Below are 183,518 nucleotides of genomic sequence, written 5' to 3' on the forward strand. Positions count from 1 at the left end.
CCGCGCGCAGGCCGAAACCGGTGAGATCAAGGGTCACTACCTCAACGTCACCGCCGCCACGATGGAGGACATGTACGAGCGCGCCGAGTTCGCGAAGGAACTGGGCAGCGTGATCGTGATGATCGATCTGACGATCGGCTACACCGCGATCCAGTCGATGTCCCGCTGGGCCCGGCGCAACGGGGTGCTGCTGCACCTGCACCGCGCCGGCCACGGCACCTACACCCGGCAGAAGTCGCACGGCGTGAGCTTCCGGGTGATCGCGAAGTGGATGCGCCTGGCCGGGGTGGACCACATCCACGCCGGCACGGTCGTCGGCAAGCTGGAGGGCGATCCGAACTCGGTACGCGGTTTCTACGACACGTTGCGCCTCGGCCACGTCGCGGCCGATCCGGTCAAGGGCCTGTACTTCGACCAGGACTGGGCTTCGCTGCCCGGGGTCATGCCGGTGGCCTCGGGCGGAATCCACGCCGGCCAGATGCACCAGTTGCTGCACTATCTCGGCGAGGACGTGATCCTGCAGTTCGGCGGCGGCACCATCGGCCATCCGATGGGCATCGCCGCCGGCGCCGCGGCCAACCGGGTCGCGCTGGAAGCGATGATCAAGGCGCGCAACGAGGGGCGCGACTACCTGGCCGAAGGGGGCGACATCCTCAAGGCCGCCGCCAAGCGCAGCCGCGAACTGGACGTCGCGCTGTCCACCTGGGGCGACGTCTCGTTCGACTACGCCTCGACCGACACGCCCGACGTCGTCGAGACGCCGACGGCCGTCTGAAGGAGGAGACCATGCGTATCACCCAAGGAACCTTCTCGTACCTGCCCGATCTGACGGACGAGGAGATCTCGCTGCAGATCCGGTACGCACTCGACAACGGATGGCCGCTCTCGGTCGAGCACACCGACGATCCGCATCCGCGTAACCACTACTGGGACATGTGGGGCCTGCCGATGTTCGATCTGCACGACGCGGCGGGCGTGCTGTACGAGGTCAACGAATGCCGCCGGGCGTATCCCGACCGCTACATCCGGGTGAACGCCTACGACGCGTCCTACGGCCGGCAGACCACGGCGCTGTCGTTCCTCGTCAACCGGCCCGCGGCCGAGCCCGGTTTCCGGCTCGACCGCCACGAGGACACCGACCGGCGGCTGCGCTACGCGCTGCACCCCTACGCGGTCGAAGCGCCGGCCGGCGACCGGTACCGCCCCGAAGCGCGATGACCGGCTTTTCGATGCCCCGGCGACCGGAGGACCGCCCGCCGGGGCCACCGGCCCAGGACACAGTGGACGAGCCACCTCTCCCGCCGGACGCGACCGTCGACCTCGGCGCGGAGCGCAAGGCATCCAATGTGGACGAGGTGCTGGACACCCTCGACGCGGAACTGGTCGGGCTGGCCGGGGTGAAGGCACGCATCCGGGAGATCGCCTCGCTGCTGCTGCTCGACCGGGTGCGGCACCGGTTCGGGCTCGATTCGGCGCGGCCCAACCTGCACATGTGCTTCACCGGCAGCCCGGGCACCGGCAAGACGACGGTGGCCCTGCGGATGGCGGAACTGCTGCACCGGCTCGGCTACCTCGACCGCGGCCACCTCGTCGCGGCGACCCGGGACGATCTCGTCGGGCAGTACATCGGGCATACCGCCCCCAAGACCAAGGAAGTCCTCAAACGCGCGATGGGCGGCGTGCTGTTCATCGACGAGGCCTACTATCTCTACCGCGCCGAGAACGAACGGGACTACGGCCAGGAGGCCATCGAGATCCTGTTGCAGGTCATGGAGAACCAGCGCGACGATGTGGTGGTCATCCTCGCCGGGTACGCGGACCGGATGGACGCGTTCTTCGGCTCCAACCCGGGGATGAGCTCGCGTATCGCGCATCATCTCGACTTTCCCGACTACGGGCTCGACGAGTTGATGGCGATCGCGCACCTCATGGTCGGGCAGGAGAACTACCGCTTCTCCGCCGAATCCGAGGCGGCGTTCCGCGACTATCTCGGGCGCAGGCGTCGGCAACCGCGGTTCGCCAACGCGCGCAGCGTGCGCAACGCGCTCGAACGAGGCCGGCTCCGGCAGGCGAGCCGGTTGTTCGACGGCGAGGACCGGCTGTGCGGCAAGCAGGAGCTCATGACGTTCGCGCCCGAGGACTTCCTGGCCAGCCGGGTGTTCTCGGCGTGGTCGGCATCAAGCGCTGAAGCGGCGGCTCAGTCCCACTCGAGCCCGCCGCGCCGCCACACGTAGGCATAGGCGACCAGGACCGGCACCATGAACAGCCCCATCTCCACCAGTCCGAAGACGCCGAAGGCGCGCGAGTTCACCGCCCACGGGTACAGGAACACGATGTCCACGTCGAGCAGGATGAACAGCATCGCCGTGACATAGAACCGGATCGGGAACCGCCGCGGCCGGGAGCGGCCCGGCTGCACTCCGCATTCGTACGGGTCCAGCCCGGGGCCGCTCGTCCGGTGCGGGCCGAGGAACCGGCCCGCGACGACCGACACCGTGGCGAATCCCGCCGCGAGCGCACCCAGAACCACGATGGGCAGCCAAGGGTTCATCGAAGTCACCTCGTTTCGTTACCGGAGAAAGGAAGCGGCCTGGCCCGCGAGACCGAGCAGCGGGCCCGGCGCCACTCCGGCGCCGACGGTGACCAGCCCGGCCACCGCGATCACCACCGCGACACGCGCACCGGGCCGGATGATCACGGCGCCGTCCGGGCGTGGCTCGTGGAAGAACATCAGCACGATCACCCTGGCGTAGAAGAAGACCGCGACCGCGCTGGCGAGCGCCGCGACGATCACCACCGCGAACCCGCCACCCGCGAGCACGGCCGAGAACACCGCGAACTTGCCGACGAACCCGCCGGTCAGCGGGATCCCGGCAAGGCCGAGCAGTAGCACCGCGAAGATCCCCGCCGCGACCGGCGAGCGCCGGCCCAGCCCGGCCCACGACGCCAGCCTGGTCGTCTCGCCGCCGCTGTCGTGGACCAGCGTCACGAGCGCGAACGCACCGAGCGTGCCGCAGCCGTACACGGTCAGGTAGAACAGCGTGCCGGCGATCCCGGACCGGCTCGCGGCCACGACCCCGAGCAGCATGAACCCGGCGTGGGCGACGGCGGAATACCCGAGCATGCGCTTGACGTCCTGCTGCGCCACCGCGATTACGACGCCGAGCACCATGGTCAGGACGGCCACTCCGGTCAGCACCGGCCGCCAGTCCCGTTCCGCACCCCCGAACGCCACCGTGAACAGGCGCAGGAACGCGCCGAAGGCACCGATCTTGGTCACCGCGGCCAGCAACCCGGTGACCGCTGTGGGCGCGCCCTGGTAGACGTCGGGCACCCAACTGTGGAACGGGGCGGCACCGATCTTGAACAGCAGGCCCACCGCGAGCAGCGCCATCCCGATCAGCAGCAGCGGCCGGTGCGCACCGGAGGCGACCGCGGCGCGGATGCCGGGGAAGGCGACCGATCCCGCGAACCCGTACACCATCGCCGCGCCGTAGACGAAGAACGCCGCCGAGAACCCGCCCAGGACGAAGTACTTCAGCGAGGCCTCGTGCGCCACCGTCGCGCGGACGCGGGCGAGCCCGCACAGCAGGTACAGCGGCAAGGAGAGGACCTCGACCGCGACGAACATCGTGAGCAGATCGTTCGCCGCGGGCAGGAGCAGCAGCCCGCCGACGGCGAACATGGTCAGCGGCAGCGACTCGGGCGGCGGTGGCTCGGTGCCGCGGCCGGCGATCAGCAGTACCGCGAGGATCGCCAGTACCAGCGCGGCTCCCTGCAGGAACAGGGCCGGTCCATCGACCACAATGGACCCGGCCGCGGTGACGGTGCACTCGCCGCGCACGGCCACGAACACCAGGCACCCCAACGCCGCCGCGAGCCCGGCGATCACCCATGTCAGCTGGCCACGGTGCCGGGCCTCGCGTGGCGCGAACGTGGTCACCAGCACGCCGAGCACCCCGGCCGCGAACACCACCAGCATCGGCGCGACCGCCGGGTAGTCGATCTGCGGCGGGGTCACGGCCGCTCACCTCCCGAGATACCGCCCTGCTGGGCGGTTGTCGCGACCACCGGCTCGATCACGTCGAGCACCGGCTTCGGGTACAACCCCAGGACCAGGATCAGCGCCAGCAGTGGCGCGACCGCCCAGCGCTCGCCGGCACCGAGGTCCCGCACCTCGGCCGTCCAGGGCCGCGCGTGGCCGGTCATCGTCCGCTGATACAGCCACAGCACGTATACGGCCGCGAGCACCACTCCCCCGGCGGCGATCACCGCCGCGGCCGGATGTGTCGTGAAAGCACCCACCAGCACAAGGAACTCGGCCACGAAACCGGACAGGCCGGGTAGCGCGAGCGTGGCCAGTCCCGCGAACAGGAACGTGCCGGCGAGCACCGGGGCGACCCGCTGCACACCCCCGTAGTCGGCGATTCGGCTCGATCCGTGCCGCTTGATCAGGAACCCGGCGAGCAGGAACAGCGCGGCCGCGGACAGCCCGTGGCTGAGCATGTAGAACGCGGCTCCGGCCTGGCTCTGCGTGGTCATCGCGAACACCCCCAGCGTGATGAACCCGAAGTGGGACAACGAGGTGTAGGCGATCAGGCGGGTGATCTCCGCCTGCCCGACCGCGACGAGCGCACCGTAGACGATGCCGATCACGCTCAGCACGACCACGAGCGGGGTGAAGAACCGCGAGGCCTCCGGGAACAGCGGCAGGCAGTACCGGAGCATGCCGAACGTGCCGGCCTTGTCGAGCACGGCCACCAGGAGCACGGCTCCGCCGGGCGTGGACTCCGCGACGGCGCCGGGCAGCCAGCTGTGCAGTGGCCACAGTGGAGCTTTGATCGCGAAGGCGAGGAAGAACCCGGCGAACAGCACGCGCCCGGTCACCGGGTCCAGCCGCAGGGTGCCCTGCCGCACCGCCTCGACGAGCGCCGGAAGATCGGACGTCCCGGCCCGCACGCCGAGCGCGATCACCGCCGCCAGCATCAGCAGGCCGCCGAACAGGCTGTAGAGCAAGAACTTCATCGCGGCGGCGGCGCGTCGCGGCCCGCCGTAACGTCCGATGAGGAAGTACATCGGGATGAGCATGACCTCGAACAGCACGTAGAACAGGAACACGTCGGTGGCCGCGAAGACCCCGATCGTGATGGCCTCCAGCAGCAGCACGAGTGCGAAGTACCCGCGCCCGGCCTGCCCGGCAGCGATGACCGCCGGGGTGAGCACGACGGTCAGCACCACGAGCGTCAACCCGATCCCGTCGAGGCCGAGGCTGTAGGAGATGCCCAACTGCGGGATCCAGGAATGCCGCTCCGCCAACTGGAAACCCGGCCCGCCGACGCGGAACCGCGTGGCCGCGAGTGCCAGCACGACCACCGCCACCAGCGCGGAGGCCAGTGCCACCCGCCGCGCGACGCGGCTGTCCCGCGGCAACGTGGCCATGACCGAGCCGATCAGCGGTACGGCACCGAGCGTGGTCAGCCAGGGAAAGCCCATCGCGATCACCGCCCCGCCACGAACGCCGCGAGGAGCAGGGTCGCGCCGGCGAACATCCAGAGGGCGTAACCGCGCACGTATCCGGTCTGGGCCCGGCGCAGCACGGCCGCGCCCCGGGCGACCGTCCCGCCGACGCCGGTGACGAGCCCGTCGAGATCCGTCTCCGCCGGACCCGCCAGCCAGCGGGCGAGCGCGCGGCCCGGGCGCATGAACAGCGCCTCGTTGACCGCGTCGCCGTACAGGTCCCGGCGCGCGGCACGCGCGAGCGCCCCGGCGGCACGTCCGGACCGGGCATGCTGCCGCCAGGCCGTCGCGATGCCCGCGCCGACGACGGTGAGGATCAGTACCGTCCACACCCAACCGGGCAGCGGCGTGTGGGGCTCGACCGGCTCGCCGAGCACGGGGGTGAGCCAGCCGACCAGCCGCCCACCGAGCCAGAGCAGCACACCGGCCCCGGCCGAACCGAGCGCGAGCACGCCCATCGGCACGAGCATCGTCGGCGGCGGCTCGTGCGGATGAACGCCCGCGGCCCACCTGCGCTCGCCGAAGAAGGTCATCAGCACCACGCGTGTCATGTAGAACGCGGTGAGCCCGGCACCGGCCAGCGCCGCCGTGCCGAGCCCCCAGCCCACCGGGCCACCGGCGCCGAAGGCCACCTCGATGATGCGGTCCTTGGAGAAGAACCCGGCGAACGGCGGCACCCCGATGATCGCCAGGTAGCCGGCGCCGAACGTGACGAACGTGGCGGGCAGCACCACGCGCAGGCCGCCGTAGCGACGCATGTCCACCTCGTCGTCCATCGCGTGCATCACCGAACCCGCACCGAGGAACAGCCCGGCCTTGAAGAACCCGTGGTTGAGCAGATGCGTGATCGCGAGCGCGTACCCGGCCGGGCCCAGGCCCGCCGCCAGCATCATGTAGCCGATCTGCGACATGGTCGAGGCGGCCAGCGCCTTCTTGATGTCGTGCTTGGCGCAGCCGATCACCGCGCCGAACAGCAGCGAGGCCGCGCCGACCAGCGCGACGGCCAGCCGCGCGTCCGGTGCCACCGCGTAGATCTCGTGCGACCTGGCGACGAGGTAGACCCCGGCGGTGACCATCGTGGCGGCGTGGATGAGCGCCGAGACCGGGGTCGGCCCCTCCATCGCGTCCAGCAACCACGACTGCAACGGCACCTGGGCGGACTTCCCGCACGCGGCGAGCAGGAGCAGCAGGCCGATCGCGGTCGCGGTGCCGCCGGCGGATCCGGCTCGGGCGGACACCGTGCCGAACCCGGGCGAGCCGAAGGCGCCGATCATCAGCATCATCGCCACCAGCAGCCCGGCGTCGCCGACGCGGTTGACCACGAACGCCTTCTTCGCCGCGACCGCGGCGGCCGGCTTGTGCTGCCAGAACCCGATCAGCAGGTACGAGGCGAGACCGACGCCCTCCCAGCCGATGAACAGCACGGCGTAGTCGTCGGCGAGCACCAGCAGCAGCATCGCCGCCACGAACAGGTTGAGGTAGCCGAAGAACCGGCGGCGGTGCGGATCACCGGCCAGGTACGCGACCGAGTAGATGTGGATGAGGGCGCCGACCCCGGTGATCAGCAGTACGAACGTCAGCGACAGCGGATCGAGCAGCAACCGGACGTCCACCCGCAGCCCGCCGACGGAAAGCCAGGTGAACAGCGGCACGTGCAGAACCCGTTGCGCCGGGACGAGTCCGGCCAGCTCCACAGTGGACAGTACGCCCAGCGCGAATGCGGCCACCGTTGTCGCGACCCCGAGCAGGTGCCCCCACCGGTCCGTCCGCCGCCCGCCCAGCAGCAGCACAGCGGCGCCGGCGGGGGGTAACGCGACGATGAGCCAGGCTGCGGATCCGGTCATGGCATTCCCTCAATGCTTGAGCAGGTTGGCGTCGTCGATCGAGGACGACCGGCGGTCGCGGAAGGCCGCCATCACGATCGCGAGGCCGACCACGACCTCCGCGGCGGCGACGACCATGGTGAAGAACGCGAACACCTGACCGTCGAGCCGGCCGTGCATCCGCGAGAAGACGACGAACGCCAGGTTCGCCGCGTTGAGCATCAGCTCGACGCACATCAGCACGACGATCACGTTGCGCCGCAACAGGACACCGGCGGCGCCCAGTCCGAACAGGACGGCCGAGAGGCAGAGGTAGTTCGCCGGGTTCACCGGACACCCCGGCGGCCGGGCACGGAATGCCACGCGGGTGTGCCGTCCGGCAGCCGCGCCGGAACGTCCACCGAGTTGCGGTCCGCGTAGACGCCCGGCGGTGGCAGCGGGCTGACCTGGCCGCCCAGCACGAGCCGGCCGATGCGCTCCCGCGACAGTTCGCGCTGCGTCTTGCGGGCGGCGCCGCGCTGCCCGGCGAGCGTCATCGTGCCCAGCGCGGCGGTGATCAGCAGCGCGCTGGTCACTTCGAAGGCCCACACGTACCGGGTGAAGATCAGCGTGGCGAGGCCCGGTACGTCGCCGCCCTGCGGGCCGGCCGGTCCGGGCGGCGCGAGCGCCGCGGCGCCGACCCCCGCGGCGACCAGCACCGCGAACCCGAGCCCGGTCAGTACGGCGGCCACCCGTTGCCCGCGCAACCGCTCGACCAGCGACTCGGCGGCGTCGACCCCGGCCGTCATCAGCACGAACAGGAACAGCATCATCACCGCGCCGGCGTAGACCACGACCTGCACCACGGCGAGGAAGGCCGCGCCCTGCCCGAGGTAGCAGACGGCAAGGCCGAGCATGACCAGCGCGAGCAGCAGCGCGCTGTGCACGGCCTTGGGCACCGCGAGCATCCCGGTGGCGGCCACCACGATGACCGGCGCGAGAACCCAGAACACGATCGTCTCGGTCATCGGGCGCTCCCTTCCGCCGGGAGCACCCGGCCGGCGTAGTAGTCGGCCGCACTGGCGCCGCGCGCCATCGGATGCGGGGGCGCGGCCATACCGGGACCGAGTCCGGCCAGCAACTGCTCCTTCGTGAACACCAGGGGCTCGCGGCCGAGGTCCGCAAGCTCGAACTCGGTGCTCATGGTCAGCGCCCGGGTCGGGCAGGCCTCGACGCACAGTCCACAGAAGATGCAGCGCAGGTAGTTGATCTCGTACCGCCGGCCGTACCGCTCACCGGGCGAGTACCGCTCGGCGTCGGTGTTGTCCGCACCTTCCACGTGGATCGCGTCCGCCGGGCAGGCCCATGCGCACAGCTCGCAGCCGACGCATTTCTCCAGCCCGTCGGGGTAGCGGTTGAGCACGTGCCGGCCGTGGAAGCCGCCCGGCGTTTCCTTGCGCTGCTCCGGGTAGAACTCGGTGGTGGGCTTGCGGAACATAGCCCGGAAGGTGACGCCGAATCCCGCGAGGGAATCGAGGAACCTGCCCACGGCGGCGCCGGCCTTCGGACTCGCATGTTTGCGGCGGAACACCAGCGGCGCCAGGGCCAGCACGACGGCGCCGGCACCGACGAACCCGGCGTCCTGGCCCCACAGGGTCTTCACGACGGCCACCACGACGATCCAGCCGAGGGAGAACGGGATCAGGCCCTTCCAGCCGAGCGCCATGAACTGGTCGTAGCGCAGCCGGGGCAGGGTGCCGCGCAGCCAGATGAACACGAACAGCAGCAGCAGTACCTTGCCCAGCAACCACAATGCGGGCCAGCCTCCGCGGTTCGCCCCGTCCCACAACGAGATCGGCCACGGCGCCCGCCAGCCGCCGAGGAACAGGGTGCTGGCCAGGGCGGACACCGTGACCATGTTGATGTACTCGGCGAGCATGAACGTCGCGAACTTCAGCGACGAGTACTCGGTGTGGAAACCGCCGACCAGTTCGCCTTCGGCCTCGGGCAGGTCGAACGGCGCGCGGTTGGTCTCCCCCACCATCGCCACGAGGTAGCTCAGCAGGGAAGGCGCCAGCAGCACCCCGAACCACAGCCGCTGCTGGGCCTGCACGATGTCCGATGTGGACATCGAACCGGCCACGAGGAAGACGCCGACGAACGACAGCGCCATCGCGATCTCGTAGGAGATCACCTGCGCCGCCGAGCGCAACCCGCCCAGCAGCGGGTACGCCGAGCCCGAGGACCAGCCGGCCAGCACGATGCCGTAGACCCCGGTCGACGCGGCGGCGAGCACGAACAGCACGCCCACGGGCAGATCCGTGAGCTGCAGCGCGGTGGTGTGGCCGAACACGGTGACCTCAGGGCCGAACGGGATCACCGCCATCGACAGGAACGCGCAGGCGCCGGCGATCATCGGGGCCAGCACGAACACCACGCGGTCGGCCGCTTTCGGGGTGATGTCCTCCTTCAGCGCGAGCTTGAGCGCGTCCGCGAGCGACTGCAGCGTGCCCCACGGGCCGACCCGGTCCGGCCCGACCCGCATCTGCATGAAGGCCACGACCTTGCGCTCGTAGACGACGCAGAACATGGTGATGAGCAACAGCAGGACGAAGATCGCGACCGCCTTTCCGGCGACCAGCCACCACGGGTCCCGCGCGAGCAACTGCGCCGCGGTCATCTCGCCTCCGGTGTCTTGCGGGACACCCGCACCCGGTCGGCACCCGCAAGCGGGGCTCCGCCATCGTCGCTCGCGTGTGCCTCCGGTGTCTTGCGGGACACCCGCACCCGGTCGGCACCCGCAAGCGGGGCTCCGCCATCGTCGCTCGCGTGTGCCTCCGGTGTCTTCGCTGTCCGCACGAGCGAACCGCTGACCGCGCCGAGCGTCTCGAGCACGGTGCAGCCCTTCGAGTTCTGCGGGAGCCACACGACTCGCTCCGACATTTCGGTGACGGCGAGCGGCAGCGTGATCGAACCCCGCGGGGTGGACACCGTGAGAAGATCGCCGTCCGCCACGCCGATCTCGGCGGCGGTGATCGCCGAAAGCCGCGCGACCGGGCGGCGCGCCGCGGCGGCCAGGTTCCCCTCCCCGTCCTGGAGGCGGCCGTTGTCCAGCAGCATCCGCCAGCTGGCGAGCACGGCCTCCCCCTGCTGCGGCGCGACGTGCACCGGGCTGACCGGTTCGAACCGGGGCCGGGCCCCGGACCACGAACCGAGCCGCGCCAACTCCTGCCGCGCACCGTCCACGCTGCCGAGATCCACACCCGCGCGGGCCGCGATCGCGCTGAGCACGCGGTGGTCGGGCCAGCGGCCCGCATCCCGCACGGCCGCTTCGAACACGCGGTGCCGGTTCTCCCAGTTGACGAACGTCCCCGCCTTCTCGCCGGGCACCGCGACCGGGAGCACGACATCGGCCCGCTCGGTGACCGGACCGGTGCGCGTTTCCAGGCTCACCACGAACGGCGTCCGCTCGAGCGCCCGCAAGGCCGTGCGGGAATCGCGCAGGTCGCCGGGCTCGACCCCGGCCACGAGCAGCGCGCCGAGTTCGCCGCGCGCGCCCGCGGCGAGGATCGCCTCGGTGTCTCGGCCCGGTTCCGCCGGCAGCGAGCGCACTCCCCACGCCCGGGCCACTTCGGCGCGAGCCCCGGGATCGGCCACCGGGCGGCCACCGGGCAGCAACGCGGGGAACGCTCCCGCCTCCAGCCCGCCGCGGTCCCCGGCGCGGCGCGGCACCCACCCGAGCGCCGCGCCGGTCACCTCGGCCAGCCGGGCCACCGCCGTCAGCGCACCGGGCGAGGCCGCGAGCCGCTCGCCCACGAGAATCACCGCGCCAGAAACGGAAAGCGCCTGCCGTGCTTCGCCGGAGGCCAAGGCACCGGCCTCCGCGCCGGGCATCGCGCGCAGCACGGTTCCGGCGAGCTTTGCCAAGCCACGGCTGGCGAACGGCGCGATCGCGAGCACGCGAAGACCCGCTCGGACCGCCTTACGCAGCCGCAGGAACACGATCGGCGCCTCCTCTTCGGGTTCGAGCCCGGCCAGCAGCACGACCGGGGCGCGCTCCAGATCCGCGTAGGCCGGACCGGGCGCACGCGCGACCACGGCGGTGAGGAAACCTGTTTCCTCCACCGAAAGCGGCCGGGCGCGGAAGTCCACATCGTTCGTGCCGAGCACGATCCGCGCGAACTTCGCGTAGCCGTAGGCGTCTTCCAGGCTCAACCGCCCGCCGGTCAGCACCCCCACGTTGCCGCGTGCCGCGGCCAGCCCCTCAGCGGCCGCCGCCAGCGCGTCCGGCCACGGCGCCGGTCCGAGCCGCCCGGTCCGCCGGTCCCGCAGCAGTGGTGCGCCGAGCCGGTCGGGCGCCGTGGTGTACCGGAACGCCCATCTTCCCTTGTCGCAGCTCCATTCCTCGTTGACCGCCGGGTCGTCGCCGGCGTTCCGCCGCACGATTTCGCCGCCCCGCGAATCCGTACGGATCGCGCAACCGGCGGCGCAGTGCTCGCACACCCCAGCCGTCGACACCAGGTCGAAGGGGCGGGAGCGGAACCGGTACGAACTCGCGGTGAGCGCGCCGACCGGGCAGATCTGCACCGCGTTACCGGAGAAGTACGAGTCGAACGTGGTCGAGTCCCCCACCCCGATCTGCTGCGCGGCACCGCGCTCCATCAGCGCGATCAGCGGATCGCCCGCCACCTGTTCGGCGAACCGGGTGCAGCGCGCGCACTGCACGCACCGCTCACGGTCGAGCAGCACGAGGCTGGAGATCGCGACCGGTTTCGGGAAGGTGCGCTTGGGACCGGTGAACCGAGACCGCGTGCCACCGTTGGTCATGGCCTGGTTCTGCAGCGGGCATTCGCCGCCCTTGTCGCAGACCGGGCAGTCCAGGGGATGGTTGATCAGCAGCAACTCCAGCACACCGCGTTGCGCGCGCTCGGCCATCGGCGAGGTGAGCTGGGTGCGCACCGCCATGCCGGGAGCCACCGCCGCCGTGCATGCGGTGACGGGTTTCGCCTGCCCGGACACCTCCACGAGACACTGCCGGCAGGCGCCCGCGGGTTCGAGCAGCGGATGATCGCAGAACCGGGGGATCTCCACGCCCGCCGCCTCGGCGGCGCGGATCACCAGCGTGCCCGGGGGCACGGTGATCTCGGTTCCGTCGACGGTCAGCGTGACCGGCCCGGTCATCGCCGGACTCCCTCGTCCGCGAAGAGAGCGCTGCGTCCGGGCGGGAACGGGCAGGCGCCCACGTGCAGATGCGCCAGGTACTCGTCCCGGAAGTGGGCGACCGACGAGACGATCGGGCTGGTGGCGGCGTCACCGAGAGCACAGAACGAGCGGCCCGCGACGCTTTCGCACACGTCGAGCAGCTTGTCCAGATCGTCGGCGCCCGCAGTGCCCCGCTCCAGTTCTTCGAGAATCCGCGTCAGCCAGAACGTGCCTTCGCGGCACGGGGTGCACTTACCGCACGATTCGTGCGCGTAGAACTCCGACCAGCGCAGCACCGCGCGCACCACACAGGTCGTCTCGTCGAAGATCTGCAGCGCCTTGGTGCCGAGCATGGACCCGGCCGCCGCGACACCCTCGTAGTCGAGCGGGACGTCCAGGTGTTTCCCGGTGAGGATGGGGGTCGAGGAACCGCCGGGCGTCCAGAACTTCAGCCGGTGCCCGTCGCGGACACCGCCCGCGCGTGTGAGCAACTCTCGTAACGTGGTCCCGAGTGGAGCCTCGTACTGACCGGGCCGCGCGACATGCCCGGAAAGCGAGTACAGCGTGAAACCCGGGGACTTCTCGGTGCCCATCGAGCGGAACCATTTCGCGCCCTCGCGCAGGATCGCGGGCACGCTCGCGATCGTCTCGACGTTGTTGACCACGGTCGGGCACGCGTAAAGGCCCGCGGTGGCCGGGAACGGAGGACGCAGCCGTGGCTGCCCTCGCCGGCCCTCCAGGGAGTCCAGCAACGCCGTCTCCTCTCCGCAGATGTAGGCACCCGCGCCCGCGTGCACCACGACGTCGAGGGAGAACCCCGAACCGAGGATGTCCTCGCCGAGGTAACCGGCGGCGGTCGCCTCGACGACCGCGGCGTGCACCCTCCTCAGCACCGGGACGACCTCGCCGCGCACGTAGAGGAACGCCTGCCGTGCGCGGATCGCGTAGGCGGCGATCACGACGCCCTCGATCAGTTCGTGCGGGTTGGCCATCATCAACGGCACGTCCTTGCACGTGCCCGGTTCGGACTCGTCGGCGTTGACCACAAGATAGTGCGGTTTGCCGTCGCCCTGCGGGATATAGCCCCATTTCACGCCGGTCGGGAAACCCGCCCCGCCACGTCCGCGCAGCCCGGCGTCCTTGACCGCGGCGATCACGTCGTCGGGCGGCATGGCGAGCGCGGCCGCGAGCGCGCGGTAGCCGTCGTGCCGCCGGTAGGCCTCCAGCGTCCACGACTCCGGCTCACCCCACATGCGCGTGAGCACCGGGGCGCTCATCGTGTTTCCTCGGGAAACCCGGCCAGGAGGCGCGAGGTCTGCCGGAACGTACACAGTGGACTCCTACCCCGCGAGGGAGACACCGCGCGCCCGGCGCGCAGGTCGTCGACGAGCCGCCGTGCGGCCGCGGGGGTCATGGTGTCGAAGAACTCCCAGTTGACCATTATCACCGGCGCGTGATCGCAGGCCGCGTTGCACTCCACGGCTTCGAGCGTGATGGAGCCGTCCTCGGGCGAATACTCCTGCAGGGCGCCGAGGATGGCGTCGCCGCCCATGACCGCGCACAGGGTGTTCGTGCAGACGCCGACGAGGTAGTCGCCGACCGGAGCACGTTTGTACATCGTGTAGAAGGTCGCGACGGCCTGGACCTCGGCGACGGTGAGACCGAGCCGGCGGGCACAGAACTCGATGCCCGCGGCCGAGACGTGACCTTCCACCGACTGCACGAGGTGCAGCAACGGCAGCAGTGCCGAGCGAGCGTGCGGGTAGCGCGCGATGACCACCTCCGCGTCCGCCGCCAGATCGGTCCACACCGGACTGTCTGCTGTGGTCATCGATCGACCCCTCCCATCACCGGGTCGATCGACGCGATCGAGGCGATCACGTCGGCGACCATGCCCCCCTCGCACATCGCGGGAACGGCCTGCAGGTTGACGAACGACGGGTCACGCATGTGCACGCGGTACGGCCGCGCGCCGCCGTCGCTGACCGCGTGCACGCCCATCTCCCCGCGTGGGGACTCCACCGCCGAGTACACCTGTCCCGGTGGCACCCGGAAGCCTTCGGTGACCAGCTTGAAATGGTGGATGAGCGATTCCATCGACTCGCCCATGATCTCGCGGACGTACTCGTGGTCGTTGCCCAGACCGTCGCCGTGCACCGTGAGCTGCGCGGGCCAGGCGATCTTCCGGTCCGCCACCATCACCGGTCCCGGCCGCAGCCGGTCCAGGCACTGCTCGACGATCGACAACGACTGCCCGATCTCCTCCAGCCGCACCCGGAACCGGCCGTAGGCATCGCAACCGTCCCAGGTGGCCACCTCGAACTCGTAGTTCTCGTAGCCGCAGTACGGCTCGCTCCTGCGCAGATCGTGCGGCAGCCCGGCGGCGCGCAGCACCGGCCCGGTGATGCCGAGCGCCAGGCAGCCGGCGAGGTCGAGGAAGCCGATATCCTTCGTGCGCGCGACGAAGATACGGTTCGCCGTGCACAGGTGCTCGTAGTCGCGAATCCGCTCGCGCATCACCTTCACGAACCCCGCGATGTTCCCCTCCGCCCCGGCCGGCAGGTCACGCGCCACGCCGCCGGGCCGGACGAAGGCGTGGTTCATCCGCAGCCCGGTGATCAGCTCGAACAGGTCAAGGACCAGTTCGCGTTCCCGGAAACCGATCGTCATCACGGTGAGCGCGCCGATCTCCATCCCGCCGGTCGCGATCGACACCAGATGCGAGGAGATCCGGTTGAGCTCCATCAGCAGGACGCGGATGACGGTCGCGCGCTCGGGCACCTGCGCGGTGATACCGAGCAGCTTCTCCACCGCGAGGCAGTAGGCCACCTCGTTCGCGAACGGAGCCAGGTAGTCCATCCGCGTGATGAACGTGACCGCCTGCGTCCACGTCCGGTATTCGAGGTTCTTCTCGATCCCGGTGTGCAGGTAGCCGATCCCGCACCGCGCATCGGTGACCGTCTCGCCCGCCAGCTCGAGGATCAGCCGCAGCACCCCGTGTGTGGACGGGTGCTGCGGTCCCATGTTGACCACGACCCGCTCTTCCGGCACCTCGCCGGCGCCTTCGACCACGGTGTCCCAGTCGCCGCCGGCGACGGTGAACACCGCGGCACGCTCGTCGCGGAATTCCACAGTGGACATCAGCGGTACGACCTCCGCTCGTCGGGCGGTGGCACGGACACACCCGGGTACTCGACGGGAATGCCGCCGAGCGGGTAGTCCTTGCGCTGCGGGTGCCCGTCCCAGTCGTCGGGCAGCTGGATGCGGGTGAGCCCGGGGTGGCCGTCGAACACGATCCCGAAGAAGTCGTAGGTCTCGCGCTCGTGCCAGTCCGCGGTCGGGTACACCGGCACGATCGACGGGATATGCGGATCGCTGTCGGGGCAGGACACTTCGAGCCGGAGGCGCCGGTTGTGGGTGATGGACAGGAAGTGGTATGCCACATGCAGTTCGGCGCCCTCGTCCTGCGGGAAGTGCACGCCGGAGACCGAGCAGCACAGCTCGAACCGCAACGCCGGCACGTCGCGCAGTGCCATCACGACCTGAAGGAGCCGTTCGCGCCGCACGACGAAGGTGAGCTCGCCGCGATCGACGACGGTACGCGGCGCGGCCGCGGTGAGCGAGACCCCGCGCTCGGCGAGTGCGTTCGCCAGATCGCCGGCCACCTCGTCGAACCAGCCCCCGTAGGGTCGCGGGCTTCCTTCGGGCTGCCGGACGGTGTGGCGCAGCCGGCCGTACCCGGACGTGTCGCCAGGACCGTCTACTCCGAACATTCCGGCGCGGGCCGCCACGACGCCGGGGCGCTCGGCGCTCATCGTGCCGCTCCCAGCGGCCTCCGCTGGATTTCCTCGTGCAGGGTGAGGATCGCGTGCATCAGCATCTCGGGGCGGGGCGGGCAGCCGGGCAGGTATACGTCGACCGGCACCACATGATCGACACCCTGGACGATCGCGTAGTTGTTGAACATGCCGCCCGAAGACGCGCACGCACCCATCGACAGCACCCACTTCGGCGCGGCCATCTGGTCGTAGACCTGGCGCAGCACCGGTGCCATCTTCTGGCTCACCCGGCCGGCGACGATCATCAGATCCGCCTGGCGCGGTGAGGCGCGGAACACCTCCATCCCGAAGCGGGCCAGATCGTAGCGGCCCGCGCCGGTGGCCATCATCTCGATGGCGCAGCACGCCAGCCCGAACGTGGCCGGCCACAGCGAGTTCTTCCGTACCCACCCCGCGAGCTGCTCGACACCGGTGAGCAGGAAGCCGCTGGGCAGCTTCTCCTCCAAGCCCATAGTTCCTCCGCGCGTCAACGGTTGGGGTCGAGCAGATGGGACAGCAACAGCAGCTGTGTGATGGCCAGCGGCTCGCTGCGCACGCCCGCGCCGAGGTTGCCGAGCGTGAGCGGCACCTCCCCGGCGTCGACGCCGAGCCGCTCCCAGATCGCCTTCTCCACCACGAGGCTTTCCTCCCGGGGCACGTACCCGTGGATGTGCAGGGTGTCGACCGGGCGGCCGTCGGAGTCCCTGGTGAGCTTGAGGTGGATGGCTCGCTGCTCGTTGCCGCCCAGCACCCGGCTCAACTCCGGATAGTTCATGGTGGGCCGCAACATCAGCTCCGCCGACAGGGGCGTGCCCGGCGGATCGTGCCGTCCCGCGATCGGCGCGAAGCGGACCACGATATCGGCGTAGGCCCGCTGCGGGCGGATGAACTCCGCCGATTCCGGCTCACGCCGCGCCAGCTCCGCGACCACCGCGTCGGTCCGGTAGCCGCGCTTGTCGGTGTCCCGCTTGACCTTCCACTGCCGCCGGACCTCCTCGGCCGGATCGAGATAGATCGAGATATCGAAGCAGGCGCGGGTCAGCTTGGTGTGCAAGGGAAGCAACCCCTCGACGATCACGAACTCGTGCGGCTCGACCAGTTCGGGCCGGGTCAGCTCGCCCGTGTCGTGGTCGTAGACCGGTTTGAGGATCGGGCGACCGGTCGCGAGCAGCTGCAGATGCTGTTCGATGATCTCGACGTAGTTGCAGTCGGGATGCAGCGCGGTGAACGGCAGCCCCTTGCGTTCACGGCGGTCGTAGCGGTGGTAGTCGTCCACGCAGATCGTGGTGACCCGGTCCTGGCCGAGTGCCTCGGCCAGCCCCGTGGTCAGTGTGGTCTTGCCGGCGGCGCTGTCGCCGGCGACGGCGATCATCACCGGCCGGGCGGGCCGGTCGCCCTCGACGCGCTCGATCCGGATCAGCTTGTGGGGCATGCCCGCTCCCGTCCCATCTGCCGCAAGGCGGTCTCCACCACGGCCGCGACCGTGAACCCGAGTTCGGCGTACACGGTCGCGCCGGGTGCGCTCGCGCCGAACCGGCGCAGCCCGAGCACGGCGTCGCCGTGGCGGGCCAGTGCCTGCCACCCGGTGGGCACCCCGGCCTCGATCCACACCACCGGGCAGTCCGCCAGCCGGAACTCGCCCGCGGCCAGTGCCCGCTCGAACTGTTCACGCCACGGCACCGACAGGACCTCGACGGCGACGCCCTCGCCCGCCAGTTCACCGGCCGCGGCCAGCGCCAGCGCCACCTCGGAACCGGTGGCGGCCAGCACGATCTCGGGCTCGCGCGCGTTCGTCCACACCGGACGAGCGCCGAACCGGTCGATCGCGTGGCCCTCGGAAGGTGGCTGCAGTACGGGCAGATCCTGCCGGCTCAGCACGAGCGCGGTGGGCCCGCTCGCCCGCTCCAGCGCGATGCGCCAGCACGCCGCGGTCTCGTTGGCATCGGCAGGCCGCAGCACCGCGAGGCCCGGGATGAGCCGCAACGACTCCAGTTGCTCGACCGGCTGATGGGTCGGGCCGTCCTCACCGACCATGATCGAGTCGTGGGTGAACACGAACACCACCGGCAGTCCCATCAGCGCGGCCAGCCGGATCGACGGCCGCAGGTAATCGGAGAAGACCAGGAAAGTGCCGCCGTAGCAACGGAATCCGCCGTGCAGGGTGAGGCCGTTGAGCACCCCCGCCATCGCGTGCTCCCGGATGCCGAAGTGCAGGGTCCGGCCGCGCCGATCGTCCACGGACACGTCCCCGCCGCCCGGGATCGTCGTGTTCGTGGAGGCCGCGAGATCCGCGGATCCGCCCACCAGACCGGAAAAAACCGTGGCCACCGACTCCAGCACGATGCCCGAAGCCTTACGGGTGGCCATCTTCGTCCCCGGTTCGAACACCGGCAGCCACCCGGCGAGGCCGGCCGGCGGCCCCAGCGGTGCCGCCGGGTCCCACTGCGCGGCCAGTTCGGGATGCGCCTGCGCCCACTGGCGGCGGCGGTCGCTCCAGGCGAACTGTTCGGCCTGCGCGCCGGCCGCCAGTTCGGCGCACCGCTTGCCGACTTCGGGCGGTACATGGAACTTCTCCGCCGGCCAGCCGAAAGCCGCCCGGGCGGCGGCGAGCCGCTCCTCGCCGAGTGGCGCGCCGTGCGCCTTGCAGGTGCCCGCCACCTCAGGTGCGCCGTACCCGATCGTGGTGCGCACCGCGACCAGGCTCGGCCTGCCTTCCTCGGCGGCCGCCTCGGCGAGCGCCGCGATCATCGCCGGCCCGTCGTTGCCGTCGGCGACGCGTACGGTGTGCCAGCCATACGCCACGAACCGGGCCGCCACGTCGTCGGAGCAACTGCGGCTCGCGGGCCCGTCGATCGTGACGTCGTTGTCGTCGAAGACGACGTTCAGCCGGCCGAGGCCGAGGTGCCCGGCCAGCGATGCGGCCTCGTGGCTGATGCCCTCCATCAGGTCGCCGTCCCCGGCGAGCACCCAGGTGCGGTGGCCGACCACGGTGTGCTCCGGTGTGTTGGCGCGGGCGGCGAGCATCCGCTCGCCCAGCGCCATCCCGACCGCGTTCGCCAGACCCTGCCCGAGCGGTCCCGTGGTGGTCTCCACGCCGGGCGTATGGCCGTACTCCGGATGCCCCGGTGTGCGCGAACCCCACTGGCGGAACTCGCGTAACTCCGCGGCGGCCAGGTCGTAGCCGAACAGGTGCAGCAGCGCGTAGAGCAGCATCGAACCGTGCCCGGCCGACAGTACGAACCGGTCGCGGTCCGGCCACCCCGGCTCCGCCGGATCGTGTCGCAGGAACCGCGACCACAGCGCCCACGCCGGCACCGCGGCGCCCATCGGGAGCCCGGGATGGCCGCTGCGGGCCTGCTGCACCGCGTCCGCCGCGAGCATGCGGATCGTGGTGACCGCGAGGTCGTCCACCTCGTCCCAGTGTTCGTCGCGCGGGTTCATGCCGCGTCCTCGCGCACCGTCGCTAGTTGCCGCAGGCGCGCCAGTTCCACCGCCATCGCACCCCGTCGGCGGAACAGCGCGGAGCCGGCGCAGAAGGTGGTCGCGCCCGCGCGGGCCGCGCCGGCGATGGTGTCCGGCCCGATCCCGCCGTCGACCTCCAACTCGATCGGCCGTCCGGTCCGTTCGACCAGCGCTCGCGCCTCCGCGATCTTGGACTCCATTGTGGACAGATAGGCCTGACCGCCGAAACCGGGGTTCACGGTCATCACCAGCACCAGATCCACCAGGTCGAGCACATGTGTGATGGCCGACAAAGGTGTTGCCGGATTCACCGCGACCCCGGCGCGCACCCCGAGATCGAGCACCGCGGTCAGCGTCCGGTGCAGATGCCGGCACGTTTCCGCGTGCACGATCACGAGTTCGCACCCGGCCTCCACCCAGCGTTCGAGCATCGGCTCGGGCCGGGCCACCATCAGGTGCGCCTCGAACCCGACATCGACCAGGGGGCGCACCGACGCGATCACATCGGGCCCGATGGTCAGGTTCGGCACGAAGACGCCGTCCATGACGTCCCACTGGATGCGGTCGATCCCGGCTTCCTCGAGCGAACGGCATTCCTCGCCGAGCCGGGCGAAATCCGCCGGCAGGATCGACGCCACCAGGCGCGGCCGCGATGGGGTCGGCTGCATTCTCCAGACCTCCCGAGTCGTTGTCGCCCGAAGGTAAGTCGGGGCCGTGGCGGCGCGATCCCCCCGCACGGGGGTGCGGGCGGGGGAATTCCGGAATCGCGGGAAGCGGCTCGGCGGCGGGTAAACTCCAGCTATGCGGAACCAACCGTTGCGAGTCCTTCTCGTCGACGACCACGCCATGGTCCTCGAAGGGCTCAAAGCGGTCCTGGGGCGTTTTCGCGGTCGCGTACGTGTCATCGGGCAGGCACTCGACGCGGACGAGGCGCAGTGCCTGGTGTCCAGCCTCGAACCGGACGTCGTCCTCGTGGATGTGCGGTTGCGCGGTTCGATGAGCGGGCTGGACCTGTGCCGCCGGCTGATCGAGGCGGCGCCGGACCGCAAGGTGGTCCTGCTGAGCGCGTACGACGACGAGCAGTACCTCTTCCAGGCCATGCGGGCGGGCGCGGCCGGCTACCTGCTCAAGTCGATCGGCGGCGAGGAACTGGTCCGCCATCTCGAACTCGCCGCCACGGGCGAGAAGGTCGTCGACCCCGGCATGGCAGGGCGGGCCGTCGCGTCCGCGGCGCGGCTGCAGGCCGGCGAGTTCTGGCCGGGCGCGCATCTGTCGTTGACGCAGCGCGAAAGCGAGGTGCTGGGCCATCTCGTGGCGGGGCTGTCCAACCGCGCCATCGCCGCCAAGCTCGTGCTCGGCGAGGAGACGATCAAAAGCCACGTGCGGGCCATCTTCCGCAAGCTCGACGTGAACGACCGGGCCGGTGCGGTCGCCACCGCGCTGCGCGAAGGAATCTTCCAATGACCCACGGTCTCGGCCTCGCCGACCCCGGGCGCGAGAACGCGTTGCTGGTCGGCATCATCGAGGCGATCTCCGCCGGGCCCGAGCTCACCCTGCTGGCCGCCAGGGTCGCGCCCCTGATCGCCGAGGCGACGAGCACCGACGTGTGTTTCGTGCACGTGCTCGACGACACCGACCGGTCGCTGACGCTGGCCGGTGCCACTCCGCCGTTCGACGAGCAGGTCGGCGCGGTGCGGCTGCCGCTCGGCGAGGGCGTCGCGGGATGGGCCGCGAGCCACGGCCGGCCCGTGGTGATCGTCGAGCACAAGGAACGGGACCCGCGCTACCGCTACTTCCCGCAGTTACGCGGTGAGGACTACACGTCGATGGTGTCGGTGCCGATGGCGAGCGAGCCCGGCGGCCTGGTCGGCGTGCTCAACGTGCACACCCGGGCCCGGCGCGACTTCGCCGAACGGGACGTGCGGCTGCTCACCTCGATCGGAAGCCTGCTCGCCGGGGCGATCCACCAGGCCCGGCTGCATCGCCGGCTCACGGTGCGCGAGCGCGCGCATGAGCGGTTCACCGAGCAGGTCATCGCGGCGCAGGAGACGGAGCGGCGCCGGCTCGCGGGCGATATCCACGACGGCATCACCCAGCGGCTGGTCAGCCTTCGCTTCCACCTCGACGCGGCAGCCGGCGCGCTGACCGGGCGTTGCGAGTTCGCCGCCGGGCAGGTCGAACGGGCGCGCGAACTGGCCGACTTGACCTTCGACGAGGCCAGGGCGGCGATCACCGGCCTGCGGCCACCGGTGCTGGACGACCTCGGCCTCGCCGACAGCCTGGCGAGCCTGTCCCGGTCACTCGCCGAACTGGACGTGCTGGTCGATGTCGAGGACTGCGCGCTGCCGGACCACGCCGCGATCGCGCTGTACCGGATCGCGCAGGAGGCGCTGCAGAACGTCGTCAAGCACGCGCAGACCAGGGCGGTCGCGCTGCGGCTGAGGACCGATGCCGGCGAGGTCGTCCTCGAGGTCAGCGACAGCGGACGCGGTTTCGACCGGGACGGGGCGTTCTTCGGTGACGGCTCCCCTTCCGGCGGCTACGGCATGGTCGGTATGGCCGAACGCGCGGAGCTCATCGGCGGCAGGCTGGCCGTCACCTCCCGCCCCGGGCAGGGAACCACGGTCACCGCACGGGTTCCCGCCCGGTGACCGGTATCCCGGCGGCCAGCGGTCCGCCACGGTCGGCCCGGCACGCCCCGAAACCGGGATACACCGCGGCCGCGCCGGTGAAGTCCTGGCGGCGGGTGTAGTCGTTGGTCACCACCACGCAGGCCAGTCCCGCGGCGAGCGCGGCGCGCAGGCCGTTGGCGGAGTCCTCCACCGCGACCGCGCGGGACGCGGGCAGCCCGAGCCTGCGCAGCACCTCGACGTAGGCGGCCGGATCCGGTTTGAGCGCCCCGATTTCGCTGCCGGTCACCACGACCTCGAACAGGTCCGGGCCGAACAGGCGGTCCAGCAACGGTGCCACCCAGTCGCGGGTGCCCGTCGTCGCGACGGCCAGCCGCACGCGGGCGGACACCAGTTCCCGCAACAACTCCCGGAGTCCGGGCCGCGCGGCGATCCCGCCGTTCGTGACCAGATCTCGCATCCGCTCGGTCTTGTCACGGTGCAGCCGCGCCGCGAGACCGGCCGCCTCGCCCGCGTCGTGCCCTCGGCTCTCCAGGTACGCGGCAAGCCTGCGGCGGCCACCGGTGATGGCGAGCAACCGGCCGTATTCCCCGGTGTCCCAACGGTAAGGCAGCCGGTTCGCCGCGAAGGCGGCATTGAACGCCGGGCGGTGCCCGTCGCGCTCGCTGTCGACCAGCGTGCCGTCGACGTCGAACACGACCGCCGCGTACGGCTTACGCGACATGGTCACGCACCATGTCGCCGCCGGTCAGCGCGGCCGCGTTGCCGCGCACCCGGTCCGCCAGCGCGTCCTGCCCGGCCTCGACCCGTTCCGGCCGCCCCTGCCACGCGGCCAGCGCCGGATCCACCAGCGCCCGTCCGAACGAGAACGTGAGCGGCCACGGCACCTCGAAGTCCCGCATCGCGGCCAGGTTCTCCGTCGCCTGGATGACCGGCTGCCCGCCGGACAGGAACGCGATACCGGCGACCTCCGCCGGGACCGCGCCGCGCAGCGTGCCGACCGTGGCCTTCGCGACCTGCTCCGGGTCCGCGCGCTCACCGGAGGACTTGCCGGGTACCACCATATTCGGTTTGAGCACGGCCCCGTCCAAGGCGACCCCGGCCTCGCGGAGTTCGGCGAACACGTCGAGCAGCGTCGCCGTGGTCGCCGCGGCGCACGCCGCCATCGAATGCTCGCCCTCCATCAGCACCTCGGGTTCGACGATCGGCACGACGGCGGCTTCCTGGCACAGCGCGGCATAGCGGGCCAGCGCGTGCGCGTTGGCCCGGCGCGCCCTGCTGGTCGGCCTGCCCTCGCCGATCACGATCACCGCGCGCCATTTGGCGAACCGCGCGCCGAGCGAGGCGTACTCGGCGAGCCGCTCGCGCAGCCCGTCCAGGCCCTCGGTGACCTTCTCCCCCGGTGCTCCCGCAAGCGGTTCGGCGCCGGTGTCGACCTTGATTCCGGTCAGTAGCCCGGTATCCGCGAGCGCCACCGGGAAGGGCCGTCCATCCGATGTGGACTGGTGGAAGGTCTCGTCACAGAGGATCACTCCGCTGATCCCCTCGGCCAGCCCGGGTGTCGTCACCAGCATCTCCCGGTAGGCCCGCCGGTTATCCTCCGTCGGCGCGATCCCGGCCTTCTCCAGCCGGGCGGACATCGTCGCGATACTTTCGTCCGCGGCGAGGATCCCCTTGCCCGGAGCGACCATCTCGGTGGCGGTGGCTTGCACGCTCACGCGCTGAACTCCCTTTCTTCCCGGTGGTGGCGGTACTCGACGACGCTGTAGGCGCCGAGCCGGTCGAGCTTGTGCTCGCTGAGCACGAACCGGACGGTGCCGCTGCGGGCGCGCATCACCAGCGACTCGGTGGTCGCCGCGAGCCGTCCATACCGGACCCCGCGCAGCAACTGGCCGTCGGTGACCCCGGTGGCGACGAAGAAGGCCTCCTCACCCGCGACGAGATCGTTCGTGGTCAGCACCCGGCTCAGATCGTGGCCGGCGGCCAGCGCCCGCTCGCGTTCCGCGCCGTCGCGAGGAGCCAACTTGGCCTGGATGACACCGCCGAGACATTTCAGCGCGCACGCGGCGATGACGCCCTCCGGGGTTCCGCCGATACCGAGCAGCAGGTCGATACCGGTACCGTCGCGCGCCGCCATCACCGCACCCGCCACGTCGCCGTCGGAGACGAGCCGGATCCGGGCTCCGGTCTCGCGTACCTCGTCGGCCAGCCGGGCGTGCCGCGGCCGGTCGAGCATGCAGACGGTGACGTCCTCGGGCTCGCCGCCCTTGGCCTTGGCGACGACGCGCACGTTGTGCGCCACCGGGGCTTCGATATCGACGGCGTCCGCCGCGTCCGGCCCGGTCACGAGCTTGTCCATGTAGAACACCGCGGACGGGTCGTACATCGTGCCGGCCGGGCTGACCGCCAGCACCGAGATCGCGTTGCCCATTCCCTTGGCGGTCAAGGTCGTCCCGTCGATCGGGTCGACCGCCACGTCGCACGGCGGCCCGTCCCGGCTGCCGATCTCCTCGCCGTTGTGCAGCATGGGCGCCTCGTCCTTCTCGCCCTCGCCGATCACCACGACGCCCCGGATCGGCAGCGTGTCGGTCATCGCGCGCATCGCGTCGACCGCCGCCCGGTCCGCGCCGTTCTTGTCACCACGGCCGACCCATCGGCCGGCGGACATCGCGGCCGCCTCGGTGACCCGGACCAGATCGAGCGCGAGGTTGCGATCCGGCGCGGGCCGGGCTGTCCTGGTTTCCACGCGGCCTCCTTCCCGTGCCCAGCACGCTAGGAGCGTCGCGAACCGGTCAGCTCCCCCTGCGGGTGGAACGGGCGGGGGAACCGCGTGGCCGCCGCCAGCCCCGGCCGGCGATCAGGTGTGCCACGAGCAGCTCGACGGTCGCCGGGGCCCGCCGGTGGGTCACCGCATGCCAGCGACGGCGAAGCGGTGTGCCCGGCAGCTGCACGGTCACCAGCTCGCCCGCGGCGAGCGGGCGAGCGACCGCCTCGCGAGACACCAGCGTGACGCCGAGCCCGGCGACCGCACCGGCGACGACCGCGCCGTTGGACCCGAGCGTCAGCCGCGGTGGATCGAGTTCCAGCCCGGCGAGCAGCGCCTCACAGGTCGAGCGGGTACCGGAACCGGCCTCGCGCATCAGCCAGGTGGTGACGCCCGGCTCGAACGTCTCCGCGACGGGCGGCGCCGCGACGGGGACGAGATCGTTGCCGCGCACGGCCCGGATCACCACATCGCCGGTGCCCCGCGGCGGCCGGCCGGCGATCACGAGATCGGTCTCGTTCCGGTCCAGCAGGGCCCACACGTGTTCGCTGGTGCCCACGTCCAGCCGCAGCCGGACGTCCGGGTACTCCGCGCGGAAACCGGCCAGCGCGGCCGGCAGCAGGTGATCGGCCGCCGTCGTCACCGCGGCGAGCCGGATGCGCCCGCGGGCCGGGTCCGGGTCACCACGAGCCGCGGACAGCGCCTCGTCGTGCAGCCCGAGGATCGCGCGGGCGTAGCCGGCGAAGGTCTCCCCGGACGGCGTGAGCCGCAGACCCCGCCCGTTCCGCTCGACCAGCGACACGCCCACCTCGTTGCTGAGCGCACTGATCGCCGCCGACACGGCGGACTCGGTCAGCACGAGACGGGCCGCCGCCGCACGCACCGAGCCGGTGTCGGCCACCGCGACGAAGGCCCGCAGCCGCGCTGTGGTCGTCATTCACCCGTCTTACCCGGTCACCGGCCCGCCGGGCCAGTGCTCAGTGGAACGAGTCGCCGCACGCGCAGGAACCCGACGCGTTGGGGTTGTCGATGGTGAACCCCTGCTGCTCGATCGTGTCGACGAAATCGACGACCGCACCCGCCAGGTACGGGGCGCTCATCCGGTCCACCGCGACCCGCAGCCCGTCGAACTCGCGTACGAGGTCGCCCTCCACGCTCCGATCGTCGAAGAACAGCTGGTATCGCAGGCCGGAGCAGCCGCCAGGCTGGACCGCGATACGCAGCCGCAGGTCGCCGCCGCCTTCTTCCTGCGCGAGCAGGGCCTTGGCCTTCACGGCCGCGGCCTCGGTCACGGTGAGGTCGTGCGTCTGCTGTTCGAGTGTCATGCCACTCCTTTCCCGGCCGGCGCCGGGTCCGAGGCGAGGCGGTGCCGCATCGCCTCCATGTCGACGGTGCGCACCTTCGCGATCATTTCTTCCAGCAGCGGTCCGGCCGTCGCGCCTTCGCGCGCGTACAGCACGATCCCCTCGCGGACGATCATCAACGCCGGTACGGCCGAGATTCCGAACGCACGGCCGAGTTCGGGCTCCGCCGTCACGTCGACGGTGCCGAACGTCAGATCGGGATGCCGTTCCGACGCTCGCGCGAACACGGCGGTGACCGGCTCGCAGGAATCGCCGAACTCGATGAAGAGGATGCCCGCACTCGTCCCGAATGCGGCGAAGCCTTCGGTAGTCACCGTCACCGGCGCCATGCATACCTCCTCACATACCGTACCGGGTATGGTACCGCTGACCGGGCCGGTTGCGCACCCCCTGGCTATTTCCGCTGTGGGCACTGCTGCGCGACAAACCGGTCACACCAACGGCGTGACATCCTCATCGAGACTCCTTGCCGCGGCACGGCCTTAGGCCTACTATATGCTTATATACTTATATTCGGAAGCTCCGTTATTGTGGTGCCTGACAAGGGAGTCAGATGTCAACGAGCCGGCCGGTGATCACGCGGGAAAGCATTCTCGACGCGCTTCGCGGCGTCGAAGACCCGGAACTCCATCGATCCGTCGTCGACCTCGGAATGGTCCGTGAGATCGAGATCGCCGGGACCGAGCTCACCGTCCACTTGGCACTGACGATCGCCGGATGCCCGCTGCGCGAATACTTCCACCGCGTCGTGCCGGAGCGAGTCCGCGCCGAGTGCCCGGAGGTCACCGCCGTGCGGGTGGAGCTCACCGCCATGACCGACGAGGAACGCTCGCAGGCCGTGGGCGGCGTCCGGGTCACCGTGCCCCGCGTCGGCGAGAGCGGCTCACGCACCCGGATCATCGCCGTCGGCAGCGGCAAGGGCGGCGTGGGAAAGTCCACCGTGGCGGTGAACCTCGCGGCCGCGCTCGCCGCGAGCGGGCACCGCGTCGGCCTGCTCGACGCCGATATCTGGGGATTCTCCGTACCGCACATGCTCGGCGCGACCGGGCGGCCCACGGTCGTCGGCGATCTCATCATGCCGCTGGAGGCGCACGGGTTCGCCGTGCTCTCGATCGGCAACTTCCTGCCCGAGGAAGGCCCGGTGGTCTGGCGCGGACCCATGCTGCACAAGGCGCTCGAGCAGATGCTCGGCGACGTGCACTGGGACGACCGGGAATATCTGGTGATCGATATGCCGCCGGGCACCGGTGACGTCTCGATCTCGCTGGCACAGTTCCTGCCGAACGCGGACTTCCTGCTCGTGACGACCCCGCACGAGAGCGCCGAACGGGTCGCGCTGCGCGCCGCCCGGATGATGACCAAGGTCGGCCTGCGGCTGTCCGGCGTAGTGGAGAACATGGCCAGCTTCGTCTGCGACGACTGCGGCCGGGAGCACGAGCTTTTCGGTACCGGCGCCGGGTCACGTCTCGCCGAACTGCTCGATGTTCCGCTGCTGGCCCGGATCCCGCTCGAGCCCGCGTGCACCACGACGGGAACGCCCACGGTGCTCGCCCATCCCGAAGCCGCCGCTTCGCTGCGGTTCGGGGAACTGGCCAAGGCGATCGCGGCGAAGCCGTCCCTGCTGCACCGCCCGCTACCGTTGTTCACCTGAGGGCAGGATCAGGAAGATCTGGCCGCCCTCCCGTGTCACGGTGAAGGCCGGTACCTCCGCGTCGGCAGGCCCGCGGACCCGCTCGCCGGTGCGCACGTCGAACTGGCTGCCGTGCCGCGGGCAGGTCAGGACCGCGCCGGCAAGCTCCCCTGTGGACAGTTCGGCGCCCGCGTGCGGGCAGCGGTCGGATACCGCGCAGAGCCGCCCGTCCACCTGATACACCGCCACCGGCCCGACCGGGGTCTCCGGGACCCGGCACACCAGGCCCAGCCGCCCCGCGGCGTCGGCCGCGTCGAGCAACGGAAACCGGCGCCCGGTCGTGCCGGCCTCCAGCCGCGCCGCCAACTGGGCCGCGAGCGCGCCACGGTTGACCACGACATCGCAGCCCGCCCGCTGGGCGGTCCGCCACAGCTGCGGATCCGGCACGGCCGAGTAGCCGAGGATGACCGTCCCCGGCCACCGCTCGCGCCAGTCCCGCACCGCTTCGACGGCACCGGGCGCGTCCAGCTCCAGCACGGCCGCGATCGGCTCACCATCCACTCCGGACGGTGAGCCGACCGCGAACCCGTGCCGCGTGGCGACAACGCGGACGCGCTTGGCGACCATCGCATCACGACCGTGCAGGACGATCGTGGCTGTCGATCGCATCATCTCAGATGAACAACGTGATGTCGGCCTTCGCCGCCATATCGATGAAGCTGGCCGCTCCGAGCGAGGGCTGCAGGCCGTCGACGAAATCCTCCGGCTTCAGCCCGTAGAGATCCATCGTCATCTGGCACGGATGCATCCGCACACCGACGGCGGTCGCCATCTCGAACAGCTCCGTCGGGCTCGCCACCTTGTACTGCTTCGCGAGCTTCTTGATCATCGAGGTGCCCGCGCCGCCGAAGTGGATCTTGCCGAGCTTCAGGTGGTCGGTACCACCCCGGTCGACCAGTGACTCGGCCTTCTGCATCCAGTTCGTCCCGGTCACCCGCTTGTCGTTGCGTTGCAGGACCCGCAGGCCCCAGAAGGTGAAGAAGACGTCCACCTCCAATCCCGACGCCGCGGCCGTGCTCGCCAGGATCAGGGTGGGCCACACCCGATCCAGGTCGCTGCTCCAGCACACCATCGCGAGCCGCTTGGCCCGCTCCTCAACCTCAACCCCGTCCTCGGCCATGACGCACCTTCCAGTTCTTTAACCGACCTCCCGGTCCCGGGTCGTGGCAACGGCTCGTACCGGATGTTCTTTCACACGTGCTGGATCAGCCAGACGACACCTTGAACCAACCGGAAAACCAGATATCCGGCGAACACCAGCGCCACCACCAGCCACCAGGGCGATACACGGCGCCGGCTGCGCCCGGTCCCCTCGGGCACCCCACTCATCGGCCATCACCTCTTATTCCGCACACCGGTAACAGTGAATATCGTGCTCGTCCATGAACTTCCGGTACTGCTGCATCGCGGCGTGCCCGTCGACGAGATGCACACGCTCCTCGGCGAACCGCTCCGGGCGCAGCCGCGCTATCCACCCGGCGCCGTACGGGTCGCGGTTGGCGACCGCGATGTCCTCGGCGAACGCGTTCTCGTTCGAGGCCACCAGTTCCCCGGTCAGCGGTGTCGGGAAAGGTCCCACCCACTTCGCGCTCTCGATGGTCGCCAGGGAGCGCCCACGCGCGAACGCCTTTCCCAGCCGCCGCCAGGTGATCTGCACCATCCGCCCGCCCATCGTCTGCGCGATGTCGGTCATCCCGAGCACGACCAGGTCTCCCTCCGGGCGCACCCACACGTTCATCCCGACGTCGTAGAGGAGGTCGTCCGGGATGACGCATCCGCGCCAGACAGCATCCGTCACCGCGCTCACCCGTCACAGGAGATGCCCTCGGCGTCCAGGAACCGGTGGTACGCCTCGATTCCCGCCGCGCCCGTGGCCAGATCCGCGGAGTCCGCGGCCCAGTCGCCGGGGCGCAACTTCGCCACCCATCCGGCACCGTAGGGATCGGAGTTGATCAGGCTCGGTGAACTGGTCAGCGCCTCGTTGACTTCGACGATCTCGCCGGACACCGGCGCGGGAACCGGACCGACCCACTTCCCGCTCTCCACGGTCGCGACGTTGCGGCCCTTGCGAACCTCCTTGCCCGCCTTCTTCAGCGTGACCGAGATGATCGTCTTCGCCAGGTTCTGCGCGACATCGGTCATGCCGATGGTGACCAGGTCGCCTTCCTGGCGCACCCACACGTGCCGTTCCACGAGGTAGTGAAGATCCTCGGGAAGGTTGCAGTTCTTGACCATCGCCACCGTTTCAAGCTCCTGTCTGCTGTGCGGTGTGTTCGGCCACCAGATGGTGGACGAGCATGTCCAGGGCGACCATCCGGATCTCGCCGTCGAACTCGTCGAGGAACCGCGGGTCGCGCCTACCCTTGCGAAGCCGGTGCTCGTAGCTTTCGCCGCAGACCGGGCAGGTCACCTCGTAGAAGTGGGTACCGTTCATTTCCTTGGTGCGCACGACATCCGCGTGCTTCCCGGCAAGATGCGCGTGCAGGGAGCGCGGGGGTCCCTCGAACGCGCACCACGGGCAGTTCATCGCGTCACCGCCGCCTGCGCCATCAGTTCCACCAGTTCGACGATCCCTCGCCCGGCTTCGGTGAGCTGCGCCAGATCCCCGTCGAGCTCCCGGTTCGCCAGCCCGACCTGCACGAGCTCGTTCACCCGTTCCCAGGCCACGATCCTCGGGCAGGACAGTTCGCCCGCGAGTTCCGCGGTCGTGGCCGCGTCCCCGGCGAGCCGCGCGAGCACACGCCAGCCGTCCGGGTCGGACGCGGCACGCAATGCCCGCAGCACGAACGCCAGCGCCGCGTCGCCGACCGGATCATCGCGCGCGACAGGTTCGTCGCCGCCCGGCCGGAAAGCGAAACCGTCGTAGCGTTCCAGCGCCACCCGCAGCGCGGCCAGCCGGACGCCGAGCCCCTTCCCGGTCAGCTCCGGGTCGAAACCGCTCACGTCGCCGCCACCTCCAGCACACCCGGCTCCGCGGGCCGGCGGAGCGCCTCCCGGACCAGCAGCGTGATGTCCCGCACCGCCAGCCGGTCCTCGTTCCCGGTGGTCTTCACGGCGTCGGAGTACATCGTCACGTCCTTCGGGCAGGCCACGACGAAATGATCCACGCCGAGCTCCATCGCCTCCCGGATCCGGTTCTCGCTCGGGCGTTCGGCGAGGAAGCTGTCGTCCATCCAGATCCGGCCACCACCGGCCCCGCAGCAGAACGTGTTCGCCCCGTTGCGAGGCATCTCGACCAGTTCGCAGCCCAGTGCCCGCAGCAACCGCCGCGGGGCCTCGACCACACCGTTGTAGCGGGCGAGGTAACACGGGTCGTGGTAGGTCACCCGGTAGCCGAGCGGTTCCACCTTGATGGTGCCGGATTCCACCAGGTCGGCCAGCAGTTCCGTGTAGTGCCATACGGTGTGCTTCGCGCCCCGCGCCGGGTACTCGTTGCGCAAGGTGTTGAGCGAATGCGGGTCCGTGGTGAAGATCTCGTCGAAGTGCGCCTGTTCCAGCGCGGCGATGTTGTGCTCGGCGAGCAGTTCGAACAGGCCTTCCTCACCGACCCGGCGCACGTCGTTGCCCGCGTTGCGCTCACCGTCGTACAACAGTCCGAAGTCGACTCCCGCGTCATGCAGGATCTCCGCGAGCGCCTGGGAATTCCCCTGCAGCCGGTCGTCGAAGCTCGCGAAGTCCCCGACGAACCACAGGTAGCGAACAGCTTCCTTGCGCGCGTCGGGGATCTTGAAGTCGAGCCCCTTGGTCCACCTCGCCCGCATCCGGGCGGACTTGCCGAACGAGTTCCCTTGCGTGGACAGGTTCTTCAGCGCCTGCTGCAGCGTGGGATCCATCTCGCCCTCGTCGACCAGGCCGCGCCGCAGCTGCACGATGGTCGGCACATGCTCGATCCCGACCGGGCACACCTCGACACAGTGCATGCAGGTGGTGCACGACCACAGCGTGCGCGCCGAGACGACCTCACCGGCGATCTTGCCGCCCTCGCCCGTGGTGAGCGGGCCCGAGCCGTCGGCGCGGGTCTCGCGGTCGAGCAGGGTCACGCCACCGGCCTGGGTGTCCGCCCACTGCCGCAGATCGAGGATCAGGTCGCGGGGCGAGAGCGGGGCGCCCGCGGTGCGCGCCGGGCATACCTCGTGGCAGCGCCCGCATTTGGTGCACGCGTCGAGATCCAGCAGTTCCTTCCACGTGAAATCGGCGAGTTCGCGGTAACCGGCGTGCTCGGCCTCGGGCGGCGGCGCCGGCAGTTGCCGTGCCGTCGACCGGTCGTGCACCAGCAGGTTCGCCGCGTCCAGCAGCATGTGCATCGCCTTGGAGAACGGGATGTAGACGACGAACGCCAGCGCGAGCACAGCGTGCACCCACCACTGCACCAGATGCGCCGCGTCCCCGCCCGCGGGCGACATGCCCAGCGCGGAGAACACCCGGGCCAGCACCCAGCCGACCGGCGACCAGACCTCGAACGGCGGGAACCGTGCACCGACGATCCGGAAGGCCTCCAGCAGGTAGCCGCTGACCAGGATCGCGCCGAACAGCCCGAGGAAGACCCAGTCGCCGGCCACGATCCGCTTGCGGGAGTACCCGCCCTCGGGGTGTTCGGCGCGCTGGTAGTCCAGCTTGCGCGGGCGCAGGAACCCGCGCCGCACCGCCATGTACGCCAGGCCGAGCACCGCGGTCAGCCCCATCGTGTCCAGGATGAACGAGTACACGACGTAGAACACGCCGTGGAAGAAGCTCAGCTCATGCCCCGAGATCAGTTTCGAGGCGTTGCGCAGGATGTCGTAGTCGATGGTCAGGATCACGGTGCCGAGGAACAGCGTGATGAAACCCCAGAAGATGAAGAAGTGCGCGATCCCGGCCGCGCGATCGCGACGGCCCACCGAGGTGTTCGCCGCGACCGCGCCGACCGACCAGTTGTCGCCCCGGCGCCGCACGCCCTGTGCCGGGCTGGTGAACAGCGCCTTCCACAGTGTCGCCGTCCTGGCCGCCGGACGCCCGCGCCGGTACTTGCGCACCCTGCGGTAGAAGCCCCAGAAGAACAGCACGATGGTGGCGGTCGCGAGCACGTAGAACGCGGCCTCGCCCACCGTGCCGATGCCCTGGAAGACCGGGCGGGTCTCGTCCGAGAGAACCACGTATCACTCCTTGATCTTGTCCACCAGCGCGGGCACCAGGTCGAACAGGTCCTCGGTCGTGCCGAAATGCGCGACGTCGAAGATCGGTGCGTTCTCGTCGGTGTTGCACGCGATGATCAGTTCGGCGTCGCGCATCCCCTCCAGGTGCTCAGGCGCACCGGAGATGCCGAACGCGAGGTACGCCTTCGGCTTGACCTTCAACCCGGACTTGCCCACCTGCCGCGTCTTGGGCAGCCAGCCGGAGTCGATGATCGGCCGCGAGGCCGACAGCGGCACGCCCAGCGTGTCCGCGAGTTCCTGTACCAGCTCGAGGTTGTCCTGCGAGTCGATACCGCGCCCGACCGAGACGAGCAGGTCCGCGTCGGTGATGTTGACGTCGCCGCCCTCGGGCTCGATGACCTGGCACAGGTTGGTCCCCAGGTTCCCCAGCGCGTCCGGCGCGGGCATGGACACCACCTCGTGGCTCGCCGAAGGCTCCTGCCCCGCGGCGGCGGGGAAGGAGCCGGCCAGCACGGTGCAGATCCCGCGCTCACCGGCCAGTTCCACCTCGGCCATCACCTTGCCGCCCATCACCTGGCAGGTCGCCACCAGCGACTCGCCCTCGGCGGTGAGACCGGCGACGTAGGCGGCCAGTGGTGCGTCCCACAGCACGGACAGCGCCGCGCCGAGGTCCAGCCCGATCGTCGCGTTCGACAACAGGAGCAGCCGCGGCGCACGCTCGGTGAGCACACTCAGCAGCGCGCTTTCGTAGGCTTCACAGGTGTAGTCGGCCAGTGCCGGGTGGTCGACCGACACGACCACGTCGGCACCGTCCACTTGGGACGCCAGCTCGGCCGGCCCGAGCACCACCGCCTCCGCCTTACCGCCCCAGGCCGCCGCCAGCTCCTTCGCCTTGCCCAGCAGCTCGTGGGTGCTTTCGGAGATCTGCCCGCCGACGTGCTCGGCGAGGACCGCAACATTGCCGCTCATGGTCTTTCCTCACGCCTTGACGATGCCGCGCTCACGCAGCAGTTCGATGATCTTGCCGGCCACGTCCTCGGTGCTCCCCGAGAACATCTCGGCGTGCCCGGTCTGCTCCGGCCGGTACATCCGCCGCACCGGCAGGCCCGGGCTTTCCGCGGCGCCGACCGTGACCTCGCGCAGCCCGCCCGCCTGCATCGCCTGCCGGATGCGGGTGATCGGCGCGTAGCGGGGCGTCTCCCGCGAAGCCTGCAGGCCGATCACCGCGGGTGTCGGCAGTTCCAGCTCATGCGAACGGCCGCCGGAGAACTCCTGGCGTACCACCAGGTTCCCGTCCCGCACGGTCACGCCGACGACGACCGACACATGCCGCCAGCCGAGCCGCGCGGCGAGCATCGGGGCCAACTGCCCGTCGAGGTCGTCGGGCGCCTGGACCCCGGTGAGCACCAGATCCGCGGGCTCCTCGGCGAGGTACGCGGCGAACGCGGCCGCCCGCGCGTGGGTGTCCAGCCCGCCACCGGAGAGCTTGACCGCCCCGTCCGCGCCCTTGGCGATCGCCGTGTACAGCGCCTGTTCGATGTCCGGATCCTCGGCCAGGCCGACGGCGATCACCTCGGCGCCGGTGGCGTCCTTGACGAGCAGGGCCTCCTCCAGCGCCTGGTCGTCCCACTCGTTGAGCACGAACTTCAGGTACTCGCGGTCGATACCGGTCTCGTCGGGAGTCAGCTCGATCTCCTCGACGAGGTCCGGAACCGCCTTCATGGCAACGACAATGCGCACGTTCTCACCTTCCTTGGTGCAGGACTTCGTCCAGCCGGAGCTGCCGGCGGATCTCGGCCAGGTCATCGGCGGTCGGGACGAAGGGATAGTCACGGAACGGCTCGCTCGGCCGGTACGAGCCGTACGGTCTGGTGCATCCGGGCTCGCCGTTCTCGCCCGGGCAGCCATTGGTCACGAACGGGACCCCGGTGTCCACAACCGACTCGAGCAGACGCTCGCCACCGCCGATGTGCAGCAGGTTCCCGTCCTCGCCGAACCGGAAGTCGGCCAGCCCGTAGCCCTCGGACTCGATCAGGTGCTTGGCCAGCTGCACCCGGCGCCAGCGCTGGATGGGCGACTTGGGATGCTCGGCCATCCGAGAGTCGGGCTCGGGGTTGAAGCAGAACAGGTAGGGGAAAATCTGCCGCTCGTTCAGCTGCACGAAGAGCCGGATCAGGTCCTCGTCCGCCTCGCCCAGCCCGACCAGCGTGTGCACGTTGACCTTCCACGGGCCGAAGATCTCCCGGGCGTCGGTGACGACCTCCCAGTACTTCTCCCATTTCAGCCCGCCGGCCGGCACGTTCGTGCGCAGGTTGCGGAACAGGTCCTCGGTCACCGCGTCGAGCCCGATGCCGATCATGTCCACGCCGAGGGCCTTGAAGCGCTCGAGCCGCTCCCGGTTCAGCGTCGGCGGCGCCACCAGGATCGACAGCGGGGTCCGCACACGGGCCGCGATGCGCTCGGTGATGTCGCAGGTGTCGGCGTAGGCGTGCCCGTGCGTCACCATCGAGATGCACAGCCGGGTCAGCTTCTCCTCGTGCTCGGCCATCCGCGCGACGAGGTCGTCGGTGCGCACGAGGGGCCATTCGACGCGGATGAACGACTTGTCGTTGTAGTCGCCAGGGCGTGTGCGGGCCAGGCCGCAGTAGCCACAGTCCGAACGGCAGCCTTCGTCGTAGTTCAGCAGCAGGTTGATGCCACCGAAGTCGAACTCGCGGGAGAACCGCCCGGACCGGAACCGCAACGCGATCGCGCTCGCCATCGAGATGCGGACCCACTCGGGACTGATCTGCCGTTCACCGGCCGGGGACAGGAGAACGGGAAGCTGACGGCCTGCCAACTCGACCCCTTTCAACTCTGCTCGGGGAAATAACAGGAACCGGCGGACCGCACCGGCGCGGCGGTGGCCAGCGTGCCGGCCTGGCGCCCCGCGGTCAGCACCGTCTGTGCGAGCTGCTCCGCGCCGACACCCAGCGCGCGGTCCGCACCCGAGGCCGACACGATCGCGGTGACCACGACGGGATCGAGCCGCCGCCACCGCAGATCCGCCTCCAGCCGGCCCAGCGCGGGCGGCATGAGCGCGAAGTCCCCGACCACCACGGCACTTTTGACGAGATCGCCGTGTGTGGACAGGTAGATCCGCACCAAGCCCTCGGGCGTCTTGAGCAGCGCGGAACCGCTGCCGTCCGGGATGGCGCCCTGCTCGGAAAGCCACGAGCGGGCCCGGTACCGGTCCCGGGCCAGCTCCGTCGCGCGCGCGAGCTCCGCGGCCTCGGCGGCGTCCGGCTCCAGTTCGACGCCGAACGCCTTGGCGAACCCGAGCGCCACGTGGTCGCGTACCGCGGCACCGTCGAACTCGCGCCCGGTTTCCCGGGTCACGGTGGTCACCCGTTCCTGCACCGCGGCGACGGCCTTGTCCGCGAGCTTCGCCGCGGGGATGCGCAGCACCTCGAGCATGAACCCGACGTCGAGGCCCGCGAGCACGCTGGCGTGGAAGAGCATCCCGCCGCGCTCGTCGATGTAGAGGCCGAGCCCGGCGATCTTGCGGCCACCCACCTCCAGGTCGTTCTTGCCGCGGAACGTCGCGGTGATACCGAGTTCGGCGAGCCCGGCGGAGACCGCGGCCGAGCACTCCTCGATGATCTCGCGCGGGCGCTTGCCCACCGGGGCACGATCGATCAGTGCCACCCCGAGCTGTCCCGCGCCCATGATGATCGCGCCGCCACCGGTCGGGCGGCGGCTCACCTCGGTCCCGGTGCGCTCGCACGCTTCGAGATCGACCTCCGCGGCGAGGTTCTGGTAACGGCCGACCAGTGCGCAGTGGCTGCGGTAGGTGTAGAGCCGCAGCGTCGGCGGGCGTACGTCCGCGTCACGGGCATAACCGGCCATCAGCGCCTCGTCGAGCGCGAGCCCCTCCGCCGCACCGGCACCGTTCTCCGTGAGCAGCCTCCAGCGCATCACGCCACCTCCACCGTCTGGTACGCGATATCCGAGTCGCCGGTCCACGTCAGCGAGCAGCAGTACTCGTACAGCCGCGGCTCCAGGCCCCGCGACCGCGCGTAGGCGATCGCCCCGTCCGCCGGGTACGCGATGCCGTTGAGCCCGAGGTCGATCGCCGCCTGGTCGAGTTCGGTCTTCACCGGTCCGAGCGGCCGCGCGCACCCGAGGTTCACCGTCGTCGCGGGCGCGGCGAGCCGGGTCGCGCGGAAGAACTCGGTGACGTCCCCGACCGGTGGCGGCGGCAGATGCGCCATCGGCGTGCCCACCAGCGGCACCAGCACGACGAGGATGATCGTGGACACGGGATGCCGGGTGATGATGTCCAGTGCGCGGTACTCGCCGAGGAACCGGCCGTAGTGCAGGCCCAGCACGATATGCGGGATGATGCGCAGCCCGCGGTCCGAGAGCAGCCCGAGCGCCCGGTCGAAGTCGGCGACGGTGAGGTCGAGATGGTAGACGTCGCGGATCGTCTCGTCGGCGCCGATGATGTCGAGCATCACGCCGTCCACGCCCGCTCCGGCCAGCCCGGCGGCCAGTTCCGGCGAGACCACTCCGGAGTGGACGATCACCTTCATCCCGAGCTCTTCGCGGATGCGCGGGATGTGCCGCAGGTGCGGCAGCAGCGGCACCCCGCCGGAGCGGGTGGAGCCGCCGGACACCAGCAGCCCCTCGCTCCCCTGCGCGTGCAGGCGCTGCGCCAGCGCGAAGAGGTCCTCGTCGGCCTTCACCGACACCATGCCGTGCAGCACCTTGGTCTGGCAGTGGTCACAGCTGAGCGCGCAGGCCGAGCCGGTGACCGAGACCGGCAGGAACCGGCGCGGGTTCTCCGGGGTCCATTCCGAGGTCTCCCAGCGTTTCAATCCCGGAGCGAAGAAGTCGATCACATTGCCGAAGTTGGCCCGCCGCACGTCGAAGGCCGTCGCCGTGTCCGCGGTCATTCGGCGATCACGCCCTCGAGCCGGTACTGGTCGACCTTCCGCGCGAACCACGCCCCGATCTCCTCGGGAACGGTCAGCAGGCACGACAGTTCGTCGGCGCCGTCATAGGCCAGTTCCAGCAACCAGCCCGCGCCGAACGGGTCTTCCTCGACCAGCCCCGGATCGGCGAGCACGGCCTCGTTGGCCGCGAGCGCGATCCCGGAGACCGGGCTGATCAGCGGACCGACGAACTTCGCGGCCTCCAGCTGACCGAACGCCCGGCCGCGGACCAGCCGCGTCCCACTGTCCACAACGGATAGCTGGGCGAGCGTGCCGCTCGTCTCCACACCCAGCGGATCGAGACCGATACGCAGTTCGCCCGGTGCCGTCGATTTCGCCCAGACATGCGTCTCCGGGTCGTACATCCGGTCCAGTGCGACGTGGTAGCCGCGGACCTCGGTCAACGCGCTCGCGCCGTCGATGTTCGTCATGAAAGCGTCTCCTTCGTGGCGCCGACCCAGACACCGGCCCTGATCTTGATCCCGCCCGGCGGTCTCGCCGCCCGCTCGCCGGGCCCGGCCATCCAGGCCTCGCTGGTGAACCGCGCGTCGAGTTCGGTCAGCGCGGCCCGCTCGTCGCCGGTGAGCTCGCCCGCTCGCGGTGCCAGGCCGAGCGCCGCCGCATACGCCGCAACGGCGGCGTCGCGGAATGCCTCCGGATCCGCCGGCGTCGCCGCCACGTACCGCCGCATCTGGCGGAGTACCTCCGCACGGGTTTCCTCGACCGGAAGCCGCAGCACCGCGGTGGCACGCTCGTGGTCGAACCGCTCGATCAGGTTGCCGCACACCACGACCGCGTCCTCGATCTGGCCCGCGCCATGCCCGCAGATCTTGCGGTCGCCGAGGCTGATCTCGAGATTGCCGTCCAGCTCCGCCGCCACCCCGGCGGCCCGGAACGCCGTCACCGCGGGCGCGAGCAGGTCACGGATCGCGGTGGTCCGCGCGGGCGAGACCGCGCCCGCCGGCAGGCAGATCTGGAAGAACAGCTGATCGGCGTCGAGGTAGACCGGGCCACCGCCGACCATCCGGCGGTAGACCGGCAGCCCCTGCGCCGCACAGTACTTCTCGTCCACCTCGTCCAGCCGCCGGTGGTAACCCAGGCAGACATAGGGCTCGGCGGGCCGGACGAACGACAGGGTGGGCGGAGCACCGGCCGACACGCCGTACGCGACGGCGTGCCACAGGGTCTGCGACCGCAGCGCCGAGACGCGGCCGAAGTCGATGACCCGCAACTCGCTACCCGGCATGGTCCATCGCTTCGTCGATCAGCTCGATGATGTCGCGCACCTTCAGGTGCCCGTTGCCCGTGGACTTCGCCGCGTCCTCGAACCGGGAGACCTCGTACGGGCAGCACACCACCAGCGTGTCGGCACCGGTCTCGGCGGCTTCGCGGACACGGCGCTCGGACAGGCGCTCGCTCGTGTGGTCGCGGGTGAACCCGTCGAGCCACATCCCGCCGCCACCGCCGCCGCAGCAGTACCCGTTCTGCTTGCAGCGCCCCATCTCCCGCAGCTCGATACCCGGGATCGCGTTGATCAGCGTGCGCGGCGCGTCGTACTCGCCGTTGTGCCGGCCGAGGTAGCACGGATCGTGGAAGGTCACCTTGTAGGGCAGTTCCTTCGCCCAGGTGATCTTGTCCACCAGCGGCGCGAGCAGCTGCGTGTAGTGCAGTGCCTCGAAGGTGTGGCCCCGCTTGGGATATTCCTTGACCAGCGCGTTGAACCCGTGCGGGTCGGGAGTCGCGATCCGGGCGAACTCGTACTTGGCCAAGGTCGCCGTGACGTCCTCGACGAGCGCGTCGAACAGTCCCTTCTCACCGGCCAGGCGCTGCGAGTCGCCGAGGGTCTTCTCCTCGGGCCCGAGGATCGCCCAGTCGATTCCGAGCGCGTGCGCCACCCGGGCGAACGCCCGCGCCGCCTCCTGGCCGCGCGGATGGTAGCTCCAGTAGTCCTCCACGTAGAACAGGACGTCCACCGGACCCGGCTCCTTGGACAGGATCCGCACCGGCACCCCGGCGTCCCGTGTCCACTGTGCACGCCGGCGCGGGTTCTCGCCGAGCGCGTTGCCGTAACGGAACGTCTTCTCGAACACGTCCTGCAACTCACCCGGCACGTTGCCTTCGCTGAGCGCGGCCTCCCTGGCGGCCGGCATGATCTGGATCATGTCGACCTCCTTCGGGCAGACCCGCAGGCAGTTCCCGCAGGTCGTGCACATCCACAGATCGGGGTCGGACAGCAGATCCAGTCCGGTCTGGACCTTCCGGTGGAGCTTGCGCGGGCCGTACTCCCCTACCAGGTCCACGGGGCAGACCGGGATGCACTTACCGCAGCCGTAACACCATTCGAGCGATTCGGCCCCGGACAGCTCGGCGAGTTTCGCGAAGCCGTCCGGGGTGTAGTCGGTGAGCACGCGCGGTTCGAACATGCGGTTCCACATCGCCGGCAGCTCGACCTCGCGGCCGGAGATCGTCGAGGCGACGGTGGCTTGTTCCTTCTCGATGGCACGGGGCGGAACCTTGCGCCCGGATATGGGCATGGTTCAGACCTCCAGACGGTAGACGCCGAGCAGGCGGCGGACGAGATCGGGCAGTGGTGGCACCACCCGGTTGAACTCCTGGGTCATGCGCATCCGCAACACGGTGTAGAGGTAGACGCCGTAGACGGCGGCCAGGAACACGTCGGTGCCGAACAGGCCGGGACCCGCGGCGGTGAACCCGGCGGCCTTCCCCGTCTCGTCGACGAAGGCCATCGCCTGTCCCACCGACAGGTAGGTTTCACCGCGCGAGGTTCCGCCGTCGAGATCGACGTCGTCGGTGACCACCAGCCGCAGCGCGCCGGTCTCCACGCGCGGATCCCATATCCACCGGGTCCACAGCCAGTACCGGTCCGGGAAGGCGAAGTGCAGCAACTCGCCCGGCAGGTCGAAGGCCGGATCGGCGAAGCGGGCCAGCACCGCGTCGAACCGGTCGAACCGCTGCACGAGGCCGCCCTTGGCGTGGAGCAGGTCGTCGATGGCCGCCGCGAGCCGCTCCGGCGTGACCTCGTCGAGGATGCGGTCCGCCTTCCGCCGGGTGGCGAAGACGTTGCGCAGCACCAGACGCAGGCCGGCCCGGTCCAGCGCGCGGGGTTCGGCCAGCAGGTCCCGCAGCAACCGGGACTTGCGCTCGACGTCCGCGGCGATCGTCCCGAGTTCGGCCATGGGCATCTTCTCGGAGATCTCGCGCAGGAACTCCTGCGCGCTGGGGGTGTCGACGACGGGTCCGGGCATGGCGGGCGCGGTCTCAGCTCGCGGCCGCGGCGGCGCGGGAACGGACGAAGGACACGGCCCGGAGCGCGGCGTTGGACGCCGAAGAGACGGTGTCCTCGAGGTCTGCCGGACCGAGCGCCGCGCCGCACGCGAAGATCCCCTCGCGATCGGTCGACACCGGATCCAGCGGGGCGCCGACCGCATCGATGAAGCCGTACTTGTTCTGGCCCACGCCGAGCAGCCCGGCGATCTGCCGGGTGCCGGCCGACGGTTCCATACCGACCGAGAGCACGACCATGTCCATCGGGATCTCCATCGGGCGGCCCATCGTGGTGTCCTCACCGCGGACGACCAGCTTGTCGCCCTTGGGCAGTACCTCGGTGACGATGCCCTTGACGTACTGGACGTGGTGCTTCTCCTGGGCCGGCCAGTAGATCTGGCTCTCCCAGTAGCCGTACATCCGCATATCGATGTAGAAGATGAAAACTTTGCAGTCCGGCAGCAGCTGGCGAACCTCGATCGCCTCCTTGGACGCGACCCCGCAGCAGACCTTCGAGCAGTACTCGTTGCCGATCCGCCGGTCACGGCTGCCGACGCACTGGATGAAGCAGAGCCGCTCCGGCGGCTCGCCGTTCGAGGGCCGTACTACCCGGTGCTCCTTGAGCATCGCCTCGAGGTCCTGCAGGGCGAGCACGTCCGGGAACTCGTAGTAGCCGTACATCTGGGTCTCGCGTCCGGGATCGAAATGCTGGAACCCGGTCGCCACCACCACGGCTCCACAGTCGAGGGACTCCACTCCCCCTGGCCCGTCCACGGTCAGCGTGAACGCGCCCGGCTCGCCGTCGAAGCCGGTCACCTTGGTGCCCAGCCGGACCTCGGCGAGCGGATGCGAGGTCACCAACTCGGCCATCCGGCGCATCTGCGGCTCGGCTTCCTCGCCGTGCGGGGTCAGGCCCGCATAGTTCTCCGCGATCGGCGTGCCGCCGAGAAAATCGCGTTGCTCGATGAGCACTACCTTCGCGCCCACCTCGGCAATACCGTGCGCGGCGCGCAGGCCGCCAGGGCCGCCACCGATGACGGCCACCGTGTCCGATGCCATCTGCCCTTCCTCAGGTCTCGTCGCGCCAGGCGCGCTGTTCAGTCGACGTCATCCCAGTCGAGATAGCGCTTCTCGCCCTTCTCGAGCTTCTTGATCCCTTCCTGGAACTCCGCCCAGGCCTGTTCCCAGTCGATGCCCATCTTCTCCAGCAGCGGCCGGTAGTCCGCGGAATGCCAGTGCAGCTGGCACACCTTGTAGGGATGCGCACCCATCGCGAGCGCGGCGAACTGGGCCTCGCTCATCACGGCCACGCCGACATTGCGCTCATGTGCCTTGGCCGCGAACTGGCTCTTGTCCAATGTGGTCACACAGCCGGTGTCGTGGGTGAGCACGACGTCGGGGTCGGCCTCCTCCTTCATCACCTCGATCTTGCGCATGGTGGCGAAGGAACGGGTGAAGTCGCGCTGCACCAGGATGTGCCGGAAACCGAAGCCGCAGCAGTCGAACCAGGTGGAGTACTCGCGCACGTCGGCGCCCAGACGCTGCGCCAGCCCGGTCACCACCGCGGTGCGCTGGCCGCCGTAGACGTCCGGATCGTAGATCGCGTCGCCCTCGACGAGCTTGTAGTAGTGGCACGCGGGATGCACCGTGACGCGGACACCGGACAGGTCACGAGTCTGCAGCGCGGCGATCTCGTCACGCATCGCGTAGAACCACTCCGAATAGTGGACCAGCTCCTCCGGGAACACCAGTTCCTTGCCGAGCTTGCCCATGATCTCCCGCACCTCGGCCCGCAGCTCGGGATGCAGCAGAAGCTCCTCGCGCACCTCCTTGTAGTGCCCGTAGGAGGTTCCACAGTGGACGAGCGGGAAGTAGCCGGTCTCGGCCGCCGCGGCGAAGTTGCGCACGGCGACCGCGGCCTGCGCGGCCACGTTCGACGTGGCGCTCGCGTAGTAGTTCCAGGCGGTACAGGAAGTCTGGTCACGCGGATCGTGGTAGTCGTACCCCAGCTTGCGCATGACCCAGAAGATCGAGGTGGAGTAGCCGGGGATGTGCCCGCACTGCCCGCAGGACTTGTGGTGCCACAGATGTCCTTTTTGGATTCGCTTCTCCCGGCCGTACTTCGTCGGCACGGTCACCACGTCGCCCTGGATCTTCTGCACGAGCAGCTCACCCTGCTCCTCCAGGTGCAGCAGTTCGGCCCGGGGATCCTCGAGCGACCGGCGGTCCGCGCCGCGCTCGAAACGCTCCTTCTTCTGTAAGAGGGCTTCCACCGGAATCGTGGTCATAGCTCGATACCTTCCTCTTCGAGGCGCTCCTCCATCACGTCCTGCAGGATCGAATGCAGGCTCGCGTCGACGTCGGCGATCATGTCCAGCGCCCCGGTGTGCAGCCAGATCAGGTACAGCTCGACGAGCGTCTTCTCCGAGACGTCCCAGCCGGTGCTCGTCGTGTGCAGCGTCTCCGACGGCAGCGCGCGGCGCCACAGGTCCAGGTTGTTCGACACGTCACCGGTTTCCGGTCCCCAGTCGGGAAACGCGTCCGGCTGCAGCATGTCCGGGGACACCTGGGTGCCGGTGGACATGATCTTGTAGATGATGCGCGAGTACCCTTCGAGCGCCTCCTTGGCCGAGGCCAGCCCGTTGTTGATGGCGACCTCGCGCATGATCGTGATGATCCCGCCCGGGTTGTTGCCGCGCGGGCAGCGCAGGCACGAGAAGCACTGGGAGCACTCCCAGATGTCCTCCTGCATCTGCTGGTAGACCAGTTCCACGTCCTCGCGGGCCGCGGCCTGCGCGATCCGGCGCGGGCTGAAGTCGTAGAACCGGGCCGACGGGCAGGCGGCCACGCAGATGCCGCATTCGTAGCAGCCGTAGAGGTAGTCGGAGAACCGGATGTCGTTCTTCACCTCGTCGAACAGGCGTTCCTTCTCCTCGATGGGGACATCCGGGTACCCGGCGACGACAGGAGCCTTGTAGTAGCTCGATGTTTCGGTCACGAGCCCATCTCCTAGAAGCTGATGACCGCGTCGGCGTTGAGGGCCAGATCGTTGAAGGCGGCGCCCCCGATCATGTCGACCCCGTCGATGAGGCCGTCCAGGCTGAGGTCGTTGAGATCCAGCGACGGCTGGCAGACCAGCAGCCGCACCCCCAGGTTCGTCGCCTGCTCGATGAAATGCCGCAGTGGCTGGCCTCGGTCGCCCTTCGGGCCGATCTTGTCGACGACGTCACGCTGCAGCAACGTGGGGCCGTACATGGTGAAGTAGATCATCACCTCGCAGTCCATCGCCGCCGCGGACGCCGCGAGGAAGAACGGTGTCGCCGAGCGCCCGGGATCGGCGACACCGTGGGTCTGCACGTAAAGGACCTTGCTGTCGAACTCGCCCGACCACATTGGACGCTCCCTCACTTCGCCCGGCGGATGAGCACGTGGAACACCTCACCGTCCTTGCGGATGTCGAGCAGATCGTTTCCGGTGCGGCCGGTCCAGGCACGCATATCGGGATCGACACCGGGATCGGTGGCGAGCAGTTCCAGGACCTGACCGGTGGACAGCGTCTTGATCGCCTGCGCCGTCTTGATCACGGGAAGCGGGCACTGCAGCCCGGTGCAGTCGAGCACCTGGTCGGCCGCCTGCTGGGACTCGGGCACGGCATCGTCTCCTCGTTGAGATCGAGCACTCATGCGTGATCCACACCACACATGTGTTATTGCTTATATACTGATATGCACGTGCACTTCTGTCCAGGGTTTCGCCGGAATTTCTCCACCCGTCCTCGAGAAAGCGTGGTCATGACCGTCTCGGATCTCCGCTGCGACCACTGCGCCCGCGCCGTCCCCGGCCCGGCAGACGGCCGGCGCTTCGTCTACCACCCCGGGCGCGCGCAGTTCCGCGACAGCTCGGGGCTGCTCTGTGTCCCGTGCTGGGACGAGCTTGCCGGGTGGCTGGGCCCGGACCGGCCGTTACGGCGATGTGCGGTCTGCGGCGAGACGGTGACACGAGAGCAGTGCCTGCACGTGCACCCACTGGAAGATCCGCAGACCTGGCGCCTGTGCGCCCGGCACGCGGTCGAGTTCCTCAACGGCCTGCACACGGTCGAGCCCAAGCTCGATCCGGCAGACTTCCGGTTCCCGGGAGCGGGATAGGGCTCAGCCCGCGCGGCGGCCGGGGGCGTGCTGCTCGCGCATGAACTCGCAAAGCAGATCCAGAGCCTGCACGATCTTCTGGCTCGTCAGCGCGTAGTAGACGTTGTTGCCGTCGCGGCGAGCGGTCAGGATGCCGCGGTCGCGCAGCATCCGCAGGTGCTGGCTGGCGTTCGGCTGCGAGGTGCCCAGCGCTTCGACGATCTCACCGACCGTGCGGGGACCGTCGCGCAGCTCCTCGATGATGGACAGCCGCATGGGCTCCGCGATGGCCTTGCACACGCGCGCGTACAGCTCGTACATCTCCTGCGCTTCGACGTGCACGTCACCTCCCGGCCCTCGTGAGCCCAGTCTAGCGGTGGCGCCGCGGACCGGCCGGAATCCGGGAGGTCATCCGGCCAGGTTGATCCCGCCGCGCACCCCGAGCTCCTCGGCCATGAACTCACGCAACAGGTCGACGGCCCCCACGACCTTGTTGCTCGTGAGGGCGTAGAAAATGGTGCTACCGGCGCGTTCGGTCGCCACGATTCCCCGGTCTCGCAGTACCGCCAGATGCCGGCTGGCGTTCGGCTGGGAGATCCGCAGCTCGTCGGCGATCTCACCCACCGAGCGCCGCCCGTCCCGCAGCTCGTTGATGATGAGCAACCGCGTCGGATCCGCGAGCGCCTTGCAGATGCGGGCATGCAGCTCGGTGAGCTCCGCCCGGTCCGTCTTTCTCACAGCAACTCCGTCCGCCCACGGCCACCAACGCCATCCTCAGGTTACCCTGCGCAGCCGAATCCGCGGCCGACGTGCGAAGGCGCTGCTTTGCGGGAACACCGCCCACCCGGCACTAAGTCGCGGTGTTCGTGCGCGGCGGAGCCATATAGCCCGTGCCGCATGTCCGGCACGGGTAGAAACACGCCGAGCCGGCTTCCGTGTGCGTTACCGGCTCGACGACGGAACCATCTTCACCGAGCACGGCTTCACCGGCCAAGACGAGGCGGACAACCGCGCCGCGGACGTCGAGTCCGACCAACACCGCCGCCGATTCATCGACCCCGCCTGGTCCGGCATCGCATCGTGAGCCATTCAGCGGATCGCCGTCCAAGGCTGGGTCACCAGAACACTCCGGCCCAAGTTCCTGGTTGAGGGTGACCATCCCTTGGAGCGCCGGTGCAGGCTGCCGTTGGCGCCGGTGAAGACGAACTGACTGTCGGGGTGGCGGTCTCGGTGTGCTCGTAGCTCGCCGGCGAGGAACGCCCCACACCTCGACATCGACCGCACCTTCAGCGCCCTACACGAGGTATGCGGGCGGCTGGAACTCGGCCGACCGACCGAAAGGATCGCGACATGTGGTCAGCACACCCGAACCCAAGAACGGCCCACCGACCTGCGGAAATGCGACTTCTGCAGGTCGGCGCGGGTTCTTTCAGAGCCGTTGAGCGCAGTTCAGAACCGTTCAGCGCGCGTGTTTGCTCCCCATTTGCTCCCCGCAGCGCGGATTGGGAGTCGGTGGCGGCGCGGAACGCATCGCGCGCTTCGTGGCATGAGCGGACGCAGTCCTGCGGTGGCCGTCCGAGGCGTCGTCCCGCTCGACACGTTAGGACGTTATCGATGTTCCGGCCGGTGCCCCGAAGTCCGGCACCCCGGTGTAGCCGGGCAGCTCGATGCCGTTGATCGCGCGCCCGACCAGCTCGGTGAACCAGTCGCCAGCGAAATCGGGGCTCGGCTCGGCGTCCGGCCCGGGGACATCGCGGCTGCGGGCGTTCAACCGGCCGATCTCCTGGTTGGCCTCGACGAACGAGCGCATCCGCTGCTCGTAGCGGGCGAACCCGGCCTCCGGGTCCCATCCGGCGGCGGCGAGCTCTCCGGCCATCAGGTAGGCGCCGACCAGGGCCAACCCGGTGCCCTGTCCGGACATCGGCGACGAGCTGAACGCCGCGTCCCCCAGCAGCCCCACTCGTCCACTCGACCAGCGGTCCATCACCACCTGGGCGACCTGGTCGAGGTAGAAGTCCGGGGTGTCGTCCAGATGCGCGAGGATGTCCGGGGTCAACCAGCCCAGACCCGCCATCCGCGCACGCAGCAAGCGCTTCTGGGCCGGCATGTCGCGGTGGTCGACGTCGAAGTCAGCTGAGGTGAACGAGAACATGGCCATCGCCCGGGTAGCGTCCTGGATGGGGCGCAGGAGGGCGGAGCGCCCGGACTCCTGGTACTCGAGCAGCCAGCGGTCCAGCCCGAACTCGTTGGGCACACTGTAGAAGGCCAGCACATGCCCGAGATGGCGGACGAACCGCTCCCGTGGCCCGAACACCGTCGCCCGCAGCGCCGAGTGCAGCCCGTCCGCCCCGACCACCAGGTCGAAACGCCGCCGGTCGCCGCCCGCGAACGCCACGTCGACCCCATCCGCGTCCTGGATGAGCTCGACGATCCAGTCACCGAAGACGTACTCGACACCGTCGCGGGTGTCGTCGTAGAGCACCCGCGACAGGTCCCCGCGCAGGATCTCGATCTCCGCGATGAACCCGTCACCGCCGTCGTCGTCCGCGCGGAAGGTCTCCAGGACGTTCCCGTCCACGTCCACGGTGCACGCGCCCGCGGTCTCGGTACAGGCCGCGCGCACCGCCCCGTCCAGCCCCATCCGCCGGATGACCTCCTTGGCCACCCCACGCGCATCCACCGCCTGCCCACCGGGACGCAACGCGGGGGCCCGCTCCACCACGGTCACCTCGGCCCCCCGCCGGCGCAGCCAGTGGGCCAGCGCGGGCCCCGCGATACTCGCCCCCGCCACCAACACCCTGGTACCGCTCACTGTGCCTCCCGCTTCTGCGCTGTCGGTGTGTCCGAAGTACAGACGCCGGATCCACCCGAAATTCATCGGTGACGCCAGACGACCGGGCGCCGTTCTCGCGTTCTTCGAGGTTGAGTGCGTAGCCGGTTCTTGGCCGCGAGTGCGGCTGAGGAGGTGATCGTGTTGCCGGTGTAGCGCACGTAGTCGAGCTGCGCGACCGGGCACTCCGCGACACCGTCCGGCAGGAACGCCAGAATCACCTTGCACTGGCTCGTGGCGTGCAGTCGCACCCGCATTCCGACGGATCCGCACATCTGCACCGGATGCGACGACGCCAGACACTCCAAATAGGACATCTGCATACCGTCGCGGACGGACAGGAAACGGTCTCGTCGGTTTCGTCACGCAGCGGGCCAAGGCCGGCCGGACGACGTCCGCGAGCAACCCGTGGTCGATGCCGTCCCCGGCCGGCAACCGGATCTGCGAACCGGGCCGGTAGGCGGACTGTGTGCCTGCGACTTCCACCAACAGGAACTACTCGGTGTGCCGCCAGCGCAATACATCGAGGGCCGCGGCCACCGCCACGACGTTCTCCGCCAGGCCCCGGGGAAGCAGCTCGTCGGCCTGCGCGAGTCGTCGGATCACCGTGTTGCGATGCGTGTACATGCGCTCAGCGGTGCGAGAGACGTTGCAACGCTCGCGCACGTAGGTGTCCACCGTGCGCTGGATCTCGGTGTCGGCATGCAGGAGGTCGCCGAGAGTGTCCCGGAGAAACTCGTCCACCCCGGTGGGGTCGTTGGCAAGCATGGCGACCAGCTGAACGTCCTCGTATCGAGCGACATGTTGCGGCGAGGTCAGCCGGGCCAGCATCCGCTGGGTGGCGACCGCATCGAAATGGGTGCGGCGGAAGCCGTCGACATCGGTCGCCGGGCGCCCGAATGCCACACGGATATCCGGGCTGCGGCTAAGCGCGTCCGACAGCTCTGCCAACGGAGGCACGCTGTCGACGGGTAGCCAGATCCACAGTGTGGAGGCGCCGGCCGTTACCGTCAGGCGGCGAGCAGCCCCGGCAATTCGCATGATCGCTTCGGTGACAGTCTCCAGTTGCCCTGCCGGGCTCGCCACGTCACTCCAGACGATAGCCGCGGTGTGCCAGCGGCTCAGTGGATAGCCCAGCTCCGCTTCGGCGCGGGCTGCCGTCACCGGCGCTCCTTCTAGCAGCAGAGTAACGATTGCCCGTCGATCCGCTTGACCGTCACGGCCGAGCTCGGCGCGTTCGATGTCCATCTGGGCGGACACGGCAGCCACCGTGTCGTCGATGAAGGTTGTGATCGACCGCCAGGACACCCCCAGCAGACCCTGAAGCTCAATGGGGTCGCGGGTCAACTCGAAACAAATCTCCATCCACAATTGCCAGGCCACGTTCTGCCCGACGCGGTACGCCTCCAATCCGCGCTCATCGATTCCGCTGCGCACCAGATCGCGAGCTATTTCGGCAGCTTCGGCGTCAGGGATTACCGGTACGGGTTCGCCGGGGTGGTGTGTGTTGGCCAGCGCCCAGCGGAGCACGTCGGCGAGACTGGATCGTCGCGTCGCCGCGATCAGGGCCGGATCCTCGGTGACCGCATGCATTCGCGGGCGGCTCAGCGAGGCCGTGTGCAGGGCCTCCACCCACTCATCGCGGCCGGCGAGCACTCGCTCCGCCGCTTGGCGCAGGAGCGCTCGCACGCTCGGGGAGAAGTCAGGCCATGCCGCATCCGATGTAGCACTGTGCACCATCCAGAGAAAATATCGGTGCATTTTGCGCTTGTGCAACTTTGCTGGGATCGGCGAGTCTTGACGGCGTCAGTCAACCGCGGTTTCGCAAGACCGCGTCGAGGAGGCCGGCTCTCGTGATCCATTCGCAGCCAACCGTCGAGAACCTGGATGTGCTGATCATCGGAGCTGGCCTGTCGGGCATCGGGGTGGGGTGCTATCTCAAGAAGCTGGTTCCCGCCAAGCGATTCGCAATCCTGGAATCCCGCGCCGCATCCGGTGGTACGTGGGACCTGTTTCGGTATCCGGGCGTCCGCTCCGATTCTGACCTGCACACCTTTGGCTACGAGTTCAAACCGTGGCGCGAACAGGAAGCAATCGCCGACGCGACGCAGATCCTTACTTACCTGCGCGAGACGGCGGCCGAGTACGGCATCGACCGGCGTATTCGCTACCGCCACAAGGTGATACGTGCTTCGTGGTCCTCGGATGCGGCGCGTTGGCTGGTCGAAGTGGAGCGTACCGACACCGATGAACGGCTCCGGCTGTCGGCGGCGTGGATCTTTTCCGCGGCCGGCTACTACCGCTACGACCAAGGGTTCACCCCCGAGTTCGCGGGCCGTGAACGGTTTCGCGGCACGATCGTGCACCCACAGCACTGGCCGGAGCGACTCGACTACAGCGGTCAGCGGGTCGTGGTGATCGGGAGCGGCGCTACAGCGGTCACCCTCGTGCCGGCGATGGCTCGCAGCGCCGAACACGTGACGATGCTGCAGCGCACACCGTCCTATGTCATGCCGATCCCCCGGCGGGACCGGATTGCCAACGCGCTGCGGCGCTGGCTAGGCGACGAGCGCGGCTACGCTGTCACTCGCCGCAAGAACATCGGACGGCTGCGAACCGTGTACCGGCTGTTTCGGCGATACCCGAACGCGGCTCGCCGCTACATCAAGCGGACGATCCGTCGGCAACTGCCGGCGGGCTACCCCGTCGACGAACATTTCACCCCGCCCTATGCTCCGTTTGACCAGCGGTTGTGCATGGTCCCCGACGGTGACCTGTTCCGTTCGGTCGCCGAAGGCCGCGCCTCGATCGTCACCGACCGGATCGCCGCCTTCACCACGTCGGGTGTTCGGCTGGAGTCCGGCAATGAACTCGATGCCGACATCGTCGTCACCGCCACCGGCCTCAATCTGCAGGCCTTCGGTGGTGTCGAGCTGACCGTCGATGGGGAGCCCGCGCGACTGTCCGACGCGGTCACTTTCAAGGGCATGATGCTGTCCGGCATCCCGAACTTCGCCTACGCACTCGGCTACGCCCACTCCTCGTGGACATTGAAGATCGCTCCACTCTGTGAGCACTTCTGCAGGCTGCTGGACCACATGGACACCCATGGATACGACATCTCTCGCCCGGTGCTCGCCGATCCTGCGATGCCGCGCCGCCCCTTGATGGATCTTTCATCCGGATACGTCCAGCGCAGCGTGAACCAGCTGCCTCGCCAAGGTGACCGACAACCATGGCTGAGCTCCGTTGACCACCGCGGCGATGTGGCACTGCTGCGTGAGGGCGACGTCGTCGATCCAGCGCTCCACTTCTCCACACAGAAAGGACGACACATGAGTCAGGAAAACAGCGCCCTGGGAATCGCAGAACGCTTCTTCGACGCCTACAACCGCGCGGACACCGAGGCGATGGAGCCACTCATCGCGGACGATGTCCGATGGGGTCATCACAACCGCTTCGCCGGCAGCGGCAGGGCGGGAATGCTCGAGAGCATCGCGAAGGTCGCCGAAAAGATGCCCGGGCGACGGTTCGGCGACATCATCCGGTGGGCGGGAGACGACCAGCAGCTCTACTGCGAACACATCTGGAGCGCGATCCCGGCTGCAGATGTGCCGGACTGGGGCTGGCGGAAGAACGTCCCGGTGACCTTCGAGTGCATCAGCTGCTTCCGGTTCGAAGACGGCCGCATCACCGAATGGTTCGACTACGGCTGAAAAATCCTCCACCGCACCCGGAAAGGACGACACATGAGTCAGGAAAACAGCGCCCTGGAGATCGCAGAACGGTTCTTCGACGCCTACAACCGCGCGGACACCGAGGCGATGGGGTCCCTCCTCGCGGACGATCTGAGCTTCGGCCATCACAACCGCTTCCGCGGCACAGGCAAAGCAAAGATGCTGGCCACGTTCTCACACTTCGCCGACCAGATTCCCGGACGTCGCTACAACCCCGTCCTCCGGTTCTCAGCGGGCCCGGACTTCATCTTCTGCGAACACACCTGGACCGGCGTACCGAAGGAGGACAGCACGGAGTGGGGCTGGAAAGCCGGCGAGGAGTTCACCGGCGAGGTCTTGACCGTACTCGGCTTTCGCGACGGCCTGATCACCGAGTGGTACGACTACGGCTGATTCGCTACGGCAAGGAAACCCAGTATGTATGGCTGAAGAGAACGAGGTTCTGATGTCCGAAGTACCGTTGGTCGACGTCCACGCGCACTATACGACCGCTGACTACATCGCCGACGCCAAGGCTGCTGGACACGCGATGCCCGATGGCATGCCTGCTGGATACTGGCCTTCATGGACACCCGAAGCGCATGTCGAGCTGATGGACCGATGCGGTATCGGCAAGTCCTACCTGTCGATGTCCTCCCCGGGGGTCCACTTCGGCGACGACGCCGCCGCTCACGAGCTGGCGCGGCGGGTGAACGACGCAGGCGCCGACGCCAAAGCGACCTACCCGGAGCGGTTCGGGCTGTTCGCCAGCCTTCCGATGCCCGATGTCGACGGGACGCTCGACGAACTCACCCGAGCCTTCGACGACCTCGACGCGGACGGCGTCATCGTCATGTCGAATGCGAATGGAACGTATTTCGGCAGCCTCGCCAGTCGTCCGATCCTCGAAGAGCTCGATCGGCGCAACGCCGTGGTCTTCCTTCATCCGACGTCTCCACCGGGATACCAGCTCGTCGATCAGGGCTGGCCACGGCCGATGATCGAGTTCTTTTTCGACACCGCGCGGGCAGTCGTCTCCTACGTCGCCAACGGTTTCACCGACGAGTTCAGCAACATCAAACTGATCATTCCCCACATGGGCGGCGTGATTCCCTTACTTACGATGCGCGTCGAGGCATTCCTGCAAGGAGGCGGACGGGCTCAGAGCCGGACGGTGCAGGAGCTGCTCGGTGACTTCTACTTCGACCTGGCCAGCAACATCGGCCCTGAGCACGTCGCCGCACTGAACTCGATCACCGGACCCGACAAGATCCTCTTCGGCAGCGACTACTGCTGGACGCCGCCAGAACCCACTCGCTTGCGTCTCGACGTCATCGACAAGCTTATGGAGACGCACCTCGCGGACTGGCGAGAAACGACTTCGCGGAATGCCGGGAAACTATTCGAATGCAACTGCACACCCGGCATCGGGAGCGCTGTCAGGAATTCGTCCGGAGCACGGCACGGTCAGCAATGGAGCGGACAATGAGCACACGGACCATCGATTTCGCTTCGGGCGGCGTTCGACTGAAGGGCGATCTCCACCTGCCGGACGACGCCACCGCACCGGTGCCCGCGGTCGTCTACGGTCCGGGATTCGGCGGTGTCAAGGAAATGCTGATCCCGTCCTATGCGAAGGCACTGAATCGGGCTGGGATCGCAGTGCTTGCGTTCGACTACGCGGGCTTCGGCAGCAGCGAGGGGCAACCACGCCAGCATTTGGACCTCGACGCCCAGCAGCAAGGGTACCGGGACGCATTGGATTACCTCATCGCTTGTCCCGGCATCGCTCCGGGGCGGCTGGGCGTGTTCGGCACCAGCATGTCCGGCGGGCACGCGCTGGCCGTGGCCGCGACCGACGCCCGGGTGCGCTCCACCGTCGTCCTCATCCCGTTCACCGGCCTGGATGTTTCGGCACAGCCGGCCGAATTGCTCACCGCTGCCGAGGAGGCTGCCACGCGCATGGCATCGGGTGAGCCGCCGCAGATGATCGCCAACAGCGGAAAGCCCGGTGAGCTCGCCGCCATGAACAGCGACGGCGCATGGGAATGGGTCGGACGAATGGCAGCAGACGCGCCGACCTTCCGCAATGTGGTCACCCTGGCCTCTCTGTGGAACGTTGCCAACTACCACCCCGCTACCGACGTGTTCGACATTTCCACGCCGGTTCACGCGGTGCTCGCCGTCGACGACGGAATCACCCCCGCCGCTGCAGCGCGCAAGGCACTCGAACCGATTTCCGGCGTGGAGATCGTGGAGTTTCCGCAAACCCACTTCGAGTTCTTCGACCACCACCTGCACGAGACCGTCGACCTCACGACACAGTGGTTCACCGCAGACCTCCTGTCGCGCTGAGGAAAGCCGCGTCCCGGTTTGCCACCAATTGTGGTAGACGACCTTCAACCGGGTGTACTTGAGCATCCCGTGCTTGCCATCCTCGCCACCGGAACCGGACTTCTTGTGGCCGCCGTGACAGGCGTGCGAACGAGTCGATGGGCATGATCGATATGGCTGGCCCGCCATGATCGGTCGGTGTCGCGGTGCCCGGTGAAGGACACCATGTCGGTGCCAAGATTCGTAACCAGAGCCGTGCCCACGTCATGCATCTTCCGGACCCCGGACACGCCGTAGTTCTCCTCGTGCAGCCGCGCGATCTCTGGTTTGATCGCACCGGATCACTTCGTCGTGGGACGGTCGAGCTCCTTGGCGAAAAACACCGACGCCGACTTCAAGATCTCATTCGCCCGCCGCAGCTCGGCGTTCTCACGCTTGAGCCGCTTGATCTCCTCCGCGGCATCGGTGGTCACGCCCGGCCGCTGGCCGGCCTCGACCTCGGAACAGCGCAGCCACACCCGCAACGTCTCGCTGTTGACCCCCAGCAGATCCGCGACGGGACGGATCGCAGCCATCTGGTTGGGGTGGTCCGGCAGCCCCTCAGCGAGCATCCGCAACGCCCGCTCACGCATCTCGGAGGAGTACTTCTTCGGCATCGTTCCCAATCCTGGCAAAGAGTCCGGAACGAAATCCAGGGCGAACCAGACGGCGTACCCCGCATCGTGCGGCTGCTCCGCCTGGGACACCGCGGCAAAGACACCGACGATCTTTACTCACATGAAACCGACCTGATGGTTGACCAGTTACGAAACGCCCTGCAACAACGCTGGGAGCAACATTTCACCTGGACCTGGGAAGAAACCCCAGGTCCAGACCAGGAAGCCGCATGAACTCTTCGGACCGGGAATTGTGGTCAGCACACCGTGCTCCCCAACTGCTCCCCGAACACACAAACGGCCCACCGACCAAGATCGTCGGCAGGCCGTTTGACCAGCATAGATACGGGGTGGGCGATACTGGGATCGAACCAGTGACCTCTTCGGTGTGAACGAAGCGCTCTCCCGCTGAGCTAATCGCCCCCGTGCGGTGTGAGTAGAACTCTAGCGGACGCCGTTTGGGCTCTGACAAACGGGTGGTCTTTGGGGCGCACGGTGCGCATCCGAGCGGGCACGGAGCGAACAACCGGGTGGTAATCAGGGTTGTCCAGGCCGGGCAGCGAGCCACGTCACCTGCGACATTGCAAACGCAACGCTGTTAATCGCGGACTTGACCGAGCAGTATGTACGAGGTGGACGATCACGAGGCCGGACACCGAGGCACGTGGGCCACGGGTGATGATGGAGACGCGACGGCGGGATGAACTCGTCCGGGTGATTTCGGGCCCGGTCGCGAGCGAATCGGCGCCCCGGCGCGTCACACCAGCAGTACCCGGCCGAGCGGGCCGTGGAGGGAGACGAAAGGTAAGACGATGCGTAACGATCACGTGACGCTCCGCTCGACGGCGGTGTTCGACCTGCTGGCGCCCAGGACACCCGCGGTCCCCGTGAAGGTGGAGCTGCGGTACGACACTCGCGACCCGTACGCGGTCGTCGCGGCCTTCCGCACCGGCCGCGCGGGCTGGGTCGAGTGGGTCTACGCCCGGGACCTGCTCGCGGACGGCCTGCTGGCCGAGGCCGGCGACGGCGACGTCCGCATCCGCCCCTCGGTGGAAGACCCCGAATCCGTGCTGATCGAGCTGAACTCGCCGTCCGGCCACGCCATGTTCGAGGCCTCGGCACAGGAGCTCGCCGACTTCCTCGACAAGACCTACGACGTCGTGCTGCCCGGCAACGAGCATCTGTGGGTCGACGTCGATGACGCGCTGACCCACCTCATCCCCCACGATCTGGGCTGATGACACCCAGCGACGGTAAAGGGCACCCCCCTGTGATCGCCGTTTCCGGCGTCGGATATGGTTTTGCCACACCACGACGACAGGGTAAACACCTCGGAGTCGAGCGGTAACGCGGACGTAGCGCAGCTGGTAGCGCATCACCTTGCCAAGGTGAGGGTCGCGGGTTCGAATCCCGTCGTCCGCTCGGAGGAGCCCACTCGGGCCCGTACGGTGGAGTGGCCGAGAGGCGAGGCAACGGCCTGCAAAGCCGTGTACACGGGTTCGAATCCCGTCTCCACCTCGCGCGATTAGCTCAGCGGGAGAGCGCTACCTTGACACGGTAGAGGTCACTGGTTCAATCCCAGTATCGCGCACCAGCTCAGCCCCCATTCCGAAGCCTCGGAACGGGGGCTTATTGCTGATGAGTACCTAACTGAGTACCTACGCCTCGCGCTCCGTAGGGAAAAGACCATCCATCGCCGTTGCTCCCTCGACCATCACCGGCGTGATCTGATGCCTGTAGATCATCTCCGTGACGGCCGTCCCCTTGTGCCCGACGAGGCGCGATATCTGCTCGATCGGGACGCCGCTGTCCGACAGCAGGGACACGAAGCTGTGCCGTAGCTCCCGGGGCGTCCACTCCCCCGGTTCGAGCCCAGCCTCCTTGGCGATGAGACGGAACGCCCGGCGGACGTTTCCAGCCGCCAGCTCGCCGCCTGTGCGCGTGCTGAAGACAAGGTCCTTGTCTTCCCACTGTGTGCCCGCCCGTTCCCTCGCCTTGGCCTGAGCCGTGCACTGTGCGGTGAGCACATCGACGCACCGCTTCGGCATTGCGAGCGTGCGGCGCGAAAGCCGGGTCTTCATGTCACCGGTCGCGCGCACCGACCGCCAGACTCGAATGCTCGGCAAAACGGGCGGGTCCCCCTCTGGGGTCCCAGTTAGGTCGACGTTCGCCCAAGTCAACGCGCGCATCTCTTCGGTCCTCGCCCCGGTCAGCAATGAAACGACCACGTAGGCCCGAATCGCGGGTGTCCGGAACCTCATGGCGGCTCCAAGAAGCGATTCCGCTTGCGCCATTGTCAGGGCTTTCGACGGTCGCCCTCCGAGTCCAGTCGGGCAAGCACAGAGCAGCACGACATTGCGCTTCACCTTATCGCGCGCCTGGGCACGAGAAATGACCTGCGAAAGGAGCGAGCGAACTCGCTGGAGCGTCGACGTACTCAACACATTCGCGCGGTCAGCGAGCCATTTGTCCACCTCCTCTGCCGTCAACTCTTGTAGCTTCCTGGCTCCGAGAAAAGGCTTGATATGTGTTTCAACCATGGTTCGGCGATTTTCTTTCGTGCTGTCCGCACGCCCCACGAGTCCATACGCGAGCCAGTCATCAACAGCGTCGGTAACTGTGAAATTGACAGCCTCCGTCAGCAACCCGTCTGCGTGCTCGCGCCGAAGGTTGTCCAGTAGATTCCGGGCCTCGGTCTTCGTGCGCGCGCTACGCCGACGCATGATCCGTTTCCCAGCGGGGGTGTATCCGATCGTGATCGCTGCAACCCACCGTTGCCGCGTCTGATCCCAGGAAAGTCCCCCGTCGCCTCGACTACGCCGCTTGGTCAATGCACTCCCCCGCTTCCCTCATTAGCAGTTCTACGTATTCATTAATTGCCTGCAATGGGACTAGCCGCGCGCGTCCTTGCTTGACTGTTAATAGGCGACCAGCTCGAATTTGTTCATAGATGACAGAGCGGCTCATTGAGAGAAGCTTCATAGCCTCCGGAATCCGGTACAGATGTCGCTGAGGTAGCGCCTCGAAATTCGGCGTCCCTGCGGTTTCCATTTTCGCGTCTCCCTGGCATCGCAGTATCGGTGGCAGGCGACGTCCATCCGGTCCTCCTATCGGTGTCGGGTTGGGCAGCGAAGTTGGCGAACTTGCGAATTTTGGGCCTGAGCAGCGGCTTTGCTGAGACCAAACTTCGCGGGCGCGAACTTAGGCCTACACCTTTGGCCTGGTCAGCGGCTAAGTTCGCAAGTTCGCTGTATTCGCGCCGTCAGGGGCGCGGGCGGTGTAGATCTCCGTACCGCGACCAGGCTTGCCATCGGCGCGGGGCCGCGTAGCGCGGTTGATCAGCCTGGCGTCGGCGAGCTGGGCGAGCATCGCATTGATCTGTTGGGCCTTGGTGTGCCCACCAAAGAACCCGGTAGTGATCTCTTTCTTGGTGCGCCCGCCCGGTCCAGCTTCGGCTATCCACGCAACCAACCGCGCCGGGGTCTGCGTGTCGGTGAAGATCGCGCGCGCGGTGTCGATGGAGTACCGCACCAGCGCAGCAGCGGCGTGCAGGTGCGCGGGGTGGATGACCGGCTCGCCGTCGAGGGCGGCGTGGATGGCAGCGATCCGCAGGCAGTTCGGCACGGCGCGCGAGATGAATTGCTCCACTTGGGGTCGTTCATTGGTGTCGGTGCTGAAACGGATGTAGAGCGCCCGCCACAACTCGGCGGCCTCGCCGGTGAAGCCAAGCGTGCCGAGCTTGGCCCCTGCGGCCAGCCGGTCCGCCAGCTCGCCGCCGAGCTGGCGCAACACGTCGGGGTCAGCGCCCTGGCTGAACGGCAGAAACTTCGACCGCGCCACAGCCAGCGGCAGGAAGCGGTTGTACGTCCCGCCCGCAAGGTCGGAATCGGAGACCTTCGCGCGGAACTCTTGAGGTGTGATGTGGGCCAGGATGCCGACGTGGGAGTTTGGGGCGACGCGGGCGGTGACAGTGAGGGTGGATAGGTCCCCGCCCTCCCAGGCGGAGCGGAGGATAGCGGACAGACTGTTGCCCTCGCGGCGCATCTTGGCCATCACGCCGCCCCACTCGGCCTCCATCACCATCAAACGCAGGTCCCGCCCCTCCGCATCGGCCGGGTCCTCGTCTTCCTTAATAGCGAACCTTTCGGCCAGCCCCTCTCCGGAGGACAAACCGGACTTGATGTTGGCGCGGTTGAACTCCGTGTCGGCCGCGTCGAGCAGGCGCCGCGCAGTGGACCACGAAGTCCCCTTGCGGCCGGAGGAAGTGCGGCCCACGATGAGCGGCCACACCAGCAGCGGATGAGGGTCGTCTCCGGCCCGCACGTGCGGCCCCTGCCCCAGATGCACCCCGGCGGCACACAGCAGCGACGCCAGCACCGCAACCGGGTCCGCCTCAGTAGTAGCATCCAGCTTCGACACGAGGTGGCCGAGATAGCAGTCAAGCGCGGTCTCATCTAACGTCGGCAATTCCGCACGGGCCTGCGCCACCTGGGTGATTGCCTCGGCTTCGGCGACATCCGTGGTCGCCGACGCGGCGATGGTGGGCAGGGCGCGCAGCGTGCGAGCGGGGTGTGACATCAGGCGGCCTCCTCCGTAGGGGTGGTCTGGGGTTGGTGGCCAATGAGCGGGGCGAGGATCGCGGCCGCGAGCGGTGGCGGGACGGCGTCGCCGACTTGGCGGTATTGGGCGGATTTGGTGCCCTGCCAGGGGTAGTCAGGTGGGAAGCCTTGCAGGAGACCGGCTTCGGCGACGGTGACACGGCGGCGGCCCTGCCCGTCGAACTCCACGAACTCCACGGCGTTGGCGCGCTGGCCGAAGAACACGGTGCCGGCGGGCTCATCGAGGGTGCGTGCGCAGGCGTTGTCCTGGCTGCCGTTGCGCATCACCCAGTGCCCGACCTTGCCGGTGATCGTGGTCGCCGGTTCGCCGGGTTCGCGGATGGTGCGGGTGCCCGCGTCGCCGCCGTCGCTGTAGTTCGAGCGCAGCGCCCACGCCGCGACGTTGCCGGTGAGCGTGGGCGAGGGCGCGGCGCAGCCCCGTTCGTACGGGACGGTGCGGCCTCGGCCGACGCGGCTGTTGTTGCCGGTGGACACCGTGACCTGGTGCAGGTGCTGGCGGGCGGCGTGGTTGCCGAACACCTCCGCGCCGCCGCTGTCGGTGCCGCCCGCGGTCACGGTCCAGGCCGGACGCACGGGCAGACCCCACCCGAGCGCGTCGGCCATCGACACCGGGGCCGGGAGCGGGTCGCCGAACAGGTCGGGCTCGGTCTCGGCGACATGGCCGCTGCGGTACTCCTGGTGCGTCGGCGCCGGCGGCTCGACCGGCAGGCCGTCACGGCGGGCGATGAGGATCGCCCGGCGGCGGGTCTGCGGTACGCCGTAGCACTCGGCGGCCAGGATGCCGCACCACGCCCGGTAGCCCAGCTCGCGCAGGAGTTGCGCGGCGTGCCGCCACAGCGGCAGCACGGGCGGAACCTGTTCCAGGGCGACCCAGCGGGGCCGGAGCGCGTGGACGTAGCGCAGGGGTTCGGCGGTGAGCTTGGAGCGTTCGTCGGCCCAGCCGTGCTCGCGCGGGGTGCGGCCGCGGGCGAAGGCGGTCATGCGGGCGAACACGGCGGGCTTGTCCCGCTCCCCGGCCCGCTTGCCCGCGGTGGAGAAGGCCTGGCACGGCGGGGACATGACCACTCCGGTCACCGGCCCCAGCGCGGCGGGGTCGAGGGCGGCGACGTCGGCGCGGGTGCGGTGGTGTCCGGCGGCGCGGGCGGTGGCGCAGGCGTTGGCGTCGATCTCGAACGCGCTCACCCGGCCCCGGTACCCCGCGAGACGCAGGCCATGGGACCAGCCGCCCGGACCGGCGAAACCTTCTACGATGTGCTCGGTGCTGCTCATCAGGCGGCCACCTCCAGGCGGGTTGTGGGCTCGGCGGCGGCGCGGTAGCGGCGCCACAGGTCGTCGATGGCGCCGGTGTCGTCGGCCAGCTCGCGCAGCAGGTCGGTGGGTGCGGTGTCGGCGGCCTGACGGAGCCGGTCGGCGTGCGCGGTCAGGGCGCGGCGCCAGGCGGCTTCCAGCACGGCGGCTTTGAGGTGCTCGGCCAGGGCTGCGGGTGGGGCGTCGCGGTAGGTGTCGAACAACCACTGCGCGAGTGCTTCCCGCCGGGTGCGTCCCGGTGCCTGCCCGGTGGTGACGGCGTGGGTGTAGAGCACGACGGGGGCGGGGTCCTGGTCGCGGGCGAGGACCTCGATGGCCAAGCCGAGCACGTGGGCGGCCTCGGGGTCGGCGAGGTCGTTGGCGTGCATTTCGGCGAGTACGCGCCGGGCGGGGCCGGTGGGGAGTTGCAGGAGACAGCCGAGGAGCTGGCGTTCCGGGTCGATCAGCGCGGCGGTGGCGGTGTCCATCGAGCACCTTCCAAGATCGTGCGACTTGCAGGAGCGGTTACTGTCTGTGGCGACTGCTGGGCGTGGTTGGTGAGGGCTAGGGGCGGTGCCGTGGTGCCGCTAGCCGGGGTGTGGCGGTGTTTGCGCTGGTCAGCGTGCGGGTGGTCTAGGCGGCTAGGGTGCTGGTCAGCGGGGTTGTGGGTGTCTAGGGTGGGGGTCTAGGTCTAGGGGCGGCCCGGTCTAGATCGCGGGCCGCCCCTAGCCCACCGATGGTTACGCTCCGTTGTTTTTGGTGGTGGTGCTGCGGACCTGGTTCAAGGCCTCGCGGCTGTAGCCGTTGCGGTTGTTGCCCTTGCCGGTGGCGGGGTCGGTGGACCACACCTGCCGCGGTTTGACGCCGTAGGGCTTGAGGGCGGTGGCGAGGTTGGCGGCGGTCCAGTTGCCGTACTGGGCAGGCCGCAGCTCGGCGAGGCGGGAGACGATCACTTCGGACCACAGCTTGTCCTCGCCGCGCTCGAACACGGCCAGGGTGTCGGCGAGCGGGTCCAGCCGGGCGGCCTCGATGTCGACGGTTTCCCCGGCGGCGTAGCCGGTGATGTTGCCTGCTTCCTCGCGGCGGCGGCGGGCACCGGCGGCGATTTTCTTGGCGTCGGTGGCATCCTTGTACACCGAGCGCACGATCTGGGCGTCCTCCCCTTCGCCGACGAGGTAGCCGATGCCGCGGTCGGTGCGGGCGAACATCGTTGCCCGGACACCGTTTTTGTACTGCGAGGTGCCCAGCACCATGTCGTTCGCGGTCTGGCCCAGGACCTTGAGGCAGTAGCGCAGGATGGCGTTGTCGGCGATGCCGGTGGGCAGGGACTTCGCGTCCGGCCGCTGGGTGGCCAGGATCAGCGTGATGCCCAGCGCGGGGCCGCGCTTGACCAGGTCGGTGCAGATCTCCTCGAATTCCTTGCCGTGCTTGGGGTGTTCGAACCACACCTGGCACTCGTCCACCCCGACCACGATCGGCGCCAGCCCGAGGTCGGTGCGGGCGGCCAGCTCGGGGGTGACCTTGTTGTCCGGGCACACCGACTCGGGCAGGGACCGGATCACCTTGGTGCGGCGCCGCATTTCGATGCGCAGCTTGCGCATCTCGGCCAGCATCACGTCGATGTCCTCCGGGTCATCACCGACGCCGTAGGCGTGCGCGCAGGGCGCGATGGGTGAGAGGTCGCCGGTGCCTTTGAGGTCGTAGGCGTAGACGATGGCGCGCGGGTCCAAAATCGCGATGAGCAGCAGTTCCCGCAGGGAAACGGTCTTCCCCATTCGCGGCACCGCCCCGATCACGGCGGAGACGAACATCAGCGTGACCGGCACCCACCGGCCGCGCTGGTCGGTGCCGAACGGTTGCGGCTTGAACAGGTCCACCACCGCGCCGGGCTTGGCCAGCGGCCAGTTCGGCTGACGGGACTTGGACATGTCCTTGTCGCCGACCCAAAGCACCAACCGTCCTTCGTGGACCTTGCCGTCACCTTCGGGCCACACACAGCCGATCTGGCGGCGCAACGCCGACGACAGCTCCTCCCGCTTGGCGATGACATCGCCGGCGGTCACGCCGAGCGGCAGGTTGACATCGGCGCGCCACCCGTCCCCGTCGCGGGCAATCGGCGAGGGGAACTCGATGCGCTTGCCCTTGGTGTAGGCCTGATTCAGCGCCCCGATCCCGAGCGAGCACAGGGCGTCCTCGACCATCTGCGAGGTGAGTTTCGGGGTCTTGGCCGCGTCCACCGCGCGCCCCGCGACGGGCTTGTCGGCGGGGGCACCCCACCAGCCCAGCGCGCACAGCGCCGAGATGAGCAGGGTCCAGTTCCAGAACGTGGGCAGCACGGACAGGCACACGTACACCACGGCGATCAGGGCGAGCAGCCCCAGCCACACCGGCAACATGCGCTTGCGCACGGCCTCGTTGCGGACCTCGCGCAGTTTCATGTACTCGCCCACGTCGGCGCGGTCGCGGGCGGCCATGCGCACCGGCTTGGACTCCGCGTCATACACCCACCGGTGCAGCCGGGCGACCAGGCGCCCGAGCGCGCCGAACGAGCGCAGGAACGCGGTCGGCACGTACACCGGCACCCGCAACGCGTGAAACGCGGTGGTGTGGGCGGCGTAGCGCACCAGGTACTTCACGCGGGAACGGAACTCCTCGGCGGAGGTCAGCCACTTGGCCACCAATGGCCGCGCGGTGGCATCTCCGATGGTTTCCCACCAGCTGCGCGAGGCATCCGGCGGATCCACCGGCACCCGCGTGGCGGCGGGCTGGTCGTCCACGATCTCGGCGTCGATCACCTCGGCCGCGGTACCGAGTTCGCGGCGGTCCTGAAACGGGATCTCCTCCGGCCTCGCCGCGCTATCCGGGCGCAGCGTGAACGGCACCACGTTGCCGTTCACCGCGGTCTCGTCGGTGTTCACGGACTCTCCAGTCGGGTTGTTCACGGGCTGCTGGTCGCCGGTATTCATGGGCTCCTCGGACTTGCTGCGGCGGACGGGCTCAGGCTGCTCGGTGGGCAGGGACATCAGGCGGCCTCCTCACGACGGGCGGACTCGGGTTCTGGACTCGGCTGGACCGTCGGGACTGGTGCCGGGGTGATCTCGGCGCGCAGGGTGTCGGCGACGTTCTTGCTGGTCCCCCGCGACACCTCGGGCACCACCTGCCGCACCCATGCCGGGGTGATCTCAATGCCCGGTGCCCACGCCGCGCGGGCCTCGGCGACGTAATCGCCGAGCAGCTTCCGCCCTGCCCCCGCCCGCGCCTTGGGCTTGGACACGCTCGACCGCGTGGGCCGGTGAACGGGTGGGCTGGTCGGTTCGTGAACGGGCGCGGGCGGGGTGTCGTGAACGCGCTCGGGCACCGGCTCTTGAACAACATTCATGTAATTTGTGAACGGGGTTGTAGGCGCGTGTGGTGGAGTGTTCACTGGAGGTGTCGCGCCGGTCGAGACCCCGCTAGCGCGACCCCGATCAGCACGGTCAGCGGCGGCGGCATGGACGGATTCGGTGAGCCGGTCCCGCAGCACCGGGGCGGTCTCAGCGGCAAGGAACACCAGCACCGGCGGCACCGAGTGCAGCACCACCCCCGCCGGATGCAGCACGGCCCAGGACTGCCACGTATTCATCACATACGTGGCCAGGAACGCGAACCACTTCGTCCGATGCGGCCACACCCCGGTCTGCACCTGATACCGCGCGGTGATCTGCTCCGCCCGCAGCACCGCCACCAGCACGAGCGAGACCATCGGGTCCAGCAGCCACGCCGCCAGCCACGCCAGCGACCACGGCCGCGCCCCGGCCGCAGCGAAGGTCTGGACGTTCACCATCGTGAACGCCAGCCCCAGGAAGATCCCCACCCACACCAGGGAATCCACAAAGGACCGGACCTTCTCCACCCGCAGCGCGATCACGTCCGGATGGTTGGACAGCGCCCGCACCTGCGCGGCCGCCTCGGCGTCCTGCCGGAGCTTCTCGGCTGTTGACAGTGGCACATGCCGCGCATCCTGAGGCGCCGTAACAGTTTCGGTGCTGGTCATGCGGAGTCACCTCCGGTGCGCCGGGTGTAGGGGTTGATCGCGGTTTTGTGGTCGAAACCGGTGCGGCTGCGGTCGTGTTCCGCACCGTCGCGGCAGGTGGCCAGGCACCACGTGTGTGCAGCGATGGCACACAGCTCGCCGCACCGATGGCCAGCTGGGAGCACGCGGAGCACGAAGCATCGGCGACCGCAGTAGCGGCAATACGAACCCATCAGTGGTGCCCCCTTGTGGTCGTGACGATCTCGGTCACCACGAGCAGCCGCGCCACCGCCGCCCCCGCGAACAGCGCGGGCACGATCAACGCGATGAACAGGACGGTGGTGTTGTGCCAGAACGTGATGACCAGCCATTGCAGGCCCACGATCACCGCCGCGGTGAGCAGCGTCCGCAGGGCGTTGCCGGTCATGCGGGTGACCTCACGGACACCTTTGCGGGCCTTGAGAGCCGATTTGCGGCCCGACCGCCACGTCGCGAACAGTCCGATCACGGCCAGCGTGCCCAGGACGTAGAGCACGGTGTGAGACATCAGGCCACCCCCTTCCACGAGTGACGGGCACCCTCCACGCGAGACGGTGCGGGCCGCAGCGGGATCACGTTGCGCGGCAACACATCGGTCTCGGTCGCGACGGGTGTGCCAGTCAGGTAGTCGTGCAGGTAGTCATTCGCCGCGAGCATCCCCAGCCGGTAGCGGCACGGCTCGCACGTGCGGTGCGCCTTCGGGAGTTCGGCGTAGCCGGTCTCCCCGCACTCCCGGCACGTCCGCCGCGCCGTCATCGCCTTCTCCAGCGCCGCCCGGCGGGCCGGGGTCATCGGCCGCACCGGCTTCGCCTCGGCGACCAGGTAGAGGTTGGCGTAGACCTTGTTCGCGGCCTTGCGGCACCGGAAATACATGACCGCTGCCGGGGACTGCCCGCCCGGCCGCAGCCCCATCGTGCGCAACTGCCGGCGGGTGGCCAGCTTGTCCCGCGGGGCGATGCCGTAGGACAGCAGGGTCACCCCGTCGAGCAGACCGCGGGTGAACTCCGGCCGCTCCGACCACGGCACCGGGCGCAGATCCCAGGGATACTGACGACCACTCATGCCGCACCACCCCCAGCCAGCAGCGCGAACTCACGCTCCCAGTCGATCCGGGCCGACTCGCCGCCCGGAGGCACCAGCGCCTCGGTCTTGGCCAACGCGGCGGCCACGGGCCTGCGGCGGAAGGAAAACCGGGCCAACCCGGTCGGTGAGGACACCGTGATCCAGAACCGCCAGGGCCGCTCCGCGTCCGGACCGATCAGCACGTCCCCCGCCCCGGCGGCCACCGTGCCGAGTCCGGCGGGCAACGACAGGCCGGTGGTGAGCAGGTCGCGTGCCAGCTCCCAGCGCACCCACTGCTCGGCACCAACCGCGAAGTCCAGCAGCACCGCATACGGGTCATCCACGGAGTAACGGAACTTGACCTTGACCGGGCGTAGCTCGATCACCGCACCCGAGCAGACCTCCAGCTTCGCCCACAACGGGATGTTCAGGCTCCGGGGCCGCATCAGCGCTCACCCCCGAACACCACGCGCACTCCGTTGCCACGCAACAGGTCAACGGCGTCCGCGAGTCCGGCGGCGGTCCCCTCGCCCGCCTGGAACGCCTGGTAAGCCAGGCGTTCCAGCTCACACGCCCACTGCTCGCGTGCCTCGGCCAGCGCCGCGGTGATCGCATCACCCACGACACGGTTCATCCGGTAGGGATCGGTGCCTACCATGGGGTCCTCCTCCGAATGGTCAGATACGGGCTGGATGGGGAGTCCCGGCGCGGCGTGCGCGTTCTTGGCGGAGTGAGCCGCCGCGCCGGGGTCAGTGATCACAAAGTGGGTCATGATTCGTGCCTCCTGTCAGGCGAGTACGGACAGGACCAACGCGACCGCGAGCGCGGCGCCGCCCACGATGAGCAGGTTCACCGCGTGCTTGAGCCGGGTGTGTTTGTCCACCGCGATCCCGCCGAGCAGGCACACGTCCTCCGCGACCACCTCGGCGGCGTAGGTTCCGGCGTCCAGCAGCACCGCCGGTCCGGCGTACGTGGCGTGCAACCACGTGCCCGGCGTCGGGACCTGCCACAGCTTCGGCCGGATCGTGCCCAGCAGCACCAGCACCGCCCCGAAAATCGGCACAGCGGCCAGCCACAGCGCGGCCAGCGCAGCCGCAGGCATCCCGGTCTTGGCCAGCGCCACCACCCCGGCCAGAGCGACACCCACGACCGACAGCAACGTCGTGGCCTTGGTATCCACCCGGCGCAGCTCGTCCCGTACCTGCTCATGCGCCCGCAACGCCAACGGCGAAGCATCCACAAACTGGCTCATCACGCGGCCTCCCCCTGGTCGAACCGGTGAATGCGCGCTAGCACCACGTTCGCCTCGACCAGCGACAACGCGTCGCGGACCGCCCGACGCTGGGCGCGACGCGCCCGCTCCACATCTGCGAACGGACGCAGAATGCGTCGTCCTGCCGTGCGCGCCTCGGCCGCCAACTCGCGGTCAACCTCATCAATAAGCGCATCGATCTCCGCAGCCTCGGCCGCCATTTCTTCCTCCTTGTTGGTCATCCAGATGTCCTGGTCAAAAGCCAGATCGACCGCCGCGCGGGCCTGTCGATTCGTGATTCGTGGGGTCTTCATGGGCTCCTCGTCTCAACTTGATGATGACGCATATTAACTTAAGTCAGAATGAGTCATCATGTCGCTCCGCTATCCGGGTGAACTAAGTCAGTAGTGGTCATCCCCCGCTATGCTCGGCGGCGTGACGAGCGAAGAGCCGGGCCTTGCGCGCTACGAGCAGGTAGCCGAAGCCATCCGTCGAGCCATCCGTAACGGCACCCTCTCCCCCGGCCAGCAATTGCCGTCCAGCCGCGAGCTGGCGAAAGAGCACAACGTCGCCATGAACACGGCCCAACGCGCCGTCAGCACGCTTCGCGATGAGGGTTGGCTGGTTGTCCGGCCCACGGTCGGCGCCTTCGTCAGCAAGTCCCCGCCAGCGAGTGCAGAGGACCTGCGCGAGACAGTTGCCCACCTGCAGGAGACAGTCGCCGAGCTGGCCACACGACTCGCCGACGTCGAGGCCGCCATCAAAACGCCTGCCGAATGAAGCTGACGAGACCGCTTATGACCTCTTCGCCGAGCCCCCAAAGCTCCTTAAGCCAGTGGGCCGCATCGCTGGGGAACTTGACCACAATCACCAAGAGCGCGACCACGATCACTCCGCCGACGAGCTTCCCCATCGCGCCGCCGCTGTTGCCGACTAGCGCCTGCAGCGGATCCTTCTTGCCCATCGGAATCTCCTCACGTCGTCCCTCTGCTGTTCTTGCCCTCGACATCAAGAGTCGTCCGAAGTTGGAGTTCCGAGTAGATGAGCCGGGGGTGAGCCGATCACACCTCTTCCGGCTCACCCACCGCTGACCAGGCAAAACGCAGTAGTTAGGGAGTCGCATGGGGGACGGAGCGGAGCAGGAGACCAAGCTCAAGCGCGCTCGGACGGCGGCTGGCTGGTCTCAGAACGAGGTGTGCAGGCGACTGAGCAGGGCGCGCCGTGTGCGCAACCAGATGCCACCGAAGCCTGAGAGCATCCTCCGCCAGTACCGCTGGTGGGAGCAGGGCAAGAAAAGGGCGACCGAGTGGCAGGCGGAACTCTGTGACGTGTTCAACGCGTCGCCGCATGCGCTCGGCCTGGTTGAGAATGACCCGTCGCCGTCACCGCTCATCGTCTCGACTGCCGCCCCGACGGTCGCCGACTACGGGGACGCGGCCTACCTGGACAAAGCCCGTGGCGATCTAGCCCGCCTCGTCGCTCTCGACAACCGATTCGGCGCTGCAGATATCGTGCGCATGTCGTACAAGTTTTTTAAGTCGTTGCAGAACCTTGTGGGCACCGGCGCTTACGAGCGCTCGCTAGAAAAGGAATTCAATTCACTTATTGGCGAGGTTGCGGAGCTTACGGGCTGGCTTGCGTACGACGCAGAAATTCACAAGCTGGTCCGACTCATGAACAACGAATCGCTGCACTATACGCGACTCGCCGGTGATCGGAGCATCGAACTCCTCACCCTTCAGAATTCAAGTATGCATGCTGGAGCACTAGGAAGACCGGGCGAGGCACTCCAAATCGCAACGTCCGTGCTTGCTGGAAACTACAAGCTCTCGCCTCGACTCCGCACGCTCTTCTTGACGCGGAAAGCCAGGGCACTCGCACAGGCTGGTGACGAATCTGCCATCGGACTCTTTGACGAGATTGAATCGCTCTACCTCGAAGGCGTCGAAGAAGGAGACCCGCACTGGGCGTGGTGGATCGATGAGCGTGAGCTGGCTTGGCATAAGGCGATGGCCACGCAAGCACTGCGGCAAGACGGCCTTGCGATCGTCGAATTCGAGCATTCCGTGGAAGCCACAGCAGCAACCGAAACACGGAGCCAATATCTGCATCGCGCCTACCTGCTCCAAGCGCAAGTAGACGCGGCATTGTGGGATGATGCCGAGGCGACCATCAAGTCACTACTCCCCCTAATTTCAGAGGTCGAGTCAACACGCACGAAGGTGCTCCTGCGTGACGCGATTGCACGGGTCGCGGCACACAGCAGGGTTCCAGGAAAAATCGAGAGCGGAATCGCTCAGCTGGGAATAGCGTTAGACGAATCCGACTTGACGGAGGCATGGTGAACCACGACGAACTGAGCGCGCTCGCCGACCCCACTTTTGAACAGTATTTCCTGGTCTCCCCTGAAAAGCTTCAGATGCTCTTCGATGCTGCGGGCATCCGCCCTGATGACAGTGTCCTTGAAGTTGGGGCAGGAGCCGGAACGGTCGCCCGCCACATGCCTCCCTGTAGGACATTGACGGTGGTCGAACTCGACTCACGTCTGATCGACACACTGAGACATGAAGTACCGCAGGCCACGGTCGTACAGGGCAATGCCCTGCAGATAGTGCCGTTGATCCCACACGACGTGCTGATCGGCAACTTGCCCAACGTCGTCACGGAAGCACTGATTGACATCCTTCCAGAGCTACCGTTCCGCACCGCTGTACTCGCCGCAGGTCGGCATACAGACTTCTCCCGGCTACAGTCGACGTTCGACGTCAGCGAGGTCACGACCATCAGCGGCGAGGACTTTCGGCCACCCCAGCCGAGTGTGTCACGAATCGTGCGCGTCGCCCGACGCGGGAGATGAGCTGCCGTGGCGACTGACTGATTGTCAACCTTGGTCCCCTTCAGATGTCACGTTCGGCACTAGCGCGCTGACGTCACAGCAGGAAGGCTCCTCCCCATGGCGTGGACCTTTCGCGTGGTCGAACTCGACAGCGACCGTTGGGCCTGCCGCTTTGGTCTCCATGAGTACGACACTCATCGAGGGATGGACGACGCGATCAATCACATCCGGGCTCTCGCGAAGAGTCGCTCACCAGCCGAAATTCTGCTTCATCGACGTGATGGCAGCGTGCACAAACTGGACCCGGCACGCCACGCCGCCGCTGAGGCTCGCAAGCTCGACGCCACGGGCGAGGGTTTCGAAAGTGCGCACCGCCTGGACCTTAGACTGCGGCGCCATGCTGGGGGTGTGGCGGTCTTGTCGGTGATCGGTGAGGTCGATCTGGCCACGCTGCCGCAACTGGAGGACGCCCTGACCAGGGCGCTGGTCGAGAAACCCACGCAACTGGTGGTGGACCTGTCCCAGGTGGCATTTTTCGGCTCGGCTGGCCTGAGCGCACTGGTCCAGGCACATCAGCAGGCTGCGCAGCACACTCGCATCGCGGTCGTGACCGCCCTCCCAGGGCCGGGGGCGACGTCGTCCCCGGCGGCAAAACCGCTGCTTGCCACGGGCTTGGAACGCGACCTGGACGTGTATGCCACGGTCGAGGACGCGCTTGCCGATTGCTCCTAGCCCGCGGGACAGGAGCACGCGAAAGCTACGAGTATCCAACTGAGTAGCAATCGCGCCGCACAAACCCGGACAAACACGGACATCAGCGGATACTCATATCATCGCCCATGACGCCCCTGACCTGCGCAAACGAGGGTGAAAGTTCCTTGACACGGTAGAGGTCACTGGTTCAATCCCAGTATCGCGCACCACCTTCGAACCCTGTCTTCCACTGCGGAGGCAGGGTTTTTCGCTGTCGTAGGCGTCCAGATTGGACGCTCGCCGCCGTGCCCGGCCGCGGCTGGGGAGATAGCCTCATCCCATGGCCGACGAGAAGGACCCGCGCGCACCGGTAGGCACAGGAAAACGCGCCGGCCTGCTGCACTACGAACTGCTCGGCTGTGCCCGGCGCGGGCATGTGCTGGTGGGGCGCGACGCCGCACAGATCCGCCCCGAGGACGCCATGGTCGTCCGCGAGCAGGACGGGCTGCGCTGGCACCGCTGCCTGCGTTGCGACGCATGGCTTCCACTCCCGCCAGGGGAACCGCGACGCGAGTTCTGCCCCGGACCCGACGAGGTGGACGTCCCGCTGCGCGGTCGCCTGCTCCGCGACCGCTACGTGCTCCGGCTGATCGCGCTCGATCGCGCGCTTCACTTCCTGGTACTCGCCGTGCTGGCGATCGGGATCTTCGCGTTCGCGCGGGAACGGGCCACGCTCAGCGGGCCGTTCTTCCGCATCGTCGACGCGATCCAGGGCGGCGTCGGCGGGCGGACGGGCAGTTCCGGCCAAGGCATGCTGGGCGAGCTGACCAAGGCGTTCAACGCCCGCGGCACGACGCTGTCCCTGATCGGGTTGGTCATCGCCGCCTACGCTCTGCTGGAAGGTGTCGAGGCGGTCGGGCTCTGGCTCGGACGCCGATGGGCCGAATATCTGACCTTCATCGCGACGACCGTGCTGCTGATCCCCGAACTGTACGAACTGACGCACCGGGTGAGCGCGCTGAAGATCGTCACCCTGATCGTCAACCTGCTCGTCGTCGCCTACCTGCTGTTCGCCAAGCGCCTGTTCGGCCTGCGCGGCGGAGCGCGAGCCGAGGCCCAGGAACGCGCCCGCGACGTGGGCTGGCCCGCGCTCGAACACGTCCTGCCCGGGCCGGTTCAGCGCACCTGACCTGCCGCCTCCAGCGCCGGAACCAGCGGTTCGAGTGCGGCGCGCAGCAGATCGGGCAGTGAGCCCGACACCACGACGAGGCCATCGGCCTTCGGGACCGGCCGCAGCCACTGCTCCAGCGCGACACGCACCGCCGCGGCGACACTCGCCGCCAGCACGCGCGCCGCGACGGCGTCCTCGATCCGCTCGGCGAGCGCGCCGGCCAGCGGATCCTCCATCGCCGTCGCGGTGTGGACGTAGACCTCCCGCAGGGCCGCCTGCGTCGTGATCAGCAGCAGCGCCTCACTCCCCCGCTCCCTCGGGTCGGTGTACTGCTCCACGACCGCCTCGACGACGGCTTCCGCGAGCCCGCCCCCGGACCGCGCGGACACCGCCGCCGCGACCCGCTCTTCGCGCTCCGCGGTGACGGCCGCGACGATCGCGTGCTCCCGGCTGGGGAAGTAGTTGTTGTACGTCCGCGGCGAAACACCGGCCGCATCGGCGATGTCGTCCACACGCACGTTGTCCGGCCCGCGCTCCAGCGCCAGCCGCAACGCCGCCTCGCGCAGCGCCTGCCTGGTCGCCTGCTTCTTCTGCTCGCGCAACCCCACCGCACCAGCATTCCAGTTCAACTGCGCGCACGCAAACTTGCGCGCGCGCACTTTTTCTGACTAGTCTCCGTCCCATGCGAACCACAGGCATCAGTTACGACACCGGTTTCGTCCGCGACGGCGGGTATTCCCGGGAGCACTTCGATCCGGACGTCGTCAGACGCGAACTGACGATCATCCGCGACGATCTGCACTGCACCGCGGTGCGACTCATCGGCGGGGACGCGCCGCGGCTGGAACTGGCCGCGAACATCGCCGCCGATCTCGGCCTGGAGGTCTGGTTCTCGCCCTACCCGCTCGAACTGGGCACCGAGGACATGCTCGCGTTGTTCGCCGACTGCGCCGCCCGCGCGGAGCGGCTGCGCGGGCGTGGCGCCGAGGTCGTGTTCGTCGCCGGCGCCGAACTCAGCCTGATGGCGAAGGGCTTCCTGCCCGGCGACACGGTGGACGAACGGCTCGGGTCGCTACTGGGGCGGCCGGATCACCTGCCCGCACTCATCGGCGAGGTCAGCGAAAAGGTCAACGCCTTCCTCGCCGACGCGGTGACCGTGGTCCGCGCACACTTCGGCGGCAGGCTCACCTACGCCGCCATCCCGCTCGAACGCGTCGACTGGGCGCCCTTCGACATCGTGAGCGCGGATCTCTACCGCACGGCCGAGACCGCCGGCCAGTTCGCCGACGGTGTGCGAGCCCTTGTCGCGCAGGGCAAACCGGTGGCGATCACCGAGTTCGGCACCACGGCGCGCCGCGGGGCCGCAGACCTGGGCGGACGCTGCATGGAGATCGTCGAGTACGACAAGCGCACGGGTGCGCCGCTGCGGCTGGACGGCGAGTACGAACGTGACGAGCAGGGCCAGGCCACCTACCTGCGCGAGCTACTGGAGATCTTCGACGCCGGCGGCGTCGAGGCGACGTTCGTGTTCCTGCTGGCACTCGACGGCTTCACGCACCGGCCGAGCGGCGATCCGCGCCAGGACCTCGACCTGGGCAGCCCGGCCATCGTCAAGATGCTCGAGCACGGCACCGGGGACACCTATCCGGACCTGCCGTGGGAGCCCAAGGCCGCCTTCCGCGCGGTCGCGGAGTACTATCGCCCCTGACGATTGTCCATAGTGGACATCGGCCGCCACCGTTCGGCCAGCACCGCCATCTCGTAGGCGACCTGACCGAGCTCGCAGTCCGGCGTGGCGAGCACCACGAGGCAGGCCTCGCCACGCATCGGCATCACGATGAGGGTCCCCCGGTCCATCCGGACCACGGTCTCGGTGACCCCGCCCGCCTGGAACTGCCTGGCCACGCCCTGGGTCAGGCTCAGCAGGCTGGACGCGGTGGCCGCGAGCACGTCGGCCCGGTCGACCGGCAGCCGGCTGGAGCTCATCATGACCAGACCCGCCGGCGACACCGCGAGCGCATGCACCACACCGCGCACGCGCGCGGCGAGCTCGTCCAGTGGTCCCCCGAAACCGACGGCATGACCGCGTGTCATCGGACCACCTCGCCGTGGCCCGATGCCCGGTCATCCTCGACGAGCAATCGCTTACTCACCGAGGTTCGAGGTGCGCGGGCGAGAGGGGAAGTGAGCCCAGTGGACGTCACGGTCGCGGTGCTCCTTATCCGGCTGATCGTAGGGGTCACGATAATCGCGCACGGAGTCAACCACTGGGGCGGCGGTGGCGGAATCGCGGGTACCGCCGGCTGGTTCTCCGGGCCCGGCCTGCGCCTTCGCACGTTACAGGCCCGACTTCCCGCCGTCACAGAAACCGGCGCCGGATCGTTATTGACTTTCGGCCGTTGCACGTCAGTGCCGTGCAGGGCGGTGATCTCGGTCATGCTCACGTTCGCGTTCGGTGTCCGTTCGATCGCGATCGGTGGCCTGCCGCCCAGTCCGAAGGGGACAGTCTGCGTGAAGGCCGAAGCAATTCAGGCGGGAACCAGATCGCCGTTGCGGAACAGCTCGGTGGCCGCGAGCCGCTCCACCGGTACCGACGCGGCGACGAGCGCACTGGCCTTGAACGCGCACGCGGCCCTGCTCAGCCGGTGACAGACCGGCTCCTCACCGGACTCCGGCCGCCCGCCCCACAGCCGGACCTCGGTCAGCCCGTGTTCCAGCGACCTGTGCACCAGCCACCGCATCCGCGGCTGGGCTTGGTAGACCTCGGCCGACACGGCGAGCGAATGCGGCCGCGGCCCACGCACCGGCGAGCTCAGCGCGGCCGCGAGATCACCGCCGCGCGCGCCGAGGATCCGCAGCGGCAGCAAGTCCGCGCCCCCGGGCACCAGCACCATCACGTCACTGCCGTCCATGGCCTCGTCGAACAACCAGCCGCCCGCGGAACGCAGCACGTCGGCCAGGCTCGCGCCCGCGACGACGACCCGGTGCCGCAGCGGCCGGCTCCTGGCCAGATGCGCCGTCGGGCCGATGACCGTGCGCCGGTCGAAGGATGCAGCACCCATGGTGTCTCCCTCCGGTGAGGACTACAGAATTGCCCCGCACTGCTTGAGCGCGGCCAGCTCCTCCCACGTCAGGCCCAGGCCGAGCAGTACCGATTCGGTGTGCTCGCCGTGTTCGGGCGCCCGCGCGGGTGTCGCACGAATTCCGTCGAAGCGGGCGGGTACGGGCACCATCGGCACAGCCCGGCCGCCGCCGAGGTCGGCCTCGGCGAGGTAGGCGTTGGCCCGTACTTGCTCGTCCTCGCCCACTTCGTGCGGCCGCAGCGAGGGCGCCCACTCCCCCGGGAACCCGGCCAGCGCCCGCCGCCACTGCGCGAAGTCCCGCCCCGCGAACACCTCGTCGAGCCATTCGATGCACGCGCGCGCGTTCCGCCGGCGCGCGTCGATGTCGGCGAACCGGGAATCCCAGGCCATCTCCGGCTTCCCGAGCAGCGCGCACAGATCGGGCCAGTGCCGGTCGGGAGCCAGCATCTGCAGCACGATGAAGCGGTCGTCCGCGGTGCGGTACGGCAGCATCAGCGGATTCCACGCCTGGTACCGATCCGGCGGCGGCCACGACGGTGACGCTTTGTCGATGCTGGCGTTGACCAGGTCCATCTGCACCTGCCACATCCCGGCGGCGAGCAGTGACGAGTCGATCACCGACGGCACACCGGTGGTGGCCCGCCGGTAGAGCGCGGCGCTGACCGCGCCCGCCATCGTCAGCCCGCCGACCACGTCGCCGAACGCGGTCCGCGGCGGCGAGGGCCAGCCGCCGTCGCCACCGTGGTGCAGTTGCTGCATCCCGCTGCGCGCCCAGTAGGCCCCGGCGTCGTAGCCGCCGCGACCGGCGTCCGGTCCGTCCGGGCCGAAGGCACTGCCGAGCACGTAGACGAGCGCGGGGTTGTCGGCCCGCACGTCGGCGACGTCCACCGACAGGCGCTGCCGCCCGGCCGGCCGGAGGTTGGTGAGGAAGACGTCCGCGGTGACCAGGAGCCTGCCCAGCAGCGACCGGCCTTGCGGCCGCTTCAGGTCGAGCCCGACCGATCGCTTGCCCCGGTTCGCTGCCTGGAACTGCACATCGACCCCGTGGTGCGTCTTGTGCAGCCCGGCGGTCACCAGGCCCCGGTACGGATCACCCGTCCCGGGGTGCTCGATCTTGACGACCTCCGCGCCCCATTCGGCGAGCACGGCGCCGGACATCGGGACGAACACGTGCGTGGCGACCTCGACGACGCGGACGCCGGACAACGGACCCGGCTCCACTTAGGACGTTCCTGTTCGGACGGTGAAAACGATCGGCAGCGCGAGCGGCGAGCGGGTGAGCCCCGCGTGGAACCGGACCTCGGTGTCATCGGCGAGGGCGATGTCGTCCATCCGGCGCAGCGTCTCCTCCAGCGCCACGCGCAGGTTCAGCCGCGCCAGGTTCGAACCGGCGCAGCGGTGCGGTCCGACGCCGAACGCGAAGTGCCGGTTGCGCTCGCGGCCGGGATCGAAGGTGTCCGGATCGGCGAATTCCGCGGCGTCCCGGTTGGCCGAGGCCCAGTGGATCAGGACCTTGTCGCCCTCCTTGACCGTCCTGCCACCGAGTTCCGCGTCACGCACCACGGTGCGGCCCACCGACACGAACGGCGGATCGAGCCGCAGCAGTTCCTCGACGGCACGCGGAATCAGCTCGGGCCGCGCGCGCAGCAGAGCGGGGATTTCCGGTTCGCGGCAGAACCGGTGGAACATCAGGCCGAGCGCGCCCGCCGTGGTCTCCAGGCCGCCGAGGATCAGCAGCTGCACCGTGCCGATGATCTCGTCGTCGGTGATGGGACGGCCGTCGATGACCGCGCCGAGCACCGCGTCCACCACATCGCCGCGCGGCGGCTGCTCGCGACGCGCGGCGATGAAGTCCTTGATCCAGTCGTAGAGCCCCAGCCAGCATTCGCGGGCCTCGGGATGGTTCGGTACGGAGGACCGCGAGGCGAGGTGGGCCACGCGCGGCACCTCGGCGGGCGGGGCGCCGAGCACGAGTTCGAAGAAGGCGAGGCTGGGAAACGGCCGGGCGAAGGCGTCCATGAACTCGCAGGCGCCGTCGTCGAGAAACTCGTCCAGCAGCCTGCCGACCAGGGCCCGTGCCGGCTTCGTCCAGCCGGCGACGACGGCCGGCGTGAAGTAGGGATTGACGAGCCGTTTGAACACCCGCTGCTCGGGTGGATCGGCCTCGACCGGGAGATTGCGCACGACGGTGGGCGCGCGGGTCACCGACAATCCGTGCGCGGAGCTGTAGGTCCGCCAGTCCTGCGCCGCGGCGAGGACGTCCTCGTAGCCCGCGACGACCCAGAAACCGCCGTAGGCCTCGCTGTGCGCCACCGGGCACAGTTCCCGCATTCGCGCCATCGTTTCCGGCATGTTCGCGGCCAGCTCCGCGGACAGGTGGTCGAACCGGTGCGCGCACCAGTCGTCAGGCATCGGGCCTGCCGCCGAGGTCGTCTTCTCCATCGAATCCCCCGCAGGGTCGTGAGCTGACTCACTCTAACAAGGTGAGCGGTTACTTTCCAATGGCAAGTGAATACTCTTTTACTTGTCCGCCGGTCCGCGACGAAGGAGTCCCGATGCCCGCAGATCCCGTCCCCGGCCTGCTCGGCGGCAGGCCGGCGAAGATGCTCATCGGCGGCCGGTGGGTGGACGCGGTGTCGGGCAAGACGTTCCCGAGCGTCAATCCCTCGACCGGCGAGGTGATCGCGGACGTGGCCGAGGCCGGGCCCGCCGACGCCGACCGGGCGGTGGCCGCGGCCCGTGCCGCGTTCGAGGGGCCGTGGCGCCGGATGAAACCCGTGGCGCGCCAGGAACTCCTGCTGGCCTTCGCGGACGCGGTGCAGGACGACTTCGATGAGCTGCGCCTGCTCGAAGCCCTCGACATGGGCGCGCCGATCGGCAAGCGCCGCCCGGGTGCCCGCGCGTGGGAGGCCGACATCCTGCGGTACTTCGCGGGCTGGGCCACGAAAATCCACGGAGAAACCCTGCCCAACTCCATCCCCGGCTCGGTGCTGACCTACACGCTGCGGGAGCCGGTGGGCGTCGTCGCCGCGATCGTGCCGTGGAACCGCCCGGTCAACAACGCGATCTGGAAGATCGCGCCGGTACTGGCCACCGGCTGCACGATGGTGCTCAAACCGGCCGAGGAGGCATGCCTGGCGTCGCTGCGGCTCGGCGAACTGCTCACCGAGGCCGGCGTTCCCGACGGGGTCGTCAACATCATCACCGGATTCGGCGAGACCGCGGGCGCGGCGCTGACCGAACATCCCGGCGTCGACAAGGTCGCCTTCACCGGATCGACCACGGTCGGCAGGGAGATCGTCAAGGCCTCGGCGGGAAACCTGAAGCGGGTGTCCCTGGAACTGGGCGGGAAATCGCCGGACGTGGTCTTCGCCGACGCCGACCTTGACCGCGCGATTCCCGGCGCGGCGATGGGCGTGTTCGCCTTCTCCGGCCAGGTTTGCTGTGCGGGAACACGGATCTATGTCGAACGGCCGGTGTACGACGAGTTCGTCGAGGGGGTCTCGGAGTTCGCCGGGCGGCTGAAGGTCGGCGACAGCCTGGATCCGGAAACCAAGATCGGACCGCTGGTCTCGGCGCGGCAGCTCGACCGCGTGCGCGGATACCTCGAACTCGGGCCCGCCGAAGGTGCGCGGCGGACGGCGGGCGGCGGGCGGATCGAGACCGGTGAGCTGGCACACGGGTTCTTCGTGCAGCCAACGGTGTTCGCCGACGTGCGGGACGACATGCGGGTGGCCAGGGAGGAGATCTTCGGCCCGGTCGCGTGCGTGCTGCCGTTCGACACGATCGACGAGGTGATCGGCCGTGCCAACGACACCGACTACGGCCTGGCCGGGGGCGTGTGGACGCGTGACGTCGGCAAGGCGCACCGGATGGCGGCGGAATTGCAGGCGGGCACGGTATGGGTGAACACGATGCTGCTGTTCGATCCCGCGGTGCCCTTCGGTGGCTACAAGACCAGCGGCTGGGGTCTGGAGATGGGCCGCCACGGGCTCGACGAGTACTTGAACGAGAAATCCGTGTGGCTCAGAACGGACTAGCCTCGGCCGCGCCGGATGGGAGCCGCCTGCGGCGCGGGCCGCCGGCGGCCCGCGCCCGGTCGCGGACGGCGATGAGCCGAAAGATGGTCAGCCGCGCCCCGCTTCGAGCACTTCCTCGAAGCCGCGGTGCAAATGCTGCGGCGCGGGCTCGTTGCGGCCGAACACGATGGTGTCGACCAGCCCGGCGCGCACCCCGGGCTCGGTGCGCCCGGCCACCCAGAAGTCCTCGCCGTCCACCACGGTCTCGCAGATCCACGGCGCCATTTCCACCGCCTTGGCGCGCTCGGACTCGCTCAGGCCCGGCCGCAGGTACGCGGTGTGCACGACCTCGGAGGTGCCCGCGTCGCCGGGCAGGATCTGCCACAGTTCGACGTGGCGGGCGTCGAAGGTCAGGTTCGTGTTGGGGAACAACGCGTACTGCAGGCTGATGTGGCGCGTGACGTCCGCCCACTCGCTTTCGTCGGTGCCGCGCAGTTCGTCGATGGACCGCAGCGCCGAGCAGTTGCGCAGATGCCGGCCGAACGCGTCGAAGGTCAGCACCCCGCCGTAGGCGTACTTCGCGAGCGTGCGCCGGTGCAGGAACTTGAAGTGGTAGTTCTCGCGGAAGGTGTCGAGGGTGACCTTCCAGTTGGCGCCGACGCGATGCACGTGCGGCTCGCCGTGAGGCTCCCAGTCGGCGAAGTCGAGCATCGCGAACTCATCCACCAGACCGGGGCCGAGATAGTCGTCGATGTCCACCGGCGGACCCGGACGCAGGCGGCCGACGATCAGCCCGTAGCCCTCGGCGACCGGCAGTTCGACGAGCCCTTTGTCCTGTTTGCACATTCCCGCGAAGCCCTCGTCGACCGGAATGGCGACGAGATCCCCGTCCAGATCGTAGGTCCAGGCGTGGAAGGGACAGGTGAACCGCTTCGCCTCACCCGAGCCGTCGGCGACGCGGACGCCGCGATGCCGGCACACATTGGCCAGCGCCCGCACCTTCCCCTGCTCGCTGCGGGTCAGCAGGATCGGCGTGCCGCACATGTCGACCGTGCGGTAGGAGCCCGGTTTCGGCAGCGCGCCCGACAGACACAGCACCAGCGGCCTGCCGCGGAAGAGCACTTCCAGCTCTTCGTCCTGGCGGGCCTGGGAGTAGATGCCGGTCGGCAGTTCGAGCACGCCGTCGGCGAAATCGGTGGTGCGGGCTTCGATGTGCTCCAGCAGCCGGCGGGCCAGGCTGTGTTCGAGAGCTTCCCTGTCCACGGTTACTCCCTTCATCGGGACGACGTGGCCTTTTCGCAGCTTAGACAGTAATCACTCACTCCGCAAGGATGATCGGGATTCCCCGCCACCCCGTTGCGACCAGGCGGTTTGGAAGGTGAGCGAACAACAACCGCGATGGCGCTCTACGATATAAGTGTGTACCCACTCAGTGTTCCGGTATCGGGGAGGAAACGTGGCTAAATCGGCGACCCGCGCGGCCAAACCCGCCGAGCAGCCGGTGCGCCGGCGGCTCACCGCGGAGGCCCGCAAGAGCTCCATTCTCGCAGCGGCGCGACGTGCCTTCTCCGAGACCGGAGACATGAACGGCACCACCATCAAGATGATCGCCGAGCACAGCGGCATCAGCGAAGGCGTGATCTACCGGCATTTCGAGAGCAAGGACCAGCTGTTCTTCGAGGCCGTCGTGGAGCCGCTGAAGAGCGCGGTGGACGAACTCGTCGCCGCGACCGCGATCGTCGACCGCGACGAACCGCTGACACCGCAACGGCAGCTCGACACCCTCAAGGGCCTGTACCGCCAGCTGATCGCGACACTGGAAGAAGTGCTGCCGCTGCTGGGCCTGGTGCTCTTCGGCGACCCACAGGTGGCTCGCCGCTTCTACCGGGAGAACTTCGCGGTCGCGATGGACCGCCTCGCCGAGGCGTGGCGCGAGGTCGAGGATCGCTACGGTTTCCCGTTCGAGTCGCCGGACATCTCCGCGCGCGCGGTCATGGGCATGGCGCTGATGCAGGCGCTGGAAGGCAAGCACGGCAAGCGTTTCGACCGCGAGCGCGCGCTGGACCTGATCTCCCAAGGCACCGTGCAGGGCTTTTTCCCCACCATCCGGCCGAACCGGCGCAAGCGCTGATGACCGGGTTCGACGTCGTCACGGAACTGGCGCGCCGCTTCGCCGAGGGCGACGGCGCGGGCGCGATGCGGCTGTTCCATCCCGGGATCCGGATCGAGCAGCCCGCTTCCCTGCCGCACGGCGGATGGCACACCGGGCACGACGGGGTGGCCGCGATGGGCGCGGAGTTCGGCCGGCTCTGGGAGCGCACCATCACCGATCCCCGCATCCTCGGCTGCGGGGATTCGGTGGTGCAGGTGACCACGCAGACGTGGACGGCGAAGGAAACCGGCCGCGCGGCCACGGTCGATGTGGTGGAGCTGTTCTCCGTCACCGACGGTCTCGTGTCCGAGATCCGGGTCTTCCAGCAGGACACGCATCTGCTGCTGGCGACGCTGGCTTAGCGCGGGGCGGGCACCTCGAGCACGAGTGCGGAGGCCATGCCTCCGCCGGCGCACATCGCCGCGACGCCGGTGCCACCGCCGCGGCGGCGCAGTTCGTGGGTCAGGGTGAGCACCATCCGCGTGCCGGTCATCGCGACCGGATGCCCGAGGCTGCAACCGCTGCCGAGGACGTTGACGAGATTATCGTCCAGGCCCAGCGCCTTCGTCGCGGCGACGGCGACCGACGCGAACGCCTCGTTGATCTCCCAGAGCGCGATGTCGCCCACGCCGAGGCCCGCCCGGCCGAGCGCCTTCTCGATCGCCGGCGCGGGGGCGAGCCCGGTCTCGGCGGGCGGCACCCCGACCGAGGCCCAGGCTCGCACCACGGCCAGCGGTTCGAGCCCGCGCCGCTCGGTGAATTCGCGGTCCGCCACGACGACGGCGCCGGCGGCGTCGTTCACGCCCGCCGCGTTGCCCGCGGTGATGCTGAACCCGTCGATCTCGGGATGCAGCGGTGTGAGCGAGGCGAGTTTCTCCAGCGTCGAACCGCGCCGGGGGTGCTCGTCGACCGCGAAGGTGAACGTCGTCCCGTCGCGGCGGGTGACCTCGATGGGCACGATCTCGTCGGCGAAACTGCCGGCGTCGATGCCCGCGATCGCGCGCTGATGGGAGCGAAACGCCCAGGCGTCCATCTCCTGCCTGGAAACACCGGCCTTCGCCGCGGTGTTCCAGCCGACGGTGATGCTCATGTCCGCGATCGGCGCGTCCGGCGTCTCCCGGTGGCTGGGCGCGAGCCAGTCGTCCTCCCAGTCGTCGGTGCCCGGTACGCGACGGCTCGCCTTCGGCATGGTCGAACTCGATTGCACACCGCCCGCGACCACGACGCGGTCCATTCCCGCGATGATCGACGAGGCGGCGGTCTGCACGGCGGACAGCCCGGACGCGCAGTGCCGGTTGTGCGCGATCCCCGGCGCATCCACCAGGCCCGCTTCGATCGCGACGTACCGGCCGATCGCTCCGCCGCCGTAGAGCGATTCGCCCAGCACCACGTCGTCCACGAGCCCGGGTTCGATTCCCGAACGCCGCAGTGCCTCCTTGACCGCCGCCGTGCCGAGCTCGAACGCGCCGACATCGGCCAGCGAGCCCTTGTACGCCGTCCCGATCGCGGTACGGGCACCCGCGACGATCACCGCTTCCCCGCGCATCAACCGTCACCTCGTCCTAAATGAGTAATCACTTACAACGAGATTAACGCATCCACCTCGGCGGCGTCGATGGCAAGATTGCTCCCAGACACCGCAGCGGAGAAAGCGAGCAGCGCATGAGCCGCACCCACATCGGCCGGGAACTGGGCCTGAGCCTGGAACTCGCCGGCGACGAACTGCGCGGCGCCGCCGCGATCGTGCCGGAGATGCACACGCCCGGCACCGATCTCGTGCGCACGTCGATCCTGGCCGCGTGGGCCGATCAGGTCGCCGGGCTGCTCGTGGCGCGGCTCATCGCGCCCCGCGTGCCGGTCACGCTCGAACTGTCGGTCGATCTCTACCGCGAACCCGTGCGGTACGAGCGCGTGCGGGCGAACGGGCGGATCGTGAAGGCCGGGCGGTCGGTGATCGTCGTGAGTGTCGACTTCACCACCGGCGACGGCGAGCCCGTCGCGATGAGCACGGCGTCGTTCATGGCCGCACCCGACATCTCGCTGACCATGCCCCCGCTGGACAACCTGCGCCTGGAAAACCGCGGCCCGGCGCCGCGCCTGAGGATGCCGTTCGCCGAACGCGCCCGGTGCGTGCGGCGCGCGCCGGGCGTGGCCGCACTCCCCCGCTCCGAGGACGGGCTCAACTCCTCCGGCACGATCAACGGCGGGCTCATCGCGCTCGCCGTCGAGGAAGCCGCGTTGTCGCTCACACCCGGCAGCACGTTGCTGTCACTGGCTATGCGCTACACACGCCCGGCCAGGATCGGCCCCGCGGTCGCCACGGCGTCGCTGCACGGCGACCTCGCGAGCGTCGAAGTGCGCGACGAGGGCGGCGAGGACCGCATCGTGGTGCTCGCGACGACGCGGGCGCTGCCGGTCAGCCCGGCGTGACGAGGCGTCCGGCGAGTTCGCCGGTCAGCTCGTCGTGGTCGACGAGCACGCGGCCGTTGACCATGGTGTAGTCATAACCCCTGGCACGCTGGGAAAACCGGTGCGCGCCGAGCGGGAAGTCGGTCAGCATCTCCGGCGTGTGCAGGTAAAGATTGTCCAGGTCCAGCACGTTGACATCGGCGAAGGCACCCGGCCGGAGCACGCCGCGGTCGGCGATTCCCCACAGATCGGCCGCTTCCACGGTGAGTTTCCTGATCGCCCGGCCGATGTCGAGGACTGCCTTGTCCCGCACCCAGTGCCTGAGCAGGAACGTCGAGTTGCCCGCGTCCATGGTCAGCGCGACGTGCGCCCCGGCGTCGGCGACGCCCACGACCACGTCCGGGTTCGTGATCATCGCGGCGACCGCGTCGAGATCCTGGTTGAGCACCGGGTAGTACAGCAGGCCGAGACCGCCGGTTTCGATGAGGTAGGCGACGAACGCCGCGGCCGCGCTGGTACCCCGCCGCGCGGCTTCGGCGGCGAGGCTGTTGTCCTCGCTCACGTCGTAGTCGGCCGAACCCGGCGGCATCAGGTACATCTTCGCCGGATCCTTGGGCGCCAGCGGCCCCTTCGCCTCCACCGGCCGTTCCGCCTCGGCGATCAGGCGCGCGCGGAACGACTCGTCCGCGAGCGCCGCGAGCCGTTCGTCCAGTGGTTTGCCCATCAGCCCGGCCCATCCGGGCAGGGCGTCGTAGGGGGTGCGGCTGACCAGCCCGTAGACGATGGCGCTGCCGCGGACGGCGGTCATCGGGCGCACGTCGGCGCCCCGGCCGCGGGCCTCGCGCACCTCGTCCATCACCCAGGACCACAGCCCGGGCCGCCGGTCACTCTGCATGATGGAAAACGCCAGCGGCCGCCCCGAATCCCGGCTGACCTGTTCCATCCAGGCCATCTCGGCGCGCGAGTTCCGCCGGTCGGCACCGTCGCGCTCGCCGATGCGCGGCACGACCTGGAACGTGCCCCGGCCGCGGTCGGCGAGCACACCGCCGATCGCGGACAGTTCATCAGGCAGGGCGAAGGTTCCCGGCACCGGGCGGCCGTCGGGCACGGTGTGCATGAACGTCCTGGACGTGGAGAAGCCGAGAGCGCCGTTGTCCATCGCCTCGCCGACGAGCGCGGCCATCGCGGTGATGTCGTCGGCTGTCGCGGGCTCGGCCTCGATACCGCGCTCCCCCATCACGTGGTAGCGCAGCGCGCAGTGGCCGACCAGGCCACCGGCGTTGACGCCGAGTTCCCGCTGTCCCAGGGCTTTCAGGTACTCGCCGTAGGTCTGCCAGCCCCAGTCGAGGCCTGCCATGATGGTGTCGGCGGGAATGTCCTCAACGGACTCCATCATCCCGGCGAGGTAGCCCTCCTGCCCCGGCCGGACCGGCGCGAAGGTGACGCCGCAGTTGCCCATCACCACCGTGGTGATGCCGTGGTAGCACGACGGCGTGGCCATCGGGTCCCAGAACAGCTGCGCGTCCAGATGCGTGTGCACGTCGATGAAGCCCGGCGTCACCAGCCTGCCGGACGCGTCGATCTCGCGCCTTCCCCGTTCGCCGACGATGCCGACCTCGGTGATCCGGTCGCCGTCGATGGCCACGTCCGCACGCCGCGGCGTCGAGCCGGTGCCGTCGGCCACCTCACCGTGCCGGATCACGATGTCGTGCATGGTTCACGTCCTTCCCGACGGCGGCCGTACAACTGAGCACATGCTCACCCACCATAGTCCGTCGCGGCCGGGCTGTCATCGCTTAAAAAGTATGCACTCACTTTGCTAGAGTGGTCGTCCGGGTCCGGCTCCGCACGCAGAAACCGGGAGTGCACTTGGGATCAATGGATGGCCGCGTCGCGATCGTCACCGGCGCGAGCCGCGGTATCGGGCAGAGCATCGCCGAACGGATCGCGGGGGAAGGCGCTTCCGTCGCGCTCGTCGCGCGCACGGCCCTTCCCGGCACGTCACGCCTTCCGGGATCGATCGAGGAGGTCGTCGAGCGCATCCGCTCCAGTGGCGGCAAGGCGGAGGCGATCCAGGCCGACCTCACCTCCCCCGAGGACGTGGAGACGGTCGTGGCCCGCGCGGAAGAGGCACTCGGGCCGGTGGACACGCTGGTGAACAACGCCGGGGTGAACTTCTACGGGCCCGCGCTGGAGATCACCACGAGCCGCTTCGGCGTGATGCTGCAGCTCATGGTGCACGCCCCGTTCCGGCTGTGCCAGCTCGCCGCGCGCGGGATGGTCGAACGGCGCCGGGGCTGGATCGTCAACATCACCTCGAAACAGGCCAGGCATCCGATGGGGCCGCCGTACCCGGACTGGGCCAAGGACGGCTGCGTGCCCTACGGCATGTGCAAGTCCGCGCTCGACCGCCTCACCACGGGCCTGGCCGCGGAGCTGTACGGTACGGGAGTGAGCGTTAACTCCCTCGGCACCTCCGGGCTGGTGATGACACCCGGCGTCGCCGTGGTCTCGCCGCACACGCCCGAGAACGCCCCGGTCGAACCGGGCGACGCGATGGCCGACGCGGCCCTGCGGCTGTGCACGTCCGCGCCGGACACCGCGACCGGGCAGATCGTCTACAGCATGGAGTCGTTCGGCAGGCCGTTCCCGGACGGCCCATGGGCACTGTCCGCCACCTACTGATTCAAGGGAGAGTCATGAAAGCGGTAGTCGATCCGGACGTCTGCCAGGGGCACGCGCGCTGCTGGGAGCTCTGCCCCGAGGTGTTCTCGCTGGACGAGGAAGGGCACGGGCACGTGGCCGCGGCGGAGATCCCGGCCGAACTGGAGACGAAGGTGCGCGAGGCCGCGGAGAACTGCCCGGAACGCGCCATCACCGTCAACTGACACGAGTGAAGCTCGCCCCGGCCGCCGCGCCGGGGCGAGCTTTTTCGCCGCCGCGTCAGCCCGTGATCGAAGCCGGGCTCGCGGGAGTGAAGTTGTAGACCCGCGCCGCGTTGCCGACGGTGATCTTGTGCTGCACCTCGTCGGGCAGGTGACCGAGCCACTTGTTGGCCATCTCGATGGTGTCGGGCCAGGTGGAGTCCGAATGCGGGTAGTCGCATTCGAGCATCACGTTGTCCTCGCCGATGATGTCCAGCAGCCGCACGCCGGCCTGGTCCTCGATGAACGTGCCGTACACGTGGTCCTTGAACAGCCGTCGGATGTCGGTGTCGAGGTCGAAACCGGCCTTGCCCTTGGCCTCGCCGCGCTCGTGGCTGGCGTTCATGTTGATGTCGAAGCGCGAGGCCCAGAATCGCTGCTTGTCCACGACCTGCTCGGCACGTTCGAGGAAGTACGGGATCCAGCCGATCGAGCCCTCGGACAGCGCGATCTTGAGGTTGGCGTACTTCTGGAAGTTGCCGCTGAACAGCCAGTCCAGCAGGGTGCCCGCCTGGTTCGCCGCCGCGGAGTAGGCCATGAACGCCAGCGTCGGCATGTCCTCGGAGGTGCGGATCAGGTTCGACGAGGAGCCGACGTGCATCGAGATGACGTAGCCGGTCTCGTCGCAGGCGCGCAACACCGGGTCCCAGTAGTCGGTGTGGATCGAGGGCAGGCCGAGTTTCGTGGGATTCTCGGAAAAGGCGATGGACTTGCCGCCCAGCGCCGCGGTGCGCTGGATCTCCTCGGCCGCGGCCTCCGGGTCCCACAGCGGAATGATCATCAGCGGGATGAACCGGCCGGGATAGGCCTGCGCGAACTCCTCCAGGATGAAGTCGTTCCACGCCTTGACGCACAGCAGGCCGAGTTCCTTGTCCTTGGCCTCGTGGAAGACCTGGCCGCAGTAGCGCGGGAAGGACGGGAACAGCATCGAGGACAGCACGTGGCCGTCGGTCATGTCCCGCACGCGCTCGGCGGGGTCGTAGCAGCCGGGGCGCATCTCGTCGTAGGTGATCGGTTCCGGCGAGAACTCCTCGCGCTTCTTGCCCGCGACCGCGTTCAGGCCGGTGGTGACGATCTGACGGTCCTCGTACACCCAGAACTCCGAGTCGCCGTCGCGCACCATTCTCGGCCCGGTGTCCCGCCAGCGTTCGGGCAGGCGCTCCTGCCACAGCCGGGCCGGCTCAATGAGGTGGTCATCGACCGAGATGAACCAGCTGAACGACATCGAGAACTCCCAACTTTCCGGGGCCGTGAGTGCATAAGAAAGCGAACGCTCACATATCACTGTAGCACCGGGCCACCCGCCTGCCAAAGGTTCGCGCAGGCCAGGAAGGCGGTCCGGCGGATCTCGGAAGGTGATCGAGCAACGATCGGTCAGAAGTAGCGGGCCGCGAGCCGCTTGCGGTGGCCGGCGGCCGAGCCGAACAGCGCGCGGTTGAAGGCGGCGCGCTTGAGGTAGACGTGGATGCCGCTCTCCCACGTGTAGCCGATTCCGCCGTGCAGCTGCATCGCCTTGCCCGCGATCTCCACGGCGGCACCGCACGCGTAGGACTTGGCCATCGACGCCGCGGCCCCCGCTTCGTCATCGTCGCCGGCGATCGCCCGGCAGGCGGCGTCGACGAGCTGACGCGACATCGCGAGCTTGACCATCATGTCCGCGCAAGCGTGCTTGACCGCCTGGAACGATCCGATCGGCCGCCCGAACTGCTCGCGCACACCCGCGTAGGCCACCGTGCGGTCGAGCATGGCGGCCGCCACGCCGAGGCTGTCGCAGGCCACCGCGACCGCCGCCCGGTCGGAGATCCGGCGCAGCGCCGCAGCGGGATCGCCCGCGAAGCGCCAGACTTCGGGCGCCTCGACGTGGTCCGCGGTCACCACGCCGACGGCGCGGGTGGTGTCGAGGACCTCCTGCCGCACACACCCGAGCGCACCGGCGTCGACGGGGACGATCACCGGCGTGCCGGTCTGGTCCAGCGCGGGCAGCAGAATCCGGCCGGCCTCCGCCGCGTCGGGTACGAATTCGGCCCGGCCCGACACGCGCGAGCCCTCGATACGAAACGGCGGGTCCCCGATCGCGACCGTGGGCACGACGCTTCCGTCCGCCGTGGCGGCGAGCAGTTCGTCCCGCCCCCGGCCGGGTTTCAGCGCGTTGAGCGTGCCGACACCGAGCACGACCGCGCCGAGATAGGCGGTGCACGCGGCGGCGCGGCCCATTTCCTCGAGTACGACGGCGACCTCGGCGAAGGTCGCGCCGGCGCCGTCCAGCTCTTCCGGCACCTCCAGACCCAGCCAGCCCGCCTGGGCGAGCTTGTCCCATCCGGCCGTGCCGGCCAGGAGATCCCGTGCGACCGCCCGCAGTTCGTCGTGGCCGTCGCCGAACCCGGTCATCGGGCGCTCACCGGTTCACGGGGCAGGCCGAGGCCGCGCTCGCCGATGATGGTGCGCTGGATTTCGCTGGTGCCACCGGGAATCGTCCACTCCCACGAGCCGAGGAAGTCGAGCATCCAGGCACCGGACTCCCATCCGCTGGAGACCGGTTTCGCGAGCACCGTGTGCGCCGGCGGGCCGCCGATCTCGGCCCCGAAGTCCATGATCCGCTGCAGCAGCTCGCTGTAGACGAGTTTCACGATCGACGCGTTCGCCGGGCCGTTCGCCCGGCCCTCGACCAGCTCGCGGCACAGTCCGCGTAAGGCGGTGATCTCGGTGTCGAACATCGCCAGCCGGTCGCACACCAGCGAATCACCGGCGAGCCCGGCCCGCGCGCACAGCCGCACCAGCCACCGGAATCCGGCGTTGCCGAGTCGTTCGGCGAGTTCCAGCATCGTCATGCCGCGTTCGGCGCCCAGCGTGCTCTGCGCGACCTGCCAGCCCGCGTTCTCCGGCCCGATCAGCCGCGTCGCCGGGATGGCCACGTCGGCGAGGAAGATCTCGCAGAAGTGCGACTCCCCCGTCGCCTGCCGGATCGGCCGCACGTCGATACCGGGTGTGCGCATGTCCATCAGGAAATAGGAGATGCCGTGCCGTTTCGGCGCGTCCGGATCCGTGCGCGCCAGCAGCAGGCACCAGTCCGCGTACGCCGCGCCGCTGGCCCACACCTTCTGCCCGTTGACGACGTAGGTGTCGCCTTCCCTGCGGGCGCTCGTTTTCAGTGCGGCCAGATCGGATCCGGCCTCGGGTTCGGAGAAGCCCTGCACCCAGATCTCGCCGTCGAGGATCGCGGGCAGATGCCGCCGCCGCTGCTCCTCGGTGCCCGCGGCCAGCAGGGTCGAGGCCGCGTGATGGATCGCCACGAACGCCAGCACCAGGCGGGGCGCGTCGTGCGCGGCGAGTTCGGAGTACAGCACGATCTGCTCGGCGACCGGCATCCCGCCGCCCCACTCACGCGGCCAGTGCGGCACCGCGAACCCCGCCGTCCGCAGTAGCTGGAACCACTCCTGCTGGAACCGCACGAACTCCTCGCCGGAGACCCCCGTCTGCGCACGCCGCCAGTCGGAGGGCACGTGCTCGCGGCACCAATCCCGCACGCCGGCGCGGAAATCCTCCAGCTCGGCGTTCATCCCTGAGCCGCCTTCCGGCGCACCGCGAGCGGCCGCGGCCGGTGCCCGGCCGAGCGCAACGGCAGCCGCGGCAGTTCCTGCGCCGGTGCCCGGTGCGGCGGCCGGTTGAGCGTCACGACGCGGGACGGCACGGCGGTCTCGATGGTGGGCATCACGCACTCCGCTCGCTGTAGAGCCCGGTCAGCCCGCGGCGCCCGATGCGGCGGGTCAGCTCGTCGCGGGTCGCGGACAGGCCCAGCGGCAGCCGCCGCAACGGCTGGCTGTAGCGGGAGAGCCAGGAAAGGGGGGCCTCGTCGCAGAAGCCGAGCGCGCCGTGCAGCTGATGCGCGACGCGGAACACGACCGACGCCGCCTCGATCGCCGCGAGCCGGAGCGCGAGCGCGTCCTCCACGGCCTCGTCCAGTCCGCTTTGGACACTCCACAACGCGTACCTGGCGAGCATCTCCATGCCGTTGCGTTCGGTCTCGGCGTCGGTGAGCTGGAACTGCACGCCCTGAAACCGGGACAGGGTCTGCCCGAACTGTTCCCGGACGAGTACGTGCGAGCGGGCCAGATCCATGGCGCGGTCGAGCATCCCCAGCAGCGTCCAGCACGGCAGCACGAGTCCGAGCGCGACATCGAGGGCGTCATCGCCGGACGCGGGCGTGACCTCCAGCCCGGTGACGAAGGCGGACTCGCGCGCCGGCGCGTCCGGCGGCCGCGCCACCGCGGTCGCACACCGCCCGTCCAGGGTCACCGCCGCCCAGCGAAGGCCGAGTCCCGCGACCGGCCCCCGCGGATTCGTGCCCGCGACCACGATCAGTCCGTCGGCGTGCGCGGGCCGGGCCAGGCGTTCGGCCACCGGGTACGGCAGCGCCCAGTACCCGGCGCCGCGGCACAGCGCGGCGGCCGCTTCGAGTTCGCCGGGATCGCCGCGCGGGTCGAGCTCCCACGCGCCGAGCTGCGCCAGCACCGGCGCGACCAGTTCTTCGCGGCGGTCCGGCTCCGCTTCGGCCCGCTGGATCAGCTTGTCCCCGCCCGCGGCCTCGAAGGCGCGGCGCGCCTGCTTGCCGTACTCCAGCGCGTCCGCACTCAGCTCGATGTTCATGACGCCGCCAGCAGCTGGCGGGCCAGCAGGATGCGCTGCATCTCGATGCTGCCCGACGCGACGGTGGAGGCGTGCGAGTACCGCAGGTGGTCCTCCACCTCGGCGCGGAAGCGGCGCCCCTCGGTGCCGGCCGGCTCCGCGAGTCCGATGATCTCCATGAGCACCTCGGCGCTGTCCTGGTCCAGTGTGGTCACCGCGATCCGGTACGACGCCGCGTCGCCCGGCCGCACCGAACCCTGGCTTTGCAGCGCCACGACCCGGTAGGCCAGCAGCCGCGCACGGCGGCAGTGCGTGAGCATGCGCGCCCAGCGGCCGCGCAGTTCGGCAGGCAGTTCCTCCCACTGGTCGCCGAGCACGCGCGGCGCCCGCTGCAGCAGACGTTCGCAGCGGGCGTAGCGGGCGATGCCGACCCGTTCGTAGGCAAGCACTTCCTGCACCACGCGCCAGCCGTCACCGACCTCGCCGAGCACATCGGCCTCGGTGACGCGGACGTCGTCGAAGAAGACCTCGTTGAGATGGTGCGGCCCCATCAGGCAGCGGATGGGCCGCACTTCGATGCCCGGCGCGGACATCGGCACGAGGAAGATCGTGAGACCCTGCTGTTTCTTCTCACCACGTGAGGTGCGCGCGAGCAGGAAGCACCACTGCGCCATGGTGGCGTAGGAGGTCCAGATCTTCTGCCCGGACACCAGCCAGCCGTCGCCGTCCGGTTTCGCGGCGGTGCGCAACGACGCGAGATCCGAGCCGGAGTCCGGTTCGGAGAAGCCCTGGCACCAGATCACCTCGCCGCGCGCGATCGGCGGCAGGTGCACGCGCCGCTGTTCCGGTGTGCCGTGCCGCATGATCGTCGGGCCGACCCAGTTGACGCCCATGTACTGCGCGCCGCGGGGTTCGTGGTGGGCCCACATCTCCTCGCGGACGACGGTCTGCTCCCACGCCGAGGCGCCGCGGCCGCCGAACTCCTCCGGCCAGGCCAGGCAGAGCAGACCGCGTTCGGCGAGGATCGCGGCGAACCGCTGTGCCGTGGCCAGATCGGCCGGATCGTCGGTGAACGCGCCGAGAAACCCGGGCGGAACGTGTTCGGCGACCAGTGTCCGCAGCTCGCTTCGCAGTGAGTCGGCGGCGGTGCCCATGCGGAAGTCCACGCTTCGGATGGTAGGTCAATCCTTGTAAGGATTGCTAGTCTTGAACTTGGAGTCCTTTGTGGACCACCCGCGGCCCCGATCGCGACGCGGCCGCCGCCGGTCACCGGACGACGGTGCGCACGCCGTCGCCGGCGCGAGCGGCGTCGATGCCGAGGTTGATCTCGTCCAGCGTGATGCGCCGTGAGATCAGCGAGCCCAGGTCCAGCCTGCCGCTCTCGGCGAGCCGGATGTAGCGCGGGAAATCGCGCAGGATCTGGGAGCCGCCGATGACCGAACCGGAGATCCGCTTGCCGGAGAACACCGTCTTGATCGCGGGCAGGGTCAGCAGATCGCCGACCGCCGGCATGCCCACGAACGTCACGGTGCCTTCGGGCCGGGCCATGTCCACCGCCTGCACCATCAGCTCGGGACGGCCGACCACCTCGAACGTGTGGTCCGCGCCGCGGCCCGCGGTCAGCGCCAGCACCTGTTCGACCGGATCCCCTTCGGCCGGGTCGATGGTGTGGTTCGCGCCCATCCCGGCGCTGGCCTCGCGGCGTCCGGTGACCGGGTCGACGGCGATGATGTCGGCGGCACCGGCGATGCGCGCGCCCTGGATCACCGACTGCCCGACGCCACCGCAGCCGATCACGGCCACGCTGGATCCGGGCGTGACACCCGCGGTGTTCAGCGCGGCGCCCAGGCCCGTCGTGACGCCACAGCCCAGCAGCGCGAGCTGTTCGTCCGCGAGATCGGTGCGCACCGCGACGACGGAGGCCTCATCGACCACCATCATCTCGGCGAACGTCCCGCAACCGCACACCGCCGCCGCACGCCTGCCGTCGGCGAGGGTGAAGCGTGCCGCCGCCTTGACCGCGGGGTTGAGTTCGCAGTGGTTCGACATCCCGTTCAGGCACCACCAGCAGCTCCCGCACGCCGGGGTGACCGATGCCAGCACCCGGTCCCCCACCTTGACCCGGCGCACCTCCGGGCCGACCGCCTCGACGGTGCCGCAGCCCTCATGGCCGGGCACGATCGGCAACGGCAACGGCGAGCGACCGTCGATCACGTTCAGGTCGGTGTGGCAGATTCCGCTGGCGGCGAGCCGGACCAGCACGTCCCGGCTGCCGACGTCCGGGGTGGGCAGATCCTCGAGTACCAGCGGCTGGCCTGCCTCGTAGGCGACGACGACTCTCACTGCCAACTCCTCCGCGCCGATGCGAGCGAGCACTTACTTAGCTAATATTGACAGGGAACGGCCCCGGATGAAACATAGCACTGGAAACTGGGCGCTCACTTAGTCTCGAGGAAGGTGCGCGGCAATGGACTACGCGCTGATCGACGCCGATGCGCACTACTACGAGCCCGACGACTGCTTCTCCCGCCACATCGAATCCCGGTTCCGGGATTCGACGATCCGCGTGGAACGTGACGGCGACGGTCTCGGGCGCATCTTCTCGCGCGGGCGCCGCACGTTCATGAGCGTCATGCCCGGCGACTACGCCTCGGCGCCCGGTGCGCTGCAGGGCCTGTTCATGGGCGGGGTCAACGACGGCTTCACCCACCGCGAGGTCATCAACGCCAAGGACCATCCCGAGTTCACCACGAAGTCCTCGCGGATGACGCTGCTCGACGAGCAGGGTGTCGAGGCCACCATCATGCTGCCCACGCTGGGTGTCGCGGTCGAGTACGACCTGCGCGACGACGTGGACCTCAGCTACGCGAGCTTGCGCGCGTTCAACCGCTGGCTGGAGGAGGACTGGGGCTTCGGCAGCGAGGGACGTATCTTCGGGGTGCCGATGCTGTCGCTGCTCGACCTCGGCCAGGCCATGACCGAACTGCACCGGGTCATCGACGCCGGCGCGAAACTGGTGCACCTGTGCCCGGGGCCGATCGCCGGGCGCTCCCCCGCCGATCCGGTGTTCGATCCGTTCTGGGCCACCGTGTCCGAGGCCGGGATCCCGGTGGTGTTCCACGTGTCCAACAGCGGCTACAACCACTTCTACGGCACGCACTGGTCGGAGGCGCCGGACAATCCCTCGCACCGGCAGTCGCCGTTGCAGTGGGCGTTGTGCAACACCGAGCGGCCGGTGGTCGACACCCTGATCGCGCTGACGCTGCACAACCTGTTCGGCCGCCACCCCGGCGTGAAGATCGTGTCGATCGAGAACGGGTCGAGCTGGCTCAAGCCGCTGTTCAAGACCATCGACAAGGCCGCCGCGCTGGGGCGGCGGGGCCCGATGATCGGCGGGCAGCTGCCGGACCGCCCGAGCGAGGCCCTGGCCGAACACCTGTGGGTGTGCCCGTTCCCCGAGGACGACGTGCTCGATCTGATCGGCGCGATCGGCCCGGACCATGTGCTGTTCGGCTCGGACTACCCGCATCCGGAGGGCCTGCGTGAACCGCGCGACTACGTGGGGCGGCTGGCCGGCTGCTGCGATCCCGCGATCACGCGCAAGGTGCTGCGCGGAAACACGGCCGCCCTCCTCGGCCTCGACGACAACGCGTGACGGTCTGCCTGTCCACTGTGGATACGCTGTCGTACTAGGCCTCAGGCGGGCGAGTCGTCGAGCTGCCGGACGACTTTCGCGGTCAGCAGGTTCTCGATCTGCTCGCCCGTCATGCCCAGCTCCGCCGCCAGGATCTCCACGGTGTGCTCACCGACCCGCGGCAGCATCAGCCGCGGACCGGCACCGGGCTCGGGCCCGCACCGCAGCAACGGCCCGAGCTGTTCGAACCGGCCCCAGTCCGCCGTGTCGTACGCGACCACGCGGCCCATCCGGCGGTTCACCGGATCATCCAGCACGCCGCGGCGGAAGCCGTCCCGGTCCAGCGGCTCGATCGGCTCGGCGGGCACACCGTGGCGGTGCAGGCGATCCACCCACTCGGCCGCGGGCGCGGCCGGGAAAGCCGCCGCCAGTACGCTTTCCGCCTCGCGCGCGACGGCGTCGGCATCGCCGCCCCGCAGCGGGACGTAGGTCGCGGGCAGCGCCGGCACCAGTGTGCGCAGGGCACGCCAGGCCCGCTCGTCCGGAACGACCAGGGCCAACCACGTGTCGCCGGCCGCGCGGTAGATCCGGTATCCCGGCCCGTATCCCGTCTGGTCCGCGTCCAGTTCGGGGCCGCGCACCACGTGGCCGTCGCGTTCGAAAACACCGCTGTGCACCAGCATTCCGGCGCCGAGCAGGCTGGTGTCCACGCGCTGCCCGTGCCCCTGTGCGATCCGCGCACGCAGGCCGGCCAGCACACCGGCCGCGGCGACCCAGCCGCCCGCCATGTCGATCGGGATCCACGTGGCGGCCAGCGGATCGTTGCCGGCCCCGCCGACCGCGCGCTCGAATCCGGTGACCGCCTGCATCAGCGCGTCGTTGCCGGGGAAACTCGCGCGCGGGCCCGAGGGGCCGAACGCGCTGGCGTGGCAGTAGACCGCGCCGGGGTTGAGCCGCGTGACGGTCTCCTCGTCGATGCCGAGCCGTTCCGCGACGCCGACCCGGAAGTTGTGCAGCACCACGTCCGCCCAGGACAGCAGGCGCTGCACGACCGGACCGGCCTCGGGTGCGCCGAGGTCGAGCGCGAGACTGCGCTTGCCGCGCTGGCAGGCCGCGACGGCGTACGCGGCCGCGCGCATGGCCTCACCCTCCGGCGGTTCGACCTTGATCACGTCGGCACCGAGATCGGCGAGGACCTCCGCGGCCAGCGGGCCGGCCACGAACGCCGAGAAGTCCAGCACCCGCAGGCCACCGAGCACACCGTGCCCGGACACCGGTGCCGCGGCCTTCGCGGTGGGGCGCACGGCGATCGGCGAGCCCACGAGCACGTCGTGATGGCCCCGGTCCGCCCGCGGCACCGCCAGCCCGATCGCGGCCAGATGCGGATCGGCCAGCATCTCGCCCGGCCCGAACACCGGCTCGCACGCGACGCGTGCCGCGCGCAGCCGCTCGATCCACTCGTCACGCGGCCGGGTCGCGAAGAACGACGCCCAGCGCGCGGCCCGTTCACCGAGCTTGCCGGTCATCTGGTCGGTGTAGTAGCCCTCGGCGCTCGGTTCGTCCCCGAGCACCTCGATCAGCGCGCGGTACATGCCCTTGCCGCCGAACCACACCTGGACCAGTTCGCCGTCGGCGCAGCGGTAGAGGAAGTTCGGGAAGGTGGAGCCCTTTTCCCAGTACGACTCGATCTCCGGCGCGGCGCGCTCCGAACGGCCGATCATGCAACCGAGCGTGGCGAGCATACCGTCGTAGAGCGAGGTCTCGGCCCAGCCGCCGGTGCCGGTGCGCGCACGGCGGCACAGCAGCGCGAGCACCGAGGTCAGCATCAGCGAGGCCGTGCCGACGCCGGGGGCGCGCACGTCGGCGAAGATCGGCCCGGGCCGGTGCCCGGCCAGCTGCGTGCAGAATCCGGACCTCGCCTCGACCAGCAAGCCGTAGTCTTCGATCGCACCCGCGGCGGTGCGGCTCGGCCGGCATCGTGCGTAGACCAGCGCCGGGTTGCCCGCGCGCAGGTCGCGCTCCCCCAGGCCCCGGCCCTCGACCACGGTTTCCGGCCCGTAGGCCAGCACGACGTCCGCGTCGCGCACCAGCGCGAGGACCTCGGCGCGGTCGTCGGTGACGACGATCCGCTTGTCGCGGTGCCACGCGCGGCCCCACGGCACGGACGCGTCGATCGGCGGCGCCGGGGTGCCCACCACCCGCACGACGTCCGCGCCGAGGTCGGCGAGCACCATCCCGGGCACGCCACCGGCGAGCCCGAGGCCGAGTTCGCTGGTACCCGCGGCGAGTTCGACCACCGACAGGCCCGCGCACGGGCTCACGAGGACACCGCCGCCGGCAGGGACAGGCGTGGCAGCACTTCCGTCGCGGCCAGCCGGACCACGCCGAGGGTGTCCTCGTGCGTGGCGGGCGAGATGACGAAATGCCGCACCCCGGCGTCGACGTACTCCTGCAACCGTGCCGCGACCTGCTCCGGGGTACCCGCGGGTGCGATCCGGTCGAGCATCTCGGGCGGCTTGTCCCCGTAGGCGCCGCCGAGGAACCCGCGCACGTCCTCGCGTGCGCGGTCGCCGTCGCGGCGCACCGAGCAGTACACGTAGGCCATCCACTCGAACCCGTCGAGATTCCGGCCGGCTTTCGAGGCTTCGGCCGTGATCGTCTCGACCGACCGTGCGTAGGCGCGCGGCGAGAGCAGGTACGGCAGCCAGCCGTCGCCGAGACGCGCGGCGCGGCGCATCGCCGGCGGTTTGCGTCCGGACACGATCAGGGGCGGCCCGCCCGGCCGCATCCCCGGTGCGACGGCCCGCAGCTCGATGTCGTGGAACGAGAAGAACTTGCCCGCATGACTGACCGCGCCGCCGCGCCAGAGCGTGCGCAGCACCTCGATCGCCTCGTCGGTGCGGGGGCCGCGCTCGGCGAGCGGGACACCGACGGCCTCGAACTCGTGCCGGAACTCCCCGCCGACGCCGATGCCGGCCGACACCCGGCCACCGGAGCGCGCGTCGAGGTCGGCGAGCTGCTTGGCCAGCACGACGGGGTGGTAGAGCGGCAGCAGGAGCACGGCCGCGCCGACCCGGACCCGTTCGGTCCACGCGGTCAGCAGGGACAGCCGGGCCACCGCCTCGCCGGTCGCGCTCGGCGGCAGCAGATGCCCGCCCTGCCAGACGGATTCGACGGGAAGTTCTTCCACGGCGGCCAGCCAGTCCCGGTCCGGCTCGGGGATCGCCGCCGCCCCGAAGGTGATTCGATCGGCTTTCAACCCGGCTCCTCCGGCAAGTGGGCACGTGTCGGCACCGGACGATGCCGATCAGCCAAAAGATAGCAAATGCTCACTTTTCAATGGTAGTTTTTCCTCGCGGGAAAGGGGAACGCATGGCCGGACCACTGGCGCGGTTGAAGGTCGTCGAGCTGGAAGGCAGAGGCCCGGGGCCGTTCTGCGCGATGATGCTCGCCGATCTCGGCGCCGACGTCGTGCGCATCGCGCGGCCCCGTCCGCCCCTGGCGGCGGCCACCGGCACCGAGAAGATGATCCACGGCCGGCGCGAGATCGATCCGGTCGGCCGCGGCCGCCGCACGGTCACGCTCGACCTCCGCCGGTCCGGCGATCTCGCCACCGCACTCCGCCTCACCGACGCCGCCGACGTGCTGCTGGAGGGTTTCCGGCCGGGCGCGGCGGAACGGCTCGGTCTCGGCCCGGAGGTCTGTCTCGAACGCAACCCCCGATTGGTGTATGCCCGGATCACCGGCTGGGGGCAGGACGGGCCGCTCGCGCACGTGCCCGGGCACGACATCAACTACGTCGCGCTCTCCGGCGCGCTCGATCCGTTGCGGCGCAACGGTGATCCGCCCGCTCCCCCGCTGAATCTGCTCGGCGACTACGGAGGCGGCGGGATGCTGGCGGTGGCCGGCATCCTGGGTGCCGTTGTCGAACGGTCCTTTTCCGGGCTCGGCCAGGTCGTCGACGCCGCGATGATCGACGGTGTCGCGCTGCTGACCACCGTCGTGCACGGAATGCGCGCCGAGGGCCTGTGGTCGGACGAGCCGGGGTCCAATGTGCTCGATCTGGGCGCACCGTTTTACAACGTGTACGAAACCGCGGACGGCCGTTACGTGACTGTCGGATGTGGAGAGCCGCGGTTCTACGCGGAACTGCTGCGACGGCTCGGCCTCGGCGAGGACATGCTGCACCGGCAAAGCGATCCGGGCGGCTGGGCCGCGGACCGGGCGGCGCTGGCAAGCGTGTTCGCCGGCAGGACGCTTGCGGACTGGTGTGAACTGCTGGAGGGCACCGACACCTGTTTCGCGCCGGTGCTCACGCCGGCCGAGGCGCCCGCGCATCCGCACAACGCGGCACGGGGCACGTTCACCGAGGTGGACGGCGTCACGCAGCCCGCGGCCGCGCCCCGGTTCAGCCGCACCCCCGGCTGCGCCGAGGCACCGGCGGTCGCGGCGGAGGCGGCCGGGATCCTGCGCGAGTGGGAAAGGAGCGAAGCGTGAACGCGACGATCGGAATCCCCCCGGCGGTCACGGAGGAGACCGAGCCGTTCTGGAACGCCGCCCGCGACGGCAGGCTGCTGATCGAGCGATGCCGTGACTGTGGCGCCGAATCCTTTCCCCCGCGCGGAATCTGCCGTTCCTGCCGCGCCAGGACGATGGAATGGACCGAGATCACCGGGGCCGGCGGCGAGGTGTACAGCCTCACGGTCAACCACCAGCGGTGGCTGCCGGATCTCGAAGTCCCCTACGCGATCGTGCTGGTCGAGTTCCCCGGCCACCCCGGAGTCCGTGTGGCGGGCCGGTTGCGCGGCTGCTCACCGGAAGACGCCACCATCGGTATGCGGGTCGAGGTCGGTTTCGAACCAGGGCCCGGCGGCTTCGCGATCCCGAGTTTCGTGGCGGGGACGGCATGACGGAGACGTTCGAGCGCCGCGCGGTGATCTCCGGCATCGGCCAGTCGGAGATCGGCCGCCGCGTGCACCGGTCCGGGTTCCAGCTCACCCTCGACGCGATCCTCGCCGCGGTGGCCGACGCCGGGCTGACCATGGACGACATCGACGGGCTGGCGATGTTTCCCGGCGGTGGCGTCGCGAACCTGCCCGGCTACGCCAACGGGAATCTCTACGAGATCCAGGACGCGCTGCGCATCACCACGACCTGGCGGCAGGGCCTGGTCGAGGGCATGTCGCTGCCCTTCTACGGACCGGCCCAGGCCGTGGCGACCGGACAGGCGCGGCACGTCGTGATCTGGCGGACGGTCAAGGAAGGCAGCGCGGCGCGCAACGCGGGCGGACGCCCTGCCTACGGGTCGGCCAAACCCGCCGCCGACGGGCCGCTGGCCTGGCTGCTGCCGGTCGGGATGCTCTCACCGGTCTGCCAGGTCGCCCCCTATGCCGCCCGCTACCTGCACGAGTTCGGCGTCACCCGCGAGCAGCTCGCCTGGATCCCGGTCACGCAGCGGGCGCACGCGTCGCTGAATCCCGACGCCGTCTACCGCACTCCGCTCACGGTCGAGGACTACCTGGATGCCCGGATGATCTCCACGCCGATGTGCCTCTACGACTGCGACGTGCCCGCCGACGGCGCCACCGCGATCGTCGTCTCGGCCGCGGAGGCGGCACGCGATCTGCGGGCGCCGGTGCGGATCGAGGCGATGGCCGGTGTCGTGGAGGGACGGCCGTCGTGGGAGCAGTGGGAGGACATGACCCGCGTCGGGCACGGTGCCGCGCGGGCGATGTGGGCGCGGACGGACCTCACACCCTCGGACGTCGACGTGGCCGAACTCTACGACGGGTTCATGATCGAGGCGGTGTGGTGGCTGGAGGCGATGGGTTTCTGTGGACCGGGCGAGGCCGGCGCCTTCGTCGAGGGCGGCAAGCGCATCGCGCTCGACGGTGAGCTCCCGCTCAACACCTGGGGCGGGCAGCTGTCCGGCGGCAGGCTGCACGCCGCGTTCGGGCACACCGCCGAGGCGGTGCGGCAGTTGCGTGGCGAGGCGGACGCCCGGCAGGTGACCGGGGCCGAGGTGGCGGCGGTGACGAACGCCGGCGGGTTCGAGGCGGGCGCGGCCCTGCTGACCCGTTGGTAGAACAGCGAACAGGAAGGGAAGGCGATGGTCGAGCGTGCGGGCCGGGTCGAGGGCAAGACGGCGATCGTGACGGGAGCGGGCTCGACGCCCGGGCCCGGGATCGGCACGGGGAAGGCGACCGCGGTCGTGCTCGCGCGGGAAGGCGCGAGCGTGCTGCTCGTCGATCTGCACCCCGAACGGGCCGAGGAGACCCGGAAGATGATCGAGGAGGAGGGCGGCAAGGCTGAGGTGTTCGCCGCCGACGTCACCAAGGCCGCCGACTGCGAGGCGATGGTCGGCGCGGCGGTGGACGCGTTCGGCGGCGTGGACATCCTCGTCAACAACATCGGGCTCGCCGCGCTGGGCACCGTCGTGGACACCAGCGAGCAGGACTGGGACCGCTCGTTCGACATCAACCTGCGGACCGCGTTCCTGGCCTCGAAGTACGCGGTGCCGGTGATGGCCGCCAAGGGTGCGGGCTCGATCGTCAACGTCTCGTCGATCTCCGCGCTGCGCGGTGACGGCACGGTGGCGTATTCGGCGGCCAAGGGCGGGCTGATCGCGATGACGGTGGACATGGCGTATTCCCATGGGCGGCAGGGAATCCGCGTCAACGCCGTGGCGCCGGGGCACATCACGACGCCGATGGTGCTCTCGGTGTCGGCGCCAGGACCGCGCGCGGAGTTCATGAACACCCTGCGCTCCGAAGCGGGACTGCTCGGCACCCCGGGCACCGGATGGGACGTGGGCTGGGCGGCGGCGTTCCTCGCCGGCGACGAGGCGCGGTGGATCACCGGGGTGACGTTGCCGGTGGAGTCGGGGGTGCTGAGCGTGACGCCGCTGATGATGGCCCCGCACCTGCGCGGGGTGCCCGAACCCGCCGAGTAGTTGCGTCCCGGTCGACACGGGCCCTAAAGTAAGTGAGCGAATACTCTCTTGCGTCGAGGAGGAGTCCGGCGAGATGGCTGAGCAGAACGGGGCGCTGTGCGAGCGGTACGCGGTCGCCGATGTCGATTCCCACATCATCGAACCGGCCGATTTGTGGACTTCGCGGATCTCCTCGCAGAAGTGGGGCGACCTCGTTCCGCACGTGCGTTTCCACGAACGGCGGCAGGAGGATTACTGGTACATCGGTAACCGCAAGCTCTACGGCGTCGGCGCGTTCGCGCAGGCGCGCTGGCCGGAGTTCCCGCCCTCGCACCCGAAAAAACTGTCCGAGGCGTTTCCCGCGGCGCTGGATGCCAAGCAACGCCTGAACTACCTGGACGAAGTCGGCGTCTACTACCAGGTGATGTACCCGAACATTCTCGGGTTCCACAGCCATGTGTTCCTCAAGGAGATGCCACCGGAACTCGCGACCGAATGCGTGCGCGCCTACAACGACTGGATCGCCGAATGGTGTTCGGCCGATTCGCGCCGCCTGATCCCGATGATGATGCTGCCGTTCTGGGACATCGACGAGTCGGTCGCGGAGATGAAGCGGTCCCACGAACTGGGACACAAGGGCGTGCTGTTCGCGGCGCGCTACGACAAGGTCGGCCTGCCGCGGCTGGTCGACGACTACTGGGAGCCGTTGCTGGGGCAGGCGCAGGAGATGGGCCTGTCGATGAACTTCCACGTCGGCTTCCTCAACGAGCCCGACGACCTCAAGGGCGCGGTGGACCAGTCGAAGAAGCTCGATTTCACCAAGGAAAGCGCGCTGGTGCTGCTGGGCAACGCGCAGAACGTCGCCGAGGTCGTGGTGAGCGGCGTCTGCCACCGCTATCCCAGGCTGAACTTCGTGTCGGTCGAGAACGGCGCGGGCTGGCTGCCCTTCCTTGGCGAGAGCATGGACTGGCAGTGGCTGAACGTGGGCGCGCACAAGGAATACCCGGACCGGCTGCTGCCGAGCGAGTACATGAACCGGCAGGTCTATGGCATGTACTGGTTCGAAAACCGGTCCCTGCGGCCGGTTCTGGACCAGCTGCGCGACAACCTCATGTTCGAGACGGACTTCCCGCACGCCACCAGCCTCTCCCCCGGGCCCGCCTCGGAATCGCCGAGCCCGCGCGAGATCATCGACCGCTCGCTGGACGGCGTGCCCGACGACATCGTGGGCAACGTGCTGCAGCACACCGCCACCAGGCTCTACAACCTGGAAGAACCGGTCCGCGCCTAGGAAAAAACGAAAAAGGGCCTTCGCCGTGGCGAAGGCCCCTTTCGCTGTGCGCTATCCGCGGGTGAAGCTGATCGGCACCGACAACGGGGCCCGGTTGAACGTCGAGTGGAACTCGACGTCCGCGCCGGGCTTGAGCCGGAAGTCCGTCATCCGCCGCACGATCTCGTCGATCGCGATGCGCAGGTTCATCCTCGCCAGGTTCGACCCGACGCACCGGTGCGGCCCGGCGCCGAACGCGATGTGCCGGTTGCGCGGCCGGTCGAGGTCGAAGGCGTCGGGGTCGGGGAACTCCGCCTCGTCGCGGTTGGCCGAGGCCCAGTACATGATCACCCGCTCGCCCTGCCCGATGCGGGTGCCGTCGATCTCCCCGTCGTCGCGCGCGGTGCGGCCGATGCAGATGAACGAGCCGTCCAGCCGCAGCAGTTCCTCCACCGCCTTCGGGATCAGGTCCGGCTTTTCCCGCAGCAGCGCGGGAATCTCCGGCTGCCCACAGAACCGCAGCATCGCCGCGCCCAGCACACCGGCGGTGGTCTCCAGCCCGCCGAGCACCAGCAACTGCACGGTCCCGATGGCTTCCTCACGCGTGATCGGCCTGCCCTCGATCTCGGCGCCCAGCACGGCGTCCACGACGTCACCGCGCGGTCCTTCCTCGCGCCGCCGGTCGAGGAACTCCGAGATCCAGCCCGCGAGCTTGAGCACGCACTCGCGCGACTCCGGCACGTTCGGCAGCGACGCCATCGTCGCGTAGTGGTTGACCTCCTCCAGGTCGTCGGCCGGAGCGTGCAGTGCGAGGTCGAAGAACGCCAGGCCCGGGAACGGGCGGGCGAACTCCTTCATGAAATCGCATTCGCCGGCGTCGATGAACTCGTCGATGAGCCGGTTCACGATGGCGCGGGTGGCCTCCTCCCAGGGGCCGATCTTCGCGGGCGTGAAATGCGCGTTGATGAGCTTTTTGAAGGTCCGCTGCAATGGCGGGTCGATCGTGACCGGCAGGATCTTCATCTGCTGGTCCCCCGGCGGCGCGGGCACCGTGATACCCAGCTCGGAGCTGAACTGCCGCCAGTCCTGAGCGATGCGCAGGACGTCCTCGTAGCGGGTGGCGATCCAGAACCCGCCGTAGGCGTCGCTGTGCGCGACCGGGCACCGCGACCGGGCGCGGGCGAGCGTCGGGTGGAGGTCGCGGGCCAGATCCGGTGAGAGGTGGTCGAAATGCCGCTCGATCCACTCGTCGGTGATCGCGCTCGGCTCCATCGTTTCTCCTTTTCTCCTCAACCCAGCGACGCCAGGATGTCCTCGGTGTGCTCGCCCAGTCCGGGAATGCCCGACGGGGCCGGTGGCGACGGGGCCGGCCCGAACGCGGGTGGGAACGACGGCTGCTCGACCAGCCCCCGCTCGCCCCAGCGGTACCCGACGACGCGGCCGAGCATCCGGTTGACCGGATCGTCGAGGAAACCGGCGGCGAACTCGCCGCGGCCGGCCTCCACCACCTCTTCGGCCGGCACGCCTTCCGATCGCAGCGCGGCCACCCAGTCCGCCGCGTTCTTGCCGCGGAAAATCCTCTCCAGCAACACTTCCTCCGGCTGAAGCGCACCGGTCGTGCGCAACGGAGGCGGTGCCGCGGGCAGCTCGTCGAGCCCGGTGACCGCGCGCAACCGTTGCCACGCGGGCACATCGGGTACGGCCAGCGCGAACCAGGCACCGTCGGCACCGGCGTAGATCCGGTACGCGGCGCCGTAACCGGTCTGCCCCGCGTCGAGCACCGGTCCGCGCACCACCTGGCCACCGGCGAGGAACGCGCCGGATTTCATCGTCAGCGCCGCGGCGAGCAGGCTCGTGGACACCGACTGGCCACCGCCGCGGCGCCGCCGCGCGTAAAGCCCGGCGAGCACGCCGCACGCCGCCATCCAGCCGCCGGTGACGTCGATCGCGCCCCACACGAGGTACGTCGGCGGCATGCCCTCACCACCCTGGCCCGCCTCGACACCGGACAACGCCTGCATCAGCTGGTCGTTGGCCGGCAACGTCGCGCGCGGGCCGGTCTCCCCGAAACCGCTGGCGAAGCTGTACACGACGTCGGGGTTCGCCGCGCGCACCGCCGCCTCGTCGTAGCCGAGCCGTTCGGCCAGCCCGACCCGCGAGTTGTGGTGCACCACGTCGCTCCACCGGAACAGCCGCTCCAACACGGCGGGCGCGTCCGGCGACTTGAGATCCAGCGCCAGCGCGCGTTTGCCGCGCTGCCCCGCCGCGAACATCGGCTCCATCCGGCGATGCACGTCCCCCGTCGGCGGCTCGACCTTGCACACGTCCGCGCCGAGCCCGCCCAGTACGAGCGGGGTGACCGGCCCGGCGAGATACGCGGACAGGTCCAGCACCCGGACGCCGGTCAGCAACCGGCCCGCACCGGCACGCCGCGGTTTCCCGTCTCCGGCGGCGGTGACCCGGATCGCGGGGCCCAGCGTCGTGATCGGCCCGCGGTCGGGATCGTCGTGATCGGCGGCCAGCCCGACGGCACGCACGTGCGGATCGCGCAACGCCTCACCGGCCCGCAACACCGGTTCACAGCGGAACTTCGCGCCCGCGAGGTCCCTGACCCACCAGTCGCGGTCGTGCTCGGCGAACCGCGCCGCCCATCGCCGGCCACGCTCGACCATGCCGCCGCTCATCAGGTCGGCGTTGTAGCCGTGTTCGCTGGGTTCGTCGCCCATGTGTTCCAGGAACGCCTCGTACGCGCCCTTGGCGCCGAACCAGAGCTGCACGTACTCGCCGTCCGCGCAGCGGTAGGACAGGGCCTCGGCAGGCCCCTGCTCTCGCCACAGCAGGTTGGTCGCGCCCGACGGATGCTCGGCCCTGCCGATGATCATCGGCAGGATCGCCTGCATTCCCTCGTACAGCGAGGTTTCCGCCCAGCCACCGACGCCGGTCGCCTCCCGCTCGACCAGGCACCCGAGCGCGCCGACGGCCGCCGACAGCCCGGCACCGATGCTCGCCACGGCGAGATCGCCGAAGGCCGGGCCACCGCGGTGGGCGCGGATCTGGGTCAGCAGCCCGGACCGCGCGTGCACGAGCAGCTCCAGATCCGGGATCGGCCCGAGCGCGTGATAGCTGGGCCGCACGCGCGCCACGACCAGCCGCGGGTTCCGCCTGGCGAGCTGCCGGTAGCCCAGCCCGCGCCGCTCGGCGAGTTCCTCCCCGCCGCTGAGGAACAGCACGTCGGCCTCGCGGGCGAGCGCGGCGACGGCATCCGCGGCGGCGTCGTCCGCGACGGCGACGATGTCCTTGCCCCGATCCCAGACCCGGCCGAACTCCACGCCGGCGTCCAGCGTCGGCGCGGCGGCGAGCTGAACACGCGTGACCTCGGCGCCCAGATCCCGGAACAGCCTGCCGGGCAGGCTCGCCGCCGGCCCGGCACCGACGGTGCTGACGCCCAGCGCGGCCTCGACGACACGCAACCCCTCCAGCGGTTCCACTTCGCCGCTCCCTCAGCTGCGCACGAGACGTCCGGGCGCGGCACCGGCGATTTCCTCGCCACCGCGGCGCGTCGCGACCCCGTTGACCCACATGTTCTCGACACCGGTGCTGCGGACCAGCAGCCGGTCCGCGCCGCCGGGCTGGTCCCGCACGCGTTCGACCGGTGTGGTGCCGACGGTGTCCGGGTCGAACGCGACCAGATCCGCGAAGAAGCCTTCCCGCACCAGACCGCGGCCGGCGATCCGGAACGCCCGGTGCGGATGGCCGGTCAGCCGCCATACGGCGTCCTCCAGGCTCAGCGCCTTGCGCTCGCGCACCCAGTGCCCGAGCAGGTGGGTCGAGTAGCAGGCGTCGCACAACTGGGTCGCGTGCGCGCCGGCGTCGGACAGGCCGAGCAGGGTGCGCTTGTCGGCGAGCAGTTCGCCGATCTCGTCGTCGCCGTCGTTGTCCAGCACGATGCGGTAGCGGGTGGCCATGTCGTCGGAGAGGGCGAGATCGAGCAGCAGGTCGAACGGCGTGGTGCCGCATTCCTCCGCGAGCCGGTCGAGCGGGATTCCGATCGCATCGTGGTGGATGCCCGTCTCCTCGACGCTGGTCTTGGGCCAGCGGTGCGCCCACGCCTCCAGCGTCGCCGGGCGCGCCCGCGCGCGCCATTCCTCGTCGCGGTAGAGGTCAGCGCGCTCGTCACGGGGACGTGCGAGCACCTCCTTCCACGCGTCGATCTCGCCCAGCGGTCCGGGATCGGACATGCCGATCTGCATCACGATCGGACGGCACGCGATCTGCGGGTACACCTCGCCCGGCAGCGCGCCGCCGCGGTTGACCGTGCGCATCGCCGCGCCCGGTTTGTCCGCGCGGGCCATCAGCGCGGTCCACGTGATCGGCACGCCGGTGCGCTCCGCGAGCTGCGAGAACTGGTCCACGAACAGGCCCGGCCCGATGGAGACCTGCACGACGCCCTTACCGAGTTCACCGAGTACCGACGCGATCGCGTACACCTCGTCGACCTCGGAGAACCGGCTCGGCACGGGACGCCCGTACGCGCCCTGGTGCGCGGGCTGGCGCGAGGTGGAAAAGCCCAGGGCACCGGCCGTGATCGCCTCGCGGACCATGGCGCACATCGTCTCGACCTCGCCGGCGGTGGCCGGGCGTTCCTCGTTGCCCAGCGCGAACAGCCGCAACGGCGAATGCCCGACGAACGCCCCGGCGTTGAGCCGTTTCGGCCGCTTGTCGATCGCCGCGAGATAGTCGGGGTAGGTCTCGAAGCACCAGTCGATACCGGATTCCAGCGCGTCGGCCGACATGCCCTCGACGTTTTCCAGCAGCCGCACGATCAGATCGCGGTGCTCGGGGCGGGTCGGGGCGACGCCGAAGCCGCAGTTGCCCATGACGACGCTGGTCACACCGTGCCAGCTGGAGGGCGTGAGATCGCGGTCCCACAGGATCTGGGCGTCGTAGTGGGTGTGCACGTCGATGAAACCGGGCGCGAGCGTCAGCCCGTCGAGGTCGACGACCTCGGTGCCGGGGCCGGGGGTGAGCTCACCGGGCGCGGCGACCGCGGCGACGCGGTCCCCCGCCACGGCGACGTCGGCGGCGCGTGCCGGCCCGGCGGTGCCGTCCACGAGCGAGGCCTGTCGGAGAAGCAGATCCATCGACACTCCCATCGGGTCGCCGGCGCACCGGAAGCTTAGCAAATACTCGCTTACTTCTTGACCATAGCGAACGCTTACTCACTAATGTAAGACCTGGCGACGACGCGAGGAGGCGGCCGGGATGGACGAGGTGCGCGGCACCCACGGCACGACGAGCTCGCCCGGCACGGCCGGTTCGGGCGGTGTAGCCGGCCCGAGCGTCACGGCCGGTTCGGCGGACGCACCCGACCAGGGCGGCGCACCCAGCCAGAGCGCCCCGCTCGGCGACGGCGGCATGACGAGCAGGGGTGCCGCGGCCAGTGATGGCGGCGCGCCCAGTCCGGGCACCACGGGCGGCCACCGCGGCACCCTCAGCCCACGCAGCGCACCCGACCCAGGCAGCGCACCCGGACACGGCAGCGCAGCCGGCCACGGTGGCGCCACGAGCTCACCCGGCGTCGCCTCCCCCGCGGAACTGATGCACCGCCACGAGTTCTTCATCGGCGGCCGCTGGATCCCCGCCCCGGCGGAGAGCCTGTTCAAGGTCGTCTCCCCCGCGACCGAGGAGGTCGTCGGCGAGGCACCGCTGGCCGGCGCCGCCGACATCGACGCCGCGGTGGCCGCCGCACGAACGGCGTTCGACGACGGCGAATGGCCCCGCACGCCACCCGCCGAGCGCGCCGCCGTGCTGGAGCGCGCGGCGGAAATCCTGCGCGGGCGTACGGGCGACATCGCCGGGGTGACCGTTGACGAGATGGGCTGCGCGATCAGCCAGGCGCCCCGCGCGCAGACCGGCATGGTCGCACCGCTCTTCGACTACTACGCCGCCCTGGCCCGCACCTTCGAGTTCGCGCGCGAGGTCGTCGCCGGCGAGCGGCGCGGGCTGGTGACGAGCGAACCCGTCGGCGTGGTCGCGGCGATCGTGCCGTGGAACGCCCCCGTGACCCTGTCGGCATGGAAAGTGGCACCCGCGCTGGCCGCCGGCTGCACCGTGGTGATCAAACCGCCGCCCGAGGCACCGCTGAGCAACTTCGTCCTCGCCGAAGCGCTCGCCGAGGCCGGGATTCCGCCGGGGGTGGTCAACCTCGTCCCCGGCGACCGGGACGCGGGCGAGCATCTGGTGCGGCATCCCGGCACCGACAAGATCGCCTTCACGGGTTCGACCGCCGCGGGCAAGCGGATCATGAGCCTGTGCGGTGATCAGGTGAAGCGGGTTTCGCTGGAGCTGGGCGGGAAATCGGCGGCGATCGTGCTCGAGGACGCCGACCTGGCCACCGCGATACCCGCCCTCGTCGGCGGCGGAATGCATCTGTCCGGACAGGTCTGCGGCGCGCTCACCCGGATTCTCGTACCGAGATCGCGCTACGCCGAGGCGGTGGACGCGGCCGCGACGACGGCCTCGCAGGTCCGCGTCGGGGATCCCCACGACCCGTCGACGCTGGTCGGCCCGCTCGTGGCACGACGCCAGCGCGATCGCGTCGAAGGCTACCTCGCCGGGGCCGTGGCCGACGGCGCGCGGGTGGCGGCCGGAGGCGGCCGCCCGCCCGGACTGCCCAGGGGCTGGTACGTCGAGCCCACCATTTTGTCCGATGTGGACAATGCGATGCGGGTGGCGCGGGAGGAGATCTTCGGACCGGTGCTGTGCCTGATCCCCTACCGCGACGAGGACGAGGCCGTGCGCCTCGCCAACGATTCGCCGTACGGCCTCGCCGGCGGGGTGTGGGCCGGGGATCCCGCGCGCGGAGTGCGCGTCGCCAAGCGCATGCGCACCGGCAGCGTCGCGGTCAACGGATCGTTCCCGCCGTTCCCCATGGTGCCCTTCGGCGGGTTCGGGCAATCGGGCCTCGGCCGCGAACTCGGCCCGGAGGGGCTGCGCAGCTTCCTCGAACCGCGCAGCATCGGCTTGCCCGCTTCGTAGCGGCCGCGAAGTATTGGCCGGAACTGGGTTTCGTCACCGCCGAAGGCTGGTGGAAGTGGTGCTTTTCCGCTACGCCCCGGCACGAGGAGGAACCGGACGGGCCGCTGGCGCTGGCGGCCGGCCGCTACGGCGCATGTGGCTTCGGGGCCGCTCGGACGTGCGCGCGCTCGCCCTGCCTGCCGACCAGGCTGAGGAATTCGACCGGCCCGGAGCCGGTCGCGCCGAACCAGTGCGGGGTGCGGGTGTCGAACTCCGCCACCTCCCCCGGTTCCAGCACCAGATCGTGCTCGCCCAGCACCAGGCGGAGCCGTCCATTGAGGACGAACACCCAGTCGTAGCCCTCGTGGGAGCGTAGATCCGGCTCGTCGTCGCCAGCCGGGAGCACGAACTTGTACGCCTGAATGCCGCCGGGCCTGCGGGTCAGCGGCACGATCGTCGATCCGTCCGCGCAGGCGATGGGACGAAGGTGCACCCGCGGGTCACCGGTCGGCGGCGCGTCCACGAGTTCGTCGAGCGTGACCCCGTACGCCCGCGCGAGCGGGAGAAGCTGCTCCAGGGTGGGCCGCCGCAGGCCCGCTTCGAGCCGGGACAGCGTGCTCACCGAGATCCCCGTCTGCTCCGCGAGTTCGGCGAGCGTGCTCTCGCGACGCTGCCGGAGGCGTTTCAGCCGCGGACCTACGGCGTCGAGCGTGCGGTCCAGTTCTTCGTCCATACCTCGATTTTGCCATTCGGCAACAAGGTTTGCCGGCCGGCGGGATCGGGCGCACGATCGGCACGTGACCCACGATTTCGGCAAGACCTACTGGGAACAGCACTGGGATCAGGCCGCCGTGCACGACGTGGCCGCGAACCCGTACCTCGCCCGCGAGACCGGCCACCTGAGGCCGGGCACGGCACTGGACGCAGGCTGCGGGCGGGGCGCCGAGGCGCGCTGGCTGGCCGCGCACGGCTGGCGGGTCACCGCCGTCGACATCTCCGCCGCCGCCCTCGCCAAGGCCGCCGGGCGGACAGCGGAGCAGATCACCTGGATCGAGGCGGATCTGACGGAGTGGACGCCGACGGAGCGGTTCGACCTTGTCACGACCAGCTACGCGCATCCCGCGATGCCGCAACTGGCCTTCTACCGCCGCATCGCGGACTGGGTCGCGCCCGGTGGAACGCTGCTGATCGTCGGACACCTGCACGAGGCGGGGCACGGACATCACCCGCCGCCCGAGGCGACCGTGACCGCCGAGGGCATCACCGCGGGCCTCGACGCCGCGACGTGGGAGATCGACACGGCCGGGCAGCACACGCGCCCGGTCGGCGGCCGGTCCTTGCACGACGTGGTCGTCCGCGCCACTAGGCGTGGTGTTCCTCGATGAACTCGTAGAAACGGATGACCGGCGGCGGATCGTTCTCCACGAGATCGCTCGTGGCCACCGTCCCGGCCGCCGCCCTCGCCCGCAGTTCCGCGAAGGGCACGGTGAGGTCGTCGGCTTCGATGTCGTAGATCGCGAGGTAGCCGTGCCCGCCTTCGCCGTCGTGCACCCGGTAGCGCCGTCCGGCGAGAAACCCCGGCACCGCGCAGATCTCGGGCAGACGGCCACCTCCTGGCTAGTACGTCACCATTTCCTCGCGCACGGCGAGAAACCACGATTCGCCGATGAAGTCCTCGGGCTCGCCGAGGTTGTCGCGGAACCAGTCGATCCTCGTGCGCAGGCCCGCCACGTCGTCGAAGTACACCTCGTTCACCGCGTCGTAGGCACGCTCACCGGTGACCGGGTGGTTCTGCACGTACGCCAGGCCCCGCGCCTGGTCCGGGATCACCACGCCGGACCCCGCCCGGCCCGCGTGGTTTCGCCACCGGTCCGAGAACGCGGCCGGGCTCAGCCCGCCGGCGCGCACCGCGACCGCCATGTGCTTGAACTTCCCGCCGCCGCACGACCAGCGCCGTTCGAGCCAGTCCGCGCCGCGCAGCACCGACTCCGCCGCGACGACCACGGGGCTCGCGCCCGGATCGAGCACGCGGTCGCCTTCCTGTGTGCCGAGCCATTCCTCGAAGGCCCGCAGCTGCGCCTCACCGGTGAACCAGTCGATCACGAGCCCGTCGTGCCTGGGCGCGGGACCGGTGAGACCGGGCAGCGTCGTGCACACGGCGGTCCGCACGGGCCGAACCTCCTCCGGTGCGCCGAGCGCGGCCTGCCCCGGCCAGGCGTGCGCGAACACGTCGGCGGGGATGTCCTTGTTCCTGGTGGCGAACCGGATCCGCTTGATCATGCGGCCGGTTCCCGCTGCCGGAGCGCGGCGACCTCGGCCCGCCACGCCGCCACGGCCGCTTCCTTGACCGGCCCGTATCCCCTGACCGACCGCACCGATCCGGCCAGCCGGACGCGCGTGTCGTAGCGCAGCCCGGAGCTGTCCTCGATCAGCCGTTCGTATTGGTCGATCAGCGCCCGTTCGGTGCGCCGGTCGGGATCGCGGCCGAAGACGTCGAACGGGGTGCCGCGCAGGAACTTCAGGCGGCTGAGCACACCGAACGCCAGCGCGTACGGTCTGCCCATCGGCAGTTTCCGGCGCAGCCCCAGCCGCCGCAGCGTGGGCGGGTGCAGATGGTAGGTCACGGAGTAGCCGCCCTCGATGCCCAGATCGCGGGCGGCGCGGTCGTAGTCGGCCCTGTGGTGCAGGCGCGCGACCTCGTACTCGTCCTTGTAGGTCAGCACCTTGAACCAGGCCTCGGCGACGGCACGCGTCAGCGCCCAGTCATGGCCGGCGTCGTCCTCGGCCGCGACCCGTGCCACGAGACCGAGAAACCGTTGCGCGCGCCGGGTGTTCTGGTAGTCGATGGCCTGCGCCGCACGCCGGGCGAGCAGATCGCGCAACTCCTCCGGCAGATCCGCGACCATCGTCCGCGCGACCTCCAGCGCCCGCGGCGACGGCTCGAACGGGACCACCGCACCTTCGGCGGTCACGCTCAGCGCGCGCTTCACGGCGGCCGGATCGTGCACCAGCCAGCGCCCCCACTCGAACGCCTCCCGGTTCGCCGCGGCGGTCTTTCCCTTGCCCGTCAGGGCGTTTTTCACATGCTTCAGCGACACCGGAAGCCCGCCGAGCTGGAAGGCCGCCCCGAGCAACACCACGTTCGCGAGCAGATGGTCGGCGAAGACGGCCTCGGCAACGCGTTTCGGTTCCAGGAACGTGGCCTTCCCGGCACGGTCGGTGATCGCGGTCTCCAGGCTCGCCAGGTCCGGCGCGCCCAGATCGCTTTGCAGCATCCCGGCGGTCGGGGTGAGTTCCCGGTCCACGACGACGAGCGTGTGCCCGTGCCGCACCTTCGCCAGGTGCGCTCCCCCGGCGGCCTGCAGGATGTCACCGGAGAGGTACAGATCCGCGGTGCTCACCGCGGCGGCGCCGAGTTCGCCGCGGTCCCTGGCCAGCTGGAGGTGCGAGACGACCGCGCCCGCCTTCTGCGACAAGCCGGTCTGATCCATGCCGCCGATCACGAACCCCGCCGACTCCGCCGCACCCGCGATGATCCGGTTCGCCGTGACCACACCCGTGCCGCCGATCCCGGTGAAGTAGATCCCGTAGCGCCCGCCGAACCGCCGCACCGCGGGCTCGGGCGGCGAACCGGCGGGAAGCGCCGGCCGGACCCGGGCCCGCGACCGGCGTTGTCCGCCACGGCGCGGGGTGATCGTGACGAAGGACGGGCAGTCGCCTTCGAGACAGGTGTAGTCGCGGTTGCAGGACGCGTCGTGGATCCGCCGTTTCTCGCCGAACTCGGTGTCCACCGGCAGCACGGACAGGCAGTTGCTCTTCACTCCGCAGTCGCCGCAGCCCTCGCACACCGCCTCGTTGATCACGACCCGGCGCGGTGGTTCGGGCAGCAGGCCGCGTTTGCGCAGCCGCCGCGCCTCCGCCGCGCACCGCTGGTCGTAGATGATGACCGTGACCCCCGGCACCCGCCGGAGCTGCTCCTGCACCTCGGGCAGCCGGTCGCGCCCGTGCACCCGCACGCCACCGGCCCACCGCGCTTTCCGGCCGTAGCGCCCGGGATCCTCGGCGCACACGACGATTCTCGCGACCCCCTCCGCGTCGAGGGCGCGTGTCATCGACGGCACGTCCATCAGCCCGGTCACGTCCTGGCCGCCGGTCATCGCGACAGCCTCGTTGTAGAGGATCTTGAACGTGACGTTCGCGCCCGCCGCGACACTGGCCCGGATGGCGAGCGTGCCGGAATGGCTCAGCGTTCCGTCGCCGAGGTTCTGGATCAGGTGCGGTTCGGCGACGAACGGCGCGAGCCCGGTCCACGGCACGCCTTCGGCGCCCATCGGCGTCGGCGGCAGGCTTTTCGTGCTCTGCTGCCGTGCCTCGAAGTACATGATCCCGTGGCAGCCGACCCCGCCGCCCACCAGCGCGCCGTCCGGGGCGACGGTGGAGCGGTTGTGCGGGCAGCCGCTGCAGAATCCCGGCGCTCTCGCCACCACCGGCAGGGAAATCGTCACCGGCGCCTCGCGCGGGCGCAGATCCGGCAGCACGCGGTGCAGGATCTTCGCGACGGCCGCCGAATCCAGCTCCCCAGCCTGCGGGACGAGCGGCTTCCCTGCCCGGTCACGCTTGCCGAGCACCGGAACCGGCTGCCCGGCCTCGTGGAGAACGGCACGCAGCTGCGTCTCCACGAACGGCCGCTTCTCCTCGATCACGACGATCTGGTCCACCTCGGCGGCGAACTCGCGCACGGTGTCCTCGACGAGCGGGAAGGTCATGCCGAGCTTGAGAATCCGCACGCCCGCCTCGTGCGGGGTGCGGCCGCGGTCGGCGAACGCCTGCACCACGTCGAAGTAGGTCTTCCCGGCACACACGACGCCGAGCCGTGCACCCGCCGCGGCGCCACTGACGCGATCGAGCCCGTTGTGCCAGGCGTAGGCCTGCGCGGCGAGCAGCCTGCGCTCCACGACGAGGATTTCCTGGTCCGGCACGGCATGCGGGCCGATCCGGGCGAGCGGCTGGTGCCGCCAGCGCTGCCCGTCGATCAGCACGTCCTCCGGATCGCCGGGCAGCTGCCTGCCGAGGTCGAGGTCCACGGTGCCGATGCCGTCGGCGACCGCGGTGACGATCTTCAGCCCGGTCCACGCGCCCGAGTACCGCGACATGCGGAAGGCGTGCACGCCCAGGTCGAGCACATCCTGCTGGTCGCCGGGATACAGCACGGGAACGCAGGCATCGGAGAACGTGTACTGGCTGTCACAGGCCAAAGTGGACGATTTCGAGGCGGGATCGTCGCCGCAGAACAGCACCGCGCCGCCGTTGGGTCCGGCGCCCATCGCGTTGGCGTGCCGCAGCGCGTCACCGCAGCGGTCCAGCCCCGGCCCCTTGCCGTACCAGGCGCCGGCGACCCCGTCGAGGCCGTCGTAGGGGATGACCGCGCCCATCTGGCTGCCCCACACGGTCGCCGCGGCCAGTTCCTCGTTGAGGCCGGGCCGGTGCACGATCCGGTGCGCGTCGAGATCGGGCAGGTTCTCCAGCGTCAGATCGAAGGTGCCCAGCGGCGAGCCCGGGTACCCGGAGACCATCGTGCCGGTGGTCAGGCCGTCGCGCTCGTCCAGCCTTGCGCGCAGTACGAGCAGGCGGGCGAGCGTGTCCACTCCGGACAGGATCGTCCGCTGGTCGCCCATTACGGGTAAACCTCCGGATTGACGTAGGCGAACCGCCCGCCCTTGAGCACCGCGCGCCGCAGATCGTGCCGTTGCAACACGGTCACGTCCTCGGTGGGATCGCCCTCGACCACGACCAGATCCGCCAGCATCCCTTCGCGGACCTCGCCGGTGTCCAGCCCGGCGGCCGGACCCATGTTGCGGGTCGCGGTGTGGATCGCCTCGACCGGCGTCATGTCGGCCAGCTCCACGTATCGCTGCAGTTCGGCGGCGTAGGTGCCGTGATGCGTCCACTGGTGGCCGAAGTCCCCGCCGGAGAGGATCCGGATGCCCGCGGCCTTGAGCCTGCGCAGCCCGTCGACCTGCGAGGCGAACTCGCGGTGGTAACCCGACGCCTCGATCTTCTCGTCGGTGATCCCCCACGGTCTCGCGTGGCCACTGACCATCGCGTACAGATAGTGCAGCCCGGGACAGACCCACACGTCGTCGCGGCGCGCCTCCAGCGCGGTGAGCGCCTCGTCGTCGAGGAAACAGGCGTGGTGGATGATGCGGACACCGGTGCGGGCCGCCATCGCGACGCTCGCCGAACCACGGGCGTGCACGGTGATGAACGCGCCGTGCCGGTCGGCCTCCTCGACGGCCGCGCCGAGCATCTCGTCGTTCATGTACACGTCCTCGGACGGGAACTCCGGCACCACCCCGTCGCCGGAGATGAACAACTTGAGCGAGCGCACGCCCGAATCGCATTGCCTGGCCACGATTTCCCGCAGCCCCTTGGCGTCGCCCGCGACCTCCATCATCTCGCCGTCGCCGCCGAGGCCGTCCACGGCCGCGACCATGGAACCGCTGGGCACGATGCGCGGCCCCGTGATGAGGCCGCGCTCGATCGCGTCCCTGGCCAGCAGATCGTCGAAGGGCTGGGTGACGCCGGCGCCGATGATCAGTGTGTAACCGCTTTCCAGGAACGTCTTCGTCACCCCGGCCACGTCGAGGATGTGCCGTTCCGGCGGGGTCGCCGCGATGGCCGCGTGGTCGAACACGAAGTCCAGCGGCCAGCTGATGTGGGTGTGCGCGTCGCCGAGGCCGGGCAGGACGGTCGCGCCGTGCAGATCGACGACGCGGGTGGACGCGGGATCGGCGTCGAGCCCGCCCTGGGCGACCTTGACGATCCGGTCCCCCTCGATGAGCACGTCGGCGCGGGCCGATTTCTCGCCGGGATCGCCGTCGCAGGAGAGCACGAGCCCGTTCGTCAGCAGTGTCCGTCCGGTCATCACCGACCTCCTAACTGAGCGAGTACTTACTCTACTCGAGAAGGTGCCTGAGGTCGATGCTCCGGATCCGCGCGCACGACCGAAGCCAGCGCGTGCTTCGGCGGCCGGGCGAGCGCGGCGATCACCACGGAGAGCGCCAGCAGTCCCGTGATCAGGTACACCGGGATGTGGTAGCTGCCGGTGGCGTCCACGATCTGGCCCGTCACGAACGGCCCGAGCCCGCCGAGCACTCCCCCGAGGATCTGGCCGAACCCGAACCCCTTCGAGAAGTTCAGTGCGCCGAAGTAGCGGCTGACCGCGACCGGGATGGTGGGCACGAGCAGGCCGTATCCCGCGCCGAAGAAGACCGAGTAGAAATACAGCGGCAGCCCACTGCGCGCCCCGAGGAAGATCACGGAGCCGGCCGTCATGCTGGCCGTGGCGAGCAACAGCACGTAGTACGGGCTGAACCGGTCGGACAGCCGGGAGAACAGGATCCCCGACACCGCGGCGATCCCGGCCGCGATCCCCAGGGCTCCCGAGGACACGACCGCGCTGACGCCCACCGTTTCCAGATACAGCACCTGGTAGGCGGCGTAGGTACCCAGCGCCCACGCCTCGATCCCGAAGATCGTGAAGATCATCCAGTAGACCGGGCTGCGCATCATCTGCCCGACCTTCGTCTGCACGGTGCCGATCACGTCGGTGTCGCCGTGTTCCGGGATCGTCCTGCCCTCGACGCCGTCCACCCACTGGCCCACGTCCTGCGGCCGGTCGCGCAGGAACACCGAGGGAATGGCGAGCACGAAGATGATCGCGCCCAACGCGAACAGTGCCCTGCGCCAGCCGAGATCGCCCACCAGCACGGCCATCAGCGGTGCGAAGATCAGCCCGCCGAATCCGGCACCGGAGTTGACGAAGCCCATCACCACGGCGCGGCGGCTGATGAACCATTTCTGCACCACGGTCGCCGACGGGATGTAGCCCATGAACCCGTCGGCGATCGTGAGCGCGACCCCGAACACCAGCCCGAACTGGATCGGGTTCTGCACCAGCCCGGTGAGCGCGGTGAACCCGGCCGTGGCGACCCCGCCGGTCATCACGACCGGCCGCACGCCGAAACGGTGCACGAGCCAGCCGGTGAGCGGACTGACCACCGCGCCGAGCAGGCCGCGGATCAGCAGCGCCGCCGAGGCGACCCCGACACCCCAGTGCATGTCGGGAAGCAGGCCGTGCAGCAGCGGCCCGACGATGAAGTACACCGCGCCGACCGCGGTGCCGTACTGCAGGAACGCGATCGCGCCCTGCTGGTAACCGCGGAACTCGACGAGGTCGCGGAAGCGGAACTTCGGTGTTTCGACTACGACAGGCATGGCGGTACCTCACAAGGGTGCGACAACGTTGGCGCGGAACCTGCTGGCTGGTATCACACGTGCGCGAATCCGAGGATCCGCGGCGCGGCCTGCACCCACGGATCGAGCGAGGTTCCCTTGCCCTGCCGGGCCCGCTCGCTCGCGCGTTCCCACGCGTCCTCGGCCCACGGTGGCTCGACGAACTCCGAACCCGTCACCAGGGTGTGCAGATCGAAGGAAGTCCTCAATGGATGGTCCCGGTCGCCCTGGCCGGAACGGAAGATCATCGTGGGCGCGGAGATCGTGCGGACCAGCGCGTCGTCGACGCCGGGCACGGCCTGGTGGGGCTTGGGCACCCACGCGTCCAGCCAGCGCAGCATGGCCTCGTGAAACCCGTCGCCGCCCAGGTCGAGAAAGCGCTGCTTGTTGCTCGGCCGCGCCTCGATCAGCGCGGCCCACTCCGGCATCTCCATCACGCCCTGGATGCCACCCCGCCGGACCGCGGTAATGCTTGGCAGCACATAGAAAGCGGCCATGTTCATACTGCTGTAGACGCCGCCGACCGGTTGCCAGACCACGAGCCGCTCGGTCAGCTCGGGGAACAGCGCCGCGGTCAGCACCGAGTCGCGGGCCCCGCCCGAGCCGCCCGCGATCACGACCGGGCCGAGGCCGAGCGCTTTCAGTAGGGCGCCGAGGGTTTCGGCCCGCATGTGCGATTCGGACGGCCCGAAGAACTGGACTTCCGAGGCGCCGCAGTTGGGCCGGTCCCAGACCAGCACCCGCAGCCCGCCCTCGGCGAGCGCGTCCGCGAGCGGGCGCGCACCGGGATGGTCCTTGGCGAATCGTCCGCCGAAGGTCAGTACGAGGGGTTTGCCGTCCGCCGGTCCGAGCAGTTCGTACTCCACCAGACCGCCGTTGATCTCGATGGCAGGCATGCGCCGTCCTTCCAGGGCCGCGCCTTCGCGGAACGGCTCACACCGGAACTCGACCTAACATCTGTTCGGACGGTAGCACCGGCGCGGGGCGCCCAACAAGACCGCGGACACGACTGTCACGTCAGGCGGCGCGGGCCTGACACTGTGTCACACGCTGCGCAGGACCGACACGACCGCGCCCAGCACGACCGCCTCGTCACCGTCGATGACCTCGTATGCCGGGTTGCGTGGTTCGAGGTAGACGTGCCCGTTGCGGCGCCGGTACACCTTCACGGTGGCCTCGCCGTCGATCATCGCGGCGACGATCTGGCCGGAGTGCGCCTCGGGTTGCTGGCGCACCACCACGATGTCGCCGTCACAGATCGCCGCGTCGACCATCGAGTCGCCGCGCACCCGCAGTCCGAACACCGTGCCGCGGCCGGTGAGCCCGCGCGGGAGACTCAGGACGTCGTCGACGTGCTCGTCGGCCGAGATGGGCACACCCGCGGCGATGTCGCCGACCACCGGCACGCTCACCGAATCGCCGTCCGTGTCGCGCGAGGGGGAATCGCGCAGGAACATCCGCACGTCGATCGGGCGGGACATCGCCGAGCTGCGCCGCAGGAAACCCTTCTCCTCCAGGGCCGCGAGATGCTTCGACACCGACGAGGTGGAGCGCAGGCCGACCACGTCGCCGATCTCCCGGGTGCTCGGCGGATAGCCGTAGCGGACCACCCAGTCCCGGATGGCGACCAGGATCCGCTGCTGGCGCAGCGGCAGGCTCGAGGCGTCCAGTTGCTCGAAGACGTCAAGATCGTCGAAGGTGGTCACCGGGGAATACTAGATGCCGCCCCGGCGGCCGGCCCGGGCGGCACCGAGTCCTTTGTGGATCGTGACCGGCGGAGCCTGGCGGCCGGCTTGAACACCGACAACACGAAGGCCGTGATCAACAACGTGGGCGCGACGGCGACCGGCCCGAGCAAGCTCGCGGGCGGGGCCGCCGGATCTCTCGCCGCTTCGGCCAGACTGACGCGCAGCGCGGTCACGAGCAGGACCGACATGACGACGGTGGCCGCGAGCTTGATCGCGACCCACCAGTACCGCAGCAGCCCGTACCGGGTGCCGAGCCCGAGCAGGATCCCGGTCGCGAGACACACCAGGCTGGCCCCGAACATCGGCCAGACCGCGAACCAGCCGGCGGCACGCAGGGCGATGCCCGCCGTAGCAGGATCGCTGGTCACCATGGCCAGCACGACGAGCACGCCCATCGCGACGTCCACCCCGAACCACACGGCCGTGCTCAGGATGTGCGCCAGGAGCACCTGCTTGCGCCCGCGCGCGCTCAGCCGCCATCGTGCGTCGTTCACCATGGGACCCAGGGTCGGCCGCGAGGGGGCGACGGGTCGTCCGTCCGGGAGCGGCTTCTCCGGTACGTCCGCAGACGTAGCCATGGGGTTCGCTCGGCGGAACAAAGCGAGCGTGAAACCGGTACAGTAGGCAAGTAGCTGGAGATTATCGTTCCTGCCAGCGGAACGAGACGCGTGAGGATGGTCGGGCCTTGACGACCAAGAGTACACCGGGGCGCAAGCAGGCACCCGCTGCGGACAACACGGGCACCGAGGCCGCCGCGCGGGTGGCCGACGTGCTGCTGCTGTTCGCGGGCGGCCCGCAGTACCTCGGGGTCAGTGCGATCAGCCGTGAGCTCGGCCTGTCCAAGGCCGTCGTCTACCGGATCCTGCAGTCACTGGTCTCGCGCGAGATGCTCGCGACCGATCCGGGCGTCTCCGGCTACCGGCTGGGACCGGCGGCCGCCGCGCTCGGGGCGAGCGCGCTGCGGCGGTTCGACGCGCGCATCGTCGCGACGCCGATACTGCGCCGGTTGCGTGACGAAACCGGCGAGACCACCACGCTGTCCGGTCTGGTCGGCGACGAACGCGTGTACCTCGACCAGTTCGAAAGCCCGCGAGAGATCAAGATGACGGTCGAGGTCGGGCGCCGCTTCCCGCTCTATGCCGGGTCCTCGGGCAAGGTCATCCTGGCTTTCCTGCCCGAGGAACGCCGCGAGGTCGTGCTGCACCGGCCGCTGACCCCGCTGACCGACCGGACCATCACCGACGAGGCGGGGTTGCGCGCCGCGCTGGCCGAAATCGGCCGCGAGGGGGTCGCGGTGTCGCTCGGCGAGCGTCAGGCCGGCGCCGGCTCGGTCGCCGCCCCGCTCTACGGCCCGGACGGCGAGGTCCACGGCTCGATCAGCATCTGTGGCCCGCAGTACCGCTTTACCCCGGAGGCCATCGAACGCTACCGCGACTTGATCCGCACCGCCTCGCAGGAGATACGCGACAACTGGACGTGGCTGCGCGCAGGGGAAAGCTGAGCACGGCACCGGCGGCTCGCGGGCCGCCGGTGCCGTCCGGGACTCAGCGGCCGCGCTTGATGAAGCGGCCTACCGGGTCGCTCTGAACCTTGCCGTCGGCGTATACGTGGTTGCCGCGCACGAACGTGTCCGTCACGCGCGCGGTCATCTCGAAGCCCTCGAACGGCGTGTATTCCTGCGTCGACTCCGAGTCGGCCGCCCGCACGGTCCACTGCACGTCGGGATCCACCAGCGCGAAGTCCGCGTCGTAGCCCTCGGCGATGGTTCCCTTGCGCAGCAGGCCGTAGCGCCGCGCCGGGTTCCACGACGTCAGCTTCGCGATCCGCTGCAGCGACAGCCCGCGCTTGACACCCTCGCCGACCAGCCCCGGCAGCAGGTACTCCGCGCCGCCGAAACCGGACTTCGCCAGGAACACGTCGTCACGGTCGGCACCGAACTTCATCTCGTCCCGGCAGCACGCGTGATCGCTGACCACCCAGTCGACCTCGCCGGCCAGCACGTGCCGCCACAGCGCCTCGACGTCGTCGCGCTCGCGGATCGGCGGATTGACCTTCGCGCCGAGCCCGGAGGCGGTGTCCACATCGGCCAGCAGGTGCCCGATCGTCACCTCGCGCCGGAAGTCGATGTGCGGGAACGCCTTCGCCATCGTCAGCGCCGCCGAAAGCGCCTTCTCCGACGACAGGTGCAGCAGGTTGATGTTCGGCAGCCCGGTCTCGTGCGCGAGGTAGGACGCGATGGTGACCGCGAGGCCTTCCGAGTGCGGCGGCCGCGACGCGCTGTAGGCACGCAGCCCGGTCAGCGAACCGTCCTGCTCCACGAGTTTGGTGTAGGCGGTCATGATCTCCGCCGTCTCACAGTGCAGCGACAGCGACAGGTGCGGCGCGTAGCCGGACAGTTCCTCGCGGGCCCTCTGCACGCCGCGCATCACGAACTCGAAGTGCGCGATGTCGTAGCGCTCGTCCGGCGGGGTCATCAGGAAGTCGCTCTGGCTCGCCGAGCGGCCGTGCAGGCCGTGACTGCCGTAGAACATGAAGATCTTGAACGAGGTGACGCCGAATTCCTCGACCAGGTAGGGAATCTCGTCGATGTGCTGCGAGCTCATCGGTGCCAGGTGGAAGGCGTAGTCGACGTAGGCGTTGCCGTTCGAGGCCGACAGCACCTCGGGGAAGAACTCCCGGTACGGGCCGCCCTTGTTGAGGTAGTACTGCCCGGTGCGCATGTAGGTCAGCGACGTCGTCACCCCGCCCTGCGCGCTGGCCCGGCTCTCGGACCGGGTGTCGGTGGACAGCTCGTTGTAGATGCCCCAGTGCTGGTGCGCGTCCACGACGCCGGGGAACGCGAGCAGGCCGCGCCCGTCGATCACGCGCGCGGCGTCGTCGGCGGGCAGGTCCGGCGCCACCCGCGTGATCGTGCCGTCGCTGACGGCGATGTCCAGCGGTTCCGGTACCCCATCGGCGTCCTCCGGCCGGACGACCCGGACATTCTTGACGAGCAGTTCCGTCGTTGCCATGTGTTTCCCTCCGCGTGATCGTTCAGGCCTGCCGACGCGCGACGTCGTCCGCGGCCAGGTATGCCAGCCCGAAGGCTGGCAGGAGCCCGTTACCGGGCAGGTATCCGGCGGCGCCGTGACCGGAGATGCCGGCCGCGGCGCCACCCGCGGCGTACAGGCCGGGAATCGGCCGGTCCTCGGCGTCGACCACGGCGGCGTGCTCATCGACGAGCAGCCCGCCCTGGGTGTGGAACAGCGCGGGCACGACCCGCACCGCGGCGTAGCGGCCGGACAGCGGGCGTTCCCAGTTGGTGCGGCCGAAGGGGTCCTCGCGCTCGCCGCGCGCGATCGCCGCGGCGAGGGCGAGTTCGTCGGCCAGCGCGGGAAGCGCGGTCGCCGCAGCGATGCCGGCCGCGTCCTCGCCCCACACCAGCGCGCCCGAGGCGACGGTGTCGCGGAAGTCCTGAAACGCCTGGCACTGCTGGAAAATCGTCTCGTCCAGCACGATCCAGCCGGTCGCACCGGGCCGGGCGGCGAGTTCGGCGGCGTATTCGGAGTAGCCGCGCGTCTCGTCGCCGAAGCGGCGGCCATCCTCATCGACCAGGATCGCGCCGTGGATGATCGTCGCCCAGCCGACCATCGTGCCCGCGTTCGCGGCGATCGCGGCGTGCCCCTGGTAGGCGTCGAGGTATCCGGTGGCGGCACCGAGTTTCTCACCGATGCGCAGCGCGTCCCCGAGCGACTGGTCACTGCCCTGGTACAGCGCGTCGGCGATTTCCGGCAGGTGCCGGGCGACGAGATCGCGATCGGCGCCGTAGCCGTTGGTGGCCAGCAGCACCGAGCGCGCCGGGATCTCCTCCCGCGTGCCGTCCGGATAGCGCACGACGGCCGCGCACACACCGTCGCCGTCGGTGCGCACCTCGGCCAGTTTCGCCGGGACGAGCAGTTCGATGTTCTCGTGCCCGGTGACCCGCCGCGCGAGATGGTCGATCACGCCCGAGCCGTGCCGCCCCGGGATCGAATGGCAGCGCGGGACGGCGTGGCCGGGGTAGTTGAAGTCGGTGACCAACGACAACGGCAGCCCGGCCGAATCGGCGAGCCACTCCACCAGCGGCGCGCTCACGTGCGCGAGCATGCGGGCCAGCCGCGCGTCGGCCTGGCCGTGGGTCTTGGCCATGATGTCGGCGACGAACCGTTGCGGCGAGTCCTCGATCCCGGCCTCGGCCTGCCAGCGGGATCCGGCGCCGGGGAACATCGCGGTGGACATCGACGTGTTGTTGCCGCGCCGGAAATGCTCGCTGGCCTCCACGACCAGCACCGACAGCCCCAGCTCGGCGGCCCGCAGCGCACCCGCCAGTCCCCCACCGGCCCCGGCCACGATCAGATCGGGACCGTCCGTCATCGTATCTCCTCCACGGCCAGCAGTCGCAGCGCCAGCGCCGTCGGATCGACGATCCGCGCGGGCAGGTCGGCCGGCTCGACGTCGACGGCGGAGCAGCCATTGATCACGGCGGTCGCGCCGAGCGCGGCCAGCTCCCGCACCGCGGCGCCGAGCGCCCGGTTCCAGGTCCTGGTCTCCGCGATCGCGGCGAAGGGCAGATCAAGTATGCGGGTACCGGCGAAGTACTCCCCCAGCCCGTAGTCCGCGATGCGTTTCTCCAGCTCCGCGCCGATCGCCTCGTTGCGCACGACCGCGCCGAACCGCACACCCTTGCCCGCCAGGTGCATCGCCGACAGCTTCAGCAGCCCGTGCACCGGCTTCCGCGCCACCGCATCGGGCACCGCGGGATCGAGCACGCAGTCCGGGAACGCCAGGTCGAAACCCTCGGCGTCGGCCAGCGCCGCCGCGACCGCGCGCTCGGAGGCCCGCACGGCGTCACCGGTGTCCAGTGAGGCCGGGGCGGCGGCGCCGACGTCGGCCAGCTCGATCTCCAGGCCCGGCGGGGCGAGCCGGTCGTAGCGCTCCTGCCGCCGCCGGATCTCCTCCGGTGGCAGGTGGATGGGCGTCACCGCGAGGGCACGCATCAGTTCAGCTCCTTACTCGTCGTCTCCGGCCAGCTCGCGCAGCGCGTCGCCGGTGCGGGCCAGGCCGGGCAGCTCGCGGCTCACCGCGACGGCGCGGTCCACGAGCGCGGGCCGCCGGGGCAGCCACGTTTCCAGCAGGGCGATCAGGTCCTGCTCGGTCAGTGGGTGGTGGTCGGCGTCACCGACCGGGTTGGGCACCTCGTGGGTCAGCGTGGCGCCATCGGTGAACGTGACGCTCACCCGCGTGGCGCGCTCGTCGGGCAGCCTCGCGGTGAGATCGTCCGCCGGCACGAGCCGCACGCGCCGCGCCAGCGCCCGCACCGCCGGGTCGTCGAGCGCGCTCTCCGGGCCGATCTCACCGGTCAGCGCGGCGGTCGCGACGGCGAACGGGGTGGAGAACATGGCCGACAACCGGTTCGACCAGTCCACTTCGGACAACCCGGCGCCGAGCGCGTGGCTCTCCACGAGGATCTCCTCGATGTCGTCCGGTTTCGCGCGGTCGCGCAGGGCGAGCATCGCGTCGGCGGCGGGGTGGGTGAACGAGCACGACGCGTGCCGTTTGAAATAGCCGCGCGTGATGTCCCAGCGGGTACCGAGTTCCGCGGTCAGCTCCCCCGCGTCGAATTCACCGAGCAGCGTGCCCAGCGACAGTGCGGCGGTGCCGGTGTTGCGGGCCATCCCCGCCGCGGCCATCCGCGCGGCCACGAGCCCGGACATGGCCGAAGCGCCCATCCACGCGTTGCGCACCGGATTGCCGTCCGTGGCCGAGTCGAAATGCCCGGCGATCGCCATACCCGCGCCGGTGTCGATGGCCGCGGCCGTCGCGCCCGGATCGAGGTTCAGCAACCGAGCGCACCCCGCGGCCGCACCGGCGACGCCCCAGTTGCCGTGCGGATGCGCACCCGGCCGCAGCCTCGTCGCCCGGCCGAACCGCGACGCGACCTCGTAGGCCGCGAGCAGCGCCGCCGCGGTGTCGGGCCCCGTGCTGTCCAGCTCCGCGGCCAGGGCGAGCACGGCGGGAAACCCGTGTGCGGCCGGATGTCCTTTGGCGTACTTGTTGCCCTCGTCGAGTTCGAGCGAGACCAGGGCCATCCCGTTGAGCCAGCCCGCCGCGTCGGTCGCCACGCAGCGCCCGGCCCCGATCAGCGGTGCCGGGCCCTCGGGCGCACGCCACGCCCGGCACAGCGCCTTCTGTTCGGGCAGCGAGGCACCCGCCGCGGTGACCCCGAAAACGTCCAGCAGTACCAGGGAAAGCCGCTCGAGCACCGCATCGGGCGCGCTGTCCGCTTCGGACACCCACGCGCCCAGTGCGGCGGTTTCTTCAGCCGTCACAGTCCCAGATACGCCTTCCGCACGCGGCCGTCGTTCGCGAGTTCCCTGCCGGTGCCCTGCAGGACGGTCGCCCCGCTTTCCAGCACGTACGCCCGGTCCGCGATCGCGAGCGCCTGTTTGGCGTTCTGCTCGACCAGGAGCACGGCGACCCCGGTGTCACGGATGCTGCGCACCGCGTCCAGCATCGTCCACGTCAGCTTCGGCGACAGTCCCGTCGACGGCTCGTCCAGCATCAGCAGTTTCGGGCCCGCCATGAGCGCCCGCGCGATCGCGAGCATCTGCTGCTGTCCGCCGCTGAAGGTCTGCGCGATCTGCCGCCGCCGGTCGGCCAGCACCGGGAACAGCTCGTAGACCTCCGCCAGCGATTTCTCGGCCTGCTCGCTCGTGCGGGTCCACGCGCCCATGCGCAGGTTCTCCTCGACGGTGAGCGTGCCGAACAGCGCGCGGTCCTCCGGCACGTGCACCAGGCCCTCGCGCACGAGCTGATCGGGTCGGCTGCCCGTCGTCGGCGAGCCGTTGAACGTGATCGTGCCCGAGGACGGTTTGAGCTGACCGCAGATGCTGCGCAGGGTCGTGGTCTTGCCGGCGCCGTTCGCGCCGACCAGCGCGACGATCTCACCCTCCCCCAGTGTGAGGTCGACGTCGTGCAGGATCCGCATCCGCCCGTATCCGGCGCACACCTTCTCAAGCGTCAGCATGGGTGGGCTCCTCACCGAGATAGGCATCGATGACGCGGGCGTCGCTGGTGACCTCTTCCGGCGAGCCGAGCGCGAGCACCCGGCCCTGATCCAGCACGAGCACCCGGTCGGCCAGCCGCATCACCGCGGCCATGATGTGCTCGATGAACAGCACGGTCACGCCTTCCTGCTCACGCAGCAGGGCGAGCAGGTCCAGCACCGGTTCGCGTTCGGCCGGCACCAGGCCGGCCAGCACCTCGTCCAGCAGCAGCACCTTCGGGCGCATCGCCAGCGCCCTGGCCAGTTCGAGCCGTTTCAGCCCGGCGGTGGGCAGTTCGGTCGACACGCGATGCGCCCACGGGCCGAGACCGACCCGCTCCACCACGTCGAGCGCGTGCTCGCGCAGTTTCCGCCGGGAGAACCGGCGATGCTGCGCGGCGAGGCCGACGTTGTCCAGCACCGACATGCTCGCGAACGGGCGCATCAGCTGGAACGTGCGCACCATGCCGGCGCGGGCGATGCGGTCCGGGGTGTGCCCGGTGACATCGCGGCCCGCGAAGGCGACCTGGCCGGCGTCCGGTTTCAGCGCACCGGCCACGATGTTGAACAACGTGGTCTTGCCGGCTCCGTTGGGCCCGATGATGCCGAGGATCTCCCCTTCGGCCACTTCGAATTCCACATCGGACAGTGCGTGCAGGCCGCGGAACGATTTGCCGACCCCGGCAACCTTGACGATGCTCATCGACGCCACCTCGCCGCGACGGTTCCCACTATTCCCTTGGGCAGCAGCCGCACGATCAGGATCAGCAGCACCGCGTAGAGCACCACGTCCAGCCCGCTGCGGCCCTGCAGGAAGCCGAGGAAGCCCGGCGGGGTGCGCAGCAGCGTCGCCGTCACGTCGGTGAGCGAACCGACGATGATCGCGCCCACGACCGGGCCCCAGACGGTGCCGATACCGCCGATCACCACCGGCACGATGGCCTGGATCGACACGGCCGAGCCGAAGCCGAGTTCCGGGTTCACGAACAGGTAGTACTGCGTGTAGAAGGCGCCGGCCACGGCGGTGATCGCCGCGGACAACGCGACCGTGGCCAGCTTGTGCCGCATCACCGGGGTGCCGAGCGAGGCCGCGGCCAGCTCGTCGTCCCGGATCGCGGTGACGTAGCGGCCCGCCCGCGAGTGCAGGAACACGATGCTGATCGCGACCGCGGCGCCGGCCAGCACCAGCGCGACCCAGAAGTAGGCGGGGGAATCGGCCTCGAACTGGATCATCCACAGCGACGAATCCGGCAGCAACGGCACGCTGAAGCCGACGGCCTTGTTGGCGAACGAACTGCTCGTCACGATCAGCCGCAGCATCTCGGCGAAGGCGAACGTGGCGAGCGCGAAGTAGGCGCCCTGCAGTTTGTAGCGGAACGAGAAGTACCCGATGACCACGGCGACCGCGGCAGCCACCGCCATGCCGGCGAGCATCCCGATCCACGGCGAGACGTTGTGCTTCACCAGCAGGTACGCGCTGGTGTAGGCGCCGAGCCCGAAGTAGGCCGCGTGCCCGAAGCTGAACATGCCGCCGAATCCGCTCATGATGTTCCAGCCGACGGCCATCAGCAGGAAGATCAGGATGCGCACGGCGACCGCACCCTGCGCCGGGGGCAGGATCAACGGCAGCGGGATCGCGATCAGCACCAGCACTGCGAGGATCGCGAGCTGCCGGTTCTGCGGGCGCAGGGGCGGGGCCTTGACGGTCGTCCCCTTCGGACCCGCGATGATGATCGTGCTCATGCGCTCCTCCTGTGTCCTGCGGGACACCCGCACCCGGTCGGCCGCATGAGCGGGGCTTCGCGATTGTCGCTCATGCTTGCCTCCGTGAGAAGAGTCCTTGCGGTCGCAGGAAAAGCACCAGCACGAACACCACGAACACGCCGAGCAGCGAACTCTGCCCACCCAGATAGATCGTGGTGAGCTGCTCGACCAGCCCGATCAGCAGCCCGCCGATGAGCGCACCGACGACGTTACCCATGCCGCCGAGCACCACCACCACGAACGCGGTGATGTTGAACTGCTCGCCCAGCGTGGGCGTCACGGTGACCAGCGGGCCCGCGAGCGCGGCCGCCGCGCCGGCACACGCGGTGCCGATCGCGAACGTCAGCGTGTGGATACGGCTCACGTTGATGCCGACCAGTTCCGCGCCCGGCCCGTTCGCGGCGACCGCGCGGATCGCGGTGCCGAGCCGGGTGCGGCGCAGCAACCAGAACAGCAGACCGCCCAGCGCGATCGCGCCGAGGAAGGCGTAGAGCCGCGAACCGGCGACCACCGCGCCCAGCAGCGGGAACTGGAAATCGCCGGGCAGCGAGATGTTCTTGGGTTCGGCACCGAAGAACATCAGCAACCCGTTCTCCAGCAACAACGACAGACCCAGCGTGATCAGCAGCTGGTTCTCCAGCGAACCACCGCCGCGGCCGGAGAGCAGTCCACGATGGACGGCGGCGCCGATCAGGAACAGCGCCGGTACCGCGACGATCAACGTCAGGTACGGGTGCATCCCGGTCGCGGAGATCATGCCGAAGGAGATGAACATCGCGACGGCCAGCAATGCGCCGTGGGCGAAGTTCACGATGTCCAGCACGCCGAAGATCAGCGTGAGCCCCATCGCGATGAGGCCGTAGAGACCGCCGGTCAGGATGCCGGTGACCACCGACTGCCAGACCACCAGCCCGCTGCCCGACTGCAGCAGCGCGACCACGACCGCGAGGACGAGGACGAGGCCGGCGACACCGGCGCGTCCGAGGAAACCTTTGTCCGCCTTGGTTTTCGGTTCGGTTGGGACGGCGGTCGGTGCCGCCGGGGAGGTGTCGAGATCACTCATGGCCGCCATGCCACCTGATACTCGGGCCGGGATTCGGCTTTCTCTGCGGGGAAGACCTGCTTGACCTGCCCGTCCTGGATCTGCATCAAGACGGGGAAGGCGTTTTCGTTGTCGCCGTTGGCCGCGAAGGAGATCGGGCCGTTGCCCACGGTCAGGGGTGGGACCTCGGACGCGGCGATCGCGTCGCGTACCTTGCGCGGGTCGGTGCTGGCGGCCTTCTCGACCGCCTGCGCGATCACCTGGACCGCGTCGTAGGACAGCACCGCGCCGGTGCGCATCGGGTCGCCGTAGGTGCGCTGATAGCGCTCGCGCAGCGCGACGGTTTCCGGGTTGGTCGCGTCGTAGTGGTAGTTGGTGCTGAAGTAGTCGGCGCCGAGTTCTCCGGCGTCGGTCACGAACTTCGGCTGGTCGTAGGCGCCGTTGGAGACGCCCCAGACCGCGTTGAGGTCGGGTTTGACCGACGCGATCGCCTTGGCCGCGAGCAGGCTGTCGCGGTAGTACCCGGCGACGGCGAGCACGTCGGCACCGGACGCCTTGACCTGGGTGACCTGGGCGGTGAGATCGCTGACCGTGGTCGCGTCGTAGCTGATGTTGGGCCCCACCTCGATGCCCAGCTGCTTGGCCGCGGCGGTGAACGCCTCCGCCGCACCGCTGCCGAAGTCGCTTTGCTCGTGCAGGAACGCGACCTTGCGCACGGGCTTTCCGGCCTGCTCGGACACCTGCTTGAGGTACCGCGCGGCAGCGGTGGCGATCGCCTTGCTGCCCGGCTGGACGCGGAACGAGTACTTGTAGCCGTGGGAGAAGATCGTGTCGGAGGCGGTCACGTCCATCACGAACGGCACCCGGTTGCGTTCGGCCACCACGGAAACGTTCGTGCTCACCGCGCTCTGGTAGGTCCCGACGAGACCGACCGCGCCCGCCGAGATCAGCCGTTGCGCCTCGCTCTGCCCGATATCCGCCTTGCCCTGGCTGTCGCCGGTGATCAGCTCGACCTTGCGGCCGCCGAGCGATCTGATCCCGCCCGCGGCGTTGATCGCGTCGACCGCCATCTGCGCGCCCCGGCGCATCTGCTGTCCGTCCACGGCATTGGAACCGCTGACCGGATGCAGCGCGGCGATCTTCACCGGCCCCTGATCGCGTTCGGCCGCCGCGCCCGCGACACCCATGGGTGCCGAGCCGCCGCAGCCTGTCGCAAGCACTGTGCACGCGCCAAGCGCGGCGATGAGCTTTCGCGCGGACATGTCACCTCGTTCCGCTTAGAGAAACATCTGGAATGATGCGGGTTATCGTGACACCCGCGCCATTGTTTGGTCAATATCTGCGCGTAACTTGACGCATGGCTGCGATCAGTGCGAACTTGGTGACCAGCGAGAGTCGTCGCAAAGAAACCAGACGTTTACAGTTGTTCCCCTCGGCGAAACGGCTATCCGAGAGGCCGTTGCCGGGACGAGAAAGGCAGGTACGCCCCATGACGGGCGCATTGTCCGGAATCCGGGTACTCGACACGGCCACCCTGTTCGCGGGGCCGCTGGCCGCGACGATGCTCGGCGACTACGGCGCGGAGGTCGTCAAGATCGAGCATCCGAACGGCGATCCGGTGCGCAGCCACGGCGCACAGCGCGACGGCGTCGGCCTGTGGTGGAAGATGCTCGGCCGCGGCAAGAAGGCCATCACGCTCTATCTCGGCTCGCCGGAGGGCCAGGAGCTGTTCCGGAAGATGGTGGCCGACACCGACGTGGTGATCGAGAACTTCCGTCCCGGCACGCTGGAACGCTGGGGGCTGGGCTACGACGAGCTGCGCGAGATCAACCCCGGTCTCGTGCTCGCCCGGGTCACCGGTTTCGGGCAGCGCGGCCCGTACGCGAAGCGGCCGGGTTTCGGCACGCTGGCCGAGGCGATGAGCGGATTCGCGGCCATCACCGGCGAGCCGGACGGCCCGCCCACGCTGCCGCCGTTCGGTCTCGCCGACGGCATCGCGGCGCTGACCACCGCGTTCGCCGTGCTGACCGCGTTGCGGGCGCGTGAGTCGACCGGACGAGGGCAGGTCGTGGACCTGGCGATCATCGAGCCGATCCTGACCCTGCTCGGCCCGCAGATCATCGCCTACGACCAGCTCGGCACGCTGCAGGAACGCACCGGAAACCGGTCCACGAACAACGCGCCCCGCAACACCTACAAGACCCGCGACGGCAGCTGGGTCGCGATCTCCACCAGTGCCCAGTCCATCGCCGAACGCGTGCTGCGGCTGGTCGGCCGGCCCGAATTGATCGACGAGCCCTGGTTCGCCACCGGCGCCCAGCGCGCGCAGCACGCCGACGTGCTGGACGAGGCGGTCGGCTCGTGGATCGCCGAACGCGATCGTGACGAGGTGGTCAAGGCGTTCGAGGAGGCGCAGGCGGCGGTCGCGCCGGTCTACACCGCCGCCGACGTGATGAGCGATCCGCAGTTCGAGGCCCTGGGCACGATCGCGACCGTCCCCGACGACGAGCTGGGCTCGGTGAAGATGCAGAACGTGCTGTTCCGGCTGTCGGAGACGCCGGGCGCGATCAGCTCCGCCGGCGCGCCGCTGGGCGCGCACACCGAGGAGGTGCTGGGCCGCTACGGCGTCGGCGAGGCCGAACTGGCGCAGCTGCGCGAAAAAGGCGTCGTCAAATGACGGTGTACCGCAGCTGGCTGTACGTGCCCGGGGACCGGCCGGACCGGATCGGCAAGGCGCTGGCGAGCGGAGCCGACGCGGTGATCCTCGATCTGGAGGACGCGGTCGTGGCCGCGGCCAAGGATTCCGCGCGGCGGACCGTGCTGGACACGGTGAATTCCGGTTATGCCGCGTTCGTGCGGATGAACTCGCCGTCCTCCCCGGAGGGCGCCGCGGATCTGCGTACGCTGACCGCCTCCCCCGGGTCGCTCGCGGGGGTGCGGGTGCCCAAATGCGAGGACCCGGGCGAGTTACGCCGCGTCGCCGACACGCTGGGCGTGCCGGTGTACCCGGTTCTGGAATCGGCGCTGGGCGTGGAAAACGCGCTCGCGCTGGCGACCGCGCATCCGATGGTGGCCGGGATTTCCCTTGGGGAGGCCGATCTCGCGGCCGATCTGCGGGTGCGGGGCGGCGAAGCCCTGGCGTGGCCACGATCCCGGGTCGTGGTCGCGGCGCGGGCGGCCGGGCTGCCCAGTCCCGTGCAGAGCGTGTGGACCGCGGTCCGCGACCTCGACGGGCTGCGCGCGAGCACCGCGGCCGGGCGCGAGGCGGGGTTCTTCGGCCGTTCGGTCATCCATCCCGCGCAGATTCCCGTGGTGCACGAGGTGTGCGCACCCGATCCGGCCGAGACCGCCTGGGCACGCGAGCTGCTGGACCGGCTCGCATCCTCCGGCGAAGGCGCCTGGATCGACCACGATGGACAGTTTGTCGACGCCGCGATCGTCGCGCGCGCCCGCTGGGTGCTCGAGGTCGCGGAGCCGGATTCCCAGTACGTCAAGGAAGGGCAGTAATGACACAGGACGCGTTGCTGGCGGCGGTGGCCGGCGGGGTCCGGCTGATCGAACTCGGTCAGCCGTTCTTCACCGGAATGCCGTGTTCGCCGAACCACCCGGGGTTCCGGATGACGCTGATCCGGCGCCACGGCGACATGGAGCGTCCCGACGGAGGCTCGGCGGCCAACGAGATCATCGTGACCGGCGGGCACGTCGGCACGCACATCGACGCGCTGTCCCACGTCAGCCACTGCGGCAAACTGCACGGCGAGGTCGACGCCGCCGAGGCCCAGCAGGGCGGGGTGTTCAAGACCCACGGTGCCGAGAACCTGCCGGGCCTGCTGCGGCGCGCGGTGCTGCTCGACGTCGCCGCGGTGCACGGCGTGCCGACACTGGAGCCCGGTTACGGCGTGACGGCGGAGGATCTGGAGGCGGCCGCGAAGCTCGCCGGTGCCGAGCCCGGCCCCGGTGATGTCGCGCTGATCCGCACCGGCTGGGCCCGCAACTTCGCCGAGCCCACCACCTACATGGGCAAGGAGTCCGGGGTGCCGGGCGCGAACGTCGAGGCGGCGCAGTGGCTGGCCGCACGCGGGATCGTCGCGACGGGCGCGGACACCACGGCCTACGAGCAGATCCCCGCCGGCGCGGGGCACGCGGTGCTGCCGGTGCACCGGGTCCTGCTGGTGGAGTCGGGCATCTTCATCATGGAGCACCTGAACCTCGAGGAGATCGCGGAGCAGGGCACAGGCGAGTTCACCTTCATGCTGGCCCCGCTGCGCATCGTCGGCGGCACCGGTTCCCCGATCCGTCCACTGGCGGCGGTGGCGGCATGAGCGGGACGATCGTGCAAAGGCTGGCCGGGTTCGCGGCCTCGGTGCGGGCCAAAGGCCTGCCTGCCGACCTGCGGGACGACGCCGCACGGCGCGTGCTGGACGTGCTCGGCAACAGTCTCGCCGCGACCTCGGAACGCCCGGCCGCCGCCGTGGGCGCGTTGGTGCGCGAGTGGGGCGGCTCCGGCCGGGCCACCGCGATCGGTACCGGCGACCGGCTGCCGGAGCCGAGCGCGGCGCTGGTCAACGGGACACTGGCGCATTCGCTGGATTTCGACGACACGCACCTGCCCTCGGTGCTGCACCCGTCGGCCTCGGTGGTGCCCGCGGCATTGGCCGTCGCCGAGGCCCGTGGCGCCTCGGGTGCCGCGCTGCTCGACGCGATCGGCGTCGGCGTCGAGATCACCGTGCGGCTCGGCATGGCAGGCTACGACGAGGAACTCGGCAACTCGGTGTTCTTCGAGCGCGGCCTGCACGCGACGGCGATCTGCGGCGCCCTGGGCGCGGCGGTGGCCTGCGCCATGCTGTCCGATGTGGACGAAGAAGGTATCGCCGACACCCTGGGCATCGCGTCCAGCATGGGTTCCGGCCTGCTGGAAGCCAACCGCACCGGCGGCACGGTGAAACGGGTGCACTGCGGCTGGGCCGCACACGCGGCGGTGACGGCGGCGGGGATGGCACGCCACGGCATCACGGGTCCGCCGACCGTGCTGGAGGGCCGCTTCGGGCTGCTGCAGGCCTTCTGCGGAGAACAGACCGATGTGGACGCGATCGTGAACGGCCTCGGCGAGCGGTGGGAACTGCCGGGGATCTTCTTCAAACCCTATCCGTGCAACCACTTCACTCATGCCGGGATCGACGCGGCCCGGCGGCTGCGCGAGCAGGTGGACGTGTCGGACATCGAGTCGCTGGAGCTGGGCGCGCCGACCGCGGTGCTGCGCACGATCGGTGAACCGCGCGAGGACAAGATCCACCCGCGATCGGGCTACCACGCGGCGTTCTCCGGCCCCTACACGGTCGCCGCGGGCCTGCTGGGCGGCGGCGGGCTCGGCGTCTTCCACGACGATTTCACCGACGAGGCCGCCGCGTCCCCGCAGCGGCTGGCGCTGGCCGCGAAGGTCCACTGTGTACCGGACGACCGGTGCGACGAGATCTTCCCGCACCAGTTCCCCGCCGTGCTCCGCGCGCGACTGTCCGACGGCCGCACGCTGGAGGAACGCGTGGACGCCAACCGGGGCGGCGCGGAAAACCCGTTGTCCGCCGCGGAACTGGCGCTGAAGTTCCGGCTCAACGCCACCCGCGTGGTGACGGAGGACGTGGCGGAGAGGATCACCGAGCTGACCTACGGTCTGGCCGGGCTCACCGATCTCGGCGAACTCACCGGCCTGCTGCACGGATGACGCCAGGGCTGGGCGAGCCGCCGGCTCCGCCCAGCCTTCGTCCACAATGGACTAGTGGTACCGGTACCGCCTGATTCCCGCCGCGCCGTCCTACGAAGTCGCCCCGTCCCGTACCGCGAGTGCGTCCTCGACCGAGCTCACCACGGTGAGCACCCGGTCCAGGCCGGTCATCTTCAGCGGGCTCAGCACCGTCCGGCTGGTGCACGCCAGCGCGAACCGGCAGCCGTCCTGGCTGCACCTGCTCGCCGTCTCCACCAGCACGGCCAGCCCCGCCGAATCCAGGAACGTCACACCCGTCAGGTCCAGCACCAAGCGGTCCGGTGGATGCGCGGACACCTCGTGCGCCGCCGCGATGCCCTCCCGGAGCTGCCGTGCCGACGCGATGTCGATCACGCCGCCCGCCCGTACCACCAGTGCGTCGGGCTCCGGGCGCTCCCACTCCAGGGTGAACACCTCTTCGGCCGCCCGGGCCTGCTGTTCTCGTCCGTCGCCATGCGGCATGATCAACATTGTCCCAAAGCGGCTAGGCAGGTGCAGCGCAACGGTTGCTCACCCGACCTGAACAGCGACGACACAGGTGTCGTCGACGGTGTTGGCGTCACTGTGTTCCAGCACGTGATCGGTCCATTCCTCCAGCGGCCCGCTCATCCCGGCCGCCACGCTCAGCAGATGCTCGATCGAATCCTCCAGCGGCTGGTCGCGGCGCTCGATCAGCCCGTCGGTGTAGAGCAGGAGCCGGTCACCCGGGCACAACCGGACCTCGCCTTCCTCCTGGCAGGTCTGCGCGAACGCGCCCAGCAGCACCCCCGGCAGCAGCGGCAGGCTGGTGGCCTGCCCGTCCCGCACGAGCACCGGCGGCGGATGCCCGGCGCGCGCCCACCGCAGCACTCCGGTCGACGGGTCGTACAGGGCGCACGCCGCGGTGCCCCGGATCTCGTCGGTCAAGTGGTAGGCCACGAGGTTGAGCCAGGTCAGCAGCCGCGCCGGCCCGGCCCCGGTGATCGCGAGCCCGCGCAGGGCGTTGCGCAGCACCACCATCCCGGTCGCGGCCTGGATGCCGTGTCCCACGATGTCGCCCACCGACAGCAGCACCTGCTTCGACGGCAGCACGACCACGTCGTACCAGTCCCCGCCGACGAGCTGTTCCTCCTCCGCGGGACGGTAGCGCGTGGCGATCCGCAGGCCGGTCGCGGTGATCGGGGGCTGCGCGTCGGGCATGATCGCGCGCTGGAGCCGCAACGTGAGTCGGTTCTGTTCCTCGGCGTGCTGCTCGGTGTGCGTCAGCTGGTCCCGGGTCGCCGACAGCGCCACCTCGGTCCAGTGCTGCGCCGAGATGTCCTGGTAGGCGCCGCGCACGGACAGCAGGCGGCCCGCCGCGTCCGGCACCGGTTCGGCGACGACCTTGACGTGCCTGGTCAGGCCGTCCGGGCGCAGCAGCCGGAACGCCACCGAACCCGGATGCCGGCGCTCGAAGACGGTACGCAAGAACCGTTCGATGGCGACCGCGTCGTCGCGGTGCGCGTACTCGGGCAGCCGCACCAGCGGGATCGGCTCGTCGGTGGCGTCCAGGCCGCACACCGCGAACGTTTCCTGGCTCCAGGTGATCTCGCCGGTGCCGATGCGCTCCTCGAACCCGCCGACGCCGCCCAGCCGTTGCGCGTGCCGCAACAGCTCCGCCAGCCGGGCCGGCTCGTCCTCGACGCGCCAGACCAGCAGCACCGCGTCGCCGTGCCTGCTGATCCCGACGTCGGCCACCACGGTCACGCCCGCCAGGTTGCGCCAGCGCATCCGGCGTGCGCGCAAGGACTCCCCCGTCGCGTAGACGTGTTCGATCCGGTCGAACAGCTCGCCCGCCGCCAGCGGATACGCCTCCAGCAGCAGCGCGCCGTCGACGGCCTCGCGCGGGCGACCGCGGGGATCGGCGAAATCGGCGTTGACGTGGTGGATCCGGAAGTCCCGCAGTTGCCCGTCCTGCAGGTACGGGCGCAGCACCAGCGCCGGATCGGGCAGGCCGTCGGCCAGGTCCGCGAGGTCGGCCGCCCACGACACCTCGGTCGCGGGGGCGTGTTCCAGGGTGTGCGCGCACAACTCGGCCAGCGATTCGAGCTGCCGCCGCACCTGCGGGGCCGGCGCGGCGACCGGTTTGGGCCAGCCCACCTCGACCACGCCGAGCACGCGCCCGCCGAGCCGCGCCGGGATCGCGGCGCGGCCGCCCTCGGGCGAGCAGCGCTGCCCGGCGGTGGGCAGCCCGTCGCGTGCGAGATCCTCGATCCACACCGCCTCCCGCCGGGCCAGGGCGCGCTGGGCCGGTGTGTCCACGCCGGGCGGCACATACCGCCACCGTTTCGCCTCCTCCGGCGCCAGCCCGGCGAACCCGGCCAGCGTCAGGGAACCGTCCCCGCCCGCCGCCCAGATCACCACCGTCGTCGCGCCCAGCGGGGTCAGCGCGTAGGCGAGCACCGATTCGGCCGCGCGCCGGCTGTCTTCGGCGGCGAGCACGGCGCTTTCGGCCGTACGCGACCGCACCACCTCCGCCGGGTCGTCCACAGTGGACTGTTTCGGGAGCACGGACAGCGTGTCCCCCGCCACGCGGTCGACCAGTTGCGCGGCCACCTCGAGCGGGGTCGAGTCCAGCTGGCCTGCCAGCAGTTCGATCTGCCGCGCGGCCTGCGCCGGACCGCACCGCAGCCGCTCGACGAGTACGCCCTTGGCCAGCTCCAGCAGCGCGCGGCCGTCCGCGGCCGTCCGCGTGTCGCGCAGTTCCCGGCGTAGCCGTTCGACAGTGGCGGCCAGCCTGGCCACCCCGGCGTCCTCGCCGGCCATCAGCGCTCCAGCCAGCGCCGCACGCGGGCCACCAGCGTGTCCGCGTCGACGGGTTTGGTGACGTAGTCGTTGGCGCCGGAGGCGAGGCTGCGCTCGCGGTCGCCGAGCATCGCCTTCGCGGTCACCGCGATGACCGGCAGCCCGGCATGCTCGGGCATGCCGCGGATCGCCTCGGTGGCCGCATGCCCGTCCATCTCCGGCATCATCACGTCCATCAGTACCAGCACCACCTCCGGGTGCGCGGCGAGCACGTCGAGGCATTCGCGCCCGTTCTCGGCCTCGAGCACGCGCATCCCCCGCAGTTCGAGAATGCCGCGCAGCGCCAGCAGATTGCGCGGATCGTCGTCGGCGATCAGCACCGTGCGGCCGGCCAGCCCGTCGTCCGGCACGGGTGCCGGGGCGGGCGTGGCGAGATGGAACGCGATCCGTGCACGCAGATCGTCAAGGCTGGTCAGGATCTCCACCGACGGGCCGTACTCGCCAGGCCCGCCGCCCTCGAGTTCCCGCGCCCGGTGCGCCAGCACGGGAACGCCGTGCAGCCGTGGGTCGTCCCCGATCGTCGCGAGAATCCGGCGCACCGGCTCGCCGCCCGCGCCCAGGTCGGCCACGACGCAGTGGAACGGCCCGTCGGGCAGCTCCGTGTCGTACCCGGCGGCGACGACCTCGGCCTGGCCACCGGGCTCCGGTTCGCCCGCCAGGTCGGACACCGCGCTTTCCGCGACGAGCGCGAGCAGGCCCCTCGGGCGTTCTTCCACGACAAGCAGCCTACGGGCCGGCGCGTCCTGCGTCGCCCCCGCGATTTCCTGCCTGGCCACGAAATCGGGCCGGGCGACGGGCAGGTACAGGGTGAACGTGCTCCCCTGGCCCAGCACGCTGTCCACGGTGATCGCCCCACCGAGCAGGTAGGCGATCTCGCGGCTGATCGACAGGCCGAGTCCCGTTCCGCCGTACTTGCGCCCGGTCGTGCCGTCCGCCTGCTGGAACGCCCCGAAAACCGACTCCAGTTGTGCTTCGGCGATGCCGATGCCGGTGTCGATGACGCGTAGCGCGAGGGTGGGCCCGTGCCGGCGGACGGCGGCGGGAAGCCCCGCCGGATCGGCGGTCTCGATGCGCAGCTCGACGGTGCCCTGCTCGGTGAATTTGACCGCGTTGGACAGCAGGTTGCGCAGCACCTGGCGCAGCCGCGAGTCGTCGGTGACCAGTTCGGCGGGGGCACCCGGCGCGGTGGTGACGCGGAACGCCAGCCCCTTCTCCGTGGTCAGCGGGCGCACGGTGGCCTCGACGTAGTCCAGCAGCCGGCGCAACGGCACCCGCTCCGGGCTGATGTCCATCCGGCCCGCCTCGACCTTGGACAGGTCGAGGATGTCGTTGATCAGCTGGAGCAGATCCGAGCCCGCGGAATGGATGATGTCGGCGTATTCCACCTGTTTCGGCGTGAGGTTGCGGGTGGGGTTCTGCGCCAGCAGCTGGGCCAGTATCAGCAGGCTGGTCAGCGGGGTGCGCAGTTCGTGGCTCATATTGGCCAGGAACTCCGATTTGTACCTCGACGCGCGTGCCAGTTGCTGCGCCCGCGACTCCAGTTCCTGGCGCGCCTGCTCGATCTCCAGGTTCTTGGTCTCGATGTCGCTGTTCTGCCGCGCCAGCAGGGCCGCCTTGACCTCCAGCTCCGCGTTGGACCGCTGCAGTTCGTCCTGCCGCGACTGCAGTTCCTCCGAGCGCGTCCGCAGCTCGCCCGCCAGGCGCTGCGATTCGGCGAGCAGCTCGTCGGTGCGGGCACTGGCGACGATCGTGTTGACGTTGCCGCCGATCGATTCCATGAGCTGGGCCAGGAAATCCCGGTGCAGGCCGGTGAACCGGTGCACCGAGGCGAGTTCGAGCACCCCGCGCACCTCGCCCTCGACGGTGATCGGCACGACGAGCAGGTTCACCGGCGCGATCCGGCCCAGGCCGGAGGAGATCGTGAGGTATTCGGCAGGCACGTCGTCGACCGCGATGGTCTTCCCGCTGCGGGCCGCCTGTCCCACCAGCGACTCGCCGAACGCGAACCGCCGGGGCTCGGCCGGGCCCGCGTAGGAGCCGATCAGCCGCAGCCCGGACTCCTCGGCGAGGTAGAAGGCGCCGTACTGCGCGCGCACCAACGGGACCAGCTCGTCCATGACGAGCTCGGCGACCGTGTCCAGATCGCGTTGTCCCTGCATCAGCCCGGTGATGTGGGCCAGGCTGGTCTTGAGCCAGTCCTGGTCGCGGTTGGCGGCGGTGGTCTCGCGCAGCGACCGCACCATCGCGTTGATGTTGTCCTTGAGCTCGGCCACCTCGCCGGAGGCGTCCACGGCGATCGAGCGGGTCAGATCACCTTCGGCGACCGCGCTGGTCACCTTGGCGATCGCACGCACCTGGCGGGTGAGGTTGCCCGCCAGCTCGTTGACGTTCTCCGTCAGCCGTTTCCAGGTGCCCGACACGCCCTCGACCTCGGCCTGGCCGCCGAGCCTGCCCTCGCGGCCCACCTCGCGCGCGACCCGCGTGACCTCCGCGGCGAACGCGGACAGCTGCTCGACCATCGTGTTGATCGTGGTCTTGAGCTCCAGGATCTCGCCCCGCGCGTCCACGTCGATCTTGCGGGTCAGGTCTCCGCGCGCGACGGCGGTGGTGACCTGCGCGATGTTGCGCACCTGGTTGGTGAGGTTGGTGGCCATCGAGTTGACGTTGTCGGTGAGGTCCTTCCAGGTGCCCGCCACGTTCGGCACCCGGGCCTGGCCGCCGAGCACGCCGTCGGTGCCGACCTCCTTGGCGACCCGGGTGACCTCGTCGGCGAACGCCGAGAGCGTGTCGACCATCGTGTTGATCGTCTCGGCGAGTTCGGCGATCTCGCCTTTGGCCTCGACGGTGATCCGGCGCGACAGATCGCCGCGCGCCACCGCCGTCGCGACCTTCGCGATGGAGCGCACCTGCCCGGTGAGGTTGCCCGCCATCAGGTTGACGTTGTCGGTGAGGTCCTTCCACGTGCCGGACACGCCGCGCACGGTGGCCTGCCCGCCGAGGTCACCCTCGGTCCCCACCGCGCGCGCAACCCGGGTCACCTCGTCGGCGAACGAGGACAGCTGGTCGACCATCGTGTTGATGGTCTCCTTCAACGCCAGGATCTCGCCCCGCGCGTCCACCCGGATCTTCTGCGACAGATCGCCGCGCGCCACCGCGGTCGCGACCTGCGCGATCGAGCGCACCTGGCCGGTCAGATTGCCCGCCATGAAGTTGACCGAATCGGTCAGGTCGCGCCAGGTGCCCGAAACGCCCTGCACGTCGGCCTGGCCGCCCAGCCGTCCTTCGGTACCCACCTCGCGCGCGACTCTCGTGACCTCGCCCGCGAACGACGACAGCTGGTCGACCATCGTGTTGATGGTCTCCTTCAACGCCAGGATCTCGCCGCGCGCGTCGACCACGATCTTCTGCGACAGGTCCCCGCGCGCGACCGCGGTGGTGACCTGCGCGATCGAGCGCACCTGGTCGGTGAGGTTGCCCGCCATGAAGTTCACGGAGTCGGTGAGGTCGCGCCACACGCCGGCGACGCCGGACACCCGCGCCTGGCCGCCGAGCCGGCCCTCGGTACCCACCTCGCGGGCCACTCTCGTGACCTCACCGGCGAACGAGGACAGCTGATCGACCATCGTGTTGACGGTCTCCTTCAGCACCAGGATCTCGCCCCGCGCGTCCACGTCGATCTTCTGCGACAGATCGCCCTGCGCGACGGCGGTCGCCACCTGCGCGATGTCGCGCACCTGCGTGGTCAGGTTGCCCGCCATCGCGTTGACCGACTCCGTCAGGTCCTTCCAGGTGCCCGAAACGCCCGGCACCTTCGCCTGGCCACCGAGCCTGCCGTCGGTGCCGACCTCGCGCGCCACGCGCGTGACCTCGGAGGTGAACAACGCGAGCTGGTCGACCATCCCGTTGAAGACGGTGGCGATTTCGCCGAGAAGCCCTTCCTGTTCGGGCAGTCTCGTGCGGAAATCGCCGTCGCGGACGGCGGTCAGGCCGGTCAGCAACCGGCGGAGGTCGATCTCGCCGACAACCGTCGCCGTGTCTTTCACGTGTACCGCCCGTTCCGGTAGGAGCCGCTGGGAAACACCACCGACAACATCCCACATCCGACGGCGCCGGAGGTGATATCGCGGCGCCGGATGTGCTGGGGCGCCGGGTAAGGCAAGATATCCGCATGCATGGGTCCGACCCCGAAAGATCGCCTTCCCGCTCCGACCTGACCGCCGAACTCGAACAGCTCGATGAGGGGCTCGCGGTGGTGGTCGCCGGAGAGCTGGACGTGGTCACGGCGCCGCGGCTCGACGAGCGGATCGAGCACGCGCTCGAACGCCGGCCGCCGCTGCTGCTGATCGACCTGACCGGGGTCACGTTCCTCGGCTCGGCCGGGATGACGTCACTGGTGGCCGCCCATCGCACCGCCGGGGACGCGACGGCCGTGCGCATCGTGGCCGTCGGTCGGTCCACGGCGCGCGCGATGCAGATCGTCGGACTCGACCAGCAGCTGGCGATCTTCCCCACGCGCGAGGAGGCGCTCGCGCACCGGCCGTAGGCGGCACCGTCCGACGCCGGCGGTCCATTGTGGACTGTGGCTGACCGAGGTCAGGCCGGGATCGAGTCGAAGCGGCCTTTGAGCGCGGCGCGCAGCTCCTGGGTGGGCGTCCCGGCCGCGAGCCCGCCGCCGAGTTCGGCGAAGAAGCCTTCCAGGCCCGCGGGCGTGACCAGGATCAGGGCGCGGGCGTCGGCGCTCGCGGTGAAGCCGTGGCGGGTGCCGCGCGGGACGTACACCCAGCTGCCGGGCGCCACCTCGACCTCCTCCGTGCCGATGGTGAAGGTGAACTGGCCCTCGAGCACCTGGATGCACTCTTCGCGCTCGCGGTGGATGTGCGGGGGCGGGCACGCGGCGTTGCCGCGGAAGTCGATCAGTTCGAAGGCGCCGCCGGTCTGGGCGCCGCTCAGCGCCACCCGTCCGATCAGGGGAAGCTCCCGGCCCTCGTCCGGACCCATCACGACGGCCTGCGCCGGCCGCATCTGCTGCTCGGTCATGAGGAGTTCCTTTCCGCCATTCGATGACACGCGACTGTTATCCTGTCACGTGAGTGCCTTCATGACACTGTTGTGACATTAATGCGGACAGGGAACGGGGTCAACAGCGATGGCTCGGGACAACCAGAAGCGCCGGACGCGCAAGGCGCTCGTCGAGGCGGCGGGGCGGCTGATGGCCGAAGGGCGGCGGCCGTCGGTCGCCGAGGTCGCCGACGCCGCCGAGATCTCCCGGCGCACGGCCTACCGGTACTTCCCCAGCGCCGAGCAGCTGTCGGTCGAGGCCGCCCTGGAGGCGACCCGGCAGAACATGGAGCTGACGATCGAAGCGGGCCCGGCCGACGCGCCGGTGGCCGACCGGGTCGACCGCCTCGTTGACGCGCTGTCGCGGATGACCATGGACAACGAACCGCTGCTGCGCCAGATGATCCGCTTCACCATCGACCGCGACGCGATCGAGCCGGGGGTGCCGCCGCGTCCCAGCCGACGTCTGGAATATGTCGAACGCGCGCTGAGCCCGCTTCAGGGGGCACTGGACCAGGACGAGCTCGACCGGCTGGCCCACGCCCTCGCCGTCGTCATCGGCATCGAGTCGACCATCGTGCTGCGGGACATCTGCGGACTCGACGCCGAAGGGATCCTCCGCGTCCAGCACTGGGCGGCCCGGGCGCTGGTCGCGACGGCGAGCCGCGAGGCGCGGGCGGACTGACTCCTTAAGATGTTCCTATCATCTGGATGACGTGAGTATCCTGATGCGGGGAGAGGAGTGCCGATGGTCCGGCTGACCCGGGCGCAACAGCAGGAGCGCACCCGCGCGGCCGTGCTGCTCGCGGCGCGGGAGGAGTTCGCCGAACACGGCTACGCGGGCGCGAAGGTGGACCGCATCGCGGAGCGGGCCGAGCTCACCCGCGGCGCGGTGTACTCCAACTTCCCCGGCAAACGGGCGCTCTACCTCGCCGTGCTCGTGGACATGACCGAGCACGCGGACCCGCCCGCGAAGCCGCCGGGCGCCGATCCCGGCGACGCACTCGGCGCGTTCGCCCGGGGCTGGCTCGAACGGCTGCCGCTGACCGGCGACCTGCCCGCGAACGCGGCGCTTCGGCTTCGCTCGCTGACCGGCGTGCTCGACGAACCGGCCCGCGCGGCGCTGGCGCAGATCACGCGGCTGGAGGCGCTGTTGCTCGCGTCGGCACTGGAAGCGCGGCTGCCGCCGGGCTCGCGCCGGGTGCGGCTCGCCGGGCTCGTGCTGACCTTGCTGTACGGCGCGGCTCAGCTGGCCGAGACCGCGCCCGGCTTCGGCGATCCCTTCGACGTCGCGCGCGCCTGCGCGCACCTGGCCGGGGCCGATCTGTCCGACATCTGGGCCCCGCCGCATCTCCCCCACGTGCGTGCCGCCCGCCGCTGCCGCGACGCCTGGATCCCGCCCGGCGGGCTGACCGACGCGATCACGCGACGCCCGGCCGACACCGCCGCGGACGGTGTCGTCGCCGTGCTCGGCACGCGGCGCCTCGAAGCAGCCGAGGAAGCCGTGCGCGCCGTGCGCGAGGGCGACCGCGTCACGGTGGCCGTGGTGACGAGCGACCCCGCCGAGACCGGACGTCTCGTACGGCTGCGGATCGGTGATCTTCTCGCCTGCCTGCGCCGCACGTTCGCGCCCGCCGACTGGCCGCGGCTGCAGCTCGTGCTCGACGGGAGCCCGCTGGCCTCGGCCCTCGACGTCGCCGAGCCGGGCGACGACACCGAGGATGCCGTCCGCGTCGAGGGCGGCGCGATCGTGGCCCGCGCCCGTGGTCGTGGCGCCGGGCACGCCGTTGCCGCCGGGGTGCGCCGATGAGCTCTTCAGTGCCGCGGAATTCCCAGTGTGACAAGCAAATCCTCGTGCAGCTGGAACCACACGGTGTGATAGGAGGCGGTGTGGTCGGTGAGATAGGACACCTCGCCCGATACCGCCCGCTCGAGCGCCCCGGCGAGCCGGTCGCGGTAGCGGGCGAACCGGGTCAGCACGCCGGAGAGCCGCGCGCACACCTCGTCCGCACGCTTGTCGAACTCGGCGAACATCTCCAGGATCCTGGCGCCACGCGCGGAATCGGCGGGGTCGCGGGTCTGCCACGCGGTGCACAGGTCGAGCAGTTCCGGGTTGAGCTCCAGGAACTCGCTGTACGCCTCGGCCACCACGTTCCAGGCGCCCGAGCCCTTCAGCTCCGCCGCGATCCGTTCGGCGTCGGCGTCCCGGCCGGCCTCGGTCAGTCCCCACCCGCCGAACTCGCCGGGCACGCGCGTCACGAGGCCGGCCACGGCGAGGTCGATCAGCTGGGACTCCACAGTGGACTCGTCGAGACCGGACGCGGCGGCGACCGCGGCAAGACTGGAGAAACCGATGCAGCGCAAGGCATGCAGCACCAGCAGATCGGTCTCGGTACGAAGAGGAAGGTCGGGCACCCGTCCAGGCTAGCGGTATGAAGTGGATTCTCGCACTCCCGGGTGGCGCCGGAAGCACGGCGGATCTCCTTGGTGGCAAAGCAGAAGGCCTCGCCACACTGCACCGCCTCGGCCTGCCCGTCCCGCCCGCGTTCGTCATCACCACACGGGCCTGCCGCGCATTCCTGGACACCGGGCGCTTCCCCGCCGGTCTCGACGAGGAACTCGGGATGGCGATCGCCGGTCTGGAGGCCGCGACGGGACGCCGGTTCGGCGGTCCGGACCGGCCGCTCGTGGTGTCCGTGCGATCCGGCGCCGCCGTGTCGATGCCCGGCATGATGGACACGATCCTCAACCTGGGCCTGACCTCCGGCACGACGGCCGCCCTTGCCCGGGAAACCGGCGAGCCCGGGTTCGCCGACGATTCGCGGCGGCGTTTCGTGGCCGGGTTCGCGGCCGCGACAAGGGAAAACCCGCCGCAGGACGTCCGCGAGCAGCTGCACATGGCCGTGGCAGCCGTTTTCTCGTCGTGGCACACGCCACGAGCGCGGACATACCGGGAACTGCACGGCATCGCGCACGATCTCGGCACGGCGGTCGTGGTGCAGGCGATGGTGTTCGGCAATCGCGACGCCCACAGCGGCAGCGGCGTCGCGTTCAGCCGAGATCCCACCACCGGAGCACCGATCCCCTCCGGCGAGGTCGTGTTCGGCCGTCAAGGTGAGGATCTCGTGTCCGGACGGTTCCCGGCCGACCCGCTGCGCGTGCTCGCCGAGCGGGAACCGCAGGCGTGGCACGCTCTTCGCGACGCGCTCACCGTCATCGAAAATCACTACCGCGACGCGTGCTATGCCGAGTTCACGGTCGAATCGGGGGAACTGTGCTTGTTGCAGGTACGCCCCGGGCGGTTCACCGGACGTGCGGCCGTGCGTGTCGCGGTCGATCTCGCCGACGAGCACCTGATCACACGCGAGGAGGCGTTGATGCGGGTCTCCCCCGATGACCTGCGGCACGCGCGTACGCCGCGCCTGGACAACGCCGAGGTGTTCGCCCGCGGCACCGGGGCCTGTCCCGGCGTGGCGACCGGCCGCGTCGCGACGAGCGCGGACGCGGCGGTGCGGATGGCCGCGTCCGGTCCGGTCGTGCTCGTCCGCCCGCACACCTCGCCGCTGGACATGCACGGACTGGCCGTCGCGGCGGGAGTGGTCACGGCGGTCGGCGGCCCCGCCAGCCATGCCGCCGTCGTCGCGCGGGCGATGGGCAAACCCGCGGTCGTCGGCGCGGGCGCGGTGGACCTGGCGGAGGGCACGCTCGTCACGATCGACGGTGCCGCGGGTGAGGTGGTGCTCGGCCGGGCCCGCGTCCTCGCCGGCACCGAGGATGCTCACCTGCGGCGACTGCTCGCCTGGGCCGACCGGACCTGCGGCGGCCGTCCGGATCGTGACGAGATCGCACGGCTCACTGCCGCCAAGGCGGCCCTGCTCTAACCTGATCGGGTGACGCATGCGGGAACGGACGAGACGACGATGCAAGGCACGCTGCTCGCGGGACGGTACCGGTTGCGGAGCCGTCTCGGCGCGGGCGCGATGGGCGTGGTGTGGCTCGCGCAGGACGAACGCCTGCAGCGGCCGGTCGCGGTCAAGCAACTGTGGCCCGGCCCGGACGACACCGAGGAGTCGCGGCAGCGGGTGATGCGCGAGGGCCGGATCGCGGCCCGGCTGCGTCATCCGCACGTCATCACCGTGCACGACGTGGCCGAGCACAACGGCCAGCCCGCGCTGGTGATGGAGTATCTGCCCTCCCGCAGCCTCGCGGCGGTCGTCGCCGAGGACGGGCCCCTCGAACCGGCCAAGGTCGCCCGCATCGGCGTGCAGGCCGCCGCGGCGCTCGCCGCCGCGCACGCGGCCGGGGTGGTGCACCGCGACGTCAAGCCCGGCAACCTGCTCGTCGGCGACGACGGCACGGTCAAGATCGCGGACTTCGGCATCTCCCACGCCACCGGGGACGTCACCGTGACCAGGACCGGAGTCGTGGCCGGCACGCCCGCCTTCCTGTCTCCGGAGGTCGCGCAGGGTGAGCAGCCCACGCAGGATTCCGACGTTTTCTCGCTCGGCGCGGCGCTGTACGCGGCGGTCGAGGGCGAGCCGCCGTTCGGGGAGGACGAGGGCAACGCGATCGCCGTCCTGCACCGGGTCGCGGCCGGCGAGTTCCCGCCGCCGCAGCGCGCGGGCGCGCTGGCCCCGGTACTGACCGCGATGCTGCGCCCCGATCCCGCCACGCGGCCCACGGCCGTGCAGCTCACCAGCGCGCTCCAAGCGGTGGTCGACGAGGTGCCGGTGCCGCCGGACACGCTGAGCCCGCGCGATGGGCGCACCCAGCCGGTGGCCACGCCGTCCTCGCTCACCGTCCCGGTCACCCCGGTCGGCAGACGCAAGAACGCGACCAGGCTCACCGCCGCGCCCACGCCGGACCGGAGACGCTCGGCGCTGCGCTACGTGCTGCCCGGCGCGGCCATCCTCGTCGCGGTGGCCGCGGTCGCGATCCTGATCAGCATCATGACGGCCTCGCCGCGCGGCGGCTCGATCTCCACCCCCTCGGCGGCCGGGGACGCCGCGGCGCTGGACGCGCAAACCCTCACCGACACGGTTTCGGGCTATTACGCGCTGCTGCCCGCCCAGGCCGATGCCGCGTGGACCCGGCTCGGGCCGGGCCCGCAGGCGCAGGGCCAGTCGACATATCGCGCGTTCTGGTCGACGGTTTCGGCGCTCACCGTCACCGCACCACCTCAGGTGAGCGGGACCAACACGGTGACCGTCGGCATCGCCATGACACTGGCCAACGGGTCCACCGTCACCGAGACACACGAACTGACGCTCATGGCCTCGGCACCGTCGCCGTTGATCAACAGCGACAAGGTCCTCACGAGCGACACCAGCACCGCGCCACCACCGCCCCCGACCACGACGCAGGCGCCGCAGCCACCTGTGGTCAATGCCCCGCCGCCGGCCAATCCCCAGACCAGCCACACCAAATCAGGACCCGGCAAACACGGCCACGGCTGAACTCACGCGGCCTCGGCGCAGGGCTCCCATTCGTAGGTCTCGCACGAGATCTGCGCCCACACCGTCTTGCCCATCCCGGCACGCGGCCGGGACCCCCACGCGGCGCTGAGCTGATCCACCATCATCAGGCCGCGCCCGCGAAGGGCCTCCGGCTTCGCCTGCCGCAGGATCGGCGCATCGGCGGAACGGTCGTCGAGTTCGACGTACACACTGCACGGGTCGGCTTCGACCCGTAACCGCAAGGTCCCCGCTCCACCCGCGTGATCGTGGGCGTTGGTCAGAAGTTCGGTGACCACGAGCTGCACCGCGAGGCAGTGATCCGCACCGAGGTCGCCGACCGCCTTACGCACCCACTCGCGCGCCTGACCCAGGCTGCCGCCGGGCTCGAGGACAAGCCATCGCGAGGGCGCGCCCCGCGTGCTGATGGAACCTTGTGTCATTGGGTCCTCCGTTCACCCTGTTGCTTCAAGGTGCGTCTCTGGCTACCACGAGTAGCGACTACTCAAACAGGGCGACGGGATACGCCCGATTCACCGAGCCTGGCCAGCGCCGATTCGTGGCAGGCGTGTGTGGAGAACAGCTCCCACATCTGGCAGGCCTGCAGGCAGCGCCGCACCGGCTTGCTGCCGACCACCAGCTCCACCGGCACGCCCTCCGCGTTCGCGCCGTTCTGCAGTTCCAGCAGCATCCGCGCGCCACCGACCGAGCAGAAGGACACCCGCGACACGTCCACGATCAGTGCCGACACGTCCTCCGCCGGCTGCCGCCCCACGCTGCGCCGCCACTCGTCGCGCGTGTCGAGGTCGAGTTCGCCCACCACGTACACCTGCGTGATGCCGCGGTGATGGTGTGTCAAGGTGGCCGAGAGGCCGGCTCGATCCGTCACGACCTCCGGGTGCCCGGACGCCGCGATTCCGAAACCGGGCGGCCAAACCGTGTCGGTCGTCACGTTTCGCCGGTTGCTCCAGCTGGAGGAGTTGTACGCGTTTCACACGCGGATGGATTCCGTGGCGCGGAGTTGTCTTTTCCCGACAAGGTTGTCAGAATTCCCGGCCATATGATCACCGTCCTCGTCACCGGCGCACTGCTCACGGGCCTCGTGCTCGCGGGCCGGTACCTGCTGCGGGCGCGCCGCGCGATCGTGGAACTGCACCGCGAACTGACCGGCTCGACGCTGCTGATGGCCCGGCTCAACGTGGACGTGGCCGAGCAGCTGTTCCTGCGGGGCGACGTCGCGACGGCCGCCCGGTTCGAGGAGCTGGCGACCAGGCTGGAATCGCTGGCCGAACAACAGGAACCGGGCCGCGCGAAGGTGAAATCCGGCCACTGACCGCCGGCTATCCACAGTGGACGATCAGAAGAACCCGTCGTGTGGTTTGACGATCACCGAGCTGGCCTTCTTGCTGGCGCGGCGGTGACCGTAGTCGGCGCTGATGGCCTCGGCCGTGCGGACCACCAGCGGCGCCACTTCCGTACGCACGGCGTCCACTGAGGACCGGCCGATCGAGGTAGAGGAGGCCAGCGCGGCCACCACCTTGCCGGTGTGGTCCCGCACCGGCGCCGCCGCCGATACCAGCCCCTCCTCCAGTTCCTCGGACACGATGGAAAAGCCGTCTTCCCGCACCGTGCGCAGGATCTTCCGGAACTCGTCCGGATCGGTCACGGTGCCCGGCGTGTGCGCGGTCAGGCCCGCCGCGATCACCGTGTCCACTTCGGACTGATCGGCCCAGGCTAGCAGCGCGCGGCCCATCGACGTGGCGTGCGCGGGCACGCGGGTGCCGATCGAGACGTTGATGCTCATGATCCGGCGTACCGGAACGCGCGCGATGTAGACGACCTCGGCGCCGTCCAGCGCGGCCAGCGATGCCGACTCGCCGGTCTTCTCGGCGAGCCGCAGCAGGTGCGGCTGCGCGATCTCGATCATGCCGTGCGAGGCGGAGTAGTGCTGCCCGATGCTGAGCACGCGCGGGGTCAGCCGCCATCGGCCGCCGTCGCCGTGCACGTACCCGAGGTGCTGCAGCGTCAGCAGGATCCGGCGGACCGCGGGCCGCGACAGGTTCGTGGCCGTGGCGAGTTCGGCGAGGGTGGGATTCGGCCGGTCGGCGTCGAAAGCGAGCAGCACCGCGAACCCGCGTTCCAGGCTCTGGATCAGGTCGCGGGGATTCTCAGCCGTCGTCATGGCCGCCATCTTTCCTCATGCCGGGGGGTTGACTCCGGGTCCCGCGCCATGCACTCTCTTCGTGAACGCACTGCGTGCAATCAGTACGCACAGCGTACAGGAGGTGTCGACGATGACGCTCGACCAGCGCGAACTGCGCAACGGTTTCGGCCGGTTCGCCACCGGCGTGACGGTGGTGACCTGCCGCAACGACGACGGTGACCCACACGGCGCCACGGTCAACGCGTTCACCGCGGTGTCACTGGAGCCGGCTCTGTGCCAGGTGACGCTCACCCGCCGGTCCAAAGCCTGCGGGTATCTGCCCGGCAAGCCGTTCGCCGTGAACGTGCTCGCCGCCGGCCAGCTCGACGCGGCATGGCATTTCGCCGGGAAGCCGCAGGAGCCGGCTCCGGGGTGGGCCGTAGGCCCGACGGCACCCGTGCTCGAGGGCAACGCGGCGACGATCTCGTGCCGCCCGTGGCGCACCTACGACGGCGGCGACCATCTCATCGTGCTCGGTGAGGTCGTCGCGCTCGACGTCACCGACGCCGAGCCGCTGCTGTTCTACGCGGGCGGCTTCCGCGAACTGGGCCCGCTGACCGCGGGCCGGCACTGGGCCGCGTCGCTCGACTGCCCCGACCTCGGGTGGTTCCCGGCGGCGTGGGCTGCCTGATTTCCCGCGACACAACCGAATACCCGTCAATGGAGAAGGGACGAACTGTGGTTGCCCAGCAAGAAAACCAATCGGCTTCGGGGACGCGCGTGACGCGTCCGATGACCGGCGAGGAGTACATCGAGAGCATTCGCGACGGCCGCGAAGTCTTCATCTACGGCGACAAGGTCGACGACGTCACCACACACCCGGCGTTCCGCAACTCGGTGCGGATGACCGCGCGGCTCTACGACGCACTGCACGACCCGGACCAGCAGAAGGTGCTGACCGCGCCGACCGACACGGGCAACAACAGCTTCACCCACCCCTTCTTCCGCACCCCGCGCAGCAGCGCGGACCTCTTCGCCGACCGTGACGCCATCGCGGCCTGGGCCCGGATGACCTACGGCTGGATGGGCCGCAGCCCCGACTACAAGGCCGCCTTCCTCGGCACGCTGGGCGCCAACTCCGACTTCTACGAACCCTTCGCCGACAACGCGCGCCGCTGGTACACCGAATCGCAGGAAAAGGTCCTGTACTGGAACCACGCGATCATCAACCCGCCGGTGGACCGCGACCGCAACCCCGACGAGGTGAAGGACATCTTCATCCACGTCGAGGAGGAGCGCGACGACGGCCTCATCGTCTCCGGCGCCAAGGTCGTGGCCACCGGTTCGGCCATCACCAACTACAACTTCATCGCCCACTACGGCCTGCCGATCAAGAAACGCGAGTTCGCGCTCGTGTGCACGGTGCCGATGGGCGCGCCCGGCATGAAGCTGATCTGCCGTCACTCCTACGCGCAGAACGCCTCCAGCCCGTTCGACTATCCGCTGTCCTCCCGCTTCGACGAGAACGACACGATCTTCATCCTGGACAAGGTCAAGATCCCGTGGGAGAACGTGTTCATCTACGGTGACGCCGAAAAGGCGTCCACGTTCTTCCCCGGCTCGGGCTTCCTGCACCGCTTCACCTTCCACGGCGTCACCCGGCTGGCGGTCAAGCTCGACTTCATCGCCGGACTGCTGATGAAGGGCGTGGAAGCCACCGGCACCAAGGACTTCCGCGGCATCCAGACCCGCGTCGGCGAAGTCATCGGCTGGCGCAACATGTTCTGGGCGCTGTCCGACGCGATGGCCGCCAAGCCCGACGAGTGGATCGACGGTGCCGTCCTGCCACACCTGGACTACGGGCTGGCCTACCGCTGGTTCATGACCGTCGGCTACCCCCGGGTGCGCGAGATCATCATGCAGGACCTCGGTTCCGGCCTGATCTACCTGCCCTCGCACGCCGACGACTTCAAATCGCCCGAGATCCGGCCGTACCTGGACCAGTACGTGCGCGGCTCGAACGGCATCGAGGCCGTGGACCGGGTCAAGCTGATGAAGCTGATCTGGGACTCCATCGGCAGCGAGTTCGGTGGCCGCCACGAACTCTACGAACGCAACTACTCGGGCAACCACGAAGGCGTCCGCGCCGAGATGCTCTTCGCCGCCCAGCAGTCCGGCGCCGCGGCGAGCATGACCGGGTTCGCCGAGCAGTGCATGGCCGAATACGACCTGGACGGCTGGACCGTGCCGGACCTGATCAACCCGGACAAGCTGCGGTGACACCGCACCGCTTCCGGCCCGCGTGAGAAGCCGCGGTCCGGCCCGCCGGAACCCCGCGGGCCGGACCGCACCCCACACCGAAGAAGGTCACCGATGACCGCGATGATGCTGCGCGAAACGCCGATTTTCCTTGCCCCACAGGAGGTTCCCGCAACGCTCGGCCCGTGCGTGGTGACGCTCGGCGTGTTCGACGGAGTGCACCGCGGGCACGCGCACCTCATCGAGCGGGCGACCGCGGCCGGGCGCGAGCGGGGCCTGCCGACGATGCTGGTCACGTTCGACCCGCATCCCGCCAGGGTGCTCGGCCTGCCCCGCGACACCTCCGCGCTGAGCACCGTCGAACGCCGTGCCGCGCTCGCCGGGGAACTCGGCGTGGACGCGGTGTGCGTGCTGCCGTTCACGACGACCTTCGCGCGGCTGTCGCCGGAGGACTTCGTCGCGGACATCCTCGTCGGCGCGCTCCGGGCCGCGCACGTGGTGGTGGGCGACAACTTCACCTTCGGTCACCGCGGTGCCGGGAACACCGCGCTGCTGCGGGAACTCGGCGAGCGGCACGGATTCACGGTGCACGCGCAGGACCTGCTCCCGGCCGAGGCGGATGTGGCGTGCTCGTCGACCTACATCCGGCGCTGCCTGCGGGAAGGTGACCTCACCGGCGCGACCCGCGCACTCGGCCGCCCGCCCCACCTCGAAGGCGACCTCGGCGCGGCCGGTGCGTTCGCGATCGAACCCGGCACCGCGTTGCCCGCGCCCGGCACGTACCTCGTGCGGCTGCCCAACCGCCGCGCCGCCCGCCTCATTCTCGGGCGGCACGGCGCGCACCTGCACGCGACCGGCCTCGCACCGGGCCGCATCGGGATCGATGTGCTCGCCCGCGCCTGATCCGTCCGGCGACCGCGCTGTCATGTCTCACCGCGATCGCGCGAGGGCGACCGCCGCGGCCGACCGTTCGGTCACCTCGGCCCAGCGTTGCTCCCGCAGCAGCGCCCGCTCCACCATCCACGTGCCGCTCACCGCCGGAACCTCCGGCACCGCAAGGTAATCCGCCATCGTCGCGGGATTCACCCCACCCGAGGGCAGGAAGGAAAAGCCACCGAAGGGTGCCGCGAGCGCGCGGATGCCCGCGGGCCCGCCGAGCAGGTTCGCCGGAAAGAACTTGACCTCGGTCAGGCCCAGTGCCGCCACCGTCATCAGATCGGTCGCCGTCGCGACCCCGGGCAGCGCCGGCAGCCCGCGTTCGGCCGAGCGCGCCAGGACCTCGCGCGACACCCCGGGGCTCACCACGAATTCCGCGCCCGCGTCGGCGACCTGGTCGACGTGCCCGGATACCAGCACCGAGCCCGCGCCCACGACGAGCCCGGGCAACGACGACAGCTCCCGGATGCCGGGCAGCCCCGCCGGGGTGCGCAGGGTGACCTCCACGACGTCGATCCCGCCCGCGAGCAGCGCCCGCCCGAGCGGCCGGGCCTGCGCCGGATCGTCCAGCACCACAACGGGAACCACGGGACAGCGCGCCAGCAGCTCCTTCATCGGACCACCTCCCCCGCGTCCCCGCGCGACTCGATGTCCTCCCGTGTCGGCAGGCCTTCCCAGTCCCCGGGCACGGCGCACACCGCCGCCCCGGCCGCGTTGCCGCGCCACAGGCATTCGGGCACCGGACAGGCCTCGACGAGGCCGCTGAGGTACCCGGCGACGAAGGCGTCACCCGCACCCACCGGATCCACCACGGTGACCTCGAGCGCGGCGGCCCGGTGTTGCTGATCTCCTTGCAGCGCGAGCGATCCCAGCTCGCCGAGCTTGACCACCACGGTGGCGGGGCCCACCTTGGCCACGCCGCGCGCCAGTTCCACCGGATCGGTCCCTGGCTCGCCTCCGAGCAGCAGTGCCGCTTCCTCGGGCCCCGCGAACACGACGTCCGCGGCGGCCGCGAGCCGGGCCAGCACCGGTGCCGCCTGCTCCGGCGGCCACAGGGTCGCGCGGTAGTTGACATCGAACGACACCAGGGTTCCCGACGCCTTCGCCACGTCGATGACGTGGCCGAGCATCGCGAGCGGTCCCGGACCGAGCGCGGCGGTGATGCCGGTCAGGTGCACCACATCCGCCGCCGCGATCACGGCGTCATCGATGTCCGATATGGACAGAAGTGAGGCGGCACTGCCCCGCCGGTAGTACCGGACCCTGGCGGGCTTGCCGCCGCGCATTTCCTTGAGCATCAACCCGGTCGGCGCGTCCGGATCCCGCGGGGCGAGCACGCGCACGCCCTCGGCGCGGATCTCGCGCGTGACGAACGAGCCGAGCGCGTCGTCGCCGACCCGGCTGATCCACGTGCACGGCACGCCAAGCCGGACCAGCCCGATGGCCACATTGGACTCCGCGCCCCCGATGCCCACCGGCAGCGACGAACCGCCCGTCACGCGCCCCCATGGCGGTGTGCTGAGCAGCGCCATCGTCTCCCCCAGCGTCACGACCGGCGTCATGCCGCCTCGCTCAGCCTCAGCAGCACCTTGCTGCTCCCGCTGGTCCGGTCGGCCGCGACCGCGAGCGCGGCGGCGGCGTCGGCGAGGTCGAAGGTGTGGGTGATCAGCGGGTCGACGTCCAGCCCGTCGCGCATCGCGGCGAGCGCGTCGGTGATCTCGTCGACGAACCGGTACGAGCCGATCCACGTGATCTCCCGGGTCACCAGCTCCCCGAGCGCGGCCGGGGCCGGTTCGCCGGGCAGGTTGCCGACCTGCACGAGCGTTCCGCCTCGCGCGGTCGCCCGCAGCACCGAGCCCAGTGCGCCCGGTGCGCCCGAGGCCTCGAAAACCAGCTCGACGTCCTCGGGCAGCGTCTCCCCCGCCCCGAGCCGCCGCACCTCGTCGGCGCCGAGCCGCCGTGCGATCTCCAGTGCGGGCTCGGCCAGATCGGCCGCGATGACGGTGGCCGCGCCCCGGTACTTCGCCGCGGCCACGACGAGCGAGCCGATCGGCCCGGCCCCGTTCACCAGCACCGTCCGGCCGGTGAGATCTCCCGCGCGGCCGACCGCGTGCAGCGCGACGCCGAGCGGTTCGGCGAGCGCGCCGTGCCGCGTGCCCACCCCGTCCGGCAAGGGCCGCAGCTGGCCGGCGGGCACCGCCCGGAACTCGCTGAAACCGCCGTCGGTGTGCGGATGCAGCGCCGCCGACCCGAAGTACCGCACGTGCGGATGCAGGTTGGTGCGCCCGCCGAGCCCGTCCGGCGCCGCTCCGACCGGCCGCGCCGGGTGCACGGTCACCGGCAGGCCCGGCTCCACCCCGGTGACGCCGGGGCCGACGCGGACGACGTGCCCGGCGACCTCGTGGCCGAGCACCAGCGGGTCCTTGAGCACCGCGGTGCCGGAGCCACCGTGCCGCCAGTAGGACACGTCCGATCCGCAGATCCCGCCCCAGTCCATGGCGATGACGACCTCGCCCTCGCCGGGAACCGGATCGGGCAGTTCGTCGATCCGGACGTCCCCCGGGCCGTGCACGACGGCGGCTCTCATACGGCGTCCTCCAGCCGGACCAGGTCACGATCGCGGGTCTCCGGCGAGAAGTACGCGGCCACGAACGTGATCAGCGAGTAGACGATGAGCATCGCGGCGATCGGCCACCAGTGCCCGGTCACCGCCGTGAGCGTAGCGGCGAGCACCGGGCCGATCGCGGTGGCCAGAATGCCGCCGATCTCCTTGGCCACCGCGAGCTGGGTGAAGCGGGTGCGCGAGCCGAACAGCTCCGCCATCGTGACGCTCTCCAGCGAGAACAGCCCGAGCACGCCGATGTTGAGCCCGACCACCATCGCCACGGTCAGCGCCGCGGCGTGCCCGGTGGCGATCGTGGCCATCATCGGCACCGCGACGACGACGGTGAGCGCGGTCAGCGCCAGATACATCGGACGGCGCCCGAACCGGTCGCCCGCCAGGCCCACGAGCGGCACGATCGCGAACCCGAGGATGGAGCCGTAGACGACGGCGGCGGTCGGCACGGACTTGGCGACCGCCAGGTTGGTGGCGATGTAGCCGACGAGGAAGGTCTGCACCAGACCGGAGTTGCCCGCCTGCCCGAAGCGCAGGCCGAGCGCGAGCAGGAAGGCCTTGCCCTTGCGCTGGCGCAGCCCCTGCTCCAGGGTGTGCTCCCCGCCCTCCTCGATCTCCTTGCGCGACAGGGCGACGCCTTCCACGACGTCCGGCCGCTGCTGGAAAACGGGGCTCTCCTTGAGGTTCGACCGCATCCACACGCCGAGCAGCAGCAGGACGAAGCTGAGCAGGAACGGCAGGCGCCAGCCCCAGGACAGCAGTTGCCGGTCCGGCAGCACCGCGATCAGGATCGCCCACAGCCCGGACGCGGCGAGCGTGCCCGAGTTCGTGCCGAGGGCGGCGAGCGAGGCGATGAGCCCGCGTTTGCGGGCCGGCGCGTACTCGGCGAGCATCACGGTCGCGCCCGCGATCTCCGCGCCGGCACCGAATCCCTGGATGAGCCGCAGCACCACGAGCAGGATCGGTGCGGCGAACCCGATCATGGAGAACGGCGGCAGCACGCCGATGAGCGTGGTGGAGCCGCCCATCAGCAGGATCGTGAGGAACAGGACCTTCTTGCGGCCGATCCGGTCGCCCATCCGTCCGAAGTAGACCGCGCCGGCCAGCCGCGCGACGTAGCCGACGCCGTAGGTGGCCATCGCGGCGATCAGCCCGATCGCCGGGCTCACGTCCGGAAAGAAGATCTTGTTGAAGACGATGGCGGCGGCCAGCGAGTACAGCTGGAAGTCCATGAACTCCATCGCCGTGCCGAGCCAGCCGGACACGGCGGCGCGGCTGAGATCCCGCGTCGTCCTTGCCACCACGCCCTCCGGCTCGGTTCGAGTGCTGTCGGTCATCGTGGCTCCTTTGCCGTATGGGTTCACAACTCGACACGGCCCGCCGCGAGGGCGGGCAGGTGTGCCTGGATCGAGGACACGAGGTCGCGGTCCTCGGCGAGATCGGCCGCGCCGATGGTCATCAGCAGCCGCGTGACCACTTTGTCCGGGTGCTGCCAGCAGCGCGCCAGCGCCACGGCGGCCGGATCGGCGGTGCCGAACACCTGCCCGCCGTTCTCACCCGGCCGGGTGGCGTTGACCCAGGCCGCCAGCGCCAGCACGAGCATCGGGGTGACGCCGCGCTCCCGCAGCGGGCCCAGCCAGCGCTGGAGGATCTTGAGCGATCCGTCGGACCCGATCTGCCGCAGCCGGTGCGCGATGGCGGGATTGGCGAAGCGCGTGATCAGGTCCTCGACGTAGCCGGCCACGTCCAGCCCGCCGGGCAGGCTGGCGGTGACCTCGCCGGTGAAGCGGCGCACGGCCCGCTCACCCCAGTCCGCGGCGACCGCCTCGGCGACGGTGCCGCATCCGGCCGCCAGCCCGAGGTAGGCCAGCAGCGAATGGGATCCGTTGAGCAGGCGCAGTTTCATCAGCTGATAGGGCGCCGCGTCGGGCACGACGAGCGCACCGTCGGTCTCCCACGCCGGGCGGTCGGCGGCGAAGCGGTCCTCCAGCACCCACTGGCGGAACGGTTCTCCCGCCACCGCGGTCTCGTCGCGCACACCGAGGGCCTTCTCGGCGGCGGCGCGGTCGGCGCCGGTGCTCGCGGGCACGATGCGGTCGACGACCGTGGCCGGGAAGGCCGCGGATGCGGCGAGCCAGTCCAGCAGCGCGTCGCGGTCCGGCCAGGCCGAGGCCTCGGCGAACCCGCGTACGACCGCGGCGAGCGCGGCCCCGTTCCCGGCGGCGTTGTCACACGAGACGACGTTGACGGGGGCACCGCAGCGGCGGAACCGGGCGGCCAGCGACGCGGTGAGCCTGCCCGCCACCGTCCGCATCGGCGCCGGATCGCTGACCGCGGTGGCGGCGAGATCGGCGGCCACGTCCGGATCGGCGGTGTCCAGCAGCCCGGTCGCGGGATCGCGGGTGTAGCCCTTTTCCGTCACGGTCAGCGTGATGGTGGTGATCTGTGGCGAGGCGATCAGCTCGTCGATGCGGGCGGCGTCCTCGCGCATGCGCAGCGCGTCCAGCACGGAGCCGACCACCCGTGTGCGGCCGGCGCCGGGCACCCGGTCGGTCACCGAGAACAGGCAGTCCTGGGCGCGCGCCGCCTCGACCGGCGCGGCCGAACGGGGTCCGACCGCCACGATTCCCCACGGCTGACCGGTCCGCGCCGCCGCGGCCTCGGTGTAGACGGCCTGGTGCGCACGGTGAAAGGCGCCCAGTCCGAAGTGGACGATCCTGGGACGCAGCTCGGCCGGGTCGGCCAGCGGCCGCAGTTCCGCCGGAATCCGGTCCACAGTGGAGCAGCTGAGCAGCGCGCTCACCAGTCGTGCACCGACCCGTCGAGACGCCGCGCCACGGGCAGATACCGCGGCTCGTACGGGAACCGCTGTGCGGCCTTCTCGTCGTAGCCGACCCCGAGCCCCGGCTCCTCGGACGGATGCAGCATCCCGTTTTCGAACCGCACGCCGCTGGAGAAGACCTCCATCGTCTCCGCCACGTGCGGCATGTACTCCTGGATGCCGAAGTTCGGCACGGCCAGGTCGACGTGCACGGCGGCCGCCATGGTCACCGGGGACAGGTCGGTCGCGCCGTGCGAGCCGGTGCGCACCTGGTACAGCGCCGCGAGGTCGAAGATCCGCCGCAGATGCGTGATCCCGCCCGCGTGCACCACGGTCGTGCGCACGTAGTCGATGAGCTGCTCGGTGATCAGCTGCTGAACGTCCCAGATGGACGACAGGTTCTCCCCGACCGCGACCGGTGTCGTCGTGTGCTGCCGGATCAGCCGGAAGGCCTCCTGGTTCTCGGCCGGGGTCGGATCCTCCATCCAGAACAGCCTGCAGTCCTCCACCCGCTTGCCGAACCGCGCGGCCTCGATCGGGGTGAGCCGGTGGTGCACGTCGTGCAGGAGGTGGAAGTCGAAACCGAACCGCTCGCGAACCGCCTCCAGATACGCCGGCGCGAAGTCCAGATAGGACTCGGTCGACCACGGTTGTTCCTCGGGCAGCGCGGTGGCGGCGGGTTCGTACACCACGCCCTTGCGCACGCCGTAGGTGCCGCCGACACCGGGCACCGCGGCCTGCGCGCGGATGGCCTGGTAACCCAGCTCGCGAAAGCGCGCCACGTCGTCGAGCAGTTCGGGCACATCGGCACCGCTGGCGTGGGAGTACACCAGCACGCCGTCCCGCGAACGCCCGCCGAGCAGCTGGTAGACAGGCAGCCCGGCGACCTTGCCCTTGATGTCCCACAGCGCGGTGTCCACGGCCGCGATCGCCGTCATCGTCACCGGTCCGCGCCGCCAGTACGCGCCGCGATAGAGGTACTGCCAGATGTCCTCGATGCGGGCCGGGTCCCGGCCGATCAGCAGCGGGACCACGTGCTCGCGCAGGTAACTCGCGACGGCCAGCTCCCGCCCGTTGAGCGTGGCGTCACCGAGCCCGGTCACGCCGTCCGACGTGGTCAGGCGCAACGTGACGAAGCTGCGGCCGGGCGAGGCGACGAACACCTCGGCCCGCTCGATCTTGCTCACGGGGATCCGCTCCTTCGAGGCTCAAGCTGGTGTAGCAGAGCTAGTATACAAGCACCTGTCGCGAAGTCCGTCAAGAAGTCGGCACTGGTGTGGCAGGCCTGTCTACTAGGGTTGGAGCGGTGAGCAGCAGGGGGCGAAGCAACCGGCGGGTCGTCTACGAGACGTTGCGCCGCAAGGTGCTGACATTGGAACTGCGGCCGGGGGCCGCGTTGTCGGAGAACGAGCTGGCCGCCGCGCTCGGCGTCAGCCGCACGCCGGTGCGCGAAAGCCTGATCCTGCTCGCCGAGGAAGGCCTGGTGCAGGTGTTCCCGCAGGTGGGCTCGTTCGTCTCACGCGTGGACCCGCAGCGCGTCGCCGATGCCCAGTTCCTGCGCGAGGCCGTCGAACTGGCCGCCCTGGAGGACCTGCCCGCCGAGCTGGACGGCGAGGTGGTCGAAGAACTGGAGGCGAACCTGGCGCGCCAGCGGGAACCCGGGATCGACCTCGAGGACTTCTTCGCCCTCGACGAGGACTTCCACCGCGGGCTGCTGCGCCTGTCCGGGCACGACCGCGCCTGGCCCACCGTGGTGTCGGCCAAGGGACATCTCGACCGTGCCCGCAGGCTCGGGCTCTACGAGGCGAACTCGCCGCGCACGTTCGTGGACCAGCACGCCGGGATCCTCGCCGCGGTGCGCGAACACGACCTGCCGGGTGCCCGCGAGCGGATGCGCACGCACCTGCGGGAGGTCTTCGCCGACATCGGGCGGATCCAGGAACGCAGCCCGGAGCTGTTCGCGTCGAACTCGACCGCGCCGCCGGTGCGCCGCAACGTCGTCGTGTGGGAGTGAGCGCCGCGCTCAGCCCCGCAGCGCCGCGCGCATCTGCTCGACGGTGACTTCGTACACGATGTCCTCGGCACCGACGGGTACCGACGTGGCGATCGCGGTGTCGGGAAACATGTCGACGCGCGTGAAGCAGGCCCCGGTGACGCCGCGCATCGACGTCGTGGGAACCAGCACGTCCTGCAGCGGCGGGTGGTGTGGCGCCAGGATGGTGCCGTCGGGAGCCGGGGTGGCCAGCTCCCGCGCGAGCCAGTCCAGCTGCCCGCCGGACAGCTCGCCATGACCGTGGCCGGGCACGGAACTGTCCAGCGCGATGATCCGCAACCCGCCGATCATCGCGCTGTAGTGGTAGGGATCGGTGCGAGGTCGCCGGTGAGCACCACGGCTTCGATGTCGCCGCCCAGCGTCTCGACCGACGCCAGCGCCGCGGTGAGGTTCGCGGCGGTGTCGATCTTGTCGTACAGCAGCGCTCCCTCGGCGAGCATGTGCAGGTCGCTGAGCTGCACGATGCTGTGGAGCGGGCTCATCGAAGCTGCGGGGCCTCGACGAGGGCGGCGCGCAACTCGGCGAGTTCGGCCGGGGTGGCGCCGTGGGCGAGCAGGAACTCCGCGGCGCTGCCGTGGCGGTCGGTGATGGCCTCGAGCGTGTTCAGGATCAGTTCGGGCGGGCAGACGACCTTGTAGTCGCTGATCGTCTGCTGGGGCAGGCCGATATCGGCCATCCGGCGCCGGATGTCGGCGACGAACCCGGTGCCGAGGTACTGCGAGCTCAGCGCGTAGTCCCCCGCGATCACCTCGGGCGCGACGCCGGCGACGGACAGCGCGAGTGCCACGACGACACCGGTGCGGTCCTTGCCCGCGCTGCAGTGCACGATCGCGGGCAGCGCACCCGGGCGGGCCAGTTCGCGCACGGCGGCGGTGAGCCCGTCGCCGAAGTCCTCGATCATGTGCCGGTAGATCCGCTCCAGCGGCACCTGGCCGCCGACCGGGATCCGGTCGTTGAAGATCGGCCGCCAGCGGGACTCGGGCACCGGGCCGGGAAACACGACCGGCGCCGCCTCCCGTTCGGAGGCTTCGCGCAGATCGATCACGGTCCGCACGCCGAGTTCGGCGATCGCGGCGAACCCGGTCTCGTCGAGCCGGTGCAGCGCATCGGCCCGGATCAGCGTGCGCGTCCGGATCCGCCCGCCGGACGTGGTCGGGTAACCGCCGACATCACGCACGTTGTGCGTACCGGACAAGGGATAGTGACGGTGCGGGGAGACGTTCTCCAGTGTGCTCATGATGTCGGCATCAACTCCGGCGCTGTGCGAGGACGATGGTTTCGATCCTGGCCTACGCCGTTCAGTCTCAGCCAGCGACATGAACGGGACGTGACTTCCGCTGCCGCCGCAGTGCCGCCACGAGATCAGCCGGCCTCAGCACCTCCCAGGGTGGAGGTCCGCGAGAACACGATCTCCGGCCGCGCTCAGCAGGCCTGAGCCGCCGCGTCGAGAAAACGGCTGAGCATGTCGTTGACGTAGGCCGGATTGTCCAGGTTCGCGTAGTGGCCGGCCTCCGGGATGATCTCGAAGCCGCCCCGCTGGTGCTCGGCCCACAGCGGCGCAGCGGCGGCGATGATGCCGGTCCGGTCGTACTCTCCGTGCGCCACGAGCAGCGGGCACGGCAGCCGCAGATCCGGGCGGTCGCGCAGGCTCCGCGTCACCGCGCGCCACGCACGCGCCAGCCCCGCCGACGACGACCGCGTGACGGCGCGGCGAAGGTAGCGCCGCGTCGGCGGCCGGGCCCGGCCCGTGCGCGCGATCAGCGTGCGCCGCAACGGCGGCGGGCACACCTGCAGCAACAACCCGGACAGCCGCAGCACGGCGATCTGCCGCCGCGGCGGCGGCAGCGTGACGCTGGTGCAGCCCAGACCGGCCAGCCCCCGGACGAGGCCGGGATGCCGGAGCACGACGTGCTGGCTGAGGTAACCGCCGAGCGAATGGCCCACCAGCATCACCGGTCCGCCCGCGACATGCCTGATCAGCGCGGCCAGCAGATCGGCCAGCTCGCCGATCTCGAAGGCCCCCGCCGTCCGCGGCGACGCCCCGTGTCCCGGCGCGTCCCAGGTCAGCACCCGCCAGCCACGCCCGGCGAGCATCTCCACCTGCGGCCGGAAGCTGTCGTGATCGGCTCCGGTCGCATGGCTGAACACCACCCACGGCCCGCGCTCGCCATGGACGTAGAAGCGCACCCCGCGAAACGTTTCCCGCACACCTGCCCGCATACCCACCCGGCCCGGATTGATCCGCCCCGCGGCGGGTAGCCGCAGGTCATGGACAAGGACGGGACGTGGCGGGAGTTCCGGGACAACGTCAACATGACGCCCCGCGAACTCGGCGACTGGCTGGAGACCAGCGAGTCCAAAGCGGCTGGACAGCACAAGCGCGCCGAGTCCGTCGGGCACGAGTCGGGGCGGCGGATCATGCAGATCCTGCGCAGCAAGGCCGCCGACCTCCGCGACGACGACTACCGCCACATGCGCAAGGTCATCGGCTACATCCACCGCCATCTCGCCCAGCGCCCCCAGGGCGACGTGCGGGACACGAAATGGCGGTACTCCCTGATGAACTGGGGTCACGACCCCCTGAAAACGTGAAGGAGGCCGTTGTGCCGGAATTCCGGAAAGGCGAACGGGTCAGCTGGGACGCGGGCAACGAGAGCTCGGTGGGCACCGTCGAGGAGAAGATCACCTCCGACACCCACGCGGGCGGCCGTCAGGTGCGCGCGTCCAAGGACAAGCCGCAATACCTTGTCCGCAGCGAGAAGACCGGCAAGACCGCCGTGCACCATCCGGACAAGCTCCACCGCCGCGGCTAGCGCGGTGTGACCTCCTTCACCCAGCGTTCACAACGCCAACACACACCGGACATACCGGTTGAAGATGGTGCTGGGGTGGAGTTGACGAGGTTCACCGACCTGGCCCTGCGGGTGATACTCCGCCTGGCGCAACCCGGCACCTCGGACGGGCTGGGCGGCCGGGAGGTCGCGGCGGCCGTCGGTGCCGGGACGGCCGAGCTCGATCCGGTGCTCGACCGCCTGGCCCGCCTCGATCTCGTGACCGTCGATCCGGTCTCGGGGGCCGTGGCGCTGGCACCGTCGGCGAGGGACGTCTCGATCGGCTGGATCGTGCGGCATCTGGAGGGCATGGGCGACGTGGTCGACTGCGGCGGCAGCTCGCCGTGCCCACTGGTGTGCGGCTGCCGGTTACGCGCCGCCCTGCGGGAGGCGCAGCAGGCGTTCTTCCGCACGCTCGATCCGATTCTGGTGCGGGACGTCGTTCCCAGGCGCACGCTCTCCCTCGGCATGCCGGTGATCCGATAGCCGCTGGGCCGCCATCAGGAAGTCCGCTCGGGCGTCGTCGCGACGGCGCCCGTCGGCGTGCGCGAGCCCGGAGCGGATCTCGCGCAACGCCGGACCGGCGACGCGCGAGAGCACGCTTTCCATGGCGGAGACCTGATGCGCCAGTTCGGCGAGCATCACGTCCACGGCGATGTTGGTGTCATCGATGGCGAGCATCGTGACGAGCATGCGCAGCTGCGTGCGCAACCCGGCCAGCGTTCCGCGATTCATGTGGCTGCTCCATTCGGCCCACCAACGGCTGCCGCCCATCTGAGCAACGCGATGTTTCGCGGCGAGTGCGGGCCATGAAAACGGCGTTACCAGGCTCCCCCGCCGCACCGGAGCGCGAGTGAGGGCGCGGCGTGATGAACGTTTCACCACGCGCGCCGCCGGATGGAGCACTGTGTTTGAATCGGGCGAGGCCGGAGAACCCGGCGCCCGGTGAGGAGCCTGATGTCACAGTCTGTCGGATCGGCGCCACCGCAGGCGCCTGGGTTGGTGCCACTGCTGGACGCGCTCGATCTCGAGCCGATCGAGCTCGACATCTTCCGCAGCCGCACGGCCACCGAGCCGGGACAGCGGCTGTTCGGTGGCGAGGTGTGCGCCCAGGCGCTGGTCGCGGCGGAACGCACCACCGACCCGCTGACCGTCCCGCATTCGCTGCACGCCTACTTTCTGCGCCCCGGCGACACCGGCTCGCGCGTCGTGTTCCGGGTGGACCGGCTGCAGGAGGGCCGCAACTTCAAGCGCCGCCGGGTCACCGCGATCCAGCACGGCGAGCCGATCCTGTGCCTGGAGTCCTCGTTCACCACCGACCACTCCGGCACCGCGTACCAAACCGACCCGCCATCGGCTCCGGAACCAGAGGACTGCTCACCGCTGGGCATCCAGCATCCGAGCGCGTGGCAGGTCGACCCGAGCACCGTGTTCGACCTGCGCCCCGCCGTCGCCGAGGATCCGGGAATGGACAAGCGGGCCCGGTTCATGCGCGATCTGTGGGTGCGCCCGCTCGGCTGGGACACCCAGGGCCGCGTCAGCCCGGCCGCGATCATCACGTACTTCAGTGACCTCACGTTCGTCTCGGCGCTGCTGCGCGCCCGGCCCCGCGCGGACGTCGCCGCCATGACCTCGCTGGATCACGTCGTGTGGTTTCACAACGAGGTCCGCCTCGACGACTGGCTGCTGTTCGCCAAGAGCAGTCCCGCGGTGAGTGATCTGCGCGGGCTGGCGCAGGGCCGCATCTTCCATCGTGACGGGACGCTCATCGCGAGCGTCGCCCAAGAGGGCCTGATCCACGCGCAGAAGGAGCACTGAGTTGACCGGACCACTGACCGGGTTGCGTGTCGTCGAACTAGCCGGCATCGGGCCCGGCCCGCACGCCGCGATGGTGCTGGCGGACCTCGGCGCGGACGTCGTGCGCGTGGACCGCCCCACCAAGGGCTTCGATCCGACCGGTGACAACGGCGATCACCTGCTGCGCAACCGGCGTTCGGTCGCCGCCGACCTCAAGACCGGCGAGGGCCGCGAACTGGTGCTGCGCCTGGCCGCGAAGGCCGACGTGCTGCTGGAAGGGATGCGGCCCGGGGTCACCGAACGCCTCGGCGTCGGACCGGAGCACTGTCACGCGGTCAACCCGGGCCTCGTCTACGGCCGGATGACCGGCTGGGGCCAGGACGGGCCGATGGCTCAGCGCGCCGGGCACGACCTCAACTACATCTCCCTCACCGGCGCGTTGCACGCGATGGGCCGCACCGGTGAGCCGCCGGCCCCGCCGCTGAACCTGGTCGGCGACTTCGGTGGTGGCTCGATGTTCCTCGTCGCCGGGGTGCTGGCGGCGCTGTGGGAACGGCAGCGTTCGGGCAAGGGCCAGGTCGTGGACGCCGCGATGGTCGACGGCGCGAGCGTGCTCATGCAGATGATGTGGGCCTTCCGCGGCGCCGGGGCGTGGAGCGACGAGCGCGCGTCGAACCTGCTCGACGGCGGCGCCCCGTTCTACGACACCTACACCTGCGCCGACGGCCGCTACCTCGCGGTCGGCTGCCTGGAACCGCAGTTCTACGCGGCTTTCCTCAAGGGCCTCGGCCTGGACGGCGAGGACCTGCCCGCACAGCTGGACCGCTCGGGCTGGCCCCGCATGCGCGCGCGGTTCACCGAGGTGATCGTGTCCAAGACGCGCGACGAGTGGGCGGAGATCTTCGCCGGGACCGACGCGTGCGTGACGCCGGTGCTGGCGTTCGAGGAGGCCGCCGCGCATCCGCACATGGCCGCGCGGGAGTCGATCATCTCGGTCGACGGCGTGTCGCAGGCCGCCCCCGCGCCGCGGTTCTCGCGCACCCCGGCCGCGAAACCGAAGCCCCCGCACAAGCCCGGCGCCGACACCGCCGCGGTGCTCGAGGACTGGGGCGCCTAACCGGTCTTCGGCTCGTGCCGCACCGGAAAGCTGACCGAGTTGGCGATGAAACACGTCGCGTGCGCCCGCTCGTGCAGTGATTCCGCCTTGGCGATCATGGCGGGATCGGCGAGGGTCACCTCGGGACGCAGCACGACCTCGGTGAACCGGCCGCTGCCGCCGGGCGCCTCCCGCATCGTGCCGCTCGCCGCGTCCACGTAGGCGGTCACGACGACGCCGTCGCGAGCGCACAGCGAGAGGTAGGTCAGCATGTGGCACTCCGACAGCGCGGCGACCAAGAGCTCCTCCGGGTTCCACCGGTCCGGCGTTCCCCGGAACGCCGGGTCGGCGCTGCCCCGCAGCGTCGGCTTGCCCTCGGCGGTCACGTCGTGGTCGCGGCCGTAGCCGCGGTAGTTCTCGGTGCCCGCGCCGGTGTTGCCGGTCCAGCGCACGGTGACGCGATAGTCGTGCTCCCTGCTCATGACACTCCTTCGGAAACAGCGGACATCGTCGCCAGGACGTGCTCGCGGGCAGCGGCGGCCGCCTCGCCGGGACGGCCGCCTTCGATGGCGGAGATCATCCGGCGGTGCTCGTCGTCCACCCGCGCCGTCCTGGCGGGCGCGGCCAGCGAGACACGGGTCGAGACGATGATCTGGTCCCAGATCCGCTCCAGCGCGTCCGCGACCATCGGGTTGTCGGCGAGCGTCGCGATCCAGGCATGGAAGGCCCGGTTGTGCCGGGTGCCCTCGACCAGGTCACCGCCACGCGTCGCGCGATCGGCCCGATCGGCGTACTCGGCGAGGCGGCCCAGATCCGCGGGCGCGAGCTTTCCGGCCTGCTGCCGGCGCGCGGCCAGCTCCGCGGTCAGCGCGTCCAGCGCGGCGCGCATGCGGTAAGCGTCGCGCAACGCCTTCGCGTCCAGTTCCACCACGGTCACCCCGCGGCGCGCGGCCCGCACCAGGCCGTCGCTTTCCAGGCGCCGCAGCGTCTCGCGGACCGGCGTGCGGCTGACGCCGAGCCGCGCACACAGCTCCTGCTCCGTGATCGGCTGCCCGGCCGGGTACGCACCCAGCACGATCAGCCCGCGGACCTGCTCATACACCGACGGCACCCGCACCTCCTCGCTCGTATGCAATGTATACCAAAATGCGCCGCCGCGGATCGGGAATCGATCTGGACTCCGAGGTGTTTTCCGAGCAAGATGTTGAGCGTCGAACCACTTTGAGGAGACACGATGCCGGCCATCACCGCGGACACCCTGACCCTGCCGCGCGTCAGCACCCCCGACCCCGCCACCGTCGCGGAGCGCCCCGTGCGCGCCGTGAGCACGGCCCCCACCGGTTACGAAGGAGAAGGATTCCCGGTGCGCCGTGCGTTCGCCGGGATCTCCTCGGCGGTGCTGGACCCGTTCATCCACATGGACCAGATGGGCGAGGTCGAGTACGCGCCCGGCGAGCCGAAGGGCACGCCGTGGCATCCCCACCGCGGCTTCGAAACCGTGACCTACATGCTCGACGGCGTGTTCGAGCACGCCGACTCGCACGGCGGCGGCGGGCTCATCACCAACGGCGACACCCAGTGGATGACCGCGGGCAGCGGGATCCTGCACATCGAGAAGCCGCCGGAGGACCTCGTCGTGTCGGGCGGGCTGTTCCACGGCGTGCAGCTGTGGGTGAACCTCCCGCGGGCCAGCAAGTTCACCCCGCCCCGCTACCAGGACATCCGCGCCACGCAGGCGAAACTGCTGTCCTCCGACGACGGCGGGGCGCTGTTGCGGGTCATCGCCGGCGGGATCGACGGGCACGAGGGCCCCGGCTCGACGTACACGCCGATCACGATGATCCACGCCACGGTCAGCCCCGGCGCGCGGCTGCGGATCCCGTGGCGCGCGGACTTCAACGCGCTCGGTTACGTGCTCGCGGGCAACGGCACCGTCGGCACAGGCGAACGACCGGTCCACAAGGGACAGCTGGCCGTCTTCGGCGACGGCGGTGCGCTGACCTTCGGCGCCGCCACGAGCCAGCCCGCCGCGGAGCCGAACCTGGAACTGCTGCTGCTGGGCGGGCTCCCGATCCGCGAACCGGTCGTGCAGTACGGCCCGTTCGTGATGAACACGCGCGAGGAAGTGGTGGCCGCGTTCGAGGACTACCAGGCGGGCCGCTTCGGGGTCGTTCCCGCCGAGCACCTCCCCCACACCTGAGTCACGTCCCCGTCGGCCCGAACCGCTCCGTCTTGATCCGGCGCGCGTCGTGGCCGAGTGCGAGCAGGATGTCGGCCGCGGTCTCCACGAAACCCGTGGGCCCGCACACGAAACAGGCCGGAGCGAACTCCGCGGGCCAGCCCCCGGCGTTCAGGTCGGCGACGCCGATCCGTTTCGGCGGCCGCGGCCAGCCCTCCGGCGTCTCGCGGGTGTACACAAAGGACACTTCAACGCCGGTGAGCGCCGCCTGCCGCAGTTCGCCGGCGTAGTAGACCTCGGCGGGGGTGCGCACCGAGTACAGCAACCGGAACGGCGTGCGCGCGCCGGCGGCGCGACGGGCCCGGATCATGGCCATCAGCGGCACGATGCCCGAACCGCCCGCGATCAGCAGCACCGGTTCCGGCGCGGTATCGCGCCACACGAACCAGCCGCCGATCGGGCCCCGCACCTCCACCGGATCACCGATCGAGAAAACGCCGGTGAGATGCGGGGAAACCTCACCGTCGCCGACGCGCTGCACGGTCAGCTCGACACGTTCGCCGTCGGCGGGCGCGGCCACCGAGTAGCTGCGCTGTGCGCTGTAACCGTCCTCCGCGGTGAGCTTGACGTCCACGTGCTGGCCGGGCAGGTGTCCCGGCCAGCCGGGCACGTCGAGGACGAGTGTGCGGGCGGTGGGCGTCTCGTCGCGCACGGCGGCCAGCCGCGCGACGCGCCAGCTCAGTCGCCCTGGTACCGCTGCTCGCGCCATGGGTCCCCGTAGTCGTGGTAGCCGGCCGCCTCCCAGAAGCCCGGTTCGTTCTCGAGCGTCAGCTCGATGTCATAGACCCACTTCGCGGACTTCCAGAAGTACAGATGCGGCACCAGCAGCCGGGCGGGCCCGCCGTGTTCGGGCGCGAGGTCCTCGCCGTCGTGGTCGAACGCGATCCACGCCTGCCCGTCGAGCAGATCCTCCAGCGGCAGGTTGGTGGTGTAGCCGTCGTAGGAGTGCACCAGCACGAAGTCCGCGGCGGTGTCCACGCCGGCCATCAGCGTGTCGAGCGAGACGCCGCGCCAGTGCGTGCCCAGCTTCGACCACTTGGTGACGCAGTGGATGTCCACGGTCGGCTCCTGCGCGGGAAGCGCCCGCAGTTCCGCCCACGACCAGCTGTGCTTCACCCCGGCCTCGGTGGTGATCGTGAACTCCCAGGTCTCGAGCGGCACTTTCGGCGTCGGTCCCACCGAGAGCACCGGGAAGCCCTTCCCCAGGTACTGCCCGGGCGGCAACGGCACGTCACCGCCCCGCCCGCGCCCGGTGAACCCGGGAGTCACGATGCCCAACTACGTCTCACCTCTCGCCGTCGACGCGTCGCGGCAGCTGCCACGGGTTCGCTTCCCGCAACGGCGGGGGAAGCAGGGCGTCGGGGAAGCCCTGCCAGGCCACCGGGCGCAGGAAACGCTCGATGGCGGCGGTGCCGACCGACGTCGTGGTGGGCGCGGTGGTGGCCGGGTACGGACCACCGTGCTGCTGCGCCCAGCTCACGGTAACGCCCGTCGGCCAGTCGTTCCACAACAGCCGCCCCGCGATCCGGGTGAGCGCGGGCATGATCGCCCGGAGGTCCTCGGCCTCGGACTCCTCGCCGTGCACGGTCGCGGTCAGGCCCGGCTCGAGCTCCCCGAGCAGTTCCCGCAGTTCGTCCTGCCCGGAGTAGGTGACCACGATCGACGTCGGGCCGAAGCACTCCGAGCGCACGATTTCACCGGCCTTGCGGAAGTCCACGCCCCGCACGGTCAGCAGCGCCGGCTCGAATCCGGCTTCCTCGGGCGCGGCGAGCACCGTCACCGACGGCTCCGCACGCAGCCGTGCGGTGCTCTGCTGGTAGCCGTTCGCGATGCGGTCGTTGAGCATCGGCTGCGCCGACACCGCCCGCACCGCCTCGCGCAGCGCGTCGTCGAGGCCGTGGCCCTCCGGCAGGAAGAGCAGGCCCGGTTTGGTGCAGAACTGCCCGGCGCCCAGCGTGAACGAGCCGACGTAGCCCTTGGCCACCTCGGCGCCACGCGCCTTGACCGCCCCCGGCGTGACGACGACGGGATTGACGCTGCCCAGCTCGCCGTAGAACGGGATCGGCGTCGGCCGCGCCACGGCGATGTCGAACAGCGCGCGCCCGCCGGGCACCGATCCGGTGAAGGCCGCCGCGAGGACACGCGGGTCCTTCAGCGCCTCGACTCCGGCGTCGACCCCGGAGATGACGTCGAAGATCCCCTCCGGTGCGCCGGCGCCGACGAGCGCCTCGCGCACGATCCGGCCGGTGCGTTCGGACAGTTCGGGGTGACCGGGGTGCGCCTTCAGCACGACCGGGCAGCCCGCGGCGAGCGCCGAGGCGGTGTCCCCGCCGGCGACGCTGAACGCGAACGGGAAGTTGCTGGCGGCGAACACCAGCACCGGGCCGATCGGCACGACGGTGCGGCGGATGTCCGGGCGCGGGCCCATCGGCCAGTCCGGATCGGCGTGATCGATCGTCGCGCCGAGGAAGGCGCCGTCGCGCAGCACGTCGCCGAACAGGCGCAGCTGGAACGTGGTGCGGGCGAGTTCGCCGCGCAGCCGCGGCGCTTCGGGCAGGTGTGTTTCCTGCGCGGCGAGCGGGATCAGCTCCGCCGCGGCGGCGTCGAGGGCATCCGCCGCGGCGGCGAGCCACCCGGCCCGCTGGGCGGGCGTCGTCTCCGCGAGCCGGGGCGCGGCGGCCGCCGCCGCGGCGAGCACCCGGTTCAGTTCGCTCGACTGGGTATCCATATTTCCCTTCCTTGTTCACATACATGAACATGATCCCGTATCTTGAATACTATTCGTCGCCAGGAACACGGGTCAACGGAGGACGTATGCCGGAGGTGGCCGAGCAGTCCGGGGTGAAGTCCGCGCGGCGCACGGTGGAGCTGCTGGAGGCGTTCGCGGTGCGGGACGCGTGGCTGTCGTTGTCGGAGCTGCACACGATCACCGGTATCCCGCGGTCGAGCCTGCACGGGCTGCTGCGCACGCTGACCGAGGCGGGATGGCTGGAGGCGGACGCCGCCGCGACGCGGTACCGGCTCGGCATGCGCGCGTTGTTGTGCGGCACGGCCTACCTGGACCGCGATCCGGCGATGCGGTTCGCGCGGGAGACACTGGAGGATCTGCGGGAGCGCACGGGGTTCACGGCGCACTACGCGCGGCGGGACGGCGGGCAGATCGTGTACCTGGAGACACGGGAATCGCGGAACGCGAAACGCTCCGTGTCGCGGGTGGGGCGCGCACTGCCCGCGTACTCGACGGCGCTGGGCAAGGCGCTGCTGGCGGAGCTGACGCAGGACGAGATCGCGGCGCTGTATCCGGAGCGGCTGATCTCGCTGACGCCGAACACCCTCACCTCGGTGGCGGCCCTGCGGCAGGAATGCGACACCATCCGCCGGCGCGGTTTCGCGACCGAGGTCGAGGAAAGCACCGCGGGACTGCGGTGCGTGGCGGCGGTGGTGCCCTACCGCATTCCCGGCACGGACGCGCTCAGCTGCGCGATCCCGGTGGACGAGGTGACCGACGCCGAAGCAGTCACACTGGGCGAGATCCTGGCCGAGACGGCGGCGAACCTGGGCCGCCGCCTGCGGCACGCGGGAATTCGCTGACCGCTACCAGCGGCCCAGCCACTCCGCGAAGAACCCGCCCAGCGGCTCCCCCGCGTGCGCTTCGGCGTGCGCGACGAAATCCGCCGTGGTCACCGCGCCGTGCCGCCACACGGTCGCCCACGAGCGCAGCATGGCGAAGAACCGCTCGTCGCCCACGCGGCCTCGCAACGCGTGCAGCGTCAGCGCGCCCCGCTTGTACACCGGCGGATCGAACAGGTGCGCCACACCCGGGTCGCCGATCGGGAACGCGGAACCGGGCACCCGCGCGCCCCACTCCCGGACCAGCTCGGCCACGCCCGGGCCGCCGGATTCCTGCGACCACAGCCATTCGGCGTAGGTCGCGAATCCCTCGTTGAGCCAGATGTCCTGCCACCGCGCGATGGTGAGGCTGTTACCGAACCACTGGTGCGCCAGCTCGTGCGCCACCAGCCGCTCGAAACCACACCGGCCGTCGACGTGGTTCGCCCCGAAGATGGCCATGCCCTGCGCCTCGATCGGGTCCTCGAGATCGTCGTCGGTCACCACCACGACGTACTCACCGAACGGGTAGGGCCCGAACAGCCGCTCGAAGCAGGCCATCATCTCCGGCTGGCGGCCGAAATCGGCGGACGCCTTGTCCCGCAGCCGCCGCGGCACCGCGACGCGCTGTGCCACCGGGCCGGGCAACGGCAGTTCGTCGTACCGTCCGATCTGGACACTCATCAGGTAGGTCGAGGTCGGCTCGCGGCGCTGGAAGACCCACGTCGTCGCGCTCGCGCCCGCCTGCCGCGACACCAGATCACCGGTGACGAGGACCCGATAGGCCGAGGACGTGGTCACCGCGACCGTGTAGGACGCCTTGTCCCCCGGCCGGTCGTTGCACGGGAACCACGACGGGGCCCCGATCGGCTGGCTCGCCACGAGCGCGCCGTCGGTGAGCTCGTCCCAGCCGATGTCGCCCCACCGGCCGCCGACCGGGCGCGGATTGCCCGAGTACCGGACCTCGACGGCGAACTCCGCGCCCTCCGCGAGCGGCCGCGCCGGTTTGACCGTCATCCGGTGCCCGCGGCGGGCGAACTTGGCGGCACGACCGTCGACCCGGACCGCACTCACCTTGAAGCCGGACAGATCGAGCGTGAACCGCGACAGCTGCCGGCGCGCGACGGCGGTGAGCACCGCGTGCGCGGACAGCCGGTTCGGCACGATCTTGTAGTCCAGGCGCAGGTCGTAGCGGGCGACGTGATACGTCTCGTCGCCGTGGTCGGGGAGGTAGCTCAAGCCCGGCGCCCCCAGGACGCGATCGGATTGCCCAGCCACCGCGAGTCGGCGGGCACCGCGTCGCCCCTGGTCACCAGCGAACCGGGGCCGACCGTCGTGCGCGCGCCGATGCCGGCACCGGGCAGCACGATGCCGTGCGGCCCGAGTGTCGCGCCTTCGGCCAGCGTCACCTCGCTCATGCTCATGATCCGATCATGGAACAGGTGCGTCTGCACGACACAGCCGCGGTTGATGGTCGCGCCGTCGCCGAGGGTCACCAGGTCCGACTCGGGCAGCCAGTACGTCTCCAGCCACACGCCGCGCCCGATGCGCGCGCCCATCGCACGCAGCCAGGCAGGCAGCAGCGGCGTGCCGCCCAGCGAGCCGACCAGCCACGGCACCGCGAGCGTCTCGACGAACGTGTCGGCCAGCTCGTTGCGCCACACGAACGAACTCCACAGTGGACGCTCCACGGCACGGAACCGGCCGGCCAGCAGCCACTTCATCACCACGGCGAGCAGTGCGGCGGCCACACCGGCAGACGCCAGCACGGCACCGGAAAGCAGCGCCGCGGCCCACAGCCCGGCCGCCGACCACACCGCCGCCAGCGCGGCGAGCACCAGCACCGCGAGCGCGGCCCCGCACATCACCGGCACGATCCGGCACACCTCGACCGCGGCACGGGCCACCTTCAGCCGCAGCGGCGGCTGGTAGGTGCGGCTCGCGTCGCCGGACTCCACCGTGCGACGCAACGGCATCGGCGGCATGCCCAGGTACGACGAGCCCTTCTTCGCCTTGCGCGGCGTCGAGGACAGCACCCCGACGAGCCCGCCCTTGGGCACCGCGCGACCGGGCGCGGTCATTCCCGAGTTGCCGAGGAAGGCCTGCTTTCCGATGCGGGCGCGGGCCACGTGCAGCCAGCCGTGGCCCAGTTCGTAGGTGGCGACCATGGTGTCGTCGGCGAGGAACGCGCCGTTGTCCACTTTGGTCATCTTCGGCAGCGCGAGCACCGTGGACGCCTCCACGTCCCGCCCGATCCTGGCCCCGAGCAGCCGCAGCCACACCGGCGTGAACAGGCTGGCGTACAACGGGAACAGCGCGGTGCGAGCCATGTCCATCAGGCGTTCGGTCGCCCACACCTGCCACGCGATCCGGCCGTGCACCGGGTGGTAGCCCTCCCGCATGCCGATGCCGAGCGCACGCACACCGGCCAGGATCAGCAGTGCGTAGGTCAGGAAGTAGACGACGGTGGCCGCCGGCACCGCCAGCAGGGCGCGGCCGAGCGAGGGCGCCCCGGCGATCGACGCGGCGACCACGGCGATACCGGGCAGCGCCGCGATCGCGGGCAGCAAGCCCAGTACCTGCGAGGTCGCGCCGTAGGCGAAGGCCCACAACCGGGACCGCCGCGGGCTGCCCGAGGGCCACCGCAACGCGTCCTTGCCGTCCCGCTGGGCGGGCGAACCGGCCCAGCGCTGGCCCGCGGGCACCGCGCCGGTCACCGTGGAACCCGCCGCGATCTCGGCGCCCTTGCCGATCCGGGCGCCGGGGAACAGCGTGCTGCGCGCCCCTACCCGCGCGCCGGCGCCGACCCGGATCTTGCCGATGTGCACGACGTCGCCGTCCACCCAGTACCCGGAGAGATCGACCTCGGGCTCGATCGCCGCGCCGCGGCCGAGTTTGAGCAGCCCGGTGACCGGCGGCGGCGAGTGCAGGTCGACGTCCTTGCCGATCTTCGCGCCGAGCGCCTTCGCGTAGTGCGTCATCCACGACGCGCCGGACACCTCGCCGGCACCACTGAACTCGGCCAGCTTCTCGGCGGTCCACAGTCGCAAGTGGACGCGGCCACCGCGCGGGTACCTCCCCGGCCGCACCCCGCGCAGCAGCAGCCGCGCACCGGCGGCGGAGATCGCGATGCGTCCGGCCGGGCTGAACAGCACGAACCAGGCCACCACCAGACCCCACCACGGCACCGAAGGGGCCCACGCCACGCCGAACAGCGAGCCCGCCGTAGACAGCGCCGCGAGAATCGTCGTCCAGCGCAAGCCGACGAGCGTCAGCAGCGGCAGCATCAGCACCGTCTGCGCGACGCCGGTTCGCCGCGGCACCGGCTTGACCTCGCGCCGCGCCGTCTCGGTGGCGTCCAGCCCGTCCAGCAGCGCCGCGAGCGCACCGAGCGCCGGGTTCTGGTAGATGTCGCTGACGGAGACCTGGGGGTGGCGGGTCCGGATCCTGGCGATCAGCTGGGCGGCGGTCAGGCTGCCGCCGCCGTGCGTGAAGAAGTCGGCGTCGGGATCACCGACCGATACGCCAAGGATCTCCGCCCAGCCCTCCGCGAGCCAGGCCTCCGTCGGCGACAGTTCATGGGCGCCTGCGGATTCCACTGTGGACAGTGGCCAGGGCAGGGCCGCGCGGTCCACCTTGCCGGAGGTGCGGGTCGGCAGGCCGGCCACGACCGCGAGCAGCGGCACCAGCGCGGCGGGCAGCTTCTCGCGCAGCAGCGCGGACGCGGCGTCGGTGTCCAACTCGCCGGAGGGCACGACGTAACCGACGAGAATCTGGTTGCCCGCCGCGGTTTCGCGGATCGCGGCCGCGCCACCGGCCACCCCGGGAAGTGCTTGCAGGGCGGCGTCGACCTCACCGAGTTCGATGCGGCGGCCGCCGAGCTTGACCTGCTCGTCGGCCCGGCCGAGGAACACCAGCCCTTCGGCCTCGGCGCGCACCAGATCGCCGCTGCGGTAGGCGCGCTGCCAGCCCAGCGCGGGCAGCGGGGCGAACTTTTCCGCGTCCTTGACCGGATCGAGGTAGCGCGCGAGCCCGGCGCCCCCGATCACCAGCTGGCCGCTCTCCCCCATCGCGACCGGTTCGCCCTGCTCGTCGACCACCGCGAGCTGCCAGCCCAGCAAGGGAAGCCCGATCCGGACCGGTTCTTCTCCGGTCAGCTGCGCGGCGCACGCGACGACGGTCGCCTCGGTCGGGCCATAGGTGTTCCACACCTCGCGACCCTCGACGGCGACGCGTTCGGCCAGTTCCGGTGGGCAGGCCTCGCCGCCGAAGATGAGCAGCCGCACCTCTTCCAGCGCGTCGGCGGGCCACAGCGCGGCCAGCGTCGGCACCGTCGAGACGATCGTGATGCGCTGCGCGATCAGCCACGGCCCGAGGTCGACCCCGGTGCGCACGAGCGCGCGCGGCGCGGGCACCAGACACGCGCCGTGCCGCCACGCCAGCCACATTTCCTCGCAGGAGGCGTCGAACGCGACCGACAGCCCCGCCAGCACGCGGTCGCCGGGGCCGATGGGCTCGTCGCGCAGGAACAGTTCGGCCTCGGCGTCCACAAAGGCCGCCGCGGCGGCGTGCGTGACCGCGACGCCCTTCGGTTTCCCGGTGGACCCGGAGGTGAAGATGATCCATGCGTCGTCGCCGGGAGCGGGCAGCCCGGGATGCTCGCCGGGCGGGAGGCACTGGGTCAGCTGCCCGCCGTCGGTGAGCACGGCGCACACCCGGGCCTCGCCGAAGACCAGTTCGGCGCGTTCGGCCGGATCGTCGGCGTCGACCGGAACGTAGGCGGCACCGGCGGCCAGCACGCCGAGGATCGCGACGTACAGCTCGGCGGTACCCGAGGAGATGCGCACGCCCACCCGGTCGCCGACGCCGATCCCGGCCGCGGCGAGGCGCGTGCGCAGCGCGTCCACCTCGTCGGCGAGCTTGCGGTAGCTGAGCACGCGCTCGCCGTCGTCGATCGCGTCGGCGCCGGGGTGCCGTTCGGCCGTGGCGGCGAGCACGTCCAGCAAAGTGCGTTCGCTCGCCGCGAGCCCCGACCAGAACAGCGCGCGGGGCCTGCTGTCAACCGCGGGTGTCGCCATCGCGGGGGCAGACATCAACCGGTCACTCACCTTCCGGAGCCAGGGGGGCCTGCTCTCGAAACGGTGAGGGGCCCGGTGCGACCGATCAGCTTACCGGAAGGTGAACCCGACGTTGCGGTGAGGTCACTTAACCTTCTTGCCCTTGGGCTTCTTTTCCCGCACCCGCACGTTGATGCGCACCGGGGAACCCTCGAACCCGAAGCGTTCCCGGAACTTGCGCTCGATGAACCGCCGGTAGCCCGCCTCCAGAAAGCCCGTGGTGAACAACACCAGCGTCGGCGGGCGGATGGCCGCCTGCGTCGCGAACAGCACCTTCGGCTGCTTGCCGCCCCGCACGGGCGGCGGGGTGGCCGCGACCAGGTCCGACAGCCAGCCGTTGAGCTGGCCGGTCGGCACGCGCTGGTCCCACGACTCGAGCGCGGTGCGCAGCGCCGGGGCGAGTTTGCGCACCGAACGGCCGGTCAGCGCGGAGATGTTCACCCGCTCCGCCCACGGCACCCGCACCAGCCCGCGGTCCAGTTCCTTCTCCAGCTGGTAGCGCCGGTCCTCGTCGACGAGGTCCCACTTGTTGAACGCCAGCACGCACGCGCGGCCCGCCTCGACCACCATCGTCAGCACCCGCAGGTCCTGTTCGGACAGTGGTTCGGCCGCGTCCAGCAACACGATCACGACCTCGGAGGCGTCGATCGCCGCCTTGGTGCGCAGGGACGCGTAGTACTCGGTGCCGTTCGCGGTGTGCACGCGCTTGCGCAGGCCCGCGGTGTCGACGAAGCGCCACAACTGCCCGTCCAGCTCGACCATCGAGTCCACCGGGTCCACCGTGGTGCCGGCGACCGAGTCGACGACCGCGCGCTGTTCCCCGGTGAGCTTGTTGAGCAGGCTGGACTTGCCGACGTTCGGCTTGCCGACCAGCGCCACCCGGCGCGGTCCCGCGGTGGGCGTGCCTTCGCGCGGCGCGTCCGGCAGCGCCTCCACGATCTTGTCGAGCAGGTCACCCGAGCTGCGGCCGTGCAGCGCACTGACCGGCTGCGGCTCGCCGAGCCCCAGCGACCACAGCGACGCGACCTCCGCCATCAGCCGCTGGTCGTCCACCTTGTTCGCGGCCAGGATCACCGGACGCTTCGAGCGCCGCAGCACCTTCGCGACCGCCTCGTCGGTGGTCGTGGCGCCCACCGAGGCGTCCACCACGAGCAGCACGGCGTCCGAAGTGGACATCGCCAGCTCGGCCTGTGCCGCGATCGCGCCCTGCAGGCCGCTCGCGCCGGGCTCCCAGCCACCGGTGTCCACGATCGTGAACCGGCGGCCGTTCCACAGCGCGTCGTAGGCGATGCGGTCCCTGGTCACGCCCGGGGTGTCCTGCACGACCGCCTCCCGGCGGCCGAGGATGCGGTTCACCAGCGTCGACTTGCCCACGTTGGGGCGGCCGACGACGGCCAGCACCGGCTGACTCAGCTGGGCTTCCTCCGCCTCCTGGCCACCGTCCACTCCGGCGTCGAGCGCGGCGAACTCCGCCTCGTCGGACCAGGTGCCGTCTACCTCAGTCATAACTTCGCTTTCTCGAATTGGGCGCGCCGCTCGTCCAGCGTGCGCACCAGGGCCGCCAACTCGGCCCGCAGTTTCTCGGTGGCGGCTTCCAGCCCGGCCCGGCCCTTGCCGACCTCGAGCGGGAACGGGTCCCCCACCAGCACGTCCACCCTCGGGCGGAACCGGCGCTGGCGATCCGCGGGGCGCCGGGTGCCGCGCACCGCCACCGGCAGCACCAGCGCGTCCGACCCGCGCAGCAGGAACGCCGCGCCGCGCTCGGCGCTGGCCACGTCGCCCTCGCCCCTGGTGCCTTCCGGGAAGACCCCGACTAGGCCGCCGTCCCGCAGGATCTTGCCGAGGGTGAGCAGCGGCGCCCGGTCCGGTGCGCCCCGCCGGACCGGCACCTGGCCGATCCGGCGGAGAAACCACCCCATCGCCCCGGTGAACATCTCCTCCTTGACGAGGAACACCGAGCGGCGCGGCAACATTCCGAAGATGAGCTGCGGCTCGACCATCGAGCTGTGGTTGGCGATCAGCAGCACCGGGCCGGTCCTGGGCACCCGCTCCAGCCCGTCGATGCGGATCCGGAACGCCGGGCGGAAGCACACGCGCCCGATCGCCCTGCCGAAGTCGTGCAGCAGGCCGCTGGCGCCCTCGGGAAGTCCCGCCGAGCTCACCGCGTGGCCTCCGCGGCGCAGTCGCTGAGCAGCCCGCGCCTGCCCGCCAGCTCCACCAGCGCGACCAGGACCTGGTCGATGTCCAGTTCGGAGGTGTCCAGGTGCACCGCGTCCTCGGCCGCGCGCAGCGGCGAGGCCGCGCGGCCCGAGTCCAGCCGGTCGCGGCGGTTGACCGCGGCCAGCGTGTCGGCGTGCGTCACCTGGCGTCCGGCCGCGCTGTCCTGCGCGCCGCGCCGCGACGCACGCACCTCCGCCGACGCCGTGAGGAAGACCTTGAGCCGGGAGTCCGGTGCGACGACGGTGCCGATGTCGCGGCCCTCGACCACGATCCCGCCGACCTCGTCGAGCACATCGTCGATGATCCGGCGCTGCCGGGCCACCAGCAGCTCGCGCACCTCGGGCACGGCCGAGACCGGCGACACGGCGTGGCTGACCTCCGGGCCGCGGATCTCGGCGGCCACGTCCTGCCCCGCGAGCGCGACGGCGGGCCGCCCTGGGCTCGTGCCGATCGTGAACACCGCCTGCCGCGCGATCGCGGTGACCGCCGCGGCGTCCGCCGGATCGGCACCCGCGCGCAGCACGGCCAGGGTCACGACCCGGTACATCGCCCCGGTGTCGAGGTAGCCGGCACTCAGGCGCTCGGCGAGCTTGCGTGCGACCGTCGTCTTGCCCGTGCCCGACGGACCGTCCAGCGCGACCACGCCTCGTAGGGCTCCCGCCACCGGTGCTCTCCTTAGTGCCTCGCCGAAGTCGTGCCTGCCGGTGCTCCATTCTGCCTGGCAGGCCAGGGCGTGGCCGCACCGGGCCGAACCGGGCAAACCGGTAACGTGAGCGGACGTGAACGTTGAAGTGACTCCCCTGCCCGGCATCGGGGTCCGCAAGGATTTCGCCCTCCGCAGCGGAAGGCGTGTCGGCGTGGTCACCCATCGTGACGGGCAGATAGAGCTGATCGTGTCCAAATCCGACGATCCGGACGCCTGCCTGGCCTCGCTGCCACTGACCGCGGACGAGGCGGGCGCGCTGGCCAACCTCCTCGGCGCGCCGCAGCTGGTCGCGCAGCTGACCGAGGAGCACCGGGAGCTTCCCGGTATCCAGACGCGGCAGCTGCCGATCAAGCCGAACGCGCCGTTCGACGGCAGAACGCTCGGCGACACCGCGTTGCGCACCCGGACCGGTGTGTCCGTCGTGGCGGTCATGCGGGCGGGCCAGGTCCATCCCTCGCCCACGCCGGACTTCACGTTCACCGCCGGCGACGTGCTGGTGGCCGTCGGCACCTCCGAAGGTCTGGAGAATGCCCTGAAGATCCTGAAAAACGGCTGAGCCTATGGATCACACCGCACTCTCCTTGATCGAACTCGGCGGCGTCTTCTTCTTCCTCGGCGTGCTCGGCAGGCTCGCCGGCAAGATCGGGATGTCCCCCATCCCGCTGTACCTGCTGGGCGGGCTCGCCTTCGGCCAGGGCGGCCTGATCCCGCTCGGCGACATCGGCGACTTCACGCACCTGGCCAGCGAGATCGGCGTCGTGCTGCTGCTGTTGCTGCTGGGCCTGGAGTACTCCGCGGCGGAGCTGTTCACCGGGCTGAAACGGTCCTGGATGGCCGGCCTGCTCGACATCGTGCTCAACGCGGCACCCGGCGTGCTGGTCGCGCTGATCCTGGGCTGGGGCCCGGTCGGCGCGATGGTCATGGGCGGGGTCACCTACATCTCCTCGTCCGGGATCATCGCGAAGGTGCTCGGTGACCTGGGCAGGCTCGGTAACCGCGAAACCCCGGTCGTGCTCTCGATCCTGGTGTTCGAGGACCTCGCGATGGCCCTGTACCTGCCGATCCTGACGGCGGTGCTCGGCGGCGTGAGCTTCCTCGGCGGGCTCGAAGCCGTGGGCATCTCGCTGCTGGTGATCACCGTGGTGCTGGTGATCGCGCTCAAATTCGGCCGGTACGTCTCGGCGCTGGTGGACTCCCCCGACCGCGAGGTGTTCCTGCTCAGGGTGCTCGGCGCGGCGCTGCTCGTGGCGGGGCTCGCCTCGGCGATGCAGGTCTCCGCGGCGGTCGGCGCCTTCCTGCTCGGCATCGCGATCTCCGGCTCGACGGCCGAGAACGCCGCGCACATGCTCGAACCGCTGCGCGATCTGTTCGCGGCCGTGTTCTTCGTGGTCTTCGGGCTCAACACCAACCCGGCCTCGATCCCGCCCGTGCTGGGCTGGGCCGTGGTGCTCGCCGTGGCGACGACGGTGACGAAGCTGGCCACCGGCTGGTGGGCGGCGCGCAGGCAGCGCATCGGCCGGCTCGGCCGCGCCCGCGCCGGTGCGGCGCTGGTGGCACGGGGCGAGTTCTCGATCGTCATCGCGGGCCTGGCGGTGACCGCGGGCGCGGCGACCGACGAGCTGTCCGCACTGGCCACCGCCTACGTCCTGCTGATGGCGATCATCGGCCCGGTCGCGGCACGCATCGTCGAACCGGTGGCCCGCACCCTGCAACGCAAAACCCCCCAAACAGAACC

186 protein-coding genes, 4 tRNA genes and 5 pseudogenes (1 of these 195 only partly in view) are annotated in these 183,518 nt (G+C 70.2%); 62 read left to right on the plus strand and 133 right to left on the minus strand.

The genetic code is table 11. The features are described 5' to 3' along the window. The 3 genes from HFP15_RS15775 to cbbX all read left to right on the plus strand — a co-directional run. Positions 1–775, plus strand: partial view of a form I ribulose bisphosphate carboxylase large subunit gene (locus tag HFP15_RS15775; protein ID WP_168516163.1) — the 3' portion only. It extends 674 nt beyond the left edge of the window; the window shows 775 of its 1,449 coding nt (coding positions 675–1,449); its start codon lies off the left edge, out of view; its stop codon occupies positions 773–775. A gap of 11 nt (positions 776–786) precedes the next feature. Next, positions 787–1,218 carry a ribulose bisphosphate carboxylase small subunit gene (locus tag HFP15_RS15780; protein WP_168516165.1) on the plus strand — a complete coding sequence of 144 codons (432 nt, stop codon included), beginning with the start codon at positions 787–789 and terminating at the stop codon, positions 1,216–1,218. A gap of 62 nt (positions 1,219–1,280) precedes the next feature. Further along, the gene (gene cbbX, locus HFP15_RS15785) at positions 1,281–2,234 is read left to right on the plus strand and encodes a CbbX protein (protein ID WP_312871608.1); all 954 of its coding nucleotides are present in this window, start codon (positions 1,281–1,283) and stop codon (positions 2,232–2,234) included. Here cbbX and HFP15_RS15790 read toward each other — a convergent pair. From HFP15_RS15790 to rpe, 17 genes and pseudogenes are all read right to left on the minus strand, one after another. Then, positions 2,198–2,551: an NADH-quinone oxidoreductase subunit A gene (locus tag HFP15_RS15790; RefSeq protein WP_168516170.1), complete on the minus strand. Its 354-nt coding sequence runs from the start codon at positions 2,549–2,551 to the stop codon at positions 2,198–2,200. The genes cbbX and HFP15_RS15790 overlap by 37 nt on opposite strands. 18 nt (positions 2,552–2,569) lie before the next feature. After that, complete coding sequence (gene nuoN / locus HFP15_RS15795; RefSeq protein WP_168516503.1) at positions 2,570–3,982, minus strand: NADH-quinone oxidoreductase subunit NuoN; 1,413 nt, start codon at positions 3,980–3,982, stop codon at positions 2,570–2,572. A 35-nt stretch (positions 3,983–4,017) separates the two neighbouring features. Next, the gene (locus HFP15_RS15800) at positions 4,018–5,493 is read right to left on the minus strand and encodes an NADH-quinone oxidoreductase subunit M (RefSeq protein WP_168516172.1); all 1,476 of its coding nucleotides are present in this window, start codon (positions 5,491–5,493) and stop codon (positions 4,018–4,020) included. A 5-nt stretch (positions 5,494–5,498) separates the two neighbouring features. Continuing rightward, a complete protein-coding gene (gene nuoL, locus HFP15_RS15805; RefSeq protein ID WP_168516174.1) occupies positions 5,499–7,361 on the minus strand; it encodes an NADH-quinone oxidoreductase subunit L in 1,863 nt (620 codons plus the stop codon). A 9-nt stretch (positions 7,362–7,370) separates the two neighbouring features. Then, positions 7,371–7,670 (minus strand): NADH-quinone oxidoreductase subunit NuoK, encoded by a 300-nt coding sequence (nuoK, locus tag HFP15_RS15810; RefSeq protein ID WP_168516176.1) that lies wholly within the window; start codon positions 7,668–7,670, stop codon positions 7,371–7,373. Then, positions 7,667–8,347, minus strand: a complete 681-nt coding sequence (locus HFP15_RS15815; RefSeq protein WP_168516178.1) for an NADH-quinone oxidoreductase subunit J — start codon at positions 8,345–8,347, stop codon at positions 7,667–7,669. Before HFP15_RS15815 ends, nuoK begins: the two co-directional genes overlap by 4 nt. Continuing rightward, the gene (nuoI, locus tag HFP15_RS42790) at positions 8,344–8,868 is read right to left on the minus strand and encodes an NADH-quinone oxidoreductase subunit NuoI (protein WP_376768875.1); all 525 of its coding nucleotides are present in this window, start codon (positions 8,866–8,868) and stop codon (positions 8,344–8,346) included. Before nuoI ends, HFP15_RS15815 begins: the two co-directional genes overlap by 4 nt. 51 nt (positions 8,869–8,919) lie before the next feature. Further along, positions 8,920–9,999 (minus strand): annotated as a pseudogene (gene nuoH / locus HFP15_RS42185) (NADH-quinone oxidoreductase subunit NuoH); the annotation flags it as partial. Beyond that, positions 9,996–12,500, minus strand: coding sequence for an NADH-quinone oxidoreductase subunit G (locus HFP15_RS15825; protein WP_168516182.1), 2,505 nt, complete (start codon positions 12,498–12,500; stop codon positions 9,996–9,998). The gene HFP15_RS15825 and the pseudogene nuoH, both read right to left, overlap by 4 nt. Beyond that, a complete protein-coding gene (nuoF, locus tag HFP15_RS15830) occupies positions 12,497–13,798 on the minus strand; it encodes an NADH-quinone oxidoreductase subunit NuoF (RefSeq protein ID WP_168516184.1) in 1,302 nt (433 codons plus the stop codon). The genes HFP15_RS15825 and nuoF overlap by 4 nt, the downstream gene beginning before the upstream one ends. Further along, positions 13,795–14,352: an NADH-quinone oxidoreductase subunit NuoE gene (nuoE, locus tag HFP15_RS15835; RefSeq protein WP_168516186.1), complete on the minus strand. Its 558-nt coding sequence runs from the start codon at positions 14,350–14,352 to the stop codon at positions 13,795–13,797. Before nuoE ends, nuoF begins: the two co-directional genes overlap by 4 nt. Beyond that, positions 14,349–15,662 carry an NADH-quinone oxidoreductase subunit D gene (locus HFP15_RS15840; RefSeq protein WP_168516188.1) on the minus strand — a complete coding sequence of 438 codons (1,314 nt, stop codon included), beginning with the start codon at positions 15,660–15,662 and terminating at the stop codon, positions 14,349–14,351. The genes nuoE and HFP15_RS15840 overlap by 4 nt, the downstream gene beginning before the upstream one ends. Continuing rightward, positions 15,662–16,336, minus strand: a complete 675-nt coding sequence (locus HFP15_RS15845) for an NADH-quinone oxidoreductase subunit C (RefSeq protein ID WP_168516190.1) — start codon at positions 16,334–16,336, stop codon at positions 15,662–15,664. Before HFP15_RS15845 ends, HFP15_RS15840 begins: the two co-directional genes overlap by 1 nt. Continuing rightward, positions 16,336–16,812 (minus strand): annotated as a pseudogene (locus tag HFP15_RS15850) (NuoB/complex I 20 kDa subunit family protein); the annotation flags it as partial. The pseudogene HFP15_RS15850 and the gene HFP15_RS15845, both read right to left, overlap by 1 nt. A gap of 14 nt (positions 16,813–16,826) precedes the next feature. Then, a complete protein-coding gene (locus HFP15_RS15855) occupies positions 16,827–17,771 on the minus strand; it encodes a phosphoribulokinase (protein WP_168516194.1) in 945 nt (314 codons plus the stop codon). Beyond that, positions 17,756–19,780 carry a transketolase gene (tkt, locus tag HFP15_RS15860; RefSeq protein WP_168516196.1) on the minus strand — a complete coding sequence of 675 codons (2,025 nt, stop codon included), beginning with the start codon at positions 19,778–19,780 and terminating at the stop codon, positions 17,756–17,758. Before tkt ends, HFP15_RS15855 begins: the two co-directional genes overlap by 16 nt. Further along, a complete protein-coding gene (rpe, locus tag HFP15_RS15865) occupies positions 19,777–20,469 on the minus strand; it encodes a ribulose-phosphate 3-epimerase (protein ID WP_168516198.1) in 693 nt (230 codons plus the stop codon). The genes tkt and rpe overlap by 4 nt, the downstream gene beginning before the upstream one ends. Before the next feature lie 133 nt (positions 20,470–20,602). Between rpe and HFP15_RS15870 the strand changes: the two genes are divergently transcribed. Both HFP15_RS15870 and HFP15_RS15875 read left to right on the plus strand, forming a co-directional pair. After that, the gene (locus HFP15_RS15870; protein WP_168516200.1) at positions 20,603–21,265 is read left to right on the plus strand and encodes a response regulator; all 663 of its coding nucleotides are present in this window, start codon (positions 20,603–20,605) and stop codon (positions 21,263–21,265) included. After that, a complete protein-coding gene (locus HFP15_RS15875; RefSeq protein WP_168516202.1) occupies positions 21,262–22,452 on the plus strand; it encodes a GAF domain-containing sensor histidine kinase in 1,191 nt (396 codons plus the stop codon). The genes HFP15_RS15870 and HFP15_RS15875 overlap by 4 nt, the downstream gene beginning before the upstream one ends. On the opposite strand, the gene HFP15_RS15880 is transcribed toward HFP15_RS15875, so the two are convergent. Genes HFP15_RS15880 through HFP15_RS15905 form a run of 6 tightly spaced genes read right to left on the minus strand, consistent with a single transcriptional unit; the run spans position 22,427 to position 26,888 of the window. Beyond that, positions 22,427–23,155 carry an HAD-IA family hydrolase gene (locus HFP15_RS15880; protein ID WP_168516204.1) on the minus strand — a complete coding sequence of 243 codons (729 nt, stop codon included), beginning with the start codon at positions 23,153–23,155 and terminating at the stop codon, positions 22,427–22,429. The two genes, HFP15_RS15875 and HFP15_RS15880, sit on opposite strands and share 26 nt — an antisense overlap. Further along, entirely contained in the window at positions 23,145–24,149 is a 1,005-nt protein-coding gene (locus HFP15_RS15885; protein WP_168516206.1) for a class I fructose-bisphosphate aldolase, read from the minus strand. The genes HFP15_RS15880 and HFP15_RS15885 overlap by 11 nt, the downstream gene beginning before the upstream one ends. Then, positions 24,146–25,177 carry a class II fructose-bisphosphatase gene (gene glpX, locus HFP15_RS15890; protein WP_312871610.1) on the minus strand — a complete coding sequence of 344 codons (1,032 nt, stop codon included), beginning with the start codon at positions 25,175–25,177 and terminating at the stop codon, positions 24,146–24,148. Before glpX ends, HFP15_RS15885 begins: the two co-directional genes overlap by 4 nt. A 46-nt stretch (positions 25,178–25,223) precedes the next feature. Beyond that, complete coding sequence (locus tag HFP15_RS15895) at positions 25,224–26,132, minus strand: LysR family transcriptional regulator (protein ID WP_168516208.1); 909 nt, start codon at positions 26,130–26,132, stop codon at positions 25,224–25,226. Between the two features lie 40 nt (positions 26,133–26,172). Then, positions 26,173–26,520: a HesB/IscA family protein gene (locus HFP15_RS15900; protein ID WP_168516210.1), complete on the minus strand. Its 348-nt coding sequence runs from the start codon at positions 26,518–26,520 to the stop codon at positions 26,173–26,175. Beyond that, positions 26,517–26,888 (minus strand): thioredoxin family protein, encoded by a 372-nt coding sequence (locus tag HFP15_RS15905; RefSeq protein WP_168516212.1) that lies wholly within the window; start codon positions 26,886–26,888, stop codon positions 26,517–26,519. The genes HFP15_RS15900 and HFP15_RS15905 overlap by 4 nt, the downstream gene beginning before the upstream one ends. Positions 26,889–27,112: 224 nt before the next feature. Between HFP15_RS15905 and HFP15_RS15910 the strand changes: the two genes are divergently transcribed. Next, positions 27,113–28,210, plus strand: a complete 1,098-nt coding sequence (locus HFP15_RS15910; protein ID WP_168516214.1) for an Mrp/NBP35 family ATP-binding protein — start codon at positions 27,113–27,115, stop codon at positions 28,208–28,210. On the opposite strand, the gene HFP15_RS15915 is transcribed toward HFP15_RS15910, so the two are convergent. The 22 genes from HFP15_RS15915 to HFP15_RS16020 form a co-directional block, all read right to left on the minus strand. Then, positions 28,193–28,858, minus strand: coding sequence for a Rieske (2Fe-2S) protein (locus tag HFP15_RS15915; protein ID WP_168516216.1), 666 nt, complete (start codon positions 28,856–28,858; stop codon positions 28,193–28,195). The two genes, HFP15_RS15910 and HFP15_RS15915, sit on opposite strands and share 18 nt — an antisense overlap. 4 nt (positions 28,859–28,862) lie before the next feature. Beyond that, entirely contained in the window at positions 28,863–29,369 is a 507-nt protein-coding gene (locus HFP15_RS15920; RefSeq protein ID WP_168516218.1) for a DsrE/DsrF/DrsH-like family protein, read from the minus strand. A gap of 71 nt (positions 29,370–29,440) precedes the next feature. Beyond that, complete coding sequence (locus HFP15_RS15925; protein ID WP_168516220.1) at positions 29,441–29,578, minus strand: hypothetical protein; 138 nt, start codon at positions 29,576–29,578, stop codon at positions 29,441–29,443. A 13-nt stretch (positions 29,579–29,591) separates the two neighbouring features. Next, positions 29,592–30,047: a biotin/lipoyl attachment domain-containing protein gene (locus HFP15_RS15930; RefSeq protein ID WP_312871611.1), complete on the minus strand. Its 456-nt coding sequence runs from the start codon at positions 30,045–30,047 to the stop codon at positions 29,592–29,594. Positions 30,048–30,052: 5 nt separating this feature from the next. Further along, the gene (gene gcvH / locus HFP15_RS15935; protein ID WP_210717350.1) at positions 30,053–30,484 is read right to left on the minus strand and encodes a glycine cleavage system protein GcvH; all 432 of its coding nucleotides are present in this window, start codon (positions 30,482–30,484) and stop codon (positions 30,053–30,055) included. Between the two features lie 10 nt (positions 30,485–30,494). After that, complete coding sequence (locus tag HFP15_RS15940; protein WP_168516225.1) at positions 30,495–30,776, minus strand: hypothetical protein; 282 nt, start codon at positions 30,774–30,776, stop codon at positions 30,495–30,497. Beyond that, entirely contained in the window at positions 30,773–31,192 is a 420-nt protein-coding gene (locus HFP15_RS15945; RefSeq protein WP_168516227.1) for a hypothetical protein, read from the minus strand. Before HFP15_RS15945 ends, HFP15_RS15940 begins: the two co-directional genes overlap by 4 nt. After that, positions 31,189–33,381, minus strand: a complete 2,193-nt coding sequence (locus HFP15_RS43890) for a (Fe-S)-binding protein (protein ID WP_168516229.1) — start codon at positions 33,379–33,381, stop codon at positions 31,189–31,191. The genes HFP15_RS15945 and HFP15_RS43890 overlap by 4 nt, the downstream gene beginning before the upstream one ends. A 3-nt stretch (positions 33,382–33,384) precedes the next feature. Further along, a complete protein-coding gene (locus HFP15_RS15955; protein ID WP_168516231.1) occupies positions 33,385–34,350 on the minus strand; it encodes an electron transfer flavoprotein subunit alpha/FixB family protein in 966 nt (321 codons plus the stop codon). A gap of 9 nt (positions 34,351–34,359) precedes the next feature. Then, the gene (locus tag HFP15_RS15960) at positions 34,360–35,121 is read right to left on the minus strand and encodes an electron transfer flavoprotein subunit beta/FixA family protein (RefSeq protein WP_168516233.1); all 762 of its coding nucleotides are present in this window, start codon (positions 35,119–35,121) and stop codon (positions 34,360–34,362) included. A 4-nt stretch (positions 35,122–35,125) separates the two neighbouring features. Further along, positions 35,126–36,220, minus strand: a complete 1,095-nt coding sequence (locus tag HFP15_RS15965) for a radical SAM protein (RefSeq protein ID WP_210717329.1) — start codon at positions 36,218–36,220, stop codon at positions 35,126–35,128. An 11-nt stretch (positions 36,221–36,231) separates the two neighbouring features. Continuing rightward, on the minus strand, positions 36,232–37,338 hold the full coding sequence (locus tag HFP15_RS15970) for a lipoate--protein ligase family protein (RefSeq protein ID WP_168516235.1): 1,107 nt from the start codon (positions 37,336–37,338) through the stop codon (positions 36,232–36,234). Continuing rightward, positions 37,338–38,318, minus strand: coding sequence for a radical SAM protein (locus tag HFP15_RS15975; RefSeq protein WP_168516237.1), 981 nt, complete (start codon positions 38,316–38,318; stop codon positions 37,338–37,340). Before HFP15_RS15975 ends, HFP15_RS15970 begins: the two co-directional genes overlap by 1 nt. After that, positions 38,315–38,788 carry a glycine cleavage system protein H gene (locus HFP15_RS15980; protein WP_168516239.1) on the minus strand — a complete coding sequence of 158 codons (474 nt, stop codon included), beginning with the start codon at positions 38,786–38,788 and terminating at the stop codon, positions 38,315–38,317. The genes HFP15_RS15975 and HFP15_RS15980 overlap by 4 nt, the downstream gene beginning before the upstream one ends. Next, complete coding sequence (locus HFP15_RS15985) at positions 38,785–39,603, minus strand: lipoate--protein ligase family protein (protein WP_168516241.1); 819 nt, start codon at positions 39,601–39,603, stop codon at positions 38,785–38,787. The genes HFP15_RS15980 and HFP15_RS15985 overlap by 4 nt, the downstream gene beginning before the upstream one ends. Further along, complete coding sequence (locus tag HFP15_RS15990; protein WP_168516243.1) at positions 39,593–40,891, minus strand: (Fe-S)-binding protein; 1,299 nt, start codon at positions 40,889–40,891, stop codon at positions 39,593–39,595. The genes HFP15_RS15985 and HFP15_RS15990 overlap by 11 nt, the downstream gene beginning before the upstream one ends. Before the next feature lie 3 nt (positions 40,892–40,894). Next, complete coding sequence (locus tag HFP15_RS15995) at positions 40,895–41,623, minus strand: hypothetical protein (RefSeq protein ID WP_168516244.1); 729 nt, start codon at positions 41,621–41,623, stop codon at positions 40,895–40,897. A 13-nt stretch (positions 41,624–41,636) separates the two neighbouring features. Continuing rightward, a complete protein-coding gene (locus HFP15_RS16000) occupies positions 41,637–42,701 on the minus strand; it encodes a CoB--CoM heterodisulfide reductase iron-sulfur subunit A family protein (protein ID WP_168516246.1) in 1,065 nt (354 codons plus the stop codon). Between the two features lie 38 nt (positions 42,702–42,739). Further along, on the minus strand, positions 42,740–43,930 hold the full coding sequence (locus HFP15_RS16005; RefSeq protein WP_168516248.1) for a heterodisulfide reductase-related iron-sulfur binding cluster: 1,191 nt from the start codon (positions 43,928–43,930) through the stop codon (positions 42,740–42,742). Further along, entirely contained in the window at positions 43,927–44,640 is a 714-nt protein-coding gene (locus HFP15_RS16010; protein WP_168516250.1) for a 4Fe-4S dicluster domain-containing protein, read from the minus strand. The genes HFP15_RS16005 and HFP15_RS16010 overlap by 4 nt, the downstream gene beginning before the upstream one ends. An 11-nt stretch (positions 44,641–44,651) precedes the next feature. Next, positions 44,652–45,035, minus strand: coding sequence for a DsrE family protein (locus HFP15_RS16015; protein ID WP_168516252.1), 384 nt, complete (start codon positions 45,033–45,035; stop codon positions 44,652–44,654). 11 nt (positions 45,036–45,046) lie between these two features. Next, entirely contained in the window at positions 45,047–45,292 is a 246-nt protein-coding gene (locus tag HFP15_RS16020) for a sulfurtransferase TusA family protein (protein WP_312871612.1), read from the minus strand. Positions 45,293–45,433: 141 nt separating this feature from the next. Between HFP15_RS16020 and HFP15_RS16025 the strand changes: the two genes are divergently transcribed. Beyond that, positions 45,434–45,787 carry a hypothetical protein gene (locus HFP15_RS16025; RefSeq protein WP_168516256.1) on the plus strand — a complete coding sequence of 118 codons (354 nt, stop codon included), beginning with the start codon at positions 45,434–45,436 and terminating at the stop codon, positions 45,785–45,787. Between the two features lie 3 nt (positions 45,788–45,790). Here the strand turns inward: HFP15_RS16025 and HFP15_RS16030 are convergent, their stop codons facing one another. Together HFP15_RS16030 and HFP15_RS16035 are read right to left on the minus strand one after the other, a co-directional pair. Next, positions 45,791–46,108 (minus strand): ArsR/SmtB family transcription factor, encoded by a 318-nt coding sequence (locus HFP15_RS16030; protein WP_312871613.1) that lies wholly within the window; start codon positions 46,106–46,108, stop codon positions 45,791–45,793. Positions 46,109–46,174: 66 nt separating this feature from the next. After that, positions 46,175–46,504 carry an ArsR/SmtB family transcription factor gene (locus HFP15_RS16035; protein ID WP_168516258.1) on the minus strand — a complete coding sequence of 110 codons (330 nt, stop codon included), beginning with the start codon at positions 46,502–46,504 and terminating at the stop codon, positions 46,175–46,177. Between the two features lie 199 nt (positions 46,505–46,703). Here HFP15_RS16035 and HFP15_RS16040 point away from each other — a divergent pair, with 199 nt between their 5' ends. Continuing rightward, the gene (locus HFP15_RS16040) at positions 46,704–46,850 is read left to right on the plus strand and encodes a hypothetical protein (protein ID WP_168516261.1); all 147 of its coding nucleotides are present in this window, start codon (positions 46,704–46,706) and stop codon (positions 46,848–46,850) included. A gap of 516 nt (positions 46,851–47,366) precedes the next feature. Here HFP15_RS16040 and HFP15_RS16045 read toward each other — a convergent pair. The 3 genes from HFP15_RS16045 to HFP15_RS16055 all read right to left on the minus strand — a co-directional run bounded on the left by HFP15_RS16045 (position 47,367) and on the right by HFP15_RS16055 (position 50,189). Further along, on the minus strand, positions 47,367–48,578 hold the full coding sequence (locus HFP15_RS16045; protein ID WP_168516263.1) for an FAD-dependent monooxygenase: 1,212 nt from the start codon (positions 48,576–48,578) through the stop codon (positions 47,367–47,369). Positions 48,579–48,640: 62 nt separating this feature from the next. After that, a complete protein-coding gene (locus HFP15_RS16050; RefSeq protein ID WP_446680246.1) occupies positions 48,641–48,937 on the minus strand; it encodes an IclR family transcriptional regulator domain-containing protein in 297 nt (98 codons plus the stop codon). Between the two features lie 154 nt (positions 48,938–49,091). Next, the gene (locus tag HFP15_RS16055) at positions 49,092–50,189 is read right to left on the minus strand and encodes a PucR family transcriptional regulator (protein WP_246271734.1); all 1,098 of its coding nucleotides are present in this window, start codon (positions 50,187–50,189) and stop codon (positions 49,092–49,094) included. A gap of 263 nt (positions 50,190–50,452) precedes the next feature. On the opposite strand from HFP15_RS16055, the pseudogene HFP15_RS16060 reads away from it, so the two are divergent. The 5 genes and pseudogenes from HFP15_RS16060 to HFP15_RS16075 form a co-directional block, all read left to right on the plus strand. Next, positions 50,453–51,928, plus strand: a pseudogene (locus HFP15_RS16060) (flavin-containing monooxygenase); the annotation flags it as partial. Between the two features lie 3 nt (positions 51,929–51,931). Next, positions 51,932–52,312 carry a nuclear transport factor 2 family protein gene (locus tag HFP15_RS44150; RefSeq protein ID WP_281355579.1) on the plus strand — a complete coding sequence of 127 codons (381 nt, stop codon included), beginning with the start codon at positions 51,932–51,934 and terminating at the stop codon, positions 52,310–52,312. A 33-nt stretch (positions 52,313–52,345) separates the two neighbouring features. Then, positions 52,346–52,726 (plus strand): nuclear transport factor 2 family protein, encoded by a 381-nt coding sequence (locus HFP15_RS16065; RefSeq protein WP_168516271.1) that lies wholly within the window; start codon positions 52,346–52,348, stop codon positions 52,724–52,726. A gap of 28 nt (positions 52,727–52,754) precedes the next feature. Beyond that, positions 52,755–53,801, plus strand: a complete 1,047-nt coding sequence (locus HFP15_RS16070; RefSeq protein WP_210717332.1) for an amidohydrolase family protein — start codon at positions 52,755–52,757, stop codon at positions 53,799–53,801. After that, a complete protein-coding gene (locus tag HFP15_RS16075; RefSeq protein ID WP_168516273.1) occupies positions 53,798–54,667 on the plus strand; it encodes an alpha/beta hydrolase in 870 nt (289 codons plus the stop codon). The genes HFP15_RS16070 and HFP15_RS16075 overlap by 4 nt, the downstream gene beginning before the upstream one ends. A gap of 315 nt (positions 54,668–54,982) precedes the next feature. On the opposite strand, the pseudogene HFP15_RS16080 reads toward HFP15_RS16075, so the two are convergent. Next, positions 54,983–55,302 (minus strand): annotated as a pseudogene (locus tag HFP15_RS16080) (transposase); the annotation flags it as partial. Between the two features lie 351 nt (positions 55,303–55,653). Beyond that, positions 55,654–55,725: transfer RNA gene (locus HFP15_RS16085), tRNA-Val, on the minus strand. Between the two features lie 389 nt (positions 55,726–56,114). On the opposite strand from HFP15_RS16085, the gene HFP15_RS16090 reads away from it, so the two are divergent. The 4 genes from HFP15_RS16090 (at position 56,115) to HFP15_RS16105 (ending at position 56,896) form a co-directional block, all read left to right on the plus strand. After that, positions 56,115–56,540 (plus strand): SsgA family sporulation/cell division regulator, encoded by a 426-nt coding sequence (locus HFP15_RS16090; RefSeq protein ID WP_168516277.1) that lies wholly within the window; start codon positions 56,115–56,117, stop codon positions 56,538–56,540. 111 nt (positions 56,541–56,651) lie between these two features. Next, a tRNA-Gly gene (locus tag HFP15_RS16095) sits at positions 56,652–56,724 on the plus strand. Between the two features lie 25 nt (positions 56,725–56,749). After that, positions 56,750–56,820 (plus strand) — tRNA-Cys (locus tag HFP15_RS16100). A 1-nt stretch (position 56,821) separates the two neighbouring features. After that, positions 56,822–56,896: transfer RNA gene (locus tag HFP15_RS16105), tRNA-Val, on the plus strand. A gap of 64 nt (positions 56,897–56,960) precedes the next feature. Here the strand turns inward: HFP15_RS16105 and HFP15_RS16110 are convergent. From HFP15_RS16110 to HFP15_RS16170, 13 genes are all read right to left on the minus strand, one after another. Next, entirely contained in the window at positions 56,961–58,025 is a 1,065-nt protein-coding gene (locus HFP15_RS16110) for a tyrosine-type recombinase/integrase (protein WP_246271735.1), read from the minus strand. A gap of 91 nt (positions 58,026–58,116) precedes the next feature. Beyond that, positions 58,117–58,353, minus strand: a complete 237-nt coding sequence (locus HFP15_RS43500) for a helix-turn-helix domain-containing protein (protein WP_168516281.1) — start codon at positions 58,351–58,353, stop codon at positions 58,117–58,119. A gap of 180 nt (positions 58,354–58,533) precedes the next feature. Beyond that, positions 58,534–59,880 (minus strand): DUF3987 domain-containing protein, encoded by a 1,347-nt coding sequence (locus HFP15_RS16120; protein WP_168516283.1) that lies wholly within the window; start codon positions 59,878–59,880, stop codon positions 58,534–58,536. Next, positions 59,880–61,190 (minus strand): DNA cytosine methyltransferase, encoded by a 1,311-nt coding sequence (locus tag HFP15_RS16125; protein ID WP_168516285.1) that lies wholly within the window; start codon positions 61,188–61,190, stop codon positions 59,880–59,882. Before HFP15_RS16125 ends, HFP15_RS16120 begins: the two co-directional genes overlap by 1 nt. Beyond that, positions 61,190–61,696: a hypothetical protein gene (locus HFP15_RS16130; protein WP_168516287.1), complete on the minus strand. Its 507-nt coding sequence runs from the start codon at positions 61,694–61,696 to the stop codon at positions 61,190–61,192. The genes HFP15_RS16125 and HFP15_RS16130 overlap by 1 nt, the downstream gene beginning before the upstream one ends. Positions 61,697–61,948: 252 nt before the next feature. Further along, on the minus strand, positions 61,949–64,231 hold the full coding sequence (locus HFP15_RS16135) for a P-loop NTPase family protein (RefSeq protein ID WP_246271736.1): 2,283 nt from the start codon (positions 64,229–64,231) through the stop codon (positions 61,949–61,951). Then, entirely contained in the window at positions 64,231–65,241 is a 1,011-nt protein-coding gene (locus HFP15_RS16140) for a hypothetical protein (RefSeq protein WP_168516289.1), read from the minus strand. Before HFP15_RS16140 ends, HFP15_RS16135 begins: the two co-directional genes overlap by 1 nt. Before the next feature lie 211 nt (positions 65,242–65,452). Next, positions 65,453–65,767, minus strand: coding sequence for a hypothetical protein (locus HFP15_RS16145; protein ID WP_168516291.1), 315 nt, complete (start codon positions 65,765–65,767; stop codon positions 65,453–65,455). Next, positions 65,767–66,321, minus strand: a complete 555-nt coding sequence (locus tag HFP15_RS16150; RefSeq protein WP_246271737.1) for an RRQRL motif-containing zinc-binding protein — start codon at positions 66,319–66,321, stop codon at positions 65,767–65,769. Before HFP15_RS16150 ends, HFP15_RS16145 begins: the two co-directional genes overlap by 1 nt. Beyond that, positions 66,318–66,767 carry an SsgA family sporulation/cell division regulator gene (locus tag HFP15_RS16155; RefSeq protein ID WP_168516293.1) on the minus strand — a complete coding sequence of 150 codons (450 nt, stop codon included), beginning with the start codon at positions 66,765–66,767 and terminating at the stop codon, positions 66,318–66,320. Before HFP15_RS16155 ends, HFP15_RS16150 begins: the two co-directional genes overlap by 4 nt. Further along, positions 66,767–66,979 (minus strand): hypothetical protein, encoded by a 213-nt coding sequence (locus tag HFP15_RS16160; RefSeq protein WP_168516295.1) that lies wholly within the window; start codon positions 66,977–66,979, stop codon positions 66,767–66,769. The genes HFP15_RS16155 and HFP15_RS16160 overlap by 1 nt, the downstream gene beginning before the upstream one ends. Before the next feature lie 129 nt (positions 66,980–67,108). Then, a complete protein-coding gene (locus tag HFP15_RS16165; RefSeq protein ID WP_168516296.1) occupies positions 67,109–67,573 on the minus strand; it encodes a Pycsar system effector family protein in 465 nt (154 codons plus the stop codon). After that, positions 67,573–67,887: a hypothetical protein gene (locus tag HFP15_RS16170; RefSeq protein WP_210717333.1), complete on the minus strand. Its 315-nt coding sequence runs from the start codon at positions 67,885–67,887 to the stop codon at positions 67,573–67,575. Before HFP15_RS16170 ends, HFP15_RS16165 begins: the two co-directional genes overlap by 1 nt. Positions 67,888–68,008: 121 nt before the next feature. Between HFP15_RS16170 and HFP15_RS16175 the strand changes: the two genes are divergently transcribed. Continuing rightward, entirely contained in the window at positions 68,009–68,353 is a 345-nt protein-coding gene (locus HFP15_RS16175) for a GntR family transcriptional regulator (RefSeq protein ID WP_312871614.1), read from the plus strand. On the opposite strand, the gene HFP15_RS16180 is transcribed toward HFP15_RS16175, so the two are convergent. Beyond that, positions 68,334–68,537, minus strand: a complete 204-nt coding sequence (locus HFP15_RS16180) for a hypothetical protein (protein ID WP_168516077.1) — start codon at positions 68,535–68,537, stop codon at positions 68,334–68,336. The two genes, HFP15_RS16175 and HFP15_RS16180, sit on opposite strands and share 20 nt — an antisense overlap. Positions 68,538–68,796: 259 nt before the next feature. On the opposite strand from HFP15_RS16180, the gene HFP15_RS16185 reads away from it, so the two are divergent. From HFP15_RS16185 to HFP15_RS16200, 4 genes are all read left to right on the plus strand, one after another. Then, entirely contained in the window at positions 68,797–69,918 is a 1,122-nt protein-coding gene (locus HFP15_RS16185) for an NsdA family TPR-like regulatory protein (protein ID WP_168516300.1), read from the plus strand. Beyond that, positions 69,915–70,430, plus strand: coding sequence for an rRNA adenine N-6-methyltransferase family protein (locus tag HFP15_RS16190; protein ID WP_168516302.1), 516 nt, complete (start codon positions 69,915–69,917; stop codon positions 70,428–70,430). The genes HFP15_RS16185 and HFP15_RS16190 overlap by 4 nt, the downstream gene beginning before the upstream one ends. 114 nt (positions 70,431–70,544) lie before the next feature. Continuing rightward, the gene (locus HFP15_RS16195) at positions 70,545–71,141 is read left to right on the plus strand and encodes an STAS domain-containing protein (protein WP_312871615.1); all 597 of its coding nucleotides are present in this window, start codon (positions 70,545–70,547) and stop codon (positions 71,139–71,141) included. 301 nt (positions 71,142–71,442) lie between these two features. Beyond that, complete coding sequence (locus tag HFP15_RS16200) at positions 71,443–72,291, plus strand: DUF2127 domain-containing protein (RefSeq protein ID WP_168516306.1); 849 nt, start codon at positions 71,443–71,445, stop codon at positions 72,289–72,291. Here the strand turns inward: HFP15_RS16200 and HFP15_RS16205 are convergent. Then, the gene (locus HFP15_RS16205; protein WP_246271738.1) at positions 72,279–72,902 is read right to left on the minus strand and encodes a TetR/AcrR family transcriptional regulator; all 624 of its coding nucleotides are present in this window, start codon (positions 72,900–72,902) and stop codon (positions 72,279–72,281) included. The two genes, HFP15_RS16200 and HFP15_RS16205, sit on opposite strands and share 13 nt — an antisense overlap. A gap of 53 nt (positions 72,903–72,955) precedes the next feature. Here HFP15_RS16205 and HFP15_RS16210 point away from each other — a divergent pair, with 53 nt between their 5' ends. After that, the gene (locus tag HFP15_RS16210) at positions 72,956–73,981 is read left to right on the plus strand and encodes a glycoside hydrolase family 113 protein (protein WP_168516308.1); all 1,026 of its coding nucleotides are present in this window, start codon (positions 72,956–72,958) and stop codon (positions 73,979–73,981) included. Here HFP15_RS16210 and HFP15_RS16215 read toward each other — a convergent pair. Then, positions 73,969–74,367 carry a roadblock/LC7 domain-containing protein gene (locus tag HFP15_RS16215; RefSeq protein WP_246271739.1) on the minus strand — a complete coding sequence of 133 codons (399 nt, stop codon included), beginning with the start codon at positions 74,365–74,367 and terminating at the stop codon, positions 73,969–73,971. The two genes, HFP15_RS16210 and HFP15_RS16215, sit on opposite strands and share 13 nt — an antisense overlap. Between HFP15_RS16215 and HFP15_RS42815 the strand changes: the two are divergent. Beyond that, positions 74,353–74,715, plus strand: a pseudogene (locus HFP15_RS42815) (DoxX family protein); the annotation flags it as partial. The gene HFP15_RS16215 and the pseudogene HFP15_RS42815 sit on opposite strands and share 15 nt — an antisense overlap. A gap of 86 nt (positions 74,716–74,801) precedes the next feature. On the opposite strand, the gene HFP15_RS42820 reads toward HFP15_RS42815, so the two are convergent. From HFP15_RS42820 to HFP15_RS16230, 3 genes are read right to left on the minus strand one after another with little or no spacing between them, the layout of a single operon-like run. Then, positions 74,802–75,335 (minus strand): hypothetical protein, encoded by a 534-nt coding sequence (locus tag HFP15_RS42820; RefSeq protein WP_246271740.1) that lies wholly within the window; start codon positions 75,333–75,335, stop codon positions 74,802–74,804. 21 nt (positions 75,336–75,356) lie between these two features. After that, complete coding sequence (locus HFP15_RS16225; protein ID WP_168516312.1) at positions 75,357–76,577, minus strand: CaiB/BaiF CoA transferase family protein; 1,221 nt, start codon at positions 76,575–76,577, stop codon at positions 75,357–75,359. Continuing rightward, entirely contained in the window at positions 76,578–77,798 is a 1,221-nt protein-coding gene (locus tag HFP15_RS16230; RefSeq protein ID WP_210717335.1) for a cytochrome P450, read from the minus strand. A gap of 113 nt (positions 77,799–77,911) precedes the next feature. On the opposite strand from HFP15_RS16230, the gene HFP15_RS16235 reads away from it, so the two are divergent. Continuing rightward, entirely contained in the window at positions 77,912–79,396 is a 1,485-nt protein-coding gene (locus HFP15_RS16235) for an aldehyde dehydrogenase family protein (protein WP_168516314.1), read from the plus strand. An 87-nt stretch (positions 79,397–79,483) separates the two neighbouring features. Here the strand turns inward: HFP15_RS16235 and HFP15_RS16240 are convergent, their stop codons facing one another. After that, positions 79,484–80,638, minus strand: coding sequence for an aromatic ring-hydroxylating oxygenase subunit alpha (locus tag HFP15_RS16240; RefSeq protein ID WP_168516316.1), 1,155 nt, complete (start codon positions 80,636–80,638; stop codon positions 79,484–79,486). Between the two features lie 193 nt (positions 80,639–80,831). Here HFP15_RS16240 and HFP15_RS16245 point away from each other — a divergent pair, with 193 nt between their 5' ends. Further along, positions 80,832–81,506: a TetR/AcrR family transcriptional regulator gene (locus HFP15_RS16245; protein ID WP_168516318.1), complete on the plus strand. Its 675-nt coding sequence runs from the start codon at positions 80,832–80,834 to the stop codon at positions 81,504–81,506. Next, on the plus strand, positions 81,506–81,889 hold the full coding sequence (locus HFP15_RS16250; RefSeq protein WP_168516320.1) for a nuclear transport factor 2 family protein: 384 nt from the start codon (positions 81,506–81,508) through the stop codon (positions 81,887–81,889). Before HFP15_RS16245 ends, HFP15_RS16250 begins: the two co-directional genes overlap by 1 nt. Here HFP15_RS16250 and HFP15_RS16255 read toward each other — a convergent pair. Then, positions 81,886–83,073: a thiolase family protein gene (locus HFP15_RS16255; protein ID WP_168516322.1), complete on the minus strand. Its 1,188-nt coding sequence runs from the start codon at positions 83,071–83,073 to the stop codon at positions 81,886–81,888. The genes HFP15_RS16250 and HFP15_RS16255 overlap by 4 nt on opposite strands. 116 nt (positions 83,074–83,189) lie before the next feature. On the opposite strand from HFP15_RS16255, the gene HFP15_RS16260 reads away from it, so the two are divergent. Continuing rightward, positions 83,190–83,957, plus strand: a complete 768-nt coding sequence (locus tag HFP15_RS16260; protein ID WP_168516324.1) for a hotdog domain-containing protein — start codon at positions 83,190–83,192, stop codon at positions 83,955–83,957. On the opposite strand, the gene HFP15_RS16265 is transcribed toward HFP15_RS16260, so the two are convergent. Next, the gene (locus tag HFP15_RS16265) at positions 83,944–85,650 is read right to left on the minus strand and encodes an N-acyl-D-amino-acid deacylase family protein (protein WP_168516326.1); all 1,707 of its coding nucleotides are present in this window, start codon (positions 85,648–85,650) and stop codon (positions 83,944–83,946) included. The genes HFP15_RS16260 and HFP15_RS16265 overlap by 14 nt on opposite strands. A gap of 164 nt (positions 85,651–85,814) precedes the next feature. Here HFP15_RS16265 and HFP15_RS16270 point away from each other — a divergent pair, with 164 nt between their 5' ends. Continuing rightward, positions 85,815–86,621 carry an SDR family NAD(P)-dependent oxidoreductase gene (locus HFP15_RS16270; protein WP_210717336.1) on the plus strand — a complete coding sequence of 269 codons (807 nt, stop codon included), beginning with the start codon at positions 85,815–85,817 and terminating at the stop codon, positions 86,619–86,621. A 14-nt stretch (positions 86,622–86,635) separates the two neighbouring features. Then, positions 86,636–86,824 (plus strand): ferredoxin, encoded by a 189-nt coding sequence (locus tag HFP15_RS16275; protein ID WP_168516330.1) that lies wholly within the window; start codon positions 86,636–86,638, stop codon positions 86,822–86,824. Positions 86,825–86,879: 55 nt separating this feature from the next. Here HFP15_RS16275 and HFP15_RS16280 read toward each other — a convergent pair whose 3' ends face one another. The 7 genes from HFP15_RS16280 to HFP15_RS16310 form a co-directional block, all read right to left on the minus strand. Beyond that, on the minus strand, positions 86,880–88,085 hold the full coding sequence (locus tag HFP15_RS16280) for an amidohydrolase family protein (protein ID WP_168516332.1): 1,206 nt from the start codon (positions 88,083–88,085) through the stop codon (positions 86,880–86,882). A gap of 149 nt (positions 88,086–88,234) precedes the next feature. After that, positions 88,235–89,248: an acyl-CoA dehydrogenase family protein gene (locus HFP15_RS16285; RefSeq protein ID WP_168516334.1), complete on the minus strand. Its 1,014-nt coding sequence runs from the start codon at positions 89,246–89,248 to the stop codon at positions 88,235–88,237. Continuing rightward, positions 89,245–90,417 carry an acyl-CoA dehydrogenase family protein gene (locus tag HFP15_RS16290; protein ID WP_168516336.1) on the minus strand — a complete coding sequence of 391 codons (1,173 nt, stop codon included), beginning with the start codon at positions 90,415–90,417 and terminating at the stop codon, positions 89,245–89,247. Before HFP15_RS16290 ends, HFP15_RS16285 begins: the two co-directional genes overlap by 4 nt. After that, the gene (locus HFP15_RS16295; RefSeq protein WP_168516338.1) at positions 90,414–90,569 is read right to left on the minus strand and encodes a hypothetical protein; all 156 of its coding nucleotides are present in this window, start codon (positions 90,567–90,569) and stop codon (positions 90,414–90,416) included. Before HFP15_RS16295 ends, HFP15_RS16290 begins: the two co-directional genes overlap by 4 nt. Further along, positions 90,569–91,504, minus strand: coding sequence for an acyl-CoA dehydrogenase family protein (locus HFP15_RS16300; protein ID WP_168516340.1), 936 nt, complete (start codon positions 91,502–91,504; stop codon positions 90,569–90,571). The genes HFP15_RS16295 and HFP15_RS16300 overlap by 1 nt, the downstream gene beginning before the upstream one ends. After that, positions 91,501–92,649 (minus strand): acyl-CoA dehydrogenase family protein, encoded by a 1,149-nt coding sequence (locus HFP15_RS16305; RefSeq protein WP_312871616.1) that lies wholly within the window; start codon positions 92,647–92,649, stop codon positions 91,501–91,503. The genes HFP15_RS16300 and HFP15_RS16305 overlap by 4 nt, the downstream gene beginning before the upstream one ends. A gap of 100 nt (positions 92,650–92,749) precedes the next feature. Next, positions 92,750–93,826, minus strand: coding sequence for a Zn-dependent alcohol dehydrogenase (locus tag HFP15_RS16310; RefSeq protein ID WP_168516342.1), 1,077 nt, complete (start codon positions 93,824–93,826; stop codon positions 92,750–92,752). A 124-nt stretch (positions 93,827–93,950) separates the two neighbouring features. Between HFP15_RS16310 and HFP15_RS16315 the strand changes: the two genes are divergently transcribed. Beyond that, complete coding sequence (locus HFP15_RS16315; protein ID WP_168516344.1) at positions 93,951–95,138, plus strand: amidohydrolase family protein; 1,188 nt, start codon at positions 93,951–93,953, stop codon at positions 95,136–95,138. Between the two features lie 41 nt (positions 95,139–95,179). Here the strand turns inward: HFP15_RS16315 and HFP15_RS16320 are convergent, their stop codons facing one another. Both HFP15_RS16320 and HFP15_RS16325 read right to left on the minus strand, forming a co-directional pair. After that, entirely contained in the window at positions 95,180–97,438 is a 2,259-nt protein-coding gene (locus HFP15_RS16320) for a CaiB/BaiF CoA-transferase family protein (RefSeq protein ID WP_210717337.1), read from the minus strand. After that, positions 97,435–98,376, minus strand: a complete 942-nt coding sequence (locus HFP15_RS16325; RefSeq protein WP_168516346.1) for an LLM class flavin-dependent oxidoreductase — start codon at positions 98,374–98,376, stop codon at positions 97,435–97,437. The genes HFP15_RS16320 and HFP15_RS16325 overlap by 4 nt, the downstream gene beginning before the upstream one ends. A 113-nt stretch (positions 98,377–98,489) precedes the next feature. Between HFP15_RS16325 and HFP15_RS16330 the strand changes: the two genes are divergently transcribed. The 5 genes from HFP15_RS16330 (at position 98,490) to HFP15_RS16350 (ending at position 103,339) form a co-directional block, all read left to right on the plus strand. Next, entirely contained in the window at positions 98,490–99,614 is a 1,125-nt protein-coding gene (locus HFP15_RS16330) for a CaiB/BaiF CoA transferase family protein (protein ID WP_168516348.1), read from the plus strand. Further along, on the plus strand, positions 99,611–100,027 hold the full coding sequence (locus tag HFP15_RS16335) for a Zn-ribbon domain-containing OB-fold protein (RefSeq protein WP_168516351.1): 417 nt from the start codon (positions 99,611–99,613) through the stop codon (positions 100,025–100,027). Before HFP15_RS16330 ends, HFP15_RS16335 begins: the two co-directional genes overlap by 4 nt. Then, the gene (locus HFP15_RS16340) at positions 100,024–101,202 is read left to right on the plus strand and encodes a thiolase family protein (protein ID WP_168516353.1); all 1,179 of its coding nucleotides are present in this window, start codon (positions 100,024–100,026) and stop codon (positions 101,200–101,202) included. Before HFP15_RS16335 ends, HFP15_RS16340 begins: the two co-directional genes overlap by 4 nt. Before the next feature lie 24 nt (positions 101,203–101,226). Further along, complete coding sequence (locus HFP15_RS16345; protein WP_168516355.1) at positions 101,227–102,069, plus strand: SDR family NAD(P)-dependent oxidoreductase; 843 nt, start codon at positions 101,227–101,229, stop codon at positions 102,067–102,069. A 73-nt stretch (positions 102,070–102,142) separates the two neighbouring features. Beyond that, complete coding sequence (locus HFP15_RS16350) at positions 102,143–103,339, plus strand: amidohydrolase family protein (protein ID WP_168516357.1); 1,197 nt, start codon at positions 102,143–102,145, stop codon at positions 103,337–103,339. A gap of 51 nt (positions 103,340–103,390) precedes the next feature. Here HFP15_RS16350 and HFP15_RS16355 read toward each other — a convergent pair whose 3' ends face one another. From HFP15_RS16355 to HFP15_RS16365, 3 genes are read right to left on the minus strand one after another with little or no spacing between them, the layout of a single operon-like run. Next, positions 103,391–104,590 carry a cytochrome P450 gene (locus tag HFP15_RS16355; protein ID WP_168516359.1) on the minus strand — a complete coding sequence of 400 codons (1,200 nt, stop codon included), beginning with the start codon at positions 104,588–104,590 and terminating at the stop codon, positions 103,391–103,393. 17 nt (positions 104,591–104,607) lie between these two features. Then, positions 104,608–106,806 carry a CoA transferase gene (locus HFP15_RS16360; RefSeq protein ID WP_168516361.1) on the minus strand — a complete coding sequence of 733 codons (2,199 nt, stop codon included), beginning with the start codon at positions 106,804–106,806 and terminating at the stop codon, positions 104,608–104,610. Positions 106,807–106,818: 12 nt separating this feature from the next. Beyond that, a complete protein-coding gene (locus tag HFP15_RS16365; protein WP_168516363.1) occupies positions 106,819–108,459 on the minus strand; it encodes an N-acyl-D-amino-acid deacylase family protein in 1,641 nt (546 codons plus the stop codon). Positions 108,460–108,580: 121 nt separating this feature from the next. On the opposite strand from HFP15_RS16365, the gene HFP15_RS16370 reads away from it, so the two are divergent. Beyond that, a complete protein-coding gene (locus HFP15_RS16370; RefSeq protein WP_246271741.1) occupies positions 108,581–110,356 on the plus strand; it encodes an aldehyde dehydrogenase in 1,776 nt (591 codons plus the stop codon). Positions 110,357–110,480: 124 nt separating this feature from the next. Here HFP15_RS16370 and HFP15_RS16375 read toward each other — a convergent pair whose 3' ends face one another. After that, the gene (locus HFP15_RS16375; RefSeq protein ID WP_168516365.1) at positions 110,481–111,068 is read right to left on the minus strand and encodes a helix-turn-helix domain-containing protein; all 588 of its coding nucleotides are present in this window, start codon (positions 111,066–111,068) and stop codon (positions 110,481–110,483) included. A gap of 64 nt (positions 111,069–111,132) precedes the next feature. On the opposite strand from HFP15_RS16375, the gene HFP15_RS16380 reads away from it, so the two are divergent. Then, positions 111,133–111,720 (plus strand): class I SAM-dependent methyltransferase, encoded by a 588-nt coding sequence (locus HFP15_RS16380; RefSeq protein ID WP_168516367.1) that lies wholly within the window; start codon positions 111,133–111,135, stop codon positions 111,718–111,720. Here HFP15_RS16380 and HFP15_RS16385 read toward each other — a convergent pair. The 8 genes from HFP15_RS16385 to HFP15_RS16420 form a co-directional block, all read right to left on the minus strand. Next, positions 111,698–111,919 (minus strand): hypothetical protein, encoded by a 222-nt coding sequence (locus HFP15_RS16385; RefSeq protein ID WP_168516369.1) that lies wholly within the window; start codon positions 111,917–111,919, stop codon positions 111,698–111,700. The genes HFP15_RS16380 and HFP15_RS16385 overlap by 23 nt on opposite strands. A 33-nt stretch (positions 111,920–111,952) precedes the next feature. After that, a complete protein-coding gene (locus HFP15_RS16390; RefSeq protein WP_168516371.1) occupies positions 111,953–112,615 on the minus strand; it encodes an EthD domain-containing protein in 663 nt (220 codons plus the stop codon). After that, a complete protein-coding gene (locus HFP15_RS16395) occupies positions 112,612–116,010 on the minus strand; it encodes an indolepyruvate ferredoxin oxidoreductase family protein (RefSeq protein ID WP_168516373.1) in 3,399 nt (1,132 codons plus the stop codon). The genes HFP15_RS16390 and HFP15_RS16395 overlap by 4 nt, the downstream gene beginning before the upstream one ends. After that, the gene (locus HFP15_RS16400) at positions 116,010–117,260 is read right to left on the minus strand and encodes an amidohydrolase family protein (protein WP_168516375.1); all 1,251 of its coding nucleotides are present in this window, start codon (positions 117,258–117,260) and stop codon (positions 116,010–116,012) included. The genes HFP15_RS16395 and HFP15_RS16400 overlap by 1 nt, the downstream gene beginning before the upstream one ends. A gap of 26 nt (positions 117,261–117,286) precedes the next feature. Beyond that, positions 117,287–118,612, minus strand: a complete 1,326-nt coding sequence (locus HFP15_RS16405; protein WP_168516377.1) for an MFS transporter — start codon at positions 118,610–118,612, stop codon at positions 117,287–117,289. Positions 118,613–118,665: 53 nt separating this feature from the next. Further along, positions 118,666–119,526: an alpha/beta fold hydrolase gene (locus HFP15_RS16410; RefSeq protein ID WP_168516379.1), complete on the minus strand. Its 861-nt coding sequence runs from the start codon at positions 119,524–119,526 to the stop codon at positions 118,666–118,668. Positions 119,527–119,673: 147 nt separating this feature from the next. Beyond that, positions 119,674–120,336 carry a transcriptional repressor LexA gene (gene lexA, locus HFP15_RS16415; RefSeq protein WP_168516381.1) on the minus strand — a complete coding sequence of 221 codons (663 nt, stop codon included), beginning with the start codon at positions 120,334–120,336 and terminating at the stop codon, positions 119,674–119,676. After that, the gene (locus HFP15_RS16420) at positions 120,333–120,875 is read right to left on the minus strand and encodes a hypothetical protein (protein ID WP_210717338.1); all 543 of its coding nucleotides are present in this window, start codon (positions 120,873–120,875) and stop codon (positions 120,333–120,335) included. The genes lexA and HFP15_RS16420 overlap by 4 nt, the downstream gene beginning before the upstream one ends. 188 nt (positions 120,876–121,063) lie before the next feature. On the opposite strand from HFP15_RS16420, the gene HFP15_RS16425 reads away from it, so the two are divergent. Continuing rightward, complete coding sequence (locus tag HFP15_RS16425) at positions 121,064–121,879, plus strand: IclR family transcriptional regulator (protein WP_168516383.1); 816 nt, start codon at positions 121,064–121,066, stop codon at positions 121,877–121,879. Positions 121,880–121,922: 43 nt separating this feature from the next. Here HFP15_RS16425 and HFP15_RS16430 read toward each other — a convergent pair whose 3' ends face one another. From HFP15_RS16430 to HFP15_RS16470, 9 genes are all read right to left on the minus strand, one after another. Beyond that, positions 121,923–123,389 carry a dihydroorotase gene (locus tag HFP15_RS16430; protein WP_168516385.1) on the minus strand — a complete coding sequence of 489 codons (1,467 nt, stop codon included), beginning with the start codon at positions 123,387–123,389 and terminating at the stop codon, positions 121,923–121,925. A gap of 22 nt (positions 123,390–123,411) precedes the next feature. Then, a complete protein-coding gene (locus tag HFP15_RS16435) occupies positions 123,412–124,770 on the minus strand; it encodes an FAD-dependent oxidoreductase (protein ID WP_168516387.1) in 1,359 nt (452 codons plus the stop codon). Then, positions 124,767–125,393, minus strand: a complete 627-nt coding sequence (locus HFP15_RS16440; RefSeq protein WP_168516389.1) for an aspartate/glutamate racemase family protein — start codon at positions 125,391–125,393, stop codon at positions 124,767–124,769. The genes HFP15_RS16435 and HFP15_RS16440 overlap by 4 nt, the downstream gene beginning before the upstream one ends. A 12-nt stretch (positions 125,394–125,405) precedes the next feature. Beyond that, the gene (locus tag HFP15_RS16445) at positions 125,406–126,725 is read right to left on the minus strand and encodes an MmgE/PrpD family protein (protein ID WP_312871617.1); all 1,320 of its coding nucleotides are present in this window, start codon (positions 126,723–126,725) and stop codon (positions 125,406–125,408) included. Beyond that, complete coding sequence (locus HFP15_RS16450) at positions 126,722–127,423, minus strand: ABC transporter ATP-binding protein (protein WP_168516391.1); 702 nt, start codon at positions 127,421–127,423, stop codon at positions 126,722–126,724. Before HFP15_RS16450 ends, HFP15_RS16445 begins: the two co-directional genes overlap by 4 nt. After that, positions 127,410–128,144: an ABC transporter ATP-binding protein gene (locus HFP15_RS16455; RefSeq protein WP_210717339.1), complete on the minus strand. Its 735-nt coding sequence runs from the start codon at positions 128,142–128,144 to the stop codon at positions 127,410–127,412. Before HFP15_RS16455 ends, HFP15_RS16450 begins: the two co-directional genes overlap by 14 nt. Next, positions 128,141–129,184 (minus strand): branched-chain amino acid ABC transporter permease, encoded by a 1,044-nt coding sequence (locus tag HFP15_RS16460; RefSeq protein ID WP_168516395.1) that lies wholly within the window; start codon positions 129,182–129,184, stop codon positions 128,141–128,143. Before HFP15_RS16460 ends, HFP15_RS16455 begins: the two co-directional genes overlap by 4 nt. 70 nt (positions 129,185–129,254) lie before the next feature. After that, positions 129,255–130,268 (minus strand): branched-chain amino acid ABC transporter permease, encoded by a 1,014-nt coding sequence (locus HFP15_RS16465; RefSeq protein WP_246271742.1) that lies wholly within the window; start codon positions 130,266–130,268, stop codon positions 129,255–129,257. Next, positions 130,265–131,509, minus strand: coding sequence for an ABC transporter substrate-binding protein (locus HFP15_RS16470; RefSeq protein ID WP_168516399.1), 1,245 nt, complete (start codon positions 131,507–131,509; stop codon positions 130,265–130,267). The genes HFP15_RS16465 and HFP15_RS16470 overlap by 4 nt, the downstream gene beginning before the upstream one ends. 227 nt (positions 131,510–131,736) lie before the next feature. On the opposite strand from HFP15_RS16470, the gene HFP15_RS16475 reads away from it, so the two are divergent. Genes HFP15_RS16475 through HFP15_RS16490 form a run of 4 tightly spaced genes read left to right on the plus strand, consistent with a single transcriptional unit; the run spans position 131,737 to position 135,966 of the window. After that, positions 131,737–132,924 (plus strand): CaiB/BaiF CoA transferase family protein, encoded by a 1,188-nt coding sequence (locus HFP15_RS16475; protein ID WP_168516401.1) that lies wholly within the window; start codon positions 131,737–131,739, stop codon positions 132,922–132,924. Then, positions 132,921–133,754, plus strand: coding sequence for an HpcH/HpaI aldolase/citrate lyase family protein (locus tag HFP15_RS16480; protein WP_168516403.1), 834 nt, complete (start codon positions 132,921–132,923; stop codon positions 133,752–133,754). The genes HFP15_RS16475 and HFP15_RS16480 overlap by 4 nt, the downstream gene beginning before the upstream one ends. Beyond that, positions 133,754–134,569: a cyclase family protein gene (locus HFP15_RS16485; protein ID WP_168516405.1), complete on the plus strand. Its 816-nt coding sequence runs from the start codon at positions 133,754–133,756 to the stop codon at positions 134,567–134,569. Before HFP15_RS16480 ends, HFP15_RS16485 begins: the two co-directional genes overlap by 1 nt. Beyond that, the gene (locus HFP15_RS16490) at positions 134,566–135,966 is read left to right on the plus strand and encodes an MmgE/PrpD family protein (RefSeq protein ID WP_210717340.1); all 1,401 of its coding nucleotides are present in this window, start codon (positions 134,566–134,568) and stop codon (positions 135,964–135,966) included. Before HFP15_RS16485 ends, HFP15_RS16490 begins: the two co-directional genes overlap by 4 nt. A 90-nt stretch (positions 135,967–136,056) precedes the next feature. Here HFP15_RS16490 and HFP15_RS16495 read toward each other — a convergent pair whose 3' ends face one another. From HFP15_RS16495 to HFP15_RS16505, 3 genes are read right to left on the minus strand one after another with little or no spacing between them, the layout of a single operon-like run. Beyond that, on the minus strand, positions 136,057–136,467 hold the full coding sequence (locus tag HFP15_RS16495; protein WP_168516407.1) for an STAS domain-containing protein: 411 nt from the start codon (positions 136,465–136,467) through the stop codon (positions 136,057–136,059). A gap of 48 nt (positions 136,468–136,515) precedes the next feature. Then, entirely contained in the window at positions 136,516–138,789 is a 2,274-nt protein-coding gene (locus tag HFP15_RS16500; RefSeq protein ID WP_168516409.1) for a SpoIIE family protein phosphatase, read from the minus strand. Then, positions 138,789–142,928, minus strand: coding sequence for a HAMP domain-containing hybrid sensor histidine kinase/response regulator (locus HFP15_RS16505; RefSeq protein ID WP_168516411.1), 4,140 nt, complete (start codon positions 142,926–142,928; stop codon positions 138,789–138,791). Before HFP15_RS16505 ends, HFP15_RS16500 begins: the two co-directional genes overlap by 1 nt. Before the next feature lie 68 nt (positions 142,929–142,996). Between HFP15_RS16505 and HFP15_RS16510 the strand changes: the two genes are divergently transcribed. Continuing rightward, the gene (locus tag HFP15_RS16510; RefSeq protein WP_168516413.1) at positions 142,997–143,371 is read left to right on the plus strand and encodes an STAS domain-containing protein; all 375 of its coding nucleotides are present in this window, start codon (positions 142,997–142,999) and stop codon (positions 143,369–143,371) included. 50 nt (positions 143,372–143,421) lie between these two features. Here the strand turns inward: HFP15_RS16510 and HFP15_RS16515 are convergent, their stop codons facing one another. Further along, positions 143,422–143,865, minus strand: a complete 444-nt coding sequence (locus tag HFP15_RS16515) for a cupin domain-containing protein (RefSeq protein ID WP_168516415.1) — start codon at positions 143,863–143,865, stop codon at positions 143,422–143,424. 109 nt (positions 143,866–143,974) lie between these two features. Between HFP15_RS16515 and HFP15_RS16520 the strand changes: the two genes are divergently transcribed. Next, positions 143,975–144,571, plus strand: a complete 597-nt coding sequence (locus HFP15_RS16520; protein ID WP_168516417.1) for a TetR/AcrR family transcriptional regulator — start codon at positions 143,975–143,977, stop codon at positions 144,569–144,571. Between the two features lie 63 nt (positions 144,572–144,634). After that, positions 144,635–145,696 (plus strand): TetR/AcrR family transcriptional regulator, encoded by a 1,062-nt coding sequence (locus tag HFP15_RS16525; RefSeq protein WP_168516419.1) that lies wholly within the window; start codon positions 144,635–144,637, stop codon positions 145,694–145,696. 5 nt (positions 145,697–145,701) lie between these two features. On the opposite strand, the gene HFP15_RS16530 is transcribed toward HFP15_RS16525, so the two are convergent. Next, positions 145,702–146,301, minus strand: a complete 600-nt coding sequence (locus tag HFP15_RS16530; RefSeq protein WP_168516421.1) for a transcriptional regulator — start codon at positions 146,299–146,301, stop codon at positions 145,702–145,704. A 17-nt stretch (positions 146,302–146,318) separates the two neighbouring features. Between HFP15_RS16530 and HFP15_RS16535 the strand changes: the two genes are divergently transcribed. After that, positions 146,319–147,767, plus strand: coding sequence for a pyruvate, phosphate dikinase (locus tag HFP15_RS16535; protein ID WP_168516423.1), 1,449 nt, complete (start codon positions 146,319–146,321; stop codon positions 147,765–147,767). 9 nt (positions 147,768–147,776) lie between these two features. Further along, on the plus strand, positions 147,777–149,342 hold the full coding sequence (locus tag HFP15_RS16540) for a serine/threonine-protein kinase (RefSeq protein ID WP_312871619.1): 1,566 nt from the start codon (positions 147,777–147,779) through the stop codon (positions 149,340–149,342). A 2-nt stretch (positions 149,343–149,344) separates the two neighbouring features. Here HFP15_RS16540 and HFP15_RS16545 read toward each other — a convergent pair whose 3' ends face one another. Together HFP15_RS16545 and HFP15_RS16550 are read right to left on the minus strand one after the other, a co-directional pair. After that, on the minus strand, positions 149,345–149,782 hold the full coding sequence (locus HFP15_RS16545; RefSeq protein ID WP_168516425.1) for an ATP-binding protein: 438 nt from the start codon (positions 149,780–149,782) through the stop codon (positions 149,345–149,347). 62 nt (positions 149,783–149,844) lie between these two features. Further along, positions 149,845–150,228, minus strand: a complete 384-nt coding sequence (locus HFP15_RS16550; protein ID WP_168516427.1) for an STAS domain-containing protein — start codon at positions 150,226–150,228, stop codon at positions 149,845–149,847. Between the two features lie 171 nt (positions 150,229–150,399). On the opposite strand from HFP15_RS16550, the gene HFP15_RS16555 reads away from it, so the two are divergent. Beyond that, complete coding sequence (locus tag HFP15_RS16555; protein WP_168516429.1) at positions 150,400–150,672, plus strand: hypothetical protein; 273 nt, start codon at positions 150,400–150,402, stop codon at positions 150,670–150,672. Between the two features lie 24 nt (positions 150,673–150,696). On the opposite strand, the gene HFP15_RS16560 is transcribed toward HFP15_RS16555, so the two are convergent. Next, positions 150,697–151,530, minus strand: coding sequence for an IclR family transcriptional regulator domain-containing protein (locus tag HFP15_RS16560; protein ID WP_168516431.1), 834 nt, complete (start codon positions 151,528–151,530; stop codon positions 150,697–150,699). A 103-nt stretch (positions 151,531–151,633) separates the two neighbouring features. Between HFP15_RS16560 and HFP15_RS16565 the strand changes: the two genes are divergently transcribed. The 3 genes from HFP15_RS16565 (at position 151,634) to HFP15_RS16575 (ending at position 154,644) form a co-directional block, all read left to right on the plus strand. After that, the gene (locus HFP15_RS16565) at positions 151,634–152,173 is read left to right on the plus strand and encodes a flavin reductase family protein (RefSeq protein WP_168516433.1); all 540 of its coding nucleotides are present in this window, start codon (positions 151,634–151,636) and stop codon (positions 152,171–152,173) included. 101 nt (positions 152,174–152,274) lie between these two features. After that, complete coding sequence (locus HFP15_RS16570; RefSeq protein ID WP_210717355.1) at positions 152,275–153,762, plus strand: 4-hydroxyphenylacetate 3-hydroxylase family protein; 1,488 nt, start codon at positions 152,275–152,277, stop codon at positions 153,760–153,762. Positions 153,763–153,855: 93 nt separating this feature from the next. After that, complete coding sequence (locus tag HFP15_RS16575; protein ID WP_168516437.1) at positions 153,856–154,644, plus strand: cytidyltransferase; 789 nt, start codon at positions 153,856–153,858, stop codon at positions 154,642–154,644. A 27-nt stretch (positions 154,645–154,671) separates the two neighbouring features. On the opposite strand, the gene HFP15_RS16580 is transcribed toward HFP15_RS16575, so the two are convergent. Genes HFP15_RS16580 through manD form a run of 6 tightly spaced genes read right to left on the minus strand, consistent with a single transcriptional unit; the run spans position 154,672 to position 161,302 of the window. After that, the gene (locus tag HFP15_RS16580; protein WP_168516439.1) at positions 154,672–155,292 is read right to left on the minus strand and encodes a bifunctional 4-hydroxy-2-oxoglutarate aldolase/2-dehydro-3-deoxy-phosphogluconate aldolase; all 621 of its coding nucleotides are present in this window, start codon (positions 155,290–155,292) and stop codon (positions 154,672–154,674) included. Next, the gene (locus tag HFP15_RS16585) at positions 155,289–156,239 is read right to left on the minus strand and encodes a sugar kinase (RefSeq protein WP_168516441.1); all 951 of its coding nucleotides are present in this window, start codon (positions 156,237–156,239) and stop codon (positions 155,289–155,291) included. The genes HFP15_RS16580 and HFP15_RS16585 overlap by 4 nt, the downstream gene beginning before the upstream one ends. Continuing rightward, entirely contained in the window at positions 156,236–157,264 is a 1,029-nt protein-coding gene (locus tag HFP15_RS16590; protein ID WP_168516443.1) for an L-idonate 5-dehydrogenase, read from the minus strand. The genes HFP15_RS16585 and HFP15_RS16590 overlap by 4 nt, the downstream gene beginning before the upstream one ends. Next, positions 157,261–158,631, minus strand: a complete 1,371-nt coding sequence (locus HFP15_RS16595; RefSeq protein ID WP_168516445.1) for an MFS transporter — start codon at positions 158,629–158,631, stop codon at positions 157,261–157,263. The genes HFP15_RS16590 and HFP15_RS16595 overlap by 4 nt, the downstream gene beginning before the upstream one ends. 23 nt (positions 158,632–158,654) lie before the next feature. After that, positions 158,655–160,097, minus strand: a complete 1,443-nt coding sequence (locus HFP15_RS16600) for a mannitol dehydrogenase family protein (RefSeq protein WP_312871620.1) — start codon at positions 160,095–160,097, stop codon at positions 158,655–158,657. Continuing rightward, complete coding sequence (gene manD, locus HFP15_RS16605) at positions 160,094–161,302, minus strand: D-mannonate dehydratase ManD (protein ID WP_168516447.1); 1,209 nt, start codon at positions 161,300–161,302, stop codon at positions 160,094–160,096. Before manD ends, HFP15_RS16600 begins: the two co-directional genes overlap by 4 nt. Positions 161,303–161,421: 119 nt before the next feature. Here manD and HFP15_RS16610 point away from each other — a divergent pair, with 119 nt between their 5' ends. Continuing rightward, on the plus strand, positions 161,422–162,129 hold the full coding sequence (locus HFP15_RS16610) for a GntR family transcriptional regulator (protein ID WP_168516449.1): 708 nt from the start codon (positions 161,422–161,424) through the stop codon (positions 162,127–162,129). A 9-nt stretch (positions 162,130–162,138) separates the two neighbouring features. On the opposite strand, the gene HFP15_RS42825 is transcribed toward HFP15_RS16610, so the two are convergent. From HFP15_RS42825 to HFP15_RS16630, 4 genes are all read right to left on the minus strand, one after another. After that, on the minus strand, positions 162,139–162,459 hold the full coding sequence (locus HFP15_RS42825; protein ID WP_246271743.1) for a metallophosphoesterase family protein: 321 nt from the start codon (positions 162,457–162,459) through the stop codon (positions 162,139–162,141). Further along, positions 162,456–162,650: a metallophosphoesterase family protein gene (locus HFP15_RS16620; protein ID WP_168516451.1), complete on the minus strand. Its 195-nt coding sequence runs from the start codon at positions 162,648–162,650 to the stop codon at positions 162,456–162,458. Before HFP15_RS16620 ends, HFP15_RS42825 begins: the two co-directional genes overlap by 4 nt. Next, entirely contained in the window at positions 162,647–163,405 is a 759-nt protein-coding gene (locus tag HFP15_RS16625; RefSeq protein WP_168516453.1) for a tyrosine-protein phosphatase, read from the minus strand. Before HFP15_RS16625 ends, HFP15_RS16620 begins: the two co-directional genes overlap by 4 nt. A gap of 185 nt (positions 163,406–163,590) precedes the next feature. Next, positions 163,591–164,376: an alpha/beta fold hydrolase gene (locus tag HFP15_RS16630; protein WP_168516455.1), complete on the minus strand. Its 786-nt coding sequence runs from the start codon at positions 164,374–164,376 to the stop codon at positions 163,591–163,593. Between the two features lie 60 nt (positions 164,377–164,436). Here HFP15_RS16630 and HFP15_RS16635 point away from each other — a divergent pair, with 60 nt between their 5' ends. The 3 genes from HFP15_RS16635 (at position 164,437) to HFP15_RS16645 (ending at position 165,485) form a co-directional block, all read left to right on the plus strand. Further along, complete coding sequence (locus tag HFP15_RS16635) at positions 164,437–164,760, plus strand: DUF3140 domain-containing protein (RefSeq protein WP_168516457.1); 324 nt, start codon at positions 164,437–164,439, stop codon at positions 164,758–164,760. Between the two features lie 11 nt (positions 164,761–164,771). Next, positions 164,772–164,981 carry a hypervirulence associated TUDOR domain-containing protein gene (locus HFP15_RS16640; RefSeq protein WP_168516459.1) on the plus strand — a complete coding sequence of 70 codons (210 nt, stop codon included), beginning with the start codon at positions 164,772–164,774 and terminating at the stop codon, positions 164,979–164,981. 75 nt (positions 164,982–165,056) lie between these two features. Beyond that, positions 165,057–165,485, plus strand: a complete 429-nt coding sequence (locus HFP15_RS16645) for an Rrf2 family transcriptional regulator (RefSeq protein WP_168516461.1) — start codon at positions 165,057–165,059, stop codon at positions 165,483–165,485. Here the strand turns inward: HFP15_RS16645 and HFP15_RS16650 are convergent. Next, positions 165,369–165,734 carry a hypothetical protein gene (locus HFP15_RS16650; protein WP_168516463.1) on the minus strand — a complete coding sequence of 122 codons (366 nt, stop codon included), beginning with the start codon at positions 165,732–165,734 and terminating at the stop codon, positions 165,369–165,371. The two genes, HFP15_RS16645 and HFP15_RS16650, sit on opposite strands and share 117 nt — an antisense overlap. A gap of 222 nt (positions 165,735–165,956) precedes the next feature. On the opposite strand from HFP15_RS16650, the gene HFP15_RS16655 reads away from it, so the two are divergent. Both HFP15_RS16655 and HFP15_RS16660 read left to right on the plus strand, forming a co-directional pair. Further along, on the plus strand, positions 165,957–166,817 hold the full coding sequence (locus tag HFP15_RS16655; protein ID WP_168516465.1) for an acyl-CoA thioesterase: 861 nt from the start codon (positions 165,957–165,959) through the stop codon (positions 166,815–166,817). A 1-nt stretch (position 166,818) separates the two neighbouring features. Continuing rightward, positions 166,819–167,913: a CaiB/BaiF CoA transferase family protein gene (locus tag HFP15_RS16660; RefSeq protein WP_168516467.1), complete on the plus strand. Its 1,095-nt coding sequence runs from the start codon at positions 166,819–166,821 to the stop codon at positions 167,911–167,913. Here HFP15_RS16660 and HFP15_RS16665 read toward each other — a convergent pair. Further along, on the minus strand, positions 167,910–168,374 hold the full coding sequence (locus tag HFP15_RS16665; protein ID WP_168516469.1) for an OsmC family protein: 465 nt from the start codon (positions 168,372–168,374) through the stop codon (positions 167,910–167,912). The two genes, HFP15_RS16660 and HFP15_RS16665, sit on opposite strands and share 4 nt — an antisense overlap. Next, on the minus strand, positions 168,371–169,003 hold the full coding sequence (locus HFP15_RS16670; protein WP_312871621.1) for a GntR family transcriptional regulator: 633 nt from the start codon (positions 169,001–169,003) through the stop codon (positions 168,371–168,373). The genes HFP15_RS16665 and HFP15_RS16670 overlap by 4 nt, the downstream gene beginning before the upstream one ends. A 123-nt stretch (positions 169,004–169,126) precedes the next feature. On the opposite strand from HFP15_RS16670, the gene HFP15_RS16675 reads away from it, so the two are divergent. Then, positions 169,127–170,092 carry a pirin family protein gene (locus HFP15_RS16675; protein ID WP_168516471.1) on the plus strand — a complete coding sequence of 322 codons (966 nt, stop codon included), beginning with the start codon at positions 169,127–169,129 and terminating at the stop codon, positions 170,090–170,092. 1 nt (position 170,093) lies between these two features. On the opposite strand, the gene HFP15_RS16680 is transcribed toward HFP15_RS16675, so the two are convergent. Genes HFP15_RS16680 through HFP15_RS16690 form a run of 3 tightly spaced genes read right to left on the minus strand, consistent with a single transcriptional unit; the run spans position 170,094 to position 172,859 of the window. Beyond that, entirely contained in the window at positions 170,094–170,840 is a 747-nt protein-coding gene (locus tag HFP15_RS16680; RefSeq protein WP_168516473.1) for a ferredoxin reductase, read from the minus strand. Further along, a complete protein-coding gene (locus tag HFP15_RS16685) occupies positions 170,810–171,409 on the minus strand; it encodes a sulfite oxidase-like oxidoreductase (protein ID WP_168516475.1) in 600 nt (199 codons plus the stop codon). Before HFP15_RS16685 ends, HFP15_RS16680 begins: the two co-directional genes overlap by 31 nt. Before the next feature lie 7 nt (positions 171,410–171,416). Further along, entirely contained in the window at positions 171,417–172,859 is a 1,443-nt protein-coding gene (locus HFP15_RS16690; protein WP_168516477.1) for an aldehyde dehydrogenase (NADP(+)), read from the minus strand. Positions 172,860–172,945: 86 nt separating this feature from the next. Between HFP15_RS16690 and HFP15_RS16695 the strand changes: the two genes are divergently transcribed. Next, positions 172,946–173,722 carry an IclR family transcriptional regulator gene (locus tag HFP15_RS16695; RefSeq protein ID WP_246271745.1) on the plus strand — a complete coding sequence of 259 codons (777 nt, stop codon included), beginning with the start codon at positions 172,946–172,948 and terminating at the stop codon, positions 173,720–173,722. Between the two features lie 3 nt (positions 173,723–173,725). Here the strand turns inward: HFP15_RS16695 and HFP15_RS16700 are convergent, their stop codons facing one another. The 5 genes from HFP15_RS16700 to cmk all read right to left on the minus strand — a co-directional run bounded on the left by HFP15_RS16700 (position 173,726) and on the right by cmk (position 181,720). Next, positions 173,726–174,979 carry a M1 family metallopeptidase gene (locus HFP15_RS16700; protein ID WP_246271746.1) on the minus strand — a complete coding sequence of 418 codons (1,254 nt, stop codon included), beginning with the start codon at positions 174,977–174,979 and terminating at the stop codon, positions 173,726–173,728. Continuing rightward, positions 174,976–178,833: a Pls/PosA family non-ribosomal peptide synthetase gene (locus HFP15_RS16705; RefSeq protein ID WP_168516481.1), complete on the minus strand. Its 3,858-nt coding sequence runs from the start codon at positions 178,831–178,833 to the stop codon at positions 174,976–174,978. Before HFP15_RS16705 ends, HFP15_RS16700 begins: the two co-directional genes overlap by 4 nt. Positions 178,834–178,941: 108 nt before the next feature. Continuing rightward, complete coding sequence (der, locus tag HFP15_RS16710) at positions 178,942–180,363, minus strand: ribosome biogenesis GTPase Der (protein ID WP_168516483.1); 1,422 nt, start codon at positions 180,361–180,363, stop codon at positions 178,942–178,944. Beyond that, positions 180,360–181,019 (minus strand): lysophospholipid acyltransferase family protein, encoded by a 660-nt coding sequence (locus HFP15_RS16715; protein WP_168516485.1) that lies wholly within the window; start codon positions 181,017–181,019, stop codon positions 180,360–180,362. The genes der and HFP15_RS16715 overlap by 4 nt, the downstream gene beginning before the upstream one ends. Then, positions 181,016–181,720 carry a (d)CMP kinase gene (gene cmk, locus HFP15_RS16720; RefSeq protein WP_168516539.1) on the minus strand — a complete coding sequence of 235 codons (705 nt, stop codon included), beginning with the start codon at positions 181,718–181,720 and terminating at the stop codon, positions 181,016–181,018. Before cmk ends, HFP15_RS16715 begins: the two co-directional genes overlap by 4 nt. A gap of 136 nt (positions 181,721–181,856) precedes the next feature. On the opposite strand from cmk, the gene HFP15_RS16725 reads away from it, so the two are divergent. Together HFP15_RS16725 and HFP15_RS16730 are read left to right on the plus strand one after the other, a co-directional pair. Further along, entirely contained in the window at positions 181,857–182,339 is a 483-nt protein-coding gene (locus tag HFP15_RS16725) for a cation:proton antiporter regulatory subunit (RefSeq protein WP_168516487.1), read from the plus strand. 4 nt (positions 182,340–182,343) lie between these two features. After that, a partial coding sequence (locus HFP15_RS16730) for a cation:proton antiporter (protein ID WP_168516489.1) occupies positions 182,344–183,518 on the plus strand: 1,175 nt, incomplete at its 3' end.

The organism is Amycolatopsis acididurans (assembly GCF_012328925.1).
GTDB classification, from domain to species: domain Bacteria; phylum Actinomycetota; class Actinomycetes; order Mycobacteriales; family Pseudonocardiaceae; genus Amycolatopsis_E; species Amycolatopsis_E acididurans.

Coding starts and splice junctions, on each gene's coding strand:
- HFP15_RS15780 (WP_168516165.1), top strand. CDS start 787: ATGCGTATCACCCAAGGAACCTTCTCGTACCTGCCCGATCTGACGGAC.
- HFP15_RS15790 (WP_168516170.1), bottom strand. CDS start 2,551: ATGAACCCTTGGCTGCCCATCGTGGTTCTGGGTGCGCTCGCGGCGGGA.
- nuoN (WP_168516503.1), bottom strand. CDS start 3,982: ATGCTGGTGGTGTTCGCGGCCGGGGTGCTCGGCGTGCTGGTGACCACG.
- HFP15_RS15800 (WP_168516172.1), bottom strand. CDS start 5,493: ATGGGCTTTCCCTGGCTGACCACGCTCGGTGCCGTACCGCTGATCGGC.
- nuoL (WP_168516174.1), bottom strand. CDS start 7,361: ATGACCGGATCCGCAGCCTGGCTCATCGTCGCGTTACCCCCCGCCGGC.
- HFP15_RS15815 (WP_168516178.1), bottom strand. CDS start 8,347: ATGACCGAGACGATCGTGTTCTGGGTTCTCGCGCCGGTCATCGTGGTG.
- HFP15_RS15825 (WP_168516182.1), bottom strand. CDS start 12,500: ATGACCGGGCCGGTCACGCTGACCGTCGACGGAACCGAGATCACCGTG.
- nuoF (WP_168516184.1), bottom strand. CDS start 13,798: ATGAGCGCCCCGGTGCTCACGCGCATGTGGGGTGAGCCGGAGTCGTGG.
- nuoE (WP_168516186.1), bottom strand. CDS start 14,352: ATGACCACAGCAGACAGTCCGGTGTGGACCGATCTGGCGGCGGACGCG.
- HFP15_RS15840 (WP_168516188.1), bottom strand. CDS start 15,662: ATGTCCACTGTGGAATTCCGCGACGAGCGTGCCGCGGTGTTCACCGTC.
- HFP15_RS15845 (WP_168516190.1), bottom strand. CDS start 16,336: ATGAGCGCCGAGCGCCCCGGCGTCGTGGCGGCCCGCGCCGGAATGTTC.
- HFP15_RS15855 (WP_168516194.1), bottom strand. CDS start 17,771: ATGCCCCACAAGCTGATCCGGATCGAGCGCGTCGAGGGCGACCGGCCC.
- tkt (WP_168516196.1), bottom strand. CDS start 19,780: ATGAACCCGCGCGACGAACACTGGGACGAGGTGGACGACCTCGCGGTC.
- rpe (WP_168516198.1), bottom strand. CDS start 20,469: ATGCAGCCGACCCCATCGCGGCCGCGCCTGGTGGCGTCGATCCTGCCG.
- HFP15_RS15870 (WP_168516200.1), top strand. CDS start 20,603: ATGCGGAACCAACCGTTGCGAGTCCTTCTCGTCGACGACCACGCCATG.
- HFP15_RS15875 (WP_168516202.1), top strand. CDS start 21,262: ATGACCCACGGTCTCGGCCTCGCCGACCCCGGGCGCGAGAACGCGTTG.
- HFP15_RS15880 (WP_168516204.1), bottom strand. CDS start 23,155: ATGTCGCGTAAGCCGTACGCGGCGGTCGTGTTCGACGTCGACGGCACG.
- HFP15_RS15895 (WP_168516208.1), bottom strand. CDS start 26,132: ATGACGACCACAGCGCGGCTGCGGGCCTTCGTCGCGGTGGCCGACACC.
- HFP15_RS15900 (WP_168516210.1), bottom strand. CDS start 26,520: ATGACACTCGAACAGCAGACGCACGACCTCACCGTGACCGAGGCCGCG.
- HFP15_RS15905 (WP_168516212.1), bottom strand. CDS start 26,888: ATGGCGCCGGTGACGGTGACTACCGAAGGCTTCGCCGCATTCGGGACG.
- HFP15_RS15910 (WP_168516214.1), top strand. CDS start 27,113: ATGTCAACGAGCCGGCCGGTGATCACGCGGGAAAGCATTCTCGACGCG.
- HFP15_RS15915 (WP_168516216.1), bottom strand. CDS start 28,858: ATGCGATCGACAGCCACGATCGTCCTGCACGGTCGTGATGCGATGGTC.
- HFP15_RS15920 (WP_168516218.1), bottom strand. CDS start 29,369: ATGGCCGAGGACGGGGTTGAGGTTGAGGAGCGGGCCAAGCGGCTCGCG.
- HFP15_RS15925 (WP_168516220.1), bottom strand. CDS start 29,578: ATGAGTGGGGTGCCCGAGGGGACCGGGCGCAGCCGGCGCCGTGTATCG.
- gcvH (WP_210717350.1), bottom strand. CDS start 30,484: ATGGTCAAGAACTGCAACCTTCCCGAGGATCTTCACTACCTCGTGGAA.
- HFP15_RS15940 (WP_168516225.1), bottom strand. CDS start 30,776: ATGAACTGCCCGTGGTGCGCGTTCGAGGGACCCCCGCGCTCCCTGCAC.
- HFP15_RS15955 (WP_168516231.1), bottom strand. CDS start 34,350: ATGAGCGGCAATGTTGCGGTCCTCGCCGAGCACGTCGGCGGGCAGATC.
- HFP15_RS15970 (WP_168516235.1), bottom strand. CDS start 37,338: ATGCGCTGGAGGCTGCTCACGGAGAACGGTGCCGGTGCGGCGGAGGGG.
- HFP15_RS15975 (WP_168516237.1), bottom strand. CDS start 38,318: ATGACCGCGGACACGGCGACGGCCTTCGACGTGCGGCGGGCCAACTTC.
- HFP15_RS15980 (WP_168516239.1), bottom strand. CDS start 38,788: ATGACGAACATCGACGGCGCGAGCGCGTTGACCGAGGTCCGCGGCTAC.
- HFP15_RS15985 (WP_168516241.1), bottom strand. CDS start 39,603: ATGCCGGGTAGCGAGTTGCGGGTCATCGACTTCGGCCGCGTCTCGGCG.
- HFP15_RS15990 (WP_168516243.1), bottom strand. CDS start 40,891: ATGCCCATATCCGGGCGCAAGGTTCCGCCCCGTGCCATCGAGAAGGAA.
- HFP15_RS15995 (WP_168516244.1), bottom strand. CDS start 41,623: ATGCCCGGACCCGTCGTCGACACCCCCAGCGCGCAGGAGTTCCTGCGC.
- HFP15_RS16000 (WP_168516246.1), bottom strand. CDS start 42,701: ATGGCATCGGACACGGTGGCCGTCATCGGTGGCGGCCCTGGCGGCCTG.
- HFP15_RS16005 (WP_168516248.1), bottom strand. CDS start 43,930: ATGACCACGATTCCGGTGGAAGCCCTCTTACAGAAGAAGGAGCGTTTC.
- HFP15_RS16015 (WP_168516252.1), bottom strand. CDS start 45,035: ATGTGGTCGGGCGAGTTCGACAGCAAGGTCCTTTACGTGCAGACCCAC.
- HFP15_RS16025 (WP_168516256.1), top strand. CDS start 45,434: ATGACCGTCTCGGATCTCCGCTGCGACCACTGCGCCCGCGCCGTCCCC.
- HFP15_RS16055 (WP_246271734.1), bottom strand. CDS start 50,189: ATGCATGCGGTCACCGAGGATCCGGCCCTGATCGCGGCGACGCGACGA.
- HFP15_RS44150 (WP_281355579.1), top strand. CDS start 51,932: ATGAGTCAGGAAAACAGCGCCCTGGGAATCGCAGAACGCTTCTTCGAC.
- HFP15_RS16065 (WP_168516271.1), top strand. CDS start 52,346: ATGAGTCAGGAAAACAGCGCCCTGGAGATCGCAGAACGGTTCTTCGAC.
- HFP15_RS16070 (WP_210717332.1), top strand. CDS start 52,755: ATGGCTGAAGAGAACGAGGTTCTGATGTCCGAAGTACCGTTGGTCGAC.
- HFP15_RS16075 (WP_168516273.1), top strand. CDS start 53,798: ATGAGCACACGGACCATCGATTTCGCTTCGGGCGGCGTTCGACTGAAG.
- HFP15_RS16090 (WP_168516277.1), top strand. CDS start 56,115: ATGCGTAACGATCACGTGACGCTCCGCTCGACGGCGGTGTTCGACCTG.
- HFP15_RS16110 (WP_246271735.1), bottom strand. CDS start 58,025: ATGCGTCGGCGTAGCGCGCGCACGAAGACCGAGGCCCGGAATCTACTG.
- HFP15_RS43500 (WP_168516281.1), bottom strand. CDS start 58,353: ATGGAAACCGCAGGGACGCCGAATTTCGAGGCGCTACCTCAGCGACAT.
- HFP15_RS16120 (WP_168516283.1), bottom strand. CDS start 59,880: ATGTCACACCCCGCTCGCACGCTGCGCGCCCTGCCCACCATCGCCGCG.
- HFP15_RS16125 (WP_168516285.1), bottom strand. CDS start 61,190: ATGAGCAGCACCGAGCACATCGTAGAAGGTTTCGCCGGTCCGGGCGGC.
- HFP15_RS16130 (WP_168516287.1), bottom strand. CDS start 61,696: ATGGACACCGCCACCGCCGCGCTGATCGACCCGGAACGCCAGCTCCTC.
- HFP15_RS16135 (WP_246271736.1), bottom strand. CDS start 64,231: ATGTCCCTGCCCACCGAGCAGCCTGAGCCCGTCCGCCGCAGCAAGTCC.
- HFP15_RS16140 (WP_168516289.1), bottom strand. CDS start 65,241: ATGACCAGCACCGAAACTGTTACGGCGCCTCAGGATGCGCGGCATGTG.
- HFP15_RS16145 (WP_168516291.1), bottom strand. CDS start 65,767: ATGTCTCACACCGTGCTCTACGTCCTGGGCACGCTGGCCGTGATCGGA.
- HFP15_RS16150 (WP_246271737.1), bottom strand. CDS start 66,321: ATGAGTGGTCGTCAGTATCCCTGGGATCTGCGCCCGGTGCCGTGGTCG.
- HFP15_RS16155 (WP_168516293.1), bottom strand. CDS start 66,767: ATGCGGCCCCGGAGCCTGAACATCCCGTTGTGGGCGAAGCTGGAGGTC.
- HFP15_RS16160 (WP_168516295.1), bottom strand. CDS start 66,979: ATGGTAGGCACCGATCCCTACCGGATGAACCGTGTCGTGGGTGATGCG.
- HFP15_RS16165 (WP_168516296.1), bottom strand. CDS start 67,573: ATGAGCCAGTTTGTGGATGCTTCGCCGTTGGCGTTGCGGGCGCATGAG.
- HFP15_RS16170 (WP_210717333.1), bottom strand. CDS start 67,887: ATGAAGACCCCACGAATCACGAATCGACAGGCCCGCGCGGCGGTCGAT.
- HFP15_RS16180 (WP_168516077.1), bottom strand. CDS start 68,537: ATGGGCAAGAAGGATCCGCTGCAGGCGCTAGTCGGCAACAGCGGCGGC.
- HFP15_RS16200 (WP_168516306.1), top strand. CDS start 71,443: ATGGCCGACGAGAAGGACCCGCGCGCACCGGTAGGCACAGGAAAACGC.
- HFP15_RS16210 (WP_168516308.1), top strand. CDS start 72,956: ATGCGAACCACAGGCATCAGTTACGACACCGGTTTCGTCCGCGACGGC.
- HFP15_RS16215 (WP_246271739.1), bottom strand. CDS start 74,367: ATGACACGCGGTCATGCCGTCGGTTTCGGGGGACCACTGGACGAGCTC.
- HFP15_RS42820 (WP_246271740.1), bottom strand. CDS start 75,335: ATGGGTGCTGCATCCTTCGACCGGCGCACGGTCATCGGCCCGACGGCG.
- HFP15_RS16230 (WP_210717335.1), bottom strand. CDS start 77,798: ATGGAGAAGACGACCTCGGCGGCAGGCCCGATGCCTGACGACTGGTGC.
- HFP15_RS16235 (WP_168516314.1), top strand. CDS start 77,912: ATGCCCGCAGATCCCGTCCCCGGCCTGCTCGGCGGCAGGCCGGCGAAG.
- HFP15_RS16250 (WP_168516320.1), top strand. CDS start 81,506: ATGACCGGGTTCGACGTCGTCACGGAACTGGCGCGCCGCTTCGCCGAG.
- HFP15_RS16255 (WP_168516322.1), bottom strand. CDS start 83,073: ATGCGCGGGGAAGCGGTGATCGTCGCGGGTGCCCGTACCGCGATCGGG.
- HFP15_RS16260 (WP_168516324.1), top strand. CDS start 83,190: ATGAGCCGCACCCACATCGGCCGGGAACTGGGCCTGAGCCTGGAACTC.
- HFP15_RS16265 (WP_168516326.1), bottom strand. CDS start 85,650: ATGCACGACATCGTGATCCGGCACGGTGAGGTGGCCGACGGCACCGGC.
- HFP15_RS16270 (WP_210717336.1), top strand. CDS start 85,815: ATGGATGGCCGCGTCGCGATCGTCACCGGCGCGAGCCGCGGTATCGGG.
- HFP15_RS16275 (WP_168516330.1), top strand. CDS start 86,636: ATGAAAGCGGTAGTCGATCCGGACGTCTGCCAGGGGCACGCGCGCTGC.
- HFP15_RS16280 (WP_168516332.1), bottom strand. CDS start 88,085: ATGTCGTTCAGCTGGTTCATCTCGGTCGATGACCACCTCATTGAGCCG.
- HFP15_RS16285 (WP_168516334.1), bottom strand. CDS start 89,248: ATGACCGGGTTCGGCGACGGCCACGACGAACTGCGGGCGGTCGCACGG.
- HFP15_RS16290 (WP_168516336.1), bottom strand. CDS start 90,417: ATGAACGCCGAGCTGGAGGATTTCCGCGCCGGCGTGCGGGATTGGTGC.
- HFP15_RS16295 (WP_168516338.1), bottom strand. CDS start 90,569: ATGCCCACCATCGAGACCGCCGTGCCGTCCCGCGTCGTGACGCTCAAC.
- HFP15_RS16300 (WP_168516340.1), bottom strand. CDS start 91,504: ATGAACATCGAGCTGAGTGCGGACGCGCTGGAGTACGGCAAGCAGGCG.
- HFP15_RS16315 (WP_168516344.1), top strand. CDS start 93,951: ATGGACTACGCGCTGATCGACGCCGATGCGCACTACTACGAGCCCGAC.
- HFP15_RS16330 (WP_168516348.1), top strand. CDS start 98,490: ATGGCCGGACCACTGGCGCGGTTGAAGGTCGTCGAGCTGGAAGGCAGA.
- HFP15_RS16340 (WP_168516353.1), top strand. CDS start 100,024: ATGACGGAGACGTTCGAGCGCCGCGCGGTGATCTCCGGCATCGGCCAG.
- HFP15_RS16345 (WP_168516355.1), top strand. CDS start 101,227: ATGGTCGAGCGTGCGGGCCGGGTCGAGGGCAAGACGGCGATCGTGACG.
- HFP15_RS16350 (WP_168516357.1), top strand. CDS start 102,143: ATGGCTGAGCAGAACGGGGCGCTGTGCGAGCGGTACGCGGTCGCCGAT.
- HFP15_RS16355 (WP_168516359.1), bottom strand. CDS start 104,590: ATGGAGCCGAGCGCGATCACCGACGAGTGGATCGAGCGGCATTTCGAC.
- HFP15_RS16365 (WP_168516363.1), bottom strand. CDS start 108,459: ATGGATCTGCTTCTCCGACAGGCCTCGCTCGTGGACGGCACCGCCGGG.
- HFP15_RS16370 (WP_246271741.1), top strand. CDS start 108,581: ATGGACGAGGTGCGCGGCACCCACGGCACGACGAGCTCGCCCGGCACG.
- HFP15_RS16375 (WP_168516365.1), bottom strand. CDS start 111,068: ATGGACGAAGAACTGGACCGCACGCTCGACGCCGTAGGTCCGCGGCTG.
- HFP15_RS16390 (WP_168516371.1), bottom strand. CDS start 112,615: ATGATCAAGCGGATCCGGTTCGCCACCAGGAACAAGGACATCCCCGCC.
- HFP15_RS16395 (WP_168516373.1), bottom strand. CDS start 116,010: ATGGGCGACCAGCGGACGATCCTGTCCGGAGTGGACACGCTCGCCCGC.
- HFP15_RS16400 (WP_168516375.1), bottom strand. CDS start 117,260: ATGACCGGACGGACACTGCTGACGAACGGGCTCGTGCTCTCCTGCGAC.
- HFP15_RS16405 (WP_168516377.1), bottom strand. CDS start 118,612: ATGCCTGTCGTAGTCGAAACACCGAAGTTCCGCTTCCGCGACCTCGTC.
- HFP15_RS16410 (WP_168516379.1), bottom strand. CDS start 119,526: ATGCCTGCCATCGAGATCAACGGCGGTCTGGTGGAGTACGAACTGCTC.
- HFP15_RS16420 (WP_210717338.1), bottom strand. CDS start 120,875: ATGGTGAACGACGCACGATGGCGGCTGAGCGCGCGCGGGCGCAAGCAG.
- HFP15_RS16430 (WP_168516385.1), bottom strand. CDS start 123,389: ATGGCAACGACGGAACTGCTCGTCAAGAATGTCCGGGTCGTCCGGCCG.
- HFP15_RS16435 (WP_168516387.1), bottom strand. CDS start 124,770: ATGACGGACGGTCCCGATCTGATCGTGGCCGGGGCCGGTGGGGGACTG.
- HFP15_RS16440 (WP_168516389.1), bottom strand. CDS start 125,393: ATGCGTGCCCTCGCGGTGACGCCCATCCACCTGCCACCGGAGGAGATC.
- HFP15_RS16450 (WP_168516391.1), bottom strand. CDS start 127,423: ATGCTGACGCTTGAGAAGGTGTGCGCCGGATACGGGCGGATGCGGATC.
- HFP15_RS16455 (WP_210717339.1), bottom strand. CDS start 128,144: ATGAGCATCGTCAAGGTTGCCGGGGTCGGCAAATCGTTCCGCGGCCTG.
- HFP15_RS16460 (WP_168516395.1), bottom strand. CDS start 129,184: ATGAGCACGATCATCATCGCGGGTCCGAAGGGGACGACCGTCAAGGCC.
- HFP15_RS16465 (WP_246271742.1), bottom strand. CDS start 130,268: ATGAGTGATCTCGACACCTCCCCGGCGGCACCGACCGCCGTCCCAACC.
- HFP15_RS16470 (WP_168516399.1), bottom strand. CDS start 131,509: ATGTCCGCGCGAAAGCTCATCGCCGCGCTTGGCGCGTGCACAGTGCTT.
- HFP15_RS16475 (WP_168516401.1), top strand. CDS start 131,737: ATGACGGGCGCATTGTCCGGAATCCGGGTACTCGACACGGCCACCCTG.
- HFP15_RS16480 (WP_168516403.1), top strand. CDS start 132,921: ATGACGGTGTACCGCAGCTGGCTGTACGTGCCCGGGGACCGGCCGGAC.
- HFP15_RS16485 (WP_168516405.1), top strand. CDS start 133,754: ATGACACAGGACGCGTTGCTGGCGGCGGTGGCCGGCGGGGTCCGGCTG.
- HFP15_RS16490 (WP_210717340.1), top strand. CDS start 134,566: ATGAGCGGGACGATCGTGCAAAGGCTGGCCGGGTTCGCGGCCTCGGTG.
- HFP15_RS16495 (WP_168516407.1), bottom strand. CDS start 136,467: ATGCCGCATGGCGACGGACGAGAACAGCAGGCCCGGGCGGCCGAAGAG.
- HFP15_RS16500 (WP_168516409.1), bottom strand. CDS start 138,789: ATGGCCGGCGAGGACGCCGGGGTGGCCAGGCTGGCCGCCACTGTCGAA.
- HFP15_RS16505 (WP_168516411.1), bottom strand. CDS start 142,928: ATGTGGGATGTTGTCGGTGGTGTTTCCCAGCGGCTCCTACCGGAACGG.
- HFP15_RS16510 (WP_168516413.1), top strand. CDS start 142,997: ATGCATGGGTCCGACCCCGAAAGATCGCCTTCCCGCTCCGACCTGACC.
- HFP15_RS16515 (WP_168516415.1), bottom strand. CDS start 143,865: ATGACCGAGCAGCAGATGCGGCCGGCGCAGGCCGTCGTGATGGGTCCG.
- HFP15_RS16520 (WP_168516417.1), top strand. CDS start 143,975: ATGGCTCGGGACAACCAGAAGCGCCGGACGCGCAAGGCGCTCGTCGAG.
- HFP15_RS16525 (WP_168516419.1), top strand. CDS start 144,635: ATGGTCCGGCTGACCCGGGCGCAACAGCAGGAGCGCACCCGCGCGGCC.
- HFP15_RS16535 (WP_168516423.1), top strand. CDS start 146,319: ATGAAGTGGATTCTCGCACTCCCGGGTGGCGCCGGAAGCACGGCGGAT.
- HFP15_RS16545 (WP_168516425.1), bottom strand. CDS start 149,782: ATGACACAAGGTTCCATCAGCACGCGGGGCGCGCCCTCGCGATGGCTT.
- HFP15_RS16555 (WP_168516429.1), top strand. CDS start 150,400: ATGATCACCGTCCTCGTCACCGGCGCACTGCTCACGGGCCTCGTGCTC.
- HFP15_RS16560 (WP_168516431.1), bottom strand. CDS start 151,530: ATGGCGGCCATGACGACGGCTGAGAATCCCCGCGACCTGATCCAGAGC.
- HFP15_RS16565 (WP_168516433.1), top strand. CDS start 151,634: ATGACGCTCGACCAGCGCGAACTGCGCAACGGTTTCGGCCGGTTCGCC.
- HFP15_RS16570 (WP_210717355.1), top strand. CDS start 152,275: ATGACCGGCGAGGAGTACATCGAGAGCATTCGCGACGGCCGCGAAGTC.
- HFP15_RS16575 (WP_168516437.1), top strand. CDS start 153,856: ATGACCGCGATGATGCTGCGCGAAACGCCGATTTTCCTTGCCCCACAG.
- HFP15_RS16580 (WP_168516439.1), bottom strand. CDS start 155,292: ATGAAGGAGCTGCTGGCGCGCTGTCCCGTGGTTCCCGTTGTGGTGCTG.
- HFP15_RS16585 (WP_168516441.1), bottom strand. CDS start 156,239: ATGACGCCGGTCGTGACGCTGGGGGAGACGATGGCGCTGCTCAGCACA.
- HFP15_RS16590 (WP_168516443.1), bottom strand. CDS start 157,264: ATGAGAGCCGCCGTCGTGCACGGCCCGGGGGACGTCCGGATCGACGAA.
- HFP15_RS16595 (WP_168516445.1), bottom strand. CDS start 158,631: ATGACCGACAGCACTCGAACCGAGCCGGAGGGCGTGGTGGCAAGGACG.
- HFP15_RS42825 (WP_246271743.1), bottom strand. CDS start 162,459: ATGATCGGCGGGTTGCGGATCATCGCGCTGGACAGTTCCGTGCCCGGC.
- HFP15_RS16620 (WP_168516451.1), bottom strand. CDS start 162,650: ATGAGCCCGCTCCACAGCATCGTGCAGCTCAGCGACCTGCACATGCTC.
- HFP15_RS16625 (WP_168516453.1), bottom strand. CDS start 163,405: ATGAGCACACTGGAGAACGTCTCCCCGCACCGTCACTATCCCTTGTCC.
- HFP15_RS16635 (WP_168516457.1), top strand. CDS start 164,437: ATGGACAAGGACGGGACGTGGCGGGAGTTCCGGGACAACGTCAACATG.
- HFP15_RS16650 (WP_168516463.1), bottom strand. CDS start 165,734: ATGAATCGCGGAACGCTGGCCGGGTTGCGCACGCAGCTGCGCATGCTC.
- HFP15_RS16655 (WP_168516465.1), top strand. CDS start 165,957: ATGTCACAGTCTGTCGGATCGGCGCCACCGCAGGCGCCTGGGTTGGTG.
- HFP15_RS16665 (WP_168516469.1), bottom strand. CDS start 168,374: ATGAGCAGGGAGCACGACTATCGCGTCACCGTGCGCTGGACCGGCAAC.
- HFP15_RS16675 (WP_168516471.1), top strand. CDS start 169,127: ATGCCGGCCATCACCGCGGACACCCTGACCCTGCCGCGCGTCAGCACC.
- HFP15_RS16680 (WP_168516473.1), bottom strand. CDS start 170,840: ATGGCGCGAGCAGCGGTACCAGGGCGACTGAGCTGGCGCGTCGCGCGG.
- HFP15_RS16690 (WP_168516477.1), bottom strand. CDS start 172,859: ATGGATACCCAGTCGAGCGAACTGAACCGGGTGCTCGCCGCGGCGGCG.
- HFP15_RS16695 (WP_246271745.1), top strand. CDS start 172,946: ATGCCGGAGGTGGCCGAGCAGTCCGGGGTGAAGTCCGCGCGGCGCACG.
- HFP15_RS16705 (WP_168516481.1), bottom strand. CDS start 178,833: ATGTCTGCCCCCGCGATGGCGACACCCGCGGTTGACAGCAGGCCCCGC.
- der (WP_168516483.1), bottom strand. CDS start 180,363: ATGACTGAGGTAGACGGCACCTGGTCCGACGAGGCGGAGTTCGCCGCG.